Annotated in this window: 183 protein-coding genes, 1 other RNA gene and 1 riboswitch (2 of these 185 only partly in view); of the genes, 93 read left to right on the forward strand and 91 right to left on the reverse strand. The window is 49.2% G+C overall.

Going from position 1 to position 230,686, the window contains the following annotated elements:
• The 6 genes from BP71_RS15440 to BP71_RS15465 all read left to right on the forward strand — a co-directional run.
• On the forward strand, nt 1-146 hold the end of the coding sequence (locus BP71_RS15440; protein WP_496380700.1) for a FecR family protein. The gene continues 934 nt to the left of window position 1, outside the view; 146 of the gene's 1,080 nt are visible here — the last part of the coding sequence; its start codon lies beyond the left edge, outside the window; it ends in the stop codon at nt 144-146.
• A 232-nt stretch (nt 147-378) separates the two neighbouring features.
• Nucleotides 379-3,780: a TonB-dependent receptor gene (locus BP71_RS15445; protein WP_496380701.1), complete on the forward strand. Its 3,402-nt coding sequence runs from the start codon at nt 379-381 to the stop codon at nt 3,778-3,780.
• 32 nt (nt 3,781-3,812) lie between these two features.
• On the forward strand, nt 3,813-5,411 hold the full coding sequence (locus tag BP71_RS15450) for a RagB/SusD family nutrient uptake outer membrane protein (RefSeq protein WP_496380703.1): 1,599 nt from the start codon (nt 3,813-3,815) through the stop codon (nt 5,409-5,411).
• A gap of 121 nt (nt 5,412-5,532) precedes the next feature.
• A complete protein-coding gene (locus BP71_RS15455) occupies nt 5,533-6,375 on the forward strand; it encodes an endonuclease/exonuclease/phosphatase family protein (protein WP_496380705.1) in 843 nt (280 codons plus the stop codon).
• Between the two features lie 82 nt (nt 6,376-6,457).
• Nucleotides 6,458-7,132 (forward strand): hypothetical protein, encoded by a 675-nt coding sequence (locus BP71_RS15460; protein ID WP_496380707.1) that lies wholly within the window; start codon nt 6,458-6,460, stop codon nt 7,130-7,132.
• Between the two features lie 38 nt (nt 7,133-7,170).
• A complete protein-coding gene (locus BP71_RS15465) occupies nt 7,171-8,124 on the forward strand; it encodes a glycoside hydrolase family 43 protein (protein WP_496380709.1) in 954 nt (317 codons plus the stop codon).
• Here BP71_RS15465 and BP71_RS15470 read toward each other — a convergent pair.
• The 4 genes from BP71_RS15470 to BP71_RS15485 all read right to left on the reverse strand — a co-directional run bounded on the left by BP71_RS15470 (nt 8,079) and on the right by BP71_RS15485 (nt 12,998).
• A complete protein-coding gene (locus BP71_RS15470; RefSeq protein ID WP_496380711.1) occupies nt 8,079-8,411 on the reverse strand; it encodes a hypothetical protein in 333 nt (110 codons plus the stop codon). The genes BP71_RS15465 and BP71_RS15470 overlap by 46 nt on opposite strands.
• A 133-nt stretch (nt 8,412-8,544) precedes the next feature.
• On the reverse strand, nt 8,545-10,176 hold the full coding sequence (locus BP71_RS15475) for a hypothetical protein (RefSeq protein WP_496380713.1): 1,632 nt from the start codon (nt 10,174-10,176) through the stop codon (nt 8,545-8,547).
• Nucleotides 10,177-10,310: 134 nt separating this feature from the next.
• Nucleotides 10,311-11,948 carry a hypothetical protein gene (locus tag BP71_RS15480; RefSeq protein WP_496380715.1) on the reverse strand — a complete coding sequence of 546 codons (1,638 nt, stop codon included), beginning with the start codon at nt 11,946-11,948 and terminating at the stop codon, nt 10,311-10,313.
• A 30-nt stretch (nt 11,949-11,978) separates the two neighbouring features.
• Complete coding sequence (locus tag BP71_RS15485; protein WP_496380717.1) at nt 11,979-12,998, reverse strand: T9SS type A sorting domain-containing protein; 1,020 nt, start codon at nt 12,996-12,998, stop codon at nt 11,979-11,981.
• Between the two features lie 375 nt (nt 12,999-13,373).
• On the opposite strand from BP71_RS15485, the gene BP71_RS15490 reads away from it, so the two are divergent.
• On the forward strand, nt 13,374-14,618 hold the full coding sequence (locus BP71_RS15490; protein ID WP_496380719.1) for a hypothetical protein: 1,245 nt from the start codon (nt 13,374-13,376) through the stop codon (nt 14,616-14,618).
• A 43-nt stretch (nt 14,619-14,661) separates the two neighbouring features.
• Here the strand turns inward: BP71_RS15490 and mtgA are convergent, their stop codons facing one another.
• Complete coding sequence (mtgA, locus tag BP71_RS15495) at nt 14,662-15,348, reverse strand: monofunctional biosynthetic peptidoglycan transglycosylase (protein WP_496380720.1); 687 nt, start codon at nt 15,346-15,348, stop codon at nt 14,662-14,664.
• Nucleotides 15,349-15,472: 124 nt separating this feature from the next.
• Here mtgA and BP71_RS15500 point away from each other — a divergent pair, with 124 nt between their 5' ends.
• Nucleotides 15,473-16,753, forward strand: a complete 1,281-nt coding sequence (locus BP71_RS15500; RefSeq protein WP_496380722.1) for a DUF2851 family protein — start codon at nt 15,473-15,475, stop codon at nt 16,751-16,753.
• Here the strand turns inward: BP71_RS15500 and BP71_RS15505 are convergent.
• From BP71_RS15505 to BP71_RS15530, 6 genes are all read right to left on the reverse strand, one after another.
• Complete coding sequence (locus BP71_RS15505; protein WP_295921514.1) at nt 16,750-16,947, reverse strand: hypothetical protein; 198 nt, start codon at nt 16,945-16,947, stop codon at nt 16,750-16,752. The two genes, BP71_RS15500 and BP71_RS15505, sit on opposite strands and share 4 nt — an antisense overlap.
• 85 nt (nt 16,948-17,032) lie before the next feature.
• Nucleotides 17,033-18,448, reverse strand: a complete 1,416-nt coding sequence (locus tag BP71_RS15510; protein ID WP_496380724.1) for a CCA tRNA nucleotidyltransferase — start codon at nt 18,446-18,448, stop codon at nt 17,033-17,035.
• Between the two features lie 48 nt (nt 18,449-18,496).
• Nucleotides 18,497-18,862, reverse strand: a complete 366-nt coding sequence (locus tag BP71_RS15515; RefSeq protein WP_496380726.1) for a helix-turn-helix domain-containing protein — start codon at nt 18,860-18,862, stop codon at nt 18,497-18,499.
• Nucleotides 18,863-18,864: 2 nt separating this feature from the next.
• Nucleotides 18,865-18,999: a type II toxin-antitoxin system HigB family toxin gene (locus BP71_RS15520; protein ID WP_496380728.1), complete on the reverse strand. Its 135-nt coding sequence runs from the start codon at nt 18,997-18,999 to the stop codon at nt 18,865-18,867.
• A gap of 93 nt (nt 19,000-19,092) precedes the next feature.
• The gene (locus BP71_RS15525; RefSeq protein ID WP_496380730.1) at nt 19,093-19,464 is read right to left on the reverse strand and encodes a globin domain-containing protein; all 372 of its coding nucleotides are present in this window, start codon (nt 19,462-19,464) and stop codon (nt 19,093-19,095) included.
• A gap of 86 nt (nt 19,465-19,550) precedes the next feature.
• Entirely contained in the window at nt 19,551-20,324 is a 774-nt protein-coding gene (locus tag BP71_RS15530) for an AMP nucleosidase (RefSeq protein WP_496380732.1), read from the reverse strand.
• Between the two features lie 51 nt (nt 20,325-20,375).
• Between BP71_RS15530 and BP71_RS15535 the strand changes: the two genes are divergently transcribed.
• Nucleotides 20,376-20,825, forward strand: a complete 450-nt coding sequence (locus BP71_RS15535; protein WP_496380734.1) for a type I restriction enzyme HsdR N-terminal domain-containing protein — start codon at nt 20,376-20,378, stop codon at nt 20,823-20,825.
• A 91-nt stretch (nt 20,826-20,916) separates the two neighbouring features.
• Here BP71_RS15535 and BP71_RS15540 read toward each other — a convergent pair whose 3' ends face one another.
• Nucleotides 20,917-21,525 (reverse strand): YceI family protein, encoded by a 609-nt coding sequence (locus BP71_RS15540; protein WP_496380736.1) that lies wholly within the window; start codon nt 21,523-21,525, stop codon nt 20,917-20,919.
• A 57-nt stretch (nt 21,526-21,582) separates the two neighbouring features.
• A complete protein-coding gene (locus BP71_RS15545; protein WP_496380738.1) occupies nt 21,583-22,041 on the reverse strand; it encodes a MarR family winged helix-turn-helix transcriptional regulator in 459 nt (152 codons plus the stop codon).
• Between the two features lie 160 nt (nt 22,042-22,201).
• Between BP71_RS15545 and BP71_RS15550 the strand changes: the two genes are divergently transcribed.
• The 3 genes from BP71_RS15550 to BP71_RS15560 all read left to right on the forward strand — a co-directional run bounded on the left by BP71_RS15550 (nt 22,202) and on the right by BP71_RS15560 (nt 25,364).
• Nucleotides 22,202-22,789, forward strand: coding sequence for a Maf family protein (locus tag BP71_RS15550; RefSeq protein WP_496380740.1), 588 nt, complete (start codon nt 22,202-22,204; stop codon nt 22,787-22,789).
• Nucleotides 22,776-24,293 (forward strand): alpha-amylase family glycosyl hydrolase, encoded by a 1,518-nt coding sequence (locus BP71_RS15555; protein WP_496380742.1) that lies wholly within the window; start codon nt 22,776-22,778, stop codon nt 24,291-24,293. The genes BP71_RS15550 and BP71_RS15555 overlap by 14 nt, the downstream gene beginning before the upstream one ends.
• A 114-nt stretch (nt 24,294-24,407) precedes the next feature.
• Complete coding sequence (locus tag BP71_RS15560; RefSeq protein ID WP_496381843.1) at nt 24,408-25,364, forward strand: SMP-30/gluconolactonase/LRE family protein; 957 nt, start codon at nt 24,408-24,410, stop codon at nt 25,362-25,364.
• Between the two features lie 13 nt (nt 25,365-25,377).
• Here the strand turns inward: BP71_RS15560 and BP71_RS15565 are convergent, their stop codons facing one another.
• Complete coding sequence (locus tag BP71_RS15565) at nt 25,378-25,917, reverse strand: hypothetical protein (protein WP_496380744.1); 540 nt, start codon at nt 25,915-25,917, stop codon at nt 25,378-25,380.
• A gap of 11 nt (nt 25,918-25,928) precedes the next feature.
• Nucleotides 25,929-26,447, reverse strand: coding sequence for a hypothetical protein (locus BP71_RS15570; RefSeq protein ID WP_496380746.1), 519 nt, complete (start codon nt 26,445-26,447; stop codon nt 25,929-25,931).
• A gap of 212 nt (nt 26,448-26,659) precedes the next feature.
• Here BP71_RS15570 and BP71_RS15575 point away from each other — a divergent pair, with 212 nt between their 5' ends.
• On the forward strand, nt 26,660-27,163 hold the full coding sequence (locus BP71_RS15575) for a GtrA family protein (protein ID WP_496380747.1): 504 nt from the start codon (nt 26,660-26,662) through the stop codon (nt 27,161-27,163).
• Between the two features lie 3 nt (nt 27,164-27,166).
• On the opposite strand, the gene BP71_RS15580 is transcribed toward BP71_RS15575, so the two are convergent.
• The 4 genes from BP71_RS15580 to BP71_RS15595 form a co-directional block, all read right to left on the reverse strand.
• A complete protein-coding gene (locus BP71_RS15580; protein WP_496380749.1) occupies nt 27,167-28,345 on the reverse strand; it encodes a thiolase family protein in 1,179 nt (392 codons plus the stop codon).
• 117 nt (nt 28,346-28,462) lie between these two features.
• Complete coding sequence (locus tag BP71_RS15585) at nt 28,463-28,717, reverse strand: DUF6814 family protein (RefSeq protein WP_496380751.1); 255 nt, start codon at nt 28,715-28,717, stop codon at nt 28,463-28,465.
• A 40-nt stretch (nt 28,718-28,757) separates the two neighbouring features.
• Nucleotides 28,758-30,293: an MFS transporter gene (locus BP71_RS15590; protein ID WP_496380753.1), complete on the reverse strand. Its 1,536-nt coding sequence runs from the start codon at nt 30,291-30,293 to the stop codon at nt 28,758-28,760.
• 131 nt (nt 30,294-30,424) lie between these two features.
• Complete coding sequence (locus BP71_RS15595; RefSeq protein ID WP_496380755.1) at nt 30,425-30,712, reverse strand: hypothetical protein; 288 nt, start codon at nt 30,710-30,712, stop codon at nt 30,425-30,427.
• Nucleotides 30,713-31,001: 289 nt separating this feature from the next.
• Here BP71_RS15595 and BP71_RS15600 point away from each other — a divergent pair, with 289 nt between their 5' ends.
• From BP71_RS15600 to BP71_RS15700, 21 genes are all read left to right on the forward strand, one after another.
• Nucleotides 31,002-31,739, forward strand: a complete 738-nt coding sequence (locus BP71_RS15600; protein WP_496380757.1) for a carbohydrate-binding family 9-like protein — start codon at nt 31,002-31,004, stop codon at nt 31,737-31,739.
• A 36-nt stretch (nt 31,740-31,775) separates the two neighbouring features.
• A complete protein-coding gene (locus BP71_RS15605) occupies nt 31,776-32,879 on the forward strand; it encodes a lactonase family protein (protein ID WP_496380759.1) in 1,104 nt (367 codons plus the stop codon).
• A 299-nt stretch (nt 32,880-33,178) separates the two neighbouring features.
• The gene (locus BP71_RS15610) at nt 33,179-33,721 is read left to right on the forward strand and encodes an RNA polymerase sigma factor (protein WP_496380761.1); all 543 of its coding nucleotides are present in this window, start codon (nt 33,179-33,181) and stop codon (nt 33,719-33,721) included.
• A 69-nt stretch (nt 33,722-33,790) separates the two neighbouring features.
• Complete coding sequence (locus BP71_RS15615; protein WP_496380763.1) at nt 33,791-34,825, forward strand: FecR family protein; 1,035 nt, start codon at nt 33,791-33,793, stop codon at nt 34,823-34,825.
• A 149-nt stretch (nt 34,826-34,974) separates the two neighbouring features.
• Entirely contained in the window at nt 34,975-38,376 is a 3,402-nt protein-coding gene (locus BP71_RS15620) for a SusC/RagA family TonB-linked outer membrane protein (protein WP_496380765.1), read from the forward strand.
• 26 nt (nt 38,377-38,402) lie between these two features.
• Nucleotides 38,403-39,980: a SusD/RagB family nutrient-binding outer membrane lipoprotein gene (locus BP71_RS15625; RefSeq protein ID WP_496380767.1), complete on the forward strand. Its 1,578-nt coding sequence runs from the start codon at nt 38,403-38,405 to the stop codon at nt 39,978-39,980.
• Nucleotides 39,981-40,228: 248 nt separating this feature from the next.
• Nucleotides 40,229-41,449 carry an aminotransferase class V-fold PLP-dependent enzyme gene (locus tag BP71_RS15630; RefSeq protein ID WP_496380769.1) on the forward strand — a complete coding sequence of 407 codons (1,221 nt, stop codon included), beginning with the start codon at nt 40,229-40,231 and terminating at the stop codon, nt 41,447-41,449.
• A 54-nt stretch (nt 41,450-41,503) separates the two neighbouring features.
• On the forward strand, nt 41,504-42,754 hold the full coding sequence (locus BP71_RS15635; RefSeq protein ID WP_496380771.1) for an amidohydrolase/deacetylase family metallohydrolase: 1,251 nt from the start codon (nt 41,504-41,506) through the stop codon (nt 42,752-42,754).
• A gap of 98 nt (nt 42,755-42,852) precedes the next feature.
• On the forward strand, nt 42,853-44,586 hold the full coding sequence (locus BP71_RS15640; protein WP_496380773.1) for a PQQ-dependent sugar dehydrogenase: 1,734 nt from the start codon (nt 42,853-42,855) through the stop codon (nt 44,584-44,586).
• A 124-nt stretch (nt 44,587-44,710) separates the two neighbouring features.
• A complete protein-coding gene (locus tag BP71_RS15645; protein WP_496380775.1) occupies nt 44,711-45,142 on the forward strand; it encodes a c-type cytochrome in 432 nt (143 codons plus the stop codon).
• A gap of 91 nt (nt 45,143-45,233) precedes the next feature.
• The gene (locus BP71_RS15650; protein ID WP_496380777.1) at nt 45,234-46,745 is read left to right on the forward strand and encodes a PQQ-dependent sugar dehydrogenase; all 1,512 of its coding nucleotides are present in this window, start codon (nt 45,234-45,236) and stop codon (nt 46,743-46,745) included.
• Nucleotides 46,746-46,783: 38 nt separating this feature from the next.
• Nucleotides 46,784-47,248, forward strand: coding sequence for a RidA family protein (locus BP71_RS15655; protein ID WP_496380778.1), 465 nt, complete (start codon nt 46,784-46,786; stop codon nt 47,246-47,248).
• A 300-nt stretch (nt 47,249-47,548) separates the two neighbouring features.
• A complete protein-coding gene (locus BP71_RS15660) occupies nt 47,549-48,160 on the forward strand; it encodes an RNA polymerase sigma factor (RefSeq protein ID WP_496380780.1) in 612 nt (203 codons plus the stop codon).
• 99 nt (nt 48,161-48,259) lie between these two features.
• The gene (locus tag BP71_RS15665) at nt 48,260-49,447 is read left to right on the forward strand and encodes an acyltransferase family protein (RefSeq protein ID WP_496380782.1); all 1,188 of its coding nucleotides are present in this window, start codon (nt 48,260-48,262) and stop codon (nt 49,445-49,447) included.
• 318 nt (nt 49,448-49,765) lie between these two features.
• Nucleotides 49,766-50,863, forward strand: a complete 1,098-nt coding sequence (locus BP71_RS15670; protein WP_496380784.1) for a FecR family protein — start codon at nt 49,766-49,768, stop codon at nt 50,861-50,863.
• 208 nt (nt 50,864-51,071) lie between these two features.
• Nucleotides 51,072-54,518 carry a SusC/RagA family TonB-linked outer membrane protein gene (locus tag BP71_RS15675; RefSeq protein ID WP_496380786.1) on the forward strand — a complete coding sequence of 1,149 codons (3,447 nt, stop codon included), beginning with the start codon at nt 51,072-51,074 and terminating at the stop codon, nt 54,516-54,518.
• A gap of 21 nt (nt 54,519-54,539) precedes the next feature.
• On the forward strand, nt 54,540-56,102 hold the full coding sequence (locus BP71_RS15680) for a SusD/RagB family nutrient-binding outer membrane lipoprotein (RefSeq protein ID WP_496380788.1): 1,563 nt from the start codon (nt 54,540-54,542) through the stop codon (nt 56,100-56,102).
• Nucleotides 56,103-56,270: 168 nt separating this feature from the next.
• Nucleotides 56,271-57,542 (forward strand): amidohydrolase/deacetylase family metallohydrolase, encoded by a 1,272-nt coding sequence (locus tag BP71_RS15685; RefSeq protein WP_496380790.1) that lies wholly within the window; start codon nt 56,271-56,273, stop codon nt 57,540-57,542.
• A gap of 31 nt (nt 57,543-57,573) precedes the next feature.
• Nucleotides 57,574-59,361 (forward strand): CocE/NonD family hydrolase, encoded by a 1,788-nt coding sequence (locus tag BP71_RS15690; RefSeq protein ID WP_496380792.1) that lies wholly within the window; start codon nt 57,574-57,576, stop codon nt 59,359-59,361.
• 54 nt (nt 59,362-59,415) lie between these two features.
• Nucleotides 59,416-60,348: an RraA family protein gene (locus BP71_RS15695; protein ID WP_496380794.1), complete on the forward strand. Its 933-nt coding sequence runs from the start codon at nt 59,416-59,418 to the stop codon at nt 60,346-60,348.
• Between the two features lie 96 nt (nt 60,349-60,444).
• Complete coding sequence (locus tag BP71_RS15700) at nt 60,445-61,551, forward strand: bile acid:sodium symporter family protein (protein ID WP_496380795.1); 1,107 nt, start codon at nt 60,445-60,447, stop codon at nt 61,549-61,551.
• A 126-nt stretch (nt 61,552-61,677) separates the two neighbouring features.
• Here BP71_RS15700 and BP71_RS15705 read toward each other — a convergent pair whose 3' ends face one another.
• Entirely contained in the window at nt 61,678-62,181 is a 504-nt protein-coding gene (locus tag BP71_RS15705; RefSeq protein WP_496380797.1) for a GNAT family N-acetyltransferase, read from the reverse strand.
• 141 nt (nt 62,182-62,322) lie between these two features.
• Nucleotides 62,323-62,418: riboswitch (TPP riboswitch) on the forward strand.
• Between the two features lie 69 nt (nt 62,419-62,487).
• On the opposite strand from BP71_RS15705, the gene thiS reads away from it, so the two are divergent.
• The 12 genes from thiS to BP71_RS15765 all read left to right on the forward strand — a co-directional run bounded on the left by thiS (nt 62,488) and on the right by BP71_RS15765 (nt 74,007).
• Entirely contained in the window at nt 62,488-62,691 is a 204-nt protein-coding gene (gene thiS, locus BP71_RS15710; protein WP_496380799.1) for a sulfur carrier protein ThiS, read from the forward strand.
• A gap of 42 nt (nt 62,692-62,733) precedes the next feature.
• Nucleotides 62,734-64,611: a phosphomethylpyrimidine synthase ThiC gene (thiC, locus tag BP71_RS15715; protein ID WP_496380801.1), complete on the forward strand. Its 1,878-nt coding sequence runs from the start codon at nt 62,734-62,736 to the stop codon at nt 64,609-64,611.
• Nucleotide 64,612: 1 nt separating this feature from the next.
• Nucleotides 64,613-65,971: a thiamine phosphate synthase gene (locus BP71_RS15720; protein ID WP_496380803.1), complete on the forward strand. Its 1,359-nt coding sequence runs from the start codon at nt 64,613-64,615 to the stop codon at nt 65,969-65,971.
• The gene (locus BP71_RS15725; protein WP_496380805.1) at nt 65,965-66,732 is read left to right on the forward strand and encodes a thiazole synthase; all 768 of its coding nucleotides are present in this window, start codon (nt 65,965-65,967) and stop codon (nt 66,730-66,732) included. Before BP71_RS15720 ends, BP71_RS15725 begins: the two co-directional genes overlap by 7 nt.
• Nucleotides 66,722-67,831 carry a 2-iminoacetate synthase ThiH gene (gene thiH, locus BP71_RS15730; protein ID WP_496380807.1) on the forward strand — a complete coding sequence of 370 codons (1,110 nt, stop codon included), beginning with the start codon at nt 66,722-66,724 and terminating at the stop codon, nt 67,829-67,831. The genes BP71_RS15725 and thiH overlap by 11 nt, the downstream gene beginning before the upstream one ends.
• A 39-nt stretch (nt 67,832-67,870) precedes the next feature.
• Nucleotides 67,871-68,923 (forward strand): molybdopterin-synthase adenylyltransferase MoeB, encoded by a 1,053-nt coding sequence (gene moeB, locus BP71_RS15735; protein ID WP_496380809.1) that lies wholly within the window; start codon nt 67,871-67,873, stop codon nt 68,921-68,923.
• Between the two features lie 25 nt (nt 68,924-68,948).
• Nucleotides 68,949-69,755 (forward strand): DUF6597 domain-containing transcriptional factor, encoded by an 807-nt coding sequence (locus tag BP71_RS15740; RefSeq protein WP_496380811.1) that lies wholly within the window; start codon nt 68,949-68,951, stop codon nt 69,753-69,755.
• Between the two features lie 65 nt (nt 69,756-69,820).
• Complete coding sequence (locus tag BP71_RS15745; protein WP_496380813.1) at nt 69,821-70,762, forward strand: nitrilase family protein; 942 nt, start codon at nt 69,821-69,823, stop codon at nt 70,760-70,762.
• Nucleotides 70,763-70,860: 98 nt separating this feature from the next.
• Nucleotides 70,861-72,000: an ATP-binding protein gene (locus BP71_RS15750; protein WP_496380815.1), complete on the forward strand. Its 1,140-nt coding sequence runs from the start codon at nt 70,861-70,863 to the stop codon at nt 71,998-72,000.
• A 116-nt stretch (nt 72,001-72,116) separates the two neighbouring features.
• A complete protein-coding gene (locus BP71_RS15755) occupies nt 72,117-72,998 on the forward strand; it encodes a sulfite exporter TauE/SafE family protein (protein WP_496380817.1) in 882 nt (293 codons plus the stop codon).
• A 62-nt stretch (nt 72,999-73,060) separates the two neighbouring features.
• The gene (locus BP71_RS15760; RefSeq protein WP_496380819.1) at nt 73,061-73,534 is read left to right on the forward strand and encodes an NADH-quinone oxidoreductase subunit A; all 474 of its coding nucleotides are present in this window, start codon (nt 73,061-73,063) and stop codon (nt 73,532-73,534) included.
• 134 nt (nt 73,535-73,668) lie between these two features.
• Complete coding sequence (locus BP71_RS15765) at nt 73,669-74,007, forward strand: helix-turn-helix transcriptional regulator (RefSeq protein WP_496380821.1); 339 nt, start codon at nt 73,669-73,671, stop codon at nt 74,005-74,007.
• A gap of 2 nt (nt 74,008-74,009) precedes the next feature.
• On the opposite strand, the gene BP71_RS15770 is transcribed toward BP71_RS15765, so the two are convergent.
• Nucleotides 74,010-74,753 carry a hypothetical protein gene (locus tag BP71_RS15770; protein WP_496380823.1) on the reverse strand — a complete coding sequence of 248 codons (744 nt, stop codon included), beginning with the start codon at nt 74,751-74,753 and terminating at the stop codon, nt 74,010-74,012.
• Between the two features lie 132 nt (nt 74,754-74,885).
• On the opposite strand from BP71_RS15770, the gene nuoB reads away from it, so the two are divergent.
• The 5 genes from nuoB (at nt 74,886) to carB (ending at nt 82,690) form a co-directional block, all read left to right on the forward strand.
• Nucleotides 74,886-75,416, forward strand: coding sequence for an NADH-quinone oxidoreductase subunit NuoB (gene nuoB, locus BP71_RS15775; protein ID WP_496380825.1), 531 nt, complete (start codon nt 74,886-74,888; stop codon nt 75,414-75,416).
• Nucleotides 75,417-75,425: 9 nt separating this feature from the next.
• Nucleotides 75,426-75,968 (forward strand): NADH-quinone oxidoreductase subunit C, encoded by a 543-nt coding sequence (locus tag BP71_RS15780; protein WP_496380827.1) that lies wholly within the window; start codon nt 75,426-75,428, stop codon nt 75,966-75,968.
• A gap of 97 nt (nt 75,969-76,065) precedes the next feature.
• Nucleotides 76,066-77,745, forward strand: coding sequence for a hypothetical protein (locus tag BP71_RS15785; RefSeq protein ID WP_496380829.1), 1,680 nt, complete (start codon nt 76,066-76,068; stop codon nt 77,743-77,745).
• A 72-nt stretch (nt 77,746-77,817) separates the two neighbouring features.
• Entirely contained in the window at nt 77,818-79,638 is a 1,821-nt protein-coding gene (locus BP71_RS15790; protein ID WP_496380831.1) for a BamA/TamA family outer membrane protein, read from the forward strand.
• Nucleotides 79,639-79,846: 208 nt separating this feature from the next.
• Entirely contained in the window at nt 79,847-82,690 is a 2,844-nt protein-coding gene (gene carB, locus BP71_RS15795; RefSeq protein WP_496381845.1) for a carbamoyl-phosphate synthase large subunit, read from the forward strand.
• Nucleotides 82,691-82,759: 69 nt separating this feature from the next.
• Here the strand turns inward: carB and BP71_RS15800 are convergent, their stop codons facing one another.
• Entirely contained in the window at nt 82,760-83,011 is a 252-nt protein-coding gene (locus tag BP71_RS15800) for a DUF4834 family protein (protein ID WP_496380833.1), read from the reverse strand.
• 134 nt (nt 83,012-83,145) lie between these two features.
• Nucleotides 83,146-84,285, reverse strand: a complete 1,140-nt coding sequence (gene bshA, locus BP71_RS15805) for an N-acetyl-alpha-D-glucosaminyl L-malate synthase BshA (protein ID WP_496380835.1) — start codon at nt 84,283-84,285, stop codon at nt 83,146-83,148.
• Nucleotides 84,286-84,465: 180 nt separating this feature from the next.
• On the opposite strand from bshA, the gene BP71_RS15810 reads away from it, so the two are divergent.
• From BP71_RS15810 to BP71_RS15845, 8 genes are all read left to right on the forward strand, one after another.
• The gene (locus BP71_RS15810; RefSeq protein WP_496380837.1) at nt 84,466-85,347 is read left to right on the forward strand and encodes a geranylgeranylglycerol-phosphate geranylgeranyltransferase; all 882 of its coding nucleotides are present in this window, start codon (nt 84,466-84,468) and stop codon (nt 85,345-85,347) included.
• 92 nt (nt 85,348-85,439) lie between these two features.
• Complete coding sequence (locus BP71_RS15815) at nt 85,440-86,135, forward strand: TapB family protein (protein WP_496380839.1); 696 nt, start codon at nt 85,440-85,442, stop codon at nt 86,133-86,135.
• Between the two features lie 130 nt (nt 86,136-86,265).
• Nucleotides 86,266-86,835 (forward strand): phosphoribosylglycinamide formyltransferase, encoded by a 570-nt coding sequence (gene purN, locus BP71_RS15820; protein ID WP_496380841.1) that lies wholly within the window; start codon nt 86,266-86,268, stop codon nt 86,833-86,835.
• A 12-nt stretch (nt 86,836-86,847) separates the two neighbouring features.
• Nucleotides 86,848-87,771, forward strand: a complete 924-nt coding sequence (locus BP71_RS15825) for a hypothetical protein (protein ID WP_496380843.1) — start codon at nt 86,848-86,850, stop codon at nt 87,769-87,771.
• Between the two features lie 28 nt (nt 87,772-87,799).
• Entirely contained in the window at nt 87,800-88,855 is a 1,056-nt protein-coding gene (locus BP71_RS15830; protein ID WP_496380845.1) for a hypothetical protein, read from the forward strand.
• A 204-nt stretch (nt 88,856-89,059) separates the two neighbouring features.
• A complete protein-coding gene (locus tag BP71_RS15835) occupies nt 89,060-89,701 on the forward strand; it encodes a porin family protein (RefSeq protein ID WP_496380847.1) in 642 nt (213 codons plus the stop codon).
• 87 nt (nt 89,702-89,788) lie between these two features.
• Nucleotides 89,789-91,189, forward strand: a complete 1,401-nt coding sequence (locus BP71_RS15840; protein ID WP_496380849.1) for a glycosyltransferase family 39 protein — start codon at nt 89,789-89,791, stop codon at nt 91,187-91,189.
• Nucleotides 91,190-91,267: 78 nt separating this feature from the next.
• Nucleotides 91,268-92,596 (forward strand): DEAD/DEAH box helicase, encoded by a 1,329-nt coding sequence (locus BP71_RS15845; protein WP_496380850.1) that lies wholly within the window; start codon nt 91,268-91,270, stop codon nt 92,594-92,596.
• A gap of 357 nt (nt 92,597-92,953) precedes the next feature.
• Here BP71_RS15845 and hemA read toward each other — a convergent pair whose 3' ends face one another.
• Entirely contained in the window at nt 92,954-94,213 is a 1,260-nt protein-coding gene (gene hemA / locus BP71_RS15850; protein WP_496380852.1) for a glutamyl-tRNA reductase, read from the reverse strand.
• A gap of 272 nt (nt 94,214-94,485) precedes the next feature.
• Between hemA and BP71_RS15855 the strand changes: the two genes are divergently transcribed.
• Nucleotides 94,486-95,763 carry a sensor histidine kinase gene (locus BP71_RS15855; protein ID WP_496380854.1) on the forward strand — a complete coding sequence of 426 codons (1,278 nt, stop codon included), beginning with the start codon at nt 94,486-94,488 and terminating at the stop codon, nt 95,761-95,763.
• Nucleotides 95,764-95,778: 15 nt separating this feature from the next.
• On the opposite strand, the gene BP71_RS15860 is transcribed toward BP71_RS15855, so the two are convergent.
• Nucleotides 95,779-96,303: a hypothetical protein gene (locus BP71_RS15860; protein WP_496380856.1), complete on the reverse strand. Its 525-nt coding sequence runs from the start codon at nt 96,301-96,303 to the stop codon at nt 95,779-95,781.
• A 47-nt stretch (nt 96,304-96,350) separates the two neighbouring features.
• The gene (locus tag BP71_RS15865; RefSeq protein WP_496380858.1) at nt 96,351-96,878 is read right to left on the reverse strand and encodes a hypothetical protein; all 528 of its coding nucleotides are present in this window, start codon (nt 96,876-96,878) and stop codon (nt 96,351-96,353) included.
• A gap of 51 nt (nt 96,879-96,929) precedes the next feature.
• Here BP71_RS15865 and BP71_RS15870 point away from each other — a divergent pair, with 51 nt between their 5' ends.
• From BP71_RS15870 to gloA2, 5 genes are all read left to right on the forward strand, one after another.
• Nucleotides 96,930-97,985 (forward strand): LuxE/PaaK family acyltransferase, encoded by a 1,056-nt coding sequence (locus BP71_RS15870; protein WP_496380860.1) that lies wholly within the window; start codon nt 96,930-96,932, stop codon nt 97,983-97,985.
• A gap of 234 nt (nt 97,986-98,219) precedes the next feature.
• Nucleotides 98,220-98,819 (forward strand): gluconate 2-dehydrogenase subunit 3 family protein, encoded by a 600-nt coding sequence (locus tag BP71_RS15875; RefSeq protein WP_496380862.1) that lies wholly within the window; start codon nt 98,220-98,222, stop codon nt 98,817-98,819.
• A gap of 61 nt (nt 98,820-98,880) precedes the next feature.
• On the forward strand, nt 98,881-100,599 hold the full coding sequence (locus tag BP71_RS15880; protein WP_496380864.1) for a GMC oxidoreductase: 1,719 nt from the start codon (nt 98,881-98,883) through the stop codon (nt 100,597-100,599).
• Nucleotides 100,600-100,724: 125 nt separating this feature from the next.
• A complete protein-coding gene (locus tag BP71_RS15885) occupies nt 100,725-101,915 on the forward strand; it encodes an acyltransferase family protein (RefSeq protein ID WP_496380866.1) in 1,191 nt (396 codons plus the stop codon).
• Between the two features lie 43 nt (nt 101,916-101,958).
• Nucleotides 101,959-102,348: an SMU1112c/YaeR family gloxylase I-like metalloprotein gene (gloA2, locus tag BP71_RS15890; RefSeq protein ID WP_496380868.1), complete on the forward strand. Its 390-nt coding sequence runs from the start codon at nt 101,959-101,961 to the stop codon at nt 102,346-102,348.
• Here gloA2 and BP71_RS15895 read toward each other — a convergent pair whose 3' ends face one another.
• Nucleotides 102,349-102,831 (reverse strand): hypothetical protein, encoded by a 483-nt coding sequence (locus BP71_RS15895; RefSeq protein ID WP_496380870.1) that lies wholly within the window; start codon nt 102,829-102,831, stop codon nt 102,349-102,351.
• Between the two features lie 347 nt (nt 102,832-103,178).
• Here BP71_RS15895 and BP71_RS15900 point away from each other — a divergent pair, with 347 nt between their 5' ends.
• The 4 genes from BP71_RS15900 to BP71_RS15915 all read left to right on the forward strand — a co-directional run bounded on the left by BP71_RS15900 (nt 103,179) and on the right by BP71_RS15915 (nt 109,664).
• Nucleotides 103,179-105,470 (forward strand): peptidylprolyl isomerase, encoded by a 2,292-nt coding sequence (locus BP71_RS15900; protein WP_496380872.1) that lies wholly within the window; start codon nt 103,179-103,181, stop codon nt 105,468-105,470.
• Between the two features lie 95 nt (nt 105,471-105,565).
• Entirely contained in the window at nt 105,566-106,939 is a 1,374-nt protein-coding gene (locus BP71_RS15905; protein ID WP_496380874.1) for a peptidylprolyl isomerase, read from the forward strand.
• A 56-nt stretch (nt 106,940-106,995) separates the two neighbouring features.
• Nucleotides 106,996-107,958 (forward strand): AAA family ATPase, encoded by a 963-nt coding sequence (locus tag BP71_RS15910; RefSeq protein ID WP_496380876.1) that lies wholly within the window; start codon nt 106,996-106,998, stop codon nt 107,956-107,958.
• A gap of 113 nt (nt 107,959-108,071) precedes the next feature.
• Nucleotides 108,072-109,664, forward strand: a complete 1,593-nt coding sequence (locus BP71_RS15915) for an aldehyde dehydrogenase (NADP(+)) (protein ID WP_496380878.1) — start codon at nt 108,072-108,074, stop codon at nt 109,662-109,664.
• A gap of 15 nt (nt 109,665-109,679) precedes the next feature.
• Here the strand turns inward: BP71_RS15915 and truA are convergent, their stop codons facing one another.
• Nucleotides 109,680-110,426, reverse strand: coding sequence for a tRNA pseudouridine(38-40) synthase TruA (gene truA / locus BP71_RS15920; RefSeq protein WP_496380880.1), 747 nt, complete (start codon nt 110,424-110,426; stop codon nt 109,680-109,682).
• Between the two features lie 105 nt (nt 110,427-110,531).
• Here truA and BP71_RS15925 point away from each other — a divergent pair, with 105 nt between their 5' ends.
• From BP71_RS15925 to BP71_RS15935, 3 genes are all read left to right on the forward strand, one after another.
• Entirely contained in the window at nt 110,532-112,202 is a 1,671-nt protein-coding gene (locus tag BP71_RS15925; protein WP_496380882.1) for a glutamine--tRNA ligase/YqeY domain fusion protein, read from the forward strand.
• 139 nt (nt 112,203-112,341) lie between these two features.
• Nucleotides 112,342-112,689 carry a hypothetical protein gene (locus BP71_RS15930; protein ID WP_496380884.1) on the forward strand — a complete coding sequence of 116 codons (348 nt, stop codon included), beginning with the start codon at nt 112,342-112,344 and terminating at the stop codon, nt 112,687-112,689.
• A 110-nt stretch (nt 112,690-112,799) separates the two neighbouring features.
• Nucleotides 112,800-113,324, forward strand: coding sequence for a ferritin (locus BP71_RS15935; protein WP_496380886.1), 525 nt, complete (start codon nt 112,800-112,802; stop codon nt 113,322-113,324).
• Between the two features lie 51 nt (nt 113,325-113,375).
• On the opposite strand, the gene BP71_RS15940 is transcribed toward BP71_RS15935, so the two are convergent.
• Nucleotides 113,376-113,969, reverse strand: a complete 594-nt coding sequence (locus tag BP71_RS15940; protein ID WP_496381847.1) for an HPP family protein — start codon at nt 113,967-113,969, stop codon at nt 113,376-113,378.
• A gap of 244 nt (nt 113,970-114,213) precedes the next feature.
• Here BP71_RS15940 and BP71_RS15945 point away from each other — a divergent pair, with 244 nt between their 5' ends.
• A complete protein-coding gene (locus tag BP71_RS15945) occupies nt 114,214-116,454 on the forward strand; it encodes an FUSC family protein (protein ID WP_496380888.1) in 2,241 nt (746 codons plus the stop codon).
• 4 nt (nt 116,455-116,458) lie between these two features.
• A complete protein-coding gene (locus BP71_RS15950) occupies nt 116,459-116,677 on the forward strand; it encodes a YwbE family protein (protein WP_496380890.1) in 219 nt (72 codons plus the stop codon).
• On the opposite strand, the gene BP71_RS15955 is transcribed toward BP71_RS15950, so the two are convergent.
• Entirely contained in the window at nt 116,672-117,013 is a 342-nt protein-coding gene (locus tag BP71_RS15955) for a DUF1801 domain-containing protein (RefSeq protein ID WP_496380892.1), read from the reverse strand. The genes BP71_RS15950 and BP71_RS15955 overlap by 6 nt on opposite strands.
• 51 nt (nt 117,014-117,064) lie before the next feature.
• Between BP71_RS15955 and BP71_RS15960 the strand changes: the two genes are divergently transcribed.
• Nucleotides 117,065-117,934 (forward strand): DMT family transporter, encoded by an 870-nt coding sequence (locus BP71_RS15960; RefSeq protein ID WP_496380894.1) that lies wholly within the window; start codon nt 117,065-117,067, stop codon nt 117,932-117,934.
• A gap of 3 nt (nt 117,935-117,937) precedes the next feature.
• Here BP71_RS15960 and BP71_RS15965 read toward each other — a convergent pair whose 3' ends face one another.
• The 3 genes from BP71_RS15965 to BP71_RS15975 all read right to left on the reverse strand — a co-directional run bounded on the left by BP71_RS15965 (nt 117,938) and on the right by BP71_RS15975 (nt 123,341).
• Nucleotides 117,938-120,346 carry a PAS domain-containing sensor histidine kinase gene (locus BP71_RS15965; RefSeq protein ID WP_496380896.1) on the reverse strand — a complete coding sequence of 803 codons (2,409 nt, stop codon included), beginning with the start codon at nt 120,344-120,346 and terminating at the stop codon, nt 117,938-117,940.
• Between the two features lie 26 nt (nt 120,347-120,372).
• Nucleotides 120,373-120,822, reverse strand: coding sequence for a response regulator (locus tag BP71_RS15970; RefSeq protein ID WP_496380898.1), 450 nt, complete (start codon nt 120,820-120,822; stop codon nt 120,373-120,375).
• 140 nt (nt 120,823-120,962) lie between these two features.
• Entirely contained in the window at nt 120,963-123,341 is a 2,379-nt protein-coding gene (locus BP71_RS15975; protein ID WP_496381849.1) for a TonB-dependent receptor domain-containing protein, read from the reverse strand.
• A 257-nt stretch (nt 123,342-123,598) separates the two neighbouring features.
• On the opposite strand from BP71_RS15975, the gene BP71_RS15980 reads away from it, so the two are divergent.
• Nucleotides 123,599-124,927, forward strand: coding sequence for an MATE family efflux transporter (locus BP71_RS15980; protein ID WP_496380900.1), 1,329 nt, complete (start codon nt 123,599-123,601; stop codon nt 124,925-124,927).
• A 109-nt stretch (nt 124,928-125,036) separates the two neighbouring features.
• Nucleotides 125,037-126,662, forward strand: a complete 1,626-nt coding sequence (locus tag BP71_RS15985) for an NADP-dependent glyceraldehyde-3-phosphate dehydrogenase (RefSeq protein ID WP_496380902.1) — start codon at nt 125,037-125,039, stop codon at nt 126,660-126,662.
• Between the two features lie 88 nt (nt 126,663-126,750).
• On the opposite strand, the gene BP71_RS15990 is transcribed toward BP71_RS15985, so the two are convergent.
• The 7 genes from BP71_RS15990 to BP71_RS16020 form a co-directional block, all read right to left on the reverse strand.
• The gene (locus tag BP71_RS15990) at nt 126,751-127,473 is read right to left on the reverse strand and encodes a thioredoxin domain-containing protein (protein WP_496380904.1); all 723 of its coding nucleotides are present in this window, start codon (nt 127,471-127,473) and stop codon (nt 126,751-126,753) included.
• Nucleotides 127,474-127,536: 63 nt separating this feature from the next.
• Nucleotides 127,537-129,363, reverse strand: coding sequence for a sulfatase-like hydrolase/transferase (locus tag BP71_RS15995; RefSeq protein ID WP_496380906.1), 1,827 nt, complete (start codon nt 129,361-129,363; stop codon nt 127,537-127,539).
• 16 nt (nt 129,364-129,379) lie between these two features.
• Entirely contained in the window at nt 129,380-131,692 is a 2,313-nt protein-coding gene (locus BP71_RS16000; RefSeq protein WP_496380908.1) for an arylsulfatase, read from the reverse strand.
• Between the two features lie 41 nt (nt 131,693-131,733).
• Nucleotides 131,734-133,323, reverse strand: a complete 1,590-nt coding sequence (locus BP71_RS16005) for an arylsulfatase (RefSeq protein ID WP_496380910.1) — start codon at nt 133,321-133,323, stop codon at nt 131,734-131,736.
• Nucleotides 133,324-133,361: 38 nt separating this feature from the next.
• Nucleotides 133,362-134,930, reverse strand: a complete 1,569-nt coding sequence (locus tag BP71_RS16010; RefSeq protein WP_496380912.1) for a RagB/SusD family nutrient uptake outer membrane protein — start codon at nt 134,928-134,930, stop codon at nt 133,362-133,364.
• Nucleotides 134,931-134,956: 26 nt separating this feature from the next.
• Nucleotides 134,957-138,016: a SusC/RagA family TonB-linked outer membrane protein gene (locus BP71_RS16015; RefSeq protein WP_496380914.1), complete on the reverse strand. Its 3,060-nt coding sequence runs from the start codon at nt 138,014-138,016 to the stop codon at nt 134,957-134,959.
• 496 nt (nt 138,017-138,512) lie between these two features.
• Nucleotides 138,513-140,543 (reverse strand): PAS domain-containing sensor histidine kinase, encoded by a 2,031-nt coding sequence (locus tag BP71_RS16020; protein ID WP_496380916.1) that lies wholly within the window; start codon nt 140,541-140,543, stop codon nt 138,513-138,515.
• A gap of 241 nt (nt 140,544-140,784) precedes the next feature.
• Here BP71_RS16020 and BP71_RS16025 point away from each other — a divergent pair, with 241 nt between their 5' ends.
• Complete coding sequence (locus BP71_RS16025; RefSeq protein WP_496380919.1) at nt 140,785-143,142, forward strand: PAS domain-containing hybrid sensor histidine kinase/response regulator; 2,358 nt, start codon at nt 140,785-140,787, stop codon at nt 143,140-143,142.
• A gap of 377 nt (nt 143,143-143,519) precedes the next feature.
• Here the strand turns inward: BP71_RS16025 and BP71_RS16030 are convergent, their stop codons facing one another.
• The gene (locus BP71_RS16030; protein WP_496380920.1) at nt 143,520-147,839 is read right to left on the reverse strand and encodes an FG-GAP-like repeat-containing protein; all 4,320 of its coding nucleotides are present in this window, start codon (nt 147,837-147,839) and stop codon (nt 143,520-143,522) included.
• Between the two features lie 384 nt (nt 147,840-148,223).
• Between BP71_RS16030 and BP71_RS16035 the strand changes: the two genes are divergently transcribed.
• Nucleotides 148,224-148,919, forward strand: coding sequence for a T9SS type A sorting domain-containing protein (locus tag BP71_RS16035; protein ID WP_496380922.1), 696 nt, complete (start codon nt 148,224-148,226; stop codon nt 148,917-148,919).
• Nucleotides 148,920-149,083: 164 nt separating this feature from the next.
• Nucleotides 149,084-150,547 carry a tail fiber domain-containing protein gene (locus BP71_RS16040; protein WP_496380924.1) on the forward strand — a complete coding sequence of 488 codons (1,464 nt, stop codon included), beginning with the start codon at nt 149,084-149,086 and terminating at the stop codon, nt 150,545-150,547.
• Between the two features lie 217 nt (nt 150,548-150,764).
• On the opposite strand, the gene BP71_RS16045 is transcribed toward BP71_RS16040, so the two are convergent.
• A complete protein-coding gene (locus BP71_RS16045; RefSeq protein WP_496380926.1) occupies nt 150,765-153,356 on the reverse strand; it encodes a galactose oxidase in 2,592 nt (863 codons plus the stop codon).
• A gap of 294 nt (nt 153,357-153,650) precedes the next feature.
• Here BP71_RS16045 and BP71_RS16050 point away from each other — a divergent pair, with 294 nt between their 5' ends.
• Nucleotides 153,651-155,897 (forward strand): GH92 family glycosyl hydrolase, encoded by a 2,247-nt coding sequence (locus tag BP71_RS16050; RefSeq protein ID WP_496380928.1) that lies wholly within the window; start codon nt 153,651-153,653, stop codon nt 155,895-155,897.
• A 152-nt stretch (nt 155,898-156,049) separates the two neighbouring features.
• Here BP71_RS16050 and BP71_RS16055 read toward each other — a convergent pair whose 3' ends face one another.
• Entirely contained in the window at nt 156,050-157,066 is a 1,017-nt protein-coding gene (locus tag BP71_RS16055) for a helix-turn-helix domain-containing protein (RefSeq protein ID WP_496380930.1), read from the reverse strand.
• 297 nt (nt 157,067-157,363) lie between these two features.
• Between BP71_RS16055 and BP71_RS16060 the strand changes: the two genes are divergently transcribed.
• On the forward strand, nt 157,364-157,999 hold the full coding sequence (locus BP71_RS16060; protein WP_496380932.1) for a response regulator transcription factor: 636 nt from the start codon (nt 157,364-157,366) through the stop codon (nt 157,997-157,999).
• Nucleotides 158,000-158,002: 3 nt separating this feature from the next.
• Here the strand turns inward: BP71_RS16060 and BP71_RS16065 are convergent, their stop codons facing one another.
• Complete coding sequence (locus tag BP71_RS16065) at nt 158,003-161,122, reverse strand: sensor histidine kinase (protein WP_496380934.1); 3,120 nt, start codon at nt 161,120-161,122, stop codon at nt 158,003-158,005.
• A 436-nt stretch (nt 161,123-161,558) separates the two neighbouring features.
• On the opposite strand from BP71_RS16065, the gene BP71_RS16070 reads away from it, so the two are divergent.
• Nucleotides 161,559-162,206, forward strand: a complete 648-nt coding sequence (locus tag BP71_RS16070; protein ID WP_496380935.1) for a response regulator — start codon at nt 161,559-161,561, stop codon at nt 162,204-162,206.
• Nucleotides 162,207-162,209: 3 nt separating this feature from the next.
• On the opposite strand, the gene BP71_RS16075 is transcribed toward BP71_RS16070, so the two are convergent.
• From BP71_RS16075 to BP71_RS16090, 4 genes are all read right to left on the reverse strand, one after another.
• Nucleotides 162,210-163,499: an aminotransferase class V-fold PLP-dependent enzyme gene (locus BP71_RS16075; protein ID WP_496380937.1), complete on the reverse strand. Its 1,290-nt coding sequence runs from the start codon at nt 163,497-163,499 to the stop codon at nt 162,210-162,212.
• A gap of 100 nt (nt 163,500-163,599) precedes the next feature.
• Entirely contained in the window at nt 163,600-165,354 is a 1,755-nt protein-coding gene (locus BP71_RS16080; protein WP_496380939.1) for a response regulator, read from the reverse strand.
• Nucleotides 165,355-165,468: 114 nt separating this feature from the next.
• The gene (locus BP71_RS16085) at nt 165,469-165,894 is read right to left on the reverse strand and encodes a response regulator (RefSeq protein WP_496380941.1); all 426 of its coding nucleotides are present in this window, start codon (nt 165,892-165,894) and stop codon (nt 165,469-165,471) included.
• Nucleotides 165,895-166,272: 378 nt separating this feature from the next.
• On the reverse strand, nt 166,273-166,482 hold the full coding sequence (locus tag BP71_RS16090; RefSeq protein WP_496380943.1) for a hypothetical protein: 210 nt from the start codon (nt 166,480-166,482) through the stop codon (nt 166,273-166,275).
• Between the two features lie 321 nt (nt 166,483-166,803).
• Here BP71_RS16090 and BP71_RS16095 point away from each other — a divergent pair, with 321 nt between their 5' ends.
• Both BP71_RS16095 and BP71_RS16100 read left to right on the forward strand, forming a co-directional pair.
• Nucleotides 166,804-167,328 carry a DUF4142 domain-containing protein gene (locus BP71_RS16095; RefSeq protein ID WP_496380945.1) on the forward strand — a complete coding sequence of 175 codons (525 nt, stop codon included), beginning with the start codon at nt 166,804-166,806 and terminating at the stop codon, nt 167,326-167,328.
• Between the two features lie 43 nt (nt 167,329-167,371).
• Nucleotides 167,372-167,866, forward strand: coding sequence for a DUF421 domain-containing protein (locus BP71_RS16100; protein ID WP_496380947.1), 495 nt, complete (start codon nt 167,372-167,374; stop codon nt 167,864-167,866).
• 120 nt (nt 167,867-167,986) lie between these two features.
• Here the strand turns inward: BP71_RS16100 and BP71_RS16105 are convergent, their stop codons facing one another.
• From BP71_RS16105 to BP71_RS16235, 27 genes are all read right to left on the reverse strand, one after another.
• Nucleotides 167,987-171,778 (reverse strand): metallophosphoesterase, encoded by a 3,792-nt coding sequence (locus BP71_RS16105; protein ID WP_496380949.1) that lies wholly within the window; start codon nt 171,776-171,778, stop codon nt 167,987-167,989.
• Between the two features lie 14 nt (nt 171,779-171,792).
• On the reverse strand, nt 171,793-172,659 hold the full coding sequence (locus BP71_RS16110; RefSeq protein ID WP_496380951.1) for an SdiA-regulated domain-containing protein: 867 nt from the start codon (nt 172,657-172,659) through the stop codon (nt 171,793-171,795).
• On the reverse strand, nt 172,659-174,695 hold the full coding sequence (gene ppk1, locus BP71_RS16115) for a polyphosphate kinase 1 (protein WP_496380953.1): 2,037 nt from the start codon (nt 174,693-174,695) through the stop codon (nt 172,659-172,661). Before ppk1 ends, BP71_RS16110 begins: the two co-directional genes overlap by 1 nt.
• An 11-nt stretch (nt 174,696-174,706) precedes the next feature.
• Nucleotides 174,707-175,954, reverse strand: coding sequence for a Pycsar system effector family protein (locus BP71_RS16120; protein ID WP_496380955.1), 1,248 nt, complete (start codon nt 175,952-175,954; stop codon nt 174,707-174,709).
• A gap of 29 nt (nt 175,955-175,983) precedes the next feature.
• Nucleotides 175,984-178,383, reverse strand: coding sequence for a GAF domain-containing protein (locus tag BP71_RS16125; RefSeq protein WP_496380957.1), 2,400 nt, complete (start codon nt 178,381-178,383; stop codon nt 175,984-175,986).
• Between the two features lie 103 nt (nt 178,384-178,486).
• On the reverse strand, nt 178,487-179,764 hold the full coding sequence (locus tag BP71_RS16130; protein WP_496380959.1) for an NAD(P)/FAD-dependent oxidoreductase: 1,278 nt from the start codon (nt 179,762-179,764) through the stop codon (nt 178,487-178,489).
• Nucleotides 179,765-179,899: 135 nt separating this feature from the next.
• On the reverse strand, nt 179,900-180,628 hold the full coding sequence (locus BP71_RS16135; protein WP_496380961.1) for a methyltransferase family protein: 729 nt from the start codon (nt 180,626-180,628) through the stop codon (nt 179,900-179,902).
• A complete protein-coding gene (gene cmoA, locus BP71_RS16140; protein WP_496380963.1) occupies nt 180,625-181,374 on the reverse strand; it encodes a carboxy-S-adenosyl-L-methionine synthase CmoA in 750 nt (249 codons plus the stop codon). Before cmoA ends, BP71_RS16135 begins: the two co-directional genes overlap by 4 nt.
• Before the next feature lie 14 nt (nt 181,375-181,388).
• Nucleotides 181,389-182,021, reverse strand: coding sequence for a sterol desaturase family protein (locus BP71_RS16145; protein WP_496380965.1), 633 nt, complete (start codon nt 182,019-182,021; stop codon nt 181,389-181,391).
• A gap of 1 nt (nt 182,022) precedes the next feature.
• Complete coding sequence (locus BP71_RS16150) at nt 182,023-182,592, reverse strand: DUF4833 domain-containing protein (RefSeq protein WP_496380967.1); 570 nt, start codon at nt 182,590-182,592, stop codon at nt 182,023-182,025.
• Nucleotides 182,593-182,611: 19 nt separating this feature from the next.
• A complete protein-coding gene (locus BP71_RS16155; protein ID WP_496380968.1) occupies nt 182,612-183,520 on the reverse strand; it encodes a PfkB family carbohydrate kinase in 909 nt (302 codons plus the stop codon).
• 48 nt (nt 183,521-183,568) lie between these two features.
• Nucleotides 183,569-184,276: an HAD family hydrolase gene (locus tag BP71_RS16160; RefSeq protein WP_496380970.1), complete on the reverse strand. Its 708-nt coding sequence runs from the start codon at nt 184,274-184,276 to the stop codon at nt 183,569-183,571.
• Nucleotides 184,277-184,304: 28 nt separating this feature from the next.
• Entirely contained in the window at nt 184,305-185,321 is a 1,017-nt protein-coding gene (locus BP71_RS16165; protein ID WP_496380972.1) for a lysylphosphatidylglycerol synthase transmembrane domain-containing protein, read from the reverse strand.
• Between the two features lie 22 nt (nt 185,322-185,343).
• Nucleotides 185,344-186,303: a CDP-alcohol phosphatidyltransferase family protein gene (locus BP71_RS16170; protein ID WP_496380974.1), complete on the reverse strand. Its 960-nt coding sequence runs from the start codon at nt 186,301-186,303 to the stop codon at nt 185,344-185,346.
• On the reverse strand, nt 186,303-187,172 hold the full coding sequence (locus BP71_RS16175) for a hypothetical protein (RefSeq protein WP_496380976.1): 870 nt from the start codon (nt 187,170-187,172) through the stop codon (nt 186,303-186,305). The genes BP71_RS16170 and BP71_RS16175 overlap by 1 nt, the downstream gene beginning before the upstream one ends.
• Before the next feature lie 76 nt (nt 187,173-187,248).
• Nucleotides 187,249-187,962 (reverse strand): nucleotidyltransferase family protein, encoded by a 714-nt coding sequence (locus tag BP71_RS16180; RefSeq protein ID WP_496380978.1) that lies wholly within the window; start codon nt 187,960-187,962, stop codon nt 187,249-187,251.
• 26 nt (nt 187,963-187,988) lie between these two features.
• On the reverse strand, nt 187,989-190,559 hold the full coding sequence (locus tag BP71_RS16185) for a DUF5686 and carboxypeptidase-like regulatory domain-containing protein (RefSeq protein ID WP_496380980.1): 2,571 nt from the start codon (nt 190,557-190,559) through the stop codon (nt 187,989-187,991).
• Nucleotides 190,560-190,676: 117 nt separating this feature from the next.
• Nucleotides 190,677-191,687 carry an NAD-dependent epimerase/dehydratase family protein gene (locus BP71_RS16190; protein WP_496380982.1) on the reverse strand — a complete coding sequence of 337 codons (1,011 nt, stop codon included), beginning with the start codon at nt 191,685-191,687 and terminating at the stop codon, nt 190,677-190,679.
• Nucleotides 191,684-192,805: a GNAT family N-acetyltransferase gene (locus BP71_RS16195; RefSeq protein ID WP_496380984.1), complete on the reverse strand. Its 1,122-nt coding sequence runs from the start codon at nt 192,803-192,805 to the stop codon at nt 191,684-191,686. Before BP71_RS16195 ends, BP71_RS16190 begins: the two co-directional genes overlap by 4 nt.
• Complete coding sequence (spt, locus tag BP71_RS16200) at nt 192,802-194,013, reverse strand: serine palmitoyltransferase (RefSeq protein ID WP_496380986.1); 1,212 nt, start codon at nt 194,011-194,013, stop codon at nt 192,802-192,804. Before spt ends, BP71_RS16195 begins: the two co-directional genes overlap by 4 nt.
• A gap of 449 nt (nt 194,014-194,462) precedes the next feature.
• A complete protein-coding gene (locus BP71_RS16205) occupies nt 194,463-197,609 on the reverse strand; it encodes an efflux RND transporter permease subunit (RefSeq protein WP_496380988.1) in 3,147 nt (1,048 codons plus the stop codon).
• A 19-nt stretch (nt 197,610-197,628) separates the two neighbouring features.
• Complete coding sequence (locus BP71_RS16210) at nt 197,629-198,678, reverse strand: efflux RND transporter periplasmic adaptor subunit (protein ID WP_496380990.1); 1,050 nt, start codon at nt 198,676-198,678, stop codon at nt 197,629-197,631.
• 300 nt (nt 198,679-198,978) lie between these two features.
• Nucleotides 198,979-200,295, reverse strand: coding sequence for a TolC family protein (locus tag BP71_RS16215; RefSeq protein ID WP_496380992.1), 1,317 nt, complete (start codon nt 200,293-200,295; stop codon nt 198,979-198,981).
• Between the two features lie 55 nt (nt 200,296-200,350).
• A complete protein-coding gene (locus tag BP71_RS16220; protein WP_496380994.1) occupies nt 200,351-200,962 on the reverse strand; it encodes a TetR/AcrR family transcriptional regulator in 612 nt (203 codons plus the stop codon).
• 159 nt (nt 200,963-201,121) lie between these two features.
• A complete protein-coding gene (locus BP71_RS16225; protein WP_496380996.1) occupies nt 201,122-201,616 on the reverse strand; it encodes a DUF421 domain-containing protein in 495 nt (164 codons plus the stop codon).
• Nucleotides 201,617-201,673: 57 nt separating this feature from the next.
• Nucleotides 201,674-202,663, reverse strand: coding sequence for an FAD:protein FMN transferase (locus BP71_RS16230; protein WP_496380998.1), 990 nt, complete (start codon nt 202,661-202,663; stop codon nt 201,674-201,676).
• 153 nt (nt 202,664-202,816) lie between these two features.
• The gene (locus BP71_RS16235) at nt 202,817-203,017 is read right to left on the reverse strand and encodes a hypothetical protein (RefSeq protein ID WP_496381000.1); all 201 of its coding nucleotides are present in this window, start codon (nt 203,015-203,017) and stop codon (nt 202,817-202,819) included.
• 427 nt (nt 203,018-203,444) lie between these two features.
• On the opposite strand from BP71_RS16235, the gene BP71_RS16240 reads away from it, so the two are divergent.
• Entirely contained in the window at nt 203,445-205,037 is a 1,593-nt protein-coding gene (locus tag BP71_RS16240; RefSeq protein WP_496381002.1) for an amidase, read from the forward strand.
• On the opposite strand, the gene BP71_RS16245 is transcribed toward BP71_RS16240, so the two are convergent.
• Nucleotides 205,038-206,495, reverse strand: a complete 1,458-nt coding sequence (locus BP71_RS16245; RefSeq protein ID WP_496381004.1) for a hypothetical protein — start codon at nt 206,493-206,495, stop codon at nt 205,038-205,040. It lies immediately after the preceding gene.
• A 285-nt stretch (nt 206,496-206,780) separates the two neighbouring features.
• Between BP71_RS16245 and BP71_RS16250 the strand changes: the two genes are divergently transcribed.
• Complete coding sequence (locus tag BP71_RS16250) at nt 206,781-208,493, forward strand: hypothetical protein (RefSeq protein WP_496381005.1); 1,713 nt, start codon at nt 206,781-206,783, stop codon at nt 208,491-208,493.
• Between the two features lie 82 nt (nt 208,494-208,575).
• Here BP71_RS16250 and BP71_RS16255 read toward each other — a convergent pair whose 3' ends face one another.
• Complete coding sequence (locus BP71_RS16255; RefSeq protein ID WP_496381007.1) at nt 208,576-209,361, reverse strand: alpha/beta hydrolase; 786 nt, start codon at nt 209,359-209,361, stop codon at nt 208,576-208,578.
• A gap of 102 nt (nt 209,362-209,463) precedes the next feature.
• Nucleotides 209,464-210,051, reverse strand: a complete 588-nt coding sequence (locus BP71_RS16260) for a Crp/Fnr family transcriptional regulator (protein WP_496381009.1) — start codon at nt 210,049-210,051, stop codon at nt 209,464-209,466.
• Between the two features lie 195 nt (nt 210,052-210,246).
• Here BP71_RS16260 and BP71_RS16265 point away from each other — a divergent pair, with 195 nt between their 5' ends.
• Nucleotides 210,247-211,500, forward strand: a complete 1,254-nt coding sequence (locus tag BP71_RS16265; RefSeq protein WP_496381011.1) for an asparagine synthetase B — start codon at nt 210,247-210,249, stop codon at nt 211,498-211,500.
• 2 nt (nt 211,501-211,502) lie between these two features.
• Here the strand turns inward: BP71_RS16265 and BP71_RS16270 are convergent, their stop codons facing one another.
• From BP71_RS16270 to BP71_RS16280, 3 genes are all read right to left on the reverse strand, one after another.
• Nucleotides 211,503-212,447 carry a bifunctional helix-turn-helix transcriptional regulator/GNAT family N-acetyltransferase gene (locus BP71_RS16270; protein ID WP_496381012.1) on the reverse strand — a complete coding sequence of 315 codons (945 nt, stop codon included), beginning with the start codon at nt 212,445-212,447 and terminating at the stop codon, nt 211,503-211,505.
• A gap of 83 nt (nt 212,448-212,530) precedes the next feature.
• Nucleotides 212,531-213,643: a lipid-A-disaccharide synthase gene (lpxB, locus tag BP71_RS16275; RefSeq protein WP_496381013.1), complete on the reverse strand. Its 1,113-nt coding sequence runs from the start codon at nt 213,641-213,643 to the stop codon at nt 212,531-212,533.
• Between the two features lie 44 nt (nt 213,644-213,687).
• Nucleotides 213,688-214,107, reverse strand: a complete 420-nt coding sequence (locus BP71_RS16280) for a 6-pyruvoyl trahydropterin synthase family protein (RefSeq protein WP_496381014.1) — start codon at nt 214,105-214,107, stop codon at nt 213,688-213,690.
• Between the two features lie 177 nt (nt 214,108-214,284).
• On the opposite strand from BP71_RS16280, the gene rfaD reads away from it, so the two are divergent.
• The 3 genes from rfaD (at nt 214,285) to BP71_RS16295 (ending at nt 219,260) form a co-directional block, all read left to right on the forward strand.
• Entirely contained in the window at nt 214,285-215,250 is a 966-nt protein-coding gene (gene rfaD, locus BP71_RS16285) for an ADP-glyceromanno-heptose 6-epimerase (RefSeq protein ID WP_496381015.1), read from the forward strand.
• A gap of 194 nt (nt 215,251-215,444) precedes the next feature.
• The gene (gene sufB, locus BP71_RS16290) at nt 215,445-216,890 is read left to right on the forward strand and encodes a Fe-S cluster assembly protein SufB (protein ID WP_496381016.1); all 1,446 of its coding nucleotides are present in this window, start codon (nt 215,445-215,447) and stop codon (nt 216,888-216,890) included.
• 96 nt (nt 216,891-216,986) lie between these two features.
• Nucleotides 216,987-219,260 (forward strand): monovalent cation:proton antiporter family protein, encoded by a 2,274-nt coding sequence (locus BP71_RS16295; protein ID WP_496381018.1) that lies wholly within the window; start codon nt 216,987-216,989, stop codon nt 219,258-219,260.
• Here the strand turns inward: BP71_RS16295 and BP71_RS16300 are convergent.
• On the reverse strand, nt 219,250-220,146 hold the full coding sequence (locus tag BP71_RS16300; protein ID WP_496381019.1) for a 1-aminocyclopropane-1-carboxylate deaminase/D-cysteine desulfhydrase: 897 nt from the start codon (nt 220,144-220,146) through the stop codon (nt 219,250-219,252). The two genes, BP71_RS16295 and BP71_RS16300, sit on opposite strands and share 11 nt — an antisense overlap.
• Before the next feature lie 38 nt (nt 220,147-220,184).
• On the opposite strand from BP71_RS16300, the gene BP71_RS16305 reads away from it, so the two are divergent.
• Together BP71_RS16305 and BP71_RS16310 are read left to right on the forward strand one after the other, a co-directional pair.
• A complete protein-coding gene (locus BP71_RS16305) occupies nt 220,185-221,216 on the forward strand; it encodes an RluA family pseudouridine synthase (RefSeq protein WP_496381021.1) in 1,032 nt (343 codons plus the stop codon).
• Between the two features lie 49 nt (nt 221,217-221,265).
• Nucleotides 221,266-221,709 carry a GNAT family N-acetyltransferase gene (locus BP71_RS16310; protein ID WP_496381023.1) on the forward strand — a complete coding sequence of 148 codons (444 nt, stop codon included), beginning with the start codon at nt 221,266-221,268 and terminating at the stop codon, nt 221,707-221,709.
• Nucleotides 221,710-221,746: 37 nt separating this feature from the next.
• On the opposite strand, the gene trmD is transcribed toward BP71_RS16310, so the two are convergent.
• From trmD to BP71_RS16355, 9 genes are all read right to left on the reverse strand, one after another.
• Entirely contained in the window at nt 221,747-222,421 is a 675-nt protein-coding gene (gene trmD, locus BP71_RS16315; protein WP_496381025.1) for a tRNA (guanosine(37)-N1)-methyltransferase TrmD, read from the reverse strand.
• A complete protein-coding gene (rimM, locus tag BP71_RS16320; RefSeq protein WP_496381027.1) occupies nt 222,411-222,971 on the reverse strand; it encodes a ribosome maturation factor RimM in 561 nt (186 codons plus the stop codon). The genes trmD and rimM overlap by 11 nt, the downstream gene beginning before the upstream one ends.
• A gap of 90 nt (nt 222,972-223,061) precedes the next feature.
• Nucleotides 223,062-223,637, reverse strand: coding sequence for a 30S ribosomal protein S16 (locus BP71_RS16325; RefSeq protein WP_496381029.1), 576 nt, complete (start codon nt 223,635-223,637; stop codon nt 223,062-223,064).
• 140 nt (nt 223,638-223,777) lie between these two features.
• A complete protein-coding gene (locus BP71_RS16330) occupies nt 223,778-225,286 on the reverse strand; it encodes an OmpA family protein (RefSeq protein ID WP_496381031.1) in 1,509 nt (502 codons plus the stop codon).
• Nucleotides 225,287-225,348: 62 nt separating this feature from the next.
• An RNA gene (rnpB, locus tag BP71_RS16335) (RNase P RNA component class A) lies at nt 225,349-225,755 on the reverse strand.
• A gap of 108 nt (nt 225,756-225,863) precedes the next feature.
• Nucleotides 225,864-227,204: a DUF4403 family protein gene (locus BP71_RS16340; RefSeq protein ID WP_496381033.1), complete on the reverse strand. Its 1,341-nt coding sequence runs from the start codon at nt 227,202-227,204 to the stop codon at nt 225,864-225,866.
• Between the two features lie 94 nt (nt 227,205-227,298).
• Nucleotides 227,299-228,279 (reverse strand): DUF8465 domain-containing protein, encoded by a 981-nt coding sequence (locus BP71_RS16345; RefSeq protein WP_496381035.1) that lies wholly within the window; start codon nt 228,277-228,279, stop codon nt 227,299-227,301.
• A gap of 63 nt (nt 228,280-228,342) precedes the next feature.
• Nucleotides 228,343-229,260: a DUF2279 domain-containing protein gene (locus BP71_RS16350; protein ID WP_496381037.1), complete on the reverse strand. Its 918-nt coding sequence runs from the start codon at nt 229,258-229,260 to the stop codon at nt 228,343-228,345.
• 22 nt (nt 229,261-229,282) lie between these two features.
• On the reverse strand, nt 229,283-230,686 hold the 3' portion of the coding sequence (locus BP71_RS16355) for a BTB/POZ domain-containing protein (RefSeq protein WP_496381039.1). The gene runs 672 nt beyond the window's last position; only the last 1,404 of its 2,076 coding nucleotides appear in the window; its start codon lies beyond the right edge, outside the window; its stop codon occupies nt 229,283-229,285.

The following is a 230,686-nucleotide window of genomic DNA, read 5'->3' on the forward strand; positions in this document are numbered from 1 at the left end:
CCACACGCATGGCCAATTGCTACCTGCGCGTGACGCTGCGGGATGAGCCCTTTTTCGAAAAGTTGGGAATTATCTGTTCTACCATCGAAGCCAGCTACCAGATCACCGACGGACAGGTCGTGATCTCGGGACAAGGCTGCGAATAACCACGTTCCTCTCACCAAACCAACCCTTCGACGCTATGGCTAAACTTTGACAGAAATTCATTAAAAAGCCGGCAATGATTACAGCATTACCGGCTTGATTCTCCCGGTTCATTTCAACAAAAGGACAGTTCCGCCAAAATCGGAGCACGGGAGGGCTTTGTCCAGAAATCATCAAAACCATTGGAAATTTATGAAAAAATGTAGTCTACCACTAACATACCTGGTGACTGTGATGAAAATTACATGCATACCATTTATCCTGACCCTGCTCTTCAGCAGTCTCTCGATCGCCAGCAACGGACTGGCGCAGGAGTTGTTGCAGCGCCCCGTAACCCTCAAAGCCGAGCGACAGGAATTACGCCAGGTCCTCGCCACGCTGGAAAAATCCACCGGCGTTCGCTTTTCCTATGTCCCGTCGCTCGTACGGAACCAGCGGGTAAGCCTCGCAGTGGAAAATCAACGACTTTCAGCAGTGCTCGAACAGTTGCTGACACCCCTCAACATCCGCTATTCGGTTTCGAAAGATTACATTATCCTCAACAAAAAACAGGCAACCAAGCCTGCTACCAATGACCCGACCAGCCTTTTCGATGTATTGGGTAATGAAGAAGAAACCGACAGGCTCATCAGGGGGAAGGTCATCGCATCGGACACCCGGGAGGCTCTTCCCGGTGTGAGTGTTGTGGTCAAAGGAACACAGCTCGGAACCTCCACCGATGCGACGGGGGCATTTGAAATTGAAATCCCAGGTTCGGAAGCTCAGTTGATTTTCAGCTTCGTGGGCTACATTGCGCAGGAAGTAAATGTGGCTAATCAATCCGAAATCGATGTAACGCTCCTCACGGATACCAAATCGCTGGAAGAAGTGGTCGTGATCGGTTATGGTACCACGAAAAAAGCAGACCTCTCGGCCGCCGTTTCCACTGTACCCGACATGGACCAGATCAAAAACCGTCCGGTTTTGAATGTGGGAAGTATGATCCAGGGGAAAGTGGCCGGTGTAACCGCGATCAGCAACGGCGGTCACCCGGACCAGTCGCCCAACATTACGATTCGCGGAACTGGCTCGCGTGGGGGTGAAAGCGTTCTTTACGTCGTGGATGGCGTTCCCAATGCGCCCTACAACCCGGCCGACATCGAATCGATCACCGTTTTGAAGGATGCCGCATCCGCGGCCATTTATGGTGCATTCTCGGGTTCGGCAGGTGTAATCCTCATCACGACGCGCCAGGCGGCCCAGGGCAAGCCCAGTATCGAGTACAGTGGTTTTATGGGCATAAAAAATGCCTGGAAACTACCGCAGTCATTGAATGCGCAGGATGAAGCCAGAGTATCCAACCTGGCTTACACCAATGCAGGCCTTGCTCCGTTGGATGGCTGGGATGCCACCAAGAACCCATACGCGCAGGTGACGCGTACCGACTGGATCGACGAAATTTTCAGAACGGGTGTGATCCAGCGCCATAACCTGAGCTTCAATGCAGGTACCGATAAATTCTCGACTCTTTTGCAAGGACGCTATGAGCGCGACGAGGGTACACTGATCAACACCTATGCGCAAAACCTATCTGTGCGCTTCAATGCGGTGTACAAATTCACGGATAAGATCAAACTGCGTCAGGAGCTTTTTTACAATAACAACGACAACCGCGGCACCGGAACCACCAGCGGCTACAGTGGGACCGTCCTGTCGGCCATTTACATGCCACGTTCGGCCGCCGCTTACTATGACGACGGCAGTTTTGGAGGTGTTGGCCCCCGCGATTCGCAATACCTGGGTATCCATGGTGACGCCATCAGTCCGGTAGGAACGCTGCTCCGCAACCGTCCCTTCAACAAAAGCAACGATATGCAATCCGTGACCGAGCTCGGTATTTCTGAAATCATCCCGGGCCTCAGTTACACAAGCCGTTTCAGCTACCGCCAGAACAGCGCGCTCTGGAAAAGCTTTGAACCCAAAAGGACGGAGCCCGGCAAGCCGAACAATCAGAATACGCTCTCCTATTCCACCCGACGCGGTTATCACTGGATCTGGGAAAATACGGCCAATTACGCCCGCGTTTTCGGCCGTCATAATGTAGGCGCGATGGTGTCGATGACCGCACAGGAAAATGGCGAGCGCAATTTCAGCATTGCAGCCCGTGGCTTTGAAAACGAGGCGGATTGGGCGCAGTTCTTTGTCAATGCATCGGTTTTTGACCAAAACAGACCCACTGACGACGAATGGAAAGACCGTAACGCATCTTACGTGGGACGTCTTTCTTACAGCTGGGCCGACCGTTATTTCGTGACTGCCAGCTACCGTTACGACATCGCCGGACGCCTTGCCGACGGATACCGCGCCAAAGGCTACCCGGGCTTCACTGGCGCCTGGAAACTGAGTTCCGAACCGTTTTTTAATGTAAAAGGGATTGATTTGTTCAAATTCAGAGCCAGCTGGGGACGCATCGGCAACATCGGTTCTATCGGAAGATATTACGGTTACCCGGTGCTGACGCCGAACACGACCTACCAGGTTGGCAACGGCGCTCCGATCAGCAATGGGTCCTATGTGAATGCGAGGTTCAATCCGGAGCTGTCCTGGGAAACTTCCCAACAAACCGATTTCGGGATCGACCTGAGCTTCTTAAAGGAAAAACTGACGATTACCGCCGACTATTTCAATAAGGTAACCTATGACCTGATCAAACAACAGGATACCGAATGGACCAACACCAACGGTTACGGTGCTCCTTTCATTAACCAGGGAAAGATCCGGAATACAGGATTTGAATTTGCCGCCAGCTGGCGCGACAATTTGGGCGACTTCGGATACGAAATCGGCGGAAATTTTGCTACGCTCAAAAACCGAGTGGATTACATCGACACCAATCCTAACTCCGTCTGGACGCACGGCGACGCATGGCGCAGCATTCTGGTTCCCTTCCGTTCGACCGTCGGACAGCCGTATTTTTCTTACTGGCTAATCAAAAATGCAGGTATTTTCCAGTCTGACGAAGAAGCTGCGGCGTATGTGGGTTCTGCCGGAGATCGAATCCAACCCAATGCCAAAGCGGGTGATCTCAAATTCGTGGACGAGAACAAGGACGGCAAGATCGACGACAGCGACCGCGTGTACATGGGTAATGCATTTCCGAAAATCACCTATGGGATTACTGCCAATGCCAACTGGAAGAACTTCGATCTCAGTTTGTTTTTTCAGGGAGTCGGTGGCGTAAAAATCTTCAATGCATTCAAGCAGTCGACCTTGAACGGCGCCGAGCAGGGATATAACCGTTGGGACAAAATCCTGGATGCCTGGTCGGAAACAAACCGCGATTCCGACATTCCGAAAATCCGTGCGAATGACCCTAACAGGAATTTCTCGACCAATTCCGACTGGTACCTGGAAAACGGCAACTACCTGCGTCTGAAAAACCTCATCATCGGCTATACTTTCAAGAATCTGCCGGGTAAAGCGAATCTGCGGGTCTACCTGAGCGGTGATAACCTGCTAACGTTCACCAAATATTCGGGAATGGATCCTGAAATCGGCAGCCAGCTGATCGACAACCGCTACACCGCACCGGGCCTCGATGGCGGACAGTATCCCGTAGCGAGAGTTTATTCGGCTGGGGTAAAGCTTAAATTCTAACTGGAAGATTCGACCAACAAAGATTTCAACATATGAAAAATATCATTAAAAATGCAGGTCTTGCCATTGTCCTGGCTGTAAGTGCATCCGCCTGTTCGGAAAGCTGGGTAGATACCAAACCCAACGGATCGCCCACCACCGCATTCTTCTGGAAAAGCGACGAAGACCTCAACAAGGCCGTAGCGGCGATGTATGCGCCCATGGGCTATGAAAATACCTGGGGCCGGAACCTCTTCTGGATGCAAAATGCGAGCGACGACGTAGTAACCGGCCGCGTGCGCGCCGAAAGCGACAACATCAAAAATTTCAACATCACCGGCCGTGAAGGTTCCATTGCCAATTGCTGGAACGATGTGTACTGGATGCTCAACAAGGCCAACCAGGTGATCCAGGGCGTTCCTACGGCGACAGGCGTATCGGAAGCCGTCAAAAACCGGGCTTTGGGCGAAGCTTATTTTATTCGCGGATTCGCGCATTTCTGGCTGGCTTACTCCTGGGGCCACAAAGACCTGGGCGTACCTTTTGATGGGCCTGAAAACGCTGAATTCGGAAAACGCATCCCGCCACAGCTGCCTTCAGTAACCAATAACTACGCACAGATCGTCAGCGACCTTCAAAAAGCGGCTGACCTGCTGCCTTTGTTCCAATCCTACGCTCCGGCTGACCAGGGACGCGCCCACAAAGCGGCGGCCTGGGGCTATATGGTCAAAACGTACGCTTACTGGGCACAATATGACGCTTCCAAATGGGCATTAATCCCGGAGCTGGCGGACAGGATCAAGAATGAGGGAGCCCGCGCCCTCATTACCGGCAAAGCTACTCCGGCAGCAAATTACCAGGCTGTTTTTACCATCGAGAACAACTGGACCAGCGAATACATCTGGTCGGTCAACTCAGGTATACAAGGTGGATCGATCTTCCCCGGTGTATCGCTGGAAAACAAGGGATGGGGTATTTTCAACGGCTGGGGCTACTTCCAACCTACGGAAGAATTGTACGAGGAATATGAAGCAAAGGACCCCAGAAGGGAAGTAACCATCCTGAAATTCGGCGACAAATTCACCTATTTTGGAAAAGAGCGCGCCTACTTTTCTACCAACAGTCTCTCAGGCTTCCAGATCCGGAAATATATGGAACCGTACAGCTATGGCAGCAACGAAAACGCGGGAAGCAACACGATGATCAACCAGAATGGGGATGGCCCTTCGACCCGTCTGAACCTGCCGCTGATGCGCTACGCCGAAATATTGCTCTTCAAAGCGGAGGCATTGATCAAGCAGGGCAAGAATGCGGAAGCTGCCGCACCGATCAACGAGATACGCGCCCGCGTGGGACTCGCTCCTATTGCAACGCCTACGCTCGCAGACCTCAAACATGAACGCCGCGTCGAACTCGCCTGCGAATGGACCGACCGCCTGGCCGATCTGAAACGCTGGGGCGATATCGACAAGATCAATATGCCATTGCACGGCCGGATCCACGACAACAAAACGGATCCTAATTCGACATACAAAATCCAGGAAATATGGCCGGCACGGAAATTCGACGCTGCCAAGCACATGGCATGGCCGATGAACCCGGATGAGATTTCACGCAGCAACGGTGCCTACAAGCAGACTCCCGGCTGGTAGATGTGCCATAACCTGTGAATATTCATCATGGGTTAACATGGAAACACATATTTTTGGATTTAAAACAGGAGACCTCCCGGGGTCTCTTGTTTTATAATTAATCAATCATCATCCATACCCAATGAAAAAAATTGCCCTTTACCTGCTGGTGTTCCTCGCATTCGCCGATGCGTCGTTTGCCCAGAAAACAGCTATTATCAACGTAGGATCCTACAACCTGCGCTACAACACCCCCAATGACGGTGTAAATGCCTGGCCCAACCGCAAGGAGAATGTCAAGGGACTGGTACGCTTTCACGAGTTCGATATTTTTGGCGTTCAGGAAGCACTCGTCGGACAGTTGAAAGACGTCGCCGAACTTCCCGGATTTACTTACTACGGCAAAGGCCGTGACGATGGCAAGGAAGGCGGAGAACATTCTGCCATTTTTTACAAAAAAAATCGTTTCAAATTACTCAAATCGGGTGACTTCTGGTTGAGCGAAACACCCGATCAACCTGGGAAAGGCTGGGACGCTACCTGCTGCAACCGCATTTGCTCATGGGGGCAATTTGAGGATTTGAATACCAAAAAGAAATTCTTCTTCTTCAACGTGCATTTCGACCACCAGGGTGTGGAAGCGCGCAGGCAGTCGGGTCATTTGATGGTGAAGAAAATGAAGGAAATCGCAGGAAACGCCACTACCATCCTGACCGGCGATTTTAACTCCACACCTGAAACCGAGCAGATCAAAACCATCAGCAGCTTCCTCGGCGACGCACACGACGTAACCAAAGAAGCACCTTACGGACCGGAAGGCACATTCAACAGTTTCAAGTTTGATGCACCGATGAAAAACCGCATCGACTATATCTTTGTCAGCAAGAATATCGATGTGTTGAAATACGGTGTACTCACCGACGCAAAAGACCAGCGGTACCCTTCTGACCACCAGCCTGTTTTGGTGAAGGTGGAGATAAAATAGGTCTTCGTCTTCTGATGACCGGCTGTCGGATTTTTGTTATATTCGGCAGCCGGTTACTTGTTTACCTCCGTTTCGATCCGCCATGAGCAAAATTTACGCTGCATTACTATTGGGTCTGCTCATGACAGGATTCACCGCTTCGCAAAACGTCAAAATCAAAATCGTTGCTCCCAAAGCCTGGAATGACCGCAAAGCCATTCTGCTGACGCGTGAAAAAGGTTTCGCTGCCATAGTGCATTCGATTAAACTGGGGTTTGATACCACACATCTGCGGATGGATCCCGACCTGCTGCCTGATCTCTACCAGTTTCAGGTATCTCAGAAGAAAGGCGCATTGACCTTCTTCTTTGAACCGGGGACCGAAATCAGAATTGACACGACTGACCTCTCGAAATCGCGGGTAACCCGCTCCCGGAGCAATATGGAATGGGTGACTTTCCGAAACACGATCCAGGCACCCTCCGACAAAAGACTCGATACTTTCGTTCTGGCCGAGGCTCGTGCGCGCAAAAAAAGCCAAGCCGACAGCGCTCAATACTGGGTCGCGCGGCAGGCACAGGAGCGCGATCAATTGATGAGCGAGACTGCTGCGTTTATCGGCAATCACCCGCAATCCTACGTAAGCCTTTACCTGCTGAAGGGCTATTGGTATGCCTTCAAAGGTAAAGGGCTGCTCGAAAAGCTGGACCATTCGCTGGCGCATCACCGAAACTACCGTTTTCTTAAGGAACGCAGCAAGGACGTCGTGAGAAAGTAACACCCGCGGATTCCAGGCATGGCTTTTTAAACAATGGCGTGAAAACCTTTAAATGGCTGGCTATGGTACTCAACGAACTTCATGGCAACCCCGTTATCCGACATTTCTACACCGCCGACCCCACCGTGTTGGTGGTCGACGATACGCTCTACCTGTACACCGGGCATGACGAGGCTCCCCCGGGAGTGAATCAATACATGATGAACAACTGGCTCGCGTTCTCGACGCAGGATATGATCCATTGGCGAGACCACTCGCTTCTTCTCAATGCGACCGACTTCCTCTGGGCCAAGGGCGATGCCTATGCATCCAGGGTGATCAGGGCCGGCGACAAATTCTATTGGTACGTAGCGGTTTCACACGCCTCCGTCCCGGGCAAGGCAATCGGTGTCGCGATGGCCGAAAGTCCGCTTGGCCCCTTCGTGGATGCCCGCGGTTCTGCATTGGTCACCCATGATATGCTGGCGGCCCCACCGAACGAAAAAGCGAACCTGGACCCGACGGTTATTGTAGATCGTGACGGTGACGCGTATATGTTTTGGGGAAATGGCCAATGCTATTTTGTAAAGCTGAAAAAGAACATGGTCGAGTTGGACGGAGAAATCCAATCCATTAACCTGCCTGGCTTCCAGGAAGGCGCACATATTCATGAGCGAAATGGCTGGTACTATCTGTGCTATGGTTACCAGACTCCGGAAAAGGTCGCTTATGTGATGAGCAGAAGCATTATGGGCCCATGGGAATTCAAGGGGGTGATCAACGAAGTACCGTTCCGTTGTGAAACGAACCGCCCGGCGATCGTCGAATTCAAAGGAAGGGACTATTTTTTCTACCACAATGGCGCGTTACCCGACGGGGACAGCCACCATCGCTCAGTTTGCCTCGAATTTTTATACTACCATGAAGATGAAACGATCCGGCCTGTTGTGATGACCTCGGCGGGCATTCACTCTCTATCAAACACGTTCGTATCCCAACCCCGGAATTCGTAATACTTCCGCTTGGGCTCGCCTGTCCAGCCATTGATACCCTTCTTTTTGGGCAGATAGTAACCGTGGATATATGCAAACGGTACTGCAAACGCAGCGAGAAACGTCATGGCAACCGTCCTTCCAAGGTAAGTGGAAAGGACTAAAACTACGGCGATGGTCAGCAAATATTTGGCTATTCTCCGCCACTTGGGTGTTTGCTCCTCAAAATGCCCGAACAGAATATTCCCGACCGCATAGATGACGCTGACGACGGCGACTTCGAACCAAAGTGTTTGCATGGACCACATCCCTCTTAGGTTTTTGCGAAATAACATTCAGACTCATCCCATTCATCCCTTATGAATGGACCTGCCTAATAAAAGTAGCGGTTCCTTCTGAATACATCAAAAGGAACCGCTATGTGAGGACTTACAAGAGATATTAAATCCCTGTTACAGTCCTCATCAGCGCATTATTCGCGGCGTTGATTTCTCCCCCTCCGCCTTGTTGCGGAATTGTCACCGTAATGTTCTGAGCCGAGTTGGCGGGTGTGTTTGCCTTACGTGTAATCTTGAAACCGATAGCAGAATAGCCATTGGCGGCAATGCCATTCTTTGATGTTACTGTGATGAAACTGGGATCCTCCGAGAAAGTCCATAAATCGTTATTATTTAACACACCGCCGTTCACGTTGGATGTGCCTGCCTGCGTGTTATATGAAATTGTAAAGCCAGGTGATTTCAAAATTTTGAAAAATACAGAGCAGTTGCTATTGCCCGCGCTGTTATAGATCGTCACAACAAAGTCTTTGCTCCCGTTCGCAGGAAAAATTAGTGAGTTGATATCTAAAGTAGGACCTAGATCAGGCGTACCGGGCATGACCTTTACCTGTGCAATAGACACCTGATTCGAAGGAAGAGAGTACCCTCCCTTTGTACTACTGTAATAGAATGCATAGTAATCTCCTACCGGAACAGCTTGGGGATTCTGTACCATGCTTCCCGCATGTGCGTTTGTAGTAAACCATACTACGCCCCCTTTCGGATTATCGAGCAATGCCGTTAGATCGGCAGTTGGTTCCGTACATGAAATAAACGCGGAATTACTTTTTAACGCCACCTGAGTAGGCACATACGTGAAATTCAGTTGTGCTTGGGAAACAGCTGGATTGTAGCAGTTTAAGCCTGGAGCATAGTAAAACGCATAGTATGGCTTCAAATTGGCAGGATCCAGGTTTGATGTAGGAGCACTATACAAAAGCGATCCAGTCAATGTGGGGTCAGTTGAATTAGAACTCGACTTCCAGGCAACTACATTGTTTACCGGTGTGGCTCCTTTAATCTGGACAGTGGATAAGTCTAGTTTATCGCCTTTGAAAGGAGTTTCGATAATCGACTGTTCCAATTCAACCTGAACATTCGATGGCTGACAATCCAACGGATATTTGTCGATACTGAAATGCACATAGCCAGGCGTTTGACCGGGTGTTTTACCTGAAAGTCTAAACCGGAGTGTTGAGGTCGCTGGTTTGAAAGTAATAACTCTTTTGGTCCAATGCTGTATATTGTTTACGTCAAAAGCGGTAGTTTGTGAGGCTATCGTTTCGATTGGATATTGCCCAACAGTGACAATTTCCATCGTTGCAGATTCTGCATAAGGTGACACGGGGCCAGGATAGTCATACATACCAAGTGCGCAAACACTATACCTAAATGTGTAAGTCTTATTAACATCAAATCCACTTACATCCAAATACAGTTTGTCGTTCAGCGCTCCCTCTGATGTCTTCAATGACACGAAAGAATTCTGACCTTGTCCGGCCGGCAATTGCTGTGAATAGAGTGATGGAGGAGTGTCTGCGAGACTATCATAAATATCCCAAAAATAATTTGGAGAGTTAGCATTAAGGCCAGGCCTATGTATGTCCGATATAAACGGCGTACCGATAGCTTTGTAATTCGCTGGGACGCAATTTGCGCACCGCACGCCCGTCGTAGGAGAAAATTGCTGCGCATATACCAGCTGCGAACAAAGAAGGAGAAGACTTGTAAATAAAGATAAAATCGCTTTCATGGATTAACCGATAATGTGTGAAATGGATGGATTGTTTTACTCTCGTAGTTTCTACTCATTGCGCGAAAGGATATGAATAGCGGTTCCTTTTAATGTATTGAAAAGAACCACTATTCAAACCACTTGCGAAAAAACTAAATGCCTGTTACAGTTCGCATAACCGCATTATTCGTGGTATTAATTTCCCCGCCTCCGCCTTGCTGGGGAATCGTCACCGTAATGTTCTGAGCCGAGTTAGCGGGTGTATTTGCCTTACGGGTAATCTTGAAACCAATTGCAGAATAGCCATTGGCGGCAATCCCGTATTTTGACGTTACAGTGATAAAGCTGGGATCCTCCGAAAAAGTCCAGAAGTCGTTATTATTGAATACTCCTCCGTTCACGTTGGATGTGCCTGCCTCGGTGCTATATGAAATTGTAAAGCCAGGTGATTTCAAAATTTTGAAAAATACTGAGCAGTTGCTATTGCCAGCGGTGTTGAAAATGTTCACAACAAAATCTTTGTTCCCGTTCGCAGGAAAAATCAGGGAGTTGATATCCAAAGTAGGACCTAAATCGGGCGTACCGGGCATGATCGGGTTCTCGACCTTTACGTATGCAGTGGAGAGGCTTTTGCCATATAGACCATTCAAAGAAAATCCTCCTTTACCAATATTGTAGTAAAATGCATAATAATCTCCCGGTGGAGCCGCTTGCGGATTGAATACACCAGTACCCTGTTGATGGTTATTAGTGGTGTACCAGACAACCGGGGCTACTGGATTGTCTATCAGTTTGGTTAAGTCCGCGGTGGGCTCTGTACATGACACTGCGGTATATGCACTTTTTAGTGATACCTGCGTTGGAACGTGCATAAACTGGACCCCAAGTTGCGACACTGGTACGTTGTAACAATTAAAGTCCTTGGCATAATAAAATGGAAAGTAGTACTGATTACCTGCGTTTACTGGATTTGAAATAGGAACATGAGAAGCTTCGTCCGCCGTCAAAGTTGGCTCTGTTGACAGAGAGCCTAACTTCCAGACCAATTCACCTGTTTCCGGGGTGGGACTTTTAATTTGAACAGTATACAAGTCCATCTTATCGCCTGGGAATATGGTCTCAAATGATGTTCTCCCCATTTCAACCTGTGTGTTAGGCAGCATACAATCAAACGGATATTTATCGATAGAGAAATTTACATAGCCTGCCGATGCTCCGGATGTCTCGCCGGAAAGTCTAAATTGAAGAGTCGATGCTGATGGTACAAAAGTAATTACATTATCAATCCATTTGTTTCGATTAACTGCGGGAAAATTAGTTGTGTGTGATGCCACAGGATTTTGGTTAACAGTAACAATATCCATTGTTGCAGATTCTCCGAAAGGTGAGTTGTTTCCCGCCTCGTAGTGTACACTTGCAGAAAGTACGCTATAACGGAATTCATATGTTTTACCAACAATAAAACCGGTAATGGTAATGTATAATTTATCATCATAAATACCCGTCGAGGTCTTTAATGTAACAAATGAATTTTTTCCCTGACCTGAAGGTAAGCTCTGCGAATAAGAAGATGGAGGAATTGGCAAAAGGAAACCTGGAAGATTCCATTTGTCATCTAAACTTCCCAAGGGATTCCAGACATCCGATATACTAGGCGATTTGTCCATAGTATAATTCGCTGGATGACAATTATAGCATGTCCCACCAGCGGTTGGGGAGAATTGCTGCGCATCCGCACATAGCGAGCACAAAAGGAATGTGCATATCAATAAAGGTAAAGTCGCTTTCATTTTACAAGCAGATATAAGTGAATGGATCAACTATTTAGCAATCGCAATGCGGTAACTGCTTTCCGTCCCGCCCGTCTTCCTGATTTTGACATTGTAAACACCCGGGGATAGAGAACGGATATCAATCGTGGACTCGGGCTTTGTGCTGGACTTGTATACAGCCCGTCCATTCACATTATATATCGTTACCGCTGAAACCGCTTCCCAGTCACTGCTCTCGAGGTGCAGAAAATCTGTTACCGGGTTTGGGTAAAGTTTTGTAGGGACTCCCTCGAACTTCAGGCTCCGCACGCTGCTGAATGCAGTGCTGCTGTCCTTGTCGATCATTTTCAGGCGATAGAGGTTTTCGCCCTCGAGCGGCTTTTCGTCTACTGCGCTGTAATCGCGCGTCAGGTTGCTTTCTCCTGCGGCTTGTACAGTTTGAATGGTTGCCCAGTCCTTGCCATTGACACTGCGTTGCACATCAAACCGGTCGCTGTTCACTTCATCGGTTGTTGACCAGCTCAAAAAAGCGCTGTTTTCCTTGCGCTCTGCATTAAAATCCTTCAAAGTGACGGGCAGGTTAACCTGCACCGCTATACTTGAGGTACTGTTATCGTCCCCGGTATTGTTGTTGATTGGCATCGCGAAACTCAAACTGGCCAGAATCGGGCCCGTACCTACGCCTTTACCTTTCACACGTATGCGGTATGTGACGCAGGTCAGGTTGGCGAGGGCCGGTTTGTATTGCACATTTATATCGTGTGCGCCTTCACTGTCGTCGTTGTTCGTAAAAAGGACATCAAAATCCAGCGCCTCAGTACCATCCTCGTTCGTTATCCCTTCAATAACCAGATTGGTCGGGAAACTTGCAAGCACCCGAATACGATTGGGAGGAACAGCGATATCCAGTTGGTCCGTGTTACATAAGTACACATCCAGAAAGCCCGTTTCCCCGTTCAAAATGAAAGGCTGGGCTGCATTGATGTTGAGCGTCACGTTTTGTGCCCGGAGAAATTGTGGCATCAAAACACCGGTCAGCATCGCGAGGCCGACCCAGATTTTTGTCATTTTCATAGCATGTTTATCATTTACAGTTAAAGCAAAAATCAAAAATCACCGCTTTAACTGAATAGATAGGAATTCGTTGAGTGGCAGGTTATCAGCATTGACTTATCGGTATCTAGCCTAAACGAAGCACAGGGCAACCTGCGTCGATTCGAATGTGCTCCGGCGAAGAACTCCCGGTATAGCGTACACGTCCTTTGATCGCTCTACCGAAGTCACCGGATCGTTGGATACCCCCGTATGGAAAGTTGCCGCCATACTGGTGAGTTGTATTCAGTTGGCACGTACCCCTGACAACCGGAATGTCATTAAGGCGATGTCCAACAGAGTTTGGGTTAAATAAACTAATTCGATACCTTGCTCCAAACATGCTCAACTATGAAAAACCTCATTTTCACCATACTCGCCGTTCTCCTGCTTGGCCAGGGCACCTCACGCGCACAGGCAGAAGAGGAAAAACTGGATCTTCCCGGGGATAATCTCAATTTGTATGCTGTCCTGAAGTTGTTCCAGGAGTCCGAAACACTGGAAGGTTTTGAAAGAAAACTGAATGAGGAAGACTCAGAGATCAATAATCTGGACCTGGATGGCGACGAGCAGACAGACTATATCCGGGTGGAGGACAATGTCGATGGCAACCTTCACACCATCACGCTCAAAGTTGCGGTAAGCCAAACGGAGGATCAGGATGTGGCGGCTTTCTATGTGGAGAAAAAAGAAGACGGTGAAGTGTGGATACAGCTGGTGGGCGATGAGGACCTGTATGGAAAAGACTATATTATCGAACCCAATTCCCAATCAGGCGCTGTTTCGGAAACCCCTAATCCCGGCTACTCCGGAAACCGTGAAGTGCAACGGTCCAGCGTTCAGCAGAATGTCACCTATGTCTCGGCGTGGCCTGTTGTACGGTTTATTTTCGTCCCGCAATATGTGATCTGGCATTCACCATGGAGATGGCATTACTATCCCAGCTACTGGCAACCATGGAGGCCGCGATACTGGCACTATTACTATGGCTACCATTACCACTGGCATTACTATTACAATGGCCATTTCCGTCGCTGGCCGTCGTACCGCAATCCGGTTTGGCATAACCGCTACTATGGCGGCAATTATCGCTCCCGCTCGATGATCGTGCGTACACGCTACACGCGGGGCGACTATCGCAACACCTACTCGCGCCCGTCGGCAGCACGGCAGGGATCGGCATTGTTCGTCAAAAGGTATCCCAAAGCTCCCACCACCCGGGAACGTTTGCCAAACTTTGATAAGGCTGGCAGGCCCGTGGTGATCAGACCAAGCCCCGGTCGCCCTGGCGCCAGCCGGCCGGTCACCACGCGACCGGGAAATTCCCGTCCGTCGGTCACCCGGCCCGGGAATGGCAACAGCCGCCCTGAAACCGGACGCCCTGCGGTAACAAGACCAGGTACTTCCCGTCCCGCAGTAACCCGGCCCGAGGTCTCCCGTCCTTCGCCTAACCGGCCGGCACCTGCGAGGCCCGCGCCGTCAAGGCCGGAAACATCGCGACCTGCAACCAGGCCGTCGACACGTCAGCCGCAGCAGCAGGCCACTCCCCGGTCGTCCAGGGAAAGCGCCAGGCCAGGTGAAAGGGGACGTGAGTAGTAAATCAAAATTTGATGAATGTGCACTTGCAGCGTAAGCTGGCTCAAAGGTCAGCGAGATACTTCTGCCCGCCCAGATAGCGCATTTGCCGCACGATCTGATTAGTGCGCTTATTTACATATCCGGAAGGGTTTTGTACCGAAAAACGAATAGGGTTCGGGAGAACAGCGGCTATCCGCGCTGCTTCGTAGCGGGTAAGCCGTTTAGCAGATTTATTATAGTAACGCAATGAGGCCGCCTCCACGCCAAATGTCATCTTCCCCATTTCAGCTACATTGAGATACACTTCCAGGATTCGCTCCTTACTCCACAAAACCTCTATCAGAACCGTAAAGTACGCTTCCAAGCCTTTCCGGACATAACTTCGTCCGTGCCACAGAAAAACGTTTTTGGCAACCTGCTGTGAAATGGTGCTGGCCCCGCGTGCCCGTTTCCGATCCTCGGTCATGGCATCGTAAATCTGATCGAAATCAAATCCCCAGTGCCTTGGGAAGTTCTGGTCCTCCGATGCGACCACCGCTAACGCCACTTCCTTCGAAATATTCTCATAAGGCTCCCAGTCATGGTATATCCCGGTGTCCTCATCGGCCTTGAATGCATCGATCTTCCGCGAAATCATATAGGGTGTAACCCAGATCGGCAAAAATCTTAAAATAACCACCCAAACGATCGAAATGACAAAAAAAGCAATAAGAATTCTGAGCGCAATAAATTGCAGACGGCGGAGCATAAAAATTTTCTACTTCTACAAAAAGAAACCAAGTAACAAAAACAGCGTACAAAGAACAGAAACTAATCAGGTTTAGGCAAAGAAATAAATGCCTTAATCACCAAATTTTTCGACAGCGCTGTATATGCATGAAGATTTACTCGGTTTTATCTGGAGGTTCCAGTACTTCGAAAAGACGGGGCTCGCTACCGACGAAAAACTCCCGCTTTCCGTCATCAGGCCCGGTCAGCGAAACAGCAACGCCGGCCCCGACTTCTCCGAGGCGCGCCTGGTTATCGACGGCGTGTTATGGATAGGAAGCATTGAAATCCATATCAAAAGCTCCGACTGGTTTTTGCACGCCCACGAACGGAATGCCGCCTACGACGGGGTAATATTGCATGTGGTTTGGGAAAATGACAAACCGGCGATGCGAAAGGACGGCACCCCGGTCCCTACGCTGTCATTGAATGGGTTAGTAAAAGCAGCGGTACTGGAAAGATACAGGAGTTTGCAGGATGAACAGGAAACGATCCCCTGCGCGAAACTCTTCGCCAGCGCCGACCCAATCCTGAAATATTCCATGCTCGACAGGGTTTTACTGGAGAGACTTGACCGGAAAGCCCGGGAGGTTTCCAAATTACTGGAAGTCAATCAAAATGACTGGGATCAAACTACCTACCAGTGGCTGGGCAGGCATTTGGGATTTAAACTCAATGATGCCCCTTTTCAACGGCTCACCGGCATCCTGCCCTGGAAGCTGGTCCGTAAACATGCCGACCGGCTTATTCAGATTGAGGCATTGCTGTTTGGCTGCGCGGGGTTGCTGGCCGACAATTCTCCCGATATTTATGTCAGGCAGTTGCAGAAAGAATTTCGGTTTTTGGGTGCCAAATATCAATTACACCCCCATACGATGGCACCCCACGAATGGAAATACGCAAAACTCCGGCCAGCAGGATTTCCGACTGTTCGAATGGCACAGTTTGCCAGCCTGTTGAGCAATTCGGGCGGGTTTCTCAACCGCTTCGTGACGTCCGAAAGTTTTGGAGAATTGCGAAGCTTATTCCAGATCGAACAATCGGCTTACTGGCGGGAGCATTATCTGTTTGCCAAGAAAGCGCGCGCGAAAGTTCCGGTGATGGGTTCCGGGGCGGCAGATCTGCTGATCATCAATGCCGCAGTGCCACTGCTGGTAGCCTATTCCAAGCTGAGGCAGCAACCGGAGCTGATGGACAAGGCGATCTACTGGCTTTCTGAAATACCGGCTGAAAACAATCGCATCACCCGCGCCTGGGCCTCCCTGGATATGCGTGTAAAAACTGCCGCCGACTCCCAGGCATTGATCGAATGGAGCAACGTTTACTGTTCGCAGCGCCGGTGCCTGGAATGCACCGTAGGCGGTGCACTGATACGCAGTGCTTAGCCCTTTACGAGGTTTACGCCCGTCAATAAAAAGACAGTACCCACCAGAAACGGCACCACCGACTCCCATTTAGAAACGGTCAGACCTAAAACCGGCTTATCGGACAAGAATGCGATGCAGGCAAACAACAGGACTGCAATACCTAAAATGGTAAGCAATGAACCGAAAAAACGTTTGAACTGGGCGTTTTCCATGGAATGTATCTATGAGGAGATTAAAAAGTTTGCAAAAATATCAAATTAGCGCAGGCCACAACGGGTATCAGGCAAAAAATCTGATTTACACCGGTCTGAGACCCATTTTCTCTCCCTCACTGATCATGAATGCAAATGCCGGCCCATGCTCGTTGGGAATAATCCCTTCCAGAATGGCCTCCCTTATCGCTTCTTTGATCACACCCACCTCGCGTGCAGGCTTGAGACCGAACGCCTCCATGATCATCTCCCCGGTTATCACCGGCTGAAAATTCCTCAGTTTATCCCGTTCCTCCAGGTCCTTAAGCTTCTGTTCGACCAGATTGAAATTACTGATGAACCGCCGCACTTTATCGGGGTTTTTGGAGGTAATATCAGCCCGGCAAAGATTCATCAGCGATTCGATATCCTCCCCTGCCTCTACCAGCAAACGCCGCATCGCAGAGTCGGTAATATCCTCTTTGGACAACACAATAGGGCGCAAATGCAGCCGCACCAGCTTTTTCACAAAACGCATCTTCTCGTTCAGCGGCAGCTTCATCCTCCGAAAAATCACCGGCACCATACGCGCGCCCACCTCTTCATGATTGTGAAACGACCAACCGTTCCGCTTATCGAACTTCTTGGTAGCCGGCTTCGCAATGTCGTGCAATATAGCCGCCCAGCGCAGCCAGAGGTCGTCCGACACCTGCGACACATTGTCGAGCACCTGTAATGTATGGTAGAAATTGTCCTTATGCCCTTTCCCTTCGATATGCTCTACGCCTTGCAACTCCACCATTTCCGGGAAAATGATCGATAATAGCCCTGCATGATACAGTAACTTGAACCCGTAGGAGGGTGTTTTGGAAAGAATGATCTTATTCAGTTCGTCGGAAATGCGCTCCATCGACACGATCGCAATGCGTTCCTTCATTTTGATGATCGCATCAAAGGTGTCGGGTTCTATGTCGAAATTCAGCTGGCTGGCAAACCGGATCGCGCGCATCATACGAAGCGGATCGTCGGAAAATGTAATCTCCGGATCGAGTGGCGTTCGGATAATCTTTTTGCGGAGGTCGTTTATTCCTTCAAACGGATCGACGAGCGCACCGAACGTCCTCTCATTAAGGCTGATCCCCATGGCATTGATCGTAAAATCGCGCCTGTTCTGATCGTCGGCCAGGCTGCCATCTTCTACCGCCGGCTTCCGTGATTCGGACCGATAGGATTCCTTCCTGGCCCCTACAAATTCTATTTCCAGGTCGCCCTGACGGATCTGGGCCGTGCCGAAGTTTTTATAAACACTCACAAACACATCGGGTCCCAGCCGGTTGGCCACCATCTCGGCCAGTTCAATGCCGCTTCCGATGGAAACGATATCGATGTCCTTGCTATTCCTTTTGAGTATCAGGTCCCTGACGAACCCTCCGATGATATAGGCTTCCACACCCAGCTCCCTGGCAGCCGCTGTAACAATTTCCAGAACCGGGTATGGTATCAAATGCTCTTTCAGATTCATGCCGCAAAGGTAAAGAATTCTTAATTCGACATGAAGCGGGCCGTTACATTACTGTGCCAGCTGGTAGTCTTGAATCAAGATATGTAGGGATAGATTAAGGCGTTTTGAAAGATTTCTGATCATTTCAATACTCAGCTTTCTTTTCTTATTCAAAACTTCCGATACCCGGTTTTTCCCTCCCATTTCTTCCACAAGATCGACCTGTTTAAGCTGCATTTCTTCCATACGAATTTTGATCGCTTCAATCGGGTCCGGTGGTTCTATCGGGTAATGTTCATCTTCATATGCACCGACCAGCAAGGCCAGTACATCAGCCTCGTCGCTTTCCGCCGTGCCGATTGGCGCATCAAAAAGCTCTCTCAGTCGCTTTAATGCGACGTTATACTCCTCCTCTGTTTTGATCAATTTCAGCATGGTCAAATCGAATTAGCGTCAATTTTGTCGTATTCTTCATGCGAGCCAATAAATCGGATAAATACCAGCTTCTGCTCAACTTCGGGGTGTTTTTCCCAAAAATCACGGAGCGTTCCTTTGGCAAAAATTCTTTTCATCTGGCATGGAAAACAAAAATACAATGTTCCCAAATATGGAACACTATTTAGACGAAAGAATGCTGAAAAGGTAACGTGATGTAGAAAAGATTGTTAACTATTCACCATAAAAAACGCCGTCCGCGGAAACCGGTCGAACAACTCATCCTTGAGTTCTTTGCTGATCGGTAATTCGCCAACAGCCGCGGCCATGCATTGAAGCCAGGCAACGGCATCGTCTTCGGTGATGGTATGCGGCATGTGGCGCGCACGCATCATCGGATGTCCGTACACATCGGAATATAACTGCGGACCTCCGAGGAATTGGGTGAGAAAAAGGCGCTGTTTTTCCTTGATAAGATCCTTATCGCTCTTGAAAAGTCTGGAAATGAGCTCGTGCTCAAATACCAGGTCGTAAAATTTATCGGTGAGTTGTCTCAGCGCCAGGTCACCACCAATGCGCTCATATAATGTCAGGTTTTCCATAGGTTGATCGGCCGGGATTCATGGGCCTACCGGCAGTACAACCCCGAATTTACCGGATCGGGTTCCCTGTGGCTGTATGACCAATATCAGTTCTCGAACCGCAGGTGCTTCACCGACTCTCCCGAACGGGCAAGTTCCGTAAGCGCCTCGATACCGATTTCCAGGTGTTGCTTCACATAGCTGGACGTAACTTTTTTATCGCTTTCCTCCGTTTTGACGCCCTCCGGCACCAGCGGATTGTCCGACACCAGCAGCAATGCGCCATGGGGAATGGAATTGGCGAAACCGACAATAAAAATCGTCGCCGTTTCCATATCGATCGCCATTGCGCGCACCTCTCTCAGATATTCCTTGAAGCTGTCGTCGTGTTCCCAGATCCGGCGGTTGGTCGTATAAACAGTGCCGGTCCAGTAATCCAGTTTGTGTTTTTTGATGCTGGCAGAAACGGTGCTTTGCAAGCGAAAAGAAGGCAGTGCCGGGATTTCAGAAGGCATGTAGTCATCGCTGGTACCCTCTCCCCGAATAGCGGCGATGGGTAGGATCAGATCTCCTACCTGTGTCTTCTTTAACCCGCCGCATTTGCCTAAAAACAACACCGCTTTGGGGTCGATAGCCGACAACAGGTCCATGACAGTGGCAGCCATGGGGCTTCCCATTCCAAAATTAATAATGGTAATGTCCTTCGCTGTGGCCGTTTGCATCGCCCGGCCCTGCCCTTTGATCTCCACACCAAATTTCTCGGCGAACATAGTCACATAATTCCCGAAGTTGGTCAGCAATATATAGCTTCCAAATTCCTCCACAGGCGTACCCGTATAGCGTGGGAGCCAGTTTTCGACGATTTGTTCCTTGGTGTTCATGAATTCGGCAGGTTTGTTGGCGAGGTATCCGGTGATGACTATCTTCGTTTTATGGAATCATTGAATCTTCCCGGATTTGCGTACAAAGTTAAGCAGGTAAACGGGAAACCGCATATTTTCGACATTATACGCAGGAAATTCGTCATGCTCACACCCGAAGAATGGGTACGCCAGCATTTCATCCATTTGCTGATTACGCATTACGGTTATCCGAAATCCCTCTTCGCGATCGAAACCGGCCTTCAGTACAATACGCTGGCCAAACGTACCGATATTATGGTACTTTCGAACAACGCATTGCCATTCCTGCTGGTCGAATGCAAAGCACCGTTCGTGAATGTTACCGAAGCCACATTTGCTCAGATCAGTCGCTACAATTTCACCTTACAACCTCAATACCTGGCCGTTACCAACGGAATGAGTCACTATTGCTTCCAGGCTGTGAAGGGCCGGATCCATTTCATTGACGATTTCCCCCAATACCGCGACTTCAATAGCTGATAAAAAAAGAACCTGCCCAAAACGGACAGGTTCTTTCAACATTCAGGTCATACAAAGCAGACGGTTGATACCAGGCAACCGTCCGCGGTAATTATTTACCGGCAACCAGTTTCACGTCGATAGAGAAATCGTCGTTGATCATTTTGTCGCCCAGGTTATCGAAGAATGATTTCGAGTTGTATTTGATGTCGTATTTAGAACGGTCAACGACCAGTTTACCAGTAGCTTCTGCACCGGCGGCAGTAGTTTTTACAGTTACAGGGAAAGTTACCGGCTTGGTAATGCCTTTGATCGTCAGGTCACCTGTTACATCGTAAACACCTGTTGCCTTAGGAGTTGCCTTCGTTACCACGAAAGTAGCAGTCGGGTGTTTCTCCACACCGAAGAAATCATCCGATTTCAGGTGGCCGATCAGTTTACCATTGTACTCTTTGTCGGTAAGGTCAGTACAGGTGATGCTGTTCAGGTCGGCAACGAATTTACCACCGGTTAGTTTTGCGCCATCCAGGGTGATCGTACCTTCTTTCAAAGTGATTTTACCGGTGTGCTCGCCGGTTACTTTTTTACCCAGCCAGGTCAGTTCACTTTTAGAGGTGTTCACTTTCAGGTTAGTAGCTTTTTTGTCATTATCTGCTGAAACAGAAGAAGATACAAACAAAGCTACGGCAAGAGATGCAACAAAAAATTTAACGGATTTCATTGTAGTTTTCATTTAAATTGAATTGATTTATGGATTGTGTTAATTGTGTTTTAAAGTTTAATGTTCCGCCTCCCGCAGCTTGTCCAGCAACGCGCTGATCTGGTCTGCCTCTTCCGGAGTAATGATGTTGAAACGGTTCTCCCATTCCTCAATGAACGGGTCAAGCATTTTCAGCAGGTCAAGCCCTTCTTCCGTAATCACAACGTCCACCGCCCTCCTGTCACTCGGACAAGACGTACGCTTAGCCAGGTTTTTGGCCAATAGCTTATCCACCAGTCGCGACGTATTCGAATTTTTGTCCAGCATCCGCTCGGTAATGTCACTCACCTTGATCGCATTCGACTGCTGGCCCCGCAGGATCCTCAGCACATTATATTGCTGCGCAGTGATATCATGCTCCTTGAAAAATTCAAGCTGCTTATATTCGAGCCAGTTGGTGGTATAAACCAGGTTTAATGCCAACCTTTGATATGGGCTTCGAAATTTTTTTTGCTTTATATCAGTTTCAATGGACATAGCCGGTATTAGTTCAATGTAAATAATTATGTATATACATTTAATGTAGAAACATCTATTATTGAGAGAATAGTTCAGTGGTGTGCAAAATATTTTTAGAAACTTTCCGAAAAGCCTAAAAATTAAACACAGATCACTGACAATCAATGAAAAATAAAATATGATTCAATTAACCAAGCCGCTCATCCTCGCCTCCAATTCCCCCAGGAGAAAACAGTTATTACAGGATTCCGGCTTCGAATTCACGGTCAGCGTACTCCCGACCGACGAAAGTCACCCGCCAGATCTCCCGGCCGAAGGAGTTGCAGGCTACATTTCAAGAGAGAAAGCCGAACAGTTCCGGGGATTGCACCCCGACGCACTGATACTTTCTGCGGACACCGTCGTCATCGCAGATCACCATATCCTCGCCAAGCCTGTCGATCACGAAGATGCCTTCAGGATGTTGCGAATGCTCTCCGGAAGACACCACACCGTCATCACCGCCGTAAGCCTTCTGTGGGACAATACAATTCAAACGGCATCCGACGTAGCGGAAGTTTACTTCCGGGAATTGGCAGATTGGGAAATCAACTACTATATTGAGAACTACAAACCGTTTGACAAAGCCGGCTCCTACGGTATCCAGGAGTGGATCGGGATGGTAGGGATCGAAAAAATCGAGGGGTCATTCTACACGATCATGGGCCTGCCCGCCCAGGTGGTGTACCAATTGTTGAAACCGCATTTCCGTTATGATCGCAGATAAATCAGCACATATTCCCAGGGTTTGTTATGAAATATTTGTGCGTTCGTTCTGCGATTCGAATGGCGACGGGATCGGGGATCTCAAAGGCATCATCTCCAAGCTCGACTACCTGGCTTCGCTCGGCATAGAGGCGATATGGCTCACGCCCATCCATCCCTCGCCGAGTTACCATAAATACGATGTAACCGATTTCTACGCCATCGACCCCGAATTAGGTACGATGGATGATTTTAAAAACCTGCTCACACAAGCGCACAAGCGAGGCATAGCCGTTTACCTGGATCTCATCGTCAATCACACCAGCACGCTGCACCCCTGGTTCACCGAGGCCCGCAAAAGCCCCGACAATCCTTACCGCCATTTCTACTGGTGGATGACAGAGGCACAAATCGACGAGCTCGGTATTTCGGAGCGGCAAACCTCGGATGATTCCCAGGTGGTTTGCCCGTGGCACGAAAATCCGGGAGACGACGAGAAATACTACGGGCTCTTTTACAAAGGAATGCCCGATCTCAACTATCATTCGGAAGCACTGCGGGAAGAAATTGCCAAAATAGTACGGTTCTGGCTGAACGACGTCGGTGTGGATGGTTTTCGCCTCGATGCCGCCAGGCACATTTACCCGACCTGGGAAAAGGAGATGAACGTCGGTTTCTGGGAGTTTTTTTCGCGGGTAGTGAATGAATCCAAACCGGGTGCATTTACCGTGGCCGAAGTGTGGGCAGAAACCGAAGAAGTCGCCCCCTACTTCCGGCACCTCAATGCCGCGTTCCATTTCGACCTCAGTTTTGCGTTACAGCGTATCCTGACCGGAGAGAAAAACGAAGGGCTCATTCCTAAACTTATGGCCAGTTTTGTATTGTTTCAAAAATACAATCCGCTTTTCATAGACGCCATTATGCTCACCAATCATGACCAGGAACGGATCGGCAGTGTGGTGGCGGGTAATATCGGGAAGATCAAACTGGCGGCAAGTATTCTGCTGACCCTCCCTGGCCAACCCTATATTTATTATGGTGAAGAAATCGGAATGCTAGGCAGCAAACCCGACCCATACATCCGGGAACCATTCCTCTGGTCGGAGCTCGAAAACGATCCGCAGCGTGCAAGCTGGATTCAACCCGAATTCACGACGCTTAAAACCTTACAGCCGCTTTCCGTTCAAATGACTGATCCGGGATCTGTTTTTAACCACTACAAAACATTAATCGCCCTCCGAAAAAGCGAACCGGCCCTGAGCCAGGTGCTGGCTCCCAACCTCCTGTCTCTGGATCTTGGCCATGAAGAGGTCCTTGCCTATTTGCGTCCACATGCGGAGCGGTCGCTGATTATCATTCATAATCTCGCCGCGTCACCCCTGGAAATAACATTACCAGCTGATAAGTCTGGCTTTAAACAGATTGTTTTTTCAACGGACCCGGCCCGGCAAAATGCGCTACAAAACCACACCCTTGCTCCTTACGCCACCCTGATCCTCGCAGCACCGATAAACGCCGATCAGTAGGGAATAAGGGATCCGGTTCTTTTTGGTTTAAATCTCCGTCGGTTCTTCAATGCTCCGTTTATGAAAACTGGAATTATTCCGTTTTGCCTGTTCGTCATACTGACATGTTCTGCCATGGCCCAGAAGTCCTACCCCACAATGGGAAAGATCATTTATGAAGATCCATCCTTTGAAAAACTGTTGCCCAAAAGTGCCAGGATCGAAGTGCTCGCCTCGGGCTTCGAATGGTCGGAAGGGCCTGTATGGGTCAGGGACGGCGGCTATCTCCTGTTCTCCGATGTGCCTAAAAACAAGATTTACAAATGGGATGAAAAGGAAGGACTCTCAGTTTTTCTAGAACCGTCGGGATATACAGGACGCGGCGTTTACAGCGATGAACCGGGAAGCAATGGCCTGATCATCGACAACAAGGGGCGCCTGGTTTCCTGTGAGCACGGCGATCGTCGCATTTCCGCCATGCCGCTGAATGTAGGGGGCAAGATCACATTGGCTGCTCACTTCGAAGGCAAACGCTTCAATAGCCCCAACGATGTGGTACAACATAGCAACGGCGACTATTACTTTACCGATCCTCCGTACGGCCTTGCCAAAAAACATGAAGACCCGACCCGCGAAATCCCGCAATTTGGCGTTTACCGCATCGACAAAGACGGAAAAGTGACTATGCAGGTAAGTGACCTGAGCCGCCCGAACGGTCTGGCTTTTTCACCCGACGGAAAAACATTATATGTAGCGCAATCGGACCCGGGAAAGGCGATCTGGATGGCTTACCCGATCGATGCGAACGGCAATGCAGGTAAGGGCAGGTTGATTTATGATGCCACCGCGATGGGTAAAGGCGGTCTGCCGGGATTGCCAGACGGGCTTAAAATCGATAAAGACGGTAATCTCTGGTCATCAGGCCCCGGCGGCATGATTATCCTCAGTCCCACGGGGAAACTGCTGGGAAGGATCGAAATGGGGGAACTCACCTCCAACTGCGCCTGGGGAAACGATGGCTCCACATTATACATGACCGTCGATGGCTATGTGTGCAGGGTGAAGACCAACACCCAAGGCGCAGGCTGGTAAAGTTGCTTTTTCGTTACTTCCTGACAGACCGAAGTGTGTTTTCGACATCCTTCTTCACCGTTACCCAGTCGGCTTTCCCATTCCGGTAGATATTGACGTACGCCTTGTAAAGTATAAGCCGGTCGTCGCTGATCTTGTCCAGATCCATCGACATAACCTGGCGGGCCGAAGGTTTCGCGTTCCGGTATTCGCTCAGAAGGTTGTTGTAGCGGTTGTCAAGTATGTCCAGTTCGTACAGCACTATTTCTCCCAGCTTATCCATTTCAGCATATTGGTTCAACGTACGCTGATTGTAATCTGCATTACCATGGGCCACAGGGGCGGTATTGCCTCCTGCATTACCGTCTGCAACCCGGTCATAATCCTTTCTGTAAGCGACATCCCCCGACTGGGTATCCCGGTCACTCTCGCCTGTGCGGGTAGAGCGATCGGATGCGGGCGTTGCCGACGAAGTACCATGGCGTTGGTCATACCGGCGCTGCAATGTTGCCGAGCACGAGCTACCGACGGCTACCCATGCAACCATCGCAGCCCCTATATAAAGTTTTTTCACTGGATATCCCGTTAAAAGTTATGCCTCAAACCTATGCTGAGCGCGGGATTAAAGTAAAAGAATTTGGGGATAAATTCAAGGTAACCGCCTCCTTCGATAAAAAATGACGTCGGTTTTTGGGCGAAAAAGAATTCGAGCCCGGCAGTTGCAGACGGGCCGGTCGAGATATTGGTCGTATAAACAGATCTCACATTACGGTCGGGGTAGTACCTGCGGGAGTTGATCTGCACACCCGGACCGGCGTAGGCACTCATCCGCCCGTTGAACAATGGCGCGTACCACAGATAGGTCACATTCAACATCACGCCCAACCCGCCCAGGTCGTCGTTACTGACTTTATAATTATCCTTTCCCTTGAACATTCCCAAATAGGTACCAAAACTTACATCGAGCGCATTCTTGTCACCATATTTCCTCAAACTGATGGCAATAGGCTCACCTGCCTCAAAACCCACGGCCCATTTTTGAGCCTGACCAAAAGAAATGAAGGAGGATAGCAGCAAGGGTAATAACACACACAACTTATTCATAATGACACCGATTTGGGTTATACAAAACTTTCCGGACCAACATTACCGGAAGCAGCTATAACCATCTGGTTACAAAAACAGTACCATACCACGCTGTTTCGGGTCAAAATCCATTCACTCAAATTCAGAGGCTGGTTTTGTTTCCAGATCATTTTCTTTCTAATATTGGGGCCACGTTCGATTAAACGCCTTTCTAACTAACTATCACACCAGTGGCCCAACAAAAGCAAAGCAAGATTTTCAATCCCAAAGATATCATAGCCTATTTTCTTGTTGCGGGTACCGGTGCATTGATCCAATTAGTTTCCAGCAGTCTCATTCAGGACTGGTTCAACATCTCCTGGAGTGAATCCATCGTGCCTTCTTATCTTGTAGGCTTTGTGTGGGGTTTTACACTGACGAAGCTGTTTGCATTCGACGCGCGTCGCAGCAATCAGACTCGCCGCGAAATGGTGAAGTTCCTGATGGTATCGATGGTATCCCTGTTTATTACCTGGGCATTTACCATCGGCTCATCGAAACTGCTGATCGACTATTTCGGGATGGAGGTATATAAAGTCAGGTTTCCCTTTGCCAAAAAGGAAGTGAATGTGACCGAAATGGTATGCTATGTGATCGGGATGGGTTTCAGCTTTATCAGCAACTACATTCTGCACAAAACTTTCACTTTCAAAAGCACCGGTTTTTACAACCGTCTGAAAGTCCTGATCCGCTGATTATTACAGCCGCTCCACGATTATTGCAGAAGCCCCTCCCCCGCCATTGCAAATGGTGGCAAGACCATATTTACCCTTGTTTTTTTCCAGTGCCGACAACAATGTGGTGATAATCCGGGCTCCGGACGCACCCAGCGGATGCCCCAGCGAAACTGCTCCTCCCAACACATTTACCTTTTCCGCATCCAGTTTCAAAGCGTTGATATAGGCCAGTGCCACTACTGCAAAAGCCTCATTCACTTCAAAATAGTCAATATCGGAAAGCGAGAACCCCGCTTTTTTCAACACCTTTTCCGTAGCCAGAATGGGCGTGGTCGTAAACCAGGCCGGCTCCTGCTCGGCATCGGCATAAGCAACAATACGGGCCACGGGTTTCAGATTCTTGGCATGAATTGTCTTACTCCCCGCCAATACCAGCGCAGCAGCACCATCGTTGATAGTCGACGCATTCGCGGCGGTGACTGTTCCGTCTTTTGAAAACACAGGCTTCAACAATGGGATTTTCTCAAACTTGACCCGCTTGTATTCTTCATCCTCCCCGACCGTTACGATTTCACCGCCTTTACCCGCAACATCTACCGGCACGATCTCCCGCGAGAAATAACCATTCGTGGTCGATTCGGCACTCCGCCGGTAGGACCTGATCGCGTAAGCATCCTGGTCTTCCCTGGAAATATTGTATTTCAACGCGGTATGATCCCCGCAAACACCCATGCCTATCTGATCATATACATCCGTCAGCCCGTCTTTCAGCAAGCCATCGATCACTTCGCCGTGGCCATAGCCGTATCCGTTTCTCGCTTTGGGCAGATAATAAGGGATTTGCGACATATTCTCCATTCCACCCGCCACCACGATCTCTGCATCGCCCAACTGGATGCATTGCGCCCCAAAAACAACTGCTTTCATCCCAGAAGCGCAGACCTTATTGACGGTAGTGCAGATCACAGAAGCAGGTAACCCGGCATAAATCGCTGCCTGGCGGGCCGGAGCCTGTCCCAGATTTGCGGATACGACATTCCCCATCAGCACTTCATCGACAGTGTCAACTTCAATGCCCGATCTGGAAATAGCACCCTGTATAGCCGTAGCACCCAGCCTCGCAGCGTGGACTGAAGAAAGACTTCCCCCAAAACTTCCTATCGGAGTGCGGACAGCAGATAAAATGAAAACCTCGTTCATAATGGAGTTTGAAGTCTATGAGTTGATGAGTTTAAAATTAGATGGACCTGAACTTGATTGGCCCAATTTAACTATAAACCCTTCCACTCATAAACTTTAGACTCACAAACTTTAAACTCATTCCAGCTCCGCTGAGCTTTCCGGCAAATGATCGTACTCGCCTTTCCATGCATAGTTGCCAAAGATGACAAGCCCGGTACAGATCGGAATGAAGATCAGGATGATGATCGACCATTGTAGCGTAGTATTGGTGCGGGCTATGCCTTCGGCCGCTTCCGCGATCTTGTCGGAGGCCTGCATAAACAGGAAGATAATAATGACAGGCCCCAGCAGCATCCACAAAAGACCCAGTATTTTCTTTAAACCACTCATTTTCTATTGGTTATTAAGATGACAAATTCTTTTTAAAATATTAGTCCATCACATGCTCATCCCGGCGATTGTCGATATACACTGCCCCTATCACAAACGAAAGCGCCGCAATGCCGATCGGGTACCAGAGCCCCGACAGCGGCGTAGACCCCTGGAAGGAGGCGATGAGTGTCGCGATAAAGGGCACCAGCCCTCCAAACACCCCGTTTCCGATATGATACGGCAACGACATGGAAGTATAGCGTATCTGGGTCGGGAACAGTTCTACCAGGAACGCGGCAATAGGCCCATACACCATCGTAACCAGCACAACCTGAAAGAACACCAGCAGGATCACCATAATATACGACCCTTGCGAAAGAGTCACATCTTTAATCACAATCTCGGGATCAGGCACCGGTGCAAGGACGTCTTCCGGAATGACCACCACTTTCGACTCTTTAAAAGTCATTCCGTTGGTCAGCGTTTTGGTGACTGTTGTCGTGATCAGCGAGTCCAGTTTATCTTTGACCAGCACACGCTCCACCAGCGGCTCAGATTCGTTCAGCAACATGGTCTTTTGCATTTCCTTTACATTGGTGACGTCCAGGAAATACTGGTAAATGGGCCGGTAACAAACGACACCGAGCAACATACCGGTTAGCATGATCCATTTACGCCCCACCTTATCGCTCCACGAGCCAAAAATCACGAAGAAAGGCGTCGCAAATACGATGGCCCACAGGAGAATGTAGCGCGACTCGTTAAAATCCAGCTTACAGGTATTTTCAAGGAACGACTGTGCATAAAACTGACCGGTGTACCAAACGACACCCTGTCCCATGGTAGCACCGAACAGTGCGACCAGTACCATTTTAAAATTCGCCTTTTTCTGAAAGCTCTCTTTCAACGGATTGGCCGAAACTTTACCTTCCGCTTTCAGTTTCGAGAACACCGGCGACTCGTGCATTTTCATCCGGATGTAAATTGACACGACCACCAGCAGGATCGATACCAGAAAAGGAATGCGCCATCCCCAGTCTGCGAAGGCTTTTGCACCCAACAGGTTCTTGGTCAGAACGATCACGCCCAGTGAAAGAAACAGACCCAGCGTTGCGGTGGTCTGGATCCAGCTGGTAAAAAAGCCGCGCCTGCCGACGGGTGCGTGCTCCGCTACATAGGTGGCAGCGCCTCCGTACTCGCCCCCGAGCGCGAGCCCCTGCACGAGGCGGAGGATCAGCACCAGGATCGGCGCCGCATAACCGATGCTTGAATAGGAAGGGATCAGGCCGATGAGGAACGTGGAGCCGCCCATGAGCACGAGCGTTAGCAGAAACGTGTATTTCCGGCCAATAAGATCGCCCAAACGACCGAAGACCAATGCCCCGAAAGGCCGCACAATAAACCCGGCCGCGAAAATCGCCAGGGTATTGATCAAAGCCGATGCACCGGCGTCACTTGGGAAAAGCTGCTGACCGATAATGACGGCCAGGCTACCAAAAATGTAGAAATCATACCACTCAATTAAAGTACCTAAAGAAGATGCAGCAATTACCTGCGTAATGCTTTGTGTAACATTTGGATGATTGGAACGCATGGGTTTAGGAAAGGTGAGGAATTAAACAATTTAGCTGAATAAGGCACAACCGCCTTTTCATTACTCATAGGCCCAACAAAAAGCCTCCGGGAACATTTCCCGGAGGCTGATCGGCTGCACCGAATAGATTATCAAAAATCGTCATCATCCTCTTCGAAATCGTCAAGCCGTCTGAGCAGCTCGTCTCCGTCCTCGATCACCACTTCGCGGTCATCTATATCATCATCATACTCGTCGATTACTTTCTCATCATCGATCTGATCATCGTCTTCTTCTTCATCCTCGTCATCATCTCCGTACGGATCTTGCGCTACCGGACGGGTGTTTTTCGTGCTCCCTTGGTAGTCAGGGAAAACAGCTGGTTCTAAAATTGCCTCGCTGATGTCAGCAAAGGCCAGTTCTCCACTTTCGCGTATCATGACAGTTTCTTAGTTAAAAGGTTCAATTTTAAACGTACGACCTAAAATTATTAAATTACTACTCCAACGGTTATTCTTTCCTGTCGAAAGATTTCATGAATAATTGACACTACAAAAATAATGATTTGGTAAAATGTAAAAACCTCTTGAAATTGCCGGAGAGAAAAAAAATCGGCAGAATATCTGTCGGAACGCCTTTCCGGCAGGCTACACAATGGCACATCTGACTGCAAATGAACACACTTGGTAACACCTGAGGCATTTTCCCAATCCTAACCCTTTTTGATGAATGTTTAAAAAATTTGTTCTCGTGGGGCTGCTCGCATGCGTTCTCATGAACCGGGGACACGCTGCTAACCCCGTTCCGGACTCTTCGCTCACGGTCCGGAAGACCACCGACTTCAAGGTAGATGGCGAAGGCACCGCCTCTAACTGGTCCTCCGCACAGTGGTTCAATATCACCGTCCAGAAAGGTCCCAATCAGCCGGCACCCGGCCAACAATTCCCGACGCGCGTCAAGATCATGTATTCGGACAAAGGCATGTACTTCCTTTTCGACTGCACCGATCGGAAACTGACGACGACGATCATGGAAGACTTCGGCGCATTGTTTAAAGAGGATGTAGTGGAAGTATTCCTCTGGCCCGACACATCGGTCCCTATTTACCTGGAATACGAAGTCTCCCCGCTGAATTACGAACTCGCCATCCTCGTTCCCAACATCAAAGGGAGGGCTCAGGGCTGGAAACCCTGGCATTACACCGACCGCAACCGGGTACAGCACGCCACCAGTGCCCAGGGCGGCCAGAAAAAGAGCATGGCTTCGGTTGAAGGCTGGAAGGCAGAGTTTTTTATCCCGTTCGCATTGATGAACCCCATCGCCAATGCTGCACCGAAATCCGGCGAAAAATGGAGAGGTAACTTCTACCGCATCGACTACGACAGCGAACCTACGTATTACTCCTGGCAGAAAACAGGTGGCAGCTTTCACGAATTCAACAAGTTCGGCACACTGGTGTTCGAATAGCAAGTATTATAATCTATCTCAATCTTTTCCAGAATCATGAAACGAACCATTCTTTCATTCATCCTTTTATTGTCTGCAATGATGACATTTGCACAGAAACCAAAGAAGGAAATACTTTACCTGGGTACCTATACGCAAAAAGGCGAGGGCATTTATGTCTATGAATTTGACCGCAGCGACTATTCCTTCAAAGAATTACAGGTACTGACGAGCAAAACCAGCCCCTCGTTCCTCGAATTTCACCCCAACAAAAAGTACCTGTACGCTGCCAATGAAGGCAACAGTACCGTATCGGCATTCGCTATCGACCAGGCTACCGGCAAGCTGACCGCATTGAATAGCCAGCCCGCACAGGGTCGCGGCCCCTGCCACGTCAGCGTGGACCCGAAAGGCCGGTTCATTTACCTCTCGAACTATGGCAGCGGCGACCTTGCGGTGTACAAGCTCAACCAGGACGGCAGCATCGGCGCATTGGCTGATACCATCCAGGATAAGGGCGCAGCAGGTCAGAAACCGCATATGCACTCCATTATTCCTTCTGCCGATGGCAAATATATCTATGCTTCGGACCTGGGTATCGACAAGATCATGGTATATGCGGTGGATCCGAAAACAGGTAAACTAACCCCGGGAGCAGTTCCTTATGCAGAGGTAAAAGCCGGTGACGGCCCACGCCATTTCGCCATTCATCCCAACGGAAATTTCGGCTATTCTGCCTGTGAGCTGGCGTCCGTCGTGAATTCTTTCCAAATCGTGAAAGGTTCGGGCGCGTTGGTGCCGATGGAGCGGGTAACTATGCTGCCCTCCGATTTTACAGGTAAAAGCTACGCCGCGGACATCCATTTTTCGCCCGATGGTAAATTCCTGTACGCGTCCAACCGCGGGCACGAAAGTCTGGCCATTTATGGTGTGGATGCCAAAACCGGCAAGCTCACTGTGGCAGGTCACGCCGACACCCATGGCAAACATCCGAGAAACTTCCTGATCGACGCCAAAGGCGAATTCGCGATCGTCACCAACCGCGACAATGACAATGCGGTATTCTTCAAACGTGACGTCACTACGGGCCAATTGACTTATACCGGGAAAGAGATCAGCGCGCCCACACCCGTATGTGTGAAGCAACTGTTCCTGAACTAATTGCAGTTCCTGCTCCCCCGCTGATGGAAATGGACGCCCGTCGCTGAAAACACGATATTGAATAATATTTCCAGCGATTGGCGCTTATTTCCATCAACTTTTTTAATTTTAGAAATCATAAAGTTATTCTTCGTTATTATTTAAGATATACCAAAGAAAATATTACTATTTTAATTTTCTGCGCGAGAATTGACTCCCCTTGAAAGTAAAATACTAATATTGCCGATCACTCCGGGCGCTCCATAAGATCATTGCATGAAGTTTTTGAATTACCTGATACCTAATTTAGCCACCGCAGTATGATGAACGGCCAGGACGATTTGCTTCTCATCTCCCTGATCAAACAGGGAGATAACCGGGCGCTGGATTGCCTTTTCAGAAAATACTATTACTCACTATGCCGCTTCGCAACCTATCTGAATAACCGCAAGGACCTCGCCGAAGAGATCGTCGCTGATGTTTTCCTCAGGATCTGGGAAAAACGCGACAGCCTGACCGTCGAGAAGAATGTCCGGTCGTACCTTTTCACCGCGACCCGGCACACCTGCATCAACTATATGAAGCAGGAAAAACACATCATGGAAGAGCTCAGTGACGATATGATCGGAGAAACGCCGGGTCCGGACGACGAGCTGATGTTCCACGAGCTTGAAACCCGCATTACCGACCTCATCAATTATCTCCCCCAAAAGAGAAAGGCGATATTTCAACTCAACCGCTTTGAAGGTTTCACCTACAACGAAATCGCCGAAATCCTTTCTCTTTCCTCCAAAACAGTAGAAAACCAAATGGGCAAAGCCATTAAGCAGCTGAAACTTCTGCAAAAAACTTATCAGATTTAAAAAATATTTTGAAAGGATGGGGGTATGCCCATTTTTTATTTGTCCTAACACCAGAAAGCTCTGAACTTGATGTCTGATCACACACCATGGCCCCTTATCGCCAAGTATTTGGCTGGCGAATGCAGCCCGGAAGAAAAGCTGGCGATGGAATGGTGGCTCGAAGAATATGATAACATGCTGCTATTCCGACAGATAGAATCGGCGTGGAAGCAGGAAAAAGAGCCGGAAGACGATCCGGCGTTCAATATGGAAAGCGGGCTTTCGAGGCTGCATGGCCTTATTGCCGGACAGGAAAGCGCAGCCGAAGAAGAACCGACAGAGGAGCCCCGCTATTTTAAAATCAGCTCCTGGATGGCAGCAGCAGGCATTTTACTTGTAACAGGGCTCGGCTACTTGCTGGTCAACAGGCAGCAACAGGCCCGAAACAATGCGCACATTGCGATGGAGACTAAAACCAGCGGTGCAAAAGACGTCGTGAGTATAGAACTGCCCGACGGGACGCAGGTTTGGCTCAATAAAAACAGCAGAATAGAGTACCCGAAAGTGTTCGACGGTGATGAAAGGGAGGTTTTTCTGGAAGGAGAAGCGTTTTTCGAGGTAGTACCCAATCCGGAGAAGCCGTTCATCGTGAAAAGTAACAAAGTATCCACGCGGGTTTTGGGAACGTCGTTTGATGTGAAAGCCTATGATGGAGACGAGACTGCATCAGTATCTGTTGCCACCGGAAAAGTAGAGGTAAGCAAGGAGATTGAAGAAGGCGAACCCATCCGGATTACACAACTGACGCCCGAGCAGGAACTCGTGATCAACACAGAAAAGGACGAAACGTATATTAATATCGTTAGCGTCGCGGATATTGCGCCCTGGCACCAAGGCCAGCTTATTTTCAGGGACAATACTTATGACGAAGTGATGAACGCTTTGCAGGAACGCTTCGGTAAAAAAATTGTATTTAACAGCAAAATTGGCAAATGCCGTGTAATGGCCAGTTTCAATCAGAATGCATCATTGAATGATGTACTAAAATTGTTGAGCATGTCCAATTCTTTCGATTACGTGATCGGTAAAGACATTGTTACCGTCACGGGAGGCACTTGCCATTAGGCATTTATTTCCATCCTCTTTAAAACATCCCTAACTGAGTCCTTGATGCTGCTAGCCGCACGCAAGGTGTTTTGACTATGAATTATTATGAAGTTGATATAATAATTGAATCCCTCAAATCCATTTAACCTCAACCTACTCAAAACAGTATGCGAAAAAAGTTACCCGACACCCGACTGAAAACAGGAACGGCGCTCAGGCGGAGCTTGGCCTTTGTCCTGGCATGTTTGATGTTCGCCCAACCACTGATTGCGGCCGGCCCGCGCGCATCAACCCCACGATCCATTCAGGGTATCGAGGAAGTGAAGATCTCCCTGGATCTCAAAGATGTGACATTGCAGAATGCATTTCTTGCTATTGAAAAAAGAAGCGATTTCAAGTTCATTACAAGCATCGAGCGCATCGACAAAAAACGAAAAATTTCCATACGCGCCGAGAAAAAGCCCGTCAAGGAAGTGCTGGAAACAATCCTGAACGGCACCGGACTGAGTTACACCCAGGTAAACAACAATATTGTGATCAGCAACAAACCGGCGGCTGCTAACACTGGTCAGACGGTACAACCTTCGGCGGCAGTTAATCTGGCCAAAGAAGTCCGCGGAACCGTAAAAGACGGCGCCGGTGCAGGCATCCCGGGCACAAACGTGCTGGTAAAAGGCTCCAACCAAGGCACATCTACAGGTACCGATGGTACCTATGCGATCAGTGTTCCTGATGAAAACGCCGTGCTGGTGTTTTCATCTATTGGCTACGTATCACAGGAAATCGCCGTTGGCAACAAAACTACTATCGATGTTACCCTCCTGGAAGACGTGAAACAACTTGGGGAAATAGTGGTAACCGCGTTAGGTATCGAGCGTAATGCAAAGACCCTTACGTACGCGACCCAGCAGATTGACGGCAAGAAACTGACCGACGTTCGGGACGCGAACTTTGTCAATACCTTATCGGGTAAGGTCGCCGGCGCCGTGATCACGCAGGGCTCATCCGGTCCCGGCTCGGCAACACGCGTAGTGCTCCGCGGTAACCGTTCCATTGCCGGTAACAACAATGCTTTATTCGTAGTGGACGGCGTCCCCATCGACAACACTGCGCGAAATCAGGTAGGAAGTGACTTCGGCGGTATTAACGGCAGTGACGGTGCCTCGAACATCAACCCGGACGACATCGAATCAATGAACATTCTGAAAGGTGCGGCGGCATCGGCATTGTACGGAAGCCGCGCAGCCAACGGGGTGATCATGATCACTACAAAAAAAGGAAAAGCAGGCAAAGTAACTGCCGACATTAACTCCGGCGTGGTAGTTGAAACGCCGTTTTTGCTTCCCAAACTTCAAAATACCTACGGACAAGGAAGCGGTGGCAAAGAAAGCACCAATTCGAGCCAGAGCTGGGGACCTGCCATGCAGACCTTTCCGGACAATATCCGGGATTTCTACCGCAAAGCGGTTTCAACCAACAACTCTGTCGGCATTTCGGCCGGCTCTGAAAAGATTCAGACCTACTTGTCGTATACCAATAACTACAACCAGGGTATCCTGCCGAATAACAAGCTGATGCGGCATACCTTTAACCTTCGTCTGAATACGCAAATCACCAAGCGCCTCTCGGCCGATGCCAAAATCACCTATGTTAACTCCGACATCCAGAACAAACCGCGTTCGGGTGAAGAGAGTTCGGTAACCATGAACTTGTACAAAATCCCCCGCAGTGTGGATTTGAATCAATACAAAACTTTCGAAGACGCAGCGGGCAAGCCTACCTACTGGGCAAGTTCGGGTATTTATATGAACCCCTACTGGACGATCAACCGCACCTTCGAATCAGAGAAACGTAACCGTGTGATTTCTCTGGGTTCGGTTAAATATGAACTGACAGACTGGCTGAACGTGCAAGGCCGTCTGAGCTATGACTGGTATGCTGATCGTATTAACCGCGGCTTCTACAACAACACCCTGCTTTTTGCCGGTTCAGGAGGCTCTTATGAAGATTTTACTGCGGAAACTGTCGAAAGAAACATGGATGTCATCGTTTCAGGTAACAACAAGCTCGGAAAAGATCTCCACCTGACATACAACTTCGGGGCAGGCCAAACCTATCAGAAATATTCACAGGTTGGAGGAGCGACGACGGGTTTGACCGTTCCAAACTTCTTCGATCTTTCTTTTGCAGCGGCACTAACGCAAAGGACCGCATTCAGTCAGAAAGAACTTCAATATGTATTCGGAACAGCTTCATTGTCATATCGTGATTTCATCACCATCGACGGTTCGGTGCGCAACGACTGGTCATCGACTTTGCCTAAGCCTTACTCCTATGCGTACTACTCTTTCGGCGGCAACGTAATCCTGACAGAAGCATTCAAATTGCCCGAAGTGATCAGTTTCGCCAAATTGCGCGGCTCGTGGGCCCAGGTGGGTAACGACACCGATCCGTACCGGTTGTTACAAACTTATGCCTTTACCCAAGGCGGCAATGGCGGAGGTTATATTAACCGCAACACGACCCGTCCTGCCGAAAACCTGAAACCGGAGATTTCATCCTCCACGGAATTCGGTCTCGATCTCCGCCTGTTCTCCGGAAAACTCGGTTTGGATTTTACTTACTACAATACCAACACAGTAAACCAGTTGCTCACATTGCCACAAGCAACGCCGACCGGTTTCCAGAACCAGTTTATCAATGCGGGAAAGATCAACAACAAAGGTTTCGAGATCTCATTGACGGCATCCCCGCTGAAAGGCAAAGCCCTGACCTGGGATGCAACGCTGAACTTCGCGCGTAATGTAAACAAGATTGTGGAGCTTCACCCGAACATCAAAACAGCTTCCCTAGGCGGAAACACCCGTACTACGACGGCGATTGTTCGTGAGGGCGGCTCCTATGGTGACTTGCAGGCATTCGGCTGGAAAAAAGATGCGAACGGCAACTATGTTGTAAATGCAAAAGGGCTTCCGGTACCGACCGCATTCGACAACATCGTAGGCAATTTCAACCCCAAATTCACAGTGGGTCTGAACAACTCGTTCTCTTACAAAAACTTCGTGTTCAGCTTCCTGATCGACGGCCGCGTAGGTGGCGTGATGACATCCGGAACCGATGGTAACTTGGCTTATGACGGAACGGCTGACTATACCGAGGAACACCGCCAGGGTGGCTGGGTACTACCTGCCGTTACCGAAACCGGCGAAACCAACAATGTGCCGATCGATGCGCAGACATTCTGGCAAACCGTTTCACAAGGCCGCTACACCTGGGGCGAATTCTTCACCTACTCTACTACCAATTTCCGTTTGAGAGAGGCAACGCTCGGCTATAACATCCCAACCCCTCCGGGTATGTTTATCAAATCGCTGCGCCTGTCGCTCACGGCCCGCAACCTGTTCTTTATCTACCGCGGTTATGCCAAAATGGATATTCCAGGCTTGTCAAAACGTAAACTTCCATTCGATCCTGATGTAAACCTCGGTGCAGGTAACTACCAGGGATCGGAATATGGAGCCCTCCCTTCAACACGTACTGTTGGTTTGAATTTGAAAGTTGGATTCTAATAGACAGACATTTAAAATACTGTAACATGAAATTACCATTGAACAAATATATCAGAGCAACCACTTTTGGCGTACTGACCGGCTCGGCACTAGCCCTGGCGAGCTGTACCGGCGACTTCGATGAACTGAATACCAGCCGTACGTCGCTGACTACAATTACCGACGCCGAACTCCCCTACATATTCTCCCGCGCACAACAGCAGGCATCGTACTCGGCGGGAACGTATCAGACTGCGCAAAACCTGTTTGCGGACTTGTATGCTCAGTATTTTGCAACCACCACGCCAAACTTCCAGTCAGACCGCTACTTCATGCACCCGACCTGGATTGATAACCACTGGAACCCGGTGTATACCCAGGTAGTGCCGCAGTTGCAAATCCTGTTCGCCAGGGTAGATCCGTCTACTGCACAATATGCATTGGCGAACATCTGGTGGGTATTCGCCTTCCACCGGGTGACAGACTACTATGGCCCTATTCCATACTCGGAAGCCGGAAAGGAAACAGTGCCGGTCAAGTACGACTCGCAGGAAGAGATTTATAACGATTTCTTCAAACGCTTGTCCGAAGCTACGGCGGTACTCAAAGGCAAAACATCCGATAAGCCTTACGGTACTTACGACATCGTTTACGGGGGTGATGTGAATAAATGGATCAAATTCGCCAATACGCTGCGCCTGCGCCTGGCGCTTCGTATTTCGAAAGTAAATCCTGCCAAAGCCAAAACGGAAGCCGAAGCAGCGATTGCCGGCGGCCTGCTGACCGACGTCGCCGACAATGCTTACATGGCGAAAAGCCTGCTCGGAGGCGACAATAATGGCCTTGCTACCATCTCCGGATGGGGCGAGTTCCGGATGAGCGCGGCTATGGAATCGGTGCTGAAAGGCTATGAAGATCCCCGCATTGGCATTTATTTCCAGCCTGCGTTCCTTACCAAAACTTACGAAGGTCTGCGTAACGGACTCGGCCCCACTGAGCTTGCGGTAGCTGCCAACAGCAACGACAACAACTCGAACATCGGCGAGCGCTGGATCCGCAACACGGGTGGCGGCTCGGCGTGGGATCGCCAGCTGGCTGTCAAGCAAGATGTAATGCATACGGCGGAAGCCTATTTCCTGCTTGCAGAAGCAGCATTAAATGGCTGGAATGTGGGTAGCGGAACTGCGCAGTCGTTTTATGAAAAAGGTATCCAGGCCTCCATGGAAGGCTGGGGCATCACCGGTGCTGCAGTTACTACTTATATTAACAGTACAAAAACGCCTGTCGCTCCCGGCGACCAGCAGCAATCCGCCGCGCTTTCCAACATTCCTGTAAAATGGGGTGCTACGGCAGCTGTACAAAGAGAGCAGATCGCAACCCAAAAATGGCTTGCCCTCTACCCGGACGGCATCGAAGCATGGGCAGAGTTCCGCCGCACAAGGCTTCCGAAGCTGTACTCAGTGGTTAATTCTGTGAATACCGACGTTCCTACCACAGCGGTAGTAAGACGGATCCCGTTCCTGTTGCAGGAGAAGCAAAACAATGGAGCGGCAGTGGAAGCCGCGGTAAAACTTCTCGGTGGGGCCGACAATGCAGCTACACCACTCTGGTGGGATAAGAACTAGCAATATTCTGATGGATCCAAAGTGCCTTCCGGTGATATTATTCCGGAGGGCACTTTCAAAAATCAGTCAATCGGAATAAAAAGGCTTCAAAACCAGTATTGACCAAAGTTTATTTTTTAAAATTTTAATTATTAAAAAAATAAACCTATAAAACAGAGTATTGGCATCCCTAAAACGCATCTTTCCTCTGCATACTGTCAAATCCGTTTTGTAAAGCCTTTAACCAATCTATTCAGTCCTTAACCAATATGATAAACCGTAGAGATTTAATCAAGCATCTGTCCACAGTTCCCCTCCTGGGCGGATTTTTGGGCAGTAGTACTGCCGAGGCTGCCGGTCTGATCGCCAAAACGCCGGTCCGCAACCTGGCCAAAGAATTAGGCATCCGCACGTTCATTAATGCAGCAGGAACCTACACGATGATGACCGGCTCGCTCATGCAGGACGACGTGGTCGCGACCATCCAGGGGGCAGCCAAGGAATTTATGATGCTCGATGAAGTCCAGACCAAAGTAGGCGAGAAAATCGCCGCTATTACCCACGCCGAATCGGCGGTTGTGACGGCCGGCTGCTTCTCGGCGCTCACGCTCGGGCTTGCGGGCGTGCTCACAGGCATGGACCAGAAAAAAGTAGAGGCACTTCCGCATCTGGAAGGCACGGGTATGAAATCGGAAGTGATCATTCAGAAAGGCCATAACATAGGCTATTCGCACGCATTGACCAATACCGGTTGTAAGATCGTCCAGGTTGAAACGGCGGAAGAGTTGCAGAAAGCGATCAATGAGAAGACCGCATTGATGTGGTTCCTGCACATCCAGTCCGATAAAGGGCAGATCATGCATGAACAGTGGATCGAGATCGCCAAAAAGAACGGTATCCCGACGATGATCGACATGGCTGCGGACGTGCCGCCGGTTGAAAACCTCTGGCGTTTCAACGACCTGGGCTTCGACCTCGTGTGCGTGTCGGGCGGGAAGGCCATGCGCGGACCGCAAAGCGCGGGTATCCTCATGGGCAAAAAGCAATACATCGACGCGGCACGCCTCAGCATGCCTCCCCGCGGATCGACCATCGGCCGTGGGATGAAAGTGAATAAAGAAGAGATCCTCGGCATGTATGTTGCGCTGGACAACTTCGTAAAAATGGATCACAAAAAAGAGTGGAAAGTGTGGGAGGACCGCGTAGCGACCATCGAGAATGCTGTAAAAAGCGTGAAGGGTGTAATGACGGAAGTAACGGTTCCCGAACTCGGTAACCATACACCCACATTGAAAGTCTCATGGGATGCGAGCAAGATCAGCTTGCCTGTAAAAACCTTGCAGGAAAGCCTTCGCAAAGGCAATCCCTCAATTGAGGTAATGAGCGGCGAAAACAATTCGCTGACCATTACAACCTGGATGCTCAAAGCGGGCGAGGAGAAAATCGTGGCATCCAGACTGAAAGAAGAACTGTCAAAAGCAGTTGTTTAAATATGTACAGTACCATTTAACTCTTCCTAAACCCCAACCCTTTCAAAAAGTAAAATGCAACACAGGTCTATCCTTATCATTTTCCTGGCATGTCTGCTCGGCATGGTTGCCCATGCGCAGACGTACAGCATACTGATCAAAGGCGGCACGGTGATCGACCCGAAGAACAATATCAACCAGGTAATGGATGTCGGTATTTTCGAAGGGAAGATCAGAAAAGTGGCGAAAGACATCGATCCGAAGGAGGCCCGCCAGGTGGTGGATGCCAAAGGGATGTTTGTTACACCCGGATTGATCGATATCCATGGGCACGTGTTTTTCGGTACCGAGCCAAACCATTACCTCAGTAATGGTTTGGTGGCGTTACCACCCGACGGCTTCACCTTCCGCGTAGGCGTGACAACCATCGTCGACGCGGGCGGTGCCGGCTGGGATTCATTTTCGGAATTTAAAAACAATGTGATTTTCAATTCCAAAACCCGTGTGCTCTCCCTCCTTAACATTGTAGGACAAGGCATGCGCGGTGGCAACTGGGAGCAGGACACGGCCGATATGGACCCGAACCTGGCCGCTGGTGTGGCCATCAGGAACCGCAATGATGTAGTCGGTTTTAAAGTTGCGCATTTCCAGGGCAAGGATTGGAAGCCCGTTGACAATGCGGTAAAAGCCGGCAAGCTGGCGAATATGCCGGTCATGATCGACTTTGGCGGCAGCACACCTCCCCTTCCGCTCGAAGAGCTTTTCATGAAACACCTTCGCCCCGGCGACATTTATACACACGCCTACACATTGCTCGAAGGTAATGTAAGAGAAACCATCGTGGACGAAGCGACGCAGAAAGTGAAGCCATTCGCGCTCGAAGCGCGTAAGAAAGGCATTGTGTTCGACGTCGGCTATGGCGGTGCGAGTTTCAACTATTCGCAGGCAATTCCGGCCATGAAAGCAGGTTTTTACCCCAATACCATCAGCACCGACCTTCACACGGGCAGCATGAACGGCTCGATGAAGGATATGCTCAGCATTATGTCGAAATTCTATAATATGGGCATGGACCTGCCGTCGGTCATCAAGGCCAGCACCTGGGAGCCCGCGAAGGTAATCCACCGCGAGCAGCTGGGCCACATTTCCGAAGGAGCCATCGCCGACGTAGCGGTATTTTCCATGCGAAAGGGCAATTTTGGATTTTACGACAAAACCGGTTACAAAGTCGAAGGCAAAGAAAAACTCGAATGTGAATTGACCGTCATGGGCGGAAAAATTGTCTATGATTTAAACGGCATTACAACGCCGATATATTTGAAGTAGGCAATAGGCCGTAGGCTGTAAGCTGTAAATTGAAGCCTATTGCTTAAAGCTTGTAGCTTATAGCATCAACATCCCCTAAACCCCTCTTTAATTGACCTATGTTAAAAAAACGTTTAAAATGGCCTGCTTCCCTGATGATACTGTTTGCACTGGGGTTTACGCAGCATTCTGATCAGGATTTACCGGTCGTAAATACCAAGAACGGCGGCTTGTTTTTGCCGGATGGCTTTGAAGCCACTGTGGTGGTCGACAGTCTTCCCGGCCGGGCGAGGCACATCGCAATCAATGACAATGGCGACATTTACGTAAAAGCACGCTTTGCCAATAAAGGTGAATCGGTGATCGCATTGCGTGATACGAACAACGATGGCCGTGCCGACATCATCAAGCGATTTGGCGGTGCAGCCAAAGAACGCGCCTATGGAACAGCCATGCGCATTTACAAGGGCTATCTGTATTTCAGCTCAGAGCTGGTTGTCTATCGTTACAAGCTCACTCCTGGCCAGCTCGTACCCGAAAGCCCCGAGGAAGTCATCCTGACCGACGATCACCCGCACGGCATGCACGAGCACATCGCGAAGCCCATCACATTTGATGACAAGGGTTTCATGTATGTACCCTTCGGCGCCAATTCCAACGCCTGCCAGGAGCAGAACCGCACGCCGGGCTCTAAAGGAATGGATCCCTGCCCAATCCTCGAAGACCATGGCGGTATCTGGAAATTCGATGCCAATAAGACAGGTCAGTTGCAAAAGGACGGCACCAAATTTGCTACCGGGCTCAGAAGTGTAGTGGCACTGGACTGGAATTTTGCCGATAACAACCTATATGCAGTACAACACGGCCGCGACGACCTGTTACGCCTCTGGCCACAGCTTTACAACGGCTGGCAAAGCGCAATGCTGCCTTCTGAGGAGTTTTTGAGAATTAAGGAGGGAACTCACGCCGGCTGGCCTTATTGCTATTGGGACCAGATGCAATCCAAAAAAGTCCTGAACCCCGAATATGGCGGTGACGGTAAAATCGTAGGCCAGTGCGACCAATATGAAAAGCCGTTGATTGGCTTCCCCGGTCACTGGGCGCCCAACGACATTTTATTCTACCAGGGCAACCAGCTTCCTGAGCACTATAAAAATGGCTCGTTCATTGCATTCCACGGTTCCACCAACCGGGCGCCTTACCCGCAATCCAGCTATTTCATCGGGTTTGTACCCTTTAAAAATGGCCAGGTAGCAGGTGAATATGAAGTTTTTGCCGACGGTTTCGCTGGCCTCGATCCGGTTGTGAACGTCAGCGACGCAGTTTACCGCCCGATGGGGATCGCGATGGGACCCGATGGCTCCATTTACATTGCAGAGACCGAAAAAGGCAAGATCTGGAAGGTTACCTACAAAGGCAACAAAAAGAAATTCGGAAAACCTGCGCTGGCGAAAATGGAACAGCGCAAAACGATGTCGCACATCCGCACACCCGATTTTGTGAACGATAACCTGGATAAGGACAAACCCGTTGCGGGCGGTAAAGTGTACAGCGTGTATTGCACCGCCTGCCACCAGCGAAACGGGATGGGCGATTCGCAGCGCTTCCCGCCGCTGGCAGGAGCCGAATGGGTCACCGGGGACAAAGAGCGACTCATCAAGGTATTGCTGAACGGCCTTGAAGGACCGATTGAGGTGAAAGGACAGTCCTACAACAATGTGATGCCGCAGCACAGCTTTTTGAAGGACGAAGAAATTTCAGAAGTACTGACACATATCCGGAGCAATTTCGGGAATAACGCAGGCCCTGTTACGACAGAAGAAGTAGCGAAAGTAAGAGCATCGCTCAAATAGCAAGACATTAAGCCATTCATCTTCCAACCCCGTTTGAGCGGATATTACTCTCCGGCAATTGAGTGTTCCTTTGAAGGGGTTGGAGGAAGAATGGCGATAGTAGCAATTCACCATTTCTGTATCCATGCTTAAAAATAAAATTTTAGCCGCAAGCTTCATCATTCTTTCAGGACTGGGTCTCGCCGGCTTCTCTTCTGAAAAGCATCCTTTTGAACAACACAGTCAGGAACCCTGGAAGGCACCGGCATGGGCCGATACATTGAAAAGCCCGTTTCACGAAGAACCGCTGACACTCGCTCAGGGCGAAGAACTCTTTACATTGTACTGTTCGTCCTGCCACGGCGAAACCGGTTACGGCGATGGTGCCGCGGGTGGTGCGCTGGGACAAAAACCGGCGAACTTCCACGATACCCTCGTAAAAGCACAAAGTGACGGCTCGCTGTTCTGGAAAATGTCCAATGGGCGGGGTAATATGCCGCCGTTCCAGGATGTCTTCACCGCCGAGCAGCGCTGGCAGCTCGTGGCATACATCCGGCATTTGGGCAAAACGGAGTAAGACAATTTTGAAATAATACTTCGGCTATCGGCTATCGAACTAAAAAAGCCGACAGCCGACAGCCAAAGTCACCTAAATCCCTTAAAACACAATGTTACATTACAGCCGCATCATCAAGTCCGGATTTACGTCGGTGCTCGCCCTGGGCATGACGTTTCCTATTTTCGGGCAACAACGTGAGGTCAGCACGTCCGTCCCAAAAGCACTTCGCGACGACATTACCATTGAGGAGTACATGAAGGTAGAACCGGAAGCGGTACGCCTCATCCAACATCCGGTTACCGGAGAAATGTATTATACCACGTTCTTTGGCGATGTGGTCAAAATCGTTGTCGAAGACGGGAAACCGGTAAGCAAAAAACTGCTATCCGTAGAAGACCACGGCATTCCCCGCTTGCAGGGCGCTGCATTTCACGGTAACACATTGTTCCTCGCAGGTAACGTGAGCGTGAACAACAACAAAGGCAACAAGGGCCGCATGGTCCGCTACGAAATGAAGCCCGGCGTTACCACGCCAGGCGTGGGAGCGCAGGGTGTTGAAAAACCTGAAATGACGGTGGTATTTAACACGGTGGAATATGGCGCTAACAAAACCACGTTCGATCACGGCTGGAATGCATTGGAAATCAGTCCGGACAACAAATACATTTTTGTAAATACCGGCGCACGCACCGACCATGGCGAAGTGCAGGACAATGGCGGCGAGTACCCCAATGCGCGCGACAACGCCCTCACAGCGAATATCTTCCGCATTCCGATCGGTTCCAAAGATTTGCTGCTTTCCACCGACCTGGCCAAGCTGAAAGCCGACGGCTACATTTTCGCAGAAGGTATCCGTAATGCCTACGATATGGCATTCGATGCGAAGGGTAACCTTTTTGCTGTGTCCAACTCCGGAGACTATGATCACCCCGAAGACATGTTCTGGGTGCGCAAAGGGCATCATTACGGTTTCCCCTGGGTGATGGGCGGTATCGACAACCCGCAGCAGTTTCCCGATTTTCAACCCGATCCCGAAAAAGATCCTTTCCTGAGCAAATTTGCGTTTGCCTTCCTGATGAAATACTTTCACAACGATCCGGACTTCCCGAAAAGGCCCGCCGGCGTGAAATTCAGCCCCTCGGTACAAAACCTGGGACCGGATGCCAATGAGTACCGCGACCGCAAAACCGGTGTCGTGATGGATGGCGATACCACCGGCGTAACGGTAGGCACATTCAATGCGCATTCATCTCCGCTAGGGTTATTCTTCGACACCCATAACGCCCTCGGCAAGGATCTTACCGGCGACGGTTTTGTGATCCGCTACACTGGCGGCCCCCGCAATGGCGTTGTCAACCCGAATCCGTTGCGCAGATATGGCAAAGACCTGCTCCACCTGGAAATGGTCTACGATAAGAAGTCAGATAATTACAAAACCAAGACCACCAGCATTATCAATAACTTCACCGCTCCTACCGACGCCTTGCTGATTGGCAACACACTTTACGTGATCGAGTACGGTGGCAAACAGGGCGGTAACAAAGCGGGCGGAAGTCTTTGGAAAATCACGCTTCCCGCTAACGAAAAGATAGCCAAGAAAGCGAAAAAGAAGACCTCGTAATTACATCTCGTTCTACATATAACTTTAATCATTCCATTATGAAATCTGAAAGAAGATCCATTATTAAAAAACTGTTTGCATCCGTAGCCGGAGTAGCAGGCCTGGGTGTTGCATCGAAAGCAAAAGCAGAAGTGGCGCCGGCACCTCAGAAAGAGGTAGGCGATGTGGAAATGTATCAGGATGTCCCTCTTTTTTCAGGACACACTAAATTCAACAACCTGGTGTTCGTGGCAGGTAAAGGCGCGCACTTCGACGGGGATATCACTGCGCATACCAAGCACGTACTGGACGAACTGGAAAAGGAATTGATCAAAGCAGGCTCTTCCATGGAAAAAGTACTGAAATGCAGCGTATTCCTGCATGACCTGAACGACTACAAGGCCATGAACGAAGCCTACAAAGGGCGCTTCGGCAGCAAGCCGCCATGCCGCACGACGGTAGCGGTATACGGCGGTGTTCCGGGAGATTCACTGGTTGAGATCGACTGTATTGCTTATGTGTAGCAGCCTGTAATGCTATTGCAAAGCCCTTCGGCTTCGCTCCGGATGCCAACAGTGCGCTACCCGGAATGCAGTCGAAGGGCTCACAACATGCCCATCCATTTCCTCCTTTCCTCCATCTTTCCTTTTCCCTTTGCCGGTAACCGATCCCTACCTCTCAGGCACTTACCCGAATTTTTCAAATTTATATTTCGGAATAATACAATTACCCCGCATTAAATTCGCTCACTAAAAATAAAGTCGGACTTATATTTTAGATTCCGGCGATTTAACAGTTAATTTGTTTAACTGACCCGACAAGATTTGAACAAGAGACAACGCATCGCTGAAGAGAATGAAGTTCTTTTGAATCTCTGGCAACAAAGCCAGGCAGGGGACAGTCTGGCGTTTTGCCAACTGGCCGACAAACAATACCGCACGCTTTTCAACTACGCCTGCAATTTCTCTTCCGACCGCGAGTTCATCAAAGACGCCATCCAGGACCTTTTGATCCATATCTGGGAAAGACGCCAAAATATTCAGATCCAGTTCGTAACCATTTATTTCCTGCGTGCATTGCGCAACCAGCTCATGCAGGAATTTCGCCGCCATAATGGCTCTCACCCTTTTCTGGATATCGACGAAGCCGGGCAGTTATCCGATTACCAGACCATCGAAACAGAGATCGAGCGCAATGAATTGCTCACCGAGAATCAGGTGAAAGTAAGGACTGCAATCGACGAGTTGCCGCGCCGCCAGAAAGAAGCCGTTTTCCTGAAATACTTCGAAGGCATGGACAATGAACAGATCGCCGATCTGATGCAGGTTAACCGCCAGTCGGTTGCCAACCTGCTTTTTAAAGCCATTACCTCGCTCAAACAGCATATTCATCCGATCAGTCACCTCTTATTACTTTGCTGCACACTGATCGCCTAGTCCGTAGCAACTGCCCCCTGTCTATTTTTTTTCCAAAGCCTGTATTCCATGCAACCGAAGGTATACCCAATACATCCTTTCGGTAACAAACTATAACCTATGGACCAAGCTGCCAGCAGAACCCTCTGGATCGATTACCTCCGCTCTTTCTTGACCGTTCTGGTAGTAGCCCACCACTCTTCCCTCGCCTATACCACTTTCGCCAGTTTCGACAAAGTAGCCTATATCCGCTCCACTCATCCTGTCGTAGACGCAAGCCGCTGGATCGGAATTGATATTTTCGAAAACTTCAACGACGTATTCTTCATGTCGCTGATGTTCCTGATCGCCGGCCTGTTCGTTATCAAAAGCATCCGGCACAAAGGAGCGCCGGCATTCATCCGGGACCGGTTCTTCCGGCTCTTTGTTCCGTTTATCATTTTAGGGACGCTTGTAAACCTCATTGCGCATTACCCCGCGTATCTGCTTGCACATGGGAGCGGGGACCCGTGGGAGTATGTGTACGACTTTTTTACAGTGGAGCAATGGCCCGTCGGGCCGCCGTGGTTTATCTGGGTATTATTTTTGTTCAATGTCGCATTTGCGTTGATGTACCTGGCCTTCAAACCTTACTTCGGCCTACCTGTGGACGCATCCGTAAGCAGGCCCGTACGCCCGTACAAAACTGGGCTGGTTATCTTGTTTTGGTTTCTTTTCACATTCGTACTATACGTTCCCTTCGCATTCTGGCTCGGCCCGGGTAAATGGACAGGCTTCGGGCCGTTCGACCTCCAGATCACCAGGGCCGCATTGTATTTTGGTTACTTCATGCTCGGTGCCTGGCTCGGTAAGATGCAATTCAACGAACGGCTACTGGGAATGGATTCACCGCTCGTCCGTCGTTATTCGCTATGGTTACTCCTGTGCGCCGGCGCCTATACGTTACTCACGCTCTCATCGCCACTCCTCACCAAGCTGGTGAAGCAGGGCACCTTAACCGAGCTTACCGGCTATCTCATTTACTTCTCCATTTATGTGTCATCCTGCAGCTTTAGTTGCATTGCATTTCTGACGACATTCAGGGCATTGACCCGAAAGCAAAATGCGGCCTGGAATTCGTTGTCGGACCATGCGTATCTGATCTATCTCCTCCACTACGCATTTGTGATATGGATACAGTACTTCCTGCTGGATATGCCATTGCCCGCATTTGCCAAATTTTCGTTGACTTTTTTGGCCGCACTTTCCGGAAGCTGGGCAGTCAGCATTTCATTGAAGAAAATAGGCCTGATAAAAAAATATATCTGAGAGATGATCCGGAGTCATAGTATTGATCATTCAGTTTCATTATACTATTTAGCCCGCTATTTCTCCGGGTACATATGGGCTCGTTTTGAAAAATACAATATGATTTCTAAGACATCAATCTATTGATACTTAAAAGATCAGCTATTCATCGTAGGATCGTTTCAACTATACAGACGGCGCTATCATGCGGAGCACCCGTTTCACTGCCTATTTAACCCGCCCTTTTCAAATTTCCCGGAAAATTATTTCCAGAAAAAGAGTATCAGCCTAATCTTCTCGCATCCTTATTAAAATTAGCCATATTATTATTTGCCCAATATGCTCCAATACCGCAATTTTCTTCCGGAGGAACTGGCCGCCGACCCATCATTCAGACGCTGGGTGCTTTTCAGCACTCCTGCCGACGAGGCTGTATGGACCGAATGGCTCGCGCACAATCCGGACAAACAGGAATTAGTCAACAGCGCCCGGAATTTCCTGGCAATGACAGAAGCGGCATTCGATCAGATTCCCGACGAGGAAGTGGCGAATGAAATTTACCGGCTATCCCATGCGATTGGTGAAAATCATGCCAAGAAATCATCGATACGGCTGCGTTTCAGGCCGAACTGGTACCATATGGCGGCATCTGTCCTGATCCTGATGATTGCCGGATGGTGGTATAACAAGCAAACCCTTTCGCAGCAGCAATCGGATCAATACAAGGTGATATTAAGCCAGATCAGCGAACCGCTGATCGAGGCCATCAATACCACGGATAAAGCGCAGCTGGTAATCCTGGAAGATGGTAGCTCGGTGGTGTTGCAACCTAACAGCCGCATTACGTATCCGCGCAAGTTCGAAGATCGCAAACGCGAAGTGTTCCTGAAAGGCGAGGCGTTCTTTGAAGTCGCCAAAAATCCGGATAAACCCTTTTACGTGTATGCACATACGCTGGCTACAAAAGTGTTGGGCACGAGCTTCAAAGTGAGTGCATTCGACGATCAGGAGGTGAAGGTGGTGGTCAAAACCGGGAAGGTGTCCGTTTTCCCGATGACGAAAGAGGCCATTGCGAGTCAGCATGCGGATGATAAACTGGGTGGAATGGTGCTGACACCTAATCAGCAGATCACCTTCGCACCCAAGGAGTTACGACTCACACGCAGCCTGATCCCCGATCCCAAGCTGCTGGAACTGCCGATTCAACGGCAATCATTTGAATTCAAAGGAACGCCAATCACCGAAGTGTTTGCGGCATTGGAAAAATCATATGGTGTAAAAATCGTGTTCGACGCGGAGGTGATGCAGAACTGCTATCTCACGGCCTCGCTCTCCGATGAACCGCTGTTCGAGAAGATCGATCTGATCTGCAAGACCATTGGTGCGCATTATGAGCAATTGGACGCCAGCATCATCATTAACAGTAAAGGATGCTAACGAAATTACCTTTCTCTCAATACTTTATGACAAATTCACCAGTGCCTATGACCAGAAACGACTACTAATTTCCAGTTCAAAAAAGGCCGATGATGCTGCAACATCACCGACCCGATCAATCCCCATGCTTGTGTACGCTTAACAGCATCTGAATGAGGCTGCTGTGGGAACCATTATGCCGAATTTTAACCCGACAAAAATCAAAATTATGTCAAAAGAAGTACAATTTCACCATGCTTTACAGAAAATCATGCGCATTACTCTGTATCAAGCCCTGCTCTCTATTGCATTCAGCACTTTCGTTCACGCGAGCGACGTGCGTGGACAAAGAGTGCTAGAACAAAAAGTGACTTTGCGTTTAGCCAATTCTGAGATTGACAAGGCTTTGGAGAAGATCGAGAATGTGACAAAGGTTAAGTTTATGTACAACCCTCAGATCTTCAATAACCAGAAAGCATCCTATAAATTTCAGGACGAATCCCTATCCGAAGTCCTTTCCAAAATTCTGACCCCGCATAAAGTCACTTACGAAGTCGTACAGGACCGCATTATCCTGCGTCGCGAGCAGGCTCCTGTGGAAGACAATGCATCCGGCACCAAAACTTCCCCGAAACGCAATGTAACGGGTAATGTGAAGGATGAAACGGGCGCAGGCCTGCCCGGCGTGAGCGTACTCGTAAAAGGCACCCAGAGAGGCACTTCCACGGATGCAGAAGGTAAGTTTTTTCTGGATATCCCCGACGGCGAAGTATCGGCCGCCGTACTGGTTTTTAGTTTTGTAGGTTACACCACCCAGGAAGTTACCGTGGGCAGCCAAACCAATCTTGATATCCAGCTGGCGCCTGAGGCGAAAGCACTGAACGAAGTGGTGGTAACAGCCTTGGGTATTTCCAAAGAGAAAAAAGCATTGGCCTACGCCGTGACCGAAGTAAAAGGCAGCGAGTTCACACAGGCCCGTGAAAACAATATCGCAAATGCATTGACCGGTAAAATTGCAGGGGTGAATGCAACAGGTATGTCGACCGGCCCTGGTGGTTCCAGCCGGATCATCATCCGTGGTAACGGTTCCTTGAGTGGTAACAACCAGCCATTATATGTAATCAACGGTATGCCGATGGACAACAGCGTTCCAGGCGGCGGCAATGCGTCGGACGGTAACGGTAACAACACCGACCGTGGTGACGGTATCGGTGGTATCAACCCCGATGACATCGAGTCGATCAGCGTTTTGAAAGGCGGCCCTGCTGCGGCACTTTACGGTGCCCGTGCATCCAATGGGGTGATTTTGATTACAACTAAAAAAGGCCGCGCGCAAAAAGGAATCGGCGTGGAGTACAACGGTAACTTCTCGGTGGATAACCTTTCCATCATCCCCGACTGGCAATATGAGTACGGACAAGGAGTTGATGGCGTGAAACCAACCACCCAGACGCAGGCAAAGAGCTCAGGCCGCTTGTCGTACGGTGCCAAAATGGATGGCACCCCTGTCGTGCAGTTCGACGGCGTGGAACGCCCTTATTCACCTCAGAAAGACAACCTGAAAAACTTCTACCGCGCAGGGACCAACTACATCAACTCGATCTCCTTTACAGGTGGCAACGAGTCGGTTAACTTCCGTTTTGGTCTGAACAACACCAGTTCGAAGAGCATCGTCCCCAACTCTTCTTTTAACAGAAGAATAGCAAACCTGAACCTGAATGCATTTTTGGGCAAAAAGCTGAGCATTGAAACCGTTGTCCAGTACAACATCGAAAACGGCCACAACCGTCCGAAAGTAGGTTACGCTGACTACAACCCGCACTGGGCTACTTACCTGGTAGCGAATACCGTTGATATCCGAAGCCTCTCTCCGGGTTACGACGCAACTACCGGTAAAGAAGTAGAATGGAACCCGGTACCTGCCGCTCCAAACCCTTACTTCGTGGTCAACAAGTTCGTCAATGAAGACCAGAAGAACCGTTTCCTCGGCCAGGCCAATATCAAATATGACATTTTGGACAACCTGTTCATCAAAGGAAGCGTGAGCCGGGATTACTATAACTTTAACTATGAGTTCGTAGTGCCGACTGCCAATGCGTACCAGCCACTGGGGACGTATGAAGCCAAGAAAGTTACTTCTTCCGAAACCAACGGAATGCTGACACTGAACTACTCCAAGGACTTCTCCGAGGATTTCAACTTCTCGGCATTGGTGGGTGGTAACATGCAAAAAAGCATCTACGACCAGACAGCCTTCAACGGTTCGGAATTTACCATTCCAGGCTTTTACAGCTTCACCAACCTGGCTACCTCAACTGTGGTGCCTACCTACAACAAAAGCGCGATCAATTCCTTGTTCGGTTCCGCGGATCTGGGCTATAAAGGATTGGCATATCTGACCGTTTCCGGCCGTCAGGACTGGTTCTCGGTGCTGAACAGCAAAAGCAACAGCATCTTCTATCCTGCAATCGGTGGTTCTTTGATCCTTTCGGAAGCATTCAAACTGCCAGCCGTGGTGAGCTTCGCCAAACTGCGGGGATCATGGGCACAGGTGGGTGGTGCCAATGTGGTTCCCTACCAGATCTACCAAAGCTACGCCATGGCGGTGGGTGGCCACAACGGACGTCCGGTTCAGCAATTGTCGTCGTCTATCGTACCAAACCCGGATCTGAAGCCGCTTACATCTACCACATACGAAGCCGGTCTCGAAGCTAAATTCCTTCAAAACCGTTTAGGTCTCGATGTGACGCTGTATAACCGCAAGACGACCAACGACATCGTTCAAAGCAATATCGCCTCTTCTTCGGGTTACACCGCTGCATTGTTAAACGTGGGTGAACTGAGCAACAAGGGTATCGAACTCTTGCTGACCGGAACCGCGATTAAAAACAACGACTTCATGTGGGACATCAGCTACAACATGGCCTACAACAAGAGCAAGATCATCAAGCTCGCCGACAACCTGCCTAACCTTAGTATCGGCACCGGTGTAGGCGGTGGTTTGATCAACAATGTGGAGCGTGGTACTTACGGCGAAGTCTGGGGTTACAACAAGCTCAAAGATGCTGCCGGCAACACCGTGTTTAACACGGCCAGCGGCTACGCAGTAAGGGGCAACCTCGAAAAACTGGGTAACGGGACCCCTCCGCTGACCATGGGTATCACCAACAATTTCAAGTACAAAAACTTCTCTCTAAATATCCTGATCGATGGCAAATTCGGAAGTGTCGTGTACTCAAACATGTATCAGTATGCCTACCGTTTCGGTTTACCCAAGGAAACATTGCCAGGTCGTGAAACTGGCCTGACGGTAACCGGTGTAACGCCCGAAGGTGCTCCTTTCTCGAAAACATGGGAGAAAAAAGACATTGATACCTACTATGACAATGACAAGAACTACACAGGCATTTTCACATTCAACAACGACTTTGTGAAACTGCGCCAGGTGATCCTGAGCTACAACCTGCCGGTTGGCAAATTCTCGATCCTCGGTACCAAGCTGCAGTCTGCTTCTGTTTCGATCGTCGGACGTAACCTTGCCCTGCTTTATAAGGACAAGAGAAACAAGTACTTCGATCCGGAATCGAGCTACACCAACGGCAATGCGCAGGGTCTGGAAGCATTCGGTGTACCCAGAACGAGAAACATCGGCGTGAACCTGACTGTGAAGTTTTAATCATTCAAAATTTTTGTGACGATGAACAAATTCCTGAAACTATCATATATGGCCATGATGGCCGCTTTCGTCTCCTCCTGCGACAACAATTTCGAGGAAATGAATGTAAACCCCAACGCATCCAGGGATGTTGTACCCGGCTTCCTGTTTACACGTGCGCAATTAACGACCGTAAGCAACAACTTCACCGGTGGCGCTTATCTGACGATCGGACAGTCGATGCAACATTTCGCGACCTACAAAGAGGTACCTGCGGCAGGTGACAAGTATTTCAATTATACCTATTCTACCGGCAACTGGGCATTGTTTGGCGGTGATCCGGCCACGGCAGGTGCTGTAATCGACGTCGCACAGGTGATCGACGCCCTGAAAACGTCGCCCGACAATGTGAACAAAATGTCGGTTTCCCGGATATGGCGGGCTTACTTATACCACCGCCTTACGGATCTCTATGGTGACATTCCTTACACGGATGCAGGCAAGGCACTGACTGACAAGAACTTCACACCGAAGTACGATAGCCAGGCATTCATTTACGCGGATATGCTGAAGGAAATCGAGGAGTCGCTGGCTGCGTTCGATGCCAGCAAACCCACTTTCGGCAATGCCGACCTGATTTTTGGCGGAAATGTAGCACAATGGAAAAAGTTTGGTTATTCGCTGATGCTGCGCCTGGGCATGCGTCTTACGGAAGTTGATCCTGCTATGGCTGAAGCCTGGGTAAAAAAGGCAATTGCGGGAGGAGTAATCACAGCCGACACCGATCTTGCCAAAATCGAATACGTAGACGGTTCCATTACGGCCAGCAGAAACTTTATCTCAGCGGGGCTGATGAGCACCGACTACGTCGCTGCCGGTGGTGATAACGTAGAGGGCGGTAAATTCGCAAAAACATTGATCGACCATTTAAAAGCAACGCAGGATCCGCGTCTGAATGTGATCTCGGTGGTTTGGACCAAAGCTTCGAAGGATGCACCTTATGTTGCCGATACAGCCACTGCATTGCAAACAGGAATGCCCAATGCTGCATTCAACGGGCTGCCGGCCAATTTTGACCAGTATTCGGAGCCAAACCCGGCCACGATCCTGAAATACAGCGCTCCGTTGCTGGTAATGACTCCCGCGGAAATGCACCTCCTGCTCGCGGAAGCGAACCTGAGAGGATGGTACAGCGGCGCTACCGCAGAGGCGTCGTATAATGCGGCTGTTACTTCCGGCCTGAAGCAATGGGCGACATTCGGAACGGCGGGTGTGATCTCTGATGCGAAAATCGCGGCTTACCTTAAAGCCAATCCATTCAACGCAGCCGGAACGCTGGCGCAAAAAATGGAGCAGATCGGTACACAGAAATGGGTGTCCCTTTTCCTGGAAGACGAGTACGAGATCTTCTCGAACTGGAGACGTACCGGCTATCCTAAGCTGACTCCGACCAATTATCCCGGTAATCTTACCGGCGGCAAAATCCCCACCCGCTTCGTGATCCCTGATTCGGAGGAGCTTTACAACAAAGTTAATTTTTACGAAGCGCGTACACGCCAGGGCGGTACAAATACGCTTTCGAGTGTAGTTTGGTGGGATAAATAAGCAGGGCCATGCGCTGCCTGTCCATCAAGTAAATGACCGATACGGATTGCTGACCAAAATCGGCAATCCGTATCGCTTTTTTATATCCCAAAAAATTTCGTCCCTGAATGAGGAATTTCAACCCGTTTTTTGTCTTATCAATAATAGCATAATCCTAACCCCAACCCCATGATCAAAAAAGTATTGTTTGCCGCCGCCCTGTTCTGCTGCGCCGGTATCGTGAATGCACAGAAGTATTCGGTCGTCATCAAAGGCGGCCACGTGATTGACCCAAAAAACAACGTCAACAGCATCATGGACGTCGCCCTGAAAGGTGATACCGTTATGCTGGTTGCGAAGAACATCGACGCCAAGGAAGGTGTGCAGGTGGTGAACGCCAAAGGTCTTTTTGTCACGCCCGGCCTGATCGACATTCACTCGCACAATTTCTACGGCACCAAAATGGACCAGACTTACAGCAATGGTCCCAATGCGCTCCCGCCAGACGGTTTTACCTTCCGTACCGGTGTGACTACCGTGGTGGATGCAGGCTGCGCAGGCTGGAAGTCCTTCCCCGATTTCAAGAAACAAACCATCGACATTTCCAGAACAAGGGTACTCTCATTCCTCAATATTGTAGGAGAGGGCATGCGCGGGGGAACTTACGAGCAGAATGTGGAGGACATGGACGCTGCTGCCACTGCCAAAGTCGCAAAGGAGTATCCCGAATACATCGTCGGCATCAAGCTGGCCCACTTCAATGGCTACAACTGGACCCCGACCGACCGCGCCGTGGAAGCGGGCAAGCTGGCCAACATTCCGGTCATGATCGATTTCGGTGGCAGCCAGCCCGTGCTGCCTATCGAAGAGCTATTCATGAAGCACCTCCGCCCCGGCGACATTTTCACGCACTGCTTCGGACAGCTCAGCAGCCGCGAACCGATCGTGGATGTAGCGGCAGGCAAAGTGAAGCCATTTGTTTACGAGGCACGTAAGAAGGGTATCATCTTCGACGTGGGCTACGGCGGCATCAGCTTCGCATTCTCGCAGGCGATCCCGGCCGTGAAAACCGGTTTTTACCCCAACACCATCAGCACCGATATCCACACCGGCAGTATGAACAACGCCATGAAGGATATGCTCAACGTCATGTCTAAGTTCCTTGCGATGGGAATGGACTTGCCGAGCGTCATCAAAGCCAGCACTTGGGCACCCGCACAGGCCATTCACCGCGAAGAGTTGGGCAACCTTTCGGTAGGCTCACGAGCCGATGTTTCAGTACTGCGTGTACTCGACGGTAAGTTCCAGATGAACGACACCGGTACATTCGGCTTCTTCGATTACACCGGCTCCAAAGTACAGGGCAAACAGAAACTCGAAGCCGAAGTTACCATTCGCGCCGGCAGGGTCGTGTATGACCTGAATGGGCTGACCAACCCGATCGTCGTTTCCAGAAGATAGTGTTTCAAAAAACCTCTAAAAGTGTAATGCGATGATGCTGTCCCCCCTTCGTACCCTGCTGACTGTCCTTATCATTCTTTCGTCCGTTCCATCCCTAATGGCGGCGTTTGCACTGAACGAGATCCGCATTGAGCGGCATAGGCCCGTACGTATGCGTGACGGCGTGATCCTGTATGCGGACGTGTACCTCCCGGCAGCACCGGGCAAGTACCCGACGATCGTTACCCGCACGCCCTACGGCTCGCAGCGCGACGGAGTTCATCAGACGATGATCAGGTTTGCCCAGCGGGGTTATGCGGTGGTGGTGCAGGACGTGCGCGGACGCTACGAAAGCGATGGTAAATGGGAGCCATTTCGGGATGAGGCCAAGGACGGCTATGACACCATCGAATGGGCTGCCGCTCAGCCGTTTTCCAATGGAAAAGTCGCCACGCAGGGAGGAAGCTACCTCGGGCATAACCAGTGGCAGGCCGCGAGCCTGAACCCGCCGCACCTGGTAGCAGCATTCCCGTCGCTGGCCTCCACGAATATCTATGCCAACTGGATCACCATGGGCGGCGCTTTCCGCCTGAGTTTTAACTACGGCTGGGGCGTCGTGAGAATGCCCAACCGCATCATGCTGCCCCAGTATTGGCATACCGAAAATTACACTCCCGAAGAACTCAAATATGCCAATGTGCTCATGCATTTACCGCTGCAAAGCGGCGACCTGAAGAGTGCAGGTTCAGTCGTGCAGCATTACCGCGACTGGATCAGGCACGAGAGCTACGACGATTATTGGAAAGCCATCAGCGATGAAGAGCGCTTCGATAAGATCAAAGTACCCACTTATGTATCCGGTGGCTGGTTTGATATTTTCGTCATGGGGACGATCAATGGATATGTCGGGATGAGAAATAAGGGAGCGACGCCAGAAGCCCGTAAAGGAGCCCGCATGATCATCGGGCCCTGGGGACATGGCCCCTCACAGAAATTCGGCGATGTTGATTTTACGTCTGCCGCCTTCGTTGAGCAGTTCGAAACCGAGCTCGCGTTCTTCGACTACCACTTGAAAGGCATTAAAAATGCCGTAGAAACCGACAAACCGGTGCGCCTTTTTTATATGGGTGTGAACCAATGGCGCGCCGAAACGGACTGGCCTATTCCCGCGACGCAGTTCAGGGAAGTGTACCTCGACGGCGACGCAGCGGCCAATTCGGTGCGTGGCAATGGGAAGCTATCATTCAGCAAACCTGCCAAAGCCGGGACCAACCAGTACACCTACGATCCGCGGAGTCCGGTACCCACCACCGGCGGGAACAACTGCTGCGGTACACCAACCTTATCCGGCCCGCGCGACCAGCGCCCGCTCGAACAGCGCGAGGATGTGCTCGTATATACGAGCGAATTTCTGGATAAGGCCCTGACCATCGCCGGACCGGTCAAAATGAAGCTATACGCCGCTACCGACGGGCCTGATACCGACTGGATGATCAAACTGGTCGACGTATATCCCGACGGCTTCGCAATGCCGGTTTCCGAAGGTATTATCCGTGCCAAATTCCGGGAAGGGCTGGATAAGATGAAATTGCTCACGCCCGGCCAGGTTTACGAATACGATATCGAAATGACGGGAACTGCCAACGTGTTCCAGCCCGGCCACCGCATCCGGGTTGACATTACATCGAGCAATTTCCCGCAGTTTGACAGAAACCCCAACACGGGAGAGCCGCTGGGCACGAGTACCAAAACCCGGGTTGCCAGCCAAGCCGTCCATCACGGCGGTGCCAGGATGAGCCATATCGTGCTACCCGTTGTCGGCGACCTTAGCCGTAACTGATTTTTCCCTAATTTTATCCACTCACATTCTAGCTGAACTCTTTTTTCTTATCTCATGAAATTACCGATTCTCTCTTTAACAACGATCCTAACCCTGACCCTGGGAGTCCTGCAAACCGCAAAATCCCAAACTATTCCCAAGGAAGAACTCATTTTCCTGACCTCCGAATGGAAAGGGGAGCGTTTCCCCGATGGCCGTCCCAAGATCTCCGACGACCTCGTTCGCCGTGCCAAGGAAATCAACACCGAAGAAGCCTGGGTTGTACTCAAAAACGAGGGATACAACTGCCAATTCGAAGGCAACTGGAAGATCGTGCACGACGATGTCGTAATCGCCGGACGTGCAGTAACGGCGCAGTTCATGCCTTCACGCCCCGATATTGAGAAAAACATCAAGGATCGCGGCGCCAAAAACGGCCGGATCGGCAATACCAATTCCTGGCCGATCGATGTGCTGACCAAAGGAGACGTATATGTGGCCGACGGTATGGGCAAGATCGTGGAAGGAACGCTGATCGGCGACAACCTGGCGAACTCTATTTTTGCAAAAACCGGTAACGGTGTCGTGTTCGACGCCTCGGTGCGTGATTTGGATGGCTTATCCAAGATCCCCGGTTTCAATGCATTTGTACGCGATTTCGATCCGTCCTACCTGAAAGACGAAGTTTTGACAGGCCTCAACACACCCATCCGAATCGGCAGGGCCATCGTTCTGCCGGGCGACCTCGTACTGGCGAAAAAAGAAGGCGTGATTTTCATCCCTGCACATATGGTCGAAAAAGTGGTGCAAACTGCTGAATTCATCGCATTGCGTGACAAGTTTGGCATTCAAATGCTGAAAGAAGGCAAATACACGCCAGGCCAGATCGACAGCCAATGGAGCGATACGTTAAAAAACGACTTTCTGAAATGGCTTGATAAAAATCCGAACGAAATCCCGATGAAGCGTTCGGAGCTCGACGAATACATGAAAAAAAGAACCTGGTAAGAGAGTAACCCGGCCTGGTTTTCAGCATTTCCTGTTTGGTAAAGCGAACAGGAAATTTTCTTCCCTTTTTTCAAATAGCATTTTAAATACATTTATATGAATATTTACAAGCTCCTGTCCGGCGTTGCTGCGGTTTGTCTGCTGATAGCACTCTATCTGGCATTCAGCGGAAACCTGCCTTCGGCCGGTCCCTTTTTTATCGCGTTTTTCCTTTCGCTTGCCATCAGTTTCCGCGGCTACGAAAAACTGAAAGGTTTTACCTACACCACCGTCATTTTCGCCGCAGTAACCACTGCCTTGTATTACCCGCAACACTTCCTCTCGGTGGGTGACTTTAAATTGGCCGCGCTCATCACCCCGTTGATCCAGATCATCATGTTCGGAATGGGTACTTCCATGAGCTTCGGTGATTTTGTAGGAGTTGTCAAGATGCCCAAAGGTGTGCTGATCGGCGTTGTAAGCCATTTTATTATTATGCCAACCATCGGTTATACGCTGGCTAACCTCAGCGGTTTCCCGCCGGAGATCGCAGCAGGAATCATCCTCATCGGCTGCTCGCCCAACGGTATGGCTTCCAATGTGATCTCCTATCTCGCAAAAGCAAATCTTGCTTTGTCGATCACCATTACTGCCATTTCAACCATGCTTGCGCCCATTGTAACACCCGTCCTGATGAGCATGCTCGCTGGCGCTTTCGTAAAGATCGATACCCTGCACATGATGTGGGACATTATCAAAATGGTGATCATCCCGATCGGCGCTGGTTTGGTATTCAACAAGCTTTTCAGCGGTAAGGTAAAATGGCTCGATGCCGCCATGCCGCTGGTTTCCATGGGCGGGATCGCATTCATTATCGTGATTATCACTGCCGCTGGCCGGGACAGCCTGTTGTCTATCGGTCCGGCATTGCTGCTGCTCGTACTGATCCACAACCTGTCGGGCTACACGCTGGGTTACTGGTCGGGTCGTCTGTTCAGGATGAGCGAACGCGACTGCCGTACCATTGCTATCGAGGTAGGTATGCAGAACGGCGGTCTGGCTTCGGGGATCGCGAAAGAAATGGGTAAAATGGCAACTGTTGGTCTGGCACCTGCAATTTTTGGTCCATTGATGAACATTACCGGTTCCATTCTCGCCTCCTGGTGGCAGAGCAAGCCTACCGGCGATGAAGATACTTATGTAGAAACAGGCAGGGCCCATTAAACAAGCGAGGCGCAGTTTCAGCTGCGCCTCGTTTTGTTATTATATTGTGATGCTGAAGCGACCGGGCCGCTCAGACTGACATCTCTGCTTTTCCCTCTCCTCCCTTCTCCTTTCCTCCCTCCTTCATCAATCTTCTTCCAGCAAAAGCTGCATATAGATCAGGTCAAGCCACTGGTCAAATTTATAAGCCACTTCTTTGAGATAACCTTTTTCCACAAAACCGTATTTCTTGTGAAATTCGATGCTGGCGCGGTTGGAAGCGTCTATGCAGCCGATCATGGTGTGCAGTCCCGATTCCTTCGCGCGCTGGATGAGACTCCCCAGCAATTTGCCGCCAACGCCCATTCCCCGCGATTTTTCATCGAGGTAAATAGAATGCTCCACACTGAATTTGTACCCGATTTTGGGACGGAAAATATTGTAGGAACCATAACCGATCACTTCGCCTTCCAGCTCTGCAACAATCACCGGCATACCGTCATTGAACATCTGTTCAAACCAGGCCTTTTGCTGTTCAATGGTCCTGGGTTCGTAATCATAAATAGCCGTGGTGTTCAGAATAGCGTGGTTAATAATTTCTAACAGCGAAGGCAGATCCTTAGGAGCGGCACTTCTGATGATCAGATCCATCAAAATAAAAGAGGTCGTTATCTAGGTTTATTATTAAGGTCAAAAATACCTTATAATTTTAGAAAATTTCACGTCCTTCCCTCCATCCGCTGTACGTTTTTTTATAATTCTTTTGAAAATCGGGTTTTTAGAATAGCTTTGCTTCAACTTTAGGGGTGTCCCGACATGCGGACTGAGATCATACCCTTTGAACCTGATGCAGCTAGTACTGCCGAAGGGAAAAGCAGGAGATACTGTTATTAATGTATCTCTGTTATTCTTTCCAATAGGTCCATTCCTAAGGTTTTACGCAAAACTGAATTTGGAATGGAAATCACAATCAACGGTCAGTCCAGAGAAGTCGCCGCGCCATGCTCGGTAGGGGCACTCTTGTCCGAACTGTTTCCGACCTCTGCCAAAGGCATCGCCATCGCCATCAACCAATCGGTCGTTCCCAGATCCGATTGGCCCGCCCGCCTACTCCGGCCTCACGACCAGGTTACACTCATTACCGCCACCCAGGGCGGCTAGCCCCGGCATGCCCACGCATTTCAAACATTAAACAGAACATTTATGAAAACTGAAAAAACACCGGAAACCATTACCCGGGCTCCATTTCCCAATTCCAGAAAAATATACATCAAAGGTCAGCTGCACGACATCGCAGTGGCCATGCGCGAGATCGCGCTGACGGACACCCGCATCCACGGCAAACCGGGCGCATTGGAAAAGAACCCATCCGTCACGGTTTACGATACCAGCGGCCCGTTTACCGACCCTGATATTCAAATCGATGTAAAAAAAGGCCTTCCTGCATTACGCGCAGCCTGGATTCGCAGACGTAACGACGTGGAGGAACTGGATACCATCAGCTCCGAATATGGCCGTCTCCGCCTGGCCGATGCCAAACTCGACCACCTGCGTTTTGCCCATAACAGCAAACCGCTGCGCGCCAAAACCGGCCGGAATGTATCTCAACTGCATTACGCGAAAAAAGGCATCATTACCCCTGAGATGGAATACATCGCCATTCGCGAAAACCAGCGGATTGACCAGCAAATGCAGGAATTGAATGGGAAAGCAGCCGTACTCGGACAACAGCATCCTGGCCACAGCTTCGGTGCCAATACGCCTAAAAGCCACATTACTCCGGAATTTGTACGCGAGGAAGTAGCGGCAGGCCGGGCTGTGATCCCTTCGAACATCAACCACCCTGAAAGTGAACCCATGATCATCGGCCGCAACTTTTTGGTGAAGATCAATGCCAACATCGGTAATTCGGCGGTTTCCTCCACGATCGAAGAGGAAGTGGAAAAGGCAGTCTGGGCATGCCGCTGGGGCGCGGATACCATTATGGACTTGTCCACAGGCAAGAACATCCACGAAACCCGCGAATGGATCATCCGCAACTCCCCGGTTCCCATTGGTACAGTCCCCATTTACCAGGCACTGGAAAAAGTGAATGGCAAGGCAGAAGATCTGACCTGGGAATTATTCCGCGATACGCTGATCGAGCAGGCAGAGCAGGGTGTGGACTATTTTACGATCCATGCCGGTGTGCTGCTGCGCTACATCCCGTTGACCGCCAAACGCATTACCGGCATCGTGTCCCGCGGGGGCTCCATTATGGCAAAATGGTGCCTGGCCCATCACAAGGAAAACTTTCTTTACACCCATTTCGAAGAGATCTGCGAGATCATGAAGGCCTATGACGTAGCCTTCTCGCTGGGCGACGGGCTTCGTCCGGGCAGCATTGCCGATGCCAATGACGCTGCGCAATTTGCAGAGCTGGAAACGCTGGGCGAACTCACCAAAATTGCCTGGAAGCATGATGTACAGACGATCATCGAAGGCCCCGGCCATGTTCCAATGCACCTGATCAAGGAGAATATGGAAAAGCAGTTGCAACATTGCCACGAAGCCCCATTCTATACGCTCGGACCATTGACAACCGACATTGCACCGGGCTATGATCACATCACCTCGGCTATCGGCGCGGCGATGATCGGCTGGTTCGGAACGGCAATGCTTTGTTATGTGACACCCAAAGAGCATTTGGGCTTACCCAACAAAAAGGATGTCAAAGACGGTGTAATCACCTACAAGATCGCCGCCCATGCTGCCGACCTTGCCAAGGGACATCCCGGCGCACAATACCGCGACAATGCATTGAGCAAGGCCCGGTTCGAATTCCGTTGGGAAGATCAGTTTAATCTTTCCCTCGACCCGGATACGGCGCGGGAATTCCACGACGAAACACTGCCTGCCGAAGGAGCAAAAATCGCTCATTTCTGCTCCATGTGCGGCCCTAACTTCTGCTCGATGAAGATCACCCAGGACGTCCGCGAATACGCCGAGGAGAACGGACTGGTCACCGAGGAAGCCGTTTCGGAAGGAATGCAGCAAAAGGCGCGTGAATTTGCCGAGAAGGGGAGCGAGATCTATTTATAGGATGGAACTCATTGTTATATCACATCCCGAAAAATTGGAGGGCGAAGCGGATGTTATCAATACGCTTTTTACAGAAGGTCTGTCATGTCTGCATTTGAGAAAACCCGGCTATTCGGAAGAACAGCTGGCAGACTTACTTTCAGAGATCGAACCTGCCTGGCGGGAGCATATTTCTTTGCATCAGCACCACACCCTGGCCGGGCGGTTTGGAATCCGGAGGCTGCATTTTACGGAGACTGCCCGGAATGCGGTTTCTTCTCAACACCTGGCCGCATTGTATGCTTCCGGATTCATACTGAGCACATCCACCCATGACCCGGAAACGTTGCGGACATTGCCGGAGTGTTTCAGTTACATTTTTCTCGGGCCGGTCTTTGATAGCATTTCAAAAGAGGGCTACCGGGCCGCGATGCCAAAGGATTTTAAATTAGAACGATCAGGGTTTCCAGGAAAAGTGATCGCGCTCGGAGGCATTGATCACGCCAACCTCGCGCTGGTGCGGGACATGGGTTTCGATGGCGCGGCCGCGCTCGGCACGATCTGGCAGAAGCCGAAGGACGCTCTGGCACAGCTCCGGCGCCTCTACGCCGGGTTGAAACCTGGCGGTTGGGACTTGGTGGGTACCGGCCCCGGATTAAAACCTGGAGTTGGGGAGCTGAGCGCAGGGAGTGATGGTATGGTCGAGCCAGACGGCGGCTCAGCGAGCGCGCAGGACACATCGCAGCGCTATCCAACTACGATCGATCGGCTGCACTTCATTTCCAACGAGACCGAAACGATGTCGCACATCGACAGCGTCCGCCTCGCACTGGAAGCAGGCTGCCGGTGGATACAGCTGCGGGTAAAAAACCGGACGGAAGAAGAAGTACTTCCATTGGCCTGGGAAGCCACGCGCCTATGCGACAGCTATGCCGCCAAACTCATTATCAACGACTTCCCGCGCATAGCCCAGGCCGTGGAAGCCTACGGGTTACATCTGGGCCTCACAGACACGCCTGTACCCGAGGCGCGCGCGCTCGTAGGCGACGATATGATCATCGGCGGTACCGCCAACACCTGGGAAGACATTGCATTACGGATTGGGGAAGGAGCTGACTACATCGGTCTGGGCCCTTTCCGGTTTACCAGTACCAAGCAAAACCTGAGTCCCGTTGTCGGCGAAGCGGGTTATCATGCATTGCTGACCCAAATGGCAAACAAGGGACAATCCATACCCATTATCGCCATTGGCGGCATTCTGCCCGACGACATCCCTATCCTTCGCTCGGCCGGTGTGTATGGCGTAGCAATGTCCGCGGCGATCATCAGTGCGGACGACCCAAAAGAAACTGTTCATCAAATCCAGCAAGCATTATGTTGACCATTGCAGATCAGACATTCCAATCCAGGCTCTTTACAGGCACTGGCAAATTCAGTTCGGCGCAGGTGATGGAAGAGGCGTTGCTAGCTTCGGGCTCCGAGCTGGTAACTGTGGCTTTGCGCCGCGTTGATGTACACGACGACACCGACGCTATCCTGAGCCATCTGACCCATCCACGCATCAAGCTGTTGCCCAATACCTCCGGCGTCCGTACCGCGAAGGAAGCCGTTTTCGCGGCGCAGCTCGCCCGGGAGGCATTGGAAACCAACTGGCTCAAACTCGAAATTCACCCGGACCCCAAGTACCTGCTCCCCGACCCGATCGAAACATTGAAAGCGACGGAAGAGCTGGCCCGGCTGGGTTTCGTCATATTCCCCTACATCCACGCCGACCCGGTACTGTGTAAAAGACTGGAAGAAGCCGGCGCATCCGCAGTAATGCCGCTCGGCTCGCCGATTGGGAGCAACAAAGGGCTCAAAACCATTGATTTCCTGGAAATCATTATCGAACAGAGCAGGGTTCCTGTGGTGATCGACGCGGGTATCGGCGCTCCATCCGATGCAGCAAAGGCAATGGAAATCGGCGCGGATGCGGTGCTGGTGAACACGGCGATCGCGGTGGCCGGCGATCCGGTGGCGATGGCCGAAGCATTCAGGCTGGCCGTACAAGCGGGCAGAATGGCTTACGAGGCAAGATTAGGAGCAAAAGGAAATATGGCGAGCGCCAGCAGCCCATTAACAGCATTTCTGGATGAGCTTTAAAGACGAGTTCGAAAAACACCATTGGGACACGGTGAAAGCAAGTATTTATGCTAAAACCGCGGCAGACGTGGAAAGGGCATTAATGGCTCCCAAAAGGACACTGGAAGATTTCAAAGCGCTGGTTTCTCCGGCCGCTGCCCCCTATCTGGAACCCATGGCAAGGCTTAGCCGGCAACTGACGCAGAAGCGTTTCGGCAAAACCATTCAGATGTATGTGCCGCTGTACCTTTCCAATGAATGTACTAATATATGCACCTATTGCGGGTTCAGCCTGGATAACAAAGTCAGGCGTAGGACATTGACCTCCCGCGAGATCCTGCAGGAAGTGGAGGTGATCAAGGCAATGGGCTATGACCATGTACTTCTGGTCACCGGTGAAGCCAACCAGACCGTTCATGTCGATTATTTCAAAATGGTGCTGGACCTGATTCGTCCGCATTTCGCTCAGGTATCGATGGAAGTACAGCCATTAGACCAAAATGAATATGAGGAGCTGATTCCGCTGGGGCTGCATTCCGTACTCGTGTACCAGGAAACCTATCACCGGGACGACTACCGGAAGCATCATCCCAAAGGCAAGAAATCAAATTTCAACTATCGGCTCGAAACACCGGACCGGCTGGGCAAGGCCCGTATACACAAAATGGGCCTCGGTGTACTTATTGGCCTGGAAGATTGGCGTGCCGACAGTTTTTTCACCGCATTGCATTTGAACTACCTCGAAAGAACCTACTGGCAGACGCGATACAGCCTGTCGTTTCCTCGCCTCCGCCCTTTTTCCGGCGGCCTCGAACCGAAGGTCGAAATGTCGGACCGGGAACTGGTACAGCTGATCTGCGCTTATCGGATTTTCAACGGGGAAGTGGAAATATCGCTTTCCACGCGTGAATCCGAGGAATTCAGGAACCATTGCATTCAACTCGGTGTAACATCCATCAGCGCAGGCTCCAAGACCAATCCCGGAGGCTATGCCGTAGAGCCCGGATCGCTGGAACAATTCGAAATCTCCGACGAACGGAGCCCTTCAGACGTCGCGGCGATGATCCGTACGACGGGTTATGAACCGGTATGGAAAGACTGGGATGCCGTGCTGGTTTGAAAACAAATTGATAGTTTCGTATTCTGAAACGATATAGTGATGCTGGAACCGATCGAAAGAAAAAGATATAGCCGACAGATTCTATTACCGGAAATGGGCCTTGCCGGGCAGGAGAAGCTGCGGGCTGCCAAGGTGGTAGTCGTGGGGGCGGGTGGACTGGGTTGTCCGGTGTTGCAATATCTCGTTGCCGCGGGTGTCGGAGAGATCGGTATTATCGATGACGATGCCGTAGATCTCACGAACCTGCACCGGCAAATCCTCTACTCAGCGCACGATGTAGGCCAGAACAAAGCCATCACGGCAGTTGAAAAACTGGCGATACTCAATCCGTTTGTACAACTGACCGCTTATCCCGACCGGCTCTATGCCGAAAACGCAACCGACTTGCTGAGTGGCTACGATCTGGTGATCGACGGCTCCGACAATTTCGAAACACGTTATCTGGTCAATGATTTTTGTGTATTATTGAACAAACCCTTTGTTTTCGGATCGATATTACGCTTCGAAGGACAGGTATCGGTTTTCAATTATCAGCGAGGGCCTACCTACCGTTGTCTCTTCCCGGATGCCGAGGAGGGCGACAATTGTGCCGAAGCAGGTGTAATAGGGATATTGCCGGGGATCATCGGTACCTATATGGCCAATGAAGCTATCAAGATCATTGTCGGCATTGGCGAGCCTTTGTCAGGTCAATTGCTGGTCATCAATACACTAACGAACAGCACTTCTGTTTTTAAATTTTCGCGATCCGCAGACGCTTTACTGCCCCATCCTCCTAAAAAAGAGTTGCGAAAGGCCGAAGAAAACGCCGGGCTGCCGAAGGAGATGTCTTTTGAAACATTTGAAGCGTTAAAAGAATCTGATCCCGAAAGCGTCTTCCTGGTAGATGTCCGGGAATACAACGAATTCGAAGCGGACAATTTTGGAGGTGAAAACATCCCGTTGTCAGATATTCCGGAAAGCATTCCGGGTTTCCCCGCCGGCAGAATCGTGGTATTCTACTGCCAGAGTGGAAAACGAAGTATGCAGGCTGCCACGTTACTCATGCAGAGCGGGTACGGAGGATCGGCCTACTGGGCCCAGCATTGGTAGAATTTGTTCAATAAAGGCGAAGTGTATGCAGATCAAACCGTCACCTGCGCTTTCCGGCATGGTAAGGCATTTTCTGATCCTGGAAACCGACCAGGCAGCTACGATGCGTATTTTTTCAGACGGGAACACCGGACTGGCCTTCAATTATGGTGACCCGCTTTTTCATCACACGGCACAAACCTTTACACCGGAACCCCTGCCCGCCCATTTTCTCTATGGCCAGCTGGATAACTACCAAAACCTGATCGCCACGGGCCGAATACGGCTCCTGATCGCCGTCCTTCACCCGTTTGCCGCCAGCCTACTGTTGAAAATACCTGCTAACAAGCTCAAAAATCAGATTTTGAGCCTGGACACCTTTCGGAGCACTGATGTACATTCTTTACCTGAACAGCTGGAAGGCATTTCTACATTTGCAGGAAAAATCAGTCTTATTGAAAACTGGCTGCTTGGAATATCCGGAGCCGATTTCCGGGGTGTTTCTCTCGTGGCAGAGGCAGTGGGTCTCATCCATTCTGCGCACGGCCTGCTTACCGTCGCGCAAATGGCTTCCATTCTCCGGGTTCATGAAAGACAGGTCCAGCGCGTTTTCGAACATCAGGTAGGTATTTCACCCAAACGCTACGCCGGCATCACCCGCATTCAATACTTTTTGAAATTGCTCCGGACCAAAGAGCACGATACTCCCCTTGCCGGGCTCGCGTATGAAGGCGGTTTTTATGACCAGGCCCACCTGATACGGGAGTTGAAGAACGTATCCGGCCTTACTCCCACCCAATACATTCACAGCCAGAACCTCCTGGCTGCAAACCTGATACATATTCCGGCATAACTGTCGGGTTTGTACAATACAAGACCGATCCCGTCGCTTACTTTTGGTAAAAAACAGGAAAAGCTATGGAACCTATCAAAATCGCGACCGCTCAGTTCGAAAACAAGAGCAACGATAAAGCCTATAACCTTGACGTAATCCGGCAAATGAGCGCTCAGGCAGCTCAGGAGGGCGCAAAAGTGATTGCATTTCATGAATGCTCGGTAACAGGTTATTCATTTGCCAGGCACTTGTCCCGCGAACAGTTACTCGACGTCGCCGAGCCGATCCCCGATGGCCCGAGCATCCGGTTACTGCAAAATATCGCCACTGAAAATGACATCGCCATTCTGGCCGGTTTGTTTGAAAAAGATGCCGACGGCAACATGTACAAGGCCTATGTCTGTGTAGATCGCAACGGCCTGATTGCGAAATACAGAAAACTCCACCCGTTTATCAATCCGCATCTTACGCCCGGCGACCAGTATGTCATTTTTGATCTGTACGGCTGGAAATGCAGCATTCTGATCTGCTATGACAACAACATCATCGAGAATGTCCGGGCGACAAAGCTGCTTGGTGCCGACATCATCTTCATGCCACATGTAACGATGTGTACGCCTTCTACCCGCCCGGGCGCGGGATTCGTGGATCCGGCACAATGGCAAAACCGCGAAGCAGACCCCACCTCGCTGCGTCAGGAATTCGACGGACTGAAAGGCCGCGCATGGCTCATGAAATGGCTTCCCGCACGTGCTTACGACAACGCAGTGTACGCGATCTTCTCCAACCCTATCGGAATGGACGATGACCAGTTGAAAAACGGCTGTTCCATGATCCTGGATCCCTATGGCGACATCATCGCCGAATGCCGCAAACTGGACAACGACCTGGCGATTGCCACCATTACCCCAGAAAAACTACAACGCGCGGGCGGCTACCGTTACCTGCAAGCGCGCAGACCGGAACTTTACGGGAACATTATCGGGCAGGAACACCGTTCGGAGCAACGGGTAATATGGCTATAAAACCTAATTTCGTCGGTCATACCCTATGAATTTAGCTAAATTTATAGGGTCTATTCGATAAATTCAGCTAAATTTGTCGAATAGATTAATAGCACCCCATGAGCTTCCCCAGATATATCTTCAATGAAATGCTGCGGCAAATCCGTTCTAACAAGGTGCTAACGCTGTACGGAGCCCGGCGGGTAGGAAAAACGTTTCTCCTTCGGAACATTCAGGAGCGCTTTGATGGAAAATCTCTTTTCCTGAATGGGGAAGATCTGGACACGGCCGCTTTGCTGTCCGATCGCCGTGTAACTTCCTTTCAGCGCTGGGTTGCCGACATCGAATTGCTGCTGATCGATGAGGCGCAAGTCGTGCCTGAAATCGGAAAATCGCTCAAACTGCTGATCGACTCGTTCCCTAAACTGACGATCATCGCCAGCGGCTCCTCCGCTTTCGAGCTGTCCAACAGAACGGGAGAGCCGCTGGTAGGAAGGCAAATCAATTACCAGTTGTTTCCAATAGCTCAGCTTGAATTATCTGAGAAGGAAAACTACATTGAGACCCGGCAGCAACTCGAAAACCGCCTGATCTTTGGCAGCTACCCCGACGTCCTGCTTGCAGAAACTGCCGAAGCCAAAACCGACTATCTCAAAGGCCTGACAAACTCCTATCTTCTGAAAGACATCCTCACATTCGAACAGGTAAGGCACTCCCATAAAATGCTGCAGTTATTACAGCTGGTTGCTTATCAAACCGGCCAGGAAGTGTCTTACGACGAATTATCGAAAACCCTGCAAATTGACCGCAGCACGGTGGAACGATACCTCGATCTGTTCTCGAAAGTCTTCATCATATTCCGGCTGGGCGGGTATAGTCGTAACCTGCGCAAGGAAGTAACCAAATCATCCAAATGGTACTTCTTGGACAACGGAATCCGTAATTCACTCATTAATAACTTTTTACCGATAAATCAACGACAAGACACCGGTGCATTGTGGGAAAATTATCTGATCGCAGAACGCATCAAATATAACTTCTATTCCAGAAAAAATCCGCTTTGCTATTTTTGGCGAACCTACGATCAACAGGAACTCGACTGGCTCGAATTGGCAGACGAAAAACTGGCAGGATATGAATTTAAATGGAATGACAGTAAGGTCAAATTTCCGAAGGCATTTGTTGAAGCGTACCCCGATGCCGCTACGCATTGGATCAACCGGGATAACTTCATCGATTTCGTACAAGGAATTGTATAAACTACAATGACCTCGGGTACTTTAAGTAAAAATTTAATAATCTATCAATTACGTAGATTAAATAGTTTTGCTATTTTTGTAATCTCAAAAATTCCAAAATTCTAAAATTTACGGTAATGCTTGCAAAAGTCCTCGCCCTCAGGCTCCCTTCATCAGCAACCTGGTACCTCATTCCTGCCGCGATTATTGTGCTGCTTGTGGGTGTGCTGCTGACAAGCGGAGTGATCGCTGTCAGCGCCGAAGAGGTTACCTCATTCCTGACTGGAGACTTTGCATTATACGTACTCGTGGGATTGGGTGCGCAGCTGGTGGACGGCGCGCTGGGTATGGCCTACGGTGTTACCTCGAACTCTTTCCTCCTCAGTTTGGGCGTTACTCCGGCAGTTAGCAGCGCAAGCGTCCATTTCGCCGAAATGTTTACGACCGGCGCATCGGCAATATCCCACTTCCGGTTCAAGAATATCAATAAGAAGCTGTTCAAAAGTCTGCTGATCCCCGGGGTTGCGGGCTCCATCGTGGGTGCCTACCTGCTTTCCGACGTCATCGACGGCAACGCTATTAAACCCTTCATCGCCTTCTATATGCTGATACTTGGGGTCATTATCATCCGCAAGGCAATCCAAAAGAACATTGTTAAAAATAAAACCAAACGCATCAGCGTACTCGCTGCGACCGGTGGCTTCCTCGATTCGATCGGTGGAGGCGGGTGGGGTCCTATCGTCACCTCCACACTGTTGGGGCAAGGACGCGATCCACGTTACACCATCGGGTCTGTAAACGCGGCGGAATTTGCGGTGGCATTCGCCAGCGGAATTACGTTCATGCTTTTCACGGGTGTAGACAGCTGGAAAGTGGTTTTGGGACTGATCGTCGGTGGTGTTATGGCTGCACCGTTCGGGGCGATGCTCGTGGGCAAGATCAAACGTAAACCGTTGATGCTGCTAGTCGGCACATTGGTAATCGGCCTGAGCATCCGCACGATACTCCTCAGCATTTAATGATGTCATTCCGCCGTATTCCGGTGCATTTTGCCTAATTTTACGGGAAACAGGCACATTTTATGCTCTCCGACTTCGGTTATATTCTCCTATTCATCATTGCCGCACTCATCCTTCTGGGTGTGATGCTCACCATTGCCAGGTTCTTACGTCCGGACAAACCCAATGAAGAGAAGCTAACCACCTACGAATCCGGAGAAGCCCCCCTCGGCAATGCGAATATCCAGTTCAATGTGCGTTTTTATGTAGTCGCATTGATTTTCGTGCTCTTCGAAGTTGAGTTGTTGTTTCTCTTCCCCTGGTCTGTCGTTTTTGGGAGTGAGGAGCTTATTGCGCAAACCAATGGGCAATGGGGCTGGTTCGCCATGGCGGAGATGACAGTGTTCATCGGTATCCTGATTTTAGGGCTCGCATATGCATGGGCGAAGGGTTACCTGGATTGGGTATTGCCGAAACCACTGATCCCTGAAGTGAAGTCTCATGTCCCGGCCGACCTCTATGCCAGGGTGAACGAACGCTACCAAAAGCAGGGCTAATTCCAATAACCTGATAACCAGTATTATAAATTATTGGATTCGTGCAGGGTTTTGCTGGATTATATTGACAGTTACTTAAAAATTGCCGATTTTGGCCGGGTAGTATACTGATCAATCATCAACAAAAACATCTCATGGAAGCTTTTGCGATCAACCTGCGCAGGTTCCGGGCGGAAAGGGGCTTTTCCCAAAGTTACATGGCACTCCTGCTGGAAATGAACGAAGAGTCCTATTCCGGACTGGAAGACGGTTCATCTCTTCCGTCAGTGCCTGTTCTCAAACTTTTATCCCAGATCTTCAAAACGCCCATCCCCGAACTGATTTCCGATCTGCCGTTACGAAAAACAGCTCAAAAAGCCCCCGGGGCGCACTTTACGCCCGAATTACTGAGCGAAGCCGACAAAGATACTTACATCCGGATACTCGAAAATCAGCTTCGGATTTTACTCGCTGAAAAAAACGGGGCCGACTGACCTCAGTGCATTCCTCGCCACTTTTTCGCATGCGGTTTCGGGAAGAAAACCAGTCCGATCTGCGTGTAGATCTGGTTCGTTTTAAGTCTGGATAAGTCGTCGACCGTCACATTATCTCCTTTCCATTTTCTGCGGCCTAAAATAGGTTGATGATAGGTGACTTTGCCGCTCAGATGTACTTTGTCGTGAATTTTGGGTAGAAAATTCATTTTATAATCGACCCCTATTCCGCCATGCAGGTTAATATTTCCGGTAAAAAGCTTCACGGACTGGTAAGCCGACGGATTGTTGAGCAATTGTTGCATGGTGGCCGAAGCGTTGCTTTTAATGCTCATCCTGTACAGCATGAAATCGGCACCGAGCGGAATGGTCACATTCCAGCGGGACGTGTTCACGAGCTTGGGGCCGCCATCGGTACCGATCCCAATCCCGTTGAAGTATGCTTTTCTTTCATCGCGGTCGGTCGTATAATTGGTGCTGTTCATGATGATGATCCTGGCCTCCGAAAACCATTTATCCGACTCCGTGCGCCTGGCAAGGACCAGGTTTCCCATGAATGAAGTAAACGGCTTGACTTGTAATCTGGCCAGCTCATCGCGGATGGCCTTGTTATTGGGCAGCAGACCGAATTCGGCATAGATCGCCATTCCTGTCTTGAAAATTCTCACGGTAGAATCAGTCTGCGCATGGGAATTCCGCGCGATAACAGTCAGGAAGAGAAAGCAGAAGAGTAATTGGTGTTTCATACAGCTGAAGTGTTGTGTTTGTTTTGTAACGCAGTCCTAAACCTATTCTTGCCAAATATGGTTACTTTTGCAAGATGGTGAAAGCTCTTTTAAAGCAATATCCGTACCAACTCCCGACTTCCCGAAATATTCATGAGTGAACGAATCAAAACCGGCGATGGCGGCATTATCCTGACGAATGCCGAGGACCTGATGAACTGGGCCCGCTTATCGTCATTATGGCCCATGGGTTTCGGGCTGGCCTGCTGCGCTATCGAAATGATGGCAACGTACGCAGCCAATTATGACCTGGAGCGATTCGGAATCATGCCAAGGCCTTCGCCCCGGCAATCGGATGTGATGATCGTCGCAGGTACCGTTACATTCAGGATGGCCGACCGTATACGCAGATTGTACGAACAAATGCCGGAACCGAGATATGTCATTTCAATGGGTAGTTGCTCCAACTGCGGAGGACCGTACTGGGAGCATGGCTACCATGTGGTCAAAGGTGTCGACCGGATTATTCCTGTGGATGTGTATGTACCCGGGTGCCCGCCCCGCCCCGAAGCACTCATTGGCGGCTTTATGAAATTGCAGGAAAAAATCCGCGGAAAACAGGAGGTCGTACCCGAGCTCTTTCTGGAAATGGAAGCTGCCGGCAAAGAAGCCGCCTTAAATTAATACTACCTCATGACTTTTCAGGAAATTACCGACAGCATTATTACCCGCTTTCCGGAATACGATATCGTTACGGACACCAAAAGCCCCCAGCCTGCATTAGTTGTCGCGACGCAGGGAATCGCTGACATCTGCCGGTTACTGCACGAAGATGAAAGGTTTTATTTTGACTACCTGGCCTGCATTACAGCCATCGATAACGGGCCGGCTGCGGAAACAATGGAGCTGATTTACCACCTGACGTCGATCCCATACGGCGTGGACCTGATCCTGAAAACCATTTTCCCGAGAAATGCCCCTGACGCCCCACTGCCTCGCGTACCCACGGTAAGCAACATATGGCGTACAGCCGACTGGCACGAACGGGAAGCCCATGATCTGATGGGCATTCATTTCGAGGGCCATCCCGACCTCCGGCGAATCCTTCTTCCCGAAGACTGGGAGGGATATCCCTTGCGCAAAGATTACACGGCACAAGAGCGTTATCACGGAATTTACGTTCGTTACGAGGACGGAAAATCCGAAGAACCGGTCGCGGATCCTGACAGAGTTTAGGAAACCGCTTTGTGAGCGCATAGCAAATAATCACCGAGATTTGGTAGCATGGAAAAGCCTCGTTATTTTTCGTTACCAAATTTTAATGATCACCCGCATGCGCTTCATCGTACTGACCGCCCTCTTTCTAGGTTTTTTGCATTCTGCATCCGCCACCACCGACTCACTCATTATTAAAGGCAGGATCCAGAACCTGAACGGAAGACTTTACAGGCAAGCACCTTTCATTACATTTTCACGCAATAACATACTGCAACCGCAGTCGGAGCTCAGCAAGCAGGCCTCTCTCGAAGCGGATGGCAGCTTTCGGGTCTCACTCCCCATTCTTTTCCCACAGGAGGAAATTTATATGGATTACGGCGGGAAGGCCTTCACGACCTTTCTGGGCTCACCGGGCACTGTCGAAGTTACGTTCAATGGAGATTCTATCGGGAAGGCTAAAAAGTTATTTTTCTTTGCGGGCGTCAATGCAGACGCCAATAACCAATACCCGCTTTACCTGGCAGCCGAAGGCCAACGCCTGAATAGCAGCATTACGCTCGGGACCAGCTTTTTTAAGAATTTTTGGGATAAAAGCCCTTCCGACGCGAGATTCGCCGCAGAACAAAGAGGGGAGTTGCGCCTTGGGTCGATACAAACTGCCACACAGCATACCGTTGCTTCCCCCGCATTGTATCAGTGGGTCAAGTCCATCACCGATGAGGAGCAGTTGCAGCTGCTCTACGAACACGCCCTGGGCAACCAGTATACCATCAGCAAGAGCCTGCTCGACAGCCTCAAAAGGCTGGACAAGGCACCGCTCACCGGGCAGCGGGTGATCTGGGCCAACCGCTTCGGCAATTATGCAGATCTAATGGTGGAAGGAAAGAAATTCGATAACCCGAGCCGCACCAATTCCCTTCCCGTAAAACTGATGGCCTCTCTGATCCGCAATAATGCGGCGAACCTTTCGGCAGAAGACCGGCAACGTCTTAACCAGATTATCGACAATGGACTGGCGGAAAAAAGCGAATTGGATTTCATGAACAAAATATTCGCACGCAATGAGTTGATATTGAACCTGTTGTTCAATTACGAGCGAGAAAGCAGGATCTATGGGGATCTTTACGACAGTACGGCCACCGAATTCCTGAAAGTAAGATATCTCACAAAAAACCTGTATAAATATACCTACAAACAGCAGGAACTGCTGAGCAAACATATCCAATCCCGGACCGGCATTCCGCAGTTCAGACAGTCATTAGACGAGATCATCAGACTGGAAACCAAGGACAGCAGTGATATCAAAAAACTGGTTGAATTTAAAAATGTCCGGACAGAGCCTGTCGAGGCTTTACCCGGCTATTACCTGACTGCTTCGAATGACCGGGGAAATGCCTGGTTCAACCGCATAGTGGATGGCTTAAACGGGAAAACCATTTATCTTGTAAAATGGAACATCGAAGATCCCAAAAGCCGGGAGGAACTGGATTTTATTCCAGCATTGCAAGCACGCTTACCAGAGGATATCATATTTCTTTATGTTCATCTTTCGGCCGATGACTACTCCGTTTCCGATGCCCTTTTGAAACAATACATCGTCAGACATAAATTGAAAGGTGTTCACATGTCGGTTAACGACACCCAGATGATGGATTTGCTGTTCAGGCTCAATCCGCTGGATCCGGGTACATTCTCCATTATCAGGCCTAACGGGAAATTTGCACTCAAAAATGCCTCTGCGCCAAGTGCACAGGAAAAGACCGCTCAGGCGCTTATCGAGGCCAATCGCCCTTAGTTTTGGTTTACCGGCTATACCTGGCACAGGTGCGTTTACGTTAAGTCTGTTGGTCTGGAATCTGGATAGTCCATGTGTAAATATCTGTTGCTGTTTTTAATGCTCTCCTTTTTTGCTTCGGCTCAAAATACCGACAGCCTGGAAACGCACAGCCGCGACAGTATCCGTTACACCAACCTCAAAGCGAGGATGTCCAAAACAAAGTTTTCCCGGGCTGTTTACCGCTTATTGTTCAGAGATGTCTATAACCAGGGAAAAATTACGGAGGTAAAGGAGATCGAAACCAACCCATTCACTCCTTACGAAGGAATGGTGATCCGGAAAATTTACATCCGGCAGCTAAATATCCTCGGCGAATCGGTATATGATACAACGCGTAAGGGGAACCAATTGGAGAGGTTTCTGAGTAAAAGCGTTCATACCAACACCCGGGAGGGCATTATCCGGCGTTCCTTCCTGTTGTTTTCAGAAGGAGATGATATTCAGGCACATGTATTAAAAGATACCGAGCGGCTGCTACGTGCAAACCGGATGTTCGTCGATGCGCGGATCATCGTCATTCCCCGCAAGGACGTCACCTGGATGGCCGATGTGATGGTGCTGATACAAGATTCGTGGTCGCTCAACTTCTCCGGGAGTTTCAGTTCTTTTAAAAAATTCAGGGTCGGGCTTGAAAATATCAATGTGCGCGGGACTACGCATTCGCAGCGAACCGCCATTAAATGGGATTCCACGTTTCAGTTCAGGACCATTTACACGGTTCCTTACATCGGCAAAACCTTCATTACGGCACAGGCAAGCTTCATTTTGGAACGTGAGTTGAAAGAACAATCCATACGAATGTACCGTCGCTTCATCACCATTGAAACCAAGTATGCGGGTGCATTGGAATTCGGACATTATAATACGAGGCAATTTAAACGGGAAGTGGAAACCACCGACTCGCTGCGACTTTTACTAACCGATTACAAATACTACGATTTCTGGATCGGACGCTCATTCAAATTTCCATTTCGCAACAGTAAACTCGCCCAGAACTCACGGATTGTGACCGCTTTCAGGCATAATAAATATGATTACGACAAGCGCCCGGAGGTATCGCCCATCCTCAACAAAAATTACTGGAACCGTACTGCCACGCTCGTCAGCCTCGGGTTTTCCAACCGTAACTATAAACGCGACGTATTGATCTACGGCTTCGGACGGACGGAGGACGTACCGGTTGGCAGCCTTTTCGCATTGACGATCGGCCGTGAGAATACGGAATTTGGAACGCGTGGTTATGGCGGGATCCAGTTTGCAAGCGGTAAATACCTGCCACATAACCTTGGTTACCTATACACCCTCGCCAACCTGGGTACTTATTCCAAAAACGGGAAAGCACAACAGGGCGTAATTAACGGGGAGATCAACTATATCAGCAATCTCATCCCGTTCCGACACAGCTTTTTCCGGCAATTTGTCAATATCAAATTTGCCAAAGGAATCAACAGGGACCCGCTCGACTACCTCAATATCAGCGGTGACCGTGGCATAAGGGGTATCAACAACGACAGGCTGATTGGAACCAAAAAATTCACGATCGGTACCGAAACGGTTTTCTTTTCGGATAAAAGCCTTTTAGGATTCCGGATCGCGTATTTTGTTTTCGCGGATCTTGGGCTGGTGAATGGTGTGCCGCATCTCTGGGAAAGCCCGCTTTACCAGGGTTACGGCCTCGGGTTACGCCTCCGGAACGAAAATCTGGCATTCAACACACTGCAATTGCGCTTCGGGTACTACGTCAATATACCCGAACTTTCCTCTCCTACCCGCTTTGCAACTTCCGGCAATGTGCCACTGCGTCTTCGCGACTTCGACATCTCCGCTCCGGCAATAGCGCCTTTCCAGTAACTCGAAAATCACACCAAATACATACTGGTTATCAAGCACTTAAACCTTCATTTTTAAAATTTTACAGTTATTTCAAGTGGCAACCCCTCCTTTTTCGGATATGAGGATTAACTTTGTGGAATTTTTGGACGTACCCCTGCTCAAAATCGCCAGGCAACACCAAAAGTTGTTAAAGTATTTCCTTCAATTCTACAAATTTCCATTTACTGTGCCCAAAAATACGAATATCAATTCCGTTCTGATTATCGGTTCAGGTCCCATTGTCATCGGTCAGGCGTGCGAGTTTGACTACTCAGGCTCTCAGGCAGCCCGTTCACTACGCGAAGAAGGGATTGAGGTAGTTCTGATCAACTCCAATCCTGCAACAATCATGACTGACCCTATCAGTGCAGATCATGTGTACCTGTTGCCACTGGAAAAGAAGTACATCGTTGAAATTCTGGAAAAACACAAGGCGATGGGTAAGCCCATCGATGCGGTACTTCCCACTATGGGAGGCCAAACGGCGCTAAACCTGGCAATTGATTGCGATAAGGCAGGTATCTGGAAAAAGTATGACATTGAGATTATCGGTGTGGACATCAAGGCGATCGAAACTACCGAAGACCGGGAGAAATTCCGTCTGAAAATGCTGGAACTCGGCGTGAACGTCTGCGAAGGACGTACCGCACGTTCCTTCCTGGAAGGGAAAGAGATAGCCCAGGAAATCGGCTTCCCTTTGGTAATCCGCCCTTCATTTACACTGGGTGGTACAGGGGGTGGTTTTGTGGAAAAAGAAGAAGACTTCGACAAAGCCCTCAACAATGGCCTGCATGCATCTCCTGTACACGAAGTACTGGTGGAGCAAAGTGTAATGGGCTGGAAGGAATATGAGCTCGAACTGCTCCGCGACAGCAAGGGAAACTTCATCATCATCTGTTCGATCGAGAACTTTGACCCGATGGGTGTACACACCGGTGACAGCATTACGGTAGCCCCGGCAATGACCCTTCCTGATACATTATACCAGCAAATGCGTGATCTCTCGATCAAAATGATGAACGGGATCGGGAAGTTTGCGGGTGGATGTAACGTGCAGTTTTCGGTGAATCCGGCTGACGACAAGATCATTGCGATCGAGATCAATCCGCGTGTTTCCCGCTCATCGGCACTCGCATCGAAGGCAACCGGTTACCCTATTGCCAAAATCGCTGCGAAAATGGCGATCGGTTACAACCTCGACGAATTGATCAATCCGATCACCGGCAGCACTTCCGCATTCTTCGAGCCTACAATCGACTACGTAATCGTAAAGGTACCACGCTGGAACTTCGACAAATTCAAAGGTGCCGACCGCACCTTAGGTCTGCAAATGAAGTCGGTTGGTGAAGCAATGGGTATAGGACGTAACTTCCAGGAAGCATTGCAAAAGGCTTGTCAATCGCTGGAAATACGCAGAAACGGCCTCGGCGCCGACGGCCGCGAGCTACGTGACCAGGAGGCAATCAAACACAGCTTGCAACATCCGAGCTGGGACCGCCTGTTCCATATATATGACGCGTTCAAAATAGGCCTGTCGTTCAAAACGATTCAGAACCTAACCAAAATAGATGCCTGGTTCCTACGCCAGATCGAAGAACTGATCGAACTGGAACACGAAATTGAGAAATTCGACCTCGAAGACCTGCCAAAGGACCTGCTCCTGACAGCGAAACAAAAAGGCTACGCCGACCGTCAGATCGCCCACTTGCTGAACACCAAGGAAAGCAAGGTGTACGATCGCCGCAAGACATTAGGTATCAAGCGTGTTTACAAGTGCGTTGACACCTGCGCGGCTGAGTTCGAAGCCAAAACACCTTACTATTACTCTACTTTCAATACTTCGCAGGAATTTCCTGATAACGAATCGATTGTCAGCGACCGTAAGAAAGTGGTAGTATTGGGTTCAGGTCCTAACCGCATTGGCCAGGGTATCGAATTCGATTACTCCTGTGTACACGGCGTACTGGCGGCCAAAGAGGCTGGTTATGAAACAATCATGGTAAACTGTAACCCTGAAACCGTTTCGACCGACCCGGATATTTCTGATAAGCTCTATTTTGAACCTGTTTTCTGGGAGCATGTTTTCGATATCATCGAGCACGAAAAACCCGAGGGCGTAATCGTGCAGCTGGGCGGGCAAACCGCTTTGAAGATGGCTGAAAAGCTCGAAAAATACGGTGTGAAGATCATCGGTACCGACTACCACTCGCTCGACTGGGCAGAAGATCGCGGACGTTTCTCTTCACTGCTTGAAGATCTGGGTATCCCCTTCCCGAAATTCGGAACGGTAAGAACTTCGGATGCTGCTGTTGAGCTTTCGCGTACACTGGGCTTCCCCTTGCTTGTACGCCCCAGCTACGTATTGGGTGGTCAGAGCATGAAGATCGTGATCAACGAGAAGGAACTGGAACAACATGTAGTAAAAATCCTGCAAGACATTCCCGACAACAACATCCTCCTTGACCACTTCCTCGAAGGCGCACTGGAAGCGGAGGCAGATGCCATCTGTGACGGTGAAGACGCTTACATCATCGGTGTCATGGAACATATCGAGCCGGCAGGTATCCACTCCGGTGACTCACACGCTGCATTGCCTCCATTTGACCTTACAGAGGACGAAATCCGCCAGATCGAAGAGCACACCCGCAAAATTGCGCTGGCAATGAATGTAAAAGGACTTATCAACGTACAGTTCGCGATAAAAGAAGGCGTAGTGTATGTGATTGAAGCCAATCCGCGTGCATCACGTACCGTACCGTTTATTTGCAAGGCTTATCAAGAGCCGTACGTAAACTACGCTACCAAACTGATGCTGGGTGTTAAAAAAGTGAAGGATTTCGATTTCAAACCAAAGAAAAACGGCTGGGCGATCAAAATTCCGGTATTCTCGTTCAACAAATTCCCTAATGTGAATAAGGAACTGGGACCTGAAATGAAGTCTACCGGTGAGGCGATCTATTTCATCAAGGATCTTGAAGACGAATTCTTCCAGAAGATCTACGGTGAAAGGAACCTTTACCTGAGCCGCTAAGATTCAGCATATAAACAGAACGAGCCCGGAATTGATCCGGGCTCGTTCTGTTTATAGCTTCAAGAGCTTCTATTTCACTTCCTCATAATCGACATAATCTCCGCCTTTGAACCGGGAGGAATCATTTCCGTTGGGTGGTGTGGTGTCCACCCGGATACCACCCGGCTTGGTGCGGGCTCTCTCCTGCTGCTGTTGTGCACGGTATGCTCTTTCCTGTTGCTTGACCAGCTGCCTGCCCACCAGCAGGTGGAAAAGAAATCGCCGGAAAAACGGGACGAAGGCGATCAGAAGCAGAAATATGAAAATTATTTTAAACACCATATTCATCTTTCAACATTTTTTTACCTCAATCAATAACGTAAACGTAGCATAAATAGCACACGAATATAAGTAAAACCTCATGAAAGACGAAACCGGACACTGAGCGGCGTTATCGGATTACGGGCGGCATGGCATCAAATCTCAATGGCCTTGCTGCTTTCCACGACCCGCTCATAATAGGCCTCGTAATGGGGCAGGATCTTGGCAACATCAAACTCCCTCGCCCTTGCCAGCGCATTCGTCTTGAAAGTCGGCAGGTTGGCGTCGTCTAGGATATAGGCAGCATGTTTTACCATATCCTCCACATCTCCTACGTCGCTGAGAAAACCTGTTACACCGTGTACGTTGAGCTCAGGCAGTCCGCCTGCATTAGATGTGATAATAGGCACTTCGCAAGCAAGTGCCTCAAGAGCAGCCAATCCAAAACTTTCCGACTCGGAAGGCATCAGAAACAGATCAGCAACAGACAACACTTCCTCGATCGCATCCAGTTTGCCTAAAAATCTGACATCCGAAAGCATATCCAGATCCTTGCAGAGTCGCTCGATGCGCATGCGATCCGGACCGTCCCCAACCAGCAACAACTTGCTGGGAAGCAGTTTTCTGAGCTTTTCGAAGATCATAATCACATCGTCGATCCTTTTGACCTTCCGGAAATTGGAGGTATGAACGATCAGCTTCTCATTATTCGGGCAGATCGCCAGCTTGAAATGATCTTTCTTTTGTCTGTTGAAACGATCGAGGTCGATGAAGTTAGGGATCACTTCAATGTCTTTGGTGATGTTGAAGTGGTCATAGGTGTCCCTTTTCAATGATTCGGACACTGCTGTAATGCCATCCGATTGATTGATACTAAAAGTAACCACCGGCTCATAAGAAGGGTCTTTCCCTACCAGCGTAATGTCCGTTCCGTGCAAGGTCGTGATCACGGGGATATTAATTCCCTGTGCTGCCAGGATCTGTTTTGCCAAATAAGCCGAAGAAGCATGTGGAATGGCATAATGCACGTGCAGGAGATCCAGCCCGGCGTTAGCTACCACATGTACCATTTCACTCGAAAGCGCCGATTCATAAGGTGGGTACTGGAACAACGGATAGGCGGGTATATTTACTTCATGGTAGTAAAGATTCTCATTAAAAAAATCCAGCCGCTGAGGCTGGGAATAGGTAATGAAATGAACCTGGTGGCCCGCTTTGGCAAGCGCTTTTCCAAGTTCGGTAGCTACCACTCCGCTTCCTCCGAAGGTAGGATAGCATACGATACCAATTTTCATAATAGGTCAGCAAATGGTTGAATGTCCGGTCTTGACAGCCGCCCTACGGCGGCCTCCAATAGCTAACAACAAATGACTGTTTTTTATCCCCCAAATGGATAAAGATGTGAATAATTGTCGTTAATGGGATAAAATGAATAATTTTAGTGTCTAAACCTTCTTTTTCCAGCGTCAAACTTCATGAATGTGTCGGCGAGACCCAAGATCACAACATGGGATTATGTCACCGGTAGTGCGCGGCTTGTGCGCATGACGAACCTGGTTATTGTGGCGCTCACCCAGTACCTCACCCGCATTTTACTGATCGGGCCAAGGCATGAGTGGCGGGCTATTGTGGGCGATGTCGACCTGTTTGTTCTTTCGCTTTCGACAGTCTGCATAGCGGCAGCAGGCTATATCATCAACGATTATTTCGATATCAAGATCGACATCGTCAATAAACCGGAGCGGGTTGTGGTGGGCCGTTATCTGAAACGCCGCTGGGCAATTGGGGCGCATCAGGTATTGAATGTCCTGGGAGCCATTCTCGGGCTGGCCGTCAGCCCCTATATCTTTATTATCAATGTTTTTTCGATCACACTGCTCTGGTTTTATTCCGAGCGATACAAACGGCTGCCGTTTATCGGAAATTTTATTGTTTCATTGCTGACAGGGCTCACCCTGCTGATCCTGACGGTGCATTACCCGGCCAACCGCCATCTCGTCTTCATTTACGCCGTATTTTCTTTCTTCATTTCACTGATTCGTGAAGTTGTCAAGGATATGGAAGACATTCGCGGTGACGAGGCCCACGGTTGCCGTACATTGCCCATCATCTGGGGTATCCGGCGCACCAAAACTTTCCTTTACTCGGTCATCGTCGTATTTGTAGTCGCACTATTCGTGATGGCACGTGCGCTACATAACAATCTTCTTACTTTGCTGTTCCTGCTGCTGCTGATCCCGATTGCGCTACTGCTGCTCAGACTCTATCAGGCTGATACACGCCGGGATTTCAGACAGATCAGCAGTCTGTGCAAAATCATTATGCTCCTGGGACTGATTACCATGATCTGGACCTGATCCGCCTTATATTCAGCTGGGTCTCCGGCAGGTATAAACCGGGATGAAAAGGTTTATATTTACCACACCAAAACTAAATCTCAGTTACGATCATGAAAAAGTTAATCGTGTGGAGCCTCGTCTGCATTATCACGCTCAGTTCGAAAGTATATGCACAGGAATGTGCCGGGTTTGCCTTTAAAGAAGGGGGCGGATTTGAAATGAATAATTATGATGGTAAAGGAAAGGCAATCGGAAAACTGATTTATAAAATTGCCAAAGTCAGTAAGGAAGGCAGCAATACCGTTGTGACGATCGATATGGAGTCTTTGAACAACAAGGGCAAATCCGAGCTGAAAAACACTTATCAGATGAAATGTGACGGAAATACCCTGACACTCGACGCCGCATCCCTGATCAGCCAGGAACAACTTAAATCATTTCAGAACATGGAAATGAAGTTCACCTATGACAATATCGAATATCCATCGAAATATAATGTGGGCGACAAATGGAAAGACGCTTCAGTCAAAGGGGAAGGCAAATCGGGACCTATGCCGGTCACTTTCAATATGTTTATCCGGAACCGTACCGTGACAGGCCAGGAAAAGCTAACTATTCCCGCAGGCAGCTATGATGCATTCAAAGTCAATTCCGATATGATCATGGACATGGTCATGGGCTTTCCTGTAAAAATGGAAATGCAAACCGTCTCTTACCGCGCACCAGGAATCATCTGGGACCTGAAAACCGAAACTTATCGCAAAGGAAAACTGATGGCATACAGCGAACTGGCAAAAATCTATTGATTTTTTAAACCAGCGTATTAACATTTACCTAAAGAACGGCTTCCCACACACGGGCAAGCCGTTCTTTTTATAGCTTTGCCCAGAGAATCTCAACGATATTCCTTATCCATCAACTATTAACTACACTTACATGAAGAGAATTGCCATTTTTGCCTCCGGCTCAGGGTCTAACGCCCAGAAGATCTGCGAACATTTTTCTGACAGGGAAGACGTGGACGTTTCGCTGATTTTCACTAACAATCCCATGGCCGGAGTAATCAAAAGGGCACTTAAATTGCAGATACCTGTCGTTTTTTTTGATAGAAAGACCTTCTATCACACCGGGAAAATCCCACAGATCCTGCAAAATGAAGGCATAGACCTGGTAGTTCTGGCGGGCTTCATGATGCTTGTGCCTCCGGTGCTCGTCGACCTGTTTCCGAACAAAATGGTCAACATTCATCCGGCCCTGCTTCCCAAGTACGGCGGAAAAGGGATGTATGGCCATTTTGTACATGAAGCTGTGGTCAACGCAGGTGACACGCAATCGGGCATCACGATCCATTATGTAAATGAGCATTATGATGAGGGCGATGTGATATTTCAGGCTAGCTGCGATATAGCTCCAACCGATTCGCCCGAAGATGTAGCACGAAAAGTCCACGCACTGGAGTACGAACATTACCCCCGCGTGATTGAAGAAATCCTCGCTAACCGGTAAATATCGCCCCGCATGCTGTTTTTCCTGCTGGCTGTTGTTTTTACGGTGACGCTCTACCTGATCATGCGGGCGTACCCGCGCTATCGCGTAGACTCGTTTCAGGCCGTGGTTTTCAACTATTACGCTTGCGTCCTCACCGGGCTGGTACTGACCCCGGAACTCAGCGTGTTTGAAAAGGTCGCGTGGACATCCGAGGGAACGCTCCTGACCATGGCCCTGGGGGCGATGTTCGTAACTGCATTTATGCTGATCGGTCTTACAGCTCAAAAAGTGAGCGTTACAGCAACTTCACTGGCCGGCAACATGTCATTGGTCATTCCCGTGCTGTTCGGATTGTTTGTTTTCAGGAACAACAACAAAGACTTTACCACTCTGAACTATCTCGGTCTGACCATTGCCCTCCTCGCGCTGGCACTGGGCGCAATCCAAAGAACATCCGGATCTGCCGGGGCGGAGAAAACAAGTGCAGGCCAGCCGAATGCCTCCCAGGCGTTATGGATCCTTCCCATTCTGACATTTCTTGCTTCCGGAACAAACAATACACTGATCAACTACCTTTCATCCAGATACTATCAGCCAGATCAGATCACGGTCTTTATGATGATCGCCTGCTTCGGAGCGGTTGTAATCGGCACGTTTATACTCATTTACAGAATGATCGTACACGGTCATCGCTTACAATTCAGAAGCATTGCAGGCGGATTCCTGCTTGGCGTGCCAAACTTCCTGTCGCTCTACTTCCTGCTGCTTGCTCTTGCTGCATTCGGAAATAGTGCTGCTTATGTTTTTCCGATCTACAACATTCTAACCATGCTGGTCTCTGCGCTGGCAGCCTGGGTTACTTATAAGGAGCGTCTGAATACGCTCAATAAATGGGGACTCGTTCTTGCGGTCGTTGCCATCATCCTGATCTCTTATCAGGAGCTTAATATTTAAACACTTCCGGGTTTTCATACCCAACATTATGACTGACACTGCCATTCTGCATATAGCCGAAAGCGACAAGCCGCTTAACAAAAAGCAAAAGGAATTCAACCAGCTTTCTGAAACCATCGAGACCCTCCACCACCAGCTGGCCGAACTTCGCGACGCTTATGACGAAATGTTCCGGAGAATGCCTTCCGAGTTGGATCCGTTGGTACGGGAATATCAGGGATATCGCGCCGAAATGGTAAAATTGTGGGATCGCAACCATGAAGCCGAACATTTCCGTAAAGCCTATCAAACCAAGCTGGAATACCTCATCATCGAGGCCGCTTATGAGCTGATAAGTCATTATGGGTTCACGGATCTCAAACCCTTATTCAACAAATACAGCGCTGTCGATATCGAGATTCTGTTGGAAGAAGAAAGACTCCGGGAAACTTCGATCATCCAGGATCCCGCATTCCTGCTGGAAAGCGCAAATGAGCCAATTGCTGAGGTGTCGTTCCATGACCTATCCGAGGCCGACCAGCAGCGGATCAAAGCAGAGAGACGTGAACAAAGGGCCGAGCAACGCATTCGTGAAGCGAGCGAGGCAAGAACGACGCGATCGGTGAGAAGCGTGTATATGGAACTCGTGAAATCGTTTCATCCCGACCGGGAAAGTGACGAGGCTCAAAAACTGCACAAAACCGAAATCATGCAGCGCATCACAGAGGCCTATCAGGAAAATAATCTGCTTGGCTTGCTCAAACTTCAAATGGAACTGGAGCAAATCGACAGGAGCCAGCTCGGAACACTGGGAAAGAATCAATTGGGCTACTACAACAAAATACTCCGGGAGCAGGTAGAAGAACTGGATCAGCAAAAAACAGCGGTCCAGAAACAGATATCAGGAATATGTGGCCTACCCTATCAACACGCCAATTCGAAAGTTACTGTGATCGCCAGGTTCAATGGCAATATCAATGAGCTTAAAGTGAGTATCAAGGATATCCGTCAAATATTGAAACACTGGGCCGTCCCATCGCAGTTGAAAGCCTATCTCAAAACCTACCAGATTCCCAGACAACCCGGCGATGGCTCCGATGACTAAGGATTTAAGCGCCCAGATTTTGCGGGAAACGTATACAATACGTAGAGGTTTTTCCACGAAATTCGTCACTCTTTCAAATATAAATATATAAATATCACTACCCAGGCTTCTATACGCTAGCTGGTTACATTAAATCTGGCGATACGAGCTAATTGGCACATACTTTGCTTTCGCGAACTACAACGCACCCAAACTTATACCCTAATGAAAAATTGTATTATTTTGCTGCTCGTAGTCACGTTTTGTATCTCACGGGCACAAGCACAGGAAAATGTTTCCATCGGCCCGATCGCTGGGGTATCTATTGCAAACTTCAGAGGCGATGTATCCAATACCGATTGGAAACCCGGATTGACCGTAGGCGGCTTTTACAATTACAGTTCCAGATCAGGATTCGGATTCAGCGGCCAGTTACTTTTTACTCAGCTAGGGGCCCAAATCAAAAACAAGACTGATAAAGTAACGCTGAACTACATTCAGGCCCCATTGCTGGCCACGTTCTTTTTTGGGCGCTACGGAGATAGGTTAAGGCCGAAAATCTTCCTGGGGCCCAACCTCAACTTCCTCATTGGAGCAAGAGACAAAAACGGCAACAATATAAACGGGGACTCTAACAACCGGTTTTACAGCCCGTTCGATCTGGGCCTCACATTCGGCGGAGGACTCAATTACCGCCTGCAGAACAAAGTATGGCTGAACTTTGATGCCCGTTACGGGTTGGGGCTGATCGATGTAACCCGACTGGACAATTCCAATATCAAGAACAATAACTGGGGTATCAATGTAGGCCTGAGTTTCCCTTTGGGAACCTACGACAAGAACACCGGAAGACTACGTACGCGCTGACACACTATAACCTGAACAGAAGGGCATCCAATTTTGAGTGCCCTTCTTTTACTTTGATGTTCGGTTGATTCTTAATGCATTCCGATCATGCTTCAAAAGGATTTTCTAAGGATTGCCAAATGGGCGCTGCCAGCCACGATATTGATCTGGTTTGCGGGATGGCTTACATTGATTCCGGAAGGAGTACCCGCCCAGATTGCGGCCCTGGCTGCCGATATGCTCAAAAACAACTCCGAAACCAATCATTCTGAGCTATCGGAACCCATTATCAGACTTTCCGCCGACGCCATGCGGTTACTTGGAAAAAACGGCGTTGCATTACACCTGCCAGGATTTATAGCCATTCTGGTCGCGCTCTACAGCACATACCGGGTGGCCAGGTCATGCTTTACCGCCGAATCCGGACTGCTCGCGGTATTGATTCTCGCGACCAGCCAGGCCACCTTTTTTGTAAATAATGACATCGGTGATTCAACTTACCTGGCTGCGTGTTACATTTTCACGTTGTGGCAAATTCTGGCATTCATTGACGCAAAAAAAATAATCAACCTTGTTCTTGCCGTCGCGGGTGCTGCTTGTGTGGCAACGATCAAAAACAGCTCGCCTGATATCTCTTTCCCACGGGTTACCACGGATCCTGTACTTACATTACTGATCACTTTTACCCCCTGGACCATTTTTCTTATTCTGGCCTTGCTGGACTTTTTCAGACGACTTCTCCGGCACGGGCAAGAAGCCACACAAAAGCAGGAAGTAGCTAGCATGCTGGCATTCATCATGCCATTCATTTTCAGCTATCTCAACCCGCTCCGATCCACATTTGACATCTACATGGCATTCCCGGTGGGTGCCGTCCTCACTGCCGCGTACATTGTGCGCATTGCCGATCCTGCCTCACGCAGTCTTTCGGCATTGCTCGGATATCTCCATGCAGTTGCCGCTTATGCCTGGGTCGCATTACTATTTTGTCTGGTCTGGTTCTCCTTCCCGGCCAACAACTATTTCGGCTTGATCCACTTCATGGCCTTACTCAGCATTCTAACATGGCTGGTGTTCTTTTCCGCGTTAAGGCAGAAACTGATCATCGGGTGCGTCATTTTTGCAATCGGGTCAAATCTCGTGCTCACTACCTATTTCTATCCTAACATCGCCGAATACAGGGCAGGTGCAAAACTGGGCATTCTGGCAAGATCAAATGGGGCGAGAGAAGGGAATTTGTTCAGTTACCAGGCCGGAGCGCCTTACAGCCTACGGTTTTACGCCGGTGTCAATGTTATAGAAAACAGCGATTTCGGCCAACTTGTCGCAACCAAAGGTTGCCTGGTTTATACACACCAAAATTTTCTGGATGAATTCCGCGCCATCCGCCCCGACCTGAAGATATTGGGCAGCAGTTATGATTACCCGGGTCGAATTTGGGATATGCGGTTTCTGGACCCTGCTGAAAGAAACACGGTCATCAATTCAAAGGTTCTTATCCGGCTCTGAAAATGAGGCAGTTGGCAAACATACAACCGGACCTAAGAGAATAAGCGGTACATTTGCTGTTCTTTTACAGCTTGAATTATGACTTTTGAAGATTTTAACCTCACCAAGCCGCTCCTGAAAGCACTCTCGGAAGCGGGATATACAAGCCCCACAACAATCCAGCAAAAGGTTTTCTCGGTGATGATGTCGGGGAAAGACGTCTGCGGCATTGCGCAAACCGGGACCGGGAAGACATTCGCATACCTGCTTCCAACCCTGAGACAACTGGAATATAACAAAGATCGCCTGCCGCAACTGCTTATCCTCGTTCCTACCCGTGAACTTGTGGTACAAGTTGTTGAGGAGGTGCGGAAGCTGGCAGCCTATCTCACACTGGAAGTAGTGGGAGTATACGGAGGGGGGAATATTAAAGTGCAGATGGCAGAACTGAGAAGCGGTGCCGATGTAGTGGTCGCCACCCCCGGACGGCTGTTCGACCTCGCTATGAATGGGTCCCTGAAGACGAAATCGATCAGGAAGCTGGTAATCGACGAGGTCGATGAAATGCTGAACCTGGGTTTCAGGACACAGCTCAAAAACATATTGGATCTCTTGCCGCAAAGACGCCAGAATCTTCTTTTTTCGGCTACCATTACGCAGGAGGTGGAAGCTTTGATGAAAAACTATTTCAACGATCCGGTCCGGATTGAAGCTGCTCCTGTGGGTACTCCGCTGGAAAACATCGAGCAGCAGGCTTACAATGTTCCCAACTTCTACACAAAAGTGAACCTGCTGGACCTGCTCCTCGATCAAAACGAGGATATGAGCAAGGTACTGATCTTCGTCGCGACGAAGAAGCTCGCAGACCAGTTGTACGGACAGCTCGAACTGGGTTATCTGAACAAAATCGGGGTGATCCATTCCAATAAAGATCAGAATCACCGGTTTAATACGATCCGGCAGTTTCATGCCGGGAACTACCGCATTCTGATCGCCACCGATATTATTGCCCGGGGACTCGACGTCGCGGAAGTGTCCCATGTCTTCAATTTCGACATTCCCGAAGTGCCCGAAAATTATATTCACAGGATCGGACGCACCGGGCGGGCAGATCGGAAGGGTATTGCCATTTCCTTCATTACAGAGAGGGAAAAACCATTTCAGGAGCAGATTGAAGAACTGATGGATTTCCAGATCCCTATTCTTCCCTTGCCCGAAAGCCTGAAGATTTCAGAGATCCTGACGCCGGATGAGGAACCAAAGTTCGATATGAAGAACATTGAAATGAAGCGTCCCAAACGAGAGGATGTAGGACCCGCATTTCACGAAAAAATTGCCAAGAATAAAAAAGTGAACGTCCGCAGAGATTATGCGCAGGAGAAAATGATCAAATATGGGCGGCCTATCAAAAGATCAGGAAAAAAATAAAACTTACGCGTCGTCAATCGCAAAATGAAAATTCACAATCATTTCATTATCAAATCATTAAAAAAATAACCCTTACACTCCCAAGACGGAAAGTACAATACGCGGCTCGTTCGCTAAAAAAATTGCAACAGGATCGATCTAAAATGGTCTTCCCGTCGTATGTGCAAGCACAAGGTGTAGACTGACTAATCCAAAACCGGATTCGGTGCGGATTGGAGGATACAACTAATTATTGTGGAGGGTAAGGTAATACATAGAGAGGGGGCAAATGCCTCCCTCTCTTTTTTTGGGCCAGCCCAATAAAAAACTCCCGGAAAAATTCCGGGAGCCATGATATTGGAAGAGGTTTATGTTCTGTTAATGACTTTCCTTTTCTTTTTCAAGGTTGAACAAATCGTTCAAAACATCGATCAGCGTTTCTGCCTCACCCCGTTTACAGGCGGCTTTCAACTGAAGTACCGGCAGTTTAAGAATCTTCTGCATCATACTGGTAGTAATGCGTTCTACTTTTTCAAGTTCCGATTCGCTCAGGTTCTTGGTAAAACGGGTCAGTTCCTCTTTGCGAATCTGCTCCAGCGCTCCTTTCAGCTTCTGAATGGTAGGCGACACGATCATCTCCCTCGACCAGTCATTGAACTCGACAACCGCCTCGTTGATAATCTCTTCTACGTGCGGCACGGCGTCCATACGGCGTTGAAGCGCCTCGTCAGCCTTGGAGCGGATAGAATCAATGGTATAGAGCATTACGCCCGGCACCTCCTCCACTTCGGGAGAAACGCTGCGGGGAACTGAGAGGTCAATGAAATATTTGAAAGACATCCCACGCAGGCGAACCATCATTTCCTTCGTGAAGAAAGGTTCGTCGCGCTGGATAGATGATACGATAATATCGGCACGTGAAATTTCGGCTTCGATGTCTGCAAAATCGGCCACCCGGAAACCCAGCTCTGCACCCAGGTTTTCTGCCTTGCTGTGCGTTCTGTTTATCAGGGTTACTTCTGTATCCGTGTTCTGCGAAAGATTGCGGCACACATCCGTACCAATCTCCCCGAGGCCTACGACAAGAATTTTAGGATTCGGCATCAGGCCTTCGAGCAATTCAACTGCCGCGTAAGACACAGATGCAGCGCCGTCCCGAAAGAAGGTTTCCTGCGCAACCCTTTTATTGGCAAAAAAGATAGTGTGTAACAACCGGTGTAAAAACGGCCCGGCCATGTTCATGTCCGCCGACCATTGATAGGCATGTTTGATCTGATTGGGAATCTGCATGTCCCCTACTACCTGGGACTGAAGACCTGTCGCAACATGGAAGAGGTGTTGTACCGCCGCTTCTCCTTCCGCAAATTGTTCAAAATACTGGTGAAAAGAATCTCCGTCCGTAATTCCCTTTTCGATCAGCAGGAGCTTGATAATCTCTTCATTAAGATCGCTGGCGGAGGAATAATATATTTCGGTACGGTTGCAGGTAGAGACTGTGAGGACGTCGGCGATATCGAAAAAATCCTTAAGACGAAGCATCATGCTCTTTGCTTCCGCCTCATTCAATGCAAGCTTTTCTCTGATAGCAAGAGGAGCATTCCGATGTGATAAACTTACTGATTTGAACTGGTTATACATCACTTAGTCTAATTCGATTCACAAAAATACAGCACAAAAATCATAATAGAAACGTGGAACAATGACCGTTCAGTTATTTAGAAAGCATTTAAATAACTTGCACTTTACCAGCACAAATTAACCGGTCACAAAGCCTCAAAAACATGACTTTTGTCATATTGTAAAATGACCGTTCACGCCAACTAAAAGGGCCTCGAAGCCACTAACCTTAAATTATTTACGTTATTTGTAGACTATAACATTAACATCGTGCATAATGTGCCCGACTCGGAATGATTAGCGAAACCCCAAAGGAAAAACCACGTTTCAGACTTCATCCGGTAGCCATCCTGAATAGCCAGCGTTTACGCCGTTCTCTGATGGACACCTATGACCAGAAGAGCTTTTACAAATACATGATCGGTATCATTCTGCTGATCCTGAGTATTGGTTCCCTGTTTTATACGGACAAACTCGTGGAGGAGCTGGAAGAGCGCGAGGAGCGCGAGGTGCAATTGTATGCAGAAGGGCTGCGCTACGTGGTAAACAGTCCGTTAGATGAAAATTTCAATGTCATCTATCAGGTGATCGAAGATGCTGTGAATTTCTACCAGATCCCCGCAATCTACGTGGATGAAAATAATCTTCCAAACCCCAACAAGAATATCAAGTTCCCCGAAAAAGTCAGTCGTCAGGAACGAGAACGAATCATTCAGGAGAAGCTGGAAGAAATGAAGCTCGAACATCCGCCCATTCCCGTTGAACTTGGAAAAGGGCGCACAGGACGCATTTATTACAGCAACTCTTTCTTGCTAACCCAGCTTCGTTACTACCCTTTCTTGCAATTATCGGTGATGCTCCTGATCGGCTACCTGGCCTATCTGGCATTCAGCTCTGCACGCAAAGCCGAGCAGAACCGCGTTTGGGTAGGACTGGCAAAAGAAACAGCACACCAACTGGGCACACCACTTTCGTCCCTGATGGCATGGGTTGAGTATTTCCGAAGCGATCCCGCGTTCGACCCATCTATTGCCGAAGAAATAGAGAAGGATGTCATCAGGCTGGAAATGATTACCACCAGGTTCTCAAATATCGGTTCCGTCCCTACACTGAAAGAGGAACCGATTGCCGCCATCGTAACGCATTTTGTGAACTACCTCGAAAAACGCGTATCGTCCAAAGTGAAGTTTACGATACACAACCAACTGGCAGAGGAACAGACCGCGCTTTTAAATAAGAACCTGTTTGAATGGGTCATCGAGAATATCTGCAAAAATGCTGTGGACGCCATGAGTGGCATAGGAGAAATTCACGTCACCCTTCAGGCGCCGCCCCGGGCTAAGGAAATCTGGATCGACATTGCTGACACAGGTAAGGGTATGAGCAAAGCTCAGATCAGCAAAATATTCAATCCGGGGTTCAGTACCAAAAAGCGGGGTTGGGGATTGGGATTAACGCTCGCTAAAAGAATAATTGAAAATTACCACGCCGGGAAGCTTTTCGTAAAAAGCTCTGAAGTGACAAAAGGGACAACATTCAGAATCATCCTCAATGCGAATATCATTGAATAGATAATTTTAAGAAGGCTAGCGGTAGCCGGGCAGTGAAATGAAGTCCGTCTCGATCTGGTTACTATAATGTAATGCACGATCGCGAATACGCACCTTGAATTTCTGTTCGATCATCACCATTGAATTACCATGGCGACGATCAAAATTAAGGTCTAATTTACCTTTGATAGCACCCGTCCCCTTGTCGGTCTTCATAATGGGAAACCATTTTGGTTTATCTCCGGTAAAAGCGATTTCGGTCAAGTCCCCGTTCAGCTCCTTGATCACGGTCACCAGTTCGTAGTTGCCCCAGTCCTCGTATCGTGAAGTAAATGCAGGATCGTTGTATTCTTCCACCGCAGCGCCCAGGTCACCCTCCTTATCTTCAAATGAAACGGTAACAGTCACTCTGTCACTTTTTTTCCCGGAAACGGGATCTGTCTGCTCAGTTTTTGAAATTCCTACATACTCGATCTTCGGGATTGAATCAAAATCTGGTGTAGGCTGACATCCTATAAACGCAATCGCTAAGGAAAGGGCGGTCATGTAAACGAACTTCATGGCATAGCTAAGGATTAGAGTGGAACTGCGCAGCTGCGACGACGATGTCAACGATAGCCTGGTACCTGGATGCTATCAGTTTGGATCTGGTTACTCACCCGCAATGCACGGTCACGGATACGAACTTTGAATCTGACCCAAATAGGTACGGTACTGTTTCCGTACAAGAAGCTGGTGTTAAGATCGAGCTTACCTTTGATCGGCCCTGGTTTGCCATCCGGTTTCAGAATCGGCATCCATTTGAACTGATCTTCCGCCAGAATGGATTCCGTCCATTTCCCATTGGCTTCCCGGCGCGCCGTCACCAGTTCATAATTCCCCCAGTTCCCGTATGGGCGCAGGAAGCTGGAATCCGAACGTTCCTGTGCCGAAGCTCCCAGATCGCCGTCGCCGTCCTCAAAATCAACGGTAATGACCACATTCTCCCGCACCTTTTTACCGGTGGAATCGTTGACCTCGGTTGACTGAGAAACCCCGTTATAATCGATTCGCGGCGTGTCACTGAAATCGGGAATATCCACACATCCCGCCGCAGCAACGGCCAACATCATGAACAGGGAAACTTTCACCTTCATATTACTTCTATTTTTAACTTTGCTTTTTTACTACCTACGAAAGTAACAGGATTGGAACTTCAAAACAACAAAACAATTGCTGAAATACGGGGTGCTCTCAGAGAGCAGATCGTAACTGTCGAACCGGCCGATTTCGAAGCGCTTGCACTGCGCATTTTTCGTTATCAGGCGCAGTATAACGACGTGTACCGATCTTACATTCAACACCTCGGCATCGTCCCGGCAAACATCTCCGCATTAACCGAAGTCCCCTTTCTACCTATCCAATTCTTCAAAAGTCATCGGATAGCCACTGGTCATTCAACAGACGCACCTGTTATTTTTCAAAGCAGCGGAACTACCGGGCAGACAACCAGCAGCCACCATCTTTACGATGAGCCGCTTTACAAAGCAGTTTCCTATCGTATTTTTCAACAAAGCTATGGTGATCTGAACCGTTTCCATATTCTGGCTCTGCTACCGTCATACCTTGAACGAAACAACTCTTCGCTCGTGTATATGATGCAACATTTTATTGAGGAGAGCGGCTCCGAGTTTTCGGGGTTCTATCTGAACGACACAGATGAGATGCTGCATAACCTCAGATATATTATCAATAAGCCTGATGGCAAAGGTATACTGCTGTTGGGTGTCACGTTCGCATTGCTTGACCTTGCCGAAGGCAGGCATGATATGTCTTTTCTGCACGATGTTGAGCATTTGACCATCATGGACACTGGTGGTATGAAAGGCCGCCGGAAGGAGCTTCTCCGCGAGGAAGTGCACGATATTCTTACCAACAGTCTCGGAGTACCCGTTGTCCATTCTGAATATGGGATGACTGAGCTGTTATCTCAGGGCTACTCACATGGTTCCGGGCTGTTCACCCCGGGTTACTCCATGCGCATTCTGCTCAGGGACATTAACGATCCCTTCACCCTCAGTGAATACCACGCCGGTTCATCGAAAACCGGCGGTATCAATGTAGTCGATCTGGCAAACCTGGACACCTGCTCATTCATTGAAACCCAGGACCTGGGGCGATTTGGAGAGAAGCCGGGGACATTCTACGTAATGGGGCGCTTTGATAATTCGGATATCCGTGGCTGCAATTTAATGGTTCTGTAAAGCGTTGGCTAACGGATAATCGGTTCTCTCTACGGATCAGCCGGTGACATTTAATGAAAATTTAATCCCTCCGACCATACTCTGACATAGCCGAATACAGTTTTTGAGCCTATATAGAATCATTCTAACAATTCAAAAACTGAGAATATTTCATAAATTAGCAGGCTATTCAAAATTGCACTAATCAAATGTATTATTACACTTTGGATTGTTAACCTATATTAAGTATATCAGATGAAAAGACGTGATGCCCTTGGTCGTGTGGCACTGTTAATGGGTGGCACACTCTCTGCGCCCACCATGCTGGCTTTTCTGGAAGGCTGTAAGTCGTCAACAGAAAGCTCCTCAGCAATGACTTTCCCGTTCCCGGCTGACCGTAAGGCACTGGTTTCGGAAGTAGCAGAGATCATTATTCCTAAAACCGATACTCCCGGGGCCAAGGATGCAAAAGTAGGCGAGTTCATTGAAATGATGCTGAAAGATTGCTACGCAGCCAAGGATCAGGAAAGCTTCAATAAAGGCTTATCGGAACTCGAGAAAAAGGACTTTCTCAAAGCGAAGCCAGAAGAACAAACCGCCATCCTGAAAGAGATGGAAACAGCAGCCAAAGACGAGCTTGCCAAAGCGGGGGAAGAAAAGAAAAAATATACGGAAGCAGGCAAGGAATACACAGATGCTGGTGTCCCATTCTTCCGGTTGATGAAAGAATTGACATTGCTGGGCTACTTCACTTCCGAACCGGGTGCTACCCAGTCTTTGGAATACGTGGCCGTTCCGGGCCGGTATGATGGCTGCATTGATCTTAAACCAGGCCAGAAAGCCTGGGCAATGTAATCCGGGAGATCTATAATCGGCCAACAGCGGCCCTATTCAAAAATATTGACGAATATTCATCATGAATCTGAACTTAAAAGCAACAAAACAGGCCACTTATGATGCCATAGTGGTCGGTTCGGGAATCAGCGGCGGATGGGCTGCAAAGGAATTGACGGAAAAAGGATTGAAAGTCCTGATGCTGGAAAGAGGAAGAGACATCAAGCATATTGTTGACTATAAAACAGCGACACTAGCCCCCTGGGAACTTGAACACCGCGGGCGTGTAACCACCCAGGCCAAGGAAGAATACTGGGCCGGCATGCGCACTGGCTACACCGCCAATGAGGAACACCGTTACCTTTTCGAAAACGACAATGAAAACCCCTACGACGAAACCCGTAAGTTCGACTGGATCCGCGCTTACCACGTCGGTGGCCGCTCCCTGCTCTGGGGCCGGCAGAGTTACCGCCTGAATGCGCTCGACTTCGAAGCCAATGCAAAAGATGGTGTGGGCGTCGACTGGCCAATCCGGTACGCTGAAATTGCCCCATGGTACGACTATGTGGAGAAATTTGCCGGGATCAGCGGTGCCAAAGACGGCCTGGACGTCCTGCCCGATGGGAACTACCTGCCCCCGATGCAAATGAACTGCGTTGAAAAACATGTGAAGGGGGAAGTTGAAAAGAAATTCGCCGGCCGCCATGTCATCATGGGCCGCGCAGCGCACCTCACGCAACCACAACCATTTCATACCGAATTGGGGCGTGCCGCATGCCAGTTTCGTAACATGTGTATGCGCGGATGTCCATACGGAGGCTATTTCAGCACCCAGGCTGCCACTCTACCTGCTGCACAAAGAACCGGCAACCTGACGCTCTTACCGGATACAATCGTATCGGAAGTAATCTTTGACGATAAACTCAACAAAGCAACCGGTGTTAGGGTAATTAACCAGAACACGCTGGAAACAAAGGAATATTTTGCCAAGATTATTTTCCTGAACGCTTCTGCCATCGCTTCGTCGTCTATCCTGATGAATTCTAAGTCGAAACGTTTCCCGAACGGCCTTGGAAATGACAGCGATCAGCTCGGACGCAATATCATGGACCACCATCTGGCAGTGGGTGCAAGGGGCGACATGGAAGGTTTTGAGGATAAATACTATTTCGGACGTCGCGCCAATGGTATATATGTACCGCGCTATCGCAACTGGGGCACCGACAAACGCGATTATATCCGCGGATTCGGCTACCAGGGAGGGGCAAGTCGCGAGAGCTGGGGCCGCGGGGTCGGAACAGATGGCTTCGGAGCAGATTTCAAAAAATCGATATCTCAGCCAGGCGGCTGGAGTATGAACCTGGGCGGTTTCGGAGAGATGATCCCGGACGAAAAAAACAGGTTTACGCTGCACCCCACCAAAAAAGACAAATGGGGTCTTCCAATCGTCGTTTTTGACGCTGCTTACGGCGATAATGAGAAAAAAATGCGTCAGGACATGATGAACGACGCTGCGGAAATGCTTGAAGCAGCCGGTCTGAAAAATGTCACTCCATACAACGACGAATCCAAGCACCCCGGCATCGGTATCCACGAAATGGGCACCGCCCGGATGGGTAACGACGCTAAGACTTCGGTGTTGAACAAACACAACCAGGTTTGGGGCGCGGAAAACGTTTACGTGACGGATGGATCGTTCATGACGTCGGCGTCATGCGTCAACCCGTCATTGACCTACATGGCCATGACCGCGCGTGCAGCGGACCATGCTGTGAAAGAACTCAAAAAGATGAACGTATAATCTTATCCCGATTCTTTGCTAAAACCCCGCATGGTAGAACCTGCGGGGTTTTTTCTTTGGCGTATGTAACCCTTTTGGATGTATTTGCCGTACTAACAAAAACCACTGACCTTAACCCAAGAATTTTGAAAGACTCTCCTACTCTGGTTCCTCAGCGTGTGTCATCCGTTGACGCCTACCGCGGATTTGTGATGTTCCTTATGATGGCCGAAGTTTTACGATTCGGCAAAGTGTCCGAAGCGTTCCCAGACAGCCCATTCTGGGCTTTTATGGATTTTCATCAAAGCCATGTTCCCTGGGTAGGGTGCTCACTCCATGACCTTATTCAGCCATCATTTTCGTTTTTGGTCGGAGTTGCCTTACCCTACTCAATGGCCAGCAGGGCCAGCAAAAATCAAACCACATCGGTCATGTGGATGCATACCTTTCGCCGTTCCCTGATTCTCGTCCTGCTCGGGATATTTCTACGCTCCATGCATTCTTCCCAAACCAATTTTACTTTTGAAGATACATTGACCCAGATAGGGCTCGGTTATCCCATTCTGTTTGGATTAGGTTTTGCTTCCGAAAGAGTGCGATGGATTGCACTGAGCGTCATTCTTGTCGGTTATGCGGCTGCTTTCGCGATGTACCCGCTTCCAGGGCCGGGATTCGACTGGTCCGCAACCGGCACCACTGCTGACTGGGAACACAATCTGAAAGGGTTCGCCGCGCATTGGAATAAAAACACCAACATGGCATGGGCTTTCGACCGTTGGTTTATGAACCTCTTCCCCCGCGAGAAACCATTTCTTTTCAACGGAGGCGGATACAGCACATTGAGTTTCATTCCTACCCTGGGAACCATGATACTGGGATTAATCGCCGGTCAATGGCTTAAATCCGCTTCTGCTTCGGGTTGGCTCCTCAAACGGTTCGCGATCACAGCCGCGACACTGTTCGTGCTGGCGCTTATATTAAATATTTCCGGCCTCAACCCGATCGTAAAACGCATTTGGACACCCTCGTGGGCACTTTTTAGCGGCGGTTGGTGCTTTGTACTGCTGAGTCTGTTCTACTTTCTGGCTGATGTAAAAAATGGCAGGTCCTGGTTTTTCCCGTTGATTGTGATCGGCACCAATTCCATTGCTGCTTATGTTATCGCCGATGGATTTGGCAGTTTCATACGGGAATCATTCCAAATCCATCTGGGCCAAAATTATAACACTATTTTCGGAGAGGGGTACAGTTCACTCGTAAGCGGCACCCTGATCTTACTGATCGAATGGCTCATCCTGCATTGGATGTACAAAAAGAAGATTTTTATCAAGATCTGATCTGCTGTTCTATATTTGGGGATAATTGAAATTATCCCCAAATATGCTGCATTTACAGGCCATACACCACATCGCTATTATCTGCTCCGACTACGAAAAGTCAAAACGGTTTTACACCGAAATCTTAGGATTTAAAATAGATCATGAAGTTTATCGGGAAGCACGCAGCTCTTACAAACTTGATCTTTCGCTGAACGGCCATTACTGCATTGAGCTTTTTTCGTTTCCTGCCCCACCTGCGCGCGTATCCCGCCCGGAAGCGTGTGGATTGAGACACATTGCATTCAGCGTCTCCGACATAGCAGCGGCTATTTCCGATTTGAATGGAAAGGGTATTTTCCCGGAACCGGTTCGGGTGGATGAATTTACAGGCAAGAAGTTTACTTTTTTCTCAGACCCGGACGATCTGCCGATTGAATTGTATGAAGTTTGATCAGGCTGCGGCGGTAAAACCGAAGCTACGTCGGCCACCGGCTTCCAGCTTGCACAGCATGTCATAAAACTCCGAGGTACGTCTGAGATGTTCGTCCATCAGGCGCTGGGCTTCAGGCTCTCTTTCAAGATAGTTCCTGACACCCTTATAAAGCTGGATTGCAGCAGCCTCAATCTTCTTCAGACAAGAAGCTACTTCCTCCTTTTCCTTAGCGCTTTCAAGCAGTTGCAGCGAAGCATGGGCAGAAATATGATTGTAATCGGCAAGCTCGCGATCATTCAAAAAGCATTTGAAATAATCATAAACCGCCCTTATTTCTTTCTGGAACAAAACGGCACTCACATGCCCCTGGCTCAATACGCGACGGAATGGCCCCATTTCGTCTTTTTTCAAGGCTTCCAGATATAGGATCTCTCTCGTTTTCTGCTCATTCCACAATGAGCGTATCATCTGAATGAACTCATTTCCATTGCTCGCTTCCATATATCGTCGAAGTTAATCTTTGTAGAATAAGTTCTTAAAAAACTATTCCTGAATCCGGCCCCGGCAGCTGCTTTATAACAATTGAAATACTTATTCCTTTTTAAATCACAAATTATTGTTAGTAAGCCTTTCTCTCCGATTCAGTCACAAAAAAACGGACTGTTTACTGGGGTGAATACGCCCTAGCCGCGCGACTGGAAATGGGGAAATTGACAAAGGCAAATCACATACCTGTCCGCATTTTTTTGTCCTGACCAGAAAGCGGCTAACTTTGCTGGCTTTACAATATTTGAGCGCTATTGCGGGTTAACTAAGACAGCACCCATAGCCTAATACAATTTCTGAATATGTCCAAATTCCAGTCCCATATTGGTTTCATTACGATTTTCATTGTCACCGCATGCAAAACCTCGGCTCCGCCCGTGCAAACGGTAGCCGCTCCCCAGCCTCTCATCGAAATCGGCGGCGAACAATTCTCCGTTGACGAATATCAGGACTCTTATAACAAGAATAAATTTGCTTCCGACTCCTCCAAACCTCTGACACCGGAGGAATATTTACCGATATATGCAGATCAGAAGGTAAAAGTGCTGCAAGCGAAAGCAGAAGGTAAAGACACCACGCTCGATTACCGGGAGGAAATTTTCTCGTATCGCGATCAACTGGCCAAAAACCACCTCGTCGACAAAGCGCTGGTTGAGAAACTGACCAACGAAGCTTATAATCGCCTGAAATATGAAGTCCGGGCGTCTCATATACTGATCGGCGTTTCCGAAGATGCTTCTCCGGCAGACACGCTGGAGGCCCACAGAGCTGCCATCTCGCTCCGGGGGAGGCTGGAAGAAGGGACTGATTTCGGGGACATGGCCGCCAGATTCTCGAAAGATCCGGCGGCTAAGACCACCAACGGTGACCTGGGTTACTTCACGGCCTTTCAAACACTTTATCCGATAGAGTCGTCCGCTTATACATTACCCGTGGGCAAAGTATCTCAGCCCGTGCGTACCAAAACCGGCTATCATCTCATCAAGGTAACTGACCGCCGCCCTAACAGGGGAATGGTGCGGGTCGCACATATCATGATAAAAGTGGATACTACTGCCACAGCTGCACAAAAAGAATCTGCAAAAAACAGGATTGAAGAGGCCTATAACCATTTACAGAACGGAGGCGACTGGAACCTGGTGGCAGCAAACTATTCGGATGACACCGAGTCGAGAAAGAATGGCGGGCTGTTGCCGATCTTTGGCACGGGCCAGATGGTACCTGAAATCGAGGAGGCCGCATTTGCGCTAACGCGCGCGAATGCATATTCAAAACCCGTTCTGACGATGTACGGATGGCATATCATCCGGCTGGTTGAGAAGAAACCCCTGGAAACTTTCGCCAATATGGCCCCGTCGCTCCGGAAAAAAGTCGTGAACGATTCCCGCGCAAAAGTGATCGAGCAGGCGAACGCTAAAAGATTGAGAGAAAAATATCCGGTGCAAGAAGTCGCGGACCAATGGAACCTGGTTGCTCCATTAGCCGACAGCACTTTGCGAACAGGCAAATGGGATTATCAACGTGCCGTCACGGCAGATTGGGCAAACGTTATCCTCTTCCGGATCGGACAAAGACCCTATGACGCCCTGTCATTTCTGAATTACATCAAAAGAAGACAGCAACCCAGGCCGAAGGACACCTCTCCCGCCGTACTGTTCAGGCATTACTATGACGATTACATAACGGAGAGCCTTTCTGCCTATGAACGTGAGCATCTGGAAGAGAGCAGCCCCGAATTCCGCAGTTTAATGAACGAGATCCGCGAAGGAGTATTACTTTCGCAGGTAATGGAAGAACAGGTATGGCAGCGCTCACTTTCGGATTCTACCGGGCAGCGGAACTTTTATGAACGAAACAAAGGCCGTTATAACTTCCCCGAACGCGCCATGGCGACGATCGTAGCCGCTAAGGACACACAACTCTTGAACTCGGTCAGGAAAACATTAGCCACCAGTCCATACAAACTGGAAAGGCGGTCTAAAGAAATCCTTTTCCCAGCCAATTCCTCCGAGATCGGAAACCCGCAACTTGACGTGCTGAACGATCTTTACATCATCATGGAAAAGAATGCGGAATACGTGGTTGAAATAGCCGGGTACCGCGCCGGGGATGAACCTGAAACCACCTCTTCCGCACGCGTCAGGAATGTCGTGAAATATTTAAATGCACGAAACATCCCGATTTTGCGTATCATAGAAAAAGACTACGGCTCTTTCCGGCAAACCGCTGAATCAGAACGTAACAGAAGGGTCAGCTTTCAGTTTTACAGCTCGTCCAAAAAGGATGTGGAAAAGGTTTACAATTCAGAAAATCCCGAGGCCGTAACAATCAGGGAGGGATACTTCACAAAAAACGACCCGTTATTGACTGAATTCAAATGGCAAACTGGTGAACAAACGCTCAGCGAAAGTAGCGCTGTGAAATGGATGAACATCACCAAAATAGACGCACCACGCCCGAAAACGTTCCTGGAAGCACGTGGAAGCGTGATCAACGAATATCAAAAAGAACTGGAAAAACAATGGCTCGCCCGGTTGCAGCAAAAATTCCCGGTCAAAGTCAATGCACAGGAATTAGAAAAAATTAAGCGTTAGCCTTATTTTAGCATTTAGAAACCGAATCTGTTTCATTTTTAGGAATTTAATTCAGTAAAACCCGCAGTAATCCAAATCAGAATCCAAGGAGTTATATGAAAGTAAATAAATTGATCACGGCTCATTTAATAGCAATTCTGTCGCTGTTCGTCAGCGCAATAAGCTACGGACAAGGTCAGCAGGGAGTGAGCCTGGATAAGATTATCGCCAGAGTCGATAACCACTACATCCTGAATTCTGAGCTGGAAGAAATGTACAATCAGTACAAGGCCGAAGGAAGGACCGCTCCTGAGAAATGCCAGCTGCTCGAATCGCTTATCATTAATAAAATGTTGCTGGCCAAAGCCGAGATCGACTCAGTGACCGTAGAAGACAAGGAAGTTGACGGAGAGCTGAATGCGAAAATGAACTACATGATCCAGCGCTTCGGCTCAGAAAAGAACATTGTTGAAGCCTACGGCAAAAGCATCGAAAATCTTAAAAACGAGCTGCGTCAACAGGTTAAGGACCAAAAAATCGTAGAAAAGATGCAGCGTACGATTTCGGGCAATGTTAAAATCACGCCATCCGAGGTTCGCAAGTTCTTCAACTCCATTCCCAAAGACAGCTTGCCCTATATCCCGTCCGAGGTTGAGGTCGGGCACATTGTCAAAAAAGGAACAGTTACTCGGGAGCAGAAAGACAAATTGCGGCAGCAATTACAGGACCTTCGGCAGCGGGCTGAAAAGGGTGAAGATTTTGCCACATTGGCGCAGATCTACTCTGAAGACCTTGGTTCCGCAAAAATTGGCGGTGACCTGGGCTTCGCAAAACGGGGTGCGATGGTACCTGAATTTGAGGGTGCCGCCCTTGCACTTAAGCCTGGCGAAATGTCCGGCATTATTGAGTCCCAATTTGGCTTCCACCTTATCAAAATGCTGGAAACAAGGGGAGCTGAATACCACACCCGCCACATCCTCCTCCGCCCCGACTATAACAAGGGTACCGACATGACATTGGCGACCCGCGCACTCGACAGCTTGCGGATCCTGATCAAAAGCGACTCCTTGAAATTTGCCAAAGCGGCCCTGAATAACTCGGACGACAAGGAGACCGCAGAATCGGGTGGGCTGATTCAGGACAGAAGCACTGGTCTGGCGAAGCTTACCCTGGATGCGTCCATGGATCCGGCATTGTACTTCGCGATTGACACGATGAAAGTCGGAGACCTAAGCATGCCCGTATCTTATCGTCTGGAAGACGGCAGCAGCGCCATGCGGATACTTTGGTATAAGAGCAAGTCGGAGCCGCATACTGCCAATCTCCACGACGACTACGAAAAACTGGCGCAGATCGTGTTGAGCAACAAACGCAACAATGCATTGGAAGAGTGGTTCAAAAAAGCCCAGGGTGACGTATTTATCAGCATCGAACCTGAGTACAAAAACTGTAAGGTACTTGGCCTGGCCGCCAAAGGGGACGATATATAGCGTTCACGGACGACAATCTTTGCATTAAACGAGTTGAAAATCTAATCCAAAATAACGTGAAGTATTCATCGGACGTAGAAGCTGCCGAAGCTATGAAAGTAGCTTATGATAAAATCCGTAGTGAAATCGGGAATGTGATTATAGGCCAGGATGATGTAGTGAAAAGGTTGCTCACCGCTATTTTTTGCCAGGGGCACTGCCTGCTGGTGGGCGTTCCGGGCCTCGCCAAAACGTTACTCATTCAAACAATCGCCTCCTCCCTCGATTTAAATTTCAACCGGATACAGTTTACGCCCGACCTGATGCCTTCCGATATCCTGGGCTCGGAAACCCTGGACCAGAACCGCAATTTCAAATTCATCAAGGGTCCTATCTTCGCCAATATTATCCTGGCTGACGAAATCAACCGGACACCACCCAAGACTCAATCGGCATTGCTGGAAGCGATGCAGGAATATTCGGTCACTATTGCTGGTGTAAAACACTCGCTGGACAGACCATTCTTTGTGCTGGCCACGCAAAACCCGATCGAGCAGGAAGGTACTTATCCCCTGCCCGAAGCACAGCTCGACCGGTTTATGTTTATGATCCAGCTCGATTATCCTTCGTACACTGAGGAAGTCAATATCGTTAAGAGCACCACTACCGACAACCGCTATGAGGTCAAAAAGGTAATCAGTGCCGAGGAGATCACCGATTTCCAACACCTGGTACGTCGTGTTCCCGTGACCGATCACGTGATCGAATACGCCGTCAAACTCGTCCATAAAACACGGCCAACCGGCGGATTGGCAGTGAAGGATACCAACGATTACCTGGAATGGGGCGCCGGGCCGCGTGCGTCGCAGGCCCTGATTCTCGCTGCGAAATGTAATGCTTTGCTATCAGGAAAATACTCCCCGGACATCGAAGATGTGAAGGCAGTGGCATTGCCGGTATTGCGTCACCGCATCATCCGAAATTTCAAAGCGGAGGCAGAAGGCATTTCGGTGGACGATATTATCGGCAGACTGGTCTGACCGACGTTCCGGACACAGTAGGTTTTACGAATACAGCATTTATAAGTTTGTGTGATCCCCGGATGGCACAAACTTTTTTGTTTTATACCCATCATCAATCCGCTTGATATCGCATGACATCCATTCAAGGAAAAAACTATATCGGATTCGCACGCTCTGCCGTCGGAAACCGAAAACTGAAAGCCTATGTCCCCGCATCAGACACTTTTCTCCCGGAAGACTTCTATAGTGCCACAATCGACGAAGTAAACCGCACGATGCAGCTTGCCGAAAAGGCCTTTGACAGCTATTCACAGGTGTCGGCCGCCCGACGTGCCGATTTTCTGATCGCAATCACGGAAGAGCTACTCGCATTGGGTGACCAGCTCCTGGAAAGGGCAAATCTTGAAACAGGATTACCTTTAGCCCGCTTGCAAGGAGAGCGTACCCGGACGATCAACCAGCTCTCCCAGTTTGCAGATCTGCTCCGCGAAGGCTCGTGGGTAGAAGCGTCGATCGATACTGCTCGTCCTGACCGGGCACCGGTCCCTAAACCTGACATCCGAAAAATGCTTGTGCCCATCGGCCCGGTTATCGTGTTCGGTTCGAGCAATTTCCCATTTGCGTATTCCGTCGCAGGTGTTGATACAGCGCCGGCATTGGCCGCCGGAAATCCGGTCATTGTCAAGGCGCATGCCGCACATCCTGGAGTAAGCGATCTGACTGCTCAGGCAGTTGTGCGTGCGGCTACACGCACAGGTATGCCCGACGGCACTTTTTCGATGCTTTACGATGATGGTTTCGAAGTCGGTACAGCCTTAGTAAAACATCCGGCCAGTAAAGCGGTTGGGTTTACAGGATCTTACAAGGGCGGAATGGCCCTGTACCGACTTGCACAACAACGCGATGAACCAATTCCTGTCTATGCTGAAATGGGCAGCGTCAATCCGATCGTGGTTTTGCCACAATACCTGAAAAACAATGCGTCGGAATTGGGTAAAGTCCTCGCATCCTCCGTCAGTTTGGGTGCGGGACAATTCTGTACTAATCCAGGGCTTGTTTTTGTAACTCAATCCGAAGGGTTCGAGGTATTCCGGGACTCATATAAAGCTGAGATCCTGAATACTACATCGGCAACTATGCTGACGGCCGGTATCTGTAAAAATTATTATAAACTTCGCGGAGAGGCATTGGAGCAGCCCCAGGTTTCCGCCCTGGCTGTTTCAAACAATCATGGCGATGGGAAAAACCAGGCAGAGTCGTCCATCGCAATGGTATCGGGAAAGAATTTCATTGCTAACCCAAAATTACATGAGGAAGTGTTCGGTCCATTCTCGCTGCTGATCGTGTGTGATGATACCGCAGAGCTCTTCGAAGCGATATCGCATTTAAAGGGCCAACTCACCGCCACGCTCATGGCGGAAGAGCCGGAAGTCAGCGCATATCCTGCTATTGTGCGCCAGCTAGCCAAAATTGCCGGGCGTTTTATCATGAACGGTGTGCCAACCGGTGTCGAGGTTTGCCCCTCAATTCATCATGGCGGGCCATTTCCAGCCACAGCTGATCCCAAATTCACGTCGGTAGGCAGGAATTCTATTTTGCGTTTTGTCAGACCGCAGTCTTACCAGAATTGGCCTGATGCGCTGCTACCCGAAGAACTTAAAAACGATAATCCGCTGGGGATTTTCAGGCTCGTCGATAATGTGCAGACCCAAGATGCTATCTGAGCATTGCGGTCCGGGTTATGAAAAAAGGTTATCCGAGTAACCTACTTCCACCAGAAATAAGCCTGCCGCCGGGGCCTGTGCCCCGGCGTTTTTTCTGTTCCGCGACAGGATGATTTGCTCAAAATCTTCGACTGTCAACTTCCCCCGTCCTACTTCCAGCATTGTTCCCACCAGGGCCCTAACCATTCCTCTCAAAAACCGGTTGGCTTTAACGTGAAACGTCAGCATTTCTCCCGAGTCGACCCATTCCGCCTGCGTAATGCTGCAACGGAAATTATTGACATTTGTATGGATCTTGCTAAAACTTTCGAAATCGTTGTGCACAAGCAGCAGTTTAGCGGCACTGTTCATCAAACCAACATCGAGGTCACCCCTGAGCTGATAGGCAAGATCTGTCAGAAAGGCATTTTTGTGTCGGATGATCCTGTATTCATACTTTCTGTGCGTGGCGGCAAAGCGGGAATGAACGTCGTCGGCCACTTGAACAAACCTGCGCACCGCCACATCCCTGGGAATCAGCGCATTCACTTTATAGGCCAGCAAATCGGGATTATCGATGGCAGTGGGTAAATCAAAATGCGCAAATTGTTGTTCTGCATGAACCCCGGTATCCGTACGGCTGCTCCCCGTCAGATCAACGGACATTCTAAGGACTTTCGAGAGTGCTTCTTCCAGCACTTCCTGAATGCCCAATGCGTTGTTCTGTTTTTGCCAGCCATTGTAGGCGGTTCCGCGGTAACTGAATTCTAGGAAATAGCGCATTTTGCAAAATTAAACCAAAGCACCGGGATTTACGATTTAGGGGAGCTGATTGCGGAATTTGCGGGAAGAAGGTTAACTTTGAGAATTGGACAATTTCATTTTAGTATGATTACGGAAGAGAAAAAAGAAGAGAAAAGCCTGAATTTTATCGAGGAGATTATCGACACTGACCTTCAATCAGGAAAATATACCCGGATTATTACACGCTTTCCACCCGAACCCAATGGTTATCTGCACATTGGGCATGCTACCAGCATTTGCCTGAATTTCGGACTCACCAAGAAGTTTCCGGGTTATACCAATCTGCGATTTGACGATACCAACCCGGTGACGGAAGACACCGAATATGTCGAGAATATCAAGAATGACATTCGCTGGCTGGGTTTTGAGTGGGAAAATGAACATTACGCATCCGACTATTTCGACACCCTTTACGGCTACGCGATCAAGCTGATCAACGAAGGTCTTGCCTATGTAGACGATTCTACTTCGGAAGAAATCGCCGCTTTGAAAGGAACACCCACGGAGCCGGGGAAAGACAGTCCTTACCGCAACCGTACGGCGGAGGAGAATCTTGCACTTTTCGAACAAATGAAAAATGGTGCATTCCCTGACGGCAGCCGCACATTGCGCGCCAGGATCGGCATGGGTCACATCAATATGCTCATGCGCGACCCGATCCTGTACCGTATCAAACATGCGCATCACCACCGCACCGGCGACAAGTGGTGCATTTACCCTATGTACGACTTCGCACACGGACAAAGCGATTCCATCGAAACCGTAACTCATTCAATCTGTACACTCGAATTCGCACCGCACCGTGAATTGTACGACTGGCTGATTGAAAAACTGGGCATCTATACCTCTCATCAATATGAATTTGCCCGCCGCAATCTCAACTATACCGTCACCAGCAAGCGCAAATTGCTCCAACTGGTACAGGAGGGACACGTAAACGGGTGGGACGACCCGCGCATGCCGACGATCAGCGGAATGCGGAGAAGAGGCTATACACCGGAAAGCATCCGGGACTTCTGCGACCGGATCGGTATTGCCAAGCGCGAAAATATAGTGGACGTAGGCCTGTTGGAATTCTGTGTACGGGAAGACCTCAACAAAAAAGCACTCCGCAGAATGGTCGTGCTTGATCCATTAAAGATTGTGATTACCAACTTCCCGGAGGGTGTTACTGAAATGTGTCATAGCGAAAACAATCCGGAGGATATCTCGGCAGGTATTCGTGATATTCCTTTCACGAGAGAGCTTTTCATCGAGAAAGAGGACTTCATGGAGGTTCCATCCAAGAAATACTTCCGCCTCGCACCAGGCAAAATGGTCCGCTTGAAGGGCGCCTACATTATTCAGTGCGATGACTTTGTGAAGGACGAAAATGGCGAGATCACCGAAGTTCGCTGCGCCTATATCGAAAACAGCAAAAGCGGGCAGGATACTACGGGTATCAATGTAAAGGGAACCCTGCACTGGGTGTCAGCCGTGCATGGCGTGGAAGTCGAAGTCCGCTTGTATGACCGCCTCTTCTCCGTTGAAGACGTTTCTTCCGAAGATGGCGACTTCAAGGAATATCTCAACCGCGACTCCCTGCATATCATTACCGGTCATGCAGAACCAGCACTGCTTGAAGCGAGCGAAGGGGAATCATTCCAGTTCCTGCGCAAGGGGTATTTTGCCAAAGACCCTGACAGTACACCAGAAAAACCTGTTTTCAACCGTACGGCGACATTGCGCGATAACTGGGCAAAGACCAGCAGCTAATCAACCATTCAACATTAGTAAATGCCGCAGGTTAAAAGCCTGCGGCATTTAATTAGATTGCTTACAAATAACTTGCGTGGCAAAAAGTTTGAATCTATCTTTGTGTAACAATTTCCACGATTCAAATTCTTTGCCGTCAGTGAATACCCAGAATGAATTGTTTAGTACCGCCAAAGGGTACAGCCTGCAGTGTGATCTAACTTCCCGGATTGTCCTTCATTTTGGTGAAATCCAAGCTTCTTTTAAAATCCTCGATTTCCTGAATTTTCGTCGGCTCATTAATGGCATCGATATCCATAGCAAGATTTTCGATCTGTCGGACGAGTCTGACTATGAGTTTGTTGAAGCCCCTCAGCTCAATCTTCATCATAAAATGACGCTCTGCGAGGTGATCCAGTTAAGGGAACTTGTCAACGGCACCCACTTCGCAATCGAGCTGAATTCAATGCTCCATCAAATTCTCTTTACTGAGCAAGAATTAGTCTAAATTACTCATACAGACTATATTAGACCGGTTCCAAATTTCGAAAAGGATTTGGAATGCTGAACTTTCGCATGATATTTGCACTTACTAAGACACGTAAAACAAGCAAAATCATGAAAGACTTACTGAGACAACGTACTTCCCTCAAAGAGGAGATAGAGATACTTTTGAACAACCAGGTAAAAATGGAAGCTGAGGCTTCTGCTAAATATCTGGCCATGGCCTCGTGGTGCGACCGTAACGGTTTCAAGCACAGCGCAGCGTACTTCCTTAAACAGTCAGACGAAGAGCGCGGCCATATGCTAAAAATCTTCAACTACCTGATGACAGTTGGTGGTACGGCGATCTCTCCCGAAATTTCAGGGGTGAAGCAGGAGTACCCTACTTTCAAAAGTGTATTTGAAACTGCGCTTCAAAGCGAAATCGCAGTTACACAATCTATCAACCGCATCATCACTCAAAGCCGCAAAGAAGAAGATTATGCAACTGAAAACTTCCTGCAATGGTTCGTAAGCGAGCAGATCGAGGAAGAAGACAATGCGCGCCGGGCGATCGAGCTGTTTGATGTAATTGGCGAAGACGGTACCGGTCTGTATGTGATCGACAAAGCGATCGCTAAAATCGGCCACGACGAATAATATAGTTTCTGATAAACAAAAATAGCTGCCCGGAAGAGCAGCTATTTTTGTTTATACTCTCGTAAAATACTTTCGTTCCCAAACCCGGTACCAGTTTTTATTGGCAGGATATCTGCGATGCGCTGCAAACCGGTTCACCATCACAGCCACAAAAAGAAGGATCAATACACCGCTCAACACGGGGCTCACGACATACATGTAGCCAAGTGCTTTGATTTTCTCCGATCCGATGTTAGCGATCAACGCGGTAGCACCGCCCGGCGGATGCAGCGTTTTGGTCACCTGCATCAGTACAATCGAAACAGAAACTGCAAAGGCGGATGACAGCCACATCTGATCCGGAATAATTTTATGGATCGTCACCCCAACGAGCGCGCACACAAGGTGCCCGCCGATCAGGTTGCGCGGCTGCGCGAGCGGACTGTTGACAATGCCATAAATGAGCACCGACGACGCTCCGAAAGAACCTATTAAAAACAAGTGGTCAGCGTCCGTAAATTTTTGGTCGTTAAGCAGTCCGATGAGGCCTATACCGAGGAACGAGCCCAGGAAAGTCCAGAAATGATCTTTAAAATCGATGAGTGTCTCTTTGTAAACTACGTAACGGACCAATCTTGCGTTACGTCTGATCCTTTTTCTCAAAATAGTAGAACTTTTGTTTGAAGTAGCCTTGAAAATAGAACTATAACGGGATGTGAATGGTTCGTAAAATGTCGGGAGCATTCTTAACTCCCTCCCAATAACAGCTACTATTCCCTTCCAAATATACAAAAAACGGCTCAGGTCAGACAGATCCGCGCCCGAAACTGACATCAAAATTTGGCACCTCTTTTGTTGGGTTGCGAAATTAAAAATAGTAGTATTGCAATAGCACCGTTGATTTGCCTGCATGAATTACCTCGACGAATTCAAAAAGTTTATTTCCAGCCATTACCTGTCAACCGGTGTACGTTTAACCCTGGGCACAATCATTCCGAGCCTTATTTTTCAGCACTATGGTATGCTGAGTGAGATGATTGCGTTTCCGCTCGGCACCCTGCTCATCGGCGGAACCGATAACCCCGGCCCTTACCACAGAAGACGGAATGCATTGCTCGTCGCGATCGCGACCTGTTTCGTAGTGGCGTGCATCACAGGCTATCTCCGGCATATCCACTTTGTCATCTTTGTCGAAATCATCATTTTCGGAATGTTTTTCTCTTTGGTGGGTGTTTATGGCAACCGCGTGAACAGCATTGGTCTGATCTCCCTGCTCGTTTTTGTATTTAACATTGACGACCACCTTAGCGGCGACATGGTACTGCGCACCGCGGTTATCTTCTCGGCCGGCGGGATATGGTACTTCATGCTTTTCATGATTCTCCAAAAACTCCTGCCCTACAAGCTTATCCAGCAGTTGCTGGGAGAAAATTTTGTGGAGCTGGGAAAGCTGCTTTATATCAAGGCGGACTACTATTTTGCCAAACCCGATTATGATGAACTGTTCAACCGCATGGTGCACCAGCAGGTGATCCTTCGCGAAAACCACGAAAACCTGCGCGAAATCCTTTTCAGGACCCGCGAGATCGTCACCGAATCCACCACCAAAAGCCGGATCCTGATGTTGATGTTTCTCGACAGCATCGACCTATTTGAAAGAATCCTGAATTCGCAGCAAAACTACGCCAACCTGCATCGCGCATTCGACCATACCAAAGTGCTAAGGCTGTTTGGGACCTACATCACTTGGCTGGCGGCCGAAATCCAGCAGATTGGTCTTGCTGTGCAAAGCGGCTTTGCGTCCCATCCGAAACACGATCTTGATGAAGCGTTCAACAAATGTCAGCGTGCATTCGAGCGCATGCGTGAACACAAGATGAACCATGACAACATGGAAGATTTCATCATGCTTCGTCAGATTCTCAATAGTTTGCAGGACGTCACCGAACGGGTCAAAAAGCTGCACCGGGCCACCAAATACGAGGCTGACGCAAGTGCCGACTATCAGGTGACTGTCGAGGCCGACGATTTCACTCCCAAGCAAGATTATCATCCCCGTATTCTGCTTGACAATCTGTCCCTTAAATCCAGCCATTTCCGGCACGCGGTGCGGGTAACATTAGGCCTGCTGGCGGGTTACACCGCCTCATTATTCTTCGATGTAGGGCACGGTTACTGGATATTGCTCACGATTGCAGTTATCCTGAAACCCGCATTCAGCATTACCAAGCAACGTAACATTCACCGGATCGGCGGGACCATTCTCGGCGTAATCACCGGTTTCCTTTTTTTATATCTGATCGATGACGGCACAGTATTGTTCATTCTGATGATGGTAGCCATGATACTGGCTTATAGTTTTCTCAAAATCAACTATTTCGTCGCTTCTACCAGCATTACTTTGTATGTGATATTGTCATTCGACTTTCTCAGTCCGCAGCACGTGACTTCGGTATTGCAAGACCGCGTGATCGATACCGTGATCGGGTCAGTGATCGCATATATTATTTCGTCTTATGTACTACCGGTGTGGGAGCATTCGCAGATCAAACAATACATGAAAGAGGCATTGAATGCCAACCGAAAATATTTTGATCTCGTTGCAGCCAAATTCACCGGAAAACAATTGGATATCAGCGAATTGAAAGTACTTCGAAAAGATGCCATCATTGCTATGGCCAATCTTTCGGACAACTTTCAGAAAATGCTTTCCGAGCCGAAACGGCAACAACTGAATATGGAAGAGTACCATCAGTTTGTAGCTACAAGCCATATGCTAACGTCGTACATCGCGTCGCTCTCCACCTATGCGCAGACACTCGAGTACTCCGAGTTTTCAGTTGAATTTGAAATGATGATACGACAGATCGACCGCCAGCTGCAGGCCGCTATGGACGTGATCGACGGCAAGACCAGCAATAGCCTGGAAATAGTCCGGGAATCATTGCCACAAAACCAGCGACTGGTTGAGCTTCTTGCGCAACGAAAAAAGGAAATTAAGGAATTGGGAATTGAAAAGGCTGATCAATCGCCGGCCCGGAAAATGTTGTCGGATCTTAAAACCATCAACGGACTTTTTGAGCTGATCAGCACAATCTCCATTGACGAAATCAAAATATTGCAGAAGATCAAAACTGCACAAATTCATTAAAATCATGTCTTCGTTGTCAGGAACAGAAAGAAGGAACATCGCGCCGGGATTGGCCGTATCCATTGTATTAAAAAAAGACCAGCGCTCCGGGAAATTGACTCAGGGCATCGTTAAAGATATACTGACCAAAGCGCCGGTTCACACGCATGGCATTAAAGTCAGGTTGGAATCCGGAGAAATCGGTCGTGTTAAGACCATTGAAAATGCAGCGGAGCAATCATAAAAGCCCAATGGCCGCCGTCAGCACCTCATCCAGATCCTGCACCGGCAGATCTTCCTGAGACTCAATGAGCATGATTTTCATCCGCGAACGTTTTTCCGCGATCAGTGCAGGATGATCTATCCGAAAGCCATCCACGACACCCAGATAGGGCTTTCCGCTCTTCTTCACTGTCCACAGATAGCAAAAGCGCTTGCCATGATGTGTGTAGAATGGCATGCTGTACCGCCATATTTCGGTTACCTCGGGCGCAAATCTGAGGACATGGGAGCGTAATGCGAGCAGGCAGCTCCTGGTGGGTTCAGCATGTCCGTCGAAGTAACGGTCGATCTCTTTCATACCGGTGGCATTTGAATGAATCCTTATCTTTACCCTGAATTTATCCGATTTATGTCAAATCCCCGCATTAACCTGATTATCGGGATCATCAGCATCAGCATTTTCCCCGTACTTGTCAAATGGGCCCCGGTGTCAGGCATTACCTCCGCGTTTTATCGCATGCTTTTCGGTTTGCTTTTTTTACTGCCGTATGTGGTCCTGTGCAGAAAATTCAGAATCCCACCGAAGGCACTTTGGATCCCTATCGCCATTTGTGGGATTATTTTCGCGACCGACATTGCGGTCTGGAACCTGTCTATACACTACTCGAATGCCACGCAGGCGACGCTGCTCACCAACCTGTCGCCCGTGTGGGTAGGCGTTGGCACATTTCTCTTCCTGCCCGACAAACCCGGCTCACGGTTTTGGATCGGAACGCTCATCGCGTTACTTGGAATGATTGTATTGATTGGTTTTGAAGCATTTACATCCATGCAGCTGGATAAGGGTTTTGGATTGGCCGTGCTGTCCGGCATGCTCTACGCCACTTACATGCTGATCAGCAAAACAGTCCTGAATCGCACCGACATCGTAAGTTTCATGACGGTCAGCATGGCGGTGTCCAGCATTTATCTGCTGGCGGTTTGTTTGTTTTTCGAACAGCCGGTCTGGCATTTCACCTCGGATATCTGGATTGTATTTCTGGTCCAGGGATTGGTCTGTCAACTGATCGGATGGTTGACGATCAGTGCTGCGGTGAAACAAATGGATGCGAAGCGTGTTTCGCTGAGCCTGCTAAGCCAGGCAGTTGTCACCGGACTTTTTGCATGGATGTTTATTGGAGAAAAAATCACCCCACAGATGATCGTCGGCGGTGTCATTATCCTCCTCGGCATCGCCATCACTTATACGGGCGGCCGGAAAAGATTGCCTGCGAGCTAGCACCTATGCCTCCATGGGCAGATAAATAATGAAGGTAGAGCCGACGCCAGGCTTTCCCACCGCGTCGATCAGCCCTTTGTGGTTCTCGACAATCTTTTTACAGATTGCAAGTCCAATGCCCGTACCCTCGTAAGCCGACCGGTTGTGCAACCGCTGAAACACCTGAAAGATCCTGTCCTTGTACTGCGGGTCGAACCCTATTCCATTATCTGCAAAGGCAATGTACTGGTATTGCTGACCACGTTGCGCTTCGGGTAAAGGAATAGCGGCCCCGGCTACCTCCCCGGCGTGCACCTCGATTATCGGGGCTCTGCCCGGACTAACGAATTTGAGCGCATTGGTGATCAGGTTCGTAAAAAGCTGCTCAAACTGATACACGATCACATTCCGCACCGGCAAATCGTCGCTGGTGATGACCGCATTTTCAGCTTGAATTACGTCACTCAGTTGCTCCCGCACATTTTGCAGCAGCTGATTCAGATTTGCACTTTCCAGATGCTTCTCAGCCACATTGGCGCGGGAGAACGCAAGCAGGTCGATGATCAGCCGCTGCATCCGTATAGATGAAGCCTGCATCCGGTGAAAGTAATCCCTGCCCCTTTCCGACAGGTTCTGCATTTCTGTTTCAAGAATACGGATCGCAAAAGTTTGAATTTTCCGTAACGGCTCCTGTAAGTCGTGGCTGGCTACATAGGCAAACTGCGCCAGCTCCATGTTCGTCCTGACTAACTCATTGTTCGCGACGATGAGCTCCTGGGTCCTTTGCTGTACTTTGGATTCAAGCTGATCGATAAACAAACGGCTGTCGTGTATGTCGGAGCTCGTCCCTACCCACATCTGAATACTCCCCGGAGTGTTCTGCGGTATTGCACGGCTCTGGTACCACCGGTATTCGCCGTCGAAACGTTTGAGACGATGTTCAAATACAAATTCCGTCCCTTCCTGCACCGATTGTTGCCACAGCCGCAGGTGGTCCGTCTGATCGTCGGGATGCACCATTTGCAGCCATCCGTCCCGGTCAATTTGCGTGGCGGCCAGGCCTGAATAATCAGTCATCGAACGGTTGAAATAGGTCAGGTTACCCTGCGCGTCGCTCGTCCATACAAACTGCGGCATCGAATCGGCCAGCGTCCTGAACTTGCCTTCGCTGGTTTTCAAGGCAAGCTCCGATTCCTTGCGGTCGGTGATGTCCATCATGGTACCGAGCATACGCTGCGGCACATTGCTTTCCGAAAACAGGATCTTTCCATGCGTTCTGATCCAGCGTATGGAACCATCCCGATGGATAATCCTTGCCTCATAGTAGTAGGTCCCGGTAACCAGGGCGGCTTCGAATGCTTTCTCGACAATGCTTTGTTTATCGTCCGGATGAACATGGTTTCTCAGTTCCTGATGACTGACGATAGCCGTTTCGTCATAGCCGAATATCGTCGCCAGCCTTCCCGAATAGATAATTTCCCCGGTTTGAAGGTTCAGGTCCCAGGTAGCAAGCCGGGTTCCGTCCGTTGCAAGCGACAGCCGGTCGGCGGCTTCGGCGATCTGCTGCCGCAGCCTGACCTTGTCCGTCACATCATTCACGGAAACCATAATTCCGGATACCGTCCCATCCAGTTCGAACATCGGGGCATACTGAAAATCAAGATAGTGTTCCCGGATCCCACCAGGGCCGTCGACAAAAACAATGGCCTCGTTTTCCCTATAAACAGTTCCGCTCTCATATACCTTCCGTAGCAGGGCTGGGAACTTCTGATTGTTTAACTCAGGAAAAACCTCAAAAAGCGGTCTTCCCACGACTTCCTCCAGGCTCCGACGCCAGATATTGAGCATACTCTCATTCGCAATGCTGATGATGAGATCCTGCCCCTTAAATATGGCTTTTGCAAATTGGGATTGTGTTACGAGGTTGCGAAACTGCGTCTCGCTCCTTTGCAGCGCTTGTTTAGACAAAACCTGCTGCGTAACCTCCGTCGCAACGACCATGATCCCGGAAGCTTGGTCCGAGTCTTCAAAAAGCGGTTGATAAACGAAGTTGAAATAGCACAACTGGGGCTTGCCGAAGCGGCGGAGCGTCACTTCAAATTCGTATCCGTGGTAGGCTATGCCGGTTTTCAGGACATTCAGCAAGATGGGTTCCACATAAGTCCGCACCTCAGGTAAACCCGTAAATAAAGACTTCCCGACAAACTCTTCTTCTTCCCGGTCAACAATAGAAAGATAAGTATCATTTGCCATTTCCACGACGAAATCCTCTCCGCGCAGGATAGCCATCCCCACCGGGGCCTGTTTTACCGTATTTCTGAATTTGCTTTCGTGATCAGTGCGATTGGACTGATTTTCGGTGTAGCTGGCTGTGTGCTGGCCTGTTTTCTCTGACTTGTTCACCTGGATTGCCTCATGAGAAGATATATCCAAAAATAAACAGCAAACGAGTCATCAAATCAAAATTGGTAATAAAAGTTTTCGGGCACAGGCTTCCAGTTGTGGCTGGTCCAGTCGATGTCGAGAACCTGCTTGATCGCCTGTTTCAGTTTGGGGAAAGAGCCCGGTTTACGAATAAAAAAATTGGCTCCTTTCTCATGTACTTTCCTAACCATTTCTTCCTGCCCTGTCGTCGAAAATATAACTACGGGAATGTGTTCCCAGGCTTTGGTCTTACGGATCTGGTCCAGACACTCGAAACCGTTTTTACGGGGCATATTCAAATCCAGAAAAATGACGTCCGGCGGAGGTGGAACTGTTTTTTCCATCAGATCGATCAGCTCAACCCCGTCATTCGCTGTCAGTAGCTCTGCGGACGTACTTACTTCCCTCAGTGCGTCTTCAAACAGCATGCAATCGTCCTCATCGTCATCCGCCAGGTATATGGATTTATTCGGTTTTGTGCTCATAACCTAAACATTGAGTTTTCAAGGTAGAAATAACATAACGTTGCTCAAATACATTTAACCTGATGAGGTACAGTAGCAATCAAACCCTGCTAAGAATATACAAGGTAGGCAATAAAACTGTCACCGTAAACCAAAACGGATTAAAATTCTCCTTCCAAAGACTCTTTCGGCTTCTTTTTCGCCTGATGTAAACGGTAGTTTAAGGTGAGGTTAATCTGCCGCAAACGCCCCTGTGAGCTGTTGCGTGCGTAGAAATTAGCACCTTCCGTAATCGAACGGAATTTGCGGGAATTGAAGACATCCACGATGCTCAATGTGAGCGTTCCATTGTTTTTCAGGATGTCACGCGTTGCAGAGAGGTCCAGCGTCGCCAAAGCCTTTCTGCGGCCCTGAGGTGTCTGTTGCGGGGCTTCATAATTGCCTCTCAGCTGCACGTCAGCAGATTTCCAAAGGGTAAAGCGCGACATCATCCGCACAAACCAGCTGTATGTATCGCTCTTGAACTCTTCGTCCAGGCCGGTCCCGTCGGTAATCGCCCTGAAAAAGTTCGCACTCCCGTCGAGTTTCCACCACTGGTAAGGAGTAAATGAACCGGCGAATTCAGCACCATAAGCATCTTCGGTCCCCAGATTTTCCGGGCGCGTGTAAGAACTGCCATCGTCCTGCACGCGTCGGATGCTTGTGATCTTGCCATTGGTGTGCCGATAGTAGATCGAGGATGTCAACGATCCCTTGGACATATACTTAATATGCCCCAGTTCGAAGGCATGGGTAAATTCAGGGTTCAGATCGGGATTCCCGCTCCAATAGTTCCGGTTATCGCTGTAAGTCGCAAATGGGGTCAGGTCGTTGTATTGCGGCCTGCGAACGCGTCGGCTGTAACTGAGCTGCAGCGCATTTTGTTTGGCAAAATCATAAGTCGCGTGAACGCTCGGGAACAAATTGGCATATTTCCGGTCATTGACCTCATTCGTTTGTCGGAGCGTAGTCGTGACGCCTGTCCATTCTGCCCGTAATCCGGCCTGGTAGGAAAACTTCCCGGTTTTGTTACCGATAATCCCGTAGGCCGCATTGATATTCTCTTCATACAGAAAGTCGTTGGTAAGTCCCGGTAGCGTCACCCATCCCCCGTCGCTTGTCTGCTGGGTAACCGTGTAGTCGTTGGTCATATCCCGAGAACTGCTTCTCGCCCCCATTTCAAGCTTCCCGTCTTTTGCAAAAGGGTGTATATAATCGACCTGAAAAAGCAGTTGTTTTTCCGTTTCATAGTTTACTGCACGCTGCAACAACGGCGGAATACCCGATGGGCTGCCATCCGGTTTGTAAACATTCTCATGATAATATTGGTCCGAATCCTCCCAATTGTCGAGATACCGTACATCGGCGGTAAATTCCTGTCCTTTGCGGTTAAATGTCTTTTTGTAGGTCAATGCATACTCCGAATTCGGTTCCGTCTCCGTTTCGTCCTGGGTGCGGCGGGTGTAGGTGGTCATGTTGCCCAGATCGGAGAGATAATCCCGGTAATCGAGTGTCGAGAAACGCTTGCCCTTGCTCGTCCGCCAGGTATATGCGCCCGTCAGCACATTCTTGGCATTGAAATAATAATCGATCCCTCCACGTGCACTGTTGGCCATCCCTTTCAGATTGCTGCGCATATCCCGTTCCATGATGAATGTGGAATCGTTGCGGTAAAGCTCCTGATACACATAGTTTTTACCCGGCGTATTCCGGTAGGACATCGTGTAGTTGATGAAGAAATTGAGGTTCTTCTTCCGGTAATTCACATTGGCCGCACCGCCAAAGTTAGTCGGATGTCCCGTGATGACATCGAAAGAACCGTTAATGCCCTCCTTGCGCTCCTTTTTGAGGACAATATTAATCACACCGCCCATCCCCTCGGCTTCATAGCGCGCCGAAGGATTGGTGATGATCTCTACCCGATCAATCATACTTCCCTGCAACTGGGCCAGTCCGCTCGCACCTTTAATACTCACCAGACCAGACGGTTTGCCATCGATCAGGATACGTACATTACCACTTCCCCTCAGGCTTACGTTGCCTTCCACATCCACTGCGACGGATGGGACATTGGTAAGAATATCTACCGCCGTACCGCCGGCATTGGCCAAATCTTTGCCCACATTGAAAACCCGCTTGTCCAGCGACAATTCCATCGAACTCTTTTCCGCCTGTACCGTCACCTCATCCAGCGTACGTGCGGAAGCCGTCACTTTAATGGAACCAAGGTTAAGTGGGGAATTCGCGGCGGTCAGTTTAATGCCGGGCGTATACTGCGGTTTGTAACCGATAAATTCAGACAATGCATAATAGGAACCTGCCGTAATATCGACGATAAAGCCCCCCGTTTCATCCGTAATGGCCCCCGATACGAACGAGCTGTCGGCGGTTTTGAAGAGCCTGATGCTCGCGTAACCCAATGGTGCGTTGCTGGCCCCATCGATAATTTTTCCCGTAACTTTCAGTTTCGCTCCACTTTGGGCAAAAGAAGCCCCGGACATGGTTCCCGATATAAAAAAAACCAACCCCAGCCACGCACACACCTGTAATTTTCCCTGGGGGATGCTCTGCTTCAACCTGCTCTGAATCGCCATTATTTCCTTGTAGTATTTTCTCAAATCCTTAAAAAGTAGTTACTCTTACAAACCGCTTTGTCGCCCTGTTTTACTCTACTGCAATGATATATTAATAAGAAACTTTCCCTCCCTGCGTCGGTTTTACGTACCTTTGCAGACTTTTTGCACTTCCAGACAAAACCATGAAAAACGAAGCATCACAAACTCTTAAACTTGCATTCCCCATTATCATCGGTGAGCTGGCCCAAATGGCCCTTCACCTGATCGACAGCGCGATGGTAGGCGCCATCAGCTACAAACAGCTCGCCGCAGCGGCACTGGTGATCAATGCGATGAACATTCCATTCGTAATCGGGATCGGCATGACGATCTCGGTTTCCCAAATGGTCTCCCTGGCCAACGGCCGCCGCGATGCCCAACAGGTTTCGCATTACCTGTTCAACGGGTTCTGCCTTTGCACACTTACGGCACTGGCGATTTCAATGACGTTGGTTTTTGGAAAAGACTACCTGCATAACCTGGGCCAGGACCCCGAGGTAGTAGAACTCGCCATTCCTTTCATGCAGCTGATGGGGCTCTCCATTATCCCGATGCTCCTGTTTATGACCCTGAAGCAATTTGCCGACGGCCTGGAACACACACGCACCGCGATGATCTTTTCACTGGCCGGTATGCCGCTGAATATCCTTCTCAATTGGCTGCTGATTTACGGTAACTGGGGTTTTCCCCGTCTCGAACTCGCAGGGGCCGGTTGGGCAACGCTCATCACACGTACCTGTATGTTCCTGGCATTGCTCTTCGTAATCCTGAAACACCGCACCTTCAAAAAGTACATTGCGGTAAGTCGCAGCCAATGGCACCTGAAAGCGCATACCTGGCGTGAACTGTTGCACATAGGTGTGCCGAGCAGCCTGCAGATCGGCATGGAAGCAGGTGCGTTCGCGGTATCGGGCATTATCATCGGTACGCTGGGCGCTGTTGCGCAGGCGGCCCACCAGATTGCATTGAGCAGTGCTTCCTTCACTTTCATGGTTTCGATGGGCCTCGCTCAGGCCGGCTCCATCCGTGTGAGCAATGCCTTGGGAAGGAACGACTGGGCGAAGATTTTTGTCATCGGCAAAAGCACCCTGCTCACCGCGCTGATTTATGGTACCATCTGCGCCATTACGTTTGGTATATTCCGCAACCAGCTTCCCAAAGCGTTCAACGACAATGCGGAAGTACTCGGACTGGCGGCTTTGCTACTGCTTTTTGCCGCTGTGTTCCAGATCTCGGACAGCACACAGGCCATCGGAGCGGGTTTGTTGCGGGGAATCAAGGATGTCAAAACGCCCACGGTGCTCATCGGGATCGCCTATTGGGTGATCGGCATTCCGGTAGGTTATGCACTTGCCTTCCGTTTCGAGATGGGTGCATCAGGTATGTGGCTGGGACTGATCCTCGGGCTTACGCTTGCGTCTGTTTTCCTGATGACCCGTTTCTTTAAAATGACGCGAAGAAATCAGGTTTAGACAAAAACTTCTGTGAAATTTGAGTTGTTGATAAGGATATAATTGCGAAACTTCGTCATTATCCCAGTGCGCTTTTTTAATCAATCTTTATCCACAAAAATCTCACTCAATGGATTTCAATTCCACGTTAAGGAACATCTTTGTTGAAGAAAAAGACATCCCGGCAGAATTCAGCCTGCCATCCCTGATCCACCAGCGCGAGTACCTGTGCAATGGCGAAATGAAAACCTGGGACGGACCGTTTCACGAGGTGTTTTCGCCTGTTTGTGTGAATACCTCCAACGGCCTCGAACGCAAACTCATCGGAAGCTATCCGGTGTGTACTGCCGCCGAAGCCGCGGAAGCGCTCGATGCCGCCGTAGTTGCCTACAATAACGGGCGCGGCGAATGGCCTACGATGGGCGTCGCCGAAAGAATTCATTGCGTTGAGCAGTTCACAGGCAAGATGATCGAGCAAAAGGACATCATCGTCAAGCTCATCATGTGGGAGATCGGCAAGTCGTTTGCCGATTCAGTCAAAGAATTCGACCGCACCGTTGAATATATCTATGCCACCATCGACTCGCTCAAAAACCTCGACCGGGTTTCGTCCGGGTTTGATATCGTCGACGGCATTGCGGCACAGGTAAGACGCTCGCCGTTGGGTGTGGTGCTTTGTATGGGACCGTTCAACTATCCGCTGAATGAGACATTCACCACCCTGATCCCTGCGCTGATCATGGGCAACACCATTTTGTTCAAGCCGCCAAAATTTGGTACGTTATTACATTATCCACTACAGGAAGCGTTCCGGGATTGCTTCCCTAAGGGTGTGGTAAATATTATCTATGGACGCGGCAACGCGATTGTTCCGGGATTGATGCACTCAGGCAAGATCAACGTCCTGACACTCATAGGTTCCAGCAAGGTGGCCAATGAGCTAAAAAAATCCCACCCGAAAGTAAACCGGCTCCGCGCAGTGCTCGGTCTGGATGCCAAAAATGCAGCTATCGTCACTCCGAATGCAGATCTCAGCCTGGCGGTAAAAGAAATCATCACCGGGTCACTTTCGTTCAATGGTCAGCGTTGTACGGCGTTGAAGATCGTGTGGGTGCACCGCAGTGTCGCAGACGAATTCCTCGAAAAATTCAATGCGGCTGTCGGCGAACTGAAATTCGGAATGCCCTGGGAAAAAGGCGTATCGCTTACACCGCTTCCGGAAACCAATAAGATCGAGTATCTCAACGATTGCATTGCCGACGCGGAAGCACACGGGGCTAAGGTTGTTAACGAAAACGGCGGCAAATCGGAAGGTTCATTCTTCTATCCCGCTGTTGTGTACCCGGTGAATGACAAGATGAAGCTGTACCATGAAGAGCAATTCGGACCAATCGTACCGGTAGTACCTTTCGACGACCTGGAAGAAACGATCGAATTCCTCATCGAATCGACCCACGGCCAGCAGGTCAGCATTTTCAGTAACAATGCCGACGAAGTCGCTGCACTGATCGACCCACTCGTAAACCAGGTCAGCCGGGTGAACATCAACACGCAATGCCAGCGCGGCCCGGATGTATTCCCCTTCACCGGCCGCAAAGACAGCGCCGAGGGCACCCTGTCCGTTCCGGACGCCATCCGCGCCTTCTCGATCCGCTCACTCGTGGCATTCAAAATGAACGACGCCAACAAGCAGCTGATCAACGAAATCGTACATGAGGATACCTCGAACTTTTTGAGTACGAAGTTTATATTCTGATTTTAGTTAATTATTAAATGGCAAAACGCTCATCCAGGAAACTGAATGAGCGTTTTGCCATTTGGTAATTGGTGATCAATGCTAGGTATCACAAATTCGCCTCCGCCAGCACCCGTTCAATTTCTCCTTTCGGCGTCACACCGGTTTTTTTCCAGACTACCTGGTTTCCGCGGTACAGGATCAGCGTCGGCAATGCGGTTACCCCCAGTTCTTTAGTGAGGGCTTTATTTTCGTATGCCTCAATGTTGATCACCTTTAAGGTGCTGGCCTGCTCGTGTTTCAGAGAGTCTACAATTGGAGCCAGCCGTTTGCAGGAGCCGCAATAGCGTGAGCCGAAGTCCACCAGCACCAGTTTGTCCGATTTCAGGGATGCCTGGTAATCGTTGAGAGACAGACCCGCCCCGACGGTTGAAACGACAGGCTTGCCCAGACCGATCCATTTGCTCAATCCGCCCGGCAGCTCGGTAACTTCCCGGAAGCCATTCTCGCGGAGGTCTTTGGCCAATTTACCACTCCGGCCATTTCCAATGGAATAAATAAAGGTCGGTTTGGTTTTGTCGAGTTTGGCGATGCTTTTCGTAAAATCAGCTTCATTGGCGACGCTGAAACTGACGGCCCCGTCCAGGTGGTTCTGCGCATATTCTTCGGGGAGGCGTGCATCCAGGATCTGCGCATTCTTTCCGGCTTTGGTCAGCCGGGCCTCAAATTCCTCAAATGAAACAAGATCCCGTTTCGGGGCAGTCTGGGCGAACGATGCGGTATAGGCAAAGAGCACCCATACCAATGTGAGCATTGGTTTCAAAGTTTTCATCGTAACTGGTTTAAAAGTGATGGTTTGCTTCCGGCGGTTGGCGTTAGCTATCTACTTTCTGGTTTATTTCGTATTCCTGAAATGATCGAGCAGCACCTTTGCTGCCCTGATATCGTAGTCAAACATGGCTGCTTGCCGGCTTGCGATTTTCTCGGCATCGGCCATGGCCGGTGCGGCGTCTTTACCGGTCAGATCGAGGACATTTAGCGCCTGCAACCGCGCATAAGGGTTGTCGCTTTTCAACGTTTCAACGAGCATGGCAACCGCTCCCGGCTTATCTGCGCCGGTGACGTAAAGCGCTTCGGCCGCAGCAATACGGACGGCTGGCTCCCTGTCCTGGAGCGCCTTCTGCAATGCCGCTTTACCGGTCGGCGCTTTCAGTACCGTCAGCCCGGTGGCTGCCCAATAGCGCACAACCGGATCGGCATCCGACAATGCCTGGATTAATTCCTTTGTGTGGGCCGCATTGCGTGATGAAGCGATGTCTGCCGTTGTGATCACCTTTTCAATGGCATACTTTCCGCTTCTGGCGTAATCATACAGAGGCGTGGTCTTCGCAATTTCATAGATAATCGCTTCGGGAATGAAACCAATATCCTTATAGCTGCGAATCCATTCCACATTGGCCTTGCGAAGCCTTTCCAGCTCCTTTCTATACTTGGGATCATTGGCCAGATTGTGGATGTTATGCGGGTCGGCTACCACATCAAAAAGCTCCTCGGACGGCTTCGGCTCCCAGAATTTCGACTGGACCACATTCAGTTTACCTGCTTTGTAGAGATCTTCCCACGACTTCACCGACGGTGCGCGCCACAAGTATTCCAGATATTGCCCGTAAATTTTGTTAGGCAGATAATTTCGGATGTACCGGAATTTCTTGTCCCGGACCGACCGCGACATATCGATCCTTTCGTCCATTCGTCCCCTGAAACCATAGGCATATTCCGGTTCCGGCTTTTGCTGTTTGCCAAGGAATGCGCCTCCCTGCATGTAATCGGGCACCCGGATATCGGTCAGACTCAAAACTGTCGGCGCGAAATCGAGGAAGGTCACCAGTCTGTCGGACACACTACCCTGTTTTTCCTTTGCCAAATGCGCGTACTTCAGCGGAAAATGTATGATCAACGGTACATGAAGCCCCGATTCGTACATAAATCGCTTGCTTCGCGCCAGGACACCGCCGTTGTCCGCATAGTAAAAAACAATGGTATTTTCAGCCAGCCCCTCATCCTTCAATCCTTTAAGCAATGCGCCGAACTGGCGGTCCATTTCTTCCAGCTTGTCATAGTATTGCGCCCAGTCGTGTTTCAGCTCGGTGGTAACCGGGTGATAGGGCGGCAACGGCACTTTTTCAGGATCGTGACGGAGCGATGCCAATGGCTCATGCAAGGAACTTTCGTGCGACACGTTCAGATTGAAAACCGCAAAGAAGGGCTGTCCCGGCTTGCGGTTATTATAAGTGGCCTTGCTACTCGACTCGTCCCAGGCATCGGCCTGATCCGTCGTATTGTAATCCTTCTTAGCATTGTTGGTCGTATAGTAGCCCGCTTCCCGCAGGTATTTCGGGAAAAACTTCACGAAGGCGGGCGATGGATACACGCTCCGCATGTGCTCGGTCCCGAGCGAGGGCGGGTACATGCCTGTAATGAGTGTGTTACGCGAGGGTGCACACACGGGAGCGGTCGAGAACGCATTCACGTACCGGATGCTTTCCGAAGCGAATTCATCAAGATTAGGTGTCGTCGCAAACTTGTCACCATAACTGCCCAGCAACGTAGTGTTGTCTTCGCTTACGATCCAGAGAATGTTCGGGCGGTCCTGGGCATGAACGGCGGGGCATAATGCGATGACCAGGATTGCCCAAAGGATTTTATGGATTGGTTTGTTCATTTAAGTTGTCGTTACATCATTTCGCCCCCAAATGCGCTTGCTGCGCCGGTGCAAGATCGATAGTCACCCTGTTAATCTTTCCAGTGAATGCAAAAGGCACTTTATAGGTATCCCCTACCGGTGTCAGATCATCGAAGCCGACATTAACACCTTCGTGGAGATACAATGCATCCGAAGTTTTGGCAAGCACTCCTTCCCCTACCTTTGTATTGTTGACATACAGAGTGATCACGCCACCACCGTTCTCATCATATTGAACACTAGCCTTCAGCTCCGCTTTACCGCTTGGCAATGTTGCATTCGCCGAACTGACCAGGTATTTATTCCCGTCGCCAACGGCGTACACGAATTGCAATTTCTGGTTCTGGATAAAAAAGCTCAATCCGCCGGCTGCTCCGCCCCTCGACAACAGCACGCCTTCTGTTTCCACACCCGGCAATTCGACGTCTGCCACGATCGAAAAGGACCGTTTCAGCGCAAACGGGCTTGCGACGTCGATGATTGTCGATTGCCCGGGATATAAAACAACTCTATCGACATTGTTGTAGGCCGTCGGTAAGGTAAATGGTTCGGTACCGTCTTTCAGCGGATAAACATTGTACTTCAATGCCTCACTATCGAACAGTGCTTTAAGCTCTTTCAGTTTTGCAGGCTGAGACGCTGACAAGTCGTTCGTCTCGTTGAAATCGTCGTTGAGATTGTACAGCTCCCATTTATCCTTTTCAAAATCCTGGCCCTTAACGTGCAGGGAACCTGCTTTCCAGCCGTCTTTATAGATCGAGCGGGAACCACGGATTTCGTAATACTGCACCGTGTGGCGGCTTTTTGCACTAGCATCATTCAGGCTATAAGCGAGACTCGTCCCTTCGATGGGATCCTGCTTGATACCATTCAGCACAGTGGGTGCTTTGATATTCAGCAATTCGAGTGTGGTAGGTAAAATATCCGAAACATGCCCGTATTGATTGCGTATCCCTCCTTTTTCTTTGATGCCTTTGGGGTAAAAAACAATCAGCGGATTATGTGTTCCTCCCTCCGAGTTCGCATCCTGCTTCCAATGCCGGAATGGCACGTTCGTGGCTGCTGCCCAGCCAAGCGGATAATTCACTTTGGAGAATTCCGTCCCGATCAGGTCGATCTGTTCGATGTTCTTTTTCAGTCGCTCCTCTTCCGCAATACCGGCCCCAAAGTTGTTGACGGTTCCTACAAAAGTACCTTCCTTGCTTGCCCCGTTGTCCCCTACCGATATGATCACAATGGTATTATCCAACTCTCCCGATTCACGAATATGGTCGATCACCCGCCCGATCTCATAGTCGGTATATTCCAGGAAGCCCGCATAGGTTTCCATAAAACGGGCATACAATTTCTTTTCGTCGGCACCCAGCGTGTTCCAATCCTTCACCCCAGGATTACGGGGTGCGAGTTTGGCACTCTTCGGCACCACGCCCAGTTTGATCTGGTTCGCCAGCACTTGTTCGCGGTAGACATCCCAGCCCGCATCGAACCTGCCTTTGTATTTATCCGACCATTGCTTTGCCACCTGGTGCGGCGCATGGCCCGCTCCTGTGGCCACATACAGGAAAAAGGGCTTATCGGGATTTCCTGACTTCTGGCTAGCCAGGTAGCTAATCGCACGATCAGCGATCAGTTCGTTGAAATGTTTTCCATCCTGCCGGTCCGGCTCACGGTGTGTCCCTTCCCATAATTCGGGATGCCATTGGTCGATGCTTCCTCTTGACGGAAAACCATAAAACTGCTCAAAGCCACGCCCGGTCGGCCAGCGATTGAATGGGCCGGCGGGTGTAAGATCGGCCAATGGAGTGATATGCCATTTCCCCAATGCAAATGTGTTGTAACCGTTGTCTTTCAGGATTTCAGCGACGGTTCCCTTTTCAAAAGGAATGATTGCATCATAACCGGGTGTGCCAATGGCGGTTTCGGGGAAAAGCCCCATATGCGCCGAATGTTGATTACGCCCCGTCAGCAGCGATGCCCGGGTAGGTGCGCAAATAGCCGTTGTATGAAAATTGGTGTAACGCAACCCGTTGTTGGCCAGGCTATCCAGTGTAGGTGTATGGATCAGCCCGCCGAATGTACTGATGGCACCATAACCGATGTCATCCAGCAGGATCCAGACTACATTGGGTGCACCAGCTACGGCTTTTTTCTTTTCCGGCCATGCTTGTTGCGTTTCCGCGACGGTTTTACCGATTTTTCCCCGGTAAGCAGGCGCCGGTGCGTATTGCGCATGCGCTCCCCCCTGCAATGCCAGTGCAACGAGCGCACTCATCCCCAGGTGATTCCATTTACGATATACTTTTTCCATATCCTTTTATTCTTTTGAATGTTGTATGTCAACCGTTGATGCTATTTGATGGTATTCCAGTCTACTACCCCGACTTTTTGAGCCCATTCAAAGTACTCTGTTTCGAGCTCCTTTACTTTTTCAGGATAGCGGCTGGCGAGATTGGTACGTTCTGTCCGGTCCGCGCTCAGATCGTACAACTCCCAAGGCTGCCCGATCTCCGCAACCAGTTTCCAATCCAACTTACGGACGGCTCGACTGCCTTCGTGTTCCCAAAAAATGGTTTTCTGCTCTGTTTGTTCGGGATTTCGGAACAGTCGGGTCAATGTATTGCCCGCAAGCGGAGTAAGTTTTTCGTTTCCAAATACTTCGGGATAACCGATACCCGCGACTTCCAGCAGCGTCGGCATGATATCGGTAATGTGGCTCACCTGCCTGCTTAATGCATCAGCCTTTATTTTTCGCGGAAACCATGCGATGAACGGGGATGCAATACCTCCTTCATGGGTATTTTTCTTGAAAAGTCTGAACGGCGTATTGCTTGCATTGCCCCAGGGCGGGTCATAACTGTCAATTGAGTTTACGGAACCTGGCTCGCCTGTTTTTTGGGTTACATAACTCCATTCGCGGACCGTATCACCGCTCCCCCCATTATCCGAAACAAAAAGCACCAGCGTATTCCGGTCACGCCCGATGGCCTTCAGTTTGTCAAGCACCTGTCCGATGCAATGGTCCATCCGGTCGATCATGGCCGCGTAAATGGCCATTCGGGTGTCCCATTGATCCTTTTGAGCCGCCGATAATGCATTCCATTCCGGCGCTTTTTCGTATCGGGGTGATAGCTTCCATTCTTTTTGAATAATCCCCAATGAGACAAGCTTCCGGTAACGGGCATCGCGCAGAACATCCCAGCCTTGCATATACTTGCCCTTATACCGGGCAATATCCTCTGGCAGTGCCTGAATAGGCCAGTGCGGTGCGTTGTAGGCCAGGTACAAAAAGAAGGGATTGTCCTGGTCTTTAATGCGGTCGATCGACTGGAGCGCAAAATCTGTAATGGCTTGTGTGAGATAGCGTGAAGTGTCGTACCGCTGTACCGGGCGGCCATTCAACTGGAAGGTAACCGTCCGACCGTCGTTGTAAAGCGGTTCCGAGTCGAAATAACTACTTCCGTTATTTTGCAATGTAAACGATTGGTCGAAGCCCCGGTTCACGGCCCAGGCAGACGGTACCAGCCCGACATGCCATTTCCCGGAAACAATCGTATTGTAACCCGCTGTTTTCAGCAGTTGCGCGATCGTCACGCTGTTTTTACTCAGATACCCCTGGTAAGCCGGCGTGCCCTTGTCCTGCACCATATCCCCCACGCCCGCCTGATGCGGATACAGGCCCGTGAGCAGCGCTGCACGCGAAGGGCAGCAACGGCCGCCATTGTAAAATTGCGTAATGCGTAAACCTTCGTGAGCGAGCCGGTCGAGATGCGGTGTCCGGATTTCAGAGCCAAAGCTTCCGAGATCCGAAAAACCCATATCATCCGCCAATATCAGCACGATATTGGGCTTTTCGGATCGCAGTTGTGCCAAGGCGGGCGCCGGCGTGGTAACCGCCAGTGCCCATACCATGCCCATCCAAAAGGAAGCTTTTCTATTCATCAATATTCAATAACACAGATTACAAACTTGGCGCAGCATTACTCCCAGAGCGGATTCTGTTTCAGCAATGCATTGTTGTCGATCTCGGATTGCGGGATCGGATAATAGACATGCTTAGGTGCCGCGTTAGTCTTACCTACTTTCTGCTGGTTTGCCACAAATGTGCTATTGTAGGCCGCGTCACGCTGACGGATCAGGTCGAACCAGCGCTGGTATTCGTAGGTCAGTTCCAAACGGCGATCGAGATACACCGAGTCACGGAACTGGTCTTTGGTCAGCCCGGCGGTCAGATCGGGCAATCCTGCACGTTTACGAACTCTGTTCAGCGATTTATAAGCCTTTTGCGTCGGCCCGTTGGCCTCATTTTCAGCCTCGGCATGGATCAGTAACAGTTCCGCATAGCGTATGATGGGTACATTCGCAGCCGACTGGTTGGTCACGGCAGTCGAGGCAGGGTCGGCCCATTTATTCCAGAATGGCGTCGAATCACCGGGCACAGCTGCGTTAGTGATGGGAAGCGAATACTTACGGCCGTTCGACGGGCTGGTGAAGCTTCTGACGAATGTGACGTCCCGCCGTTTATCCCCCGGTTTAAACAATTTGTAAATGCTGAAAAACTTGTCGTTGCCCTGCGTGTAAAACCGTACCATATGCGCATAGTTGCCATTCAGACCGGGAACACCCGACAAAATCGCCCGGGGCCATTCATTGTTACCCTGCGCCAGCGAATTGGATTTGAACTGGGCGGAGAAAATATGCTCTTTGTTGTTTTTGGAGGCAGGTAAAAAAACGTCTGCATAGTTACTCACCAGGTCATACCCGTAAGTACCGGTTCCCCCATCGGCCGACGACAACGCCTCTTCCGCCTTATTCACCGCATCCTGATAGTGCGCGCTCACTTTTAATGGAAACGAAGCTTGCGTCAGATACACTTTTGCGAGCAACGCCTTCGCGGCTCCCGCTGTCGCGCGCCCTACGTTGGGTGACGCATACGTGGCAGGAAGCACCGCTGCGGCTTCGGTGAGGTCTTTCTCAATCTGCGTGTAAATATCCGCGGCGGGAGATTTGGCAATCGCATAGTCCGATGCGTTGACAAATTTCTGATATTCCAGGATCAGCGGAATGTCGCCGTACAAACGCACCAGGTTGAAGTAATACAATGCGCGCAGGAACTTGGTCTCGCCCAGCAAACGTGTTTTCAATGCATTGTCAAAACTGATGGCCGGGACCTTTTCCAGTACCACGTTTGCCTTTTTTATCGCGGCATAATGCTGTTGCCAGATTTCATAGATCCGCAGGTTAGTGGACGAATGCGCCAGTACCGACAGTGAGCGTACGTCCGGGTTGGTCGCTCCCGGTCCCGGATCCTCATCGTCACCGGCCATGTTCATCCCGGTATTGAAAAGCGTATTATAGGGTGTCTGGATTGACGACCCTCCTGAATTCAGGAAGAAATACACCGAATTCACGGCGTTGACTGCATCAGCCTGCGTTTTGTAATATTGATCTTCGGACAAAAATGCCTCCGGTTCTTCTTTCAGGAATTCCTCGCAGGACAGCGATACAAATGCCGTGAAACCCAACAGAATATATTTAAATGCTTTCATTTCAATCGTTTTTGGAGTGGTGGTTATCAGAAAGTGAGGGACAAACCTACCTGGTAAGATTTGTTGTTCGGATATACACCCTGATCAACCCCCTTATTGATCAGCGACTGGCCATTCAGACTGACCTCGGGATCGAAGCCGGTGTATTTGGTCCATGTTTTCGGGTTTTGGGCTGACACATACAACCGCAGATTCTCGATACGCAGTTTCGAAAGCAGCTCTTTCGGGAACGTGTAGCCGAATGAGAGGTTTTTCAAACGATAGTAGGTCGCGTCTTCGATAAACCGGTCCGAAATCGTGATCGCAGGATCCTGGAATGCCGCTTTTACGTCGGTATTTGTGTTGGCAGGTGTCCAGCGGTTCACGAGCAAGTCCGATCCGTTGGTATAACCCGTTCCCAGTTCAAGGTTGGCGCGGTTGGCATTATACAGTTTGCCACCAATCGATGCCTGGAAGAATACAGTCAGATCAAACCCTTTGTAATTGAGTGTGTTGGTAATACCGCCAGTAAATGCGGGCTGGTTTTTAACTACTACACGGTCGCCTGCCTGTGTAATCACACCGTCTCCATCTATGTCTTTATACTTCTGGCCGCCGGGACTTTTGTTTTGCTGTGGGGTCAATGGAGCCTCACCCTCCTGGATAATGCCGTCGGTTTTGTACACGATAAAAGAACCCAGCGGATAGCCAACTTTGGCAATGGATGGTGCCGAAATCACCGGGATGATCTGGTTCACACCATCACCGAGGCTCAGGATCTTATTGGTATTTTTCGAAAAGATAAAGATCGTGTTCCACTTCAGAGGACCTTCTAGGTTCCGTGAGTTAATGAACAATTCAACACCCTGGTTGGAAACCGCACCGATGTTCTGATACACGACAGAAGCTTGTCCGTTGTAAAAGTCGGACAGACCGGAAGTACCTGGTACCGTGCGTGTCAGAAGCAGATCGGTGGTTTTCTTATAATAGTAGTCGGCGATAATGTTAATCCGGTTTTTGAACAAACCAATATCCACACCCGCATCCACCTGGAAGGTTTTTTCCCAGCCAAGGTTGGGGTTAGGTACGGTATTAGGCGCGTAGCCAGATACGGTGGTGTTCGAGAAGTTGTAGCGGAAATAGCTCAGCTGGGACAGTGACTGGTAAGCCGGAATATTCTGGTTACCCGTCTGCCCTGCGCTTAGCCTCAGTTTCAGCAGGCTGATCTTTTTGAAACGCTGAAAGAATTTCTCTTCATTTACATTCCAGCCAATTGCCGCGGAAGGGAAATAGCCCCATTTGTTGCCACTACCGAACTTCGACGAACCATCCGCACGCAATGTAACCGTAAACAGGTAGCGCTCATCAAAAATGTAGTTGATACGTCCCAGATAGGAGGCCAGCGACCATTTGGAAGCCAGAGACCGGGGAGCGATGTTGGTGATACCGGTGGCCAGGTTGTTATATTCAAAAGCATCCGTGGCAAAGCCCGCCGCTTCGGCGATAGCCCCCTTGGTTTCCGATACCTGGGCTGTGAAACCGGCTACCGCGTTAATCTTGTTCTTTTCGTCAAACTCCTTGTCGTAGCTGATCGTGTTCTCGTTCAACCAGTTAGTCGTAAATACAGACCCTACAATGGCGTCGCCGCTCAATGCCTGGCCCTCTGCCGTGGTACTTGGCAAATAGCGGTTTTGCTTGTTGCCCACCACATCGGCACCGATCAGGATTTTGGCTTTCAAACCATCCGCGATCGTGTATTCTCCCGAAACATTACCCAGAAAACGGTTGGTAATCGTCTCGTTCAACTGGTTGTAAAGCGAGTTGATCGGGTTTTGCAACGCCGATTCAAATGGGCTGTTGATCACGAACGTGCCATTATCCTGGTAAATAGGCAATGCGGGAGGCGTTAGCAGAAGGTTACCGACGATCGCGTTGGGTGCTACGTTGGCTTTGGTATTGCTGGCATTCAGGCTGGTGAAAATGCGGAAGCGGTCGTTGTACTGGTGGTCCAGATTGATCCGCGCAGAGAAACGGCGGAAGTCGGTATTTTGCAGGATACCATTCTGTTTGAAATAGTTACCTGAAATCGCAAGCTTGGTTTTGTCCGAACCCGAAAGAATGGAAAGGTTATGACTTTGAATGGAAGCACTGCGGAATGCGGCGTCCTGCCAGTCGGTACCAGCCCCGGTAGTATCAAGCGAATAACCTGCAATGTTCGGGACCGAAGCGGTTTTGCCCGAGTTGGCCGCAGCATCTTTTCTCAGTTGCCACCATTGCGCCGCATTCAGCAAAGGCAATGTGCGCAATACTTTCTGAGAACCGTAATAGGCGTCGTAGTTAATGGAAGACTTGTTTTTGCTACCGCTTTTGGTCGTAATGATCACCACCCCGTTCGCACCGCGCGAACCGTAAATCGCTGTGGCGGAAGCATCTTTCAAAACATCGATATTCTCGATATCAGCCGTGTTAATGGAAGATAATGGGTTAATTTTCGATCCGTCGGTCACACCGGCGTCGGTCAGGCCGTAGTCGTTATTGATCGGGAAACCGTCGATTACATACAATGGGTCACTACCGGCGGTAATGGAGTTGTTCCCGCGTATCTGCACGCTCACGCCCCCGCCCGGCTGCCCGGATGTCTGCGTCACAACTGCCCCCGCGACGGAACCTTGCAAAAGGCGCTCTACCGAAGCTACCGGCTGACTTTTGATTTCAATGGGTACGGAAGCCACAGAACCGGTGATATCCTTTCTTTTTTGCTCGCCATAACCTACCACAACCACCTCATCGAGGAGGTTGGCGGTTTTCAAAACGATCTCCACGGCCTCCGCAGGCTGTTCGTAAATCTCGATTTCCTGCTGCTGGAAGCCGGTAATGCTGATTTGCAATGTAAAAGGGAATTCTTTGGCCGGAGGAATGCTGAATTTCCCGTCCACGTCCGTCAGAGCGTATTTGGTGGACCCTTTTTCGACCACCGTCGCGCCGGGAAGTCCTTGCCCCGATTCATCTTTGACCACACCCGTAATGGCATCCTGGGCCAGGGCGTGAAAAGAGCCTGTAAGCATTGCACCTGTCAGTATGAGCAGGTAATAAAGTTTCTTAATCATTTATTTGTGGTTGATAAGATGAATAATCCGGACGGACAATAGCACACCATTATGTATATACGTCTACCCGACCAATCTGTGCGAAGCCGGGAAAAGTATGCACGTAATCGATGCCCGTCGCATTTTGGGGCGCATGGGGCAGTAATGATCAGACAGATGGGATTAACCCCTGGAGGTCAACAACAGGAACAGCTCAATGCTGTGGAACGGGGACAATCAGAAACCACCATCCTCCCGGCGCGAGGCCGTTGGATAAGAAGTAAATCTTTCGCTTTCATAGGTACGATAAGAATTTTGGATGAATAGTTGCCCGACTGGTGGTTAATCCGGCAAATCACTTTATATAGTCTATAAATATGATAGACAAAGTAAACTTCTTAAAAATTAAAACGCAAGGATTTTCACCGGAACTTTTCAAAAAGACCGCTTTTACAAAAACATTACCGGATTTTTACAATCGCAACACCGACATATGCAAAGTCTTGCCGCTTAACAACTAAGTCCGCGGCTCCCCTGCGGGAATAAACACATGGAATACCGATCCTACGCCGGGAGTTCCTTCTGCGACAATGTATCCATGGTGGTTCTGGGCGATCTTCTTGCAGATCGCCAGCCCAATGCCGGTACCTTCATACTCGTTTCTACCGTGAAGCCTTTGGAACAAGTCAAAAATACGGTTTTCGTAACGCTGGTCAAAGCCGATCCCATTGTCTGCCACGCTGATCTGCCAGAATTCGCCGTCCTCGCTGGCTTCGGTCATTTGAGACGTCACCCGTACGACCGGCGCGCGTTCCGGGCTGCTGTATTTGATACCGTTGCTAATGAGGTTCTGCATCAGTTGATGGAACTGCACGGGAATTACATTCAATGACGGAAGCTTGTCAACTTCGACGACCGCGCCCTTTTCGCTGATCAATTCTTCCAGGTCGCTCTTGACCTCGTCCATAATCAGATTCAGGTCCGTATACACCAATTTGAAGTTAACACCGCTTGTCCCGGAATAGCTCAGCAAGGCCTCGATCAGCTTTTGCATACGCGCGGAGGCGGCAATGATCCTCGAAAAGTAGTCCCTGGTATTTTCTGAAAAATACTGAGATTCCTTTTCCATGATCCGGCTGCTGAACGCGCGGATCTTGCGCAATGGCTCCTGTAAATCGTGCGAAGCCACGTAGCTGAAAGAAGCAAGCTCCTCGTTGTTACGGCGCAGTTCCATATTTTTTTGATGCAACGTGTCGTTCAGCTCGATATCCTTGGTCACATCCTGCAATGCGCCGATCATCAGTTGGTTATCATCCTCCCTTATAAAATTGCCGCTCAGCCTGAAATGCCTGACACTTCCGTTTTTGGTGATAACCCGATAGGTATTCTGCACGATAACCTTTGTTTCATACGCCCTGATCCCGTCCCGGATAGCCTGGTGGCGGTCATCGGGGTGCAGAAAAGACAAAATTTGCTCAAACGACGGGGTAAACTCCCGGGGCGCATAACCGACCAGCCGGAAAAGGTTATCCGAACATTCCAGCTCGTTGGTAGCCACATTCCACGCGTAACTGCCCATGCCGGCATTCTCTTCCGAATGTTTGAAGATGGAGTTCTGGATTTTAAGCTGACGGTTAAGATCTTTCAGTTTCAGATCCGCTTTTAGCTCATCGGATATATTCCGGGCCGTCACGGTCACGCTGTCGCCCAGCTTCTCAATGGAAGCGTCGAACCAGAAAATCTGGCCGTCGCGGCGTAGATCAATCTGATAAGTATCCGGCTCCCCCGTCTCGATACATCGAACCAGTTTTTCAAAAACGCCATTGCGAAAAATGCCTGGATAAACCTCCCGGCAAGTTCGTCCGACGATCTCCGCTCCACTCTTCCCGACCTGCGAGAATGTATCTTCATTGGAGTAAGCAATTCTGAAATCCATAATCTTACCTGCCTCATTCCGGACTGCCTCATACGATGCAATGCTATCACCGGCCGTGTTCAGGATCGCCTGCAGAAACTGTTCCGACCTTTTCAGCTGCTGTGTACGCTCCTCCACCTTCCTTTCCAGTTGCTCCGAGAAGGTTTTCTGATCGTGAATGTCCATACAGCCTCCCACGTACCCAATAAAAGTGCCATTACCGGTAAATCTTGGCACTCCTTTATCCCAGATCCAGCGGTACTCACCGTCATGCCTTCTAAGACGATAATCCATACTGAACTCTTTGCGGGCGTCGAAATGAGAAGTATAAATGGCAATACAACGGTCGAAGTCATCCGGATGCACACCTTCCGCCCAACCATTTCCCTGCTCTTGCTCGAAAGTCCTTCCCGTAAAATCCAGCCATCCTTTGTTAAAAAAATAGCAAAGCTTATCGGGTCCGGAGAGCCATATGAGCACAGGGGCCGTATCGGCGATAGCCCGGAAACGGTCTTCTGTTTCCTGTATACGCGCCTGCATATCCGTACCGGCCGCTTGCATCAGCCGCACGGCATCCAGTTCTGCTTTCAGTTCTTCAATGCGCTTCTGCAACGCATCCGCTTCTGGATTCATATAGGGGTTCGCCAGTTCAACACCTACCAATTTACGCCGACCGCCACGAAATAGCAAAGCAGGGGAGTTGAATAAGCGTAAGATCCTTCGTACATTGAAAAATCGACCGGCACAACCGGTTCACAGAACCCACTCGTTTTTAGAACATTCACATATTTTCTGGCAATAATGGCCCCGTTTTTTGAGTAAAAAAACCAGAAACTGCCTTACATTTAAGCGAATTAATTCTACGGTTCACGATATGGGATCCAAGTTTTCCACAGAGTCTCTCGAGATGGTGATTGCAGGCGTCAACGCCGGGATCTGGGACTGGGTATTCGAAACAAACCACCAGGTTTGGTCCGACCGCTTCTTTGAACTGCTCGAATACGACCCGGGAGAGATTCCGACCGGTTATGAATCGTTTACGGAGTTACTTGTACATCCCGACGACAAGCAGATCGTTGCAGAGGCGATCCGGGAACAACTGGAGAACAATATACCTTACCTGGTACATGTCCGGTTGAAAACCAAAAAGAGCGGTTATCGCTATTTTGAATGCCGGGGCAATGTACGGTTCGAAAACGGACGGCCCGAACGGATGGTGGGATCGGTCGCGGATATTCATGAAAATGTAATGCAAAAAGAGCAACCCGGGAAGCTCGACGGTGTTTTACAGGATCTGACCCAACGTAAGCTGGTGGAAGAAAAGCTGAGCGTTATCTTCCAATATTCCACTGATGCGCATTTGCTGCTGGATAAGACAGGGATCATGGATTGTAATGAGGCCGCTGTCAAAATGTTGCGTTGCACAAACAAAAGCGAGTTGCTTTCAATCCATCCAGCCCGCTTTTCACCGGAGTTCCAGCCTGATGGCAGACTGTCATCCGAAAAATCCGTGGAAATGGACCGGCTGGCATACGAAAATGGCTATAACCGTTTTGAATGGATTCACAAAAGAATGGATGGTGAGGAATTTCCGGTGGAAGTCACCCTCAACCCGGTCATGATCAATAACAAGAAGGTCCTGTTGGTGGTATGGCATGATATTACCCACCGGAAGCGTGCCGAGGAAGTAATTCGCCGCAATGAAGCGATGCTGTCTGAATCCCAGCAACTCACCCATAGTGGCAGTTGGGAGGCAGATCTGCTGACCGGGCAGAATTTTTGGTCCGACGAGGCATTCCGCATATTCGGCTTTGAACCTGGCCAGGCGGGGCCGGAAACGGAGTTATTCTCCCGCATGATCCATCCGGACGACCTGCCAAAATACAAATCCCATATTCGTGACGCAATCAACGACCTCCAACCTGCCAGTTTCGACCTCCGCATTGTATTGCCCAACGGCCGGGTAAAATTCATTCACGCGATCGGCAAACCATTCATTGACGCCAGTGGCAGGGTCACCAAGCTCTATGGCGCGATTATGGACATCGACGATCAGAAGAAAACCGAACGGGAACTCATCAAGGCGAAGGAACTGGCAGAAGCCGCTGCCATTGCCAAATCGCAGTTTCTTTCGACCATGAGCCACGAGATACGAACCCCTATGAACGCGGTGATCGGTTTCACCCATTTGCTCTTACAGCAGAACCCGAAACCTGAGCAGATGGAGTACCTGAACATCCTGAAGTTCTCCGCAGAAAACCTCCTGGTACTGATCAACGACATTCTGGATTTCAGCAAAATAGAAGCGGGAAAGATCGAATTTGAAGAGGTCGATTTCAATGTTCTTTCATTGCTGGAAAACATTCGCTCCGGCATTCTGCAAAAGGCCAATGAAAAAGGGATTATGCTGAGACTGAAAGTCGCGAATGATGTCAACATTACGGTGATTGGCGACCCTGTACGACTGGGACAGATTTTGACCAACCTGGTCAGCAATGCTGTTAAATTCACAGAAACGGGGAAAGTGACCCTCTCGGCAGCTGTTTCAGACCGTAAAGACGAGCAGGTCACCATCAACTTCCGCGTGGAAGATACCGGTATCGGTATTCCACATGATAAAATCGAAAACATTTTCGACAGCTTTACGCAGGCTACTTCCGACACCACCCGCAAATATGGTGGCTCCGGTCTCGGTCTCACCATTACCAAGCGGCTCCTCGAACTGCAGCAGAGCAGCATCCATGTGGAAAGCGAACCAGGCAAAGGTTCTGCTTTCTATTTCAGTCTCACATTCCGTGTTAGCGAAAAGCATCTGGCCAAACACGTTAACGGACCTGCCACCAACCATTTCAACCTCAACGGAATGAAAGTCCTCATCGTGGAGGACAATAATATCAATGTCCTGCTGATGAAGAATTTTATGAAGCAGTGGGAGGTACAATACGACCTGGCTGAAAACGGACTCATTGCCCTGGAAAAGGTGCAGGCTAATGACTATGACCTTGTACTGATGGACCTTCAGATGCCAGAAATGGATGGTTATGAAGCTACCTCCCGCATTCGGCAACTTCCGGAAGAAAAGTACCGGCAACTACCTATTATCGCCCTTACTGCCTCCGCCATGATGGATATCAAAGACATTGCATTTACAGTAGGCATGAATGATTATATCAGCAAACCATTTTCTCCCGCTGAGCTGTATGCCAAGATTGCTTCCTACCGAAAGAAGTGACGTGATTCGCTGACCGAGTCGGTCGGTGCCTTCCCGGAGGTGGCAGTCGAAACTTCTCCTTTTTGCACTCTCCAGATACCCTTCCGACTTAAATTTCCTACCCTGACCGCTTTACCAACTTCTGCCCCGAAAAGCCATGGGTCGCAAAACCTCAGGACTACGCAAATAGCGAGCAGAACCATTGCCCAGACAGGCGATTTTACATCATATTTCATGGGCAATAATTCAGGAGATGGCTTTTAAAATGATAGCCTAATTTCCATTCTCCGTCGTGACATCCAAACAAATATTGATTAATCGAAATATGTCACTTATTCAAAGGATAAAAAGAGAGCCCGTGGTGATGGCACAGGCTCTCTTTTCTGATTAAATTCAATTCACAGGTCGTGGTTGATAATCACTTTCTGCGACTCATGTGTACCGTCTTTATATTCAGTCAAAAGAATATAGATGCCGGTTGGTAGCTTTTCTACATTGATTTCTTCGGAGAAATTGGGAATCTCTGCCGCAACTTGACCAGAAGAATTCAAAAGCCGCATTACGTTAATCCCTTCGAACTGACCGTGCAGCAGTATTTTAGTCGAGGCAGGATTGGGATAAATGCTGATCAAATTCCGTAACGACTGTGCATCGAAGGCCACTGCCCGAATATTGCTGTAAGCATAGGTATCGTCAATGTCAATCATTTTCAACCGGTACAGGTTTTTGCCAGCCAAGGGCTTCCAGTCGCTAAAATCATAACGATTTTCCTGGCCCGACGTCCCCCGGGTTGCTATCTCGCCTATAACCTCCCAGTTCTTACCATCTGCACTTCTATGGATCTCAAAAGTTTTGCTATCGATTTCCTCAGCGGTTGACCATTCCATATATGTGTGCTCCTCGACACGTTTTGCTGAAAAGCTGGTGAGCGTCACAGGCAAAGGCGTGCTTTCATTCAGGCTCCAACCTGCTGAGAATGCACTGACATAACGCCATGGGCTATATACCTGTCCGGTTATAGCCGTCACCGGATCAAACTTGGTCCTGGCTCTCACTTTTGTTGCCTTACCCAATTTTGCGACGACGTCTTTCAATTCAAGGGTAAACGTTCCCAAATCAGTGTAAGCCCCCTGCTGGGCAGTCGACTGCGTGCTGTTCGTGATGGGTGAGTTGGAGAAGCCTTCCCCTTCTTTCCTGGACTCCCAGACCAACTTCCCTTTCGTGCGACCCAGAAAAGACTTTTCCTGCAACCCGATTCCAAAATCGGTTTTGGAAATGCTGCTGTGTTCTATCAGTGTACTCAGATCGGAGTTGTAAAGCACGAGATTATTCCTTGTTCCCGCGGCGCTACCCAGGTTCCCCAGATACACAAACGCGCCCCCTTCATTATTTTGAACGTTAGTATAATGGTCCGCGCCGACGATTACATCACTGTATCCGTCACCATTGATATCCCCGGCACTGCCCACCGAGAGACCAAAATCTGCTCCAACCTGACCTAAATTGATGGTACCTGCTGCCACAGAAGCGATTCCCGAACCAGAACCATGATATATAAAAACGGCTCCTTCGTTTCCTGCTCCCAGGTTATAGTTACGCGCTCCAACGATCACATCGCTATAACCATCCCCATTCACATCCCCCGCACTGGCAGAAGCGCTCCCCATCCATGAACCACTCTGGTTACTATCCAATATTCTAACCGAAGCCAGATCCAGGCCGGTTGATTTCCCCTGGTAAACCAGCGCAGCCCCTTCTTCGAGCTCTCCGTTAAAGTATCGATAGGCACCGATCACAACATCTCCATAACCATCTCCATTGATGTCGCCTGCACTCGATACCGACGATCCCAGGCCGGCTCCCAGCTGGTCTCCCCAAAACGTTTGAGGCGAATCATAAATCAACCCGTTTTTTGAGCCGTAGTAGATGCTTACCATTCCTTCTTCCGTCTGCGTTTTGGTATAAAGAACTGCACTCACCACGATATCACTAAAGCCGTCCCCATTGATGTCACCCGCACCGTTCACCGCGTAGCCCATCACTGCAAGAGATTGGTCCGCCTCGATCATCTTCTCGGGTACCAAACTGACTCCCTGTTCGGATCCGTGATAAACAAATGCGGCTCCCTCATCTATCTGATCATTGTCATAAAGTAAAGCACCTACAATTACATCACCATACCCATCTCCGTTCACATCACCTGCACCGGCAACCGAATTCCCATAAGCCCCGTCGGCCTGATCGGCATCCAATATCAGTTGCCACCAACCAAAACTAACGCCGGTGGAAGAACCCTTGAGAACGAATGCTGCTCCTTCTTTTGCTTCACCATTGTCATAACCAGGCGCACCGATGATCACATCACTGTATCCATCCCCATTCATATCTCCCGCGCAACTTACGGAGTAACCCATCTGAGCGTCTTTAAAATCCCCCTCAATACTTCCTCCCGGGAACAACAATCCTGAGATGCTGCCATGAAAGACAAAAGCTGCACCCTCGTTTTCTTCCCCCTGATCAAAGTAGGGCGCTCCGACGATCACATCACTGAAACCATCCCCATTCACATCTCCCGCACTCGACACGGAATACCCGAAAGATGCCTCTGCCTGATTCATTTCTTTTGTGATCTTGAATGTGGTGCTGGCACTGCTCGCCGAGCCGTGATACACAAATGCAGCCCCTTCATCTGTATTTCCATTGTCGTATGTGTAAGCACCTGTAACAATATCACTGTAACCGTCTCCGTTGACATCGCCCGCACTGGCCACGGAGAAACCCATATTGGCACTAGCCTGATCACCTTCAATAACAGATGCAGCTTCTGTTTTCACACCAGGCAGGGAACCGTGAAATACAAGTGCAGCCCCTTCATTGCTCTGTCCGTTTGTATAATTGGAAGCACCTACGATTACATCGCTAAAATTATCCCCGTTTACATCCCCGGCACAAGCAACGGAATTCCCGACCCCGGCGTCAGCATCTATCAAAGTCAGCGTTGCAGCCGCGGAGGCACTTACACCTACACCCGAACCATGAAATACAAATGCGGCGCCGTCGTCCTCCCTGAATTTGTTGGCCCCAACGATAACGTCGCTATATCCATCGCCATTCACGTCACCTGCACCGGCTACAGAGAATCCCATATTAGCCGAAGAATTAGCCCAGAGTGTGACGGAATACATCAGACCAGCAGCAGCAGAGCCATGAAACACCAGGGCTGCACCGGTAGTATTAGATGCCATGGGGTTCTTATAACCAATGGATCCAACGATCATGTCGCTAAATCCATCGCCATTGACATCCCCCGCGCAAGCTACTGAAAAGCCTAACAATGCGTCCTGCCGATTACTTTGTACAAAGTCAAAAGTGGCATTTGCCGCACCGGTAGACGACCCATAGTAAGCAAAGACTAAACCTTCATTGTCCTCTCCCAGATCATAAAACGGAGCACCAATCAGCACATCGCTATATCCGTCTCCATTAATGTCTCCTCCCGTGGAAACGGAATATCCGAGATTTGCCGACGCCTGGCCCCGCTCGATCAGTGTGGAGACGGATTGCGAGAGACCAGATAAGCCTCCATAGTAAACAAATGCTACACCTTCTTCTGCCGCTCCATGGCTGTACTTAGGTGCACCAACGATCACATCGCTGAATCCATCCTGATTAACGTCACCGGCACCACCCACAGAGAAACCAAAATTAGCCCCGGGCTGATTTCCTTCGAGCATTGTTGCCGCTGTGCTGGATATTCCTGATGAAGATCCATAATAAATAAATGCTGCCCCCTCGTTTGCCTCCCCATTGTCGTATGCATAGGCTCCGGCTACCACATCGCTGTACCCGTCCCCGTTAATATCTCCTCCACTCGTTACCGAGCAGCCAAGTCCTGCAATGTCCTGCCCGCTTTCCACTGTAGCTGCGGCATTCGTGGGATTTCCGTTTTTTACAATGGGATCTATGGTTACCGGATAAGCCGCATGCCGGACGTCGACATCCAGGTGAATTTCATTGTTTACATAAGATAAAGAGGCTTCGAGTACTTTGCCGTTGGCGTCCCAGCAATGGATATCATCATAAATCAGCTGCTGCTGCCTGCCTCCTTCATTTCGCGAATACATACGCAGCTGACTGTTTTTCATATCTTCTACGATCAACCCTTCAGCTTTCAGGTGTACTGCGAGCTGACTTGTCCCTGCCGGCGCATGATCTATCAGGAAATTCTGGCGAATCCCTTCCTTACTATTGATAAATTCTTCCTTGAAACCATGATGCTCGATGATCAGTTTATTGGCTGATTCTTGCTGAAATGCGTCTTTTTGAGGATTGTATAGTTTTCTTCCATCTGCATATATTCCGTTATTGATTAATTTAAACTGAAAGTGATTCCCATTTGACTCTCTACGCCTCTGAATACGCAAAACGCCGGGCTCATAATAAGCTCGGAGGTCTTGCTCACGGTTGGGACTTTGTAAGCGCCCTTTCACATCTGTCGAGATATGATATTCCCGCTCCGCGATCATTTCCATAATCTTCCCTTTGTCTTCAACGGCATTCTCCTGTACCGCTTTTTGAGAAATTTGCTTACTACCCTTGTGATGACTCACACTTCCTTCAAACCCGGGGTTACTTTTCGGCACCTCTTTTCCCTGTAGCAAGGCCAACAGGAAAAGCATCGGAATGACTTTAAGTCCGCTACTCTTTTTCATCTTCATAAAACGTTTGTTTGAATAAAATACCAGTCATCTTGCCATCTGGCGAGTCAAGAAAAGACAACTTGGGGTCTGGCAAACTGATTTCATAAATCAATGATCAACGGAACATGATCAATGAGCTAATGGCAAACTGTCAGACTTGAAATCAATCATTCGGGAACGGTAATATGTAGTCTGGCCTCAAAATAAGATGCTGGATGAAACGTAGTCTCAGACACCCCGACTACCGCAGGATATTTTAGCTTTTGCCGAAAGATCAGCGATTCGTTTGTTTCCTATTTGTGTCATATAGATTACAGCGATTTATTAACTCATGCATAGAAGCTGGTATCAGACTCTATGCTCGGGTGTTGAACTAACCGGTGCATACCAAAAAACAAGCAAATGAAAAAACTCTATCTGACCATCCTCACGGGCGCCTTCTCCTCTTCTTTATTTGCCCAAAGCATTTCCCCCGGCGGCATCTTCGCCGCCAGCGGCAGCAACTCTGCCAATGGCGTCAGCGTCAATTGGGTACTGGGTACCCTCAATACTTTCTCTGAGCTTTCGGCATTGCCCGTGCGGTTGGTTAGTTTCGAGGGCCATCTGACTGAAAATGGGCTGGCAGAACTCAGATGGAAAACAATAGAAGAGGTTAACAACCTGGGTTTTGAGATCCAGAAGTCCGCAGATGCCAAAACCTGGGAGCTCACAGGGTGGGTGGATGGTGCTGCCAGCTCCAAAATGGAACACAGCTACCGGTTCATCGACGAGGAATTCAATACCACCAGCTATTACCGTCTGCGCCAGGTTGATTCCGATGATTCTTACACATACAGCAAAATCGTCCGCATCATTCCGGAAAAAGAAAGCCTCGACCGCTTCTACGTTTATCCTAACCCGTCACGCGAAAATAAAGTATTGGTACAGGTGCCTGAAAAAACACAACGGCTCTTTCTCTTCGATCAAAACGGACATAAACTCGGTCAGTTCGACGCTCCAAACCCGGAAAAGATCCTCACCTTACCATACACCGGTTCATTTTTGCTTCAAATCGACACGCCGGTCGGGAGTAAAACCACCAGACTGATTTATCATTGAGGGTTAAGTGGGGTTTGACGGAGGCCGCTGTTTCAGCGGTCTTCGTTTTGTTTTAAGCCTGCAAATCAAAACCTGTCGCTGGCGCATCAATTTCTTTATCCTACCTGTCTGCCATGCAGGATGTTGTATCAAAAAGTAGTAGTAATCGTTAATCTGATCCCAATATGCAGCACAGAATCTTTACATTGTTAATACTATCAGTCCTGGTCTCTCTACCGACTACAGCCACTGCACAGGCACCCCACAAGTTTACCTTTCAGGGAATTGCTCTCGACGATGCTCTTCAGCCGGTACAGAATGCCTCTATCACCGTCAGGGTCAACATTATCCAAACCCAGCCGCTGGGTCCGGTTGTATTCGAAGAACTCCATACCGTTCAAACGGATCAGAACGGACTGTTCACAGTGATAGTCGGCACAGCCGGAGGAGATCTTTCTCAGATTGATTGGCCATATGACACCTTCTTTCTCAAAGCGGAAGTCGATGTTCAAAACAATGATAAGTTCCATTTTGTTGGCATGAGTCAGTTGCTGAGTGTGCCATATTCCCTATACTCCAATGAATCCGGCAAATGGAAAGACGGCGATCCCATTTTACAAAAGGGAGACCTGAATGCCGGTTCACCTCTTCCTCCCGTCGGCGCTGGATCGAGACTGATCTGGCATCCTGGGAAAGGGGCATTTAGAGCAGGCATAAACGTCTCCCACTGGGAAGACACTGACCTTGGTAAGGGCTCGTTGGCATCCGGTTTAAACACCAAAGCTTCCGGAAATTTTTCCGTGGCATTGGGTGATCGTTCGGCGGCGACAGGCGACTACGCTTTCTCGGTCGGCTCTATTTCCGAATCACTCGGGGAGTCGTCCGTTTCAATGGGTTATTCCGCGTCTGCACACCAAATGCATTCTATTGCCATCGGTCACACCGCGCAAGCATATAGTCCTTTTTCCATCGCCATCGGGTTCAAAACAGCAGCTATGGGTAACCACGCCGTGGCCCTTGGTCATCATACCGTTGCGAAAGCGCCCTATAGCCTCGCGGTTGGTCTTTACAATAACTCGTTCGATCAACCCAATGGAAGCTCGACCGACAGGCTCTTTCAGATCGGCAACGGCTTGGACATCAATAACCGTAACAATGCGATGACTGTCCTGCGAAACGGGAATGTCGGGATCGGCGGAAAGGCAGTCCTACCCGAATTCCTGCTCGATGTGGCATCGCGAATGCGGATTCGTCACGACGGCATGACAGCAGGGCTTTACCTCAATAATTCGCAGAACAATCCGGAGGGCTTTGTAGGTATGAAAACGGATAGCCAGATCGGCTTCTATCTCAATGGTGCCTGGCGGTTCTGGGTCGATGACAAAGGCTTTGCCTGGACGCCTTTCGGGCAACTGGGATTCTCATCCTCAGATAAAAGACTTAAAACGAACATCCGGCCGGTGCGGGGCAGCCTGGAAGCCGTCAGCCAGATAAGCGGCTACCATTATAACTGGATCGATACACGTCGCGGAACCGACCTGCAAACCGGAGTGATTGCCCAGGAAGTTGAAAAGTACTTTCCCGAGTTGATACAACATGATGAAAAGGGTTTCAAGACCGTCAACTACACCGGCTTGATCCACACCTGATTGAGTCGGTAAAGGAGCTCAAGAGCCAGACAGATGAAATTGCCAGCCTGAAAAAAGAACTGAGTGAATTAAAGAGTGTGGTCAGCCACAATTTGGACAGCAAGATGATCCCCAAAAGTACCTCGATCGGAAAATAGCGAACTGCCAGGGATGTAACCGTTATGGAGGGAAGCCGAACCGGCTTTCATTTCTCTTTTGAATTCTATTGCGGTGTTTACTACGAATGCAGCACCTCCGGCATGTCCTTCCTGAAATCTTCGCCGTAAATGCGGTTGTATTCCCGCGCAAAGTTTTCAAAAGTCGTCTTGGCCAGTGAATGCTTACCTAAATGCGCGAGTGCCTTGCATTTCAGGATCATGGCCTCTTCGTTTACAGGGTCAAAATAGAAAACATAATTTGCCAGTTTCACCAAAAATTCGGCATCGTCGGCTATTTTGATGGAAGTGGCATAGCGTAGGTAGGCATCCACAATCTCGTTCGAAATCTCGGACTTGAAGGTATCGAGCCATTCGTATTCTACATTCGAGAGAAAATTGCCGCGCTTGGTAATTCCCGCCAGTTCAACGATACTCTGTTTATCGAGTAGTTTTCTGTTACCAATCAGCGCAAGGTAATGGGTGTAATCAACCTGGATCCTCTCGTAATCTATTTTAATCCGCCAGTAGCCCGTTTCTTTCGACACCTGGCAATACTTCATTTTATCCAGAATCGCTTTGAGCTTGGCAATGTTCACCGAGCGGTTGTTACGAGCGCTTTCAGAAGGTTTATCGAACCACAGCAACTCCTTTAACTTCTCGGAACTGATGCCGTCCCACCGGATCGAATAGAGCAGGATCACCAGAAAGAGCTCTTTCACCAATGGGCTGAACTGCTTCGTGATTTCGTTCCCCTCCTCGTCATACAATTGCAGGTTACCAAAGAGCAGAATACAGCTTTTGTAAGGAATGGCCCTTTCATTTTCACCTGGCCCTTCAGGAGCAATTTCCATGGCTTGCCCGGTGTGGACCGGATCTTCAACAGTTACCGCATGCGCAGCAGGCATACCTGGGGAAGTGATCAGCGTGTTGCCGCCTCTCCCGAAAAAATATCTGTACAGCATATAGGCCGCCCCCGATGCAAGGATCAACATACCTGCAATCCACAATGCCCGGCGACCAGGACCGGACGCCGCGGCCGTCTGCGGCGGTGCTATTTCGAGCGGCGGTGCGTACAGCGAATAAATGGATACCTTCGTCTGGAGATTGGCATCGCGGAAAAGGGTCACGGCCACAAAACGGCCGTTGGCCTTGTCATAGAAAAGGTCTGCGAACGATTCAATATCGACAAACTGATAGGGTACTTTCGAGCCTACCGCTTTAAATTCCGGTCGATTGAGCGATCCTTTGATCAACTGAAGTTCGGAACTGAATTTGTGTTTGGGAAAAATCAAGGCATAATAGGAGCTATCCTGCTCATTGACAATCATGGAATTGGCAAACACAAAATCTTCTTTGGGCGTCTGAAACTCGAAAATTCTCCTGAACGTCCGCTTTTGCCGGTCGAAGTACAGCAAGTCGTACCAGTTACGCGGATTCAGCATTTGCTGCCCCGTGGAACTCCCATATCCCCCTATCACGTAGGCACCTCCATGTGTAGCCCCCAACGCCGCCAGGTATCGGGGTGTGAAAACAGAATCCTTCAGATCCAGCTGCTGCCATGTCGCAGTAGGTAAATGATAGCGTTGCACTTCCCTTTTATACGCCAGATGCCCATATCCTCCCAAGACATAAATGGACGAGTCGGAGGGAGAAAGAAACTTGTTGGCATGCAGATAGTAGGTTTTGGCCTGCGGGGGAATATTGCTTTTGTCCCAGCTCCTGTTGACCGTATCGAACGCGGACACCTGTTTTTCATTCACAAAAACATTGTAAAGCCGGTTTGTCCGGGAATCGAACAACACCTGGTTATCGACGTAAACAGGTTGCGTTCCACTCCGGTAAGGCATTGTCACCCTGCGGTTTCCGGCCAGGGAGAAACGTACCAGCGAGTCCTGCCCTACCACAAACACATTACTGCTTTTTTCATCAAAACCCACTCTGACATATCCTTTCAGCGTGACGGTTTCCAGCAGTTTCCATTCGTAATGTAATTTCTTGATCCACACCGGATTGGCAGCCAGCGCCGCTTTTCCCGTCACCTCTTCCGTGGCTTTTAGTCCGTCGGTCTCGTTGAGGGGCCAGCTGTAAATCACTTGCCCGTCTTCCCGTAACGCCACGTGCCTGATCTTCATCGGCGGTACGTCAGTAGTCCGGAACTCCTTATACTCGTTGGCGCCGAAGAGTATTTTGTAACAGCTTTTGGGTGCATACCTGACAGGCTGGGAGAAACTGCGGTTACCGTACACCACGGTGATCTGTTGTTTTTCCTTCTGAAAGCGCAGGGTAATACGGTTCCATTTCGAGAACAGGTCATCACCATGAAAATCAAATGAGACCGGGGAAAACTGCTCACCGATGATCAGCTTGAAGTGATTTTGCCCCACCGAGCTATTGTCGTAAATGAGGTCTATATTCTGCTGATCATCGGCAAGCACCCGTACGATATATCCGAAATACGTCTTTTTGTTGCGTAGGAAAGACAGTTCAAACGACAGCTCGAAATCCCCGCCAATGCAAATGGGTCCTTCGGGGCTCAGGTCCAGCCCGGTGCGCTTGTCCTGCACGACCTCGAAGCTCTCAAAGCCAATCCCATAAGATTGAGCATAGCTGTGATTGAGCAGGCCGGCAAGCAGAAACGAACACGTAAAAAACAAAATAGACCTGAATTTCATAAGAGTGGGTTGGAGAGAAAACCGGCAAAAAGTTTCCTCCTGCAATGCATTTAAGGGTTCCGTTAATCGATTGTTAAGTTTTTCTTAAGTAGCGTCCGTTTATTTAGCACTTGTTTTCCAACCTGCTCTTGGACGATACTGATTTAAAGTTAAACAATAACCAGGGTTTTTAATAACCTGCCGAACACATCCCGTTTTTCCAGGAAAGCCCGGTTCTAACAGTTAACTATACGCTTCAAAACAAAAACAACCCGAAATATAAGCGCCGAAACTGCAATTAAAATTTGATTAAGCATGATTCAATCTTTGAAAAACCTGACAACCTCCTCGTTCGTACTTGCCATTTGCTTTCACTCCTTCAACGCACCTGCACAACAGATCCCTGAAAAAGACAACCTGAAATATGTCGACCTGCGTGTCGGCAATGTAGGCCAGCTCCTGGAACCAACCCGCCCGACCATCCAACTTCCCAACCAGATGATGCGGGTGTTCCCGGTCCGCCAGGATTATCTCGACGACCAGATCGCCAGTTTTCCAGCCATTGTCGTATCGCACCGGCTGGGACAGGCGTTTGCATTGCGCCCTTCCGTCCAGCCCGTGACGGCTTCTGCATGGAAAAAGAAAATGACTTACGATCACGATCTGGAAGTTTTGAAACCCTATTACTATTCCACCTACCTGATTGACGACGAAGTCAGAGTGGAATTTGTGCCCGGAAAAAAGACCGGCATTTACCGTTTTACATTTCCTGAGAAAGGCGACAAAAGCATCCTCTTCGATCTTTACAACGGTGGTGAAGGCTCATGGAAATTCAATGAAGGCCAGGAACTCGTCGCGCAGGAAATTTATCATGACGACATTCCGGTCTATTTGTATGGCACATTCAGTCAAAAGGGCAAAACCGGCTCGCTGAGTAGCGATAAAGTGGTTTCAAGTGATGAAGCCAAAGGAAAAAGAGCGAAAGCCTGGATCGCATTCCCGGAAAATCTCTCGACCGTAGAATTCAGGTACGCAATTTCATACGTCAGTCCCGAACAGGCAAAGAAAAATTTCGAAGCTGAAGTAAAAACTTCCGGTTTTGAAGATTTGAAGCAGGCGGGTGCGCAGATTTGGGCCAAAACGATCGGCCAAATCACCGTGGAAGGCGGCACCGAAGCGCAGAAACGCAGCTTTTATTCATCGCTATACCGAACCTATGAGCGGATGGTGGATATTACCGAGGGCAATCAGTATTACAGTGGCTTCGACAAGAAAATCCACACCACTAGCCGGCCATTCTACGTGGATGACTGGACCTGGGACACTTATCTTGCACACCATCCGCTACGCGTGATCCTGAATCCTGCCCAGGAAGAGGACATACTGCAATCGTTTGTAAATATGTACGAGCAAAGCGGCTGGATGCCAACATTCCCCGTTCTCTTCGGCGACCATGCATGTATGAACGGCTTCCACTCGTCGGTAACCTTGCTGGATGGGTATCGCAAAGGCCTGAAAAATTTTGACATTGCCAGGGCCTATGAGGGCATAAAAAAGAATGCGGAACAGGCAACGATGCTCCCCTGGCGCAATGGCCCCAAATGTGAGCTTGACGATATTTATCATTCCAAAGGTTTCTTTCCTGCATTAAAACCCGGTGAGAAAGAAATGGTAAAACTCGTGGACGGATTTGAAAAGCGGCAGGCGGTAGCAGTTACCCTTGGAGGCAGTTACGACGACTGGGCCGTGGGCGAATTTGCCAAAGACCTTGGCCACCAGGCCGACCACCAGAAATTCCATGCGAGGGCTTCTAATTACAAGAACTTGTGGAACAATGACAAAAACATGTTTATTCCCAAAGACAGCCAAGGCAAATGGATTTCCATCGATCCTAAATTCGACGGCGGAATGGGAGGCCGGGACTTTTATGACGAGAATAACGGCTGGACTTACAAATGGCAGGTGCAACACGATGTGAAGGGGCTAATCGGCTTGATGGGCGGCAAAAAGCAATTCGAAAATAACCTCGACCAGCTTTACCGGGAAGATCTTGGAAGAAGCAAGTATGAGTTCTGGGGTAAATTCCCTGACGCAACGGGCCTGGTAGGGCAATATTCAATGGGTAACGAACCCAGTTTTCACATTCCTTACCTGTACAATTTCACCGACGCTCCATGGAAAACGCAAAAGCGCATTCGTTTCCTATTGGATGTGTGGTTCAAGGACAACATTTTCGGTATTCCCGGTGACGAGGACGGCGGTGGTATGACGGCATTCGTCGTGTTCTCATCCATGGGCTTCTACCCAATAACGCCCGGTTTACCGACGTACACCATCGGCAGCCCCGTGTTCGAAAAAATCGCGATCGACCTGCCCAATGGCAAGCAATTCAAAGTCATCGCCAAAAACTGCTCAGTAGTCAACAAATACATTCAAAGCGCCAAAATGAATGGCAAATCCCTGAACACACCCACTTTCTCTCATAGCGAGCTAGTGTCCGGAGGCACCCTTGAACTGGAAATGGGCCCGATGCCGAATAAGAGCTGGGGGCTTAATGAATGACCAATGATTGAATGATTGAATAAACTGCTGTGACAACAGCGAATGAGCGAATTCTGAATATCGGAACCCGCTATTTAATGAAACCTATGACTAGGATGAATTCAGTAAAAAACGATTCGCTCGCCCATTCACTCGTTCAATCATTCACTCATTCAAAACTGAACACTCCGCTGATAAAGTGCCGGCGTCGTCCCCGTCCATCTTTTAAAAGCCCTTGAAAAGGCACTTAGTTCATTGTAACCCAGCATATAAGAGATTTCCTTCACGTAATAACCCCCCGATTCCAGATAATGCAGTGCCAGTGATCTCCTGACGTCGTCTGCCAGTTCCTGATAAGTAACATCTTCATCTTTCAGCTTCCGTTGCAGGCTGCGCGGACTGACGTTGAAATTTGCGGCCATTTCATCCAGGGACACAATACCCAGGTAAGCGTTTTTCAAAAGGTACTGATGCACTCTTTTTTGCCAGGAGTCTGCCAGACCCGTTTCCACGTGCATGGCCCCGATCTTTTGTAAGAGGCTTTCTTGCAATGCATAATTAGCCGTGAGCACGGGCAAATCCCAATATTGGTTGTCGAACGTAATCGCGTACTTGTTTTCGGCATATTCAGGACGCCGCCGCAATACCCGTTCCAGTTCCCGCAAATCTCCGTCGCGGAATGGCATGACGACACGCTCTGGGCGGATGCGTGCGAAGACGAGGCCGTCGAGTTCGTGCACGGCAAATACCAGAAAAAAAGAGGTCATTTGTTCAAAAGCAGCCGGCGAGTGGGCACGTTTGGCTTCGTGCGGCGTGAGGCGAAGTGTAAACGTATGCGCGTCGCGTTCCACGCTCATCCCGAAAAGGTCAGTCATGAGTGGTGTCAGCGCAACCGCATGCCCCACCCCCTCACCTATCGTCGTGCTGCTTTTGATGATTTCCCCCACGATCCCCAGGGCTGCCAGCTGAAGTGATTCGCCCAAATGAAGACCAAAGAGCGGGTCATTACTCAGGCTGCACGCATTCATCCACAGGTCGTTCAATTGTTTAGGATTGACTTCCACCTGATTGTCCGATGTAATCGCGTTGATGTCTATGCGGGAAAGCTGGCAGAGTTTCTCCGGCGCCAGGTCACGTTGGGCTGCGTAGGCCAGAAATGCCAGTACAAATTGCTTTTGCTGTTCGTTCATGAGGGCTAAGTTAAACTTCCGCACCTGATCCTGAAAGCAATGGTCGTGTAATGGTAACTGATTGTCGCGTAAAGACTGGTATTGAAGGTTATGCCTAAAAATAAAATAGCCCTCCGACATTGCCGGAAGGATATTTATGATACTCAACGTTAATTAATGCACAAATTTACCTTGTAATAAAACACGCCCTTATAGAGTTCCAACGCGATGTTTGTAGATACATTTCTACACCTTTGCTTATCAGGAAATTTTTAGCTTTGTGAGCTACCCACTAACGCGTCGTTTGACCTTGTCCTTATGAAGATATTGATTGTCGAGGACCACCCGCTCATCCGGATGGGGCTCAAACTGCTGATTTCCGAATCCGACTCTAAGGCACTTGTCACCCAATGCGATACTTTTCCGGAAGGCCTCGCCATGCTCGACCAGGAGAGGTTTGACTTGCTGATCCTTGACATCGATATCCCTGGCGGGGAAAACATCAAAATGATGAACATGATCCGCACCCGGCAGCCCGACATCGTCATCCTTATTCACTCCGGTTACGACGAACAGGTATATGCATTACCGTACATCAAGGCAGGCGCCAACGGGTTTCTTTCCAAACAGGCTTCACACGATGAATTCAAAACCGCGCTGAAGGCGGTGATGAGCAAAGGCAAATATGTCAGCTACCACGTGCAGCAGATCCTTCTCAACACAATCAAGGAGGATAATTTCGGAAAAGTGATGAACCCCATCACAAGCCTCTCACCTAACGAAATGCGTGTCATGCAGCTTTTGACCGAAGGAAAATGGACAAAGGAAATTGCTGCCATCATGAATGTAAAGGAAAACACCGTGAGTACTTACAAGCGACGGATTTTCAACAAACTGGATGTCGTGGATTCGATAGAGCTCTCTAAAAAAGTTTCGCTCCTGAAACAATTCTAACCACTAGCTGAAACGTAATGTAAAACGGGTTTCACCATTGTCGCTCATCACATGCAGCCTGACATTGATCAGTACGGCTATTTCTTTGACAATCAACAACCCCAAACCTGTTTTACGGCTAAACGGCTTAACAACATCGTCCGTTTCCTCGAGGTCCGGCGCATTGATGATCTCGATCACATGTAGCGGGATACCTTCGCCTGTATTAGCAATGTGAAGCACGACGTTTTCATCTGCCTGCCTGGCTACCGATATGCGGATTACTCCTTTCTGCGTGAATTTGATTGCGTTATCGATCAGATTGTGCACCATGATAGCCAGCATTTGCGCGTCTGAAGACACCGACAAGCCCAACGGCACTTCATTCTCGAAGGTATTGCCTTTCTGCTCGCTTGCAATTCTGAAAATCTCGTATTTGTTCTCGACGAGTGTCCGCAGGTTAACCGGCTCAAACTGAATGCTGTTGCCATATACGTGCACCTTGATATAATCCAGCAACCCGCGCAGGAGATCGCTCATCCTGCGTGAAGAGTTTGAAATAACCTGACCAATCTCCGAAACAACTGCCAACTCGCCTTTTTCAACCATCCCGGGAATCGATCCGGAGGTAAGCATAATGTAATTCAGCGGGGACTGGATGTCGTGGGTCATCGATGTCAGCAGGCGCGACAGCATGTGCAGCTGCCGGCTCAGTTCATTTCGTGATTCTTCCACCTCATGAAGCGCTGCGTTCAGGCTTTCGGTCCTTTTGGCGACTATCTGTTCCAGTCGTACCTTCTCCCGCGATATTTTCCGGATCCTAAAACTGTTATACAGATAAAAACCATAAACAATAAAAACAACCAGCAGCACCTTGGCCCACCATGTCTGATACCACAACGGCGGCACGACCACCGAGATCTTTCGGATCGAGTAATTGTCCTTTCCAAACCCATTAACCTTGCGTACGAGCAATGTATGCCTTCCATGTTCCAAATTGGAGAATGCTATACTGAAATCGTTACTCCGGATTGGAATCCAGTCCTGAGCAGTCACTTGATCGTCAGCGCCGATCAATGCATAGGAAAGATTGAGATTGTATGTGTTGCCGTAGTATGGGGTTGAGAAGAAGAAGCGTACCTGAACCGGGTTGGCAGGCAAAAGCAGCGTATCCCCTAAACCCGACAACAGCTGCCGGTTGACCTGCGTCTTGTCCAGAGTGATACCTGCCTGAGGTAAACGGGCTATCGTCTTTTTGGGCCGGAACCATATGAGTCCGTTGAGCGATGGTAATGCAACGGTGCCGTCAGGCAACGTCAGGCCACATGGTTGGCAGCCTCCATTGAACTCGTTGGTCAGAAAACCCTCCTCTTTGGCATGATAAAGATAAAATATGTCAAAAGGCGCTCGCTGATAGGCAAGAAGGTCCTTTACTGCAATCTGAAAAAGCCCCTTATTTGTCGGTATCCAAAAGAATCCGTGCCCGTCGTCAATAATACAATGCGGGCTGCCCAGATATCGATTTTTATCGAGCGGGAAGCGTGTCAGCTTGTTGTTGTCATAAAACAAGAGGCCATCGGCATTGGCAGTCAGCCAGATACGTTTCGCCTTGTCCACATGCAGGCTCTTGACATAAACGTCTTCGGTCCCCTTTAACAGCTTGTATTTGCCCGTAACCCCTTCAAACAGGAAAAGACCTTTGGTACTTCCAACCAGCATTTGTTCGCCATAGGCCTGAATGTAAGTTCCTTTGACTTTGCGCTGCAGCAATTTCGGCTGCGGATTCTCCACCGACGTGTCGATCACAAATAATCCCCTATCTCCGGTTGCAACCCAAATATTACTGTGATGGTCCGCGTGCACGTGCTTGACTTCATTGCCAAAACCCCAGCTTTTCAGAAGCCGGTCTCCTTTCCTGCTCAGCTGGTGCAGGCTGTCTCCTACCTTTACCCATAAAAATCCTTTCCCGTCATAGCAAAGACTCCGCTTATCTCCCGGGTTGAGTTTCCTGATGAGCGGGATACTGTCAAAGATGGTATTGCCTGTGGTGGCGTCCTTCCCCAGGATCATCCCCATGGCTGTAAGGACGCTGCTCGCATCCCTGGGCACCAGCGCATAAAATACATTCATGAATTCATCGTCCGGAAACGTCAGTGGCTCGAAAGAATGCTTCGTCAGCACATAAAGACCTTTGGAGGGGCTACCCAGAAAAACAGTCTGCGTAGCCGGATCCCGATAAACTGACTGAATTGCATGCTCATCCAGATCGAAATCCTCGACAATCAACCGGGTCGACAATCCATACCCGCGCCCTTCCTGCGCCATATACAACTTGTTTTGCCGGTAAAAATAAAGCTGGTCGCTGGTGAGGTTCCAGAAAATCCTTATATCGTCGACCTGCGCATGGTAACCATTGTCCCGAAGCAGGTCGCCGCCGATCACCATAGGTTTCGTATCTGTGTTGGAGACCATCGAAATGGTCCCATCCTCGTTACGGTGATAGAGTTTGCGTTGGAAGGTGAAAAAATTCCACCATTTGCCATGGCCGCTGAAACGCGTCTCTCCTGTTTTCACCTCACCGTTAAAAAATTCAACTTTGAAACTATCAATAACGCAAAAGCTGCCATCTCCGTAGCTACCGGGAATGACATAATGATGGGGTCTTACGATGTCCTTCAGATAGGTGGGAAGGCCCACTGAGAAAAACATCCGTTGTGTCCCGTCAAAATGGGGCAGCTTGTTGATTTTGTTTTTGAAATAGGCAGAATCCAGCTTCGGAATCCCCTTTTCGATTCTGACAAATTGATTCAAATCTGCGGCTGCATAGATTTCCTGCCCAGCCTTGCTATTGCCGTTTGCGTGTAACCTGTTAAACGATGGTTGGATGAGGTAAAAACGATTGCTGTTCGTCCCGATGAAAGCTTTGTCGAAAATGTTAAAATTTTGCCCATCGAACCTGGCCAGACCACTTTCGGTCGCGATCCATATAAAACCTTCGGCATCGGCTGCAAGACTCCTCACGCTGTTCTGCGGCATCCCGTTATCATCCGTATAGTGCACTACGGTGTAACCTTTCTGGGCCCGGGCCCGTCCCAAAACCACAAACACAATCAAAAGGGCAAGAGCAAAGAGTGGCTTGTTCACTGGATAACGAAAAGAAAAACCATATAATGCCCGCCGGCGAACCTGACGATCCAGGTCCCAACTATTCCGGAAAGTAACAGCGACAAATATAGACCTGGCAAAATTGTTATCAAACTGTGCAACACACTGCTTACACAAGCAACCGGTTATTATAGGGCTTCTTTATACAAAAACTAGAACTAGTTACATTATACATTACAACTAATTGATTTACAGATGGTTTATTATTGAAATTTGACGAATTTCATAGAAATCTTTCTATCACCCGTTTGGTATAGCGCTACAAACAATCCCAAAACGGATACTTAACTTTGCTGAATGTTATTGTGCGAATGGCACACACCTTGCCATATGGCTGCCGATCGATAACCTTTTGCGCTTACAAACCATTTATTATTTTGTTGACAGAACATCACACTCTATCCTGACCTGATGGATGAAACATATACTCATCGTTGACGATCATTCGATTGTCAGGCTGGCCACTCTCTTCATTATACGCGGCTTGATCTCACCCGTTACGCACTGGGAAAGCGACAACTTCGCCGATGCCTTATCGATCGTTTCAACCCGGCCGCTTGATCTGATTCTCCTGGATATTCATATTCCGGGTGGTGAGGGTTTTCAGATGATTGAAAAAATACGCGCCATTCAGCCTCAGGTGTTGATCCTGATGTTTTCGGGTGTGGATGAAGAAATTTATGCGGTCCATTATATTAAAGCCGGTGCCAATGGATTCCTCTCTAAAAGCGCAGCCGTTGATGAGGTCCGAAACGCTATATCGACCATCCTGGATCATGGGCGATATGCAAGCAGAAATGTGCGGCACATGTTGTTGCCTGGCCCACAGGATGCACCGAAAAAGCTAAGTAATCCGCTCGCTACGCTGTCGCAGCGCGAGCTCGAAGTAATGGACCTTATGCTGGAAGGCAAATGGACTAAGGAGATTGCAACGATCCTCGGCATTTCGGGCAGTTCTATCAGTACCTATAAGACCAGAATATTTGAAAAGCTCGATGTTACGACGATCATCGAGCTTTATCAGAGAGTCGAAATGCTCAGGAGAGAACGACAAGGATTCTGACTCCTAACCTTTGGCGCTTGCTCCGGCAATCAGTTCTTCCCGTATGCGACGAGCTACTGCTTTTTCTTCACCCGGCTGTAACATCCAGGCAGTTACCCGGATCAGGTTGGCCCCCTTCAGTGTCTCAGCGACAGCGGGATCGACAGAATCGGAACCAGCCTGGTAATGATATAGTGGCAAGCCTGAAAATCCCGCTTCAATTGACGGCGAGCCATACCGCAGCTTGTCGCGCAGCTCTCGTCCGGTAAGCTTCACCGTGGTATCGTCCCAACTGATGGTCAATGTGGGGGTAATGTTGCCTAGTTCCGGGATGGTCACCTTCGTGCTAACACCGGGCAAATCTTTAACTGCATTTTCGATACGGGAAATTTTAGCCTCCCATTCTTTCCATTCGCGCTCGTGATCACCTGAAATGAATTTTTCCAGCGCTACATACATCCCGAGTATTTCTTCCTTATTGACTTTATGACCCCTTGCGACCGTAAATCCCCGCGGAGGCGCATTGAAGCGTGCGGCAGCGACAATGTCTTTACGCCCCATCAGAATACCCGCACTCTGCGGCCCGCGCATGGCTTTTCCTCCCGATATAAAAACCAGATCGAAACCCATATCATTGAATTTCCAAAGATTGGAAACCGGCGGCACGTCCGCGGCGATGTCGATGGATGTTGGAATACCGTGTTTTTTACCCAGGGCAATCCATTCCTCGTGCTTGATCTTACCAGCATTGGCGGTAATATTAAGGAAGTGCAGGAGCGCCGTTTTTTCATTAACGGCTTTCTCCACATCTTCGATCGTCTCTACCTCTACTACCGTACAACCTGTGTTCAGAAACGCGTGGTTATAACGTTCGTTGTGGGATTTCTGACAGATGACCTCAGATTTCATGCCGGTGCCTTCCAGATGCGGTAACTGCTCTACTTTCACCACATCCTGCCCGGTAAGCACACCCGCCAGGCCAAGTGTCATCGCCGAAAAGGCACCGCAGGTAACCATAGCCGCCTCCGCATGTACGAGCTTCGCGATTTTCTCCCCTACTTTGTCCTGCACCTCGTCGATCATGCAAAAGTGCTTCGAGGTGTTTTCGATCGTTTCAACCACCTCGTCGTGCATGATGCAGCCCGACATGTAAGTGAGCGTTCCGGCCGCATTGATAAACGAGCGGATTCCCAATTCTGCAATAATATCCCTCTTTTTCTTTCGGGAACCAGTTTCCTCTCGTGACACGGAGCCCGGCAATACGCCGATCAATGGTAAAGAAGAAAGGCTTTGAATGACTTTTCTACGTTTCATGGGTTCAGGTTTTAATATGAGCCCAAGGTAATGGAAATGATTGAATCAATGGGTGATTGAGTGAGAGTGGGTCACTCATTTAGTTAGCCCATTCGTTCGGTTATTTTTGCATCCCGAGAAAAGGGAATATGTAATTATAGAAATCCTCCGGCACAAAAGGTTTGATCAGGTAACCCGAAAAGCCGTTTGCCAGCGCCCGCTCTTTTTCATTCTCAAATGCCGAAGCAGTGAGGGCGATCACAGGCACCTCTGGGTCTGACTTCCTAATGAGGGCCGTACTTTCAAAGCCGTCCATGACAGGCATCCGTAGGTCCATTAAAACCAGATCATACTTACTTTGCCTGAAAAGATCGTATGCCTCCTGCCCGTTAGCAGCTGTGTCGAACCTGATATGCTTCCTTTTCAACAACTGTGTGGCGAGTACCAGGTTCACTTTGTTGTCATCGGCCACCAAAACGCGTACATTGGGGAAAGGCTTCGGCGAAGCGCTGCTGTTTGGGACAACCTGTCGAAGAGGCTCGACAGAATATGGCAGTATAAGTTGAAATGCAAAAACAGAGCCTTTCCCTTCTTCACTTTTCAGGATGATCTTACTTTTAAAAAGCCGCATCAGTTCCTTTGAAATGGCCAAACCCAGACCGGTACCACCCGCGTTGCCATTATGGCTCCTGGATTTTACTTGGGTAAAGATTTCAAAAATACCATCCTGATCAGCCTTTGAAATTCCTATACCTGTATCAATCACTTCAAATTTCAGTGTGATAAACGTTGCGGTTCTGGCCGTTTCTGTAACATGAAGGCGCACTGATCCTTTATCTGTAAACTTGATCGCATTATGGACCAGATTGGTAATCACCTGGTTAAGCCTGACCCGGTCTGTGATCAGCTGTGGCGGCAATTGGGGATCAACAAAAAACACAAGCGAGATGCCCTTCTCATCCGCTCTGGGTTCAAAGGTTTTTCGTAGCACTTCAAAAAAGCCAAATGGCTCGAAAGGTTGTGGATCGAGCACTACATGGTTGGAGTTAATCTTGTTAAAATCGAGTATATCATTGACAACTGCCATCAGATGATCTGCCGAAAATTTCAGGGTTTGGAGCAATTCATTAGGTTTCTCCTGTTCTTTCTCTTCCTGCATCATCAAATGCACCATCCCAACAATCCCGTTCAGCGGGGTACGGATCTCATGGCTCATCATCGACAGGAAATCCGTTTTGGCGCGGGTAGCTTGTTCGGCGATCGCCTTTTGCTGTTCCAAAGCAACGTTGTGTTGCTGCAGCGTGTAACGGAAGTAAAAGTCGCGCTTGTCTTTGTTGTAATGGAGCTTAATAACAAATGGAAATACCAGATGTCCCACGAGCACAAAAACCCCTCCGTCTTCAAAGAACTGCAGGAGTGTATTATCACTCACCCAGTAGACGGCCAGCGGGTACAAAGTCAAACTCAGTGCCGAAATCACCAACGCATACCGCAAAGGCCAGCGTAATACCAGGCCGGCAAATATGATCGCGAGTGTCAGGTTCAGGCATGACTGAACGTAAGAAAGGTGTGGACGCGACAGCAGGTACGCATAAAAGAAGATGAGTGTTATAAAAGTATAAAAGCTCATCTGATGGCCGGTGATCACTTTCCTGTAATACAAAAAGATATATCCCAGAATAATGGCACCGGAGAAGAAATGAGTGGGCAGCAATGTGTAGAAAAACGGATCGCCCGAGAGATAAAATGCAACCGAGGATATCGGATTGCAGATCAGAAATGTGATACAGAAAAGAAGATTTGGCACCCGGGCCTTCGTCTCCGACTCCTCCTGCCAAAGCCGTTCAAAAGATCCCGAATAGTCGATGTTTTTCAATCAAGAAGGCTTTTTTGGAACGTTGAAAACCAAATCACGTCTAAAAATAGCGAACCTCGTTCATTTTTAAAGGTGGAAATATCCTTTTGTTGCTTCAAGACGTATGAGAAGGTATCATTCCGGGGCCAGGCTACCAAAGAAACCCTTTAGTTGATCAGAGTCCATGATGCGCTTGCAAGTCTCGACGGTAAGCGGTTTTTGCTGGTAATCAATAACCTGGGTAAATGTGAATGCGCGGGCTTTTTCGCTCTCTTCGGTTGCCGAACTGACCATGACAATCAGTACCCGGGATAAATAATTTCTGTCGCGAAGTGTACGTAAAAATTCCCAGCCATTCATGACAGGCATGTTGATGTCCAGTAAAATGAGGAACCGCGCATTTCCATGCTGGTGATGGTCAAGATAATCCAATGCATCCTGTCCATTGTAGCAAAGCACCATATCGTGCAGCACGCCACTTCTTTTGAGGAAGGCTTCATGCAGGAACAGCATGACCTTGTCATCATCTACCAGTAGGATTTTGAGCCCATCATTAACCATCGTTCTGAATTTTATCTGCCTTCCTTACAATTTCCTCAACTGTTCGTTCTGCTGCCGGTAACGTTCATTGCTAACGCGCGTATCATCGGACTTCATCACCGCCTCCGTGATATCATGGGAGTTGGCTACGATAAGCACCAACAAACAGCCGGATCGTCAGTCATATTGGCAGCTGTTGTGCCGATCCACCTATAGTTTCCATCCCGATCCCTGACCCGGAACTGTTCCGTCTTGATCTGCCCGCATTCGGGAATTTTTAAAAATAGTGCCAGCACTTTCCAGCCTGTCATCGGGGTGGATCCAGTCATAGGCATTTTCTCCGGTCAGGTCTGCGGGATGAATGCCCGGGACAGGACAGCAGCTTTCACCCGCAAAATGTTAGTTTCCATCGTCATCAAGGATAGCAATGAGGTCTGCGCCCTCCTGGGCCAATGCTTTGAATCTGCTTTCGCTCGCCTTCAGCTCCGGCCGTTTCTCCATCATTTCGATCATGTCGGTAATCACGAACATGCGAACACCTGGAAGAATAAACAGTTTTGCATTAAAACTCCCGGTAATTGATACTTCCTGTTCTGTGCGGATTCTCATAATACCGTTGAGAATTTCACCATTGAGGAAGTTCTTCCATACCTCTCGAATGGCGCCTAAGCCGGAAGATCGAGAAAGCAGTCTATTCTGAAGCCTTTCAACTCGCCCGTGGCAAAACCCGTTGAAACCGACGTAGCGCTGTTAAGATTGATGCAAACTCCATCGTTATTGCAGATCTAAAAACATACAAGGTTGCGTTTTTTTGCCTCGCTCATCAACTCGGGAATTCTATGCTTTTCAAAAAGCAGAATTATTACTACGAAAATCTTCTGCTTTTGGCATAGTAATTATCACGGGCTTTGAAAATCATGCTCTCATTTTATGAAAAAACAGACATTGCTCGTTTTTCTCGGTTTGATCATCGCTGTGAATACCAGCTGCGAAAACGATAACCAACCACGGAACGACCTCATTACCGAAACGGACAGACAATTCTTAACGACTTCCGCCGATGAGACACTATTCCAGGTCAATGCAGGACAAGTGGCCGCAGCCGGTGGCGAACTCAAAGCCGTGCGTGATTACGGGGAAGAAATGACTAATAATCACATTTTGGCCGGACAGGCCCTACAAAAGCTCGCGGGAGATAAACAGGTGGAATTACCGACGACATTATCAGACGATCGTCAGCAACAACTCGACAGCCTCACCATGCGCTCCGGCACCGCGCTCGACACGCTTTATACGCAACAGATGCTCGCAGCGCAGAATCGGATGACCCGCGTGCTGGAAATCGGTTCGGCTACTGCGAAAGACGCCGGGATCAAGGCCTGGGCTTCCGAAAGGCTTCCTGTGGTCAGACAGTTTGCCGATCGCGCCAAAGCCATCCGTGATTCGCTGAATTAGTGTTATTTTCACTGATCAACCAAATCACCTCAGGCATCACATTATGGAAAAGCTTTTCAGTCTCAACTGGCAGGACATGTGGATACCCACCACTTCTGTTCTGGAAGTCTTTATACGGGGTTCCATCACCTACTGGGCCATTTTCCTGCTGCTTCGGTTTTTTCGGCGGGGCACAGGGCAATTTAGTGTAAGTGACATCCTGCTGATCATTCTCATCGGTGATGCCGCCCAAAACGCCATGGCCGGGGAGTACAACAGCATTACAGAGGGTATTGTACTCGTAGCCACTTTAGTATTCTGGGACCTGGCGATCGACTGGTTAGGCTACAAATCGAAACGGTTCGGAGTGTTTTTCCAGGCCGACCCTAAATTACTCATCAAAGATGGCAGGTTCCAGCATGCCAATATGCGACGGGAATTCATCTCAGAGGAAGATCTCCTCGCCTACCTCCGTGAAAAAGGAGTAGAAAATGTTCAAAACGTAAAGCTATGCTACCTCGAAGGAAGCGGCAACCTAAGCGTGCTGGAACAGAAATGAATTTTGAATGACTGAATTTAAAATATTGAATGAACGAACAATCAACCGGGGCGCCAGGTGGTGCCTGAATAGGATTTATACAAAAATTTCCATTCCCGCACGCCATTCAGTCATTGAACATTAAAACCAAAAACCCAACTGCACAGCTATCCTCGGTTTTTCTTCTTTTTTTTCTTTGGGGATGAATGCACCGGCAGCGATGGTAAGGACGTCTACCGGGGCCACCCAGATTCCACCGCCGTAGTCGTAATGCCAGTTGCCGGATGACTCGCCATCCAGCCAGACGCGGCCGTAGTCAAACCCTCCGAAAATACCGTAAGTAAGCGGTAATGTGGGGTTATAGCTGCTTCCGAGCCTGATCCGCAGATCGGTATCATGCCAGATGGAGCTTTTCCCGTAAAAACGCTCGGTGCGGTAACCACGTAACCCTAGTTTTCCGCCCAGGGATGGCATTTGGAAAAACTGATACCCTTTGCCAAAGTTCACCCCGGTACCTACCTGCGTGGCCAGGATAAAGTTTTCCTTCTGATCCAGGCTGGTATAAAATGCAAACTTCGCATTCAGACCGGCAAAGTTCTTGTCGCTTTTCAGGTCCGACGTCCAGTTCAGGCCGGCATTAAAACGAATGCCCGAATGCGGCGCGAAAATATTGTCGATACTGCTGAAATTGAACGTAAACTTCGCACCGCTGTAATATTTGGTTTTGAAAATGTCTGAAGGCAGACCATTTTCCACACTGGTAATATAACGTCCCGCAGTAGCCTGAATATCGGATACTTCGAAGAACGGCCCCAGTGTGACAAACCCGTTATGCCCCGCAAACCTTTTCTTCAATGCCGGATACACATAAAATGCACTCTGCCGCACGCGGTAAAAGTTGGCATCGTCCACGGGTCGCTCCGAACCGTTACCCAGGCCCGCATAGTTGAATGCATACCGTGGCCCGCGATAGTAGCTATCGAGATAGAAGTCGAATTTTTTAAAGGCATTGATAAAGTCCCCGGTGTAGTTAACCCTGAAACCCTGGGTTCTGACCGCAAAGCTGCCGCCGATAGACTGCACGGATGCGTAAGGTTCCTTTTTGAAACCGTACTTTGTTATGTTCACCCCTGCGCCCAGAAAAAATCCGTCGTCAGGATTCGCGCCCAGTACAGGTAACGGCAATGTAATGTCATAATTGCTGTCAGCGCTCCGGCGGTCATACACATTGAAGCGGTACAGGCTGGTTCGCTTATCCCGGGTGTCGGGTCCTGCAATAATTGTATTGTTTTTCAGATCGTCATACACCATCGTTTTCTTTCCTCCCCCACTAACCCGCGCACTATCGGCAAAAACGTCCTTGCCCAATCCACCGATCAGCCGCAGCTTCACCCCTTTGCGCACATCACCCTTGACAATGAACTCGTCATCGTCGCCATTACCATAGATATTGATCGTATGCGTAACGGCATTTTCAAAAACACGCTGATAATTCTGATGCTTGATCCCGCCATTTTTGTCCGTTTCATAGACCGTCACGCGGGTATGCGCGTCATCCACCCGTTCGATGACAAAACGTTCCTCCTCCTCTGTCCCGATCACGTTCACGGATTCACTGACAAATTCATAATGCGTCCGGGCGATCTTCATCAGGTCCGCTCGACGGGCTTTAAGACCTTCGATCATTTTGGCAGAAGCCATTTCACGCGCTTTCGCAGGCCAGTCGTCAAACGAGCGCAAAATGGCCTCGTCCGTCAGGTTTTCCTGAATGAATTTTGCCTGCTTCTCCCATTGCTCCCAGCTCAGTTCGGTCAGGAAAGTACGGTCAAACAGCCGTGCACTCCAGGTGGTCCATTTCATACTCTGGATTTCCGGCCCAAAAGTCTGCAACTGACGCAGGAAGGGCAGCGTAAGCCGTGCTACACCCGTCAGAAAGCCATCATAGCGGGAGAAAGCCTGGTCGCGATCCCGGGGAATAGGGCGGTATAGGATCGTCCCATCCTTTTGCTTCGTCGATGCCCAGGCCCATTGGTCGTCGTGACGGTCCCAATCGCCGATGACAAAATCGAGCAGCCGGGTGCGGATCGCCCATTCCTGGTCTACCTTATTTTTACTGTTTTCCAGCATCTCCTCCACCAGCTCCGGTGTGCTGACGATCTTATCCGGATTACCGAAGAAATCGGCATTTTTCCACTTTTTGCCGTCAGCCCGCTCTTCTACGAGGTTCATCGTACCACCAAAGAGGTTGTTGAAAGTCTCCAGTCCGGGTTGCGCAGGTACATAATACATGCGCGGATTGGTGTGGTACACATTAACCGCCTCCGCGAGCTTTGGCATATTCAACGGTGCAAATGGATTGGTCGACAAAAAGTTGTCTTCCACCAGGTATTTCGCAGCTATCATCTGGTTGAAAGGGAAGGGCAGAAAACGGCTCACGTCCTTGGTCAGTCCTCGCATAGCGTACTCACGTCCCTGGCTGTCACGCAGGCGAAGGGAGTTGGTTTGGTTACCTCCACCCTGCTTCACCGGTACGACACCACCCCGGTAAGTAGCCATATCCAACACGGGGAAACGGTATTGCTGCAGGTACAATGGCCGGTAATGTTCTCCCAGCATCGCTTTATGTATTTTGCCGATCGGTTTGACTTCGTTGCTGGTAATGAATTTCGTGGTCGAATCGGCGTGCTCGTTGTATTCTGTGTAAGCCACTGTTGAATCAGGGACTTCGATCACCTGTTTATCCTTCACTTTCCGCTGAAAAACCACTTTGGCCTCTTTCCCGTCAGGCGATACCTCCCAGAATTTCACCCAGGTTTCTCCCCCGGCATAAAAGCTCAGTGTCGAAAAGCCGAGTTTTGAAGAAGAAAATAGAGATCCTTTACCCAAACTTACCGGACTGTTTTTGGAACCGCTGCCACTTACGATAAACTCCTGCCCATCGTTCTCGATGAATTGCAAAGCATGCTCGTGGCCGCTGGCAAAGATGAATTTCCCGTTCTTTTTCGCCCCGGCCAGTACGGCTGTGCGGAGGTCTCGGTAATGCTTGTTGGCGACATCCTGCCGGGACCCGATCGTGGCCCGGAACAATGCACTCAGGCTTCCAAGCCCCGGTAGCGGGATATACAGCCTGGGGTTCATTTCCGTGAGCGGGAAAATGTGCTGCTTGATCGTAAAGCGTCCGCCGTGAGGCCCGTAGGTATAGGGAGGGTGGTGCATCGCAATCACCACGTTCTTGTTACGGTATTTCCTGACCACATTCTCCCACACGAATCGGAACTGCTCCCGGTTTTTGATTTCGCAGCCATCATTGATCTTCTGATCGCGGTCCCAGTCGGTCAGCCACCATTGCGAGTCTGCCACGATCACCACGACATTGTCGTTCAGCTCCACGACCTCGGGTCCCGAACAGCCGTTCAGCGGCAGGAAATAGTTCTCATAATCGTCCTTGTTGGTCTTGCCGCGCCGTTCGTTGATATATTTCTGAATGTACTTTTCCTGCCGCTTTACGCCCTTCACTCCCCAGCCGCGCCAATCGTGATTTCCGGGCGTAAAAATCGGCCGTCCCTTGAAATGCTCCAGTGTCTCAAGCTGTGAGTTGATCCGGTATTCCGCCACTTTGCGGGCTGCGGAATCTTCGGCCGGCGGCATTCCGTATTCATAAATATTATCTCCCAAAAAAAGGGCAGAACTATTTGCTGATTCGGTCGCGAGCCTGGTTTTGAGGTATTCCAGTACAGGCGCAGGACTCGCCGGCGAATCGTTGCCTGCATCTCCGATCAGATACATGGTATGCTTCAATTCCAGTGCGGGTTCGGGTGAGGCCGATTGCCATTGCGCTCCTTCCCCGGAGAAACGCGTTTTATAGCTTGCGCAAGAGGATACTGTTGCCAGAACAGCCCCTGATACGAATAAACGGAGTAGATTTCGATTCATAGGATGTGAACGGCCTACCGGCCTGATTTTCTGAATTTAAGCACATTCCCGCTGAACAAGTCATCGCCCTCATTGGAAATATACAAATTACCGGCATCATCGAAGGCGATGCCCTCGGGCTGAATAAACATGTTACCGTTCAGAGGATGAGCGGCTTTTACCTGCCATTTTGCGTCGGTTACGACGATCAGTTTGTTCACTGCCGAAATAATATACCATTCACCTGTAACCGGATTTTTGGCAATGCCCGACGGCCGGAATCCCCTCGCAACCTTTCCGGTAATGGCCTTAATCTGATCTACCTGGATGGTAAAGCTGCCTGTCTGCGCAATGGTCGAGTCTGTCTCCGGCTTCAATGTGTACCCTGAAACACTGTTTTTGGAATCATCATCCGCACAGTTCTTGCATATTACATAGAGTTGCCCGCTCGCCTCATCTGCATACATTCCTTCATATTCCCCTTTCGGGAGTATGCCTTTGATTTCGTAGACGGCCTCCGGCTCTTCGAATACTGCTTCCGAGAGCGGGAAAGCAAATATTACTCCATTGCTTTTCAGAATGTAAACCTGGTCCCGCAGAATGGAAACGTCTTCATAGTCTCCCTTTTTGCTAAACTTGGCGTGCAATTGCTTTGGAATATCCCAGGCCAGCCTGAACAGCTTTCCATCTTCGTCCTGAATGGCATAAATCGTGTCGCTTTTCCCTTTTGCAAAAGCAATACCCGAAATCTCAAACAAACTTTCGGGCATATTGAACTTCTCGGGCTGGTTCATGTCGTAGCCCTGGAATACGTCTTTTTCTTTTTGTGTCGAGTTGCACCCTGCGAGCGCCAGGCCCGCCAGTAAGACCGGCAGGCACCTTTTCAGTAAAAATGGATTCATCAGAATGTCTTTTTCAGGTTTTCTATTCCTCCCTTGAGATAATGGTAAATGGCTTCCTGCGAGCGCACACCGCCCGGGAGCGTTGTCACTGGCACATTTTGTAGTTCGTCATTAATCCACACAGCCTGAACGGTATCCTCCCATTGCAGCGCGATCATGTCGGTCAGCTGCCGTTTCAGCTCCTCATGATAAATCGGAAAGCAAACCTCGATCCGCCGGTAAATGTTCCGGTTCATCCAGTCGGAAGAGCCCATGAATACTTCCGTTTCTCCATTGTTATGAAAAATAAACACCCGGCCATGTTCCAGGTAACGGTCCACAATGCGTTTGATACGAATATTTTCGCTTTGCCCCGGTACACCCGGAACAAGCCTGCAAATGCTCCGCACGATGAGATTTACCTGAATGCCGGCATTCGACGCTTCATACAGCTTGTTGATCAGTACTTCCTCTTCCAGGTTGTTGAGCTTGATGGTAATGCCCGCCGGCAATCCGTTCCGGGCGTTGCCGATCTCCCGGTCGATCAGTTCGACAAACTGTCTTTGCAGGTTGAACTGGGCTACCAGTAAATGATCGAAATGAATGGCATCGATCTTTTCCGGCTTTTTCTTTTTGCTTAAAAAAGTAAACAACTGCTCAGTTTCCCTCAACATGGCAGAATGGGCGGTGAGCAGGATATGATCCGTGTAGAAGCGGGCTGTGCCCTCATTAAGGTTGCCCGTCGCCAGCAGACCGAGGTACCCATGCGTTTCATGTTTCCGTTTAACGAGCGCCAGCTTGGCGTGCACCTTCAGGGCATTGACGCTGTGGACAATCTTCACACCGGCCGACTTCATTTTTTTTGCCCATCGAATGTTGTTCGCCTCATCGAACCGGGCTTTCAGTTCGACCAGTACCGTCACTTTTTTACCGTTCTTCGCCGCGGTAATGAGTGCGTGCGCAATCCTAGAATCGTGTGCTACCCGGTACATCGTCGTATAGATCTCCTGCACCGACCGGTCTATCGCCGCCTCGTTAAAAAACCGGAGAATGGTGTCGTAAGTCTGATATGGAGCGTGCACCATCAGATCGCGGCGCGTCAACGCCTCAAATAGCGTCTCTTCTTCCGCAAAGCCTTCCAGTTGCTGCACGGCAGGCCAGGCCGGGTATGAAATGGCAGGCGAAGCAACGGGCAGCGCGGAGAGATCTTTCAGGTTATGATAGCGCCCGCCCTCGACGAGCGACGCTTTTTTCAGGTCAAAAACATTGACAATATACTGCAGGTGTCTCAACGGAAGTCCGGGCTCATATAACAATCGGGTCGCCAGGCCAAAATCCCGTTTGCCCAGCTGCTTTTCCACCTGCTCTGCCATATCTTCTCCGTCTTCATCGAGCAGGTCCAGCTCGGCGTCACGCGTTACTTTGATATTGAAAGCCCCGATGCTGGTCGCGTCGGGGAAGAGGTTCCCTAGATTATGGCGAATGAGGTCTTCCAGAAACACAATATAATCGCCGTCCGGCTGTGCTATTTTGACAAAGCGGTCTATATAGGGTGTCGGAATATTCACCAGCGCTACTTTTTCCTTGTCATTAGGAAGTTGCAGGACCACCACAATGTAGATCTGGTTATTTTCCGGGAAGAACGATGTTTTGTCATTCAGGTAAACCGGCTGCAAAAACCCCGCGATGTGCGTAAAGAAATAGCGCCTCGCAAACACCCCGATCTGTGCAGGGATACCTTCTTTATAACAAAAATGGAAACCCAGCCGTCGCAGCGCAGGGATAATCGATTGCCCCAGGATTTGACCAAATGCTTCCTGCTGCCTGTTCACAATAGCTTCCGCTTCCAGGTATGCACTTTCAGCCGAGTCCTTCATCGCATTCTTCTGCAAATAAGGCATCCGCACCCGGTAGAATTCATCGAGATTGGAAGAATAAATAGAAAGGAACCGGATCCGCTCCATAAGTGGAACAGCTTCGTTGCCGGCTTCCATCAGTACCCGTTCATTGAAGGTAAGCCAACTGATATCCCGGTTAAAATAGCGGAACGCTTCCATAAGGGGCCGGCTCAGTGTTCAAACAGAATGGAGGCGATCACAAATGCGACCACGGAAACGACTATACCGAACATGAAAACATTGTACCCCACGCGCAATAACCGGTACTTCCTGCCGAGTACAACCCCTTGGGAATAAACATCTTTAGTAAGACTTCCATACAGAAAGTCCCGGTCGTTCATCATCGTCTGCATGCCGCTGGAATACTCATCGAACGACATCCGGTAGAAGTTTCCAAAGAAAAGCAGGTTAACGCTCTTCCTGTCGATATCTTCTTGTGTAAACGTGCCTTTCGGGATGGTGGGACGGGTGGAGAGAATGGAGAATACCATGGTGACCATACACACCGTCAGCAGCATCATGGTCGGGAGTATGAGATAGGTATTGTCTTCCAGCTTCCTTACGAGCACGCTCAGCAGCACCGAAATGATGATCGACGTGGTCGTGATCATGATATGCGCCTTGTTGTCGGCCATATCGCTCAGCCGCTGATGGTTATTAGAGCTGATCCGGAACATTGTTTCGATGCCCTTGTCCGGCCTGTCGTTCTTCTGTTTCTTTCCCTCGGTAATTTCCGGCAGGAATGTCTTTTCGTCTTTGATCTTGTAAGGCGGGAGCGGATGGACTGCTTCCTCAGGTTCCTCAGCTGGTAACGACTCGGCTTCCAGGTCCTTTTGCCTGAGCTTTTCGAGGTTTTTCTTTTTTTGCTTATCCAGCAGGTCGCGGCAGTAATCGGTCTGATACGTATGCGATTCCAGCAGTTTTATGGTGCTTTTACGCCATTCGCTCTTCTCTATCTTTTTGCCAAGCCGTTGCTCCGCTTCTTTTCTCACCAGCTTGTTCCAGTCACCAAACTCCGGCGTCCCGAGATGAAAAAGGTCCGCGTCACATACCACCTGCTGAAGAAAATTGGCAGGCTTTTGCGGCCATACCGTCGCCAGAATGCAGCCTTCAACCTCGACGATCACATCTTCGTCCAACCCTTCGCTACGGAGGAATTCTGCGGCCATCTCCGCCCCTCTGCGTTCATGTCCGGCTGCTTCACCGGTGCTATACCCTGTGTCGTGAAACCATGCGGAGGTAACAACAATAAAAGTCTCCCTGTCTTCCAGCCGGTAATGGTTCGCGATCTTCACGGCATTGGCTACCACCGCCTCGGTATGGATGAGGTTATGGTAACTGAGCTGCGCGAGCGCTTTAGTACCGAAAAAATGGTGGACATGATGCTTAACCTTGTCGAGCCGATGGTTATAGTTCATAGAACGTTCAGTTATATTTAAGCGCTTCGTTAATTCCAGTCCGCATTCAGGTTGACTCCGATCCGCAATGCTTTCAACCCTGTAACTCCCTGTAATTCTTCCAGGTCCAGAAATTCCAGATCATCCATTAAAGTGTTCTTTTCCTGCAAATAACGGATATAACCTACATATTCCTCGGCAGATTTACTATTGAAATACACCAAAGCAATTTTGCCGGGTTGGGTGAGCCGTTCGCCGGTTCCCTTTATATGCACTTTGTCTATCCTTTTTTTGATCACCTGGTAGCGGATATTATAGGCCCCTTCCACATCGAACCTCCTTTCGTCATCCCGGAAACTGATGTCGATGCTGCTGGAATGGATAAAGATCAACTGCGTAGTTTCCAGCGGCTTCTCCATTTGCGGGATCAGTGAATGGGTGATTCTGGCAATGGCGGCCATGGTCGTAAGCTGCCACAGGCGGATATTTTTCAGATAAAGTTCACTGAACCGCTTTTCCGGTTCAATGGACTGACCAATGTAAATGTCGTACTCGATACCGTCTGTTCTGAATTTTTCGAAATAACTGGGATATGCCTGCTGGATTTCGGTCCGGAAAAGGTCCAGGTACATATTAACCGACGAATTGATCGTCTGCATCGACGCTTCCAGTTCGCGGCGGTTGGCAAATGCGGCCCCGTTCTGCTCGTCGATCATCGCAAAGTACTCGTCGATACGGTTCCGAAGCACGAGGTCGCCGGGAGCCGTGGCGCCAGACCCGTAGCGTTGCACGTTCTCCTCCTTGAAATGCAGCAAAAAGGGGTGCACTTCCGTTTCCAGGAAATCTCTTACCCGCATTTCGTCATTGTCGTTGCTTTCGTCCGAAAGTTCGCTAATCCACTTCCGGCATTTGTAGATCATTTCGTCCGCCAGACTGAATCCCAGCTTCTGTTTCAGGACGCTAAAAGTTTCAATCAGTACATTGAACTGAAGTCGCAGGTCGTCCCGTAATGCCAGGTTTCTTTCGATGGTGGAGTTCCGGATGTCGATTGCGCCGTAGAGCGGGAAAACGTTCCTGAACTGGATACTTTCGATAGCAGCCGTCTGCGGGCTGATGCTTTTGTCCCGGATATAATGCCAGGCAGTCTCGCGAAACCTCCATTGCACGGCGGGTTGCAGGGATGTAAACTTATCCCGGATCACGTTGTCGATCTGCGCATTGAACTCATCAATGTAGTTCTTCATGATCTGCGCGATCCACGGCAGCGCCACATCCAGCCTGGCAAGCAATTTTTCGTCTATGGATTTGGCCTCCCGGGAATACACTTCCAGGACACCCACCACTTTGTTGTCGTAATAAACGGGTACCAGCGCATAAGCTTCCACGCCGTCATTCCGGAGAATGCGGATGAAATCCTGCTTATGCTCGTCCTCGGCTCCCATGTTCCGGAGGAGGAGCGTTTTGGGCGCTTCAAAATACTGGGTGGCCATGTTCAGATACGTTTCCTCGGCCATGTCATTTTCCGTGGCGGCGGTCATGAGTTTGCTGAACAGCATGGAACTCCGGTCAAAAACCAGCCTGTTGTTGACCCGCAGCACCGCCATCAGACCAAAATCGATCTTCGCGTTTTCTACGAGCATTTTCAACGAACCGGCGACGTAGTTGAAGTAGGTTTTCGGATCGTAGGACGCCCGGTCCAGAATGGTGTTCTTGATGCTTTCCACAGCATACTCCGCGGTAACGTCCGTCAGCGTGATCAGCGAAAACCCTTCAAACCGGAACAGGCTATGCGGCAACAAGGTCGAGAAAGTGTTCATATCGAACGAATCCTGCAATTCGGAACGGATCCAGTCAAGGTCCAGTTCAGGCAGGCTTCCCTTGGCGTACACCTCGCAGAAACGGTTGTCGATATGCCCACGATAGTATTTCTGAAGACCCGATTTCTCATCTTTCAATGCAAGAATCATATCGGGATGATGGATCGGCGGAAAATGATAGAGCTTTTCCAGTATGAAGGAATAAAGCATCTGCATTTTTTGTTTCCTGCTCACCTCATGGTCCACCATGAGGTCACATTTAATCTGATTCGATCCGCTTTCCGTCACCAGGTCGTAAAATCCCGAGGTGCCATAGAAAACGATCGGACTTACGGGGGCACTCATGGCCCAGAAAACTTCCTTTTCGTTTGCGATAGGCGGCATCAGCATGCCATAGATCAAACTCAGCTCTTCTTTATAGTTGGCGACATCCGAAAGCGGAACGTCCTCACTGAATGCCGGGTTGGCTTTCAGTTTTTCTAAAACCAGCGAGAAAAATGTTTTTTTGACCGTTTCTTCCTCATCGATTTTCTTTTCTAGGAAATTGATAAAACCCCTGAAAGAAATGGAAGAGTCAAGTTTCTGGAGACCGTATGGTGTGTTTTGTGTTACATCAATGATTGTCGGTTCCATTATATGGTTGTTTGCACACTGAATCCAGCAAAACCGCTTGCAGCTGCCTAAATTCAGTGTTTTTTATCAAACTGCCAACGATAAACGTTGAAATCCGGTTCCATCACAAGGATTCGACCTTTTCCTGCGTTACCGAAGGCTTAATGATCATTCGCAGGGACTGATCTTTGGTGAAATAGGCCACCATCCAGTTGTATAGGGTTTTGACCCGGTTACGGTAATTAATCAGCGAAATAAGGTGTATGAAAAGCCACGCCAGCCAGGCAATGACCCCGCCGAAATGCCATTTCGGCGACGGCAGGTCCACTACTGCTTTGGCACGGCCAATGATGGCCATCGAGCCTTTATCCTTGTAGGCGAAGGCGTGTAGTGGCTGCTGCTCGGCTATCAGATTGAAGTTCCGGGCGAGGTTCTTCCCCTGCTGGATAGCGACCTGCGCTACCTGCGGGTGTCCGTTCGGGAATTGGACGTCTGCGGTCTGAAGACAGCAGTCGCCGATTGCGTAAATGTTGTAAGTACCGTTGACTTTGTTGTGCGCATCGACCAGCATCCGGCGGCCACGGCCATAAGCCTCCGGCGGAATACCGTCGAAAACTTTGCCGGTTACACCGGCAGCCCATATGAGCGTCTTGGCCTCGATGCAGTCTCCTTCCGAAAAATACACCTTATCGTCTACGAAGTCGGTAACATGGCTTTTAAGCCGGATTTTCACACCGAGCTTGCGCAGCGCATCGTAGGTATGCTTCTGCGATTGCACGCTCATGGGCGACAGCAATGCATCTCCTCCGTCGACCAGGTATATTTCACTTCCTTTGCCTGCGAGCTCCGGATATTCTCTGCGAAGAATGCCGTTCCGCATTTCGGCAAACATGCCTGAAATCTCAACGCCCGTGGGACCGCCCCCTGCGATCACAACGGTCAGCAGCCTTTTGACTTCTTCCGGATCATCGCAAATGGTAGCTTTCTCCATCCGTAGAAGCAGTTTGTTCCGCATACCAATCGCGTCCTCCAGTGTCTTCATCGGGGTGGCATTCCGTTTGACATTCTCCATCCCGAAGAAATTGGTTTCTGCACCGGTGGCGAACACCAGAAAATCGTAGCTGAGCTCTCCGTTGTTGAGAATGATCTTATTCTCAGCCGGCAACACCTGCTGTAATTCCCCTAACCGGAAGTGGATATTTTCCTTACCTGCAAAAAGCTTCCGGAACGGGTAGCTGATACTCGATGGTTCCAGGAATGCGGTAGCAACCTGATAAATCAGCGGCGGGAAGAAATTGTAGTTATTCTTATCTACCAGCGTCACCTCAAACTTGTTGCTTTTTGCTAGCTCCAGCGCCAGGTTTACACCGGCAAATCCTCCTCCAATGATGATAATGTTCATGGTGCTCTTTTATTAGGGGGTTAATCTGATTTCAGGCTATTTCAATCAAAAAGGGTCGGAGGTTGTTTCCCATGGCACGCGGCACTTCGGCCAGCCTGCCCCGGAAGAGCCATTTCCGCTGTACGCCGTCTAGTTTCACGCCATGCTGTCGGTCATCTTTCCTGACTTTTTCAGGTAACGGACATATCCGTAAATTGCTCCCAAAATCAACACGATGGCAATGAAAACCGTCAGCCGCGTGTCGGGATGTGGCACGATGACCGGATATTTGAACAGCAGTATGGCTACAATACCGATCAGCCACACCAGCAATGTATTGTACTCTTTCAAAAGCCAGCGCCTGTAGTTGAACCGCATCCCGCCCAGCGTTTCCGAAAAGCCGTTGAAATTGATCAGCCACCGATGCACCCTGCTGCAATAAGCGTCGAACTGCGCGCCGAACTTATTTCTCAAAAAATTCTCTTCGGCCAATACAATGGCCTGATAAATAAACAAAAACAACGGCATTACGATTCCTACATAAATAGCCGAATTAGCCAGAATGCCTACTCCGAGAAGCATCAGGATATTCCCGACGTACAGCGGATTGCGGCAATGCCTGAAAATGCCTTCCGTTACGAGCGTTTCAGCATACACCTTCTTGTCTCTGCCGCCCCGGATAATGTAGGCCAACCCGATGGTAATACCCCGGATGATCTCTCCGGAAAAAGTAACCAGCAAACCCAGTATGACCGGATACAAAAAGTAGTTTGGCCCGAAGCGCCCCGGCGTAAAAATCATAGGCGACGGCAGGAACAGCAGCAGATACAGCAGAATGAACAGGTTGTTCCTATGCTTGAAAAAGAAATTACCGATCGCTATCATGATTTCTTATAGGCTATCATCCCCGAAAAATTGTACCACTTAAAGAAAACTTCGCAATCTGCGAAACCGGCCTCTTTAAGCAGAAGCATGTTTTCAGACAACTTGTAGGGGATCAGCACATTTTCGAGCGCCTCCCGTTTCTGGGATATTTCGAGCTCGCTGTAATGGTTGCGCCGCTTATAGTTGTAATAGTATTTGATAAAATCACGGTTGAATACGCTGCTCTCGGCAAGCACTTTTTCTACCAGCAGCAACACTCCGCCGGGATTCAGGCCGTCATAGATGTTTTTTAAAAGCCGCTCACGATACAATGGCCGGACAAACTGCAGCGTCAGGCAAAGGATTACAACAGAACCATTGGAAATAGGAAGTGGTTGGTGCAAGTCGCCTGTTACCAGATTATAAGGTCTTACAAAACCAGCCTCTTTGAGCTTGGTGTCGCATTTTGCGAGCATTTCAGGCGACTCGTCGATACCAATGAAGCGCACGTCGGAAGGAATGAGTTTATCGACTTCAATGAGTGTGGTCCCGGTGGAACAGCCCAGATCATACACACAACTACCTTCTTTCACGTGATCCGCCGCGATTTCGCCGAGCATTCGCTGCATCTCGTTGTAATACGGCACTGACCTGCTGACCATGTCATCAAAGACATTAACCACCGTTGTCCCGAACTTAAAGTCGGATGCTTTCGTGATCTCTTCTTTGAAGACCTGGTCCAAATTCGCACTTCCAAGGTTCTTCATAAGTTACAGTTAGATTAGTTAGATTTCGGGGGCCGTTTTTCGTTTGAGTCGAAAATCTTGTCCCAAATATCTGAACTTACCCCGTAACCTTTACTTGCATCCGAATAATGATGTTGCATATGATGCTTTTTTAATTTCTTCCAGAGTCCGGATTTGAAATTGGCATGGTGCAAAGCATAATGGCTCATATCATAGAACAGATAGCCGGTCATAAACCCGGAATAGAATGCCGCCACTTCATATTCCCCCAGAAACAGGGTGAACAGAAAGTAAAAGGCCGTTGCGAGCGGGATGCTCACGGACGGCGGCATTACCAGCCTTTTGGCATCATTCGGATAATCGTGATGCACGCCGTGGAAGACAAAATGGATACGCTCCATGAACTTGCCACGCGGTGTAAAATGAAAAACAAACCGGTGCATAAAGTATTCGGTGAATGTCCAGAAAAAAAGACCTCCGAATACCAGCAATACAAAACTGTACCAGGGCAGCGCCCCCACCGAAAGCGACTTCCACGAAAAGTAGCCGATCACGGGGACGAAAATGAAAAGCGGGACACTGTAATGCACCTTTGAAAAGGCCTCAAGAAAGTTACTCTTGAACATCCTTGTGGATTCCGTTGAGTTGGAGACATAGTTTTTAGGCATGTCAGGATGGTTTTATTCGCTGAATAATCGTTTTACCGGTGGCTGTGTCAACTCCCTTGAGCTCTATGTACAGCACGTTGGGCGACCAGAATGTACCTCCATCAATACGAATGAATACCCGGCTGAGGATACATTCACGCTTGTCGATGCTGGTATACACATGGTACTGGTTTCGGCTGTCCCTCCGCAGATAAAGCGGCAGTTTGGAATAAGCTACCGATCTCAGTTCATAGGCCGCATTGCCAATCGCTTTGGAATTGATCCCGTAGGCAAATTTACGCTGCAGATAATTGAGATCTTTTTTAACCCCGCCCTCAGGATACCTGATCCAGAAAGTGTTAACGGGGTTCTTTTCGCTGATTCTTCCTTGTTTGTCGACGTTAAGCTGATAACAAATTGTATTCGTATTCGGATCACGCTGAATGTAAAAAAGCAATCCGGGGACATTGTCGGGAACTGGAAACTCGTCCGGATCGGTGGCTGTCGTACCGGTCTTTTTCTCTGATAATCCTGTTGCATACGAAACAAGCGTCAGGCTGAGCGCCATCAGAATGCTGAGTATGTATTTCATGACTGTTGAGCTACTACTATTATAAACAAATGGCTTGTGCGATCACTTCACGGTCGCATTCACCGTATTGCAAAACCTCCTCAACCATCTCAGCGTTCCCGGAGAACGGCCCCGATGACTGTATTTTCAAGGTAGCCATCGCCGCCCCGAACTCGCCCGCCTCCTGTACACCGGCACCCTTTACGCGCTGGCTCAGGTAGCCCGCCATATAGGTGTCCCCGCAACCGGTCGCATCCACGACATCCGCCGGTTTGTAAGCCGGAATCTGGAAAAAATGGTTGTCTTTGTAGATCAAAGACCCTTTGCTGCCCAGGGTAATGATCACTTCTTTTACCCCCAGATTGGCGAGGTATTCCGCACCTTCGCGTACATCCCTTGTGCCCGTCACTACTTCCATTTCAAATTCGTTGGCTTTGAGAATAGACACAAAAGGCAATGCGGCCTTCTTCTCGTCCCAGTCCTTATACAATACTTTCTGGTTCTTCACATAACGCAGATAGCCCTGAATGTCCAGGGACACGGTCCCTTTCGAAGCCAGCAGTTTGATCAGGTCCACGCTGATGTCGTCCGAAAGCAAGGGGCCAAGATGGAAATACTTCGCTTCGATAGCCGGCATCTGCGCTACTGTAAACGGGGCCGCCTTATGGAGCACATTCTGCTCGCGATGGTCTTGATTGGCACTGTAAATGTTTTCGAAATAGACGGTATAAGGACTGTTCTGGGAAAAAACCTCGATATTCTCTTCCCGCAAACCGGCAACGATATGACCTTCCTTTTCGGCCAGCGCCGTTACCAGCATATAGCGGACGTCGAATTGCCGCAGCGCCTTCGAAAAATAGAACGAAGTGCCGCCGGGCATATACTTGACAGACTGGGCTGTTACTACCTTATCCAGGGTAATATGCCCGATGGTGCAAATGTCGTACATGGTATTCTTTTTGTTAACCCAACCTTCAAAGGTTAGGGCTAGTGACAACTAACCCAGGCTCATAATGGTGTCAGCCACCTGGGCAAAATCTGTAATCTCGGCATCGGCCACCGATACCTGCGTGTCGGCGGACTCTTCAAAACCCTGCACATTCAGCCAGATCGCCTTGCAACCTGTGGCTTTGGCGGGCAGAACGTCTTTGGAATAGGAATCGCCTACTGCCACGCATTCATGCGGAAGAAAGCCCTGCGCCTCCACGCCCAGCTGCCATATCGCGGGGTCGGGCTTCCGGACGCCGACCACTGCCGATTCGACGACAGATTGGAAATAATGCGCAATGCCAAATTCCTTCAAAACGCTATTCAGGTTTCCATAAAAATTGGAAACCATCACGAGGGGGTAGTTTTGCGCCAATGATTCAAGCACAGGCGCAGCCTTTTCAACACTAGTGCGTGCGACGCGGTCGCATTCGCGGGCGATGGCCTCGATGGCCTGGCCGTCCAACTCGTATCCGTTCTCTTTCAAATAGCCAAACTGCTGCTCTACTTTGAGAAACAGCACATCGTAAAACACATGATGCGGCTGGATGATCGGATGGATGGCCAATGCCCTCTCGCCAAACTTGTATGCACTCGCAAATGCCTCTTTGTCAACCTTTACCCGATTATGCTGATAGGCATCCCATAACACATTGGCCCAATGCAAGCCATTTGTATCAATTGTCCCCCCATAATCAAATAATATTCCCTTTATCATTGCTCTCGTTCTCTTGATATCAAAATAATCAGCTATCGGCTCTCACAGGAACTGGTTTCAATTCTGCTTCTGTGCTGGCTGTCTGATTGTTTTTTGTTTTTTTATTAATCAAAGCCAGCCCAATGATAATCCAGACGATCTCTCTGATTCTCAATACAACTCCAATAAAAATCCCTTGCGTCGCGGGCAATCCCACACTTTTCAACGCGAGCGCCAGGCCGCCTTCGCGGGTACCGAGCTGCATCGGGAAGAAGAAGATCAGGTTCGCGAAAAGCGATGAGCCTGAGCTCACGATCAGAGATTGGGCTAATGTCATTTCCATTCCTATGGCGTGGGCCGTGAAATAGATTTCCAGGCAGCCGATTACCCTTCCCGCAAACTCATAGAACAGTGAAGCATAGAATGCATTCCGGCGGTCCGAATACAGGACACGGATCTGCTCATCCACTTCGTACAGGTTCTCGGCATTCTTCAATGCGAATTCCCGGGCCTTATGTTTGATAAAAGGCACCTTTTCCAGCAAGCGGAAAGTGCTCACCGTGAAACCTTTTTTATAAACATTGATAAACCAATATCCTAAAATCAGCCCTACGACCAGCAATACCCCGCAACCGGCCAGCATAACATCACTTAAAGGAACCACCGCCACGATCAGGATAATGGACGCCAGCCAAAACAGCACGTGAGAAAACATGTGCATCAAACTGTAAAGCAGCACCGAGGATGTCGCTTTCTGGATGCCCAGCGTTGGTTTCAGTTCCAGAATCCGGTAAGGCTCGCCACCCAATGCCACGAATGGCGTGATGTAATTGATCGCATAACCCGAGATCGTCAGGCGCAGCACCGCCCAGAAAGACATATTCGTTTCGGGCAGTTGCGGCTCGCGGATGATGGCGCGGAATGCGAGGGCGTTCAGGATGTAGATCACCAGCCAGCTACCGATTACCGGCAGGAACCAGATGCCCGTCCTGTTGATATTTTCCCAAATCACGAGCAACCCTGTGCCATAGATCATATAGCTCAGTGAGAAAATGCCGATTGCCATGAAAAGGGCTTTGTACGCCTTGCTACCCATTGTATTTGCCGGAGCTGATCTCCCTGTAAAAATGATTGCTGACCTGCTCCTGTTTTACGATCATATAGATCAGGATCGGGTTCAGAACGAATATGTCAAACAAGAAATAGATCCACGACTGGTCTAGGAACAGCCAGATAAAGAGGAATATCACCCGGGTATTGAACTGGACGATATTGGTATACTTCATCAGGGGCTTGTTCTGAGCGCGAAAATCGGTAACGAGCTTTGCGGGAAGGCCGTTCCGGTATTTCTCTTTCACAACAGCCAGCAGCTTCTGCAATTTTGGTGAGAAAAACTCCTGCTCTTTGGTGTAGTTCAAATACAATCGGGCCACGATTTTCATACCGAACTGCCGCGTCCAGCTCATTTCATCATACTCTTTTTGCAAATCACGGCTATTGTCGAGCTCGCTGCCGTTGGTGCCTTTGATAAAAAACAAATGCACATTGCGGTAGTAATCCGCCATGGCCGACTGGATCATATGCGACGCGCCTGCAACCACGCCCGGCACCCAAATCCACGCGCTCCAACCTTCTTCCATACTCCGCAAACACAATGCAATGTGGATCGCGATAAACCAAAAGTCACCGGCTACCCCATCCAGAATGCGCCCGAATCGGCTTTTATCGTTCGTCATCCGGGCGAGCTGGCCATCGGCGCTGTCGAGCGAATTGGCGAACATCAGCGAAAGCATCCCGATCACATTAATCCACAACTGCTGCGGATAGAACAAAATACCCGCCGCCACGCCGAAGAAAATGCTGATGATCGTCACCGGGTTCGGGCGCAGGCCTACCTTCGCGCAAAACAATGCGATCCGGTAGCCGATGGGCCGGTAAAACCAGATATCGATCTGCTCCTCCGTATCGTTCGATTTAAGCGAATTCTCGAATGCCGAGGTTTTTTCGGGTTCTTCTGCGAGTGGTCGGGGTGTGGTGGTTGTCTCCATTAATTATTGTTCAAAAATCTCTCATAAAGCCGGCCGGCAATCTTTCCGGCTGCCTGGTCGCGGCACGGTGCGAAACTGGGCCAGTCGTTCAGGTCGATAATGCGAAAATCGCCGTCCTTTCCTACAATGGCATCGCCTCCGTAAATATCGATCCCCACTACGCCTGCCGCTTCGTTGGCCGTATTCTGCAAACCTTCGGCGCTGAACGGGTAATACACCGAATTACCGTTGATCTGCTGATATTCAGCATATTTATGATGGTTGTTATCGTACGGGTAGAACCAGAAAAAGAAGTCCGTGCCCCTAACCCCGTAAAACTTCACCAGGTCGCCGATCAAATGCTGCGAAACTACTGCGTCGGGGATTTCGCGCAATGCGTACTCCTGCAATATCTCCTTGGCTTCCTCGCGCGATGCTGCAAACGACACATCTTCCTTATGGATGGCGTGGAAATCGCCCCGTTTGATCCAGTAACCTTTTCCTTTGATCTGATCAAAAACTTCGTCGCCCTGGTAATCCGTCGGTACAATGTAGCTGTCGGCTACCGGGATGTTATTGTTATTCAATGCATTGGTCAAGTTCGTGCGGAAGCAGTTTTCAATCCCGAATGCCGAGTTCAAAACCTGCGTGCCGTTCCTTTCCAGTTCCTGTAATTTGGCTACCACCTGCTTTTGGCGTGCCATGGTAAAAATCTTGCTGTAATGCACTGTTTCCATGGCCAGGAACTCATCTTCGCAACAGATGGTAATGCGGCATCCCAGTTTTTCGAGCTCTTTGGCCGTTTGGGAAAAAATCGCATCGTCGTTCCCGATATGGTTGGGCGAAAACTTTTTGTTTCGGTGGACGCCCAGAATCTCTAATTCGTTCATGTATGGTGTTGACCGGCAAAACGCCCCGGTCGGTTAGTAATAAATTGGTGTCAGTCCAGTGTGTGTTTTAATGTATTTAGAAAGCCATTTCTCCGCTCAGGAACAACTCTGCCGTCTGGATATCACTCACATGGTCCACGTCAACGATCTTGGTAAACGGATATGCTTTCAAATGCAAACCGTCCGCCACCAGCTGCCGCTGGAAGTTCCGCATCCGGCTCACACCCTTTTCCACAGCCACACTCACGGTTTCGATCGCTTTCCTCCTGAGACAATAAATCCCGCCTGAAACAAACGGGGTATCGGTACTATTATCATCGGTGAATGCAGTAATGCGGTCGTCGTCGTCAACTGCCACATAGAGAGGACTTTCGTCGTCGATGAATGCAGTGACCGCCATCTGGCCTTCGAGATTCCTGCTTTCTGCAAATTCGTTGATAAACACGCTGAACTCCTCTTCGCGGAAGACCGTATCGGTGGTGGTCAGACAAACCTCGCTCAATTCCGGATCGCTTTTGAAAAGCTCGTACACGCTATGCAGCGAACTGGGTGTCGTTTTCTTAACAATTTGAATGGGCAGGTTCTCTGCCAAGCCCATCAAATGCATTTCCAGCAGCGGCGATTCCTCGTTGATGATGACCAGGATTTTCTCCGCATTGTTCCGCGCGAAAATCCCGATCAGCCGATCGATCAGCATTTCGCCGTGCAGGCTCACCATCGGTTTGGGAAGTGTAAAACCTTCCTTCGCCAGTCTTGAACCTTCCCCTGCTGCTATGATTGCGTAATTCATAATAATGTCTCTTTTAAATCAATGCCTTAAAAATCAAGCCTGAACCGCGCCCGGATACCCCATTCCGATACATTCGGGTTGTCGAGGTAGGTAAAACGCTTTACCAGGTCAACACGTAACAGCTTGAAAATGTTGGCAATACCCACGCTGCCCTCGATATAAGGCTCGCGCGACAATGTGTAAGTGACCGGCTTACCATCCTGGTCGGTGGCAAAGCGGTACAGGCCCGGGTTGAATGCCGGGTTGTTCTCATCCCGCAACCCGCCCATCAGGCCTTTAAAACTCAGCACCTCACGCAGTTTCAATCTTTTCAGCAATGGTATTTTATTGAATATGAAACCGTTCAGATAATATTGCACGTCCAGGCTCGCATAATGGTCACTCGCGAATTCCAGGAAGTTCATCAGGTTATACGAATTCAACTGATACGCGTAAGTCTGGTTAGCCCGGTGGATGGTCAGCAACGGAAACTGGATCTGTTTCCCGAAAATATAGCCGCCCTCCGCCGTAATGTCCGCAAACCCGAATTGCGACAGGTAAAAGCGCTTCTGGATGTTCAGCGCCACATTGTGATAATTGTTTTCTCCTTCAAATACCCCTTTCAAACCTGCATTATAGCGCAATGTAAAAATCGGGTATTTGTTGATGATCGGAGTCCGGTACAACTTGCCTTGATAATACTGCTCGTGCGGCGCATAACGCAGCTCAATGTTCGCTTCGGTATTATTCAGTTCGCCGGCATTTTTCAGCTGACCTTCTTCATCCAGGCTTTCATAGCGAAGTATGCCTGCGGGGGTCTGTCTCCATTGGGTAAAACCGATCTTGTAAGAAAAGCGGCTCTCGAACTCGCGCACATATTCCAGTTTGTAAATATCATTATACAGCCACCGGTTATTATCCCCGCGTTTGAACGACAACAGGAAGTTATCCTCCTGCACAAACTGCAATTCCTGCCCGGGAATCTTGGTATCGCGTTGATAACTCGCCCGCAGGTAATGCAGCGGGAAGTGGTAAACGGATTTGTTATTAAATGAATAAGTCCCGCTTAAAAAGTACTTCCATTTCTGGTCCTTGAAACCATAGGCCGCATAGGTTTCGAAATAGACACGCTTACTAAAATCCGTGGTGGTACGCCCCCCGAAACGAAGACGAAATCCTTCCACAGGGTTGAAGCTGTAAAATGTATTCACAGGTCCTACTTCCACCGCTCCGAACGACTTGTAGCCCGAAAGGAACAGCGTCGCAATGTCCATCGTCCGCTTGAAGGACGGGATGGTTTGCAGGGTATCGATATTCTTGTAAATATCCAACTCGGTGCGTTCCAGCGGAATGTGCCGTTTGCTGGCCCAGAACGACTCACTCGTTTTGATTTCCGGATTATAAACGATCTCCTCACCCGGTCCCCGGTAAATGCTGTCGGGACGTGGCTGGTTAATGGTGTAGTCCTTGAAATTCACCGTCCGCTGACCGTATAAACCACCGTTCTTCTCGCCCAATGCAAATTCCATCGCAAGCGTCGACTTGTTCATAAAATAGCGGCCGTCGGCACCTTTCTCAAATTCCAGGCGCGCTTCGAGGTCACGCATGAAGTTGAGGTTAATATCCTTGTTTACAGTCAGATAAGCATTCTGAACACCATATTTTCCGTCGAGAGTAATGAAAAGTTTACCTTCGAAAAGCATATCCGTCTTGTTCCGCGGAACGAAGCCCAGCTCTATCAGCCATGGGTTACTCGTTTTGATGGTGTCGCGGATGAAGAATTTATAAAATGTCGGTGCGGAGTTCGCGATCGGGCTCAGCAACAAGTTGGTGGCGATGGAGATATCATTGTCGTAAATGTTGATATCTTCATACAAACGGTTGAAATAGGCACTCAAACCGTCATTATCCACAAACTTCGCGTCAAATTCTGCCCGGCGGTTCGCCAGCACGAGTTGTTTCTTGTTATAGGGACTTTTCCGGAAATAAACTTTGGAGAGTTTTTCCTGAATATAGGCAGGCAGCATGTTCTTGCCGCCCATTGCAGCCGAGTCCTGGCTTTTAAACAAAAACTGGTAATTCCTGAAAATGCGCTTGTCCTTGAATTCGTCGGACAGGTTGCTCAATGCGAGCGAGATCTTTTCGTACTGTTCGTATTCAACAAAATTGTTGCTCGCCATCTTGTTCTCATCCTTATGCGCGATCACTTCGCGGATAAGTTGCACGGCCGGGTTATCCTTATTACGGTAACGCGCCTTGGTCTTCACAGTCACCTCTTTCAGCATTGAGGCATCCACCGTCATTTTCACATCGATCACCTGGCTCACACCCGGCTTGATCGGCTTTTCAATCGCCACATAACCTACATAGGTAAATTTGATCGTCGGATGGTCTTCACGCAAAGTCATCGCGTAACGGCCCTCGGCGTCGGAGGCAGTTCCCATGGTTGTTCCCGGGATGAGGATCGACACATATGGCAGGGTTTCCCCCGTCTTCGCATCGGTAACGGTACCTTTTATCGTGGTTGTATTCTGCGCTACGGCCAATCCCGCGCCGATCGGCAAAAGGCCGATCACCAGGAGTAGTTGTAACCATATCGACTTGTTAATTGCTTTCATGTTGGAACGTTCGTAACGTGTTTGAGCTGTCCTCTGCTTGTGTCGAAATCATGTACGCTGCACACCTGTCACCGGATGTAATGCCGGTCGCAGCTCATGATCAAGCGGGTACGATAGTTAAAGCCACTTATTCTCTTTATACCAGGTCAAGGTCTCTGCGAGGCCTCGGTGCAGATTGTATTGCGGTTGGTAATGCAGATGATTTCGGGCCGCATCTATACTACAGATCCAGTTAGGGGCTGTCAGTTCTTTTAGTTTTTCTTGGTTTAAAACCGGTGTTGTTGATGAATTTGCATAAACAAGATCCAGGAACCGGGCGATCGCCTTCACCAGCAGCAGCGGCAGGTGCGTACGGAAAATTTGCTTTCCACTGATCGCCCTGAACTGGTCTGCCAATGCGTAACGGTCATATGCCTGTCCGTCCGAGATATTGTAAACCGTAATTTCCTTCTCCATTTCCCTCAATGCGGCCATGGTGGCTGTCACGAGGTCTGTTACATACACGAAACTCAACCTTTGCGGTCCTTTGCCGATGTAGGCGTCCAGACCTTTGCTGAGTGTTTTAAAAAGGACGAACAAGTCCTTTTCGCCGGGGCCATACACTGCTGTCGGGCGGATAATGCTCAGCGGCAGGCCACTTACTTTTCTCAGGTATTGCTCACCCAGCAGCTTGCTCTTTCCGTAATCCGTCACCGGAACAGGCAAGGTTTCTTCTGTGATCGGCTGGGCTGCATTGTATGCCGTGGGGCCTAATGCCGCGAGGCTGCTTAAAAATACAAACCGCTTCAACGGCATATCGGCAGACATCGCCGCCTGCGCCAGATTCAGCGAATATTCCGCATTGACCCGGTTATAGGCAGCGGCCGTTTTAGCTTTTGTCACGCCCGCCGCGTGGATAATGTAGGTATAGCCCCCATCTTCCAGCAGCTGTCTTAATTTGTCTTTTGAACTGAAATCAGTATTCACATACACGAGGTCGCCGGCATTTGCATTTAGCTTTTTCAGGAAACTCAGGTCGCTGGCAGGCCTCACCGCTGCATGGACTTCCATGCCCGCTTCGAGTGCCGCTGCCGCGAGGTGGTAACCTATAAACCCACTAGCCCCGGTGATGAATACTTTTTCTTTCATATCGCTTTCTCGAACAATCTGTACCGTTTGTACAGCTTTCCGTTGATCTGCTCAATGGCGTGGTTCATCAAGTAATTTTCTTCCAGCATCCACGAGCATTCGCCGCCTGTCACCTTGGTACCATAAGTGTTTTTGATGATCCGGCCATAAAGGCAGGCTTCAATACCCATTTTCCGGTAGCCATCGATCACACCCAGCGTGAGTACCCGTATCCGCGTAATATCCTTCTTACCAAACAGCAGTTTAAAAATCCCGGTAGGTAACAAACGTCCTCGCTTGATTTTGATCAGAATCTGGTTGATATCCGGAATACCGAGTATAAATCCGACCAGTTCATTGTCTTTTTCAGCTACCAGACAGTACCGCGGGTCCAGGATCATTTTCAGGTCCTTGGCCAGATAGTCAAACTCCGCTTCCGTCGTCGGCACAAACCCCAGGTTCTTGTCCCAGGCTTTGTTATACACTTCCCGGATCTTAACCACCTCGTTCTTGAAATCCTTGAGGTTGACCTGCCGGATCGTAATGCCACTTCTTTTAAGCCTCTCCTCCAACGCGTCGATCATTCTCACCGACTTGTCATTGGAATCTGCCACATTGATCTCATAAGCCAGCAAGTCCGTCTTCTTCTTCAAGCCAGTACTTTCCAGCAACTGAAGATAGTACGGCGCATTGTATGGCATCATCGCCATGGGCGGCCTGTCGTACCCTTCGATCAACAGACCACAGGTCTCGTTGGTCGACAAATTGACCGGCCCTACGATGGTATCCGCTCCTTTCTCCTTCACCCAGGCAATGGCTTCCTTCAAAAGGGTATCCACCACCTTCTGGTCATTCACAGTATCGAAAAAACCGAAGAAACCGTCTTTCCGGTCTGTAAAAGCATTGTGGTTCGTATTGTAAATCGCCGCTATCCTTCCGTTCACCTTATCACCGTCATACGACAGAAATAGTTTCACCTCGGAATGTTCGTGGAAAGGGTGCTTACCAGGGGTAAGCATGTCCTTTTGCGCAATGAATAATTCCGGCACATAATTCTTATCGTTCTGATAAAGGTCATGCGGAAAATCAATGAACTTGCCTAATTCCTTCGGAGTGTTTACGGGTACTACGCGGGTCATAATCTTTGTCTTTCGATAATTGCGTCAGGACAAACCTCACGGTAAATGCGGGACATTTTATCCACTGCCTCCTCGATCTGGCTGAATGTATGCGTAGCCATCAGCGAGAAACGGATCAGCGACTGTTCCGGGCGTACTCCCGGTGATACCACCGGGTTCACGAATACCCCTTCATCCTGCAATCTGCGTGTCATGATGAAAGTCTTCTCGTTGTCGCGGATATATAGCGGCAGGATCGGACTTTCGGTTGCGCCCAGGTCGAAACCATTCACGAGCAGCAACTCTTTGGCATATCTTGTATTGGCCCAGAGGCGCTCCATATGGTGCGGCTCCGACTCGATGATATCCAATGCAGCCAAGGTACTTCCCACAGATGCGGGCGTCATGCTTGCGCTGAACATGAGCGAGCGTGCGCGATGCTTCAGGTAATCGATCGTGGCGGCATCACCGGCGATAAAACCACCCAGAGAAGCCAGCGATTTACTGAATGTTCCCATGATGAGATCCGTCGACTCGGTCAGTCCGAAATAGGAAGCGGTTCCCGCTCCTTTATCGCCGATCACGCCCAGGCTATGCGCGTCATCCACGAGTACCGTCGCATCGAATTCCGTGGCAATGGCATTCAGTTCGGGCAGTTTTACGATATCGCCTTCCATACTGAAAATACCGTCGGTGGCGATCAGCTTTACTGCCTCCTCGGGAAGCAGGCTCAGCTTTTTGCGCAGGTCGTTCATGTCGTTGTGCGCATACTTGATCACTTTCGAGAAGGACAAACGGCTTCCATCGATAATGGAAGCGTGGTCGCTTTCGTCGAGGATCAGGTAATCGTTCCGACCGGTGAGGCACGACAGTGCGCCGAGGTTGGCCTGATAGCCTGTACTGAACAGCACAGCGTCCTCCTTGCCAACATACCGGGCAAGCCTGCGCTCGAGCTCTTCGTGAATATCAAGCGTTCCATTCAGAAAGCGGGAACCGGCGCAACCGGTACCATATTTCTGGACCGCTTTTTGGGATGCTTCAATGATGTAAGGATGTGAAGTCAATCCCAGGTAGGAGTTGGATCCGAACATCAGAACCGGCTTCCCGTTGATAATTACTTCTGTATCCTGTCCCGACTCGATCGGTCTGAAAAAAGGATATACGCCTTTCGCCCTTGCAATCGCCGGGTCTTTGAATTCGGCGATGCGATTGTTTAAGATTTTACCCATAATAATTAATGTCAGAATCAACAGCTTGTTTTAGTGGGGTGCCTACCGGCATCAGGCTGCGGCCTGATAGAGACATCAGGCAAGTCAGTTGGTATTGTAGCTTTTATCTTCCATGTTAAGTCCTATTAGATCGTGAGTTTCGTTAATGAATCTTCTGGCTTGTTGACCCGTCATCGATCGTCGTTTAAAACTTGATTTCCGCATTCGGGGAATTCCAGTTTTCAGCCGTCAATATTTCGGGTTAAGAGTTAAACCCAATACCGGACTGAGTAGTTCAATAAAATACCGGTTCATTTTGTATTTTCCCGGTAAAAAGAAAAAAAATGTTTTGCCCTGTTTCCCTATACAGACCTATAACCACCAAGCTCTGACCTACTTTGTGTTTTACAGACTGATTTCTTTGAACCGGGCAAAACATTAATTTTTTCATGTTACGAAACTCCGGTTCTCTAAATTTCCTCTGCTACAACGCTTTTTTGCAGGCTTTCCGGCTTCATACGCCAGGCATTCCACTTTTCTCCAAGACGGTCGACCAGGTAATATGCCATCGGCACCAGGTATATCGTGAGCAGCATCGAGCTGGTCAAACCACCGATCAGCACCCATGCCAGCGAGTTCTTCCATTCAGCCCCTGCGCCGGTCGCCGTGGCGATCGGCACCATCCCGATTACCATCGCAATCGTGGTCATCAGGATTGGTCGGAGCCGTTCTTCGCCCGCAATCAGGATAGCCTTTCTAAACGGCACACCCAGTCCTTTCTGCTGGTTTGCAAAGTCCACGATCAGGATCGCATTCTTCACTACCAACCCGATGAGCATCAGCATCCCGAGCATCGCAAAGATCCCGATATTGGACGATGACAGCGCCAGCGCAAGCAACGCCCCGATCACCGCAACCGGTATCGAGAACAGCACTACAAACGGGTACACAAAGCTGTCGTAAAGCAATACCATGATAAAATACACGAGCATCAGCCCTGCCAGCATCGCCAACCCCAACGAACCAAAACCTTCGCTTTGATTCTTCGCATCACCGCCCCAGGTGAGTATAATGTCGTCCGGAAGCGGATTTTGCTTTAAACCTGTCTGAATATTGCTCACCAGCGTCCCCGATCCAATCCCTAATGTATTGGCCGTTACTGTAACGGATGAGCGACGATTTTTTCTTTCTACAATACTCGGACCAGTACTCAGGCTTACATTCGCAAACTGTGCAAGCTGCACCGACTGCTTAGCCACCGGGCTATAAAATGTGATCGCCTTCACGTCATCGGGGTTCTTCCGGTCAAAGGCGTCCAGCATAATGCGGATATCATAATCCTCACCATTGTCACGGAACTTGGAATCATCGTTCCCCGCGAATGCATTCTGCATCGTTGCACCTACGGTTTGAATATCCAATCCCAGTTTGGCCATTTTTTCACGGTCAATGTCCACCCTTACCTCCGGGTTTCCAGCCTCGACCGACACATTGACGTCGTTCGCACCAGGCGTTTTACGCAAGCGGTTGGCAAGGTCATTGGCCGATGCCAGGATCTTGTCCAGGTTATCGCCGCTCAGGAATATCTCAATGGGCGCGGTGCCCGAATTCACCATTCCGATAGCCGCTGAATTGAATTCCACACCGGCAAATTGCTGTTCGAGCTCTTTCCGCACGGCCAGCATGTAATCTTCCGTAGGCTGCGCATTCTTGCGCTCCTCAACCGGGATCAATTCCACAGTCAGTTCCGTGCGGTTGGTTTCACCCTGGCCGGAACTATTCAAACCGGTACTCGCTCCGCCTACATTGGCAAAAATCGTTTTCACTTCGGGCTTCTTGCGCAGGTAGTCTTCGATACTTCGCGCCGTCAGGTTGTTTTGTTGCAGCGACGCGCTTTTGTCGAGTTTCATGGTAAGCAAAAATTTGCCCTGGTCCCCTTCCGCTACAAACTCCGATCCTATGATACCCAGGCCCATGACCCAGCCGGTCATTACCACAATGGCGATGAGTATGCCGGAGAAAGCCAGTTTATGCCCAAGCACCCATTGCAGGCTGCCGTGGTACCATTTTGTCAATGCTGTCAAACCTTTTTCAAACCAGATCAGGAATGCCTGCGCCGGATTTTTAGGGTTAAGATGCTCGACCCTCGCCATATTGGACGTCATCCAGGGAGTTAATGTAAAACTCACCAGCAAACTGACCATCGTGGCAAATGCAACTGTCAACGAAAACTGCCGCAAAAGGTCTGCTATCACCGAATTCACCATGGTAATCGGCACAAATACCACCACGATCACGAGGGTAATGGCCAAAGCCGCAAATCCGATTTCGGTTACGCCGTCCACCGTTGCGTGCCAGCGGTCTTTACCCATTTCGAGGTGGCGCTGAATGTTTTCCAGGATCACAATGGAGTCGTCCACAAGGATCCCGATCACGAGAGAAAGCGCTAGTAACGTCATGAGGTTCAGCGAGTAGCCCATGACATACATAAACAGGAATGCGGCAATGAGCGAGGCTGGCACTGAAACCATTACGATGAACGCATTCCTGAAACTGTGCAGGAACAGCAGCATGACTGCCGCCACCAGAATGACCGCGATCACCAGGTCATGCGTTACCGCCTCGACCGAGTCCAAAGTAAAAATGGAGCTGTCGTACGCGATCGCGAATTTGATATGATCCTTCGCATTGGCTTTCTCAATGGAAGCCAGTTTGGCCTGTACGGACTTACTGATCTCCACCGCGTTGGCATCAGACTGCTTCTTGATGAACAAACCGATCCCGTTTATCCCATTGTAACGGCTGATGCTCTCCGCATCGGTAAGGCCGTCGGTAATCTCGGCTACGTCGCTCACGCGGATGGGACTGCCATTAACAGGCGAGGTGATAACGAGATTCCGGATGTCGTCGAGAGACGAAAATTTACCGGCCAGACGCAAGGTCATATTTTCGGCGCTACTTTTTACTTTACCCGTCGGGAAATCCAGGTTGGCCTGATTAATGGCCTGCGTGACCTGTAAAAGCGACAATCCATAGAAACGCAACCTGTCATTATTGACGTTGATACGGATCTCACGCTGATCACCCCCTGTCATGTTGATTTCGGCCACGCCCTCGATCTGCTGGAGCACCGGCAGGTATTTGTCCTCAACCTGCTGATAAAAAACCTCGTTAGGCAGACTTGACGTCGCGAGCAGCTGCATAATAGGCTGATCGCTTGGCGAAATCTTCGATAGCGACGGGGTCTCTGCATCATCGGGCAGGTCGCTCAGCATATTATTGACATCTCGCTGCGCATCTTCCAATGCTTTGTCGATGTCGGTACCTGCTTTGAACTGCACGATGACCAGCGACGCGCTTTCCATCGATTTGGAAGTCACATCTTCAATATTATCCAGGCCGGACACCGCATCCTCGATCTTCTTGCTCACTTCGGCTTCCACTTCCGTCGGTGCCGCACCCGGATATAATGTTGTAATGGTGATGGTCGGTACTGAAAACTCCGGCAACAGCACATAGCTCAGCTGGGTATAAGAAGCCAGTCCGCCGATGAACAGGATCGCAAAAAGCACGATGATCATCGAAGGGCGCTTCAATATGGTTTCAATGAATTTCATGAGTTTGTTGATGAAGTGGTTACTGTGCTACTACCGATGTACCGTTTTGCAGGTTGATCTGTCCGCTTGTCACCACGCGATCGCCTGCTTTCAAACCCTTGGTAATCTCATAATATTCGTTGGTCGTGGCTCCGATTGTTACTTCGCGTAATGTTGCCTTACCATTTTCGACTACGTATAGTTGTGGCTGCTTTGCCGAGCCCATAATGGCCTGGCGCGGAACCGCGAGCGCCTCGCCTTTCACGCGTGACGCGCTTGCAATAGAACCATACATGCCGGCCTTCAAAGGGTTGGCTGTCGAATTCTGTACCGTAATTTCCACCGGATAGTTATGGGCTTCATCGCCCTGTGCCGCTACCATCGTAACCCGGCCATTAAAGCTGGCGTGAGGGTACACATCCGTCCTGACAGCAATAGCTTTGCCGGTTTTAAAATCATTCACCGATTTCTCAGGAATATTCACAACCAGTTTCAATGCAGAAATGTCGGTAATCTCCGCGATAGGCGTCCCCTGGCTTACCACCGAGCCTTTCTCGACCATTTTGGCGGTAATAATGCCGCCGAACGGCGCCACGATATTCGTATTTCTGATCTGCTTGTTCAATTGCTTGATCTGCGCCTGAGTGCTGCGGATGCTCAATTCCGTACGCTCGACGTTCACTGCCGGAACCGCATCGCCTTTCACCAATGCTTCGTAACGTTTCAAGTCGTTCTGATAGCCTTCCAGGGTCACCTGTAATGCTTCCACCTGATAATGCAGCTGCTCATCGTCAATCTTGGCGATCAATTGTCCGGCCGCTACGCGCTGCCCCACCTCGATATTCAGCTTTACGATCTCGCCGCTTGCCTGCGGGCGGATTTCCGCTTTCCGGTTGGGATCAAATGAGCCCAGAAAGCCCGATTCCTGTGCAAGATCGCGTAGTTCAACGACCGCTACTTTCACCCCAACCTTGGGGTCCGGGTCGGGGACATAAACTTTTTGTTCCGTTTTCTCCTTGTTGCTCAGCAACTTTGCAGCGGTAAGCCCAAGTACGGCAATGATTCCCAGAAAGATGAATAGACGTTTCATAATGGTTGTGATGTTGAAAGTGTTGTCGGGAATTGTCATTAAAGGTCAGAAGTTGTCTTTGATCGTCAGGTGTTGTCAAGGATTGTCATTTGTTGTCGGCAGAGGTCATTCATTTTCAGAGAAAGTAGTTATGTATACTACAACTGACCGCATGACTATAACTGACAACACCTGACTATTACTTGACCACACGCGACTTCCTGCCTTGCTATTAATGGTCCTAGTTTGTTGATGAATCTTTTTAGCTGTTGATGAAGTGCTCGTTTGTTGATGAATACGGCATTATTGATGAAGTTCTTTTTATTTCTGAATCAATTGTCCGGTGGCCTTTTTCCATTCCAGCTCGGCTTTCAGGAGTTGCACCAGCGATGTCAGATAGTTGTTTTGTGCATCCAGAAGGCTATTTTCGGCCTGGATTACGTCCGTCAGCGAAACCGTCCCTTCCTTGAATTGAAGCTGAATCTGCTTGTAGACCTTTTCCGCGAGCGCTACCTGGTCCTTTTTTGCATTGATGTTTTTCTGCTCCACACCGAACTTGTTGCGGGCATTGTTCTCTTCCATTTGAATGGCTTCCCGCACCTGCCTTAGCTGGACATCCAGTTTTTCGCGGTCGATCTGGTTCTGGCTTCGCTTCGCCTTTCTCGCCATTCCGTCGAACACATTCCAGTTCAGCTGTAAACCAGCCCAGTAACCCGGCACATCCTGAAAGGTCGAATTCTCACCGCCCTGGGCATAGAACGCCATATTGGCCACACCATATGCATTCACAGTCGGGATCAGACCGGAACGTATATTCCTGTCTTGCAAGCTATTAAGATCCTTTTGTTTTTGAAGCAGGGCTACATCCGTGCGCCTGGTCTTATCCCAATCGGCATAGGCAGGCAAAGCCACGCCCCGAACGTTTATAGCTATACGCACAGAATCGTTTTGCGGAATACCAGTATAATATTTCAATAAATTAACCAGTTGGTTATAATTATCTTTCAGCGTGGCCTGCTGTGTTTCGGTCGATGTTTTGTTGATCATGATCCTGTCTACATCCACACGCTGTCCTAATTTGTTCTGATACAACAGATCCGAAACTTTGTAAAGCCGGTCCAGCGAAATAAGATTACTGTCAAGGAATGCCATCTGCTGGACAACCGTAACAAGGCTATAATAGGCGTCGGTCACGTTGTAGGCCACATCTTCCTTCGTTTTGGTAGTGCTGAGCGATGTCAGCTCGCGGTTCAGATTGGCCGCCTTCAATGCATATTTCACCGACGGATTATACAGAGCCTGAGTTACTTGTGCGGTGGTCGACAGGTTGTACGGCAATCCGAATGCCAGCGTGCTAAACTCTCCTTCAGGTCCGCCGAAAGCACTCGCCGGCACTACCTGCCCGGGTATCTTAAAATACCGTTTATAATCCCCCGAGACCGTAACGCTGGGCAGCAACCCGGATCTCACCTCGTCGATCTTCGCATTCGTCTTGGCCTCGTCGAGCCTGGCTGCCTGAACGCTGAAATCGTTTTTCATGGCCAAATCCAGCAATTGATTCAGGTCGTACTCTTGCGCATGCGCCCGCTGGAATAGCATCAGGCATAGCATTCCCGTGACATGGAACAGGTGTTTCATGGCTGAACAAATGTTTATTTTAAATGTTTGTTTAATGAAGTGGCAAAAAAAATGACTACCCGATGACTAGATAGTTACACACCATCGCCTTAATGTGCTCTTTCTGCTCCTCTGCATACCGCTCGAAATCCTCGTCGGTCATCATGAACAGTTCCTTATGGATCTCCTTGCCCATGAAAATGAACTCCACGCCGCATTTGATCAGTGGAAGAATATTTTCGAGCTGCATAGGTCGCAATGTCCCGTTTGCAGCGCCTTCTTCCAACTGCTTTTTCAGGTACGTTTCCCTTACCTGCCGGAACACCGACATATCCGGAAAAAGCCTCTGGGGCGATTTATGAATCTCGTTCATGATAAAAATCACGAGGTCCGGCTCCTTTTTCATCATCTGGAAATCATTGTCGATGATTTCCGAAATCTTGTCTTTTATATCGATATCCTTGTTCAGGATGGTGAGCATATTCTGAAAATACTCTTCCAGAACATCTTTGAAAATTTCCAGAAACAGCTTCTCCTTACTTCTAAAGTAGTAGTTCGTGAGCGCAATATTCATGTCAGCCTCTTTCGCGATGTCACGCGACGTGGTGCCGTCAAAACCTTTTTTCAGAAAAACCCGTTTCGCCGCTTCCCTTATCTTGTCTTCACTCTTTTCTGTAACGCACTTCACTGGTCTGGTGTGTTAGGTTTCTTACTAATGATCACAACTGCTTGTTGAATCAACGGTTCAAAATTGAGCAATTGAAATTACAATGGCAAGTGTTTTAAATAAAAAATTTAAACAATCATTTAAAATATTTATTTGAAACTAGTATTTACCCGATTTGTCCTATTTCTTGTTTTTCTTTACAAAACTAATCTGCCCGTTGTTTTCCATGTACGCGCTCTCGATGCTGTCAAAGCTCTCGACATTCATATTGTTACGAAGGCTCGCATAAAGATCTGATTCACTGATCAATGCCCGCCTCATATTATCCGAATCCAGTCGTCCATTTTTGAAAAGCACGATCTTCTGCCCTTTGATCAGGACTCCAAACCGCAGGTTCAAAGCGCCCAGCCAGGCACCCAGCCGGTGTAATACGGCTATGACAGTCGCTGCGCCGATCGTCGGCAGGAATTCAGAGGCGCCTACTACGGCCCGGCTCAGAATGGCCCCGAGCAAAATGACAATAATATTGTCGAACGGCGATTTCATGCCAAACGACCGTCTCCCGGCAATGCGAAGCAGGATCAGCGTGATGATAAAAATCACCATTGCCCTGAGTGACATCTGAAGAACCGTCTGGTTTTCCCCTTCCCCGAAAAGTCTGACAATCGTTTCCATAGCGAATCTGTTCGTTTTCCTGCACACTCAGCAAAAAACAAACCAGCCTCCGCACGCCTAATCCAACATGTTCCAGTCGGCTACTTTTTCGCCCTGTTTTTCAACAAGCCACACCCTGCTCCCCTTAAAGTTTCTGAGGTATTTCTTGCTCTGAGCAATACCCGCCACGCTGAACGCCGTTGCGAGAGCATCCGCTACCGTGCCATCGGGCGATATAACGGTAGTCCTGACGTGGAAAAGCAATCCGATGCCCGTCTTTGGATCGACAATATGGGAATACCGGACGCCATTGTGCTCCATATAGCGGTAGGTTGGACCGGAAGTCGCCAGCGCTACGTTCGAAAGTTGCATGGCTTTCAGTGAATCGCTGCCGTTGGATACATTGATATTCCAGCCTTTCGAGCCGGGCGGCGGATTGGTAAGAACGATCTTCCCTCCAGCATCCATCATCGCCGAGGTGATACCCAATTTTTTGAGTTCTTTAACAGCTTCTTCGGCGGCGTAACCTTTACCCAAACCCCCAATATCGAGCCGCATCCCTTTCTGGGTGAGTAAGATGCTCTGTGTTTTACGATCAAGTTTCATTTTCCGGTAACCCGTTCTGGTCTTCGCGTCCCGGATTTCCTCCTCGGGCGGAAAAATACCCTTACGTGTCGCGTGCCGCCACATTTGCACGAGCGGGCCCAGCGTCGCGTCAAATGCGCCGCCGGTTTTGGCACTGATATCCTGCGAAATGGCAAGAATTTCGAAAAGGTCTTTGCTTACATGCACCCATTTACCGCTCCCTGACTGTGCTGAAAGTCTGTTGATCTCGCTGCCGTCGCGATAATCGCTCATGATCTCGTTCAGTTCCTCCACCCTTTTGAACGCCTTTTCCGCAGCCACCCTTGCCAGAGAATCGCCCGATGCATAAAAAACCAATTTGAAAGGTGAGCCCATCAAGCCCTTTTCAAAGCTGTATCGCATTTCCTGCGCGTAAGAAGAAAGGCCTGAGATGATTAGAAATAGAAAAAGGATGGGCCGGGTAACTTTGAAAAAAGATGTCATGAGCAATTTAACGGGTAATCGGCCCGCAAATTACTTCAATTAAACGAAACCGTGGGCAGCAAGCCGGCACAATAACCGTGACCAGTATTGATAAGGACAAAAAGGGTCCGGACTTCCTGTCCGCACCCTTTCTGCTTCCGGTACTCGCATATTCTAATACTCGCTATACTCGTCTATCAGGTTATTTTCCTCAGCGTGATCTTGATGATGATGATGTGCATTTATTGCATCCTTAATCATACCTGCTCCAATAAAAGGCAGGGAAACGACAGTCGAAATAATCACTGCGATAAACAAAATACTTGCAAAAAGTAACTTCCCGGAATACTCAACTACGTTGGATAAGAAGTTCATAATATGCAATTATTTACTTATTAGATTTAATTACCAAAGTTAAAAAAATAACCATGCCACTAAAAGGAAATATTCTTATTTTTGGATATAATTTAATGATTTATAGATATTTAACTACAAAACCTCTCAAATCAGTAGCATCGATTCTACGCAAATCAGAAACATTTTCCACGATTTGTAACCATAAGTAAAATTTATTTTACACACGACTCACCCTCCGTTTCATGAATAATTTTTTTACGGCATTTCTGAGAGTTATTTTCGCCGGAATTCTCGGATTGGCCACCGTTCTTACAACCATTATCATGTCCCCGTTCCTCTTACTGATGTGGATTTGGAAAAAAATAAATGGTGATCCACCCGACTCATGAAACACCTGGAAGAGTTTCTATATTGCAGATAAACCAAATCTGCTCCCACCGGCGCTATGAAAAGAAGAAACTTCATCCAGCTTGCGTCCCTCACCGGATTTTCTTCCATTGCCTTTGCGTTTACCCGTTTCGGACAGCGAGAGGTCGCACCACTCCCAATTGCATCCTTTCCAGAAATGACCGTGGCCGAAATGCAGAAACAGATGCAAACCGGCCGCCTGACGTCCGTCGCGCTGACGCGCTACTACCTCGATCAGATTGCGAAAACAGATCAGGCAGGCCCGAAATTGAATTCAATCATTGAAACAAATCCCGATGCACTCCGGATCGCAGCAGCTTTGGACGCCGAACGAAGAAGCGGCAAATTTCGCGGGGCGATGCACGGCATCCCGGTCCTGCTGAAAGACAATATCAATACCGCCGACAAAATGAAAACCACGGCGGGTTCACTGGCTTTACAGGACCATATCGCAGGAAAAGATGCATTCATAGTCGCAAAACTCAGGGAAGCCGGGGCGGTTATTCTGGGAAAAACCAATCTCAGCGAATGGGCCAATTTCAGATCCACCAGGTCTTCGAGCGGTTGGAGCAGTCGTGGCGGACAAACCAAAAATCCGTATGTACTGGACCGGTCGCCCTGTGGATCGAGCTCCGGATCGGCAGTGGCGGTGGCGGCCAACCTTTGCGCAGTAGCCGTGGGGACCGAGACCAATGGCTCCATCGCATGCCCAGCCTCGATGAATGGTGTGGTGGGCATTAAACCTACTGTAGGGCTGGTAAGCCGGTCGGGCATTATTCCTATTTCCAGGACGCAGGATACCGCCGGCCCATTTGGCAGAACCGTGGCCGATGCAGCAGCGTTGCTGGGCGCACTGGCAGGCCAGGACCCGTCGGATCCGGCGCGTCTGGCATCGCCAGGTCCGCCCCCCGCAGACTATACACCTTTTCTCGACCCCAATGGACTTAAAAACAAGCGCATTGGAATCGAAAAAAGCCTGCTAAAAGTGCACGAAGGCATCGACAACCTGCTCACCAGGGCATTGGAACAATTAAAATCACAGGGTGCAGAGATCGTTGAAATCGAGTACATGAAAACGCAAAGGCTGCCCGGTGCGGAATCGTTGGTGCTGCAATACGAGTTCAAAGAGGGTATCAATAACTATCTTGCTTCTTCCAATGCGCGAATCAGGTCACTCGAAGGCCTCATTGAATTCAATAAGGCCAATGAAGCGAAGACCATGCCTTACTTCAAACAGGAGCTTTTCGAAAGCGCACAGGCAAAGGGCGATTTGGACAGTAAGGAATACAAGGACGCGTTGGGGAAGATCACCAGCGTCGGCGAAGCGTTGAACGAGCTGTTCGAAAAACACAAACTGGATGCATTATGCGGCCCATCCACCGGCCCTTCCTGGTGCATCGATCTTGTAAACGGTGACTTCTGGACAGGATATGGGGCTTACGGCCCAGCTGCATTGGCAGGATTCCCTTCGATTACGATGCCAATGGGCATGTTCAACGGATTGCCGGCGGGCATTTCTTTCCTGGGAAAAGCATACCAGGAGCCCGAACTTATCCGCATCGCCTATGCATACGAGCAGGTATCAAAAAACCGGACTACGCCTGCTTTCAAAAAAACGATAACCGGCTGATTACCTGGACAGGTATACTTCATAAAAAGACCCTTTCTGGCCGCAGAACTGGTTGGCTTCCTGCTGGGAATAGATGACTTTCCCCATTTGATAGAAGTCTTCGTACTGATTGTATGGATAAGGCGTAAATTTCACTTTGTCAGGAAACAGTGATTGGGTGACCACATTTTCCCGCAAGGCTCGTTGAATGTGGGATATCGGCACGATTAACCCCATTACCAGAAAAAGCAGAATCGGGTAGGCCATCCGCATTTTATACCAGTGAGGTGTTTCTTTCGCCCATTCGGAAAACCGATGCAGGATAAAGAGCGATAACAGGGTTAAAACGGGTGTGCTGCCGCGCAGAAACCAGTCGTTCCATTTACCCATCCTGAACAGGGAGATCACGATCAGAAGGACAAACAACCCGTGAATGATATTCGCATAATGGCTTTTATGCAGATTCAGGATCATTACGATCCCATACAGCACCGCCAGGTCGATCACGACCCCGAAGAAATAATGGAAAGCGATCTCATTCAACGGATTGAATTGCCAGATAAAACCCGAAACGACAGAATTTTTGCCCTGAAGAAAGTAAAAGAACGTGGGCACAAAGAGGAGCCCCGGCAGAAAGAGATCGAGCATCGGCCTCGGCTTAAGAAAATACTGAGGTTCGCGGTAGTAGCGAAGGGCTATCAGCATCGAGAAAATGATCACGAAGACGATCGACGGAAAAATGCCCCAGATGAATATTGAAATAACCGCCAGGAAACTTTTCTCCGGTTTTTTGGCGTACACGTAATCATTGAACAACACACACGACACAATGATGATGGGTATCAGCTGATTAGGCGCCCATTGCGCCTGGTACAGCACCGGCCATATCTCAGTAAAGAACGGCGGCACGTGGTAATTGAGGCCAACCACCCGGAGGAACAACACCTTGGTCACATGACCGATACCACCAAGCGACAGGAAAAAAACCAGCGACAAATGGCTTTTGTTGGTAAAGATGAAAATCCAGGCGATACCGATAAATAGCCCGACGGAAGCCCACAGATAAAGCGCGATACCCGACAACTCTCCCAAGCCTTTGGAAATCAGCGCAGGTACGAGGAAGAACCCGAAGTAGTGGCAGGCGAAACGCCCGTTCTCCTTGAAAACTACGGGCCAGGAATGACTAAAAAGCGTGTAGTACTTCGAGTTATGCCCCCAATAATCGAACGCCTGGAAACAAAAGCCACCAATTCCTGAGAATGCGATGATCGCCAGCGATATGAATGCGATTTCGATCATATGGCGAGTCGCCAGATCGGTTTTCTGAGTCTTCCCCCGCTGATAACTGATGCCGTACATGAAGGCCAGGCCAATGGCCAGGAGTATCGAAACAGGCATCCTGAACCAGCTAACCGCGAAAATGAGGTTTGGCAGGAGCAAATAACCCAGACTTAAATTACGTAGTACAGTTGTTTTCATTCAGTAACCGGCTTTCAGTAAAAGGATCCCCGTGGATGGCCCCAAAAATCCGACGAAATTAATAGAAATGATCCGTCATCAGATACCGGACAATCACTTATTTGTAACCGTTGCAATCCCAGCGATACTTATCTATTAAAGATACCGAAAATTCGGTTTCAAAACATGCTATCGCTCCACTCAGTTGCCGGCCATTGAATAGTAACTTCGCGAATAAAATAAACCCGGCATTCCAGTAATCTTTACCGCTTCGCCCCTTTTCCATGAACTACTAAACCTACCTTCATGGACAGAAGAAAATTCGTCAAAAACAGTGCTTTTACCCTGTGCGCATTACCGGCGATTCCTGCATCGGCATTCTCCTTCAAACGCATTCAGGCAGACATCATGCCTGCATGGCTCCTCGCACTCGTGACGCAAAATGACAAGGGCATCGAATCGTTGCGGACCTATCAGGTAAAGGAATCCGACAATCTGGCATTAGGAGGCCTTAAAGACGGTTTTGATCTTCTCAACCCGCACAGCACCGCAGCGTTGATCCAATGGGGTGCTTGCGGTATTTCTTCTCCTTCATCGAAGTTCTACCGCTCGAAGGAACTATTGGCGGATATCAATCTGGCTGCATTGTACCTGGTTAAAACTCAACATCCGGACGGCACCATCGACCTGCTTTCAACCAATTTCCATTCCACGCCCGACACCGGTTTTTTGGTAAAACGGCTCACGATGGCCTATATTTTACTTCAAAAATCAGGAACGGACGGGGTTGACAAAATGCTCGCCAACCTGAAGACATTCCTCGTGCGTGCGGGTGACGCACTAAGCGCAGGAGGTATCCACACCCCTAATCACCGCTGGGTGGTTTCGGCTGCATTGACGAAGTTGAACGAGCTTTGGCCAAACCCCAGGTACGTCGCAAGAGCTGAACAATGGCTGGGCGAACACATCGATATGGACCGGGATGGCCAATACAATGAAAAAAGCACATTCATTTATTCCTCGCTCACCGACCGGCTGCTCATTACCATTGCCAAAGGGCTTAAAAAACCGGAGATTTTTGAAAATGTCCGTAAGAACCTCAATATGACGATGTACTATGTGCATCCGAATGGCGAAGTAGTAACCGACGCATCGGGACGGCAGGACAAAGCCATTGTGGGCACGATGGAAAACTATTATTATCCTTACCGTTACCTGGCGATCAAGGATCAGAACGGTGAGTACGCCGCCATGTGCAGGCTGATCGAGCAAACCGCAGGACCCAAAACCGGTGCATTCCTCGATTATTTCCTGACAGACCCATCGCTTTGGGTCGAATTGCCCGCAGAAAAGCCGGTACCGGTCAATTATGTAAAAACATTCCCGAATTCCGGACTGGTACGCATCCGAAGGAACCGCCGGGACTCGACACTAATCGCCAACAACCCGGTTTGGTTTACATTCATGAAAGGCAATGCGGTTTTGCAGGGCGTCCGCTTCGCGTCTTCATTTTTCGGCAAAGGCCAGTTCCAATCGGAAAAGATAAATCAGAACGGCAATGGATGGGAGCTTGTTCAGAAGCTGGATGGCCCCTATTTTCAGCCCTACCCCAAAGAATCCATTGCGCCGGACGGCGACTGGGAAAAGATGCCACGCAGCTTCCGCCCGCAGAGCGAAGTCCAGATCCTGGAAACAAAGGTTGCGATCAGGGAAACAGCGGACGGCATGGAGATCGAGGTAACCACGAACGGAACCGAGCGCGTCCCCGCGGCGTTGGAACTGATTTTCCGCCCGGGAGGTACGCTCACCGGCGTTACCAAAATCGAGAACACGAAGGATTCATGGCTTTTGAAAGAAGGAATGGGAACTTACCAGTCCGGGAACGATACCATTACATTCGGCCCGGGCATCGCATTGCACAAAAACATCGCATTACGCGGCGCACTACCCATCATGGAAGCCCCGACTGTTTTTCTCACGGGCCTCACGCCGTTCAGGCACACCCTACGATTCTCCTGAAAAAGCAGCTTCCCTGGCAAGATCGCCGAAAATAGCGGTCTTGCCAGGGAAGATTCATTCAGTATTCCTTTGTTTCAGATCACTATTGTTTGTCCAGCCATTCCAGAATGTAATCGGCATCCTCTTTCCAGGTTGGCTGACCCAGTACGTAGTGGTTACGGCCGGGAAACTCTTTGTAATCCAGCACAGAACCATTGTTTTTGTACGCTTTGAAATTACGCAGGTTCATCGAAGCCGGGATAATGTTGTCCTTTTCGCCGGAAGTGATGAGCAATGGCGCGTGTGCCTTTTTGAAATCCACTGCTGCGGCAGAGGTTAATCCCCCGCGGCCCACTGTTTTGGATTCAGGAACCACATTTTCTGCCCAGGTTTTTTTCTGCTCTTCCAGGCTCATGCCATTGGTAAAAGCATATTGCCAGTCGGCCAATGACATCAGATAAGTTTTTTTCAGCGAGCTGAACAGGCCCAGTACTTTATAACCTGCTCTCAGGAATGACAATTCGTAAGGGATAACGCCTTGTGGTGGTACAGGGTGAATCGCAACACCGGCAGCGGCCAGATCGCGGTTGACGAGGATCTGGGTAATCAGCCCGCCGAGCGAGTGACCAATGATGATCGGTTTTTCGGGAAGCGATTTTACGAAGTTAGCGTAATGATCAACGAGTTCGGTCAGCGTCAGGGCAGCTAGATCCGTGTCGTTGGGCTGTCTGTCCCTCAGCTCGGCAGCGGAGGCATCTTTGAACGGCCAGGCTGGGTTGTAGGTAGTATATCCTTTGCTTTCAAAATAGGTTTTCCATTCATTCCATCCGTTGTGGCTTACAAATGCACCTGTGATAAATACGACGGTTTTGGTGTTAACAGTTTTCATGATTTCTATCGGTTAAAAGTTGATTTCTGTTTTGTTTAAATCTTTGAACACGACAAAGTTGCACTGTTACACCGACGATAATCTTAACCTGAGTTAAGATCGTCATTTACCCGTCATTCTTTTTCTGATCCGGCTAAGCGAAGGTGCCTGGATGCCCAGGTAGGAGGCAATATGGTAGAGCGGGACGTTATTAAAAATGTCGGGATGGTTCTGGATCAGTTCCAGGTAGCGTTGTTCAGGCGTCCGGAACATGAGCTCCTCCGCGCGGGTCATTGCCAAATTGAATGCGGTTTCGGCAACCATCCTTCCGAAACGTTCCCACTCATGCGATTGCTGGTAAAGCTGGTTGAGGTGGTTGATATGAATATATAGAATGGTCGAGTTGACCATCGATTCCGTATAATAACTGCACGGTGTTTGGGTAACGAAGCTTTTGTAGGCCACGACAACCTGATTTTTAGAAAAGAAAAAGACATTCTTCTCCTCCGCAGTTTCGTCGTCGATGTAATAGGTCCGGAAAACCCCGTCGAGTATAAAGCCCATGTATTTGCAGACATTTTTATACTCATTATAAAATTCCCCTTTGCCATAGGTCCGTTTCTGCCAATGGGGTACGGATAATTCGAACGCTTCCGCATTGATCCCGGCAAATTGATTGAGTGCGTATCCAAGGATTTCGTTTTCGGTCATCGATTGAGTTTTTAAGACGTATATTCCAAAAATAGCCAGCAAAGCGCTTTTTTCCTCAATAAATTTGACCGTCCGGCGAAAAGCACAAAACTTCCCGCAAAAACCTCATTACCAACTACCTGATGTGATGATTAATGATTAAATTTGGTTAACCTCCCCTGATCGTAAAGCTCCGGACCTCAAACGTTTCTTCCTATGTACAGAAAGACTCTACTGCTTGCACTGGTCCTTTTGTCGCGGGTGTGCATCGCGAACCAGATCCTGATCCCGATGGATCAGACCCAAACCAATCATTTGAAGGCTTATGGGCTCGCCTATATTTTGCTGAAAGGCGAGATTGAAGTAGAATGGCTGCTCAATTATCGCGGCGGAAGCTTCAAGATCCAATACACCAAATCCATCGAAAACGAATGCAAACTGCGGGCCATTTCCTATGAAGTACTATCGGAAGCCGCCAGCGCACAGATAGTGAGCCAGATCAGCAATGCGGATGTCAATATGGATGTGGTGAAATTGTTCAAAGCCGCGAAAATAGCGGTGTACTCCCCGATCAAGATCAGTCCGGCCGAATTTGAGAATACCGACGCCGTGCTACTCGTGCTCAAATACGCCGAAATTCCCTTCGAGGTGATCTACGATGAGGAAATCCTGCGCGGCGATCTACCTAAATACGACTGGCTGCATTTACATCATGAAGATTTTACGGGCCAGTTTGGCAAAAACCTGCGCCGTACCAGCGAAACGGATATCAAAGCCCAGGAGGCAATCGCTAACCGGTATGGCTATTCCAAAGTATCCAAAATGAAGCTGGCCGTCGCAAAGGCGATCAAAGAGTTTTGTGCCGGGGGCGGCTTCCTGTTCGCGATGTGTTCGGGGGCGGAGACGTTCGACATTGCGCTTGCCGCCGAGGGCGTCGATATTGTGGACAATCTCGACGGAGACGGCATCGACCCGGATGCGCAGTCGAAACTGGATTTCGACAAGACGTTCGCATTCTACAACTTCAAGTTGCAGCTCGATGAATATGAGGGAATGAATTTCTCGGATATCAATTCTGCCGCCGGCCGTTACCGCGGGTGGGGTGAAAACGATGCCTATTTCTCTCTTTTCGACTTTTCAGCCAAATGGGACGTTATTCCGGCGATGCTGGTACAAAATCATGAACACCTGATCCGCGAATTTTTCGGTCAGACTACCGCATTCTCCAAATACACGGTAAAACCCAGTTCACTGGTAATGGGTACCAGCAGCACTTCCGATCGTTACATTTACGGCGAGCTCGGACGGGGACAATGGACATTTTACGGCGGCCACGACCCCGAGGGACGTGGCGGCGGAGGGCGGCGGATGCCGACCGACCTTAACCTCTACCCCAATTCACCGGGTTACCGGCTGATACTGAACAATGTGTTGTTTCCTTCCGCGAGAAAGAAGAAACGGAAGACCTGATATCAAGCTAGTTCCAGTTCCATCTTAATATCTGCCCGTTTGAAATTGTGCCCGGTAAGCGGCACTTCTTCAAAACCCAATTTTTTGTATAGGTTAATGCCCGCTGCCGATCCTTTCCGGTTGGAATACAAAATTACCTTTTTCGCCCCCAATTCCCGCGCCTTATCGAGCACGGCATTGCCCAGCAAATCACCTATTTTCTTCCCTCGCATGGTTTTCGACACCGTCATCTTGCTCATTTCAACTACATCTCCGTCTCGTTTTAATGCGCAGGTCCCCACGGGCTCATCTTCATAAAGTGCGATCAGGATTGCACCCCCATCTTTCAGATAATATCCTTCAGGATTCGAAAGCGTTTTCTCATCCTCCGGTTCTACCTCGTAAGTATCTGCAATCCAGGCATAATTGAGATCGTAAAAGGCCTGGGCATATTGCGACTCATAGTCGACAATGCGCACCGCTGAACTGATTTCCTCCTGATCCAATCTTTTGTAGCGGTCAAAAAAACCCTCCTTATTCAGTTGATATTCTGTCTCGTCCATTGCTTGTAAAAGATTGTTGGCGTTATCGGTAATTTGTTCTGCTGTTTTCCTGATCTTTTCCCACACCGGCTTCATGCGGGCCACAAGCGTCTCGGCCTGGGCTGTCAGCCGCACCATCCTTTTCCGCTCATCCCGCTCATCTTTGAACGACTCAATCAGACCTTCCTTTTCCAGCTCCTTCAACAAAGTGATGGTTGAAGGATGCGCATAGCCAATTTCTTCGGATAACTCCATAATACCCAATGCCGATTTCAGATGCAATGCGTAAATCACGGGAAACCATTTGGGTTCGAAGGTGATTCCGTGGTGCTGGTAAATAAGTACCCCATCCTTCCGGAACTGGTCGCTCAGCCGTTGCAGTCGCGTTGAAATGGCCAGAGCCCCGATCTCGTTGAAAATGTTCATCTTATTTGGTCTTTATTTTAGTTTAAATTTACGTAGTTAACTACATATATGCAAATATTACCATTGAAATTGCTCTCCGGTACTCAATTAACCTCAATATATTTTGCTATTAATCGTCCCGTCCTGACCGATGCCCCCGCGCCTCCCACTAACCCGGCCAACTTTTCATAATCCTGCTTTTGTCGCAAATACCCTTCACCGCCGGGAAGAATACGCCTGAGCTCTTTGACCAGCTGCTCTTCGTTCAACTCGTGCTGGATCAGCTCCCTGACAGCTTCTCTTTCCAATATCAGATTCACGAGCGAAATGAACGGGATACGTATCAGGCGCCTGGCCAGTGCATAAGAGAAAGCACTCGTCCGGTAGCACACCACTTCCGGCACTTTGAACAATGCAGTTTCCAATGTTGCGGTTCCTGATGTCACCAATGCAGCTGTTGCCACCGACAAGAGATCGTAAGTGCTCTCATACACGATATGTACCTTCCCGCCCGAAAGATATTGATCATAAAGCGCTGCGGGCAGATTTTTCACCCCAGCAATCACGAACTGGTATTCCGGGAAATGCTGCCGGGTGGTCAGCATTATATTCAGCATGCCGATCAGCTCCTGCTTTCTGCTGCCTGGCAGCAATGCAACAATGGGACGATCATCGAGATTATGCTTTCCCCTGAAATCAGGATCGGGCGTAAATCCCGCAATGGCATCCATGAGGGGGTTACCGACGTAATCAACCTGATAATCATACTTTTTATAGAAATCCACCTCGAAAGGAAAGATCACGAACATGTGATCCACATTAGCCTTGATCTTCCAGGCACGTTTCTGGTTCCAGGCCCATACCTTCGGTGAAATGTAATAGAATACCTTCAGCCCCTTTGACTTTGCAAAAGAAGCAATGCGGAGATTGAAGCCCGGGTAATCGATCAGGATCAAAGCATCCGGCTGGTATTCAAGGATATCCGATTTACATTTTCTGAGGAATCCACTGATGGTACGAAGGTTCATGATCACTTCCAGGAAACCCATGAAAGCGGTGTCCTTATAATGCGTTACCAATTGCATACCTTCCGCCTCCATCATATCGCCCCCCCAGCCTCTGAATTCCGCCCCGGGATCATTTTCCCGGATTCCCCTGATCAGGTTTGAGCCATGCAGGTCTCCCGAGCGCTCTCCGGCGATAAGGTAGTATTTCATCAGCTTTCGGCAGTCGGTTTGAGAATTATTCAGATAAGCATTTGTTATTCGCCGTAGTACTCCACAAAGTTTTTAGGCGTTTCGATCAGCTTGATATAATGCAGTTTCGCATTAGGTGCTGCCCGCGCGATAGCGGGTTCAAGTATATTCCAGATTTCCATCACGAAAATCTCGCAGGAAGCCATTTTGCCCTGCATGAAGTCTACATCGAGGTTCAGGTTTTTGTGATCCACCTTATCCACCACCTGCTGCTTTATCATATCGCCCAATACTTTCAGATCGATCACAAAGCCGGTGTCCGGATCAGGCTTGCCTTTTACCGTAACGATCAGCTCAAAATTATGCCCATGCCAGTTATTGTTGGCGCAGGGGCCGAACACTTCCTGGTTTTTCTCATCTGACCACGCCGGGTTGTAAAGCCGGTGTGCCGCATTAAAATGCTCTTTTCTCGTTACATAAATCATAAAACTTTCTCCCGCTTGATAAATCAGGTGCAAAATTACACCTTGTATCCGTAGTTTTGCTTCATAACAAGCGGATAACTCAAAAAAATCCTATTTCACATTTAATTTCAAGAGTAGATCGGCGCGCTCCGCTACTCTTATCTGGCATTCTTTTTACAGTTAAACATATAATCTCCCATGATTATCGTAACAGGTGCAGCCGGCTTTATTGGCAGCGGGCTTATCAGCCGCCTCAATCAAGACGGCTTTAAAAACATTATTGCAGTGGATGATTTTTCAAAAATCGAGAAGGCTGAAAATCTCGAAGGAAAGATCATCGGGGAAAGAGTAGAAAGGAATGCACTTTTCGAATGGCTTGATCAACATCACCGCGACGTGGAATTCATATTCCACATCGGGGCACGAACCGACACCACCGAGTTCGACAAAGAAGTTTTTGATGAACTGAATGTAAATTATTCCAAGGCTATCTGGGAAAAATGTATAGCTTACCAGATTCCCCTCGTATACGCATCGTCCGCAGCCACCTACGGGCTGGGTGAGCACGGGTACGACGACAATGAGGCCACGCTCTCTCAACTCAAACCGCTCAATCCTTACGGGGATTCAAAAAACGAGTTTGACAAATGGGCACTGGCACAGGAAAAGAAACCGTTTTTCTGGGCTGGCCTTAAATTCTTCAATGTGTATGGCCCCAACGAATACCACAAAGGCCGCATGGCATCGGTGATATTCCATGCCTATAACCAGATCAAGAAAACAGAAAAAATGAAGCTTTTCCGTTCGCATAATCCCGAATTCAGGGATGGCGAGCAAATGCGTGATTTCATTTATGTGAAGGATCTGATCGATGTGTGTATTTTCTTCATGCATCACCGCAAAAATTCCGGTATCTATAATCTGGGCAGCGGCAAGGCCAGGACATTCAAGGATTTGGTTACCAACACATTCCATGCGATGGGGAAAGACGCCGATATCTCGTATATAGATACACCGGAAGATATCCGTGATAAATACCAGTACTTTACCCAGGCCAACATGAGCAAGCTGAGGTCCATCGGATATACGCGTCCGTTCAGCAGCCTGGAAGAAGGTATCGACGATTACGTCAAGAATTATCTCTCTGCCGGCGCATATCTCTAAGCCGCCGGCAAGTGTTCTCCGTTAAGCGCCTGCCTGTTCAGCCGCTTAACGGAGATTCCATACGGAATGCCCTATTTCACTTCCCAGATTCCGTATTCTCCACAATTTTCCGTATTTTTGACCCTCTGATTAAACTCAATCCCACTTCTCTGTGTTAGGATAGATACCAAGCACAGTGTGACATTATTACGACTATGAGCAAAGAAGAAGAATTGTTGGAGGAAATCACCAGTTCGGAATACAAATACGGCTTTGTAACTGATATTGAGGCAGATGAAGCCCCTCCAGGGCTAAACGACGATATTGTCAGGTTTATCTCAGCTAAAAAAAATGAACCCGAATGGATGCTGCAATGGAGATTGAAAGCTTACCATTTGTGGCTGACCATGGAGGAGCCGACCTGGCCTAATGTCCACTATCCGCCCGTCGACTTCCAGGCCATTAAATACTACTCGGCACCCAAGAAAAAGAAGGCAGTAGAAAGTATCGACGACATCGATCCTGAACTGCGCAATACTTTTGAAAGGCTGGGGATCTCATTGAATGAACAAAAAAGGATCTCGGGCATTGCGGTTGACGCAGTAATGGACTCCGAGTCGGTTTTCACAACTTTCAAGGATACACTGAAAGAAAAAGGCATTATTTTCTGTTCCATCAGCGAAGCTATCCGCGAACATTCGGATTTAGTGAAGAAATACCTGGGATCGGTTGTTCCCCCCAAGGATAATTTCTACGCTGCATTGAATTCTGCTGTTTTCTCTGACGGATCTTTCGTTTACATCCCCAAAGGCGTTCGTTGCCCCATGGAGCTTTCGACCTATTTCCGTATCAATGCGGCAGGTACCGGTCAGTTTGAACGTACGCTGATCATTGGCGACGATGACAGCCATGTCAGCTACCTGGAAGGATGCACCGCACCGATGCGTGACGAGAATCAGCTTCACGCTGCGGTAGTCGAAATTTTCGCCCACGACAATGCGAATGTAAAGTACTCGACCGTACAGAACTGGTACCCTGGCGACAAAGAAGGCAAAGGCGGTATTTATAACTTTGTAACGAAAAGGGGATTGTGCGACGGACCTAATTCCAAGATTTCATGGACGCAGGTAGAAACCGGTTCAGCGATCACCTGGAAATACCCCTCCGTAATCCTGAAAGGCGATAACTCGATCGGAGAGTTCTATTCTGTGGCAGTTACCAACAATATGCAGCAGGCTGATACCGGAACGAAAATGATCCATATCGGTAAGAACACCAAAAGCCGCATCGTTTCAAAGGGAATTTCGGCGGGTAAAAGCCAGAATTCCTACCGCGGATTGGTACAGGTATTCAAAAAGGCGGAAAAGGCACGTAACTTCTCGCAATGCGACTCTCTGTTGCTCGGCGACAAATGCGGCGCGCATACTTTCCCTTACATTGAAGTAAATAATCCGTCGGCCACGGTGGAACACGAAGCGACCACTTCCAAGATCGGCGAAGACATCCTTTTCTACTGCAACCAGCGTGGTATTCCAACCGAACAGGCCGTCGCCCTGATCGTGAATGGCTATGCTAAAGAAGTATTAAATCAGCTTCCGATGGAGTTTGCTGTCGAAGCCCAAAAGCTACTGGAAATCAGCCTGGAAGGTAGCGTAGGTTAAAGTTTCATATCAGATTAAAGCCAAAAAGCCTTTGATTCGTCGAAGGCTTTTTGTATTTTATTGATCCAAGTAATTTTCCATCAACACCCACCTTTCATGACGCACGTTCCACAGCTAATCGTTGACCTTTCTTTAATCCTCACAATGGCGGGTATTATTACCCTGATCTTCAAGAAATTGAAGCAGCCCATCGTGCTGGGTTACATATTGGCCGGGTTACTGGTTGGACCCAATTTCCATTTATTTCCGACCATTACCGATATCAAAACCATCGAGATCTGGGCGGAGATCGGTGTGATCTTCCTGCTGTTCAATCTTGGTCTTGAATTTAGTTTCAAAAAGCTGGTCAAGGTCGGCAATACGGCCGCTATTACCGGCCTTTTCGAAGTATTCATGATGCTGGTTACCGGCTTCATGACAGGCCAATTGCTGGGTTGGAGCAAAACCGACAGTCTTTTTCTCGGTGGTATCATCGCCATATCGTCTACCACGATCATCTTCCGTGCCTTCGATGAACTTGGGCTGAAAACGCAGAAGTTCACCCGCGTAGTAATGGGCATACTGGTGATCGAAGATCTGACGGCCGTTTTACTGATGGTATTACTTTCGACATTATCCCTCAGCCAGCAATTTGCGGGCTATGAGCTAATCCAATCCAGTCTCAAACTGTTCTTTTTCCTTACCATCTGGTTCCTCGGAGGCATATTCGTGTTCCCTACCCTGCTGCGGCGCTACCGGCACCTGATGAATGATGAAAGTGTGCTGATCACCTCTGTAGCATTATGTTTCGGAATGGTATTTCTGGTAACACAAGCTGGCTTTTCAGCTGCATTAGGAGCATTTATCATGGGCTCTATTCTGGCTGAAACAACACACGCCGAAAAAATAGAGCATCTGCTCAAACCTGTTAAGGACCTTTTTGGCGCGGTGTTTTTTATCTCTGTGGGTATGCTGATCAACCCGGGACTTTTGCTGGATTACGCAGTCCCGACAGCTATCCTGGTGCTAATCGTTATCCTGGGTAAAACCACTTTCGTAACCCTGGGCGCTGTCATATCCGGACAGCCGTTGAAGAAGTCCCTCCAGTCGGGTATGAGCTTGTCGCAAATCGGTGAATTTTCATTTATTATCGCCAACCTGGGCTTATCATTAAAAGTCACAAGCGGGTTCCTGTACCCCATAGCCGTAGGGGTGTCGGTCATCACTACATTTGCGACACCCTATATGATGAAAGCTTCCGAGCCGCTCTATGAATGGCTTGACGGGCATTTACCAGAAAGATGGCGATTGTACCTGAACCGTTACAGCACCAGTACGGAAACCATCGCGCACACCACCCAATGGAACCAGATTCTGAAATCCTATGCGCAGACGGTCATCCTCAATTCGGTGGTGGTGGTGGGCATTATCCTCGCGTCATCCCGTCAGTTGGCCGACCAGCTGCACGAACGCGTACCGGAGACGTTCATTACAAACTCCGTTCTTTTTGGCATTACTTTCCTTTTAGTTTCACCATTCCTTTGGGCGCTTGTTTTTAAACGGGGTAACCGCAAAGCCTATTCGGCCATATGGCTGAGCCGGAAATATAGCCGGGGTCCATTGTTATTGCTGGAATTGTCGCGCGTATTGATAGCGATTTTGCTCATGGCCTTCCTGTTGAATTCATTTTTCTCCACACAAATAGCATTCATCGTCGCAGGAGGCATTATGATACTCGGTTTTGCCATTTTTTATCAGATGCTGCAACGATTTTATCATAAAATCGAAGACCGGTTTCTGCAAAATCTCAACGCCCGCCAACTGGAAGGGAGCGGAAAATCAAAGAAGATCCTGCTCCCCTGGGACGCGCACTTTGCATTTCTGGAAGTTAGCCCGGATTCCAATATGATAGGCAAAAGCTTACAGGAGCTCAAAATCCGGGAAAACTTCGGAATCAACGTTGTACTGATCGAGCGCGGAAGTAAAACGATCCATTTACCAAGGCCCACGGAGGTACTTTACCCCTGCGACCGCATTGAAGTGATTGGTACGGATGATCAGCTCGATGTTTTCAGGAGCCACATCGAAGTCAGTGCCAATGGCGATGTGTATATGGCCCACGAAGACCATATCGTACTGGAACGCGTCGAAGTCAAAACACAATACAACATTCGTGGCAAAACGATCCGTGACAGCCAGATCCGGGAGAAGACGCTCGGTATGATCGTAGGTTTGGAAAGAAACGGTGAACGCATTCTCAACCCCGATTCATCCATGGTGATCGAAAACCAGGATGTCCTCTGGATAGCGGGCGATCGGGACCTGATCAAGGATTTCATAGCTTCCAAACCGGCCAACAGCGAGGAAGAAATTGAGGTCGTCAGTTCCTGATCAATCCTTGCAGGCCTCCGGTATGCACGGCGACAATAGTGGTACCTGGCTCAAAATTGCCCATTTTAATCAACTCGAATAAGCCGTAGAACATTTTGGCTGTATAAACTTGTTCGAGCTGAATGCCAAATTCGGCTTTGAACGAATCCATAAATGCGAGTAGTTCCGGTTTGCATTTGGCATAGCCGCCGAAATGATAATCAGTCAGTAACACCAAAGAGCCGCTTTCTCGGCAACCTAATAGCAAGTCCTGAATATCTCCTGCCAGGAAAAGGCCGTCCTTAAGCACAGCAAATGCGTACACGTTGCAACCTGTAGAAAGAATGCCAGCTGCGGTACCACCTGTTCCGGCAGCCGTCGCGATATACTCGGGCATAACGCCCAACTGCTCTTGTATTTCAACAACCATTTCGGCGACACCTTTCAACGCCAATCGGGTGGTACCGCCCTCGGGAATTAGGTAGGGATTACCGAATCGAGTCAGAACCTGTGATAGATAAGCTTCCGAATTTCGTTGCCTATACTCAGCCCTGGACACGAAATGCAATTCCATCCCGTGATCCCGGCAGAATCGCAGCGTGGAATTGGCCTGCTCATCTAACTCGTTACCTCTTACAATGCCGATCGTGCGCAATCCGGCCACCTGCCCGGCCGCCGCAGTCGCATACAGATGATTTGAATAGGCCCCTCCGAAAGTCAGAAGTGCTTCCGTTCCTTTAGTTTTGGCGTCGAGGACATTGTATTTAAGCTTCCGCCATTTGTTCCCCGAAATCGTCGGATGAATCAGGTCGTCGCGCTTGATATATAAGCGTACTCCCGCGGCTGCGGTAACCCCATTCACGAGCTCTTCCAGCGGCGTGGGTGATAACGGACTTAGTAAATCCACTTATTTTAATAATTTTGTTGATCGTAAATCACGAAATAATGTCCGAAGATCCCATTGAAATTACCTCCGAGGAGGACGATTTGTTTGAACATTACCGCATCGTTGCCGACAAAGGGCAAAGCCTGATGAGATTAGACAAATTCCTGAATCTTCATGTTGCGAACGCTTCCAGGACAAAAATACAAAACGGGATCGAAGCGGAGGCCGTAAAGGTTAACGGGCTGCCGACGAAGGCCAGCTACAAAGTAAAACCGCTCGACGTCATCACACTTTCCCTTCCCGAACCACCACGTGATACGGATATAGTGCCGGAGGACATTCCGTTGAATATCCTGTATGAAGATGAGGTATTACTGATCGTCAATAAGCCCGCTGGAATGGTGGTCCACCCGGCCTACGGAAACTGGACAGGCACCTTGATCAATGCCCTCGTTTATCATTTTCAACAGCTGCCCACCGGACGGAACGGCGAGGGGCGCCCGGGGTTGGTTCACCGGATCGATAAGGATACGTCAGGCCTGTTGGTGATTGCCAAAACTGAGTTTGCCATGACCTTTCTCGCCTCCCAGTTCGCCGATCATTCCATTGAGCGGACGTACCAGGCGCTGATCTGGGGAGAACCCAAAGTCGAAAAAGGAACGATCACAGGTCATGTCGGTCGCAGCGCACGCGACAGGCGCGTAATGGATGTATATGTGGATGGGAGCCAGGGAAAACATGCAGTTACACATTATGAAGTGATCAAACCGCTACGTTATGTATCGCTGATCAAATGCAACCTCGAAACTGGCCGTACGCACCAGATACGCGCCCATATGAAACACATCGGGCACCCGATCTTTAACGATCCTATGTACGGAGGTGATAAAATTCTCAGAGGCGGCTCCAGCGGAAGTTACAAAGCTATGGTGGAGAAAGGGTTCAGTCTCATTGCCGGGCAGGCCCTGCATGCGAAATCTCTGGGCTTTATACACCCCGCCACACGTCAATGGGTGCAGTTTGACACAGATTTGCCAGCAAACTTTCAGGCGATTGTAGAAAAGTGGGAAAACTATGTAAACTATCAGTAGGAAATAGTATATTCTCGATTCTTAAACTTTCCATTAATAAACTGTTATCATGAATATCTCGACCAGGCAGGGAACAGCAGAGGACGTACCCGCGATTTTTGAATTGGTTAAGGAGCTTGCGATCTATGAAAGGGCTCTGAACCAGGTTACCAACAACGTTGATAAAATGACCCGGGATTACCATGATAAGCTGTTTGATTTCTTTGTTGCCGAAGTAGATTCAAAAATTATCGGACTTTGCCTTTACTATTTTCGGTATTCGACCTGGAAGGGAAAAAGGCTATATATGGAAGACATCATCGTCACCGAGGATATGCGGGGTAACGGGATCGGAAAGATTCTTTTCGATGCAACGGTAGCTGCTGCCAAGCAAACCGGCTGCACCGGGATGATGTGGCAGGTACTGGACTGGAACACCTCCGCAGTCAATTTTTACCGCAAATACGGGACTAACTTTGATAGTGAATGGATCAACTGCAATTTTGATTTTTAGGAGTACCACAACCCCTTAAAAGAAGGCCGAAGCTGTTTTACTTCAACAGGTCCGGCCTTCTTTCTTTAGTCCTCAGAAGCGATTGCTCATAGCGCCATTCCTCAATCTTCGCCTCGTGCCCCGATATTAGTATTTCAGGCACCGGATGCCCCTCGAAATCGGCCGGGCGCGAGTACACCGGCGGCGCCAGGAGATTATCCTGAAATGAATCTGTCAATGCGGATGTCTCATCATTCAATACACCGGGTATAAGCCTTATGATGGCGTCGGCAAGCACCGCCGCAGCAAGTTCTCCCCCTGAAAGCACATAGTCCCCAATGCTGACCTCCTTCGTTACGAACAGGTCCCGTACGCGTTGATCCACTCCTTTATAATGACCACAAAGCATGATCAGGTTCCCTTTCAGGGACAACTGATTTACCATGCCTTGTTTCATCAGTTCTCCATCCGGGGTCAGATAGATCACCTCATCATAATTTCGTTCGCTTTGCAATGCCCGTATACAGCGGGCAATGGGTTCAATCTGCAACACCATGCCAGCCCCGCCACCGAATGCATAGTCATCGATGGTACGGTGCTTGTTCATCGAATAATCACGAATGTCATGAATCACCACTTCCACGTGATTTCCCTGTTGTGCCCTTTTAAGGATAGAATGGGCAAAAAAACTATCCAGCAGGTTAGGAACACAAGTCAATATATCAATCCGCATCGTCAGGGACGTTTTCAGATGAATTATCCAGGTAAACTTCCAGCAAGCCTTCCGGAAGGTTCACAAGCAATGATTTATTGCTCTTATCAGCTCTGAGCACAATATCGGCGGCAGTGGGGATCAACACCTCAGTTCCGCGATAATCCATCGCGATCAGGTCCTGCCCATTCAATGAATAAACCTCCCTCACAGTACCGAGCTCCCCTTTTGTTTCATCCACCACCTGGAAACCTTTGATTTCGTGGTAATAGAACTCGTCATCGGCCAGCTCTTCTAATTCTTCTAACGGCAAATAAAGCGAATTTCCTACCAGGGCCTGGGCCTTTTCAATAGTGCTTATGTCCTCAAAGCTTACAATCGCATTATTTTGCTTCTGCAAATTGAAATCTTCAATGAAAAAGGGGACCAGATCTCCCTTTACTTCCACAAAAACTGATTCCAGATCTTCGTACTCCTCCGGGTAATCCACATCCAGAAATACTACAACATTTCCGGCAGTTCCGTGAGTGCGTACGATATAGCCCAATAAATAACAATTATCCTGTGTCATTTGCGGGATTAAAATATTAGGTTGTATATAAAACAATATGAGTCTGTGCGGAACACCGACAGACCCATAAAGCATGTATGTAACATCAAATTATTCTGCTGACTCTTCTGCCGGAGCTTCGGCTCCCGGAGCTTCTGCTGCTGCGTCGGTTGCATCCGCTGCTTCATCCACAACTTCTTCGCTAACTGCTGCTTCTTCTTCCGCAGGAGGAGTATTTTTCTTCGCGATTGCTTCTGCACGTGCTTCACTAATCTTACGTTCAGCATCCAGCTTCGCTTTCTTATCAGCATCTTTCTGCTGCGCAAGTGAATCTGCCGCCGTCGCTTTACGATCTGTCTTAGAACCTTTCCAGTCTTCGAAACGTGCATCAGCAACTTCCTGAGAGATTGCACCTTTCAAAACGCCTACTTGCAAGTGCTTGCGAAGCAAAACACCTTCGTGTTGCAAAATTGAACGGGCTGTATCCGTAGGCTGAGCTCCTTTCAAAAGCCAGTCAACTGCCTTGTCTGATTCCAATACGATGGAAGCAGGGTTGGTACCTGGGTTGTAGATACCCAATTTTTCGATGAAGCGACCATCACGTGGTGCTCTGGCATCTGCGACTACGATATCATAGATCGCTTTCTTTTTGCGTCCGCGACGCGCTAACCTGATTTTAACTGCCATTTTTGAATTTGTTATGGTTGGGAACTCGTCCCGTAATTAAACAGGGTGCAAAGGTAGGCAAAGTTTCCCATTTTCTGAAATAGGGCCAATAAAAAAGGGAGACAATTTCGTGCCTCCCTTTCTGTGTATCAGTGCTGCTACTAGCGGCGGAAACCAGCCGGATAAGTAGAGCGGATTGTGTTATTGGGTAGGATCTTGATCTCTACACGACGGTTAGATTGAAGACCTTCCACAGTTGTGTTTTCGGCAATAGGCCGGTACTCGCCATAGTACTCAGCGATGATACGGCTAGGATCTGTCAACCCGGCACGAACCAGGAATCGTTTCGCTGCGTCAACACGACGACGCGACAATGCTACGTTATACGAGTCGGAAGCACGGGCATCCGTGTGACCAACCAGAACGATGCGGCAGTTGGTACGCATGTTAAGCAACTCAACCACTTTGCTAAGCGTTTCTTTCGAAGCATTGCGAATGATCGCCTTATCCGTATCGAACTCGACGTTACTAAACAGTGCTTCGCATTCGTCTTTCGGCAAATTGTTTTTGATCGCATCGCGGATGATCTTATCGAGATCCATCGCAACGCCACCACCGGAAACTACGCTACCAGCAGGTGTATTCGCTTCTTTATCGAACAAGTCAGCAACACCGTCACCATCGGAGTCAGTGTAAAGACGTGGATCAACAGGCTTAGGCATATTTGCTTTCGCGATAGAGTCCGCGTCATTCATGGTCGGGTTGTAAGGTACCGGAATCAGTTGTTGCGGGTTAGCCCAGCGCAGGTGGTAACGACCAGATGCTGCATCATATTTGCCATCTTTCGCTCTTACGGCATTTTTACCCAGTTTGTAAGTAAGCGCAAGCGACACCATTCCGTAAGCATCATTTCTTGAATCACCCTTCGCAAACGTCCAGATTCCTTGTTGCGTATCGTAATCGCTCACATCACCTACGGTTGCATCCAGTTTCTCCGTATTTACGAAGTTATGCGTGTAGTCAATACCCAGATCGAAGCGGGATGATAGTTCATAATGCACCGTCAAACCTGTCGGAACTACCCACTCACGAGTGTAGGTAGATCCGTTGCGCTCCCATTTACCGGCTGTTTTCGAGCTGGCGTCGGTATTCGTAGAGAAGCTCTTCGAAACACCAGTTCTGACGTTCGTCCAGTCAACATCCGTATGATAGTAGATAATACCCCCTCCCAAATGCGCATCCACCTTCCAGCGACGCAGCTTGTTGAATCCGAACAGCAGGCGGTTCACATTCAACGTTCCGTCGAGTGTCAATTGCACGAAAGATGGACTGTTGAAAGTTGCGCTGTAGGTCTCACCGCTCAATGAGCTGAAGTGATTGTCTTTGGCACCTTGCAGACGACCGTTAACACCGGTCAGCTGGATACCCCAAAGCGGCGAAAGTTGCTTGTTAACTGAAAGCCCCCACGCACCGGTTAATTCCTCCCGGTCTCCACGCTTGAAGCCATTGTACTGGGTCAAATCTCCGAAGAATTTTGTAATACCTCCGTAACCGGTGATGGACCAGGTATTCATTTTATTAGGTCCTTCATACGTACGATTTTGAGCGTGCGTATTGTAACTCAGGAGGGTAGAACAAAGTAAAGCAACGTAAAGATTCTTTTTCTTCATGGGAAACACGCGTTATGTGATTCAATTCAAATATAGCATTGTAAATAAATTCAAAAATCAGAAAAAAAGCCAAGCCTGTAAGCCGGGTTCTGTTACTTCTACCGGTCGCCCGGCATCCGCTCCTGCCATTTATCCAGGATTCCGGTCACCCGGAACCTCTAACGATCTACCCGTGTCGGCGTCCCGAAGGACAGGGACGAGTAGCCCCGCAAACCAACACCTATTTGATCTTTCAGCCCGTAAGGTTTACCATGCGCCGCCGGTTACCCCGCAACCGGTGGGCTCTTACCCCACCTTTTCACCCTTACCGAGGCATACAAAAAATATGCCAAGGCGGTATCTTCTCTGTGGCACTTGCTGTCAACAGGCCGTCACCAACCTGCTGCCTTCCCGTTAGGAAGTACGGTACTCTGTGCTGCCCGGACTTTCCTCCCCGATTAAAAACCGCAGCGGCAGGACAGCTTAGACCTTTCCTCTGACCACAAAGCTAAGAAATACTTTCTTTCGAACAGCAGTCAATATACCATAAAAAGTAAAAAAATATGGCACTTCCGCTGATTATTGTGCAAATTTTCTATCAGATTCCTTTGAGCCCGCCAACTTTCAAATTCACTTTTCCGGTCGCAAATACAACAGAATAAAGATGTTTCGGAGTAAGATAAACCTTATCGGGCACAATATCGGAAAGTATTCCTTTTACAACGACACCCTCGGTGACTTTATAATTAGACAATGCTTTCTGTACTGTCTTTTTTGCCTCCGAAATTTGTTCTCCCACCGGGAAAACCATTCGCTTCTCCATCATCCGGCTAAATTGCCCCTGTAATAACCATCCGGCTGTCCTGATAATCGAATTCTTCGTATCCAGATCATAATCAAGCCCTTTCAACGACAATTGCTGTGTCTCAGGATCATAATAAGGAGTGCCTTTCAGGTAAATATCTCCGTTAATACCTCCCTTCAGACCTGCTTTAATAACCAGCCTGTCGTTCTGGCCATACATGGTTATGGACGATACCTCAATACTATATTTTCCATTCAGGAAAGAAAACTTTTCTCCTGCAAACTTAGCCGTCGCAAGCCTCGCGGCATCTTCGTAGGATACCACACTGATTAATCCTATTTTGAAATCTTCCTGAACCTTATCCACAATTTGCAGGTCCGGCAGTTTTTGCGTTGCGACCACCTGTGGTTTGACAGCAGAAGTGATGGTTTGTGTGTATCCTTTGATACCGATCACCGAGCGAAGTATATTGTTTTTTGCCAGCAGAGGTGTCATCACGATGCCGGTCGGAACAATAACCAGCCAGGTATCGTATTCTTTCGCCAGCATCACCGGCTGCCTCGCGACGTTCCAGGCCAGCTCTGCATTCTTTTTAAGTTCCAGGTTAGTCGCTACCTGCTCGTCGATGGCCTGTGTGATCCTATCGAAGTTCTTGTTCAGTAACCGGCTCACCATGGCTTTAATAGGAATATTGATCCCGGCCACCCTGATGCTCGGATCGCTGATCCAGTCGTAACTATCGACATATGTCTCCGACTTCAACTGCCAGGACGGGGTAATGCCGATTTTCGAAATTAATCGGATGCGAATTGAAAACTCGGTGTCTCTGTACCCCGACATCGTCACACCGAGCGGACTGATCTTGTATCCTGCACTCACCCAAATTTTCAGCGGTACTTCGAGCAGGAACGACGAATCTATCGCCACAACGCGGATCGGACTTATTTTCCAAACCTTCGCTTTCAGGTTGTCATTGTTTTCGTCCTCGTAGCTGTTGTCCTCGTAAATCAAGCCTTTGATCTTGGCATTGATCTGATTCTCGATCTCGGATACCGGAATTTCCACAGGTACATTCAGCACCGACAAATGTTTCTCTTGCTGGATTTCCTTTTCCGAATATTTGTATTCTTCCATAGGCGCCTTAGGGGAGGTACTTTTAGGGCGGCACTGCCATAGACTGCCAGCCACCAGCAGGACGGTTAGAAAATAACCGGGCCTGAGGTAAATATTACTTGATTTTAACGAGGGTAGCACCGTATCCGAATTTCTCTTTTAAAGCATCTTTAAAATATTGAACATGCTGGTTTTTACCCAGTCTGCGGTGCAGCTCTGCTTTAAGCGTTCCATTACCCGCACCATGTACGAACGTGATTTCATCCATCCCGTTGGCTATCGCCAATTCCAGGTTACTTTCAAAAGCATCAAGCTGCTTCTTAAGAATTGCATCATTGGAAAGTCCTTTGATGTCCACGCCCAGCTTCTCGATGTGCAAATCCACAACCTGATTGGGCTTCGCCACAGGGCCCGTTTCGATCGCGGGACCCGAAAGCATGCTGTTTCGTAGCTCCGCCGAAAAATCATCCCTTAAAGGCTCGGTGTCTTTCTTCAGATTCTCCTCATCCAGCTGATAAACAAACCCATCCTTCGCCAGAACAGGAACTCTGCCTTTATTCTTATAAAACGACTGCGCTCTGCATTTAATCCTTTTGTTCAATGGCTGCGGCAAATCATGTTTGCCATCCCGGTAAAACAACAACCTGAAATCGAATACCGGCCATTCCTCGAAATCTTTCATCAACACCTCCGAAAGTTTCTGCGCCGTCCGAGGTGCCAGCACACCCGCAGCTAAACCCGTCGAATGCTGCCCCGACGCCGATGCCGTGAACGGAAGAGTCCAGTCGGTATTGTTAATGATGTGGACTGTCAAAGCCCGGTCATTGACCGAAATGAAAGCCAGGTAAATGCCCTTTTCAGCAAATGGCGCGTTCCTCGGAATGATTGCTTCATTGCGCGGAGCTATCTTCCCGGGCACCTCTGACTTCGTCATCCGTTGTGACTCGACGGGTGAAATCGTAACAATTTCATTTTTCATGACCGGGATACGGAATCCGTCCTCAATCTCTATTTCAACCACATTGCCGGGAAGGAACGCATAAATAATGCCTTCTTCCCTTCCATGCACCAATCTTACTCTATCTCCGATGTTCATAATATTTCAATTCAAATCCGGCCAAGGCTCTTACTCTGCCTCGCACGTTGGTTACTTGTAATGCTAAAAATAAAATGGCTTAAAATCGACTCCTTTTCTGCTGAACTGCAGCGTAGGTGCCGGTATTTTAATGGAATTGGCCAGGAAACCCAGTGTCCTGACAAACTTGTTCTTTGTCTTGATCTTTGTCAGATCGATGTCCACCGACAGATAATATTGGCGGTAGGGCCTATACCCCATTTCAACGCTTTTGTCTTTCTCAGCAGACACCATGCTCTGGATACCATAACCTACTGAAAGACTTAGCCATGCGGGCCATTTCGATCCCCTGAAAAATGACCTGGGGCTCGCTGAAAACCAGTAAGTCTGGCCGTTATAATCTTTCAGCCAGCTTTCATAGCGGTTACTCCCGAGCAGCTCTGGTCTTACCCTGGAAAGTGACGTATAGTGAAACGAAAATTTCGGTTGTATCCTTACTTCATCCCACAACGCGATTTGCCCCAGGTAAAGTGCCGAGCCCAATGTATTCGCCACCATATCGCCCGGCGAAAAACCATAATCCGGTGAAAAGCCATCCAGGATCTCAATAGGTGTTTGAAAAATAACGCCGGAAATGGCTCCATACACCAGCATCTGACGTTTCGAAATACCCGTCATTTTATAGAGGGCTGCTGTATGCCTTGCAATCTGGTACGATGTGTAAAGGTGCCCCATTTTGTCCATTTGTAACCACTCGTGGGTATCGTCCTGAACGGTAAACCGGGTCAGGCTGTTTTTATACCAGGATTTACTCAAACCATATAAAGTACCGAGATACAATCCCGACTGTGCTGCGAAAATACCTCGCAGCAGCGCGTAGTTGGGCCGTGCCTGCGGAATGGAGTCATGGGTTAGCGTATCGCGCGGGGCCGCGTCCTGTGCGCAAACTGTGCCGGAAACAACTGATACGAAGAAGTAAAGCAGTAAAAAAAAGAAACGCATTCGTTTGCCCGGAGGCCTGATACTAGTAACCACCGTGGTATTTCCTTAGTCCCCATTCGGATCCCAGCAATAAAACAAGAAGGAAAAACAGCCATTTCAGGTAAATCAGCTCCACCATCTCCTCGCTGCTGTCCAGCCTGTCTGCCGGGCGGTCACTTTTAAGTTTTTGAATAAAATTAGTGAGCGAAGACGGGGTAATAAAAGTGCCCCCTGATCGACGCGCCAGGTCGCGCAACATGCCAAAGTCGGCAGTGGTATTGTTCTGTTCCAGGTCGGCATTACGGATCACAAACTGCCCCGTTGCTTTCTCCTGGTTTCCTTTCAGTGTCGTCGTGGCCGCGAAACGGTACACGCCGTCGCCCAGTCCGCTTACATTGAACCGCGGCGATTCCTGGGAATGGGTATAGGTAAATTGTCTGATCTTCCCCTTTTCATCCACCAAATCCAGCTTCACTTCTTGTCCGAAAATCGGCTCGTAAATGTCGTTGTAGATCTCCGTCTGAAAAATCACCGGCTCACCGGCATCAAACTCGTTTCTGACAGGATAAACCCTGAATTTCCGACGGTCCTCTTTCACCGATAGTACCTGCACTAATTTCTGGAACAGGTTATCCACTACCTCTTGCTTGTTGGTTTGCGCAAACTCCTCCTGTCTCCATTGCCACAGCCCCTCTCCCGCCAGCACCGCTGTCTTCTGGTCGCCGCTCGTGTTCAGAACAAGCAAGGGCTTGGTCGTATTCAGTGTTCCTACTTTCTGGTACAAAATAGTCTCGGTCCCCGATGAAATATTGTACTCCCCGAATGGAACTGACAATGGGGGAAGTCGTTCCAGCAATTTCAGACTTTCCGCATCAAAGTTCAGTTGCTGGAATGAGGAATTAAATCGGGCTGTCACCTTGTCTGTCTGGTTATTAGCCGCCGCATTGATAAACAACGACCTGTTCAGCGAACTCGCGAGCGGAACTGCCGATTGATTTCCGAGGATAAAGAACAGCGGAATCTTCGCTTCGATAAATTTCCTGATCTGTGTGTTACCCAAACCCAGCACATTGGGTACCTGATGCAAAATGATCAGATCATAAGGCTTGGTCGAGGCGGGCGGGGTGTTGTTGATCGACAGGATATTGATATCCAGTTCGTAGTTATCGTTCGCCTCGATCACGCTGCGAATGCTTTTAATATCCGGATGTGGCGCAAGGGCCATCAGCAATATTTTCTGCCGACCGTCGATGATGTCGATATACACATCCTTCCGGTTGTTTCTTCCCGAGGTTTCTCCGGAAATTGCTCCGAGCTCGACGGTGTAGTGCTGCACTCCTTTCTGCGCAGACGATGTTTTAAAATCAAAAGCCTTGAAAAAATCAGGACGATCGATCACCACCTGCTGACTTTGTATCACACGTCCGTTCTGTTTGAGACTCACAGT

It is taken from the genome of Dyadobacter ginsengisoli DSM 21015 (assembly GCF_059568735.1).

What these genes read in the sequence shown, in the direction of transcription:
- BP71_RS15515 (WP_496380726.1), bottom strand. Translation starts at nt 18,862, where the DNA reads ATGCTGAAATTGATCAAAACAGAGGAGGAGTATAACGTCGCATTAAAG.
- cmoA (WP_496380963.1), bottom strand. Translation starts at nt 181,374, where the DNA reads ATGAAGAACCTTGGAAGTGCGAATTTGGACCAGGTCTTCAAAGAAGAG.
- BP71_RS15855 (WP_496380854.1), top strand. Translation starts at nt 94,486, where the DNA reads ATGATTAGCGAAACCCCAAAGGAAAAACCACGTTTCAGACTTCATCCG.
- BP71_RS16295 (WP_496381018.1), top strand. Translation starts at nt 216,987, where the DNA reads ATGACGCACGTTCCACAGCTAATCGTTGACCTTTCTTTAATCCTCACA.
- BP71_RS15980 (WP_496380900.1), top strand. Translation starts at nt 123,599, where the DNA reads ATGAAAAACGAAGCATCACAAACTCTTAAACTTGCATTCCCCATTATC.
- BP71_RS15740 (WP_496380811.1), top strand. Translation starts at nt 68,949, where the DNA reads ATGCAGATCAAACCGTCACCTGCGCTTTCCGGCATGGTAAGGCATTTT.
- BP71_RS15525 (WP_496380730.1), bottom strand. Translation starts at nt 19,464, where the DNA reads ATGGAAAACCTGACATTATATGAGCGCATTGGTGGTGACCTGGCGCTG.
- BP71_RS16035 (WP_496380922.1), top strand. Translation starts at nt 148,224, where the DNA reads ATGAAAAAACTCTATCTGACCATCCTCACGGGCGCCTTCTCCTCTTCT.
- truA (WP_496380880.1), bottom strand. Translation starts at nt 110,426, where the DNA reads ATGCGCTATTTCCTAGAATTCAGTTACCGCGGAACCGCCTACAATGGC.
- BP71_RS16170 (WP_496380974.1), bottom strand. Translation starts at nt 186,303, where the DNA reads ATGGAGACAACCACCACACCCCGACCACTCGCAGAAGAACCCGAAAAA.
- BP71_RS16130 (WP_496380959.1), bottom strand. Translation starts at nt 179,764, where the DNA reads ATGAACATTATCATCATTGGAGGAGGATTTGCCGGTGTAAACCTGGCG.
- BP71_RS16265 (WP_496381011.1), top strand. Translation starts at nt 210,247, where the DNA reads ATGTACAGAAAGACTCTACTGCTTGCACTGGTCCTTTTGTCGCGGGTG.
- thiH (WP_496380807.1), top strand. Translation starts at nt 66,722, where the DNA reads ATGAGCTTTAAAGACGAGTTCGAAAAACACCATTGGGACACGGTGAAA.
- BP71_RS16000 (WP_496380908.1), bottom strand. Translation starts at nt 131,692, where the DNA reads ATGGAAAAAGTATATCGTAAATGGAATCACCTGGGGATGAGTGCGCTC.
- BP71_RS16025 (WP_496380919.1), top strand. Translation starts at nt 140,785, where the DNA reads ATGGGATCCAAGTTTTCCACAGAGTCTCTCGAGATGGTGATTGCAGGC.
- BP71_RS15895 (WP_496380870.1), bottom strand. Translation starts at nt 102,831, where the DNA reads ATGGAAGCGAGCAATGGAAATGAGTTCATTCAGATGATACGCTCATTG.
- BP71_RS15615 (WP_496380763.1), top strand. Translation starts at nt 33,791, where the DNA reads ATGTCTGATCACACACCATGGCCCCTTATCGCCAAGTATTTGGCTGGC.
- BP71_RS15955 (WP_496380892.1), bottom strand. Translation starts at nt 117,013, where the DNA reads ATGAAAGAGATCGACCGTTACTTCGACGGACATGCTGAACCCACCAGG.
- BP71_RS15650 (WP_496380777.1), top strand. Translation starts at nt 45,234, where the DNA reads ATGTTACATTACAGCCGCATCATCAAGTCCGGATTTACGTCGGTGCTC.
- BP71_RS15610 (WP_496380761.1), top strand. Translation starts at nt 33,179, where the DNA reads ATGATGAACGGCCAGGACGATTTGCTTCTCATCTCCCTGATCAAACAG.
- BP71_RS15815 (WP_496380839.1), top strand. Translation starts at nt 85,440, where the DNA reads ATGAAAAAGTTAATCGTGTGGAGCCTCGTCTGCATTATCACGCTCAGT.
- BP71_RS15580 (WP_496380749.1), bottom strand. Translation starts at nt 28,345, where the DNA reads ATGAACGAGGTTTTCATTTTATCTGCTGTCCGCACTCCGATAGGAAGT.
- BP71_RS16120 (WP_496380955.1), bottom strand. Translation starts at nt 175,954, where the DNA reads ATGAACTATAACCATCGGCTCGACAAGGTTAAGCATCATGTCCACCAT.
- rimM (WP_496381027.1), bottom strand. Translation starts at nt 222,971, where the DNA reads ATGACACAGGATAATTGTTATTTATTGGGCTATATCGTACGCACTCAC.
- BP71_RS16175 (WP_496380976.1), bottom strand. Translation starts at nt 187,172, where the DNA reads ATGAACGAATTAGAGATTCTGGGCGTCCACCGAAACAAAAAGTTTTCG.
- BP71_RS16260 (WP_496381009.1), bottom strand. Translation starts at nt 210,051, where the DNA reads ATGACCGAAAACGAAATCCTTGGATACGCACTCAATCAATTTGCCGGG.
- BP71_RS15935 (WP_496380886.1), top strand. Translation starts at nt 112,800, where the DNA reads ATGAAAGACTTACTGAGACAACGTACTTCCCTCAAAGAGGAGATAGAG.
- BP71_RS16330 (WP_496381031.1), bottom strand. Translation starts at nt 225,286, where the DNA reads ATGAAGAAAAAGAATCTTTACGTTGCTTTACTTTGTTCTACCCTCCTG.
- sufB (WP_496381016.1), top strand. Translation starts at nt 215,445, where the DNA reads ATGAGCAAAGAAGAAGAATTGTTGGAGGAAATCACCAGTTCGGAATAC.
- BP71_RS15990 (WP_496380904.1), bottom strand. Translation starts at nt 127,473, where the DNA reads ATGAAAACTTTGAAACCAATGCTCACATTGGTATGGGTGCTCTTTGCC.
- BP71_RS15570 (WP_496380746.1), bottom strand. Translation starts at nt 26,447, where the DNA reads ATGAATAAGTTGTGTGTGTTATTACCCTTGCTGCTATCCTCCTTCATT.
- BP71_RS16045 (WP_496380926.1), bottom strand. Translation starts at nt 153,356, where the DNA reads ATGAAATTCAGGTCTATTTTGTTTTTTACGTGTTCGTTTCTGCTTGCC.
- BP71_RS16305 (WP_496381021.1), top strand. Translation starts at nt 220,185, where the DNA reads ATGTCCGAAGATCCCATTGAAATTACCTCCGAGGAGGACGATTTGTTT.
- BP71_RS15765 (WP_496380821.1), top strand. Translation starts at nt 73,669, where the DNA reads ATGGAAGCTTTTGCGATCAACCTGCGCAGGTTCCGGGCGGAAAGGGGC.
- BP71_RS16325 (WP_496381029.1), bottom strand. Translation starts at nt 223,637, where the DNA reads ATGGCAGTTAAAATCAGGTTAGCGCGTCGCGGACGCAAAAAGAAAGCG.
- BP71_RS15800 (WP_496380833.1), bottom strand. Translation starts at nt 83,011, where the DNA reads ATGGTGTTTAAAATAATTTTCATATTTCTGCTTCTGATCGCCTTCGTC.
- BP71_RS15475 (WP_496380713.1), bottom strand. Translation starts at nt 10,176, where the DNA reads ATGAAAGCGATTTTATCTTTATTTACAAGTCTTCTCCTTCTTTGTTCG.
- BP71_RS16310 (WP_496381023.1), top strand. Translation starts at nt 221,266, where the DNA reads ATGAATATCTCGACCAGGCAGGGAACAGCAGAGGACGTACCCGCGATT.
- BP71_RS15785 (WP_496380829.1), top strand. Translation starts at nt 76,066, where the DNA reads ATGCGCTTCATCGTACTGACCGCCCTCTTTCTAGGTTTTTTGCATTCT.
- BP71_RS15450 (WP_496380703.1), top strand. Translation starts at nt 3,813, where the DNA reads ATGAAAAATATCATTAAAAATGCAGGTCTTGCCATTGTCCTGGCTGTA.
- BP71_RS15585 (WP_496380751.1), bottom strand. Translation starts at nt 28,717, where the DNA reads ATGAGTGGTTTAAAGAAAATACTGGGTCTTTTGTGGATGCTGCTGGGG.
- BP71_RS15760 (WP_496380819.1), top strand. Translation starts at nt 73,061, where the DNA reads ATGCTCTCCGACTTCGGTTATATTCTCCTATTCATCATTGCCGCACTC.
- BP71_RS15985 (WP_496380902.1), top strand. Translation starts at nt 125,037, where the DNA reads ATGGATTTCAATTCCACGTTAAGGAACATCTTTGTTGAAGAAAAAGAC.
- BP71_RS16215 (WP_496380992.1), bottom strand. Translation starts at nt 200,295, where the DNA reads ATGAAACACCTGTTCCATGTCACGGGAATGCTATGCCTGATGCTATTC.
- BP71_RS15790 (WP_496380831.1), top strand. Translation starts at nt 77,818, where the DNA reads ATGTGTAAATATCTGTTGCTGTTTTTAATGCTCTCCTTTTTTGCTTCG.
- BP71_RS15655 (WP_496380778.1), top strand. Translation starts at nt 46,784, where the DNA reads ATGAAATCTGAAAGAAGATCCATTATTAAAAAACTGTTTGCATCCGTA.
- BP71_RS15905 (WP_496380874.1), top strand. Translation starts at nt 105,566, where the DNA reads ATGAAAGTAAATAAATTGATCACGGCTCATTTAATAGCAATTCTGTCG.
- BP71_RS16105 (WP_496380949.1), bottom strand. Translation starts at nt 171,778, where the DNA reads ATGAATCGAAATCTACTCCGTTTATTCGTATCAGGGGCTGTTCTGGCA.
- BP71_RS15685 (WP_496380790.1), top strand. Translation starts at nt 56,271, where the DNA reads ATGATCAAAAAAGTATTGTTTGCCGCCGCCCTGTTCTGCTGCGCCGGT.
- BP71_RS15545 (WP_496380738.1), bottom strand. Translation starts at nt 22,041, where the DNA reads ATGTCCATTGAAACTGATATAAAGCAAAAAAAATTTCGAAGCCCATAT.
- BP71_RS16155 (WP_496380968.1), bottom strand. Translation starts at nt 183,520, where the DNA reads ATGTACGACATTTGCACCATCGGGCATATTACCCTGGATAAGGTAGTA.
- BP71_RS15590 (WP_496380753.1), bottom strand. Translation starts at nt 30,293, where the DNA reads ATGCGTTCCAATCATCCAAATGTTACACAAAGCATTACGCAGGTAATT.
- BP71_RS16250 (WP_496381005.1), top strand. Translation starts at nt 206,781, where the DNA reads ATGGACAGAAGAAAATTCGTCAAAAACAGTGCTTTTACCCTGTGCGCA.
- BP71_RS16090 (WP_496380943.1), bottom strand. Translation starts at nt 166,482, where the DNA reads ATGAGAATCCGCACAGAACAGGAAGTATCAATTACCGGGAGTTTTAAT.
- BP71_RS16125 (WP_496380957.1), bottom strand. Translation starts at nt 178,383, where the DNA reads ATGGAACCGACAATCATTGATGTAACACAAAACACACCATACGGTCTC.
- BP71_RS16020 (WP_496380916.1), bottom strand. Translation starts at nt 140,543, where the DNA reads ATGAATCCAGAAGCGGATGCGTTGCAGAAGCGCATTGAAGAACTGAAA.
- BP71_RS16030 (WP_496380920.1), bottom strand. Translation starts at nt 147,839, where the DNA reads ATGAAGATGAAAAAGAGTAGCGGACTTAAAGTCATTCCGATGCTTTTC.
- BP71_RS15505 (WP_295921514.1), bottom strand. Translation starts at nt 16,947, where the DNA reads ATGGAAAACGCCCAGTTCAAACGTTTTTTCGGTTCATTGCTTACCATT.
- BP71_RS16100 (WP_496380947.1), top strand. Translation starts at nt 167,372, where the DNA reads ATGGAAAAGCTTTTCAGTCTCAACTGGCAGGACATGTGGATACCCACC.
- BP71_RS15675 (WP_496380786.1), top strand. Translation starts at nt 51,072, where the DNA reads ATGTCAAAAGAAGTACAATTTCACCATGCTTTACAGAAAATCATGCGC.
- BP71_RS15755 (WP_496380817.1), top strand. Translation starts at nt 72,117, where the DNA reads ATGCTTGCAAAAGTCCTCGCCCTCAGGCTCCCTTCATCAGCAACCTGG.
- BP71_RS16270 (WP_496381012.1), bottom strand. Translation starts at nt 212,447, where the DNA reads ATGAACATTTTCAACGAGATCGGGGCTCTGGCCATTTCAACGCGACTG.
- BP71_RS15600 (WP_496380757.1), top strand. Translation starts at nt 31,002, where the DNA reads ATGTTTAAAAAATTTGTTCTCGTGGGGCTGCTCGCATGCGTTCTCATG.
- BP71_RS15595 (WP_496380755.1), bottom strand. Translation starts at nt 30,712, where the DNA reads ATGATACGCGAAAGTGGAGAACTGGCCTTTGCTGACATCAGCGAGGCA.
- BP71_RS15680 (WP_496380788.1), top strand. Translation starts at nt 54,540, where the DNA reads ATGAACAAATTCCTGAAACTATCATATATGGCCATGATGGCCGCTTTC.
- BP71_RS15900 (WP_496380872.1), top strand. Translation starts at nt 103,179, where the DNA reads ATGTCCAAATTCCAGTCCCATATTGGTTTCATTACGATTTTCATTGTC.
- BP71_RS15725 (WP_496380805.1), top strand. Translation starts at nt 65,965, where the DNA reads ATGTTGACCATTGCAGATCAGACATTCCAATCCAGGCTCTTTACAGGC.
- BP71_RS15520 (WP_496380728.1), bottom strand. Translation starts at nt 18,999, where the DNA reads ATGAAAAGAATTTTTGCCAAAGGAACGCTCCGTGATTTTTGGGAAAAA.
- BP71_RS15860 (WP_496380856.1), bottom strand. Translation starts at nt 96,303, where the DNA reads ATGAAGTTCGTTTACATGACCGCCCTTTCCTTAGCGATTGCGTTTATA.
- purN (WP_496380841.1), top strand. Translation starts at nt 86,266, where the DNA reads ATGAAGAGAATTGCCATTTTTGCCTCCGGCTCAGGGTCTAACGCCCAG.
- BP71_RS15480 (WP_496380715.1), bottom strand. Translation starts at nt 11,948, where the DNA reads ATGAAAGCGACTTTACCTTTATTGATATGCACATTCCTTTTGTGCTCG.
- BP71_RS15705 (WP_496380797.1), bottom strand. Translation starts at nt 62,181, where the DNA reads ATGGATCTGATCATCAGAAGTGCCGCTCCTAAGGATCTGCCTTCGCTG.
- thiC (WP_496380801.1), top strand. Translation starts at nt 62,734, where the DNA reads ATGAAAACTGAAAAAACACCGGAAACCATTACCCGGGCTCCATTTCCC.
- BP71_RS15745 (WP_496380813.1), top strand. Translation starts at nt 69,821, where the DNA reads ATGGAACCTATCAAAATCGCGACCGCTCAGTTCGAAAACAAGAGCAAC.
- BP71_RS15700 (WP_496380795.1), top strand. Translation starts at nt 60,445, where the DNA reads ATGAATATTTACAAGCTCCTGTCCGGCGTTGCTGCGGTTTGTCTGCTG.
- BP71_RS15630 (WP_496380769.1), top strand. Translation starts at nt 40,229, where the DNA reads ATGATAAACCGTAGAGATTTAATCAAGCATCTGTCCACAGTTCCCCTC.
- BP71_RS15555 (WP_496380742.1), top strand. Translation starts at nt 22,776, where the DNA reads ATGATCGCAGATAAATCAGCACATATTCCCAGGGTTTGTTATGAAATA.
- BP71_RS15535 (WP_496380734.1), top strand. Translation starts at nt 20,376, where the DNA reads ATGGAATCATTGAATCTTCCCGGATTTGCGTACAAAGTTAAGCAGGTA.
- BP71_RS15845 (WP_496380850.1), top strand. Translation starts at nt 91,268, where the DNA reads ATGACTTTTGAAGATTTTAACCTCACCAAGCCGCTCCTGAAAGCACTC.
- BP71_RS16075 (WP_496380937.1), bottom strand. Translation starts at nt 163,499, where the DNA reads ATGAAACGTAGAAAAGTCATTCAAAGCCTTTCTTCTTTACCATTGATC.
- gloA2 (WP_496380868.1), top strand. Translation starts at nt 101,959, where the DNA reads ATGCTGCATTTACAGGCCATACACCACATCGCTATTATCTGCTCCGAC.
- BP71_RS15665 (WP_496380782.1), top strand. Translation starts at nt 48,260, where the DNA reads ATGGACCAAGCTGCCAGCAGAACCCTCTGGATCGATTACCTCCGCTCT.
- BP71_RS15670 (WP_496380784.1), top strand. Translation starts at nt 49,766, where the DNA reads ATGCTCCAATACCGCAATTTTCTTCCGGAGGAACTGGCCGCCGACCCA.
- BP71_RS15975 (WP_496381849.1), bottom strand. Translation starts at nt 123,341, where the DNA reads ATGTCCGGGGCTTCTTTTGCCCAAAGTGGAGCGAAACTGAAAGTTACG.
- BP71_RS15950 (WP_496380890.1), top strand. Translation starts at nt 116,459, where the DNA reads ATGTCTTCGTTGTCAGGAACAGAAAGAAGGAACATCGCGCCGGGATTG.
- trmD (WP_496381025.1), bottom strand. Translation starts at nt 222,421, where the DNA reads ATGCGGATTGATATATTGACTTGTGTTCCTAACCTGCTGGATAGTTTT.
- BP71_RS16070 (WP_496380935.1), top strand. Translation starts at nt 161,559, where the DNA reads ATGAAACATATACTCATCGTTGACGATCATTCGATTGTCAGGCTGGCC.
- BP71_RS16280 (WP_496381014.1), bottom strand. Translation starts at nt 214,107, where the DNA reads ATGATTTATGTAACGAGAAAAGAGCATTTTAATGCGGCACACCGGCTT.
- nuoB (WP_496380825.1), top strand. Translation starts at nt 74,886, where the DNA reads ATGAGTGAACGAATCAAAACCGGCGATGGCGGCATTATCCTGACGAAT.
- BP71_RS16005 (WP_496380910.1), bottom strand. Translation starts at nt 133,323, where the DNA reads ATGAATAGAAAAGCTTCCTTTTGGATGGGCATGGTATGGGCACTGGCG.
- BP71_RS15695 (WP_496380794.1), top strand. Translation starts at nt 59,416, where the DNA reads ATGAAATTACCGATTCTCTCTTTAACAACGATCCTAACCCTGACCCTG.
- BP71_RS15550 (WP_496380740.1), top strand. Translation starts at nt 22,202, where the DNA reads ATGATTCAATTAACCAAGCCGCTCATCCTCGCCTCCAATTCCCCCAGG.
- BP71_RS15875 (WP_496380862.1), top strand. Translation starts at nt 98,220, where the DNA reads ATGAAAAGACGTGATGCCCTTGGTCGTGTGGCACTGTTAATGGGTGGC.
- BP71_RS16050 (WP_496380928.1), top strand. Translation starts at nt 153,651, where the DNA reads ATGATTCAATCTTTGAAAAACCTGACAACCTCCTCGTTCGTACTTGCC.
- BP71_RS15625 (WP_496380767.1), top strand. Translation starts at nt 38,403, where the DNA reads ATGAAATTACCATTGAACAAATATATCAGAGCAACCACTTTTGGCGTA.
- BP71_RS16235 (WP_496381000.1), bottom strand. Translation starts at nt 203,017, where the DNA reads ATGAACTTCTTATCCAACGTAGTTGAGTATTCCGGGAAGTTACTTTTT.
- BP71_RS15455 (WP_496380705.1), top strand. Translation starts at nt 5,533, where the DNA reads ATGAAAAAAATTGCCCTTTACCTGCTGGTGTTCCTCGCATTCGCCGAT.
- BP71_RS15530 (WP_496380732.1), bottom strand. Translation starts at nt 20,324, where the DNA reads ATGAACACCAAGGAACAAATCGTCGAAAACTGGCTCCCACGCTATACG.
- BP71_RS16190 (WP_496380982.1), bottom strand. Translation starts at nt 191,687, where the DNA reads ATGAAAGAAAAAGTATTCATCACCGGGGCTAGTGGGTTTATAGGTTAC.
- moeB (WP_496380809.1), top strand. Translation starts at nt 67,871, where the DNA reads ATGCTGGAACCGATCGAAAGAAAAAGATATAGCCGACAGATTCTATTA.
- rfaD (WP_496381015.1), top strand. Translation starts at nt 214,285, where the DNA reads ATGATTATCGTAACAGGTGCAGCCGGCTTTATTGGCAGCGGGCTTATC.
- BP71_RS15960 (WP_496380894.1), top strand. Translation starts at nt 117,065, where the DNA reads ATGTCAAATCCCCGCATTAACCTGATTATCGGGATCATCAGCATCAGC.
- BP71_RS16145 (WP_496380965.1), bottom strand. Translation starts at nt 182,021, where the DNA reads ATGCCTAAAAACTATGTCTCCAACTCAACGGAATCCACAAGGATGTTC.
- BP71_RS15510 (WP_496380724.1), bottom strand. Translation starts at nt 18,448, where the DNA reads ATGAATCTGAAAGAGCATTTGATACCATACCCGGTTCTGGAAATTGTT.
- BP71_RS15835 (WP_496380847.1), top strand. Translation starts at nt 89,060, where the DNA reads ATGAAAAATTGTATTATTTTGCTGCTCGTAGTCACGTTTTGTATCTCA.
- BP71_RS15970 (WP_496380898.1), bottom strand. Translation starts at nt 120,822, where the DNA reads ATGAGCACAAAACCGAATAAATCCATATACCTGGCGGATGACGATGAG.
- BP71_RS16040 (WP_496380924.1), top strand. Translation starts at nt 149,084, where the DNA reads ATGCAGCACAGAATCTTTACATTGTTAATACTATCAGTCCTGGTCTCT.
- hemA (WP_496380852.1), bottom strand. Translation starts at nt 94,213, where the DNA reads ATGTATAACCAGTTCAAATCAGTAAGTTTATCACATCGGAATGCTCCT.
- BP71_RS16185 (WP_496380980.1), bottom strand. Translation starts at nt 190,559, where the DNA reads ATGAAAGCAATTAACAAGTCGATATGGTTACAACTACTCCTGGTGATC.
- mtgA (WP_496380720.1), bottom strand. Translation starts at nt 15,348, where the DNA reads ATGCTCCGCCGTCTGCAATTTATTGCGCTCAGAATTCTTATTGCTTTT.
- BP71_RS16195 (WP_496380984.1), bottom strand. Translation starts at nt 192,805, where the DNA reads ATGACCCGCGTAGTACCCGTAAACACTCCGAAGGAATTAGGCAAGTTC.
- BP71_RS15750 (WP_496380815.1), top strand. Translation starts at nt 70,861, where the DNA reads ATGAGCTTCCCCAGATATATCTTCAATGAAATGCTGCGGCAAATCCGT.
- BP71_RS16165 (WP_496380972.1), bottom strand. Translation starts at nt 185,321, where the DNA reads ATGGCAATCGGCATTTTCTCACTGAGCTATATGATCTATGGCACAGGG.
- lpxB (WP_496381013.1), bottom strand. Translation starts at nt 213,643, where the DNA reads ATGAAATACTACCTTATCGCCGGAGAGCGCTCGGGAGACCTGCATGGC.
- BP71_RS15830 (WP_496380845.1), top strand. Translation starts at nt 87,800, where the DNA reads ATGACTGACACTGCCATTCTGCATATAGCCGAAAGCGACAAGCCGCTT.
- BP71_RS15810 (WP_496380837.1), top strand. Translation starts at nt 84,466, where the DNA reads ATGAATGTGTCGGCGAGACCCAAGATCACAACATGGGATTATGTCACC.
- BP71_RS15945 (WP_496380888.1), top strand. Translation starts at nt 114,214, where the DNA reads ATGAATTACCTCGACGAATTCAAAAAGTTTATTTCCAGCCATTACCTG.
- BP71_RS15865 (WP_496380858.1), bottom strand. Translation starts at nt 96,878, where the DNA reads ATGAAGGTGAAAGTTTCCCTGTTCATGATGTTGGCCGTTGCTGCGGCG.
- BP71_RS15690 (WP_496380792.1), top strand. Translation starts at nt 57,574, where the DNA reads ATGATGCTGTCCCCCCTTCGTACCCTGCTGACTGTCCTTATCATTCTT.
- BP71_RS16095 (WP_496380945.1), top strand. Translation starts at nt 166,804, where the DNA reads ATGAAAAAACAGACATTGCTCGTTTTTCTCGGTTTGATCATCGCTGTG.
- BP71_RS16150 (WP_496380967.1), bottom strand. Translation starts at nt 182,592, where the DNA reads ATGAAATACATACTCAGCATTCTGATGGCGCTCAGCCTGACGCTTGTT.
- BP71_RS16350 (WP_496381037.1), bottom strand. Translation starts at nt 229,260, where the DNA reads ATGCGTTTCTTTTTTTTACTGCTTTACTTCTTCGTATCAGTTGTTTCC.
- BP71_RS16240 (WP_496381002.1), top strand. Translation starts at nt 203,445, where the DNA reads ATGAAAAGAAGAAACTTCATCCAGCTTGCGTCCCTCACCGGATTTTCT.
- BP71_RS15915 (WP_496380878.1), top strand. Translation starts at nt 108,072, where the DNA reads ATGACATCCATTCAAGGAAAAAACTATATCGGATTCGCACGCTCTGCC.
- BP71_RS16225 (WP_496380996.1), bottom strand. Translation starts at nt 201,616, where the DNA reads ATGGAAACGATTGTCAGACTTTTCGGGGAAGGGGAAAACCAGACGGTT.
- ppk1 (WP_496380953.1), bottom strand. Translation starts at nt 174,695, where the DNA reads ATGGAAGCGTTCCGCTATTTTAACCGGGATATCAGTTGGCTTACCTTC.
- BP71_RS16110 (WP_496380951.1), bottom strand. Translation starts at nt 172,659, where the DNA reads ATGAATCCATTTTTACTGAAAAGGTGCCTGCCGGTCTTACTGGCGGGC.
- BP71_RS15470 (WP_496380711.1), bottom strand. Translation starts at nt 8,411, where the DNA reads ATGTGGTCCATGCAAACACTTTGGTTCGAAGTCGCCGTCGTCAGCGTC.
- BP71_RS15605 (WP_496380759.1), top strand. Translation starts at nt 31,776, where the DNA reads ATGAAACGAACCATTCTTTCATTCATCCTTTTATTGTCTGCAATGATG.
- BP71_RS16205 (WP_496380988.1), bottom strand. Translation starts at nt 197,609, where the DNA reads ATGAAATTCATTGAAACCATATTGAAGCGCCCTTCGATGATCATCGTG.
- BP71_RS15445 (WP_496380701.1), top strand. Translation starts at nt 379, where the DNA reads ATGAAAATTACATGCATACCATTTATCCTGACCCTGCTCTTCAGCAGT.
- BP71_RS16015 (WP_496380914.1), bottom strand. Translation starts at nt 138,016, where the DNA reads ATGATTAAGAAACTTTATTACCTGCTCATACTGACAGGTGCAATGCTT.
- BP71_RS16345 (WP_496381035.1), bottom strand. Translation starts at nt 228,279, where the DNA reads ATGAACATCGGAGATAGAGTAAGATTGGTGCATGGAAGGGAAGAAGGC.
- BP71_RS15490 (WP_496380719.1), top strand. Translation starts at nt 13,374, where the DNA reads ATGAAAAACCTCATTTTCACCATACTCGCCGTTCTCCTGCTTGGCCAG.
- BP71_RS15560 (WP_496381843.1), top strand. Translation starts at nt 24,408, where the DNA reads ATGGCCCAGAAGTCCTACCCCACAATGGGAAAGATCATTTATGAAGAT.
- spt (WP_496380986.1), bottom strand. Translation starts at nt 194,013, where the DNA reads ATGGGTAAAATCTTAAACAATCGCATCGCCGAATTCAAAGACCCGGCG.
- BP71_RS15925 (WP_496380882.1), top strand. Translation starts at nt 110,532, where the DNA reads ATGATTACGGAAGAGAAAAAAGAAGAGAAAAGCCTGAATTTTATCGAG.
- BP71_RS16255 (WP_496381007.1), bottom strand. Translation starts at nt 209,361, where the DNA reads ATGAAAACTGTTAACACCAAAACCGTCGTATTTATCACAGGTGCATTT.
- BP71_RS15620 (WP_496380765.1), top strand. Translation starts at nt 34,975, where the DNA reads ATGCGAAAAAAGTTACCCGACACCCGACTGAAAACAGGAACGGCGCTC.
- BP71_RS15500 (WP_496380722.1), top strand. Translation starts at nt 15,473, where the DNA reads ATGCATGAAGATTTACTCGGTTTTATCTGGAGGTTCCAGTACTTCGAA.
- BP71_RS15825 (WP_496380843.1), top strand. Translation starts at nt 86,848, where the DNA reads ATGCTGTTTTTCCTGCTGGCTGTTGTTTTTACGGTGACGCTCTACCTG.
- BP71_RS15460 (WP_496380707.1), top strand. Translation starts at nt 6,458, where the DNA reads ATGAGCAAAATTTACGCTGCATTACTATTGGGTCTGCTCATGACAGGA.
- BP71_RS16180 (WP_496380978.1), bottom strand. Translation starts at nt 187,962, where the DNA reads ATGAATTACGCAATCATAGCAGCAGGGGAAGGTTCAAGACTGGCGAAG.
- BP71_RS16210 (WP_496380990.1), bottom strand. Translation starts at nt 198,678, where the DNA reads ATGAAACGTCTATTCATCTTTCTGGGAATCATTGCCGTACTTGGGCTT.
- BP71_RS15635 (WP_496380771.1), top strand. Translation starts at nt 41,504, where the DNA reads ATGCAACACAGGTCTATCCTTATCATTTTCCTGGCATGTCTGCTCGGC.
- BP71_RS15720 (WP_496380803.1), top strand. Translation starts at nt 64,613, where the DNA reads ATGGAACTCATTGTTATATCACATCCCGAAAAATTGGAGGGCGAAGCG.
- BP71_RS15640 (WP_496380773.1), top strand. Translation starts at nt 42,853, where the DNA reads ATGTTAAAAAAACGTTTAAAATGGCCTGCTTCCCTGATGATACTGTTT.
- BP71_RS15770 (WP_496380823.1), bottom strand. Translation starts at nt 74,753, where the DNA reads ATGAAACACCAATTACTCTTCTGCTTTCTCTTCCTGACTGTTATCGCG.
- BP71_RS16055 (WP_496380930.1), bottom strand. Translation starts at nt 157,066, where the DNA reads ATGAACGAACAGCAAAAGCAATTTGTACTGGCATTTCTGGCCTACGCA.
- BP71_RS16230 (WP_496380998.1), bottom strand. Translation starts at nt 202,663, where the DNA reads ATGACATCTTTTTTCAAAGTTACCCGGCCCATCCTTTTTCTATTTCTA.
- BP71_RS16135 (WP_496380961.1), bottom strand. Translation starts at nt 180,628, where the DNA reads ATGATAGCGATCGGTAATTTCTTTTTCAAGCATAGGAACAACCTGTTC.
- BP71_RS15645 (WP_496380775.1), top strand. Translation starts at nt 44,711, where the DNA reads ATGCTTAAAAATAAAATTTTAGCCGCAAGCTTCATCATTCTTTCAGGA.
- BP71_RS16160 (WP_496380970.1), bottom strand. Translation starts at nt 184,276, where the DNA reads ATGATAAAGGGAATATTATTTGATTATGGGGGGACAATTGATACAAAT.
- BP71_RS15840 (WP_496380849.1), top strand. Translation starts at nt 89,789, where the DNA reads ATGCTTCAAAAGGATTTTCTAAGGATTGCCAAATGGGCGCTGCCAGCC.
- BP71_RS15880 (WP_496380864.1), top strand. Translation starts at nt 98,881, where the DNA reads ATGAATCTGAACTTAAAAGCAACAAAACAGGCCACTTATGATGCCATA.
- BP71_RS15995 (WP_496380906.1), bottom strand. Translation starts at nt 129,363, where the DNA reads ATGAACAAACCAATCCATAAAATCCTTTGGGCAATCCTGGTCATCGCA.
- BP71_RS16010 (WP_496380912.1), bottom strand. Translation starts at nt 134,930, where the DNA reads ATGAAAGCATTTAAATATATTCTGTTGGGTTTCACGGCATTTGTATCG.
- BP71_RS15540 (WP_496380736.1), bottom strand. Translation starts at nt 21,525, where the DNA reads ATGAAATCCGTTAAATTTTTTGTTGCATCTCTTGCCGTAGCTTTGTTT.
- thiS (WP_496380799.1), top strand. Translation starts at nt 62,488, where the DNA reads ATGGAAATCACAATCAACGGTCAGTCCAGAGAAGTCGCCGCGCCATGC.
- BP71_RS15780 (WP_496380827.1), top strand. Translation starts at nt 75,426, where the DNA reads ATGACTTTTCAGGAAATTACCGACAGCATTATTACCCGCTTTCCGGAA.
- BP71_RS16245 (WP_496381004.1), bottom strand. Translation starts at nt 206,495, where the DNA reads ATGAAAACAACTGTACTACGTAATTTAAGTCTGGGTTATTTGCTCCTG.
- BP71_RS16340 (WP_496381033.1), bottom strand. Translation starts at nt 227,204, where the DNA reads ATGGAAGAATACAAATATTCGGAAAAGGAAATCCAGCAAGAGAAACAT.
- BP71_RS16085 (WP_496380941.1), bottom strand. Translation starts at nt 165,894, where the DNA reads ATGGTTAATGATGGGCTCAAAATCCTACTGGTAGATGATGACAAGGTC.
- BP71_RS15485 (WP_496380717.1), bottom strand. Translation starts at nt 12,998, where the DNA reads ATGACAAAAATCTGGGTCGGCCTCGCGATGCTGACCGGTGTTTTGATG.
- bshA (WP_496380835.1), bottom strand. Translation starts at nt 84,285, where the DNA reads ATGAAAATTGGTATCGTATGCTATCCTACCTTCGGAGGAAGCGGAGTG.
- BP71_RS16060 (WP_496380932.1), top strand. Translation starts at nt 157,364, where the DNA reads ATGAAGATATTGATTGTCGAGGACCACCCGCTCATCCGGATGGGGCTC.